This is a genomic window from Paraburkholderia sp. HD33-4 (assembly GCF_021390635.1).
Taxonomy (GTDB): domain Bacteria; phylum Pseudomonadota; class Gammaproteobacteria; order Burkholderiales; family Burkholderiaceae; genus Paraburkholderia.
This window is the reverse complement of the sequence record NZ_JAJEJS010000002.1, coordinates 1,938,415-2,167,673: the sequence shown is the minus strand read 5'-3', so window position 1 is coordinate 2,167,673 and position 229,259 is coordinate 1,938,415. Positions and strand designations below refer to the sequence as shown.

The 229,259-nt window shown below is 62.8% G+C and carries 200 protein-coding genes, 2 tRNA genes, 3 rRNA genes and 3 pseudogenes (2 of these 208 only partly in view); 113 read left to right on the top strand and 95 right to left on the bottom strand.

Translation table 11 applies throughout. The features are described 5' to 3' along the window. On the bottom strand, positions 1-1,869 hold the 5' portion of the coding sequence (locus L0U84_RS29815; RefSeq protein ID WP_233855660.1) for a bifunctional DedA family/phosphatase PAP2 family protein. The gene continues 135 nt to the left of window position 1, outside the view; 1,869 of the gene's 2,004 nt are visible here — the first part of the coding sequence; it begins with the start codon at positions 1,867-1,869; the stop codon falls past the left edge of the window. A gap of 151 nt (positions 1,870-2,020) precedes the next feature. On the opposite strand from L0U84_RS29815, the gene L0U84_RS29810 reads away from it, so the two are divergent. Both L0U84_RS29810 and L0U84_RS29805 read left to right on the top strand, forming a co-directional pair. Then, positions 2,021-2,416, top strand: a complete 396-nt coding sequence (locus tag L0U84_RS29810) for a hypothetical protein (protein WP_233855659.1) — start codon at positions 2,021-2,023, stop codon at positions 2,414-2,416. Positions 2,417-2,463: 47 nt separating this feature from the next. Beyond that, entirely contained in the window at positions 2,464-2,940 is a 477-nt protein-coding gene (locus L0U84_RS29805; protein WP_233855658.1) for an OsmC family protein, read from the top strand. A gap of 69 nt (positions 2,941-3,009) precedes the next feature. Here the strand turns inward: L0U84_RS29805 and L0U84_RS29800 are convergent, their stop codons facing one another. Both L0U84_RS29800 and L0U84_RS29795 read right to left on the bottom strand, forming a co-directional pair. Further along, complete coding sequence (locus L0U84_RS29800) at positions 3,010-3,243, bottom strand: hypothetical protein (protein ID WP_129957547.1); 234 nt, start codon at positions 3,241-3,243, stop codon at positions 3,010-3,012. 90 nt (positions 3,244-3,333) lie between these two features. Next, positions 3,334-3,804: an Lrp/AsnC family transcriptional regulator gene (locus tag L0U84_RS29795; protein WP_129957546.1), complete on the bottom strand. Its 471-nt coding sequence runs from the start codon at positions 3,802-3,804 to the stop codon at positions 3,334-3,336. Between the two features lie 156 nt (positions 3,805-3,960). Here L0U84_RS29795 and L0U84_RS29790 point away from each other — a divergent pair, with 156 nt between their 5' ends. Then, positions 3,961-4,641 (top strand): LysE family translocator, encoded by a 681-nt coding sequence (locus L0U84_RS29790; protein ID WP_233855657.1) that lies wholly within the window; start codon positions 3,961-3,963, stop codon positions 4,639-4,641. Between the two features lie 65 nt (positions 4,642-4,706). Here L0U84_RS29790 and L0U84_RS29785 read toward each other — a convergent pair whose 3' ends face one another. Next, positions 4,707-4,880: a DUF1289 domain-containing protein gene (locus L0U84_RS29785; RefSeq protein WP_233856870.1), complete on the bottom strand. Its 174-nt coding sequence runs from the start codon at positions 4,878-4,880 to the stop codon at positions 4,707-4,709. 168 nt (positions 4,881-5,048) lie between these two features. Here L0U84_RS29785 and L0U84_RS29780 point away from each other — a divergent pair, with 168 nt between their 5' ends. Next, entirely contained in the window at positions 5,049-5,375 is a 327-nt protein-coding gene (locus L0U84_RS29780) for a YnfA family protein (protein WP_233855656.1), read from the top strand. A 33-nt stretch (positions 5,376-5,408) separates the two neighbouring features. Here the strand turns inward: L0U84_RS29780 and L0U84_RS29775 are convergent, their stop codons facing one another. Then, complete coding sequence (locus L0U84_RS29775) at positions 5,409-5,921, bottom strand: DUF1993 domain-containing protein (RefSeq protein ID WP_233855655.1); 513 nt, start codon at positions 5,919-5,921, stop codon at positions 5,409-5,411. 307 nt (positions 5,922-6,228) lie between these two features. Between L0U84_RS29775 and L0U84_RS29770 the strand changes: the two genes are divergently transcribed. The 6 genes from L0U84_RS29770 to L0U84_RS29745 all read left to right on the top strand — a co-directional run bounded on the left by L0U84_RS29770 (position 6,229) and on the right by L0U84_RS29745 (position 11,588). Then, entirely contained in the window at positions 6,229-7,788 is a 1,560-nt protein-coding gene (locus L0U84_RS29770) for a S53 family peptidase (protein ID WP_233855654.1), read from the top strand. Between the two features lie 73 nt (positions 7,789-7,861). Continuing rightward, positions 7,862-9,526: a S10 family peptidase gene (locus L0U84_RS29765; RefSeq protein ID WP_233855653.1), complete on the top strand. Its 1,665-nt coding sequence runs from the start codon at positions 7,862-7,864 to the stop codon at positions 9,524-9,526. A gap of 189 nt (positions 9,527-9,715) precedes the next feature. Continuing rightward, positions 9,716-10,390, top strand: coding sequence for a hypothetical protein (locus L0U84_RS29760; RefSeq protein WP_233855652.1), 675 nt, complete (start codon positions 9,716-9,718; stop codon positions 10,388-10,390). A 154-nt stretch (positions 10,391-10,544) separates the two neighbouring features. Continuing rightward, positions 10,545-10,895, top strand: coding sequence for a hypothetical protein (locus tag L0U84_RS29755; protein ID WP_233855651.1), 351 nt, complete (start codon positions 10,545-10,547; stop codon positions 10,893-10,895). 256 nt (positions 10,896-11,151) lie between these two features. Further along, a complete protein-coding gene (locus L0U84_RS29750; RefSeq protein ID WP_233855650.1) occupies positions 11,152-11,316 on the top strand; it encodes a hypothetical protein in 165 nt (54 codons plus the stop codon). A 5-nt stretch (positions 11,317-11,321) separates the two neighbouring features. Further along, a complete protein-coding gene (locus tag L0U84_RS29745; RefSeq protein WP_233855649.1) occupies positions 11,322-11,588 on the top strand; it encodes an RNA-binding protein in 267 nt (88 codons plus the stop codon). A 111-nt stretch (positions 11,589-11,699) separates the two neighbouring features. On the opposite strand, the gene nadE is transcribed toward L0U84_RS29745, so the two are convergent. Beyond that, a complete protein-coding gene (gene nadE, locus L0U84_RS29740) occupies positions 11,700-12,560 on the bottom strand; it encodes an ammonia-dependent NAD(+) synthetase (protein WP_233855648.1) in 861 nt (286 codons plus the stop codon). A gap of 448 nt (positions 12,561-13,008) precedes the next feature. Between nadE and L0U84_RS29735 the strand changes: the two genes are divergently transcribed. Further along, the gene (locus tag L0U84_RS29735; protein ID WP_233856868.1) at positions 13,009-13,956 is read left to right on the top strand and encodes a L,D-transpeptidase; all 948 of its coding nucleotides are present in this window, start codon (positions 13,009-13,011) and stop codon (positions 13,954-13,956) included. A 34-nt stretch (positions 13,957-13,990) separates the two neighbouring features. Here L0U84_RS29735 and L0U84_RS29730 read toward each other — a convergent pair whose 3' ends face one another. Continuing rightward, the gene (locus L0U84_RS29730; RefSeq protein ID WP_233855647.1) at positions 13,991-14,860 is read right to left on the bottom strand and encodes a DMT family transporter; all 870 of its coding nucleotides are present in this window, start codon (positions 14,858-14,860) and stop codon (positions 13,991-13,993) included. Between the two features lie 84 nt (positions 14,861-14,944). Next, positions 14,945-16,501 (bottom strand): ABC1 kinase family protein, encoded by a 1,557-nt coding sequence (locus L0U84_RS29725; RefSeq protein ID WP_233855646.1) that lies wholly within the window; start codon positions 16,499-16,501, stop codon positions 14,945-14,947. 283 nt (positions 16,502-16,784) lie between these two features. On the opposite strand from L0U84_RS29725, the gene L0U84_RS29720 reads away from it, so the two are divergent. The 16 genes and pseudogenes from L0U84_RS29720 to L0U84_RS29645 all read left to right on the top strand — a co-directional run. Next, positions 16,785-17,540 (top strand): DeoR/GlpR family DNA-binding transcription regulator, encoded by a 756-nt coding sequence (locus L0U84_RS29720; protein WP_233855645.1) that lies wholly within the window; start codon positions 16,785-16,787, stop codon positions 17,538-17,540. Between the two features lie 136 nt (positions 17,541-17,676). Then, positions 17,677-18,021: a hypothetical protein gene (locus tag L0U84_RS29715; protein ID WP_233855644.1), complete on the top strand. Its 345-nt coding sequence runs from the start codon at positions 17,677-17,679 to the stop codon at positions 18,019-18,021. A gap of 175 nt (positions 18,022-18,196) precedes the next feature. Next, entirely contained in the window at positions 18,197-19,288 is a 1,092-nt protein-coding gene (gene phnS / locus L0U84_RS29710) for a 2-aminoethylphosphonate ABC transporter substrate-binding protein (RefSeq protein ID WP_233855643.1), read from the top strand. 105 nt (positions 19,289-19,393) lie between these two features. Then, complete coding sequence (gene phnT, locus L0U84_RS29705; protein WP_233855642.1) at positions 19,394-20,494, top strand: 2-aminoethylphosphonate ABC transport system ATP-binding subunit PhnT; 1,101 nt, start codon at positions 19,394-19,396, stop codon at positions 20,492-20,494. Beyond that, complete coding sequence (locus tag L0U84_RS29700; protein WP_233855641.1) at positions 20,472-21,431, top strand: 2-aminoethylphosphonate ABC transporter permease subunit; 960 nt, start codon at positions 20,472-20,474, stop codon at positions 21,429-21,431. Before phnT ends, L0U84_RS29700 begins: the two co-directional genes overlap by 23 nt. Then, positions 21,421-22,284 (top strand): 2-aminoethylphosphonate ABC transport system, membrane component PhnV, encoded by an 864-nt coding sequence (gene phnV, locus L0U84_RS29695; RefSeq protein ID WP_129957531.1) that lies wholly within the window; start codon positions 21,421-21,423, stop codon positions 22,282-22,284. The genes L0U84_RS29700 and phnV overlap by 11 nt, the downstream gene beginning before the upstream one ends. 87 nt (positions 22,285-22,371) lie before the next feature. Beyond that, complete coding sequence (locus tag L0U84_RS29690; protein ID WP_233855634.1) at positions 22,372-23,127, top strand: phosphonate utilization associated transcriptional regulator; 756 nt, start codon at positions 22,372-22,374, stop codon at positions 23,125-23,127. A gap of 105 nt (positions 23,128-23,232) precedes the next feature. Beyond that, positions 23,233-24,513, top strand: a complete 1,281-nt coding sequence (phnA, locus tag L0U84_RS29685) for a phosphonoacetate hydrolase (protein ID WP_233856866.1) — start codon at positions 23,233-23,235, stop codon at positions 24,511-24,513. After that, complete coding sequence (gene phnY / locus L0U84_RS29680; RefSeq protein ID WP_233855632.1) at positions 24,510-25,961, top strand: phosphonoacetaldehyde dehydrogenase; 1,452 nt, start codon at positions 24,510-24,512, stop codon at positions 25,959-25,961. Before phnA ends, phnY begins: the two co-directional genes overlap by 4 nt. 3 nt (positions 25,962-25,964) lie before the next feature. After that, the gene (locus L0U84_RS29675; RefSeq protein ID WP_233855623.1) at positions 25,965-26,525 is read left to right on the top strand and encodes a phosphonate degradation HD-domain oxygenase; all 561 of its coding nucleotides are present in this window, start codon (positions 25,965-25,967) and stop codon (positions 26,523-26,525) included. Between the two features lie 503 nt (positions 26,526-27,028). Continuing rightward, positions 27,029-28,559 (top strand): 16S ribosomal RNA (locus L0U84_RS29670). A gap of 74 nt (positions 28,560-28,633) precedes the next feature. Continuing rightward, a tRNA-Ile gene (locus L0U84_RS29665) sits at positions 28,634-28,710 on the top strand. A 93-nt stretch (positions 28,711-28,803) separates the two neighbouring features. Further along, positions 28,804-28,879 (top strand) — tRNA-Ala (locus L0U84_RS29660). 292 nt (positions 28,880-29,171) lie between these two features. Beyond that, positions 29,172-32,052 (top strand): 23S ribosomal RNA (locus L0U84_RS29655). Between the two features lie 155 nt (positions 32,053-32,207). Continuing rightward, a 5S ribosomal RNA gene (gene rrf / locus L0U84_RS29650) occupies positions 32,208-32,321 on the top strand. Together the 16S, 23S and 5S rRNA genes with 2 tRNA genes alongside form the textbook arrangement of a ribosomal RNA operon. A gap of 81 nt (positions 32,322-32,402) precedes the next feature. Continuing rightward, positions 32,403-33,296: pseudogene (locus L0U84_RS29645) on the top strand (IS3 family transposase); the annotation flags it as partial. Between the two features lie 42 nt (positions 33,297-33,338). Here L0U84_RS29645 and L0U84_RS29640 read toward each other — a convergent pair. Further along, complete coding sequence (locus L0U84_RS29640; RefSeq protein ID WP_233855621.1) at positions 33,339-34,334, bottom strand: LysR family transcriptional regulator; 996 nt, start codon at positions 34,332-34,334, stop codon at positions 33,339-33,341. 199 nt (positions 34,335-34,533) lie between these two features. On the opposite strand from L0U84_RS29640, the gene L0U84_RS29635 reads away from it, so the two are divergent. From L0U84_RS29635 to L0U84_RS29625, 3 genes are all read left to right on the top strand, one after another. Next, positions 34,534-36,747: an FUSC family protein gene (locus L0U84_RS29635; protein ID WP_233855619.1), complete on the top strand. Its 2,214-nt coding sequence runs from the start codon at positions 34,534-34,536 to the stop codon at positions 36,745-36,747. Positions 36,748-36,885: 138 nt separating this feature from the next. Continuing rightward, positions 36,886-37,104, top strand: coding sequence for a hypothetical protein (locus L0U84_RS29630; protein ID WP_233855617.1), 219 nt, complete (start codon positions 36,886-36,888; stop codon positions 37,102-37,104). A 178-nt stretch (positions 37,105-37,282) separates the two neighbouring features. Then, positions 37,283-38,782: an acetyl-CoA hydrolase/transferase family protein gene (locus L0U84_RS29625; RefSeq protein ID WP_233855615.1), complete on the top strand. Its 1,500-nt coding sequence runs from the start codon at positions 37,283-37,285 to the stop codon at positions 38,780-38,782. A gap of 113 nt (positions 38,783-38,895) precedes the next feature. Here the strand turns inward: L0U84_RS29625 and L0U84_RS29620 are convergent, their stop codons facing one another. The 3 genes from L0U84_RS29620 to L0U84_RS29610 form a co-directional block, all read right to left on the bottom strand. Continuing rightward, the gene (locus tag L0U84_RS29620) at positions 38,896-39,150 is read right to left on the bottom strand and encodes a GlsB/YeaQ/YmgE family stress response membrane protein (RefSeq protein ID WP_027193933.1); all 255 of its coding nucleotides are present in this window, start codon (positions 39,148-39,150) and stop codon (positions 38,896-38,898) included. Positions 39,151-39,312: 162 nt separating this feature from the next. Next, positions 39,313-40,020 carry an MgtC/SapB family protein gene (locus L0U84_RS29615; protein WP_233855613.1) on the bottom strand — a complete coding sequence of 236 codons (708 nt, stop codon included), beginning with the start codon at positions 40,018-40,020 and terminating at the stop codon, positions 39,313-39,315. Positions 40,021-40,497: 477 nt separating this feature from the next. Beyond that, a complete protein-coding gene (locus L0U84_RS29610) occupies positions 40,498-41,661 on the bottom strand; it encodes a metallophosphoesterase (protein WP_233855611.1) in 1,164 nt (387 codons plus the stop codon). Between the two features lie 428 nt (positions 41,662-42,089). Here L0U84_RS29610 and L0U84_RS29605 point away from each other — a divergent pair, with 428 nt between their 5' ends. After that, the gene (locus L0U84_RS29605) at positions 42,090-42,437 is read left to right on the top strand and encodes a hypothetical protein (protein WP_233855609.1); all 348 of its coding nucleotides are present in this window, start codon (positions 42,090-42,092) and stop codon (positions 42,435-42,437) included. A gap of 59 nt (positions 42,438-42,496) precedes the next feature. Here L0U84_RS29605 and L0U84_RS29600 read toward each other — a convergent pair whose 3' ends face one another. Next, positions 42,497-43,081 carry a malonic semialdehyde reductase gene (locus tag L0U84_RS29600; protein ID WP_233855607.1) on the bottom strand — a complete coding sequence of 195 codons (585 nt, stop codon included), beginning with the start codon at positions 43,079-43,081 and terminating at the stop codon, positions 42,497-42,499. Between the two features lie 139 nt (positions 43,082-43,220). On the opposite strand from L0U84_RS29600, the gene L0U84_RS29595 reads away from it, so the two are divergent. From L0U84_RS29595 to yjfF, 5 genes are all read left to right on the top strand, one after another. After that, complete coding sequence (locus tag L0U84_RS29595) at positions 43,221-43,823, top strand: alpha-ketoglutarate-dependent dioxygenase AlkB family protein (RefSeq protein ID WP_233855605.1); 603 nt, start codon at positions 43,221-43,223, stop codon at positions 43,821-43,823. 178 nt (positions 43,824-44,001) lie between these two features. Next, on the top strand, positions 44,002-44,988 hold the full coding sequence (locus L0U84_RS29590) for an ABC transporter substrate-binding protein (protein WP_233855603.1): 987 nt from the start codon (positions 44,002-44,004) through the stop codon (positions 44,986-44,988). A gap of 254 nt (positions 44,989-45,242) precedes the next feature. Next, a complete protein-coding gene (locus tag L0U84_RS29585; RefSeq protein ID WP_233855600.1) occupies positions 45,243-46,889 on the top strand; it encodes a sugar ABC transporter ATP-binding protein in 1,647 nt (548 codons plus the stop codon). Then, on the top strand, positions 46,886-47,929 hold the full coding sequence (locus L0U84_RS29580; protein ID WP_233855598.1) for an ABC transporter permease: 1,044 nt from the start codon (positions 46,886-46,888) through the stop codon (positions 47,927-47,929). The genes L0U84_RS29585 and L0U84_RS29580 overlap by 4 nt, the downstream gene beginning before the upstream one ends. Continuing rightward, positions 47,926-49,026, top strand: coding sequence for a galactofuranose ABC transporter, permease protein YjfF (yjfF, locus tag L0U84_RS29575; RefSeq protein ID WP_233855596.1), 1,101 nt, complete (start codon positions 47,926-47,928; stop codon positions 49,024-49,026). Before L0U84_RS29580 ends, yjfF begins: the two co-directional genes overlap by 4 nt. Before the next feature lie 61 nt (positions 49,027-49,087). On the opposite strand, the gene L0U84_RS29570 is transcribed toward yjfF, so the two are convergent. Together L0U84_RS29570 and L0U84_RS29565 are read right to left on the bottom strand one after the other, a co-directional pair. Further along, entirely contained in the window at positions 49,088-50,479 is a 1,392-nt protein-coding gene (locus L0U84_RS29570) for an MFS transporter (protein ID WP_233855595.1), read from the bottom strand. An 80-nt stretch (positions 50,480-50,559) separates the two neighbouring features. Continuing rightward, the gene (locus tag L0U84_RS29565; protein WP_233855593.1) at positions 50,560-51,297 is read right to left on the bottom strand and encodes a class II aldolase/adducin family protein; all 738 of its coding nucleotides are present in this window, start codon (positions 51,295-51,297) and stop codon (positions 50,560-50,562) included. 121 nt (positions 51,298-51,418) lie between these two features. Between L0U84_RS29565 and L0U84_RS29560 the strand changes: the two genes are divergently transcribed. The 6 genes from L0U84_RS29560 to L0U84_RS29535 all read left to right on the top strand — a co-directional run bounded on the left by L0U84_RS29560 (position 51,419) and on the right by L0U84_RS29535 (position 62,328). Next, entirely contained in the window at positions 51,419-52,423 is a 1,005-nt protein-coding gene (locus L0U84_RS29560; RefSeq protein WP_233855584.1) for a LysR family transcriptional regulator, read from the top strand. 372 nt (positions 52,424-52,795) lie between these two features. After that, a complete protein-coding gene (locus L0U84_RS29555) occupies positions 52,796-53,743 on the top strand; it encodes a polyphosphate kinase 2 family protein (protein ID WP_233855582.1) in 948 nt (315 codons plus the stop codon). Between the two features lie 45 nt (positions 53,744-53,788). Beyond that, positions 53,789-56,542 (top strand): HAD-IC family P-type ATPase, encoded by a 2,754-nt coding sequence (locus tag L0U84_RS29550; protein WP_233855580.1) that lies wholly within the window; start codon positions 53,789-53,791, stop codon positions 56,540-56,542. 508 nt (positions 56,543-57,050) lie between these two features. Then, on the top strand, positions 57,051-58,106 hold the full coding sequence (locus L0U84_RS29545) for an FkbM family methyltransferase (protein ID WP_233855578.1): 1,056 nt from the start codon (positions 57,051-57,053) through the stop codon (positions 58,104-58,106). 563 nt (positions 58,107-58,669) lie between these two features. After that, entirely contained in the window at positions 58,670-59,707 is a 1,038-nt protein-coding gene (locus tag L0U84_RS29540; protein WP_233855576.1) for a glycosyltransferase family 2 protein, read from the top strand. Positions 59,708-60,753: 1,046 nt separating this feature from the next. Next, positions 60,754-62,328, top strand: coding sequence for a hypothetical protein (locus L0U84_RS29535; RefSeq protein ID WP_233855574.1), 1,575 nt, complete (start codon positions 60,754-60,756; stop codon positions 62,326-62,328). 384 nt (positions 62,329-62,712) lie between these two features. On the opposite strand, the gene L0U84_RS29530 is transcribed toward L0U84_RS29535, so the two are convergent. Then, the gene (locus L0U84_RS29530; protein ID WP_233855572.1) at positions 62,713-64,374 is read right to left on the bottom strand and encodes a hypothetical protein; all 1,662 of its coding nucleotides are present in this window, start codon (positions 64,372-64,374) and stop codon (positions 62,713-62,715) included. A gap of 688 nt (positions 64,375-65,062) precedes the next feature. On the opposite strand from L0U84_RS29530, the gene L0U84_RS29525 reads away from it, so the two are divergent. Continuing rightward, complete coding sequence (locus L0U84_RS29525; RefSeq protein WP_233855570.1) at positions 65,063-66,496, top strand: UbiA family prenyltransferase; 1,434 nt, start codon at positions 65,063-65,065, stop codon at positions 66,494-66,496. Positions 66,497-66,851: 355 nt separating this feature from the next. Then, entirely contained in the window at positions 66,852-68,285 is a 1,434-nt protein-coding gene (locus L0U84_RS29520) for a hypothetical protein (RefSeq protein ID WP_233855568.1), read from the top strand. Positions 68,286-68,401: 116 nt separating this feature from the next. Here the strand turns inward: L0U84_RS29520 and L0U84_RS29515 are convergent, their stop codons facing one another. The 10 genes from L0U84_RS29515 to L0U84_RS29470 form a co-directional block, all read right to left on the bottom strand. After that, positions 68,402-69,406: a glycosyltransferase family 2 protein gene (locus L0U84_RS29515; RefSeq protein WP_233855559.1), complete on the bottom strand. Its 1,005-nt coding sequence runs from the start codon at positions 69,404-69,406 to the stop codon at positions 68,402-68,404. A gap of 51 nt (positions 69,407-69,457) precedes the next feature. Further along, positions 69,458-70,504, bottom strand: coding sequence for a glycosyltransferase family 2 protein (locus L0U84_RS29510; RefSeq protein WP_233855557.1), 1,047 nt, complete (start codon positions 70,502-70,504; stop codon positions 69,458-69,460). A 705-nt stretch (positions 70,505-71,209) separates the two neighbouring features. Further along, positions 71,210-72,148 carry a malonate decarboxylase subunit epsilon gene (gene mdcH / locus L0U84_RS29505; RefSeq protein ID WP_233855556.1) on the bottom strand — a complete coding sequence of 313 codons (939 nt, stop codon included), beginning with the start codon at positions 72,146-72,148 and terminating at the stop codon, positions 71,210-71,212. Further along, complete coding sequence (locus L0U84_RS29500) at positions 72,148-72,846, bottom strand: malonate decarboxylase holo-ACP synthase (protein ID WP_233855555.1); 699 nt, start codon at positions 72,844-72,846, stop codon at positions 72,148-72,150. The genes mdcH and L0U84_RS29500 overlap by 1 nt, the downstream gene beginning before the upstream one ends. Continuing rightward, positions 72,846-73,661 (bottom strand): biotin-independent malonate decarboxylase subunit gamma, encoded by an 816-nt coding sequence (gene mdcE / locus L0U84_RS29495; protein ID WP_233855553.1) that lies wholly within the window; start codon positions 73,659-73,661, stop codon positions 72,846-72,848. Before mdcE ends, L0U84_RS29500 begins: the two co-directional genes overlap by 1 nt. Further along, complete coding sequence (locus L0U84_RS29490) at positions 73,658-74,542, bottom strand: biotin-independent malonate decarboxylase subunit beta (RefSeq protein WP_233855544.1); 885 nt, start codon at positions 74,540-74,542, stop codon at positions 73,658-73,660. The genes mdcE and L0U84_RS29490 overlap by 4 nt, the downstream gene beginning before the upstream one ends. Next, positions 74,539-74,862, bottom strand: a complete 324-nt coding sequence (locus L0U84_RS29485) for a malonate decarboxylase subunit delta (RefSeq protein WP_233855542.1) — start codon at positions 74,860-74,862, stop codon at positions 74,539-74,541. Before L0U84_RS29485 ends, L0U84_RS29490 begins: the two co-directional genes overlap by 4 nt. 5 nt (positions 74,863-74,867) lie before the next feature. After that, positions 74,868-75,836 carry a triphosphoribosyl-dephospho-CoA synthase gene (locus L0U84_RS29480; RefSeq protein WP_233855540.1) on the bottom strand — a complete coding sequence of 323 codons (969 nt, stop codon included), beginning with the start codon at positions 75,834-75,836 and terminating at the stop codon, positions 74,868-74,870. Positions 75,837-75,838: 2 nt separating this feature from the next. Further along, positions 75,839-77,509 carry a malonate decarboxylase subunit alpha gene (gene mdcA, locus L0U84_RS29475; RefSeq protein WP_233855538.1) on the bottom strand — a complete coding sequence of 557 codons (1,671 nt, stop codon included), beginning with the start codon at positions 77,507-77,509 and terminating at the stop codon, positions 75,839-75,841. Between the two features lie 8 nt (positions 77,510-77,517). Further along, positions 77,518-78,300 (bottom strand): GntR family transcriptional regulator, encoded by a 783-nt coding sequence (locus L0U84_RS29470; RefSeq protein ID WP_233855536.1) that lies wholly within the window; start codon positions 78,298-78,300, stop codon positions 77,518-77,520. A gap of 205 nt (positions 78,301-78,505) precedes the next feature. Between L0U84_RS29470 and L0U84_RS29465 the strand changes: the two genes are divergently transcribed. Beyond that, positions 78,506-79,804 (top strand): MFS transporter, encoded by a 1,299-nt coding sequence (locus tag L0U84_RS29465; RefSeq protein WP_233855534.1) that lies wholly within the window; start codon positions 78,506-78,508, stop codon positions 79,802-79,804. A gap of 21 nt (positions 79,805-79,825) precedes the next feature. Here the strand turns inward: L0U84_RS29465 and L0U84_RS29460 are convergent, their stop codons facing one another. Next, entirely contained in the window at positions 79,826-80,758 is a 933-nt protein-coding gene (locus tag L0U84_RS29460) for a DMT family transporter (protein ID WP_233855532.1), read from the bottom strand. 102 nt (positions 80,759-80,860) lie between these two features. Here L0U84_RS29460 and L0U84_RS29455 point away from each other — a divergent pair, with 102 nt between their 5' ends. Then, the gene (locus L0U84_RS29455) at positions 80,861-81,718 is read left to right on the top strand and encodes a LysR family transcriptional regulator (RefSeq protein ID WP_233855530.1); all 858 of its coding nucleotides are present in this window, start codon (positions 80,861-80,863) and stop codon (positions 81,716-81,718) included. Positions 81,719-81,741: 23 nt separating this feature from the next. Here L0U84_RS29455 and L0U84_RS29450 read toward each other — a convergent pair whose 3' ends face one another. From L0U84_RS29450 to L0U84_RS29425, 6 genes are all read right to left on the bottom strand, one after another. Next, positions 81,742-82,797 (bottom strand): ABC transporter ATP-binding protein, encoded by a 1,056-nt coding sequence (locus L0U84_RS29450; protein ID WP_233855528.1) that lies wholly within the window; start codon positions 82,795-82,797, stop codon positions 81,742-81,744. Positions 82,798-82,848: 51 nt separating this feature from the next. Next, entirely contained in the window at positions 82,849-84,453 is a 1,605-nt protein-coding gene (locus L0U84_RS29445) for an ABC transporter permease (RefSeq protein WP_233855526.1), read from the bottom strand. Then, positions 84,454-85,485, bottom strand: a complete 1,032-nt coding sequence (locus L0U84_RS29440) for an iron ABC transporter substrate-binding protein (RefSeq protein ID WP_233855524.1) — start codon at positions 85,483-85,485, stop codon at positions 84,454-84,456. It abuts the gene before it with no gap. 125 nt (positions 85,486-85,610) lie between these two features. Continuing rightward, entirely contained in the window at positions 85,611-86,924 is a 1,314-nt protein-coding gene (efeB, locus tag L0U84_RS29435; RefSeq protein WP_233855522.1) for an iron uptake transporter deferrochelatase/peroxidase subunit, read from the bottom strand. Positions 86,925-86,961: 37 nt separating this feature from the next. Further along, positions 86,962-88,113 (bottom strand): hypothetical protein, encoded by a 1,152-nt coding sequence (locus L0U84_RS29430; RefSeq protein WP_233855520.1) that lies wholly within the window; start codon positions 88,111-88,113, stop codon positions 86,962-86,964. 124 nt (positions 88,114-88,237) lie between these two features. Continuing rightward, the gene (locus tag L0U84_RS29425; RefSeq protein WP_233855518.1) at positions 88,238-89,761 is read right to left on the bottom strand and encodes a carbohydrate porin; all 1,524 of its coding nucleotides are present in this window, start codon (positions 89,759-89,761) and stop codon (positions 88,238-88,240) included. Positions 89,762-90,089: 328 nt separating this feature from the next. Here L0U84_RS29425 and L0U84_RS29420 point away from each other — a divergent pair, with 328 nt between their 5' ends. From L0U84_RS29420 to hutC (L0U84_RS29405), 4 genes are all read left to right on the top strand, one after another. Next, positions 90,090-90,767 (top strand): hypothetical protein, encoded by a 678-nt coding sequence (locus L0U84_RS29420; RefSeq protein ID WP_233855516.1) that lies wholly within the window; start codon positions 90,090-90,092, stop codon positions 90,765-90,767. 89 nt (positions 90,768-90,856) lie between these two features. Continuing rightward, on the top strand, positions 90,857-91,693 hold the full coding sequence (locus L0U84_RS29415) for an arylamine N-acetyltransferase family protein (RefSeq protein ID WP_233855514.1): 837 nt from the start codon (positions 90,857-90,859) through the stop codon (positions 91,691-91,693). A 23-nt stretch (positions 91,694-91,716) separates the two neighbouring features. Further along, positions 91,717-92,397, top strand: coding sequence for a methyltransferase family protein (locus tag L0U84_RS29410; RefSeq protein ID WP_233855512.1), 681 nt, complete (start codon positions 91,717-91,719; stop codon positions 92,395-92,397). A gap of 112 nt (positions 92,398-92,509) precedes the next feature. Beyond that, positions 92,510-93,301: a histidine utilization repressor gene (gene hutC, locus L0U84_RS29405; RefSeq protein WP_233855511.1), complete on the top strand. Its 792-nt coding sequence runs from the start codon at positions 92,510-92,512 to the stop codon at positions 93,299-93,301. Between the two features lie 19 nt (positions 93,302-93,320). On the opposite strand, the gene hutC (L0U84_RS29400) is transcribed toward hutC (L0U84_RS29405), so the two are convergent. The 5 genes from hutC (L0U84_RS29400) to L0U84_RS29380 all read right to left on the bottom strand — a co-directional run bounded on the left by hutC (L0U84_RS29400) (position 93,321) and on the right by L0U84_RS29380 (position 97,293). Beyond that, complete coding sequence (hutC, locus tag L0U84_RS29400) at positions 93,321-94,133, bottom strand: histidine utilization repressor (RefSeq protein WP_233855509.1); 813 nt, start codon at positions 94,131-94,133, stop codon at positions 93,321-93,323. After that, a complete protein-coding gene (locus tag L0U84_RS29395) occupies positions 94,130-95,017 on the bottom strand; it encodes an amino acid ABC transporter ATP-binding protein (RefSeq protein WP_326491210.1) in 888 nt (295 codons plus the stop codon). The genes hutC (L0U84_RS29400) and L0U84_RS29395 overlap by 4 nt, the downstream gene beginning before the upstream one ends. 13 nt (positions 95,018-95,030) lie before the next feature. Next, positions 95,031-95,693: an amino acid ABC transporter permease gene (locus L0U84_RS29390; protein WP_129960903.1), complete on the bottom strand. Its 663-nt coding sequence runs from the start codon at positions 95,691-95,693 to the stop codon at positions 95,031-95,033. Positions 95,694-95,721: 28 nt separating this feature from the next. Next, positions 95,722-96,372, bottom strand: a complete 651-nt coding sequence (locus L0U84_RS29385) for an amino acid ABC transporter permease (protein ID WP_233855507.1) — start codon at positions 96,370-96,372, stop codon at positions 95,722-95,724. Positions 96,373-96,465: 93 nt separating this feature from the next. Further along, a complete protein-coding gene (locus tag L0U84_RS29380) occupies positions 96,466-97,293 on the bottom strand; it encodes a transporter substrate-binding domain-containing protein (RefSeq protein WP_233855505.1) in 828 nt (275 codons plus the stop codon). Between the two features lie 239 nt (positions 97,294-97,532). Between L0U84_RS29380 and L0U84_RS29375 the strand changes: the two genes are divergently transcribed. Both L0U84_RS29375 and L0U84_RS29370 read left to right on the top strand, forming a co-directional pair. Beyond that, positions 97,533-98,507 (top strand): isopenicillin N synthase family dioxygenase, encoded by a 975-nt coding sequence (locus L0U84_RS29375; protein ID WP_233855503.1) that lies wholly within the window; start codon positions 97,533-97,535, stop codon positions 98,505-98,507. 11 nt (positions 98,508-98,518) lie between these two features. Continuing rightward, entirely contained in the window at positions 98,519-99,955 is a 1,437-nt protein-coding gene (locus L0U84_RS29370) for an FAD-binding oxidoreductase (RefSeq protein ID WP_233855501.1), read from the top strand. A gap of 34 nt (positions 99,956-99,989) precedes the next feature. Here L0U84_RS29370 and L0U84_RS29365 read toward each other — a convergent pair whose 3' ends face one another. From L0U84_RS29365 to L0U84_RS29355, 3 genes are all read right to left on the bottom strand, one after another. Beyond that, positions 99,990-100,772, bottom strand: a complete 783-nt coding sequence (locus L0U84_RS29365; protein ID WP_233855499.1) for a substrate-binding domain-containing protein — start codon at positions 100,770-100,772, stop codon at positions 99,990-99,992. A gap of 118 nt (positions 100,773-100,890) precedes the next feature. Continuing rightward, entirely contained in the window at positions 100,891-104,307 is a 3,417-nt protein-coding gene (locus L0U84_RS29360; protein ID WP_233855497.1) for a GMC family oxidoreductase, read from the bottom strand. 267 nt (positions 104,308-104,574) lie between these two features. Beyond that, positions 104,575-105,366 carry a hypothetical protein gene (locus L0U84_RS29355; protein ID WP_233855496.1) on the bottom strand — a complete coding sequence of 264 codons (792 nt, stop codon included), beginning with the start codon at positions 105,364-105,366 and terminating at the stop codon, positions 104,575-104,577. Positions 105,367-105,677: 311 nt separating this feature from the next. On the opposite strand from L0U84_RS29355, the gene L0U84_RS29350 reads away from it, so the two are divergent. After that, positions 105,678-107,585 carry a hybrid sensor histidine kinase/response regulator gene (locus tag L0U84_RS29350; protein WP_233855494.1) on the top strand — a complete coding sequence of 636 codons (1,908 nt, stop codon included), beginning with the start codon at positions 105,678-105,680 and terminating at the stop codon, positions 107,583-107,585. Positions 107,586-107,767: 182 nt separating this feature from the next. Here L0U84_RS29350 and L0U84_RS29345 read toward each other — a convergent pair whose 3' ends face one another. The 4 genes from L0U84_RS29345 to L0U84_RS29330 all read right to left on the bottom strand — a co-directional run bounded on the left by L0U84_RS29345 (position 107,768) and on the right by L0U84_RS29330 (position 111,703). Continuing rightward, positions 107,768-108,547 (bottom strand): response regulator transcription factor, encoded by a 780-nt coding sequence (locus tag L0U84_RS29345; RefSeq protein WP_233855492.1) that lies wholly within the window; start codon positions 108,545-108,547, stop codon positions 107,768-107,770. 515 nt (positions 108,548-109,062) lie between these two features. After that, a complete protein-coding gene (locus L0U84_RS29340; protein ID WP_233855490.1) occupies positions 109,063-109,275 on the bottom strand; it encodes a hypothetical protein in 213 nt (70 codons plus the stop codon). Next, positions 109,250-110,254, bottom strand: coding sequence for a cytochrome d ubiquinol oxidase subunit II (gene cydB, locus L0U84_RS29335; protein WP_233855488.1), 1,005 nt, complete (start codon positions 110,252-110,254; stop codon positions 109,250-109,252). Before cydB ends, L0U84_RS29340 begins: the two co-directional genes overlap by 26 nt. A 24-nt stretch (positions 110,255-110,278) precedes the next feature. After that, positions 110,279-111,703, bottom strand: a complete 1,425-nt coding sequence (locus tag L0U84_RS29330) for a cytochrome ubiquinol oxidase subunit I (RefSeq protein ID WP_233855486.1) — start codon at positions 111,701-111,703, stop codon at positions 110,279-110,281. Positions 111,704-112,468: 765 nt separating this feature from the next. Between L0U84_RS29330 and L0U84_RS29325 the strand changes: the two genes are divergently transcribed. From L0U84_RS29325 to L0U84_RS29315, 3 genes are all read left to right on the top strand, one after another. After that, positions 112,469-113,290, top strand: coding sequence for an alpha/beta fold hydrolase (locus tag L0U84_RS29325; protein WP_233855484.1), 822 nt, complete (start codon positions 112,469-112,471; stop codon positions 113,288-113,290). Between the two features lie 367 nt (positions 113,291-113,657). After that, the gene (locus tag L0U84_RS29320; RefSeq protein ID WP_233855483.1) at positions 113,658-114,452 is read left to right on the top strand and encodes an NAD-dependent epimerase/dehydratase family protein; all 795 of its coding nucleotides are present in this window, start codon (positions 113,658-113,660) and stop codon (positions 114,450-114,452) included. Between the two features lie 45 nt (positions 114,453-114,497). After that, entirely contained in the window at positions 114,498-115,796 is a 1,299-nt protein-coding gene (locus L0U84_RS29315) for an MFS transporter (protein WP_233855481.1), read from the top strand. Positions 115,797-116,141: 345 nt separating this feature from the next. On the opposite strand, the gene L0U84_RS29310 is transcribed toward L0U84_RS29315, so the two are convergent. Both L0U84_RS29310 and garL read right to left on the bottom strand, forming a co-directional pair. Then, on the bottom strand, positions 116,142-117,071 hold the full coding sequence (locus tag L0U84_RS29310) for a 2-hydroxy-3-oxopropionate reductase (protein ID WP_267939968.1): 930 nt from the start codon (positions 117,069-117,071) through the stop codon (positions 116,142-116,144). Then, entirely contained in the window at positions 117,068-117,868 is an 801-nt protein-coding gene (garL, locus tag L0U84_RS29305; RefSeq protein WP_233855478.1) for a 2-dehydro-3-deoxyglucarate aldolase, read from the bottom strand. The genes L0U84_RS29310 and garL overlap by 4 nt, the downstream gene beginning before the upstream one ends. 239 nt (positions 117,869-118,107) lie before the next feature. Between garL and L0U84_RS29300 the strand changes: the two genes are divergently transcribed. Then, a complete protein-coding gene (locus L0U84_RS29300; protein ID WP_233855476.1) occupies positions 118,108-119,691 on the top strand; it encodes an aldehyde dehydrogenase (NADP(+)) in 1,584 nt (527 codons plus the stop codon). A gap of 142 nt (positions 119,692-119,833) precedes the next feature. Here the strand turns inward: L0U84_RS29300 and L0U84_RS29295 are convergent, their stop codons facing one another. The 3 genes from L0U84_RS29295 to kdgD form a co-directional block, all read right to left on the bottom strand. Then, on the bottom strand, positions 119,834-120,577 hold the full coding sequence (locus L0U84_RS29295) for a FadR/GntR family transcriptional regulator (RefSeq protein ID WP_233855474.1): 744 nt from the start codon (positions 120,575-120,577) through the stop codon (positions 119,834-119,836). A gap of 224 nt (positions 120,578-120,801) precedes the next feature. Then, positions 120,802-122,160 carry an MFS transporter gene (locus L0U84_RS29290; protein ID WP_326491209.1) on the bottom strand — a complete coding sequence of 453 codons (1,359 nt, stop codon included), beginning with the start codon at positions 122,158-122,160 and terminating at the stop codon, positions 120,802-120,804. Between the two features lie 190 nt (positions 122,161-122,350). Then, entirely contained in the window at positions 122,351-123,268 is a 918-nt protein-coding gene (gene kdgD, locus L0U84_RS29285; protein WP_233855472.1) for a 5-dehydro-4-deoxyglucarate dehydratase, read from the bottom strand. Between the two features lie 256 nt (positions 123,269-123,524). On the opposite strand from kdgD, the gene garD reads away from it, so the two are divergent. The 7 genes from garD (at position 123,525) to L0U84_RS29250 (ending at position 131,955) form a co-directional block, all read left to right on the top strand. Continuing rightward, positions 123,525-125,114: a galactarate dehydratase gene (gene garD, locus L0U84_RS29280; RefSeq protein WP_233855470.1), complete on the top strand. Its 1,590-nt coding sequence runs from the start codon at positions 123,525-123,527 to the stop codon at positions 125,112-125,114. A 100-nt stretch (positions 125,115-125,214) separates the two neighbouring features. Further along, entirely contained in the window at positions 125,215-126,066 is an 852-nt protein-coding gene (locus tag L0U84_RS29275) for an NAD-dependent epimerase/dehydratase family protein (protein WP_233855468.1), read from the top strand. Beyond that, complete coding sequence (locus tag L0U84_RS29270; RefSeq protein WP_233855466.1) at positions 126,066-126,995, top strand: SMP-30/gluconolactonase/LRE family protein; 930 nt, start codon at positions 126,066-126,068, stop codon at positions 126,993-126,995. Before L0U84_RS29275 ends, L0U84_RS29270 begins: the two co-directional genes overlap by 1 nt. A 611-nt stretch (positions 126,996-127,606) precedes the next feature. Further along, positions 127,607-128,599, top strand: coding sequence for a TRAP transporter substrate-binding protein (locus L0U84_RS29265; RefSeq protein ID WP_233855464.1), 993 nt, complete (start codon positions 127,607-127,609; stop codon positions 128,597-128,599). A 175-nt stretch (positions 128,600-128,774) separates the two neighbouring features. Further along, the gene (locus L0U84_RS29260) at positions 128,775-129,284 is read left to right on the top strand and encodes a TRAP transporter small permease (RefSeq protein WP_233855462.1); all 510 of its coding nucleotides are present in this window, start codon (positions 128,775-128,777) and stop codon (positions 129,282-129,284) included. Between the two features lie 13 nt (positions 129,285-129,297). Continuing rightward, positions 129,298-130,650, top strand: a complete 1,353-nt coding sequence (locus L0U84_RS29255; RefSeq protein WP_233855461.1) for a TRAP transporter large permease — start codon at positions 129,298-129,300, stop codon at positions 130,648-130,650. A gap of 78 nt (positions 130,651-130,728) precedes the next feature. Further along, on the top strand, positions 130,729-131,955 hold the full coding sequence (locus tag L0U84_RS29250) for a porin (RefSeq protein WP_233855459.1): 1,227 nt from the start codon (positions 130,729-130,731) through the stop codon (positions 131,953-131,955). Positions 131,956-132,187: 232 nt separating this feature from the next. Here the strand turns inward: L0U84_RS29250 and L0U84_RS29245 are convergent. Further along, positions 132,188-132,262, bottom strand: a pseudogene (locus L0U84_RS29245) (4-oxalocrotonate tautomerase); the annotation flags it as partial. 447 nt (positions 132,263-132,709) lie between these two features. Here L0U84_RS29245 and L0U84_RS29240 point away from each other — a divergent pair. Then, a pseudogene (locus L0U84_RS29240) lies at positions 132,710-132,847 on the top strand (SDR family NAD(P)-dependent oxidoreductase); the annotation flags it as partial. Positions 132,848-132,895: 48 nt separating this feature from the next. Here the strand turns inward: L0U84_RS29240 and L0U84_RS29235 are convergent. The 5 genes from L0U84_RS29235 to L0U84_RS43865 all read right to left on the bottom strand — a co-directional run bounded on the left by L0U84_RS29235 (position 132,896) and on the right by L0U84_RS43865 (position 138,078). Then, complete coding sequence (locus tag L0U84_RS29235; RefSeq protein ID WP_233855450.1) at positions 132,896-134,206, bottom strand: HlyD family efflux transporter periplasmic adaptor subunit; 1,311 nt, start codon at positions 134,204-134,206, stop codon at positions 132,896-132,898. A 34-nt stretch (positions 134,207-134,240) separates the two neighbouring features. Beyond that, positions 134,241-135,746, bottom strand: a complete 1,506-nt coding sequence (locus L0U84_RS29230; protein ID WP_233855448.1) for an efflux transporter outer membrane subunit — start codon at positions 135,744-135,746, stop codon at positions 134,241-134,243. Between the two features lie 48 nt (positions 135,747-135,794). Then, positions 135,795-136,232 carry a MarR family winged helix-turn-helix transcriptional regulator gene (locus tag L0U84_RS29225; protein WP_233855446.1) on the bottom strand — a complete coding sequence of 146 codons (438 nt, stop codon included), beginning with the start codon at positions 136,230-136,232 and terminating at the stop codon, positions 135,795-135,797. 19 nt (positions 136,233-136,251) lie between these two features. Next, positions 136,252-137,814, bottom strand: coding sequence for a DHA2 family efflux MFS transporter permease subunit (locus tag L0U84_RS29220; protein ID WP_233855439.1), 1,563 nt, complete (start codon positions 137,812-137,814; stop codon positions 136,252-136,254). A gap of 135 nt (positions 137,815-137,949) precedes the next feature. Beyond that, a complete protein-coding gene (locus L0U84_RS43865; RefSeq protein WP_267940119.1) occupies positions 137,950-138,078 on the bottom strand; it encodes a hypothetical protein in 129 nt (42 codons plus the stop codon). 392 nt (positions 138,079-138,470) lie between these two features. Here L0U84_RS43865 and L0U84_RS29215 point away from each other — a divergent pair, with 392 nt between their 5' ends. Further along, the gene (locus L0U84_RS29215) at positions 138,471-140,309 is read left to right on the top strand and encodes an ATP-binding protein (RefSeq protein ID WP_326491208.1); all 1,839 of its coding nucleotides are present in this window, start codon (positions 138,471-138,473) and stop codon (positions 140,307-140,309) included. 138 nt (positions 140,310-140,447) lie between these two features. Further along, positions 140,448-140,819, top strand: coding sequence for a response regulator transcription factor (locus tag L0U84_RS29210; protein ID WP_233855435.1), 372 nt, complete (start codon positions 140,448-140,450; stop codon positions 140,817-140,819). A gap of 19 nt (positions 140,820-140,838) precedes the next feature. Here L0U84_RS29210 and L0U84_RS29205 read toward each other — a convergent pair whose 3' ends face one another. Beyond that, a complete protein-coding gene (locus tag L0U84_RS29205; RefSeq protein WP_233855433.1) occupies positions 140,839-141,519 on the bottom strand; it encodes a response regulator transcription factor in 681 nt (226 codons plus the stop codon). A gap of 363 nt (positions 141,520-141,882) precedes the next feature. Between L0U84_RS29205 and L0U84_RS29200 the strand changes: the two genes are divergently transcribed. After that, complete coding sequence (locus L0U84_RS29200; RefSeq protein ID WP_233855431.1) at positions 141,883-142,935, top strand: alpha/beta fold hydrolase; 1,053 nt, start codon at positions 141,883-141,885, stop codon at positions 142,933-142,935. Positions 142,936-143,289: 354 nt separating this feature from the next. Here the strand turns inward: L0U84_RS29200 and L0U84_RS29195 are convergent, their stop codons facing one another. Continuing rightward, entirely contained in the window at positions 143,290-143,775 is a 486-nt protein-coding gene (locus tag L0U84_RS29195) for a hypothetical protein (RefSeq protein ID WP_233855429.1), read from the bottom strand. A 1,112-nt stretch (positions 143,776-144,887) separates the two neighbouring features. Between L0U84_RS29195 and L0U84_RS29190 the strand changes: the two genes are divergently transcribed. The 20 genes from L0U84_RS29190 to L0U84_RS29095 all read left to right on the top strand — a co-directional run bounded on the left by L0U84_RS29190 (position 144,888) and on the right by L0U84_RS29095 (position 164,140). Next, entirely contained in the window at positions 144,888-145,187 is a 300-nt protein-coding gene (locus tag L0U84_RS29190) for a hypothetical protein (RefSeq protein WP_233855420.1), read from the top strand. Positions 145,188-145,458: 271 nt separating this feature from the next. Then, a complete protein-coding gene (locus L0U84_RS29185) occupies positions 145,459-146,466 on the top strand; it encodes an NAD(P)H-dependent flavin oxidoreductase (RefSeq protein WP_233855413.1) in 1,008 nt (335 codons plus the stop codon). A gap of 83 nt (positions 146,467-146,549) precedes the next feature. Further along, positions 146,550-146,849, top strand: a complete 300-nt coding sequence (locus L0U84_RS29180; RefSeq protein WP_233855411.1) for a YciI family protein — start codon at positions 146,550-146,552, stop codon at positions 146,847-146,849. Between the two features lie 114 nt (positions 146,850-146,963). Then, positions 146,964-148,334 (top strand): glutathione-disulfide reductase, encoded by a 1,371-nt coding sequence (gor, locus tag L0U84_RS29175; RefSeq protein ID WP_233855409.1) that lies wholly within the window; start codon positions 146,964-146,966, stop codon positions 148,332-148,334. 70 nt (positions 148,335-148,404) lie between these two features. Beyond that, positions 148,405-149,022: a glutathione S-transferase family protein gene (locus tag L0U84_RS29170; protein ID WP_233855407.1), complete on the top strand. Its 618-nt coding sequence runs from the start codon at positions 148,405-148,407 to the stop codon at positions 149,020-149,022. Then, on the top strand, positions 149,019-149,657 hold the full coding sequence (locus L0U84_RS29165) for a glutathione S-transferase family protein (RefSeq protein WP_233855405.1): 639 nt from the start codon (positions 149,019-149,021) through the stop codon (positions 149,655-149,657). Before L0U84_RS29170 ends, L0U84_RS29165 begins: the two co-directional genes overlap by 4 nt. A gap of 213 nt (positions 149,658-149,870) precedes the next feature. Then, positions 149,871-150,842 carry a quinone oxidoreductase family protein gene (locus tag L0U84_RS29160; RefSeq protein ID WP_233855403.1) on the top strand — a complete coding sequence of 324 codons (972 nt, stop codon included), beginning with the start codon at positions 149,871-149,873 and terminating at the stop codon, positions 150,840-150,842. 138 nt (positions 150,843-150,980) lie between these two features. Continuing rightward, a complete protein-coding gene (locus tag L0U84_RS29155) occupies positions 150,981-151,436 on the top strand; it encodes a carboxymuconolactone decarboxylase family protein (protein WP_233855401.1) in 456 nt (151 codons plus the stop codon). A 45-nt stretch (positions 151,437-151,481) separates the two neighbouring features. Continuing rightward, positions 151,482-152,927: an aldehyde dehydrogenase family protein gene (locus L0U84_RS29150; protein WP_233855391.1), complete on the top strand. Its 1,446-nt coding sequence runs from the start codon at positions 151,482-151,484 to the stop codon at positions 152,925-152,927. A gap of 80 nt (positions 152,928-153,007) precedes the next feature. After that, a complete protein-coding gene (locus L0U84_RS29145) occupies positions 153,008-154,465 on the top strand; it encodes an FAD-dependent monooxygenase (protein ID WP_233855389.1) in 1,458 nt (485 codons plus the stop codon). A gap of 110 nt (positions 154,466-154,575) precedes the next feature. After that, complete coding sequence (locus tag L0U84_RS29140; protein ID WP_233855387.1) at positions 154,576-155,547, top strand: quinone oxidoreductase family protein; 972 nt, start codon at positions 154,576-154,578, stop codon at positions 155,545-155,547. 184 nt (positions 155,548-155,731) lie between these two features. Beyond that, on the top strand, positions 155,732-156,139 hold the full coding sequence (locus L0U84_RS29135; protein ID WP_233855385.1) for a hypothetical protein: 408 nt from the start codon (positions 155,732-155,734) through the stop codon (positions 156,137-156,139). Positions 156,140-156,399: 260 nt separating this feature from the next. Then, on the top strand, positions 156,400-157,407 hold the full coding sequence (locus L0U84_RS29130; RefSeq protein ID WP_233855377.1) for an NAD(P)H-dependent flavin oxidoreductase: 1,008 nt from the start codon (positions 156,400-156,402) through the stop codon (positions 157,405-157,407). Positions 157,408-157,788: 381 nt separating this feature from the next. Next, positions 157,789-158,919 carry a porin gene (locus L0U84_RS29125; RefSeq protein ID WP_233855375.1) on the top strand — a complete coding sequence of 377 codons (1,131 nt, stop codon included), beginning with the start codon at positions 157,789-157,791 and terminating at the stop codon, positions 158,917-158,919. A 30-nt stretch (positions 158,920-158,949) separates the two neighbouring features. Beyond that, positions 158,950-159,324, top strand: coding sequence for a BON domain-containing protein (locus L0U84_RS29120; protein WP_233855360.1), 375 nt, complete (start codon positions 158,950-158,952; stop codon positions 159,322-159,324). Positions 159,325-159,468: 144 nt separating this feature from the next. Beyond that, a complete protein-coding gene (locus tag L0U84_RS29115; RefSeq protein ID WP_233855359.1) occupies positions 159,469-159,705 on the top strand; it encodes a hypothetical protein in 237 nt (78 codons plus the stop codon). A gap of 64 nt (positions 159,706-159,769) precedes the next feature. Further along, positions 159,770-160,996, top strand: a complete 1,227-nt coding sequence (locus L0U84_RS29110; RefSeq protein ID WP_233855357.1) for a DUF3500 domain-containing protein — start codon at positions 159,770-159,772, stop codon at positions 160,994-160,996. 198 nt (positions 160,997-161,194) lie between these two features. Beyond that, positions 161,195-162,346, top strand: coding sequence for a Re/Si-specific NAD(P)(+) transhydrogenase subunit alpha (locus tag L0U84_RS29105; protein ID WP_233855355.1), 1,152 nt, complete (start codon positions 161,195-161,197; stop codon positions 162,344-162,346). Positions 162,347-162,364: 18 nt separating this feature from the next. Then, entirely contained in the window at positions 162,365-162,685 is a 321-nt protein-coding gene (locus tag L0U84_RS29100) for an NAD(P) transhydrogenase subunit alpha (protein WP_233855353.1), read from the top strand. Beyond that, positions 162,686-164,140 carry an NAD(P)(+) transhydrogenase (Re/Si-specific) subunit beta gene (locus L0U84_RS29095; RefSeq protein ID WP_233855351.1) on the top strand — a complete coding sequence of 485 codons (1,455 nt, stop codon included), beginning with the start codon at positions 162,686-162,688 and terminating at the stop codon, positions 164,138-164,140. Positions 164,141-164,225: 85 nt separating this feature from the next. On the opposite strand, the gene L0U84_RS29090 is transcribed toward L0U84_RS29095, so the two are convergent. Then, positions 164,226-165,149: a LysR substrate-binding domain-containing protein gene (locus L0U84_RS29090; RefSeq protein WP_233855349.1), complete on the bottom strand. Its 924-nt coding sequence runs from the start codon at positions 165,147-165,149 to the stop codon at positions 164,226-164,228. Positions 165,150-165,291: 142 nt separating this feature from the next. Here L0U84_RS29090 and L0U84_RS29085 point away from each other — a divergent pair, with 142 nt between their 5' ends. Beyond that, the gene (locus tag L0U84_RS29085; RefSeq protein WP_233855347.1) at positions 165,292-166,224 is read left to right on the top strand and encodes a LysR family transcriptional regulator; all 933 of its coding nucleotides are present in this window, start codon (positions 165,292-165,294) and stop codon (positions 166,222-166,224) included. A 141-nt stretch (positions 166,225-166,365) separates the two neighbouring features. Here the strand turns inward: L0U84_RS29085 and L0U84_RS29080 are convergent, their stop codons facing one another. Next, the gene (locus L0U84_RS29080; RefSeq protein ID WP_233855345.1) at positions 166,366-168,138 is read right to left on the bottom strand and encodes a cytochrome c biogenesis protein DipZ; all 1,773 of its coding nucleotides are present in this window, start codon (positions 168,136-168,138) and stop codon (positions 166,366-166,368) included. Positions 168,139-168,498: 360 nt separating this feature from the next. Here L0U84_RS29080 and L0U84_RS29075 point away from each other — a divergent pair, with 360 nt between their 5' ends. Beyond that, positions 168,499-169,068, top strand: a complete 570-nt coding sequence (locus tag L0U84_RS29075; RefSeq protein WP_233855343.1) for a thioredoxin family protein — start codon at positions 168,499-168,501, stop codon at positions 169,066-169,068. Between the two features lie 278 nt (positions 169,069-169,346). Here L0U84_RS29075 and L0U84_RS29070 read toward each other — a convergent pair whose 3' ends face one another. Together L0U84_RS29070 and L0U84_RS29065 are read right to left on the bottom strand one after the other, a co-directional pair. After that, positions 169,347-170,516 carry an MFS transporter gene (locus tag L0U84_RS29070; RefSeq protein WP_233855341.1) on the bottom strand — a complete coding sequence of 390 codons (1,170 nt, stop codon included), beginning with the start codon at positions 170,514-170,516 and terminating at the stop codon, positions 169,347-169,349. A gap of 421 nt (positions 170,517-170,937) precedes the next feature. Beyond that, positions 170,938-171,879 (bottom strand): LacI family DNA-binding transcriptional regulator, encoded by a 942-nt coding sequence (locus tag L0U84_RS29065; RefSeq protein WP_233855339.1) that lies wholly within the window; start codon positions 171,877-171,879, stop codon positions 170,938-170,940. A 402-nt stretch (positions 171,880-172,281) separates the two neighbouring features. On the opposite strand from L0U84_RS29065, the gene L0U84_RS44260 reads away from it, so the two are divergent. Continuing rightward, positions 172,282-172,626 carry a topoisomerase DNA-binding C4 zinc finger domain-containing protein gene (locus L0U84_RS44260; protein ID WP_442794088.1) on the top strand — a complete coding sequence of 115 codons (345 nt, stop codon included), beginning with the start codon at positions 172,282-172,284 and terminating at the stop codon, positions 172,624-172,626. A gap of 447 nt (positions 172,627-173,073) precedes the next feature. Here L0U84_RS44260 and maiA read toward each other — a convergent pair whose 3' ends face one another. Both maiA and L0U84_RS29055 read right to left on the bottom strand, forming a co-directional pair. Continuing rightward, a complete protein-coding gene (maiA, locus tag L0U84_RS29060; protein ID WP_233855337.1) occupies positions 173,074-173,748 on the bottom strand; it encodes a maleylacetoacetate isomerase in 675 nt (224 codons plus the stop codon). 18 nt (positions 173,749-173,766) lie between these two features. Next, positions 173,767-174,819 carry a porin gene (locus tag L0U84_RS29055; RefSeq protein ID WP_233855335.1) on the bottom strand — a complete coding sequence of 351 codons (1,053 nt, stop codon included), beginning with the start codon at positions 174,817-174,819 and terminating at the stop codon, positions 173,767-173,769. 195 nt (positions 174,820-175,014) lie between these two features. Here L0U84_RS29055 and L0U84_RS29050 point away from each other — a divergent pair, with 195 nt between their 5' ends. Continuing rightward, positions 175,015-175,692: a TetR/AcrR family transcriptional regulator gene (locus L0U84_RS29050; RefSeq protein WP_233855333.1), complete on the top strand. Its 678-nt coding sequence runs from the start codon at positions 175,015-175,017 to the stop codon at positions 175,690-175,692. Here the strand turns inward: L0U84_RS29050 and L0U84_RS29045 are convergent. The 9 genes from L0U84_RS29045 to L0U84_RS29005 all read right to left on the bottom strand — a co-directional run bounded on the left by L0U84_RS29045 (position 175,689) and on the right by L0U84_RS29005 (position 184,392). Continuing rightward, positions 175,689-176,348, bottom strand: a complete 660-nt coding sequence (locus tag L0U84_RS29045) for a 3-oxoacid CoA-transferase subunit B (RefSeq protein WP_233855331.1) — start codon at positions 176,346-176,348, stop codon at positions 175,689-175,691. The two genes, L0U84_RS29050 and L0U84_RS29045, sit on opposite strands and share 4 nt — an antisense overlap. After that, complete coding sequence (locus L0U84_RS29040; protein ID WP_233855329.1) at positions 176,338-177,003, bottom strand: CoA transferase subunit A; 666 nt, start codon at positions 177,001-177,003, stop codon at positions 176,338-176,340. The genes L0U84_RS29045 and L0U84_RS29040 overlap by 11 nt, the downstream gene beginning before the upstream one ends. 22 nt (positions 177,004-177,025) lie before the next feature. Beyond that, positions 177,026-178,348 (bottom strand): fumarylacetoacetase, encoded by a 1,323-nt coding sequence (fahA, locus tag L0U84_RS29035; protein WP_233855327.1) that lies wholly within the window; start codon positions 178,346-178,348, stop codon positions 177,026-177,028. After that, complete coding sequence (locus L0U84_RS29030) at positions 178,345-178,884, bottom strand: VOC family protein (protein WP_233855325.1); 540 nt, start codon at positions 178,882-178,884, stop codon at positions 178,345-178,347. Before L0U84_RS29030 ends, fahA begins: the two co-directional genes overlap by 4 nt. Beyond that, the gene (gene hppD / locus L0U84_RS29025) at positions 178,884-179,966 is read right to left on the bottom strand and encodes a 4-hydroxyphenylpyruvate dioxygenase (protein ID WP_233855323.1); all 1,083 of its coding nucleotides are present in this window, start codon (positions 179,964-179,966) and stop codon (positions 178,884-178,886) included. Before hppD ends, L0U84_RS29030 begins: the two co-directional genes overlap by 1 nt. Positions 179,967-179,991: 25 nt before the next feature. Then, a complete protein-coding gene (locus tag L0U84_RS29020; protein ID WP_233855321.1) occupies positions 179,992-181,392 on the bottom strand; it encodes an amino acid permease in 1,401 nt (466 codons plus the stop codon). Positions 181,393-181,406: 14 nt separating this feature from the next. Continuing rightward, on the bottom strand, positions 181,407-181,736 hold the full coding sequence (locus L0U84_RS29015; RefSeq protein WP_233855319.1) for a cupin domain-containing protein: 330 nt from the start codon (positions 181,734-181,736) through the stop codon (positions 181,407-181,409). Positions 181,737-181,800: 64 nt separating this feature from the next. Beyond that, entirely contained in the window at positions 181,801-183,066 is a 1,266-nt protein-coding gene (locus tag L0U84_RS29010; protein ID WP_233855317.1) for an NAD(P)/FAD-dependent oxidoreductase, read from the bottom strand. Positions 183,067-183,702: 636 nt separating this feature from the next. Continuing rightward, positions 183,703-184,392 (bottom strand): TetR/AcrR family transcriptional regulator, encoded by a 690-nt coding sequence (locus L0U84_RS29005; RefSeq protein ID WP_233855308.1) that lies wholly within the window; start codon positions 184,390-184,392, stop codon positions 183,703-183,705. Positions 184,393-184,657: 265 nt separating this feature from the next. On the opposite strand from L0U84_RS29005, the gene L0U84_RS29000 reads away from it, so the two are divergent. Continuing rightward, entirely contained in the window at positions 184,658-185,914 is a 1,257-nt protein-coding gene (locus tag L0U84_RS29000; protein WP_442794057.1) for a branched-chain amino acid ABC transporter substrate-binding protein, read from the top strand. A 612-nt stretch (positions 185,915-186,526) separates the two neighbouring features. Further along, positions 186,527-186,736, top strand: coding sequence for a hypothetical protein (locus tag L0U84_RS28995; protein WP_233855306.1), 210 nt, complete (start codon positions 186,527-186,529; stop codon positions 186,734-186,736). 71 nt (positions 186,737-186,807) lie between these two features. Here the strand turns inward: L0U84_RS28995 and L0U84_RS43860 are convergent, their stop codons facing one another. The 3 genes from L0U84_RS43860 to L0U84_RS28980 all read right to left on the bottom strand — a co-directional run bounded on the left by L0U84_RS43860 (position 186,808) and on the right by L0U84_RS28980 (position 188,873). Further along, a complete protein-coding gene (locus L0U84_RS43860) occupies positions 186,808-187,044 on the bottom strand; it encodes a 4-oxalocrotonate tautomerase (RefSeq protein ID WP_326491226.1) in 237 nt (78 codons plus the stop codon). Between the two features lie 7 nt (positions 187,045-187,051). Next, entirely contained in the window at positions 187,052-187,828 is a 777-nt protein-coding gene (locus L0U84_RS28985; RefSeq protein WP_233855302.1) for a class II aldolase/adducin family protein, read from the bottom strand. A 172-nt stretch (positions 187,829-188,000) separates the two neighbouring features. Further along, the gene (locus L0U84_RS28980; protein WP_233855276.1) at positions 188,001-188,873 is read right to left on the bottom strand and encodes an urea transporter; all 873 of its coding nucleotides are present in this window, start codon (positions 188,871-188,873) and stop codon (positions 188,001-188,003) included. 186 nt (positions 188,874-189,059) lie between these two features. On the opposite strand from L0U84_RS28980, the gene L0U84_RS28975 reads away from it, so the two are divergent. Then, on the top strand, positions 189,060-189,614 hold the full coding sequence (locus tag L0U84_RS28975; RefSeq protein ID WP_233855269.1) for a putative glycolipid-binding domain-containing protein: 555 nt from the start codon (positions 189,060-189,062) through the stop codon (positions 189,612-189,614). A 120-nt stretch (positions 189,615-189,734) separates the two neighbouring features. On the opposite strand, the gene L0U84_RS28970 is transcribed toward L0U84_RS28975, so the two are convergent. The 3 genes from L0U84_RS28970 to L0U84_RS28960 all read right to left on the bottom strand — a co-directional run bounded on the left by L0U84_RS28970 (position 189,735) and on the right by L0U84_RS28960 (position 192,286). Beyond that, positions 189,735-190,316: a GNAT family N-acetyltransferase gene (locus L0U84_RS28970; RefSeq protein WP_233855267.1), complete on the bottom strand. Its 582-nt coding sequence runs from the start codon at positions 190,314-190,316 to the stop codon at positions 189,735-189,737. Positions 190,317-190,371: 55 nt separating this feature from the next. Next, positions 190,372-191,280 (bottom strand): sap1 transcriptional regulator SapR, encoded by a 909-nt coding sequence (sapR, locus tag L0U84_RS28965; RefSeq protein ID WP_233855265.1) that lies wholly within the window; start codon positions 191,278-191,280, stop codon positions 190,372-190,374. A 118-nt stretch (positions 191,281-191,398) separates the two neighbouring features. Then, positions 191,399-192,286, bottom strand: a complete 888-nt coding sequence (locus tag L0U84_RS28960) for a DMT family transporter (protein ID WP_233855263.1) — start codon at positions 192,284-192,286, stop codon at positions 191,399-191,401. A gap of 110 nt (positions 192,287-192,396) precedes the next feature. Between L0U84_RS28960 and L0U84_RS28955 the strand changes: the two genes are divergently transcribed. After that, positions 192,397-193,836: an aminotransferase-like domain-containing protein gene (locus L0U84_RS28955; protein ID WP_233855262.1), complete on the top strand. Its 1,440-nt coding sequence runs from the start codon at positions 192,397-192,399 to the stop codon at positions 193,834-193,836. 44 nt (positions 193,837-193,880) lie between these two features. Here L0U84_RS28955 and L0U84_RS28950 read toward each other — a convergent pair whose 3' ends face one another. The 3 genes from L0U84_RS28950 to L0U84_RS28940 form a co-directional block, all read right to left on the bottom strand. Beyond that, positions 193,881-194,954: a TAXI family TRAP transporter solute-binding subunit gene (locus L0U84_RS28950; RefSeq protein ID WP_233855260.1), complete on the bottom strand. Its 1,074-nt coding sequence runs from the start codon at positions 194,952-194,954 to the stop codon at positions 193,881-193,883. A 258-nt stretch (positions 194,955-195,212) separates the two neighbouring features. Further along, positions 195,213-196,451: a hypothetical protein gene (locus tag L0U84_RS28945; RefSeq protein WP_233855258.1), complete on the bottom strand. Its 1,239-nt coding sequence runs from the start codon at positions 196,449-196,451 to the stop codon at positions 195,213-195,215. A 429-nt stretch (positions 196,452-196,880) separates the two neighbouring features. Beyond that, positions 196,881-198,416 (bottom strand): MDR family MFS transporter, encoded by a 1,536-nt coding sequence (locus L0U84_RS28940; protein WP_233855256.1) that lies wholly within the window; start codon positions 198,414-198,416, stop codon positions 196,881-196,883. A 75-nt stretch (positions 198,417-198,491) separates the two neighbouring features. On the opposite strand from L0U84_RS28940, the gene L0U84_RS28935 reads away from it, so the two are divergent. Beyond that, positions 198,492-199,304 (top strand): TetR/AcrR family transcriptional regulator, encoded by an 813-nt coding sequence (locus L0U84_RS28935; protein WP_267939967.1) that lies wholly within the window; start codon positions 198,492-198,494, stop codon positions 199,302-199,304. 49 nt (positions 199,305-199,353) lie between these two features. Here L0U84_RS28935 and L0U84_RS28930 read toward each other — a convergent pair whose 3' ends face one another. Next, complete coding sequence (locus L0U84_RS28930) at positions 199,354-200,085, bottom strand: ribonuclease activity regulator RraA (protein ID WP_233855252.1); 732 nt, start codon at positions 200,083-200,085, stop codon at positions 199,354-199,356. A gap of 549 nt (positions 200,086-200,634) precedes the next feature. Between L0U84_RS28930 and L0U84_RS28925 the strand changes: the two genes are divergently transcribed. Next, the gene (locus tag L0U84_RS28925) at positions 200,635-201,147 is read left to right on the top strand and encodes a response regulator (protein ID WP_129960927.1); all 513 of its coding nucleotides are present in this window, start codon (positions 200,635-200,637) and stop codon (positions 201,145-201,147) included. 147 nt (positions 201,148-201,294) lie between these two features. On the opposite strand, the gene L0U84_RS28920 is transcribed toward L0U84_RS28925, so the two are convergent. Continuing rightward, positions 201,295-201,876 carry a Fur family transcriptional regulator gene (locus L0U84_RS28920; protein ID WP_233855250.1) on the bottom strand — a complete coding sequence of 194 codons (582 nt, stop codon included), beginning with the start codon at positions 201,874-201,876 and terminating at the stop codon, positions 201,295-201,297. A 316-nt stretch (positions 201,877-202,192) separates the two neighbouring features. Here L0U84_RS28920 and L0U84_RS28915 point away from each other — a divergent pair, with 316 nt between their 5' ends. Together L0U84_RS28915 and L0U84_RS28910 are read left to right on the top strand one after the other, a co-directional pair. Then, positions 202,193-203,434, top strand: coding sequence for a TrkH family potassium uptake protein (locus L0U84_RS28915; protein WP_233855248.1), 1,242 nt, complete (start codon positions 202,193-202,195; stop codon positions 203,432-203,434). Next, on the top strand, positions 203,427-204,119 hold the full coding sequence (locus L0U84_RS28910; protein ID WP_233855246.1) for a potassium channel family protein: 693 nt from the start codon (positions 203,427-203,429) through the stop codon (positions 204,117-204,119). The genes L0U84_RS28915 and L0U84_RS28910 overlap by 8 nt, the downstream gene beginning before the upstream one ends. A gap of 27 nt (positions 204,120-204,146) precedes the next feature. Here the strand turns inward: L0U84_RS28910 and L0U84_RS28905 are convergent, their stop codons facing one another. Next, entirely contained in the window at positions 204,147-204,773 is a 627-nt protein-coding gene (locus L0U84_RS28905) for a glutathione S-transferase family protein (RefSeq protein ID WP_233855244.1), read from the bottom strand. A gap of 269 nt (positions 204,774-205,042) precedes the next feature. Between L0U84_RS28905 and L0U84_RS28900 the strand changes: the two genes are divergently transcribed. After that, positions 205,043-206,710, top strand: coding sequence for an ATP-binding domain-containing protein (locus tag L0U84_RS28900; RefSeq protein WP_233855242.1), 1,668 nt, complete (start codon positions 205,043-205,045; stop codon positions 206,708-206,710). 53 nt (positions 206,711-206,763) lie between these two features. Here L0U84_RS28900 and L0U84_RS28895 read toward each other — a convergent pair whose 3' ends face one another. Further along, entirely contained in the window at positions 206,764-207,711 is a 948-nt protein-coding gene (locus L0U84_RS28895) for a phosphoribosyltransferase (protein WP_233855240.1), read from the bottom strand. Positions 207,712-207,981: 270 nt separating this feature from the next. Between L0U84_RS28895 and L0U84_RS28890 the strand changes: the two genes are divergently transcribed. Continuing rightward, the gene (locus tag L0U84_RS28890; protein ID WP_233855237.1) at positions 207,982-208,551 is read left to right on the top strand and encodes a molybdopterin-dependent oxidoreductase; all 570 of its coding nucleotides are present in this window, start codon (positions 207,982-207,984) and stop codon (positions 208,549-208,551) included. Beyond that, positions 208,521-210,368 (top strand): ATP-binding response regulator, encoded by a 1,848-nt coding sequence (locus tag L0U84_RS28885; RefSeq protein WP_233855235.1) that lies wholly within the window; start codon positions 208,521-208,523, stop codon positions 210,366-210,368. The genes L0U84_RS28890 and L0U84_RS28885 overlap by 31 nt, the downstream gene beginning before the upstream one ends. A 43-nt stretch (positions 210,369-210,411) precedes the next feature. Here the strand turns inward: L0U84_RS28885 and L0U84_RS28880 are convergent, their stop codons facing one another. The 3 genes from L0U84_RS28880 to L0U84_RS28870 all read right to left on the bottom strand — a co-directional run bounded on the left by L0U84_RS28880 (position 210,412) and on the right by L0U84_RS28870 (position 213,267). Beyond that, positions 210,412-211,266 (bottom strand): helix-turn-helix domain-containing protein, encoded by an 855-nt coding sequence (locus tag L0U84_RS28880; RefSeq protein WP_233855233.1) that lies wholly within the window; start codon positions 211,264-211,266, stop codon positions 210,412-210,414. Between the two features lie 404 nt (positions 211,267-211,670). Beyond that, positions 211,671-213,011, bottom strand: a complete 1,341-nt coding sequence (locus L0U84_RS28875) for a type II toxin-antitoxin system HipA family toxin (RefSeq protein ID WP_233855231.1) — start codon at positions 213,009-213,011, stop codon at positions 211,671-211,673. Between the two features lies 1 nt (position 213,012). Next, positions 213,013-213,267 (bottom strand): helix-turn-helix domain-containing protein, encoded by a 255-nt coding sequence (locus L0U84_RS28870; RefSeq protein ID WP_233855229.1) that lies wholly within the window; start codon positions 213,265-213,267, stop codon positions 213,013-213,015. Positions 213,268-213,498: 231 nt separating this feature from the next. On the opposite strand from L0U84_RS28870, the gene L0U84_RS28865 reads away from it, so the two are divergent. The 6 genes from L0U84_RS28865 (at position 213,499) to L0U84_RS28840 (ending at position 219,985) form a co-directional block, all read left to right on the top strand. Further along, entirely contained in the window at positions 213,499-214,839 is a 1,341-nt protein-coding gene (locus L0U84_RS28865; RefSeq protein ID WP_233855227.1) for an NAD(P)/FAD-dependent oxidoreductase, read from the top strand. Between the two features lie 46 nt (positions 214,840-214,885). Continuing rightward, positions 214,886-215,518: a C39 family peptidase gene (locus L0U84_RS28860; protein WP_233855225.1), complete on the top strand. Its 633-nt coding sequence runs from the start codon at positions 214,886-214,888 to the stop codon at positions 215,516-215,518. Positions 215,519-215,639: 121 nt separating this feature from the next. After that, a complete protein-coding gene (locus L0U84_RS28855) occupies positions 215,640-215,933 on the top strand; it encodes a hypothetical protein (RefSeq protein WP_233855223.1) in 294 nt (97 codons plus the stop codon). 83 nt (positions 215,934-216,016) lie between these two features. Beyond that, positions 216,017-216,949 carry a bifunctional Delta(1)-pyrroline-2-carboxylate/Delta(1)-piperideine-2-carboxylate reductase gene (gene lhpI, locus L0U84_RS28850; RefSeq protein ID WP_233855221.1) on the top strand — a complete coding sequence of 311 codons (933 nt, stop codon included), beginning with the start codon at positions 216,017-216,019 and terminating at the stop codon, positions 216,947-216,949. 235 nt (positions 216,950-217,184) lie between these two features. Beyond that, complete coding sequence (gene zwf / locus L0U84_RS28845) at positions 217,185-218,666, top strand: glucose-6-phosphate dehydrogenase (RefSeq protein ID WP_233855213.1); 1,482 nt, start codon at positions 217,185-217,187, stop codon at positions 218,664-218,666. Positions 218,667-218,836: 170 nt separating this feature from the next. Next, positions 218,837-219,985: a nucleoside hydrolase gene (locus L0U84_RS28840; RefSeq protein ID WP_233855211.1), complete on the top strand. Its 1,149-nt coding sequence runs from the start codon at positions 218,837-218,839 to the stop codon at positions 219,983-219,985. 30 nt (positions 219,986-220,015) lie between these two features. Here the strand turns inward: L0U84_RS28840 and L0U84_RS28835 are convergent, their stop codons facing one another. Together L0U84_RS28835 and L0U84_RS28830 are read right to left on the bottom strand one after the other, a co-directional pair. Beyond that, complete coding sequence (locus L0U84_RS28835; protein ID WP_233856858.1) at positions 220,016-220,972, bottom strand: LysR family transcriptional regulator; 957 nt, start codon at positions 220,970-220,972, stop codon at positions 220,016-220,018. A 745-nt stretch (positions 220,973-221,717) separates the two neighbouring features. Continuing rightward, positions 221,718-222,770 carry an NAD(P)-dependent alcohol dehydrogenase gene (locus L0U84_RS28830; protein ID WP_233855209.1) on the bottom strand — a complete coding sequence of 351 codons (1,053 nt, stop codon included), beginning with the start codon at positions 222,768-222,770 and terminating at the stop codon, positions 221,718-221,720. A 335-nt stretch (positions 222,771-223,105) separates the two neighbouring features. Between L0U84_RS28830 and L0U84_RS28825 the strand changes: the two genes are divergently transcribed. Beyond that, on the top strand, positions 223,106-224,077 hold the full coding sequence (locus tag L0U84_RS28825; protein WP_233855200.1) for an AraC family transcriptional regulator: 972 nt from the start codon (positions 223,106-223,108) through the stop codon (positions 224,075-224,077). On the opposite strand, the gene L0U84_RS28820 is transcribed toward L0U84_RS28825, so the two are convergent. Genes L0U84_RS28820 through L0U84_RS28810 form a run of 3 tightly spaced genes read right to left on the bottom strand, consistent with a single transcriptional unit; the run spans position 224,074 to position 226,212 of the window. Then, a complete protein-coding gene (locus L0U84_RS28820; RefSeq protein WP_233855198.1) occupies positions 224,074-224,880 on the bottom strand; it encodes a molybdopterin-dependent oxidoreductase in 807 nt (268 codons plus the stop codon). The genes L0U84_RS28825 and L0U84_RS28820 overlap by 4 nt on opposite strands. Beyond that, complete coding sequence (locus L0U84_RS28815) at positions 224,877-225,527, bottom strand: cytochrome b/b6 domain-containing protein (protein ID WP_233855196.1); 651 nt, start codon at positions 225,525-225,527, stop codon at positions 224,877-224,879. Before L0U84_RS28815 ends, L0U84_RS28820 begins: the two co-directional genes overlap by 4 nt. A gap of 43 nt (positions 225,528-225,570) precedes the next feature. After that, positions 225,571-226,212 carry a DUF5666 domain-containing protein gene (locus L0U84_RS28810; protein WP_233855194.1) on the bottom strand — a complete coding sequence of 214 codons (642 nt, stop codon included), beginning with the start codon at positions 226,210-226,212 and terminating at the stop codon, positions 225,571-225,573. Between the two features lie 231 nt (positions 226,213-226,443). On the opposite strand from L0U84_RS28810, the gene L0U84_RS28805 reads away from it, so the two are divergent. From L0U84_RS28805 to L0U84_RS28795, 3 genes are all read left to right on the top strand, one after another. After that, positions 226,444-227,115: a heavy metal response regulator transcription factor gene (locus L0U84_RS28805; RefSeq protein ID WP_233855192.1), complete on the top strand. Its 672-nt coding sequence runs from the start codon at positions 226,444-226,446 to the stop codon at positions 227,113-227,115. Continuing rightward, positions 227,112-228,512, top strand: coding sequence for a heavy metal sensor histidine kinase (locus tag L0U84_RS28800; protein ID WP_233855190.1), 1,401 nt, complete (start codon positions 227,112-227,114; stop codon positions 228,510-228,512). The genes L0U84_RS28805 and L0U84_RS28800 overlap by 4 nt, the downstream gene beginning before the upstream one ends. 104 nt (positions 228,513-228,616) lie before the next feature. Next, positions 228,617-228,919 carry a putative quinol monooxygenase gene (locus tag L0U84_RS28795; RefSeq protein ID WP_129962768.1) on the top strand — a complete coding sequence of 101 codons (303 nt, stop codon included), beginning with the start codon at positions 228,617-228,619 and terminating at the stop codon, positions 228,917-228,919. A gap of 54 nt (positions 228,920-228,973) precedes the next feature. Here the strand turns inward: L0U84_RS28795 and L0U84_RS28790 are convergent, their stop codons facing one another. Continuing rightward, positions 228,974-229,259, bottom strand: partial view of a sensor domain-containing diguanylate cyclase gene (locus tag L0U84_RS28790; protein ID WP_233855188.1) — the 3' portion only. It continues 1,193 nt past the right edge of the window; only the last 286 of its 1,479 coding nucleotides appear in the window; its start codon lies beyond the right edge, outside the window; it ends in the stop codon at positions 228,974-228,976.

Here is a 229,259-nt window from a genome sequence, read left to right as displayed (position 1 = left end):
GTTCAGCGGCCAGGACGGCCGCGTCAGCCGCTCGTGCGCGAACGCGCCGACCCACAGCGGCGCCGCGGAGGTGCCGTTGTCGACCGCGTAGCCGCTCGGCCAGAAGCGCAGCACGTAGCGTTCCTCGCGCGATTCGCCCGGTCGCATGAAGACCAGCGACGACGGCACGCCGTTGTTCAGCTTCGGCAGCACCGGCAGCGCCACCGCCGCGACGTCGGGCGAAGCGAGCGACAGCAGGCTGTGCGCGGACACGTCGGTACCCTCGACCCAGCCCTGCGCGCGCAGCTGCTCGCGGATCGAAGCGGGCTCGGAGACCCATTGCAGCGTCAGCGGCTCCTTGCGATCGCCGCCCATGTCGGAGCGAAAGCACGGCAGGCGCTTCCACCCGGAGAGCTTCCACTGCGCCTGGGTGAACTGCACCGGCGGCGGTTGCGGCGCGCTGTCCGGCGGCGTAGGCATCGCGATGCCGAGCTGCAGGCCGACACTGACCGCGATGATCGCGAGCACCACGAGCGGCATGATTGGGCGCTGCGGCGGCGGCTGCGGATGCCGCCAGATCGCCGTCAATGCGATCAGCGCGACCCATGCATACGCGAGCGCCGCGCCGCCGATCGCGTCGGACACCCAGTAGCGGCCGAAGTAGACGCCCGCGAGCGCGACCACGATCACGACGATGATGCTCGCGCCGGCAACCAGCACGCCTTCGAGCTTGCCGACCCGGCGCGCGAGCAGAAACGCGAGAAAGCAATAGACGATCACCGTGGCGGCGACGTGATTGCTGGGGAACACGAAGTGGCCAGTCATCAGCTCGTTGGGCGGGGCGCGGCGCATCGCGAGTTGCAGGCAGAGAATCAGCAGTTGCGAAAACACCACCGCCGCGAGCCAGTAGCTGATCGTGCGCCAGCGCCGCTCCCACACCATCCACAGGGCCAGCGTGACGACCAGCGAGAGTAGCGTGATGCCGCTGCCGAGCGTCCCGAGCGCTGCCAGCACCGTGTCGCCCCATGGCGTGCGCACCGACTGCAGAAAGTGATAGACGGACAGGTCGATGGTGGTCAGCGGATCGCCGCTGACGACATCCTCAAGGACCCCGAAGAAAAGCGCGCCGGCCGCCAGCACGATCAGCGAGGTCACGAGAAGGTGGGTCGCATCGGGCGTGTCGGGGTCGAGCATGCGGCGCGCGGCGCGGCCGAGCGGACCCGGATGGCGGCATGCCCAGCTACCGAGATGACGGCCCGCCGCGCTCGACCACGCATTCGCGTGCGACACCAGAAACCCCGCGCCGCGAAAGCTGAGCCACACGATGCACACCAGCATCACGATGATCACGACGAGCCGGAACGACACCGCGCCCGCGAGCAGCACCGACGCGCCGAACACGACACCTGGCAGGATGTGCGCGGGCGCCCATAGCAATGCGGAGAGCACGTTGATCGCGAAGAAGCGCAGCGGCCGCATGCCCATCATGCCTGCGACGACGGGCACGATCGCCCGCAATGGGCCGATGAAGCGGGCGAGCACGACGCTCTTCGCGCCATGCTTCAGAAAGAACCGCTGGCCCGCATCGAGTACGCCGGGGTGCGTGCGGAACGGCCACAGAGTGACGATGCGCTCCTTGTAGCGATCGCCGAGCCAGAAGCTGATGCCGTCGCCGGCGATCGCGCCGACGATCGCCCACCCGAAGACCCAGGCCAGGCTCAGCGAGCCGGTGCCCGTCAGCGCGCCGGCGAGGAACATCGCGGTGCTGCCGGGGATGAAGGTGCCGATGACCGCGATCGCTTCGAAAAACGCGGCGAGGAACACGACCGCGAGCATCCACGTCGAGTGGCCGGCGAGCAGATGCAAAAGGTTGATGTAGGCGTGCTCCATCGTGCGCGATCGGCCGTTCGGGCGTAACGACCGATCATAACGCGCACGGACACGCCGTGGGCGCGGCCCGGAGCGGCGCCGCTGCATCGCTCGGACGATCGGCTCAGAATAGATGTCGTGGCTCGGCGGATCGATCCGGTGGGAGGTGGGTATGAAGGCGGCAACAGATGGGATCGTGCAGTGGGCGTTGCTTGCGGCGCTGTCGATGTTGGGGGCCGCGGGGACGGTGAACGCCCAGCAACTGGGCAATCCTGGCGGTAGCCAGAACGGAACTCATGCGGGCACCGGCGCAGGCACCGGCGCGGGGACCAGCGCGGGCACCGGCGGCGCGGCTGCCGGCGGCGCGATGGGCATCGGTACCGGCGTCAGTCCGAGTGCGATGCCGGGGCCCGGCATGTCGGCGGGCGGCTCGTATGGTCTCGGCGCCGGTGGCGCGACCGGCTCGGGTGACGCGCTCAACAACATGCGCGCCAACGGCACGGCGCTCTACATGAGTCCCGATCCGCGCGCGCCCAACGTGACCGGCCGCGCGGCGCCGCCGCGCTAGTGAGGCGCGTATAGAATGCAGGTCCAATCCGACCACAGGGAAGGCGAATGGCACACCGCGAACACAAGTACCACGTATCGGTGCAGTGGACCGGCAACCGCGGCAGCGGCACCTCCGGCTACCGCGATTACGGCCGTGATCACGTGATTTCTTCTGACGGCAAGCCCGACATTCCGGGCTCGTCGGATCCGGCATTTCTCGGCGACGCGACGCGCTGGAATCCGGAGGACCTGCTGGTCGCGTCGGCGAGCGCGTGTCACAAGCTGTGGTATCTGCATCTGTGCTCGGATGCGGGCATCGTAGTACTCGACTATCGCGACGAGGCCGAAGGCACGATGCTCGATACCGCGGAGGAGGGCCGTTTCTCGCAGATCGTGCTGCGGCCGCATGTGACGATCCGAGCGGGCGGCGACGTCGAGCGGGCCACGCATCTGCATCACGTCGCGCATCAGAAGTGCTACGTCGCGAACTCGGTCAACTTTCCGATTCTCTGCGAGCCGGTGGTGGAGACGGACGCGGGCTGAGCCGCATGCGGCGCCGCGAAGGGGGCGAGCGGCGCGCCGGACAGACGCCAGTCAGCCGCGCGCCAGCGCTCAACGATTGCCGTCGAGCAGATCGCCGAGCAATTCGTCGAACGCGGCCTGCGCGTCTTCGAGTTCCTGCAGCGCGGCGTCGAAAGTCTGCAACGCAAATTGCGAGGGTTTGCCGCTGCCTGCCGGCGGGAATTGCGATTGCAACGACGCGAACGCCGTCTGCACACGTTGGGTCGCGGTCAACACGCGTTCCATTGCGGCGGTTTCTTCGGCTCGCGCCTTGTCGTGATCCATGAGAACTCCGGGTCTTCGGGTTGCGTCGGAACGGCTCGCGCCGCTTCGCTTCAAAAGGGGACTAAAGGGGTGACTATGCCACGTTCGCGCTCAGGAGAGCGGCAGACCGCCAAACGCTTTCACTTCGCGCAACGATAAGGCCGATTCCATCGACGTCACGCCCGGCAGACTGCGCAGTTCGTCGCGCATGAACGTGCCGTAGTCGTCGAGGTCGCGCGCGACGATCTGCAGGATGTAGTCGGCGCTGCCCGACACGTTGTGGCACGACAGGATACGCGGGATCGCCTGCACCTCGCGCTCGAAGCGCGTCGCCACCACGCGGTCGTGCACCGCGAAACGCACCAGCACGAACGCGATCACACCCAGACCGAGCCCTGCGCGCGATAGCACCGCGCGGTAGCGGTCGATATAACCGTCGTTCTCAAGGCGCTTCAGACGCCGCGCGCATGGCGTTTCACTGAGTCCGACCATTTCGGCGAGACGCGCATTCGACATGCGGCCGTCGTTTTGCAGCGCGGCGAGTATCGCGCGGTCGGTTTTGTCGAGATCGTCGGCGGGCATGGTCGGGAGGTGGTTTTTGCGGATTGGTGGAAGGCGCCATTGGATCGATAGATATTAGCGTATTCCACTATTTTGTGGATAACCGCGACAGAAGATCGCCAGAAAACCCTCCGCATCCGATAGCAATATGGAGCCTCGAAAAACAAGGAGGCTCCGATGATTTCCGCTCACCTGCTGGCCGTCTATGTGGCGGCATTGATTGTCGTTTATGCGGTGCCTGGGCCGGACATGGCGCTGATCCTGCAAACCAGCATTGCGCGCGGCGTGCGCAGCGGCTTCGCGGCCGCCGCGGGGCTCGGCGTGTCACGCGCGACGCACGTGACGCTGTCGGCGTGCGGCATGGCGGCGCTGCTGCGCAACGCGCCGTGGCTGTACGACGCGGTGCGCTATGCCGGCGCGGTCTACCTTGCGTGGGTCGGCATCCAGATCTTCCGCTCGCCCGGGTTCGCATTGCCGGCCGGTTCACGCGACCAGCAAGCAGCCGGCGTGTCGCGAGTGGAATCCGCTACTTCGAGCGATGCGGGTAGTGCGGTCCAGCCGTTGCGGACCGCGTTCGTCAAAGGTCTGCTGACGAATCTGCTCAACCCGAAGGCGCTGCTGTTCTGCTCGGTGCTGTTGCCGCAATTCGTGCGGCCGGAAGCGGGGCCGGTGGCGTGGCAGATGATCGAGCTCGGCGCCGTGCTGCTCGCGATCGGCGCATGCTTCGACGGGTTGTATACGATCGGCGCTGCGCGCATCGCCAACTGGATGCGCGCCCATCCTTTGGCGCAGACGCTGCAACGGTGGACGTTTTCGGCTGCGTTGATCGGCTTCGCGCTGCGGCTCTCGCTGGATTGAGACTCGGGCCAGGCGTGAGTTTGCGTGGCTTTGGGTGAGCGCAGCCGACAGGCGACACCCGCCGCTCACTTCTTCAGCTTGCGCTCGCGCCGCGGCCGGTCCTCGATAATCTTCCTGCGATGCTTGTCCTTCATTTTTTTCCAGCTTTTGCATTCATCGCGCGTGCGCAGACAGCCGATGCAAAGGCCGGTTTTGTCGTCGAACTTGCAGATGTCGACGCAGGGTGACTCGATGCTCATGACCGGTGGCCGTCGGAGTTGAAGTAGCGCGACTATCGCACTGCTGCGCGCGCGCTGCCAGGTGATTGTGTTAATAAAGCCGATAGCGCAGCCGGCCGCTACGCCGCGATGCGCCAGAACAGGCGGCCGCGCACCCGCGGCCACACGACCACCTTCCCGCGTCCGTCGATGAAAACCTTCCTGCTGTATGTCGTGACCGCTTTCGCCGAGATTCTCGGCTGCTACCTGCCGTGGCGCTGGCTGAAGGAGGGCGGCTCCGCATGGTTGTTGCTGCCGGGCGCGGCAAGCCTTGCGCTGTTCGCGTGGCTGCTGACGCTGCATGGCACCGCCGCGGGCCGCGTGTATGCGGCCTACGGCGGCGTATACGTGGCGGTCGCGATTGTGTGGCTGTGGGTCGTGGACGAGGTGCGGCCCACGCTGTGGGACGCGGCAGGCGTCGCACTGACGCTGGCCGGCATGGCGGTGATCGCATTCCAGCCGCGCCTGCACGCGTGAGGGCGGCCGCGCAATCGACGACCCGCCCGCTCGTTATTGCTGCATCCCGCCCAGATAGTCGAGCTTGCCAAGTTCGACACCGTTATGACGCAGGATGTCGTACGCAGTCGTCACGTGGAAAAAGAAGTTCGGCAGCACGAAACCGAACAGATACGACGCTCCCGTGAACTCGATGGGACCCGGCCGCATTTTCAGCGTGATCGTGCGGCTTTCCGAGCCGTCGATCTGCTCCGCGTTGAACTCCTTCAGGTAATCGATTGTTTTCTGGAGCCGGGCCCGCAGTTCGTCGAAAGTCTGCTCGACGTCGTCGAACTTCGGCGGCTCGACGCCGGCGAGGCGCGCCGCGCAACCCTTCGCGGTATCGCTCGCGATATACACCTGGCGCACGAGCGGCAGCATGTCCGGCGCGAGCCGGGCATTGGTGAACACCGACGCTTCGATCTGCTTCGCGGCGGCGTGCGCCTCGGCCTTGCCGAGGATGGCCTGCAGGTTCGTGAGGCCGCGAATCAGCACAGGCAGTGACGCTTGATACATCGAAATTGACATGGGTTCCTCTGAATTCTCGATCGTGCGCGCAGGCGGCGCGCGCGGCAATGAAACGGCGGGAATGCCGCCTCAGCATCATAGCGTGTCGCATCCACGCCGCGCATTAGCCATTCGGACGACTGCCGCGCGCGCCGGAACTGTGTTCGAATCCCCTGGTCGGACGGTTGGACGAAGTTCTTGAACAACCCCTGCCGCGTATCGCGCAAACGATGCGCCCCATGCAGGAGCGTGGCGTGCCTGCCCGTCGCCGGGCCGCGCGGTCGTGCGTGATCGGGCGCGCCGCCACGCCAACAGGAGAGTCGACACCATGGTCACCAGGCATCCCTTGCCGGGCAGCGAGCGTAAGGTCGCGCAGGGCACGACGGTCATCGGGAATTGCGATCCCGCCGAGCGGATCGAGGTCTTCGTGATGCTGCGCCGCCAGCAGCAGGCACAGTTCGACGCATTGATGAAACGCATCGAAGCCGGCGACGCGAGCGTGAAGCCGCTGTCGCGCGAGGCGCTCGCCAAAGACTACGGCGCCGCACCCGCGGACATCGCGAAGGTCCGCGCGTTCGCGGCCGCGCATGGGCTCACCGTCGCGCGCGAAGATCCGGCGGCGCGCTCGGTGCTGCTGAGCGGCACGATCGCGCAATTCCAGAGCGCCTTCGAGGTCAAGCTCGAGCGCTACCAGCACCACACGGCGGGGCAGTTCCGTGGCCGCACCGGCACGATCAGCGTGCCGGACGATCTGCATGGCGTCGTCGAAGCAGTGCTCGGGCTCGACAACCGGCCGCAGGCGCGGCCGCATTTCCGTATCCGGCCGCCGTTCGTGGCGGCGCGCGCGCAGCAGGTGTCGTTCACGCCGCCGCAGCTCGCGTCGCTCTACCAGTTTCCGCAAGGCGACGGCGGCGGTCAGTGCGTCGGCATCATCGAGCTCGGCGGCGGCTACAACACGTCGGATCTGAAGACCTATTTCTCGGAGCTCGGCGTGAGCGAGCCGAGCGTGACCCCGGTCGGCGTCGATCAGGCCGGCAACCAGCCGAGCGGCGACCCGAACGGGCCGGACGGCGAGGTCACGCTCGACATCGAGATCGTCGGTGCGATCGTTCCGGGCGCAGCCATCGCCGTGTACTTCACGCAGAACAGCGACGCCGGCTTCATCGACGCGGTGAGCCGCGCGGTGCACGACACGACCAACAAGCCGTCAGTGATCTCGATCAGCTGGGGCGCGCCGGAATCGGTCTGGACCAGCCAGTCGATGCAGGCGCTCAACAGCGTGCTGCAATCGGCGGCGGCGCTCGGCGTGACGATCTGCGCGGCCTCGGGCGACAGCGGCTCGAGCGACGGCTCGGGCGGCGGCGACGAGGTCGACTTTCCGGCGTCGAGCCCGTACGTGCTCGCCTGCGGCGGCACGCAACTGAGCGCGTCCGGTTCGTCGATCACGCGCGAGGTCGTGTGGAACGACGGCCAGCAGGGCGGCGCGAGCGGCGGTGGCGTCAGCACCGCGTTTGCCGTGCCGGTGTGGCAGCAGGGTTTGTCGGCCACGGCGACGGGCGGCGGCAGCCAGCCGCTCAACGGGCGCGGCGTGCCGGACGTCGCAGGCGATGCCTCGCCGTTGACCGGCTACGACGTGCTGGTCGACGGAACGCAAACGGTGGTGGGCGGCACCAGCGCGGTCGCGCCGCTGTGGGCGGCGCTGATCGCGCGCATCAACGCGGCGAAGGGACAGCCGGCCGGCTTCGTCAACGCGAAGCTGTACAAGGCGCCGGGCGTTTGCAACGACATCACGGAGGGCAACAACGGCAGCTTCGCGGCGTCGACGGGGTGGGACGCCTGCACGGGACTCGGCAGTCCCAATGGCGCGAAGGTGGCGGGCGCACTATAGTCTGCAACACAGCGCATGTCACAACAGCAAGAACGAGGACGCACGGCACGTAAAACGAACCCTTGGAGCGATCATGACCAATATAGAATCAGCTTCCGGTAGTCAGCATTCGCCGCACAACACGCATGCCACGGCCTCGGCAGGCGCGTCCACCACTACCAGCCCGCCGCCCAAGCCCGGCGACCAGCCGTTCTTCGATCCGGTCGCCTATGGCAACGGCCCGGACGATTCGGTTACCGATACAGTCGAGACGGCCGCGATCACGCATCATTCGGTGACGATCGGCGGGCACAAGATCAACTACACCGCGACCGCGGGCCATCTGGTGATCGTCGATCCGAGCAGCTCGCAGCCTTCGGCGAGGATGTTCTACGTGGCGTTCACGCAGGATCAACAAAAGGAAGAAACGCGGCCCGTCACGTTCTTCTATAACGGCGGGCCGGGGTCGTCGTCGGTATTCGTGCTGCTCGGCTCGTTCGCGCCGCGCCGCATCAAGACGTCGATGCCGGGCTTCACGCCGCCAGCGCCGTATTCGCTCGAAGACAATCCGGACAGTCTGCTCGACAAGAGCGACCTCGTGTTCATCAACCCGGTCGGCACCGGCTATTCGGCGGCGATCGCGCCGAAGAAGAATCGCGACTTCTGGGGCGTCGATCAGGACGCGGATTCGATCAAGCAGTTCATCAAGCGCTTTCTGACGAAGAACAACCGCTGGAATTCGCCGAAGTATCTGTTCGGCGAGTCCTACGGCACGGCGCGCAGTTGCGTGCTCGCGTACCGGCTGCACGAGGACGGCGTCGATCTGAACGGCGTCACGCTGCAATCCTCGATTCTCGATTACACGCAGGCGGGCAATCCGGTCGGCGCGCTGCCCACCGCGGCCGCGGACGCGTGGTATCACAAGAAGCTCGGCGTCGCGCCGCGGCCGACCGATCTCGGCACGTTCGCCGAGGAGGTCGCGCAGTTCGCGCGCACCGACTACCTGGCCGCGCTGCGCAAGTTCCCGACCACGGATTCCGCCACCGTCGAAAAACTCAGCGAATACACCGGCATCGACAAAACGACGCTGCTCGCCTGGAGCCTCGATATCGCGGGCTATGACAGCCGCGGCAATTCGCTGTTCCTGACCACCTTGCTGAAGTCGCAAGGCCTCGCGCTCGGCTCCTACGACGGCCGCGTGACCGCGATCGACACCGGCATCGCCGGCAAGATCGACCCGAACTCCGGCGGCAACGATCCGACCATGACCGCGGTCACCGGCGTCTATACGACGATGTGGAACGTGTATCTGAACGAGCAGCTGAAGTACACGTCGAACTCGTCGTTCACCGACCTCAACGATCAGGCGTTCAAGTACTGGGATTTCAGCCATATCGATCCGACCGGCGCGCAAAAGGGCGTCGACTCGAAAGGCAACATCATTCTGTACACGGCCGGCGACCTTGCGGCCGTGATGGCGCTCAATCCCGATCTCAAGGTGCTGTCGGCGAACGGTTTTTTCGATTTCGTCACGCCGTTCTATCAGACCGTGCTCGATCTGCAGCAGATGCCGCTGGTCAGTCAGCAGGTGCGGCAGAACCTGTCGGCGCGGTTCTATCCATCGGGGCATATGGTGTATCTCGATGGCGGTTCGCGCACCGCGCTGAAAGCCGACCTCGCGAAGATGTACGAAGAGACGGTGTCGAATGCGCAGGCGCTCGGGCGGATCCGCGCGTTGCAGGCGCGGGTGGCGAAGTAGCGGCGTTGGCGAGGCGTCGCGGCTTGTCGCGACGTCGCGCTGCGTTGGTTTGCTCCGGGTCGCGGGAGCCGCCGGGAGCCAGAGCAAACCGCGCGCTGCCATGTCAGGCTTTTGTACCCATTCAAATTGAATGTGTTTTAATTGCCTTGCGAATTGAACAACCGCGTGCCGCCGCCGGCGCGCCGAAGAATGAACGCAGGCATCGCAGACACGCATCGGCGCGGTCTTTCCCGCGACACAACCAGCAGCAATGACACAGCCAACGCGCGGCCGCCCGGGTGCAAGCGCGTCCTTCGCCCGCGCGTGCGCGTCGCGCATCGTGCGGTGCTCGTCACCGTCGGCACATTGCTCGCGCTGCGCATCGGCGGCGCCGTCGCGCAACAGAGCGCCGTGCTCGACGACCGCGTGACCCAGCAGTCGATCGGCCGGACGATTTGCCGCCCCGGTTATGCGGAAACCGTCGCCCCGCCGTTCGACGAACTGATGGCGCACAAGGATCGCCTGCTTGCCGCGCGCGGCATCGATGCCGATGACGGCACCGCGTTCGCGCTCGACCGGCGCGTGCCGATCGTGCTCGGCGGATCGCCCGATGCACCGGCCAATCTCGATCTATTGCCGTGGGCCGGCCCGCAGGGCGAGCGCCGTAAGGCACGCGCGGCGGCGATGCTCAAGCGCTGCGTTTGCGAAGGCAAGCTGAGTCTCACGCAGGCGCAAGCGGCGATCGTCGGCAACTGGTCGGCGGTGTATGCGGGATTCGGCCAGGCGTCCTGCGACGTCAGCCGGCTCGACGCCGCGTCAGGCGACGACGACGGCGTCGACAGCGAAGACAGCCGGCGCGGCGACGCACACGAGCGCGAGCGTTGAGCGCGTCGTGAGGTTGCGCATCCGCGCATGTGCGGATCACGACAGGGCGCGACGATCGCTGCACGCACTCATTCGCGCGGATCTGCTGCGCACGTTGCCAGTCAGTTCGACACAACACCGTTCGCCGCCCCTTACTTTTTTTCGGAGAAACACGATGACCCATTCCCGCCTCGCCGCCCTTGCGCTCACGATCGGCTGCCTGAGCGGCAGCGCCGCCGCGCTTGCCGCCGCGCCCACGCATTGCGCGCGCGCCGACGCGCTAGAGATTCGCGGCGACGTGCCCGGGGCGCTCAGCTTCGACGTGTATCGGCAACTGCGCCCGCTGGATGCGCAGCGCATCGCGCTGTTCGAGGCGGCCGGCGAAGTGAAACGTCTGCCCGACGGCCTGCCGGTATGCCAGATCGCCGACGATGGCGTCGACGATCCCTCCGCGGTGCTGGTCCGTCTGCCGCAAGGTAAAAATGCATGGTGGGTGAGCGCGGCGAACGTGCAAGCGGCGGACTGATCGACGCGATCGGACCGCCTTGGCCCACGTCCCCGGCACGATGGCTCCGCCGATACATCTCGGTGCGGGCCGAGGCCGGCCACGCACGCAAGGTCCTGAAGCAGCCGATGTTTTTCTAGGATTGGCGCGACTGATTCAGGTACAGTGCATCGACGGGGACGTTTTGCCATTGCCTACGATACTGCGTCACAGTGTGTCCACTGTCGAGGCGGGCTATCCTGTCAACGGGATGAAATTCGCACAGGAGATTTGAACGATGACCTACTACCTGTCATTGCTCGCTATGGGGTTGGCCGGCGCGACCGGCATCGTCGCGCTTCGCGCGCTCGCCGCGGCTCACGCAAAACAGCGTGCGGCGCTGCGGCCGGTACGTATCGCAAGCCCTGACCGACGGACGGACCGCCAGGCGCGGCGAGGGTAGGCCGCATGAACCTGACCGTGCGCAATATCGCCGAATCGTGCAGCGAGCAGGACGTGCGGGAATTTCTGAAGCGCGAACTCGGCCATTACGCGAAACACGTCGAGGTGGTGGACGCCGGCAAGCCTAGCGCCTATGCGACGGTCGAACTCGACGCGAGCGTGCCGTATGTCGGCGACGTGATCGCGCGGCAGATTCACGGCAAGCATCTGGGTGGCCAGGCGCTCGAAGCGAGCGCCGATCTGTTCAGCGACGAACCGCCGGCCCCGCGGTAAGCACGGTAGGTGGTGTAGTAACTTCGACTCTTCTGGAAGGCGGTGGGCATGCGCGACGACGCGAGCATGCCCACCGCCTTCGTTCATTTCAGAGCGCCGCCCGCGGCCTCTTCATTGCGCATCCGGCGACGCCGGCCAGTCGAACGGCGTGTATGGCAGCGCCCGCTTGTGACGCGTCGCGTTGTAAAACTGCAGGACCACGTCACGCACGGCATCGCTGACCGGCTTACCTTCGAGGAAATCGTCGATCGCGTCGTACGGGATGCCGTACGCGTCTTCGTCGGGACGAAGCGGTCGCAGCATCTCGAGGTCGGCGGTCGGCACCTTGTGCGCCAACGAGTCAGGCGCGCCGAGCGTGTTCGCGACCGCGCGCACGCGGCGCTTGCTGAGCCCGGCGAGCGGCAGCACGTCGGCGCCGCCGTCGCCGAACTTCGTGAAAAAGCCCATCACCGATTCGGCCGCGTGGTCCGTGCCGATCACGACGCCCGAGCGCGCGCCCGCCACCGCGTATTGCGCGATCATCCGCTGGCGCGCCTTGACATTGCCGTGCACGAAATCCCGCTGCGATTCGTCCTTGAACGACACGCCGCTTTTATCGAGCGACTCGAGCATCGCATCGGCGGCGGGTTTGATATCGATAGTCAGATTTTCGTCGGCGCGAATGAAACGTAATGCCTCGAGCGCATCCTCTTCATCGCGTTGTTTGCCGTAAGGCAGACGAACCGCGATGAAACGCGCGTCGTAATGGTTCGCGCGCAAACGTTCGACCGCGAGTTGCGCGAGACGCCCGGCCGTCGTCGAATCGACGCCGCCGCTAATGCCGAGCACATAAGTTCTCAGGTGGCTGTTGCGCAGATAGTTCGCCAGAAAATCGACCCGGCGCTCGATTTCGCGGCTTGCGTCGAATTCGGCGGCGACGTGCATTTCGGCTGCGATGCGGGCCTGGCGGGCGGCTGGATCGGATTGAGCCATGATCGTTGTGGTCCTCGCGAGAGAAGAATCGATTGAAACGGATTGAAACAGCCTGAAAGCCGGTTGAAAAACGGTCTGGGTATCGGGGCCTCGCGCGGTTTCGGTGGACCCTTCGTCGAATGAAAAGGTGTTCCGATTGGCGGGCTTGATTTTCCGATGAGCGTTTTAATTGCGGATTAATCGCCTTTTCGCTGATACGTCGATTGTCGAAAAATTGCCAATCATTTCTGAAAAGATCGAGCGCTCGGCGGTATTTTCATCGACACGCCTCAATTCGCTGAGTAATATCAATTGTTCCGAACGCCGTAGGGACCCGGCGTGCAATCAATAATAATCATGTTTGCTCCAAGACGCGATGACATACCCAGATCGGCCTGGCCAGCCTGGATTGAACCGCCTGAGGATTTGCGCATGGGTTTGCGCAGCCGTCGTATCGAGTGCCGGCGCGCTGGCGGCGCAGGTTCATGCGGCGGCGCCCGGTTCCGCGCCGTTGCCTGCATCCGCGACATCGGCGGCGCGTACGGTGAATCTGACCAATCCGGCTAAAGCATGGAATGGCGCGAGCCGGCCGCCGGCCACGATCGATGCCGCCACCGTTGCCGCGCCCGACGCGGCCGGCATCGTCGATCCGCGCCGCGCGTTCCTGCTGCGCGACGTATTTGCGCAGGACGTGACGCGCCGGCTCCGCCTGCCCGCTGCCGAGCAGCGCGCGTACGCCGACCGTCTTGAAGCAGCGCTCAACAAGAACGAGCTTGGCAACGTGTCGGGCGAGTACGTGGTGCTCGTCGATCGCAATGCGAACGTGCAGGCGCTCCTGATTTACTTCCGCCCGGCGCCCGCCGACAACTGGCAGATGATCGGCGCATCGCCGGTATCCACCGGACGGCCCGGCGAATACGACCACTTCGTCACGCCGCTCGGCGTGTTCGAGCATACGCCCGACAACATGGATTTCCGCTCGGAGGGCACGGAGAACGAAAATCACATTCGCGGCTACGGCCGGCGCGATATGCGCATCTTCGACCTCGGCTGGGCGCAGGGTGAACGCGGCTGGGGCAAGGGGGGCATGTCGCAGATGCGCTTCCAGATGCACGCGACCGACCCCGAGCGGCTCGAACCGCTGCTCGGTATTCGCCATTCGAAGGGCTGCGTGCGGATTCCTGCGTCGCTGGACACGTTTCTCGATCACTACGGGATTCTCGACGCGGAATATGCGCAGCTCGTCGATTCCGGCCAGTCGCTGTGGGTGCTGAAAAGCGATCGGCAGATCATGCCGTGGGCGGGGCGCTTTATCGTCGTCGTCGATTCGCAGCGCAAGAGCCGGCCGACGTGGTCGCCGGCACCGGGCGCGGTTGCGCGCGCGAAAGTGCCCGCGCACGCGGATACGGCCGACTGACGGGCGCTGTGTCGCAATGCCGGCACGTGGCCTCTCACGACCTCGCCAACGATACCCCAGCCAGCGCGAGCGCGAACCCGGCGATCTGCACCGGCAGCAGCGTCTCGCCGAACCCCAGATAGCCTTCGAGCGCGGCAAGCGGCGGCGCGAGAAACAGTAGCGCGGTCGCGCGCGCCGCATCGCCGCGCCGGACCATCCAGACCAGCAACGTGACGCTGATGCCGGACAGCATCACGATGCCCCACGCGAGCGATGCCCACAGTGTCGTCGACACGATCCAGCGATGCTCGCCGAGCGCCAGCGCCAGCACGCCCGCGACGACGGCCGCGCCGACGTTCTGCACGGCGCTCGCGCTGCGAATATCGGCCTTCGCGAGCGAGGTCTTCTGGAACAGCGTGCCCGCCGTGATCGCCCCCACCGCGACGACCGATATCAGCACGACCAGCCACGCGGGCGCGTTGCCGTGCGTGGGCGGGGTCGCGGCGGCGAGCTTCGGCGCGAGCACCAGCACGACGCCGGCGAGGCCGAGCGCCATGCCGCTCCAGCCGCGCCGCGACAGGCGCTCGCCGAATAGCGGCGCGGCGACGGCGGCGGTCGCGAGCGGCTGCAGCGCGCCGAGCAAGGCCATTACGCCGGCGCTCAGACCCTGCGCGACGGCCCAGTAGCCAGCGCCGAGATAGACGCCTTGCAGCAGCGCGCCCGCGGCAAGGTGCTTGCCGAAGTCGCGGCCGGTCGGCCACGCCGCGCGCGCGATGAGCGCGGCCAGCGCGAAGATCAGCGCGGTGCCGCCGAAGCGGGCCAGCAAAAACAGATTGGGATCCGCGTAAGGCGTGATCGCGCGGGCGACCACGAAGCCGGTCGACCACAGCACGACGAAGACGGCGGCAAGAAAGGAAGCGAGCATCGAGGCGGGTGGTTTGAAAAAGCCGCCATGTTGGCGGCACGGCCGGCGCGCGTCTTGTTCAAAGCTGCAACGCGCGCGGGACCGTCACCACGCGAGCAGCGCCATCCCCGCTCCGAGCACGCCGCCGCAGACGACGCACGCCCACAACAGCCGGCGCGTGCGGCGGTATTCGCGCGCGAGATCCGCGAGCAGTTGCGCGTTCTGCTGCGGCGTGCCGGTTCGATCGTGCTGCTGCAGATAGCGCACCGCCAGTTGCGGCACGCGCGGCAGCATATGCGCGAGATGCGGCAGCTCGTGCGACAGACGCTTGAGCCAGCCGCGATGATCGAGATCGCGTCGCGCGATATTAGCGAGCACGCCACGCGCGATGTTCCATGTGTCGACGCCCGGATGCAGCGTCCGCGCGATCATCTCGGCCTGCTGGAACGAGCGCTGCGCGGTCGCGAGCCGGCCGGACACCTGGCCGTCGAACGGTTGCACGCCGTGCAGCAGATGATGAAACAGCGAACCCGCCGAACGATCCTCGGGCGCCGCCGCGAAGTGCGCTTCGGCGCGCGTGCGCAGCTCGGCTTCGAGCAGCTCGGTGCGCGTGTGGTCCGGCACGTGACCAGCCTCGCGATGCATGTCGGCGAGCCGCCCGTAGTCCTGGTCGAACAACGCGGTCGCGCCGTGCACGAAGAACTCGCGCTCGCCGCTCGACAGCGTCGCCATGATCGAGAACTCCGCGAGCACGAGGCGGCCGAGCGTGTCCGGCTCGATGCTGACGCGCACGCGGCGCGCATCGAGCGTCGCGTGGAAGAAGCCGTGTTCGAATGCCTGCTCGGTGACCACCTCGACGATATGCGCGGCGAGCGGCGCCAGCTTGATGCCGTGCGCGTGCAGGCCGGGCAGGTCGTTCGCGGGCAAGGTGTTGATGCGCTGCATCGTCAGCGTGTGGTCGGTGCACAGCTCCCAGATCACGTCCGGCACGACGATGCGCTTGTCGCCGTCGAAATGGTGGCCGGTCTGGCTCAGGTTGGCGGCTTCGGCGCGCAGGTCGAAGCGGCGCAGGATGTCGTCGGTGAAGGATTGAGCGAGCGCGCGCACCTGCAGCCGCCGCGCGACGCGCGACAGCTTTTCGAGCCAGCGCGCGACCCAGCGCAGCAGCGCGAGTTCATCGCCGATCTGTTGCAACTGCTGCGCGCGCACGAGCTTGACTGCGACTTCGTGGTGACCTTTGACCGGCACCGCTAGCCGCGCGAAATGGGTTTGCTCGGCGAAGCCGCTGCGTACCGGCACGAGGTCGACCGCGCTGAACAGCTCGCCGAGCGGTCGGCCGAACGCCCGCGTCAGAGCCAGCGCGGAGTCGTCCGGCGACAGTGGCACTTCCATGTGATCGACTGCATCCAGCGCGTCATGCAGCGTGGCGGTGGTGAGCTCGGGACGCCCGGCGAGCGTCTGCGCGAAGCGGCTCGCGAGCGGACCGAGCGCCGGCAGCAGACCATGCAGCTGCGCGCCGCTGCGCTCCGACGCATGCACGCGGCCGATCAGCTCGATCATCCAGTGCAGTTTGTGGTCGGGCGGGGCGGCGAGCCAGATCAGGCGTGCGCCGTAACGCAGCGCATGGAACAGCAGCAGTAGACGGCGAAACAGTGACGGCATCGGCGGTTCGGTTGACGGGGGGCATTGTGCGCGGGACTCGGCCGGGCCGCGGCATTGCGTTCGCCGCATGGCTGACGAGTCCAGCCGTCAAGGTTAGCAGGTCGGCGCGATGGCTGGCGTATTCGTACGCAAGGACGGTTCGATGCGCTCGCAGCGCCGCCGTCGGCGCGCCCATGAGCGACACCTGCACGCCCGCACCATCACGCGGGATACGCGTACTACAATACGGCGGCCTTCCTCAACCATGGCGAAACCCAAGCGTGCCGGCTTCCGGCCTCCACAGATGCTCGCAGAACAACGTCATCAATACATCCTCGCGCAAGTCGCCAAGAACGGCGCGCTGTCGGTCGCCGAACTGGTGCGCGAACTGAACGTATCGCGCGAAACGATCCGCCGCGACCTCAACGCGCTGGCCGGCCGCGGCCTGCTCGTGACGACGCACGGCGGCGCGCTGTCGAGCGATCGCCGCGAGCCCGATCTCGATACGCGCGAAGCCGAGAACGCCGGCGCGAAGCGTGCGATCGGCGAGCGCGCGGCCGAGTTCGTGCCGGACGGCGCGTCGCTGATCATCGATTCCGGCAGCACCACGCAGTCGGTTGCGCGGGCGCTGCTCGACCGGCATCGTCTGACGGTCTATACGAACGACTGGCGCATCGCGCTGCTGCTCGGCCGGCGCAACGACAATCGCGTGACGCTGCTCGGCGGCGAGCTGTCCGATATCGAGGACGCGACCTTCGGTCTCGACACGGTCCAGCAGTTGACGCAGTACCACGCCGATTTTGCGTTCATCGGCGCGGGCGGGATTTCGCCTGACGGCTATCTGACCGACTACAGCCGCATGGCGGCCGAAGTGCGCAGCCGCATGATCGCCGCGGCCGACATGGTGGTGATCGTCGCCGATCATTCGAAGTTCGGACGCGTGACGCCGGTGCGCATCAACGGCATCGAGTCGGCGCGTTATCTGGTCACCGAACTGGCGCCCGAGCGCACGCTCGGCAAGGCGATCTCCGCGCACGGTCCGGAGATTCTGATCGCCTGAGACGGTCGGGCGGGGCGGTTCCCGCCGCGGTCGTACGCCACTCGTCTGGAGCGCCATTCCCCGCCCGCCAAAATCTAAATAAAAAAAGCCGCGACTCTCCCTGCAGGTTCCGGAGCGGGCGGGCACAAGACGCGCCGTGGTCAGCCCCGCGTCCGCCGCAACAAAGGCGGATGCCGCGAGCGCCACACGCACGGCCAGCGCGCCGTGCGAGCGCCGCATCCGCGAGCACCGCCGCTCGCCGAGCACCTTCCGCAATTTCCCGACGCACCCTGCATACATCGTCATTTTCGCCGTGTACGATCCACACGGGATCGGCGCGCGGGGCTCCGCTTTTGGGTGGCGCGATGAATTCCTTCGGTTGGCTTGTGTTGGCAATTTGTGTCTTTTTTTGGAATTAGGCAAAATCGTCATGGCCTTGTCATCGAAACCTGTGATTCTTGCCGTGCCCGCTCAGGCGGGGCCGGCAGCGCGGGTGTCGTAGGCGGGCTGTCAGTCAGGCTGGGCGAGAAGCGGCAAAGTTGTCGGCAATCTGCAATCCATGGAGACCGGCGCGGCAACCGCAGCGGGCAACGCCACGCGGCGCATGCCGCCGTTCAATCACTACAGGTATGGGGTTATCCCGACCGTCTGGTTTTTAGCCTTTCGGAGAGAGCGACATGAAAACGACGAATTCCCTTCACGCCGCAGCGGGCCTCGCGCGCAAACTGCTGCCGGCGCTGGTCGCCGCGGCAGCGTTCGGCGGTGCCGCGATGCAGGCTCATGCGGCCGACGCCGTCGTGCTGTACACGGCCGACGGCCTCGAAAATCTGTACAAGGATGTGCTGCCGGCCTTCGAAAAGAAGGAAGGCGTGAAGGTCAATATCGTCACGGCGGGCAGCGGCGAAGTCGTGAACCGCGCGACCATCGAGAAGGATCAGCCGAAGGCCGACGTGATCGTCACGCTGCCGCCGTTCATCCAGCAGGCTGACCAGAGCGGTCTGCTGCAGGCGTACCAGAGCGTCAACTACAAGAACGTGCCGGCCATCGCGAAGGCGCCGAACGGTGCGTGGGCGACCTTCGTGAACAACTACTTCTCGTTCGCGATCAACCCCGAAGTCACCAAGACCCAACCGAAGACGTTCGCGGACCTGCTGCACCCGGACTTCGCCGGCAAGGTCGCCTATTCGAATCCGGCGACCGCCGGCGACGGCATGGCGGTGATCATCCTGACCTCGTCGCTGATGGGCGAAGACCAGGCGTTCGACTATCTGAAGAAGCTCGAGCAGAGCGCCAAGTTCCACACCAAGGGCACGGGCTACCTCGATGTGCTGCTGTCGCGTAACGAGATCGCGGTCGCCAACGGCGATCTGCAGATGGACCTCGACGACGCGGCCAATGGCGGCCTGTCGCTGAAGCCGGTGTTCCTCGCGGCCACCCCTGGCGGCCAGCCGACCACGTTCCAGTTGCCGTACGCGATCGGGCTGATCAAGAACGGTCCGAACCAGGCCGAGGGCAAGAAGCTGATCGACTATCTGATGTCGACGGAAGTGCAGTCGAAGGTGCCGGACATCTTCGGCATTCCGGGTCGCAGCGACGTGCCGCTCGCCGGCAAGAACGGCGAAGCGGTCAAGCAGTCGATCGCCGGCGTGAAGCTGATTCCGGTCGACTGGAACCACGTGATGGCCAAGAAAGCGGACTGGACCGCACGCTGGAAGAGCGAAGTGATCGGTTCGTCGGGCAAAGAGACCGAAGTGGTCAAGCCGAAGTAAGTCAGTGACCAACGTCAGCAACGTTTGACGTTGTCGATTCAGGCGGCGCTTCGCACGTACTGCGCGGCGCCGCATCGGCATTAATTCTGTTGGAGGACGACCCCGGTGAATACGGCCAGTCTCGCTCACCCCACCGCGCCTCGCGCACCGCTGGATGCGCTCGACGCCGCGCGTTCGGACGTGCCGGGTGGCGTGCAGATCGATCACCTGACGGTGCGCTTCGGCGCGCGCACAGTGCTCGACGATCTGTCGTTGACGATCCAGCGCGGCGAGTTGCTCACCGTGCTCGGCCGCAGCGGCTGCGGCAAGACGACCTTGCTGCGCTTCATCGCGGGCTTCATCGAGGCGGACGGTCTGGCCGGCACGCTGACGGTGGCCGGCCGCGATCTGACGCACGTGCCGCCGCACAAGCGCAATCTCGGTCTGCTGTTCCAGAGCTACGCGCTGTTTCCGCATCTGACGGTATTCGAGAACGTCGCGTTCGGTCTGCGCGCGCGGCGCATTCCGGCGCGCGACGTCGCGCGCCGCGTCGCCGAGGCGCTGAAGCTCGTGCAGCTCGGCGATGCCGGTCACGTGATGCCCGCGCAACTGTCGGGCGGCATGCAGCAGCGCGTGGCGCTCGCCCGCGCGCTCGTGATCGAGCCCGACGTGCTGCTGCTCGACGAACCGCTGTCCGCGCTCGACGCCAATCTGCGCGCGTCGGTGCGCTCCGAACTGAAGGCGCTGCATGAACGCCTGCCGAATCTGACGATCGTCTGCGTGACCCACGATCAGGACGACGCTCTCGTGCTGTCCGACCGCACGCTGCTGATGCGAGACGGCCATATCGCGCAGCTCGGCACGCCGCAGCAGCTGTACGACACGCCGGCCGACGGTTTCGTCGCGCGCTACCTCGGCGCGGCCAATCTGCTGCCGCCGCAGGTCGCGTTCGGCATGGACGACGCGCGCTACAACGAGCGCGATCGCGTCGCGTGTCTGCGGCCGGAGGCGCTGCGCATCGTGCCGCTCGGCGAGGGGCAGTTGCACGGCGCGATCGCGTCGGTCGAGTGGTATGGCGCGGCCTTGTCGGTATCGGTCGTGCTCGATGCGCTGCCGAACGACCCGGTGCTCGTCACGATGCAGCGCGGTCACGGCATGACGCCGGAAAAGGGCGCGCGTGTTTCCCTGCGTTACGAGGCTGGTGATGTCGTCCTTATCAAGCCCTGATACGTCCAATCCGCTCGGCCTTGACGCGCAAGCCGAGGCCGAGGCCGCCGCGCGCCGTCTCGCGAGTGCCGCGGCGCATACGGCCGCCGTGAAGCGCCGCGAGCGCCTTGCGCAATGGCATCTGCTGTTCATTGCGGTCGTGGTGCTCGGACCGCTCGTCATCTATCCGCTGGTGCGGCTCGTGATGCTGAGCCTGACCGGCGCGCATGGTCTGTCGGGCCACGCGTACGTGACGTTCTTCGGCAACCCCGAAACGCGCGGCGTGATCGGCACCACGCTCGGCATCCTGTTCGCGAGCGCGAGCCTCGCTTCGCTGCTCGGTGTGGCGCTCGCGTCGGTGCTGTTCTTCAAGCCGTTTCCGGGCGCGCGCATGGTCACGCGCTTTCTCGAGCTGTTCGTCGCGTTCCCGTCGTTTCTGGTCGCGTTCACGCTGATCTTTCTGTACGGCTCGCAGGGCTCGGTCAGCATTGGGCTGCAGCGGCTGTTCAATCTGCAGGCGCCGCCGCTCGATTTTCTGTTCGGCATCGGCGGCGTGATTCTCGCGGAAGTCGTGTTCTATACGCCGTTCGTCGTGCGTCCGACGTTGGCATCGTTCGCGCTGCTCGACCGGCGGCTGATCGAAGCGGCGCGCAGCCTCGGCGCGAATGGCCTGATGGTCGCGTTCAAGGTGATCCTGCCGCTCGCGTGGCCGGGCATCGCGGCGGGCACGATCCTGTGCTTCCTGCTGACGCTCAACGAGTTCGGCATTTTGCTGGTGCTCGGCAGCGCCCATCTGATCACGCTGCCGGTCGCGATCTATAGCGCCGCCACCGTCGATCTCGATCTGCCGACCGCCGCCGCCGGCGCGGTCGTGATGCTGCTGATGTCGTTGTCGCTGTACGCGTTGTACCGGCGCGTCAATAGTCGCAAAGTGAAAGGAGCCGGTCATGGCCGTTGAACTCGATCCGACCGTGCTGCCGGTCATGCACAAGAAGGGCCGGCCGGTGCGGCACAGCCTCGCGGTGCGAATGCTCGGCGGTCTCTTTCTCGGCTTTGCCGCGCTGCTGAGCTTCTGGCTGTTCGTGCTGCCGGTACTGGTCGTCGCGCTATCGAGCGTCGCGTCGCACTGGTCGGGCACGATCCTGCCCGACGGCTTCAGCATGCGCTGGTTCGAGCGCCTCAGCTCGAGCGACTTCGACGCGCTGACGACCAGCCTCGAAGTCGGCATGGGCGTCGCGGTGCTCGGCACGATCCTCGGTTTGTGGCTCGCGCTCGCGCTCGAAGGACGCGACCGGCGCGGCCTCGGCGCGGTCGTCGACACGATCGCGATGATGCCCAACGGCGTGCCGAGCGTGGTGCTCGGCCTCGCCGTGCTGATCGCGTATCACAAGCGCCCGCTCGACCTGTCGAGCTCGGCGGCGATCGTGGTGTTCGTGCAGCTCGCGCTGGTGCTGCCGTTCTGCTACCGGTGCGCCGCCGCCGCGCTGCGCCCGGAGCTGACCGTGCTGCGCGAAGCGGCCGCGAGCCTCGGAGCGCCGCCGTCGATGGTGCTGCGCCGCGTCGTGCTGCCGCAACTGGTGCCGGCGATCCGCGCGAGTCTCGCGCTCGGCTTCGCGCTGTCGCTCGGCGAACTGGGTGCGACGCTTACCGTGTATCCGCCAGGCTTCGCGACTGTGCCGATCGTCGTCGTCGGGCAGGTGGAGCGGGGCTATTACCTGCCGGCGTCCGCGCTGTCGCTGATTCTGCTGATGGTCTCGCTGGTCGCGCTTTTGCTGATCGCGGCGCGCGCTCCCCGCCGCCGGATCGACTGATCCGACTGACCGGCGGGCGCTTTCCTTGATCTGGAGCAGTCGCGCCAATTGGTGCACGGCGATGTCGATGTGGCAAAATTTGTCAAAATGACCGAATATATGCACTCTGCTGCCGTCGATCCGATCGAGGTCGTGCGCCGCCATTCGCTGACGACGCTGGTGCGCGACGAGATCGAGCGGCATATCGTCGACGGCACGCTGACGCCGGGCGACAAGCTCAACGAAGCCGACTGGGCGGCGCGGCTGCAGGTGTCGCGCGGACCGGTGCGCGAGGCGTTTCGCGCGCTCGAGCAGGCGGGGCTCGTGCGTACCGAGAAGAATCGCGGCGTGTTCGTGCGGACGGTTTCGCTCGCGGAGGCGGACGAGATTTACGCGGTGCGCGCAGTGCTCGAGGAGGCGGCGTGCCGGATGCTGGCCGCGCGCATCGACGCGGGCAAGCTCGCGGCACTGCGCGATTGGGTCGATACGATGCGCGCCGCGCTCGCGTCGCACGATCACGATGCGTATGCGCGCGCGAACGTCGCGTTTCACGATGCGCTGGTCGCGGCGGCGGGTAACACGAAGTTGTACGACACGTATCGCAGGCTCGTCAGCGAGTTGAGCCTGTTTCGGCGAGCGGCGCTGGTCGTGCAGGCCGACGCGATGAAGCGCTCGCTCGCCGAGCATCGCGCGATTCTGACCGCGCTCGCGTCGCGCGATGCGGAGCAGGCCGCGCAGTTGATGCGCGCGCATGTGCAGGGCGGGTTGCAGCGCGCGCATGCGGCATGCGCGGTGGCGGGCGATGCGGCGCAGGAGCAGCGCCTCCCGGCGCGCGCGGGCGCGGCCGGCTCGCGCGGGCGATGACGGCGCGGCGATGAAGCCGAGGCGAACGCTTCGGCACACGCCTGAGCAACCTCGCCCGCGAACAGGCAACAGGGCGATGAAGCTTTTGCAATGACAACCCCGGCTATGGAAAACGATGCGATGACACACCCCGAGCAACGCACGATCGAAGTCAACGGCCGCAGCTACCGACTGCCTTCGCAACCGACGGTCGTCGTCTGTGTCGACGGCTGCGAGTTTGCGTATCTGGAAGCGGCGGTCGCGGCCGGCGTCGCGCCGTTCATCGGTTCGATGCTCGAGGGCGGCGCGGCGTTTCGCGGCGACTGCGTGATCCCATCGTTCACGAACCCGAACAACCTGTCGATCGTGACCGGCGTGCTGCCGGCCGTGCATGGCATCTGCGGCAACTACTTCTGGGACACCGACGCAAACGACGGCGCGGGCGCGGCGGTGATGATGAACGACCCGGCCTACCTGCGCGCGCCGACGCTGCTCGCGGCCGCCGCCGGCGCGGGCGCCGCGGTCGCCGTCGTCACCGCGAAGGACAAGCTGCGCGGGCTGCTCGGCTGGCAGTTGAAGGGCATTTGTTTTTCGGCGGAAAAAGCCGACAAGGTGACGCGCGAGGAGAACGGCATCGACGACGTGCTCGATCTGGTCGGCTTGCCGTTGCCGGACGTGTATAGCGCGGGGTTGTCGGAATTCGTGTTCGCGGCCGGCGTGCGCCTCGCGCAGACACGCAAGCTCGACCTCATGTATCTGTCGACGACCGACTATGTCCAGCACAAGTGCGCGCCCGGTACCGAAGGCGCGAACGCGTTCTACGCGATGATGGACGGCTATCTCGCGCAGCTCGACGCGCTCGGCTGGGTGATCGGTCTCACCGCCGACCACGGCATGAACGCGAAGCACGATCCGCAAACCGGCGAGCCGAACGTGATCTATCTGCAGGACGTGCTGGATGACTGGCTCGGCGCGTCGACGGCGCGCGTGATTCTGCCTATCACCGACCCGTACGTCGTGCATCATGGCGCGCTGGGTTCGTTCGCGACCGTCTATTTGCCGCGCGAGGTCGACGCTGTGTCCGTGATTGCGCGGATCGGTCGCCTGCCGGGAATCGAAGTCGTGCTCGATCGGCGTGGCGCTTGTGCGCGTTTCGGGCTGCCCGAGGATCGTATCGGCGATCTGGTCGTCATCGGCACGAAGCATGTCGTGCTCGGCACGCGGCGCAACGAGCACGACCTGTCCGGGCTCACCGTGCCGCTGCGCTCGCATGGCGGGATTTCCGAGCAGGAAGTGCCGTTGCTGTTCAACCGGCGGGTTCAGCTGTCGGGCACCGGCAGCGAACCTGAACGGCTGCGCAACTTCGATATCTTCGACGTCGTGCTCAATCGCGTGTCGGCATCATGAACACGGTGCTGCGGGACCATCCGGCGTTCCGCGCTGAAGCACTGCGGCTCGCCGGCGAGCGCGCGACGCGCGCACGTACGCTCGACGTGTTCGATCCTTATACCGGTATGCGCGTCGGCACGGTGCCGCTCGCCAGCGTCGACGATGTGCGCGCCGCGTTCGACTACGCGCTCGCATATCAGCCGACGCTGTCGCGCTACGAGCGTTCGCAGATTCTCGAGCGCGCGGCGGGGCTGCTGCGCGAGCGCAGCGAACAGGCGTCGGATCTGATCTCGCTCGAGTCGGGTCTGTCGAAGCAGGACTCGCGCTACGAGATCGGCCGCGTCGCCGACGTGTTCCGCTTTGCGTCGTTCGAGGCGTTGCGCGACGACGCTCAGAGCTTCTCCTGCGATCTGACGCCGCATGGCAAAAAACGTCGCGTGTTCTCGCAGCGCGAGCCTCTGGCGGGCGTGATCGTCGCGATCACGCCGTTCAATCATCCGATGAACCAGGTTGCGCACAAGGTCGCGCCGGCCATCGCGACGAATAATCGTGTGGTGCTGAAGCCGTCGGAGAAGGTGCCGCTGTCGGCGCTGTATCTGGCCGATCTGCTGTATGAAGCAGGGTTGCCCAGGCCGATGCTGCAGGTGCTGACCGGCGATCCGCGCGAAATCGCCGACGAGCTGATCACGCACGCGTCGGTCGAACTCGTTACGTTTACGGGCGGTGTCGCGATCGGCAAATACATCGCGTCGAAGGCCGGGTATCGACGCGTCGTGCTGGAGCTGGGCGGCAACGATCCACTGATCGTGCTCGACGACGCCGACCTCGAGCGCGCGGCGACCCTCGCGGTGCAAGGCTCGTACAAGAACTCGGGGCAGCGCTGCACGGCGGTCAAGCGGATGCTCGTGCAGCAGCGCGTCGCGGCGGAGTTCACGGAGTGGGTCGTCGAGAAGACGCGCGCGTGGACGTTCGGCGATCCGTTCGATGCGTCGAACCAGATGGGCACCGTGATCGACGCCGCCGCCGCGCAACTGTTCGAGGCGCGCGTGAACGAGGCGGTGGCCGCGGGCGCGCGGCTGTGTCTCGGCAATGAGCGCAGCGGCGCGTTGTACGCGCCGACCGTGCTCGACAACGTCGATCCGTCGATGACGCTCGTGCGCGAGGAGACGTTCGGGCCGGTGTCGCCGATCATCGCGTTCGATACGCTCGACGACGCGATCCGGATCAGCAACGGGACGCCGTTCGGCTTGTCGTCGGGCGTGTGTACGAACCGGCAGGACGCGATCACGCGCTTCATCAATGAGTTGCGCGTGGGCACCGTCAACGTGTGGGAAGTGCCGGGCTACCGGATCGAGTTGACGCCGTTCGGCGGCATCAAGGATTCTGGCCTGGGCTACAAGGAAGGCGTGCAGGAAGCGATGAAGAGTTTTACCAATCTGAAGACGTTTTCATTACCTTGGGAGTAACAGGTGGCATTGAGTCTCGACGATATCCGTGTGCTCTTCGAGCGACATGGCAGCCTCGCGTATAGCGGCGAACCGGTGACGCAACTCGAGCACGCGTTGCAGAGCGGGGCGCTGGCCGAGGCGGAAGGCGCGAGCGACGAACTGGTCGCCGCGGCGTTTTTGCACGACCTCGGACATCTGCTGAATCTGCAAGGGGAGACGCCGACGGAGCGGGGCGTCGACGATTTGCACCAGTACTTCGCGTTGCCGTTTTTGCGGCCGGTATTGTCGGATGCGGTGCTGGAGCCGATTCGTCTGCACGTCGACGCGAAGCGCTGCCTGTGCGCGATCGACGCCACCTATTTCGGTCAGCTGTCCGCCGACTCGGTGCGCAGCCTGCAATTGCAGGGCGGGATCTTTAGCAGGGAAGAGGCGCAGGCGTTTATGCAAAAGCCGTACGCGGAAGACGCGATGCGCTTGCGCCGATGGGACGACCGCGCGAAAGAGAAGGATCGCTCGACGCCGGGGATCGACCATTATTTGGCTGTGGTCGAACGGGCGATGCGCGCGCATGCGACTGCTTGAGTCGAGGTGCTTCGGGTTGCGGTAGGGTGTGCGCCCGGCGCGTCAAAATATCGCTTGCAAGTCCCGATGGCGGCGACTAGAATTTCGCTCTTTCGTGCTCCGGACATCGGGGCGCGGAGAAGCGGGAAGCCTTGGATGGCGAGGGTTTCAGCGGCGTGGGCAGGTTAAGCGAGTGATAAAAACCTGTTGACGATCCGGTGAAAGTTCTCCATAATCTCGTTTCTCTGCTGCAGACGCAGCGACGCAAACGAAGCGGTGCCGGGTGGTGGTAGTTCAGGTACTGCGGGTTGGGCGGATCGATCTTTAAAAACTAACAGCCGATAAGTGTGGGCGCTTGATGCGGAATGCGGCGGCGGATTCTCCGGAGTCTGCTGCAAGGCAAAAGTATCAGAAGCCTCACACAGTATTAGAGGAAGGTTTATCTGTCGAAAGACGGATTGATCATCGTCAGTACGTTGAGTGAGCGACCGGTCTCGAGAGAGACCGAAAACAGTAACAGGTTTGAACTGAAGAGTTTGATCCTGGCTCAGATTGAACGCTGGCGGCATGCCTTACACATGCAAGTCGAACGGCAGCACGGGAGCAATCCTGGTGGCGAGTGGCGAACGGGTGAGTAATACATCGGAACGTGTCCTGGAGTGGGGGATAGCCCGGCGAAAGCCGGATTAATACCGCATACGCTCTATGGAGGAAAGCGGGGGATCTTCGGACCTCGCGCTCAAGGGGCGGCCGATGGCAGATTAGGTAGTTGGTGGGGTAAAGGCCTACCAAGCCGACGATCTGTAGCTGGTCTGAGAGGACGACCAGCCACACTGGGACTGAGACACGGCCCAGACTCCTACGGGAGGCAGCAGTGGGGAATTTTGGACAATGGGCGCAAGCCTGATCCAGCAATGCCGCGTGTGTGAAGAAGGCCTTCGGGTTGTAAAGCACTTTTGTCCGGAAAGAAAACCTCGTGGCTAATATCCGTGAGGGATGACGGTACCGGAAGAATAAGCACCGGCTAACTACGTGCCAGCAGCCGCGGTAATACGTAGGGTGCGAGCGTTAATCGGAATTACTGGGCGTAAAGCGTGCGCAGGCGGTGATGTAAGACCGATGTGAAATCCCCGGGCTTAACCTGGGAACTGCATTGGTGACTGCATCGCTCGAGTATGGCAGAGGGGGGTAGAATTCCACGTGTAGCAGTGAAATGCGTAGAGATGTGGAGGAATACCGATGGCGAAGGCAGCCCCCTGGGTCAATACTGACGCTCATGCACGAAAGCGTGGGGAGCAAACAGGATTAGATACCCTGGTAGTCCACGCCCTAAACGATGTCAACTGGTTGTCGGGCCTTCATTGGCTTGGTAACGTAGCTAACGCGTGAAGTTGACCGCCTGGGGAGTACGGTCGCAAGATTAAAACTCAAAGGAATTGACGGGGACCCGCACAAGCGGTGGATGATGTGGATTAATTCGATGCAACGCGAAAAACCTTACCTACCCTTGACATGTATGGAATCCTGCTGAGAGGTGGGAGTGCCCGAAAGGGAGCCATAACACAGGTGCTGCATGGCTGTCGTCAGCTCGTGTCGTGAGATGTTGGGTTAAGTCCCGCAACGAGCGCAACCCTTGTCCCTAGTTGCTACGCAAGAGCACTCCAGGGAGACTGCCGGTGACAAACCGGAGGAAGGTGGGGATGACGTCAAGTCCTCATGGCCCTTATGGGTAGGGCTTCACACGTCATACAATGGTCGGAACAGAGGGTTGCCAAGCCGCGAGGTGGAGCCAATCCCAGAAAACCGATCGTAGTCCGGATCGCACTCTGCAACTCGAGTGCGTGAAGCTGGAATCGCTAGTAATCGCGGATCAGCATGCCGCGGTGAATACGTTCCCGGGTCTTGTACACACCGCCCGTCACACCATGGGAGTGGGTTTTACCAGAAGTGGCTAGTCTAACCGCAAGGAGGACGGTCACCACGGTAGGATTCATGACTGGGGTGAAGTCGTAACAAGGTAGCCGTATCGGAAGGTGCGGCTGGATCACCTCCTTTCCAGAGCTTGCATTGCTGCGCAAGCGCTCACGCTTATCGGCTGTGGTTAGTAGAAGCAACGCAGACAGGCTCAGGGGTCTGTAGCTCAGTCGGTTAGAGCACCGTCTTGATAAGGCGGGGGTCGATGGTTCGAATCCATCCAGACCCACCATCCTTTGCGATGATCGTTAGTGCTTTAGCACTTACGAGCATCTCACCCCCGAAGGGGGTTAAGCGAATGAGCTAAGTTTGCGTGGCTATGAGAGGGGGATTAGCTCAGCTGGGAGAGCACCTGCTTTGCAAGCAGGGGGTCGTCGGTTCGATCCCGTCATCCTCCACCAATCCTCAATGCCAAGGGTTCAGCATGAAGTGGGATGCTGAGTACTTTGCATTGGCGATTGAGCCAGTCAGAGCGATATGAGGCAACTCATAATCGGCTGTCGTTCTTTAACAATCAGGAAGAAGTAGTAAAGAGATTCACGAAAGCGTACTTAGAGATGGGTGCGTGAGTAGGTGAATCAGGGTTGTGATTGTATCGATGTATTTTTAAGTGATCGAAAGATTGCTTTGGAATACGGCGCAACACGAATACTCAACCTGTAGCGGGTGCGTCTTGAGACACACCTGTTATAGGGTCAAGCGAACAAGTGCATGTGGTGGATGCCTTGGCGATCACAGGCGATGAAGGACGCGGTAGCCTGCGAAAAGCTCCGGGGAGCTGGCAAACAAGCTTTGATCCGGAGATGTCCGAATGGGGAAACCCACTCCTAATGGAGTATCCATGACTGAATACATAGGTCATGTGAAGCGAACGCGGTGAACTGAAACATCTAAGTAACCGCAGGAAAAGAAATCAACCGAGATTCCCAAAGTAGTGGCGAGCGAAATGGGATCAGCCTGTACTCTTTATTCTCATTGTTAGTCGAACGCTCTGGAAAGTGCGGCCATAGCAGGTGATAGCCCTGTAGACGAAAACAGCGAGGAAGAACTAGGTGTACGACAAGTAGGGCGGGACACGTGAAATCCTGTCTGAAGATGGGGGGACCATCCTCCAAGGCTAAATACTCGTGATCGACCGATAGTGAACCAGTACCGTGAGGGAAAGGCGAAAAGAACCCCGGGAGGGGAGTGAAATAGATCCTGAAACCGCATGCATACAAACAGTCGGAGCCTCGCAAGGGGTGACGGCGTACCTTTTGTATAATGGGTCAGCGACTTACATTCAGTGGCAAGCTTAACCGATTAGGGCAGGCGTAGCGAAAGCGAGTCCGAACAGGGCGTTCAGTCGCTGGGTGTAGACCCGAAACCAGGTGATCTATCCATGGCCAGGTTGAAGGCACGGTAACACGTGCTGGAGGACCGAACCCACTAACGTTGAAAAGTTAGGGGATGAGCTGTGGATAGGGGTGAAAGGCTAAACAAACCTGGAAATAGCTGGTTCTCTCCGAAAACTATTTAGGTAGTGCCTCGTGTATCACCTTCGGGGGTAGAGCACTGTCATGGTTGTGGGGTCCATTGCGGATTACTACGCCATAGCAAACTCCGAATACCGAAGAGTGCAATCACGGGAGACAGACATCGGGTGCTAACGTCCGGTGTCAAGAGGGAAACAACCCAGACCGCCAGCTAAGGTCCCCAAATATGACTAAGTGGGAAACGAAGTGGGAAGGCTAAAACAGTCAGGAGGTTGGCTTAGAAGCAGCCACCCTTTAAAGAAAGCGTAATAGCTCACTGATCGAGTCGTCCTGCGCGGAAGATGTAACGGGGCTAAGTCATATACCGAAGCTGCGGATGCGTGCTTTGCACGCATGGTAGGAGAGCGTTCCGTAAGCCTGCGAAGGTGCACTGGAAAGTGTGCTGGAGGTATCGGAAGTGCGAATGCTGACATGAGTAGCGATAAAGGGGGTGAAAGGCCCCCTCGCCGTAAGCCCAAGGTTTCCTACGCAACGTTCATCGGCGTAGGGTGAGTCGGCCCCTAAGGCGAGGCAGAAATGCGTAGCTGATGGGAAGCAGATTAATATTTCTGCACCATTGTGAAATGCGATGGGGGGACGGATCGCGGAAGGTTGTCCGGGTGTTGGAAGTCCCGGTCGCTGCATTGAAGAGGGTGCTTTGGCAAATCCGGGCACAGGACTCAAGGGTGTGGCGCGAGCTTCTTCGGAAGCGAAGCAACTGGAAGGGGTTCCAGGAAAAGCCTCTAAGCTTCAGTTTCACAGTGACCGTACCGCAAACCGACACAGGTGGGCGAGATGAGTATTCTAAGGCGCTTGAGAGAACTCGGGAGAAGGAACTCGGCAAATTGGTACCGTAACTTCGGGATAAGGTACGCCCTTGTAGCTTGACTGGCCTGCGCCAGGAGGGTGAAAGGGTTGCAATAAACTGGTGGCTGCGACTGTTTAATAAAAACACAGCACTCTGCAAACACGAAAGTGGACGTATAGGGTGTGACGCCTGCCCGGTGCCGGAAGATTAAATGATGGGGTGCAAGCTCTTGATTGAAGTCCCGGTAAACGGCGGCCGTAACTATAACGGTCCTAAGGTAGCGAAATTCCTTGTCGGGTAAGTTCCGACCTGCACGAATGGCGTAACGATGGCCACACTGTCTCCTCCCGAGACTCAGCGAAGTTGAAGTGTTTGTGATGATGCAATCTCCCCGCGGCTAGACGGAAAGACCCCATGAACCTTTACTGTAGCTTTGCATTGGACTTTGAACCGGTCTGTGTAGGATAGGTGGGAGGCTATGAAGCGTGGACGCCAGTCTGCGTGGAGCCGTCCTTGAAATACCACCCTGATCTGTTTGAGGTTCTAACCTTGGCCCGTAATCCGGGTCGGGGACAGTGCATGGTAGGCAGTTTGACTGGGGCGGTCTCCTCCCAAAGTGTAACGGAGGAGTACGAAGGTACGCTAGGTACGGTCGGAAATCGTGCTGATAGTGCAATGGCATAAGCGTGCTTGACTGTGAGACTGACAAGTCGAACAGGTGCGAAAGCAGGTCATAGTGATCCGGTGGTTCTGTATGGAAGGGCCATCGCTCAACGGATAAAAGGTACTCTGGGGATAACAGGCTGATACCGCCCAAGAGTTCATATCGACGGCGGTGTTTGGCACCTCGATGTCGGCTCATCTCATCCTGGGGCTGTAGCCGGTCCCAAGGGTATGGCTGTTCGCCATTTAAAGAGGTACGTGAGCTGGGTTTAAAACGTCGTGAGACAGTTTGGTCCCTATCTGCCGTGGGCGCTGGATATTTGAAGGGGGCTGCTCCTAGTACGAGAGGACCGGAGTGGACGAACCTCTGGTGTACCGGTTGTCACGCCAGTGGCATCGCCGGGTAGCTATGTTCGGAAGAGATAACCGCTGAAAGCATCTAAGCGGGAAACTCGCCTTAAGATGAGATATCCCCGGGGCTTCGAGCCCCTTGAAGGGTCGTTCAAGACCAGGACGTTGATAGGTCAGGTGTGCACGTACAGTAATGTACTGAGCTAACTGATACTAATTGCCCGTAAGGCTTGATCCTATAACCGGTGTGTTTTACCCCCAGCAGGGGGAGCGACACGCACACGGTTGAGATCGGTGTTGTGCCAGAAACAACGCAACCCCCACACACGAATCCTTTACGCTTCTTCCCGATTGGCTGTGGCGCATACCATTGCGACGCAGCAACCTCTCATGCCTGATGACCATAGCGAGTCGGTCCCACCCCTTCCCATCCCGAACAGGACCGTGAAACGACTCCACGCCGATGATAGTGCGGATTGCCCGTGTGAAAGTAGGTAATCGTCAGGCTCCTCACCCAGTCAGAAACCCCACCCACCGCGGTGGGGTTTCTGCGTTTACGCGCCCGAAATCAACATACTCGAGTCGGGCAAAAAAATTGATTGCGCGCTCACCATTGCTGCCGGGGGACGACCGATGAAAACGGTCTGTGAAGTCCTAGGTGTGTCGAGCTCGAATCTCGCAGTCAAATCAAGGCGACAGTCCGATTGGCTCGACCGGCGCAAGACACCGACCATGGATGACAAGCCGCTTGTTGTAGAGCTTCAGGGGCTCGTTGCCGACCCGCCCACATACGGCTACCGGCGTGCTTGGGCGCTGCTCAGACGCCGTCGCGACGCGGCGGGCCGTCCAGGTGTTAATGCAAAACAGGTTTATCGCGTCATGCGTGCCCACAACCTGCTACTTGAACGCCGTCCTCGCCATACCCCGTCCTCGCGGCGACACGACGGCAAGGTCGCGGTGGGCAGGAGCAATGCCCGCTGGTGTTCCGACGGCTTCGAATTCCGTTGCGATGATGGCGCGCCGTTGCGAGTCATCTTTGCGCTGGACTGCTGCGACCGGGAAGCCACCAGCTGGGCGGCGACGACGGGTGGTTACACCGGGGACATGGTGCGGACGTGATGCTTCAGGCGGTGGAGAACCGTTTCAATGGCGCGCTTAAGGCCGACAGCGAAATCGAGTGGCTCAGCGATAACGGTTTCTGCTACATTGCCGAGGAAACGCTGACGTTCTCGCGGACAATCGGTTTGAAGCCGGTCACGACCCCTGTGAGAAGTCCGCAGAGCAACGGGATGGCCGAAAGTTTTCGTCAAAACGATAAAGCGAGACTACGTTTCATGGATGCCCCAGCCTGACGTCAGAACCGCACTGCAAAACCTGGCCGTCGCGTTTGACCACTACATCGAATCGCATCCGCACAGCGCCTTGAAATACTGCTCGCCACGCGAATTCTGCCAGCGCGCAACTTCACCAACCGAAGCGTGACCGCGTGTCCGGTCATGCAGGGGCAAGTCCACGTCCTGACTGCTATTCTTTGGCGCGCCCACGCTCAACGTGAGCCTCCGTCTCCGCTGGCTCATGTACAGATCTCAATTGCCCGACCTCAGCAAGCAATGCTTCGTCGCGCGCAATCACCTGTGGGAGATGCGAGCGCAAGAATTCGACCCACGTGCGTGTCTTTGCATCGATGAACTTGCGCGACGGATAGAGCGCGTAAACAGTCGTCTTCTGCAGCGTATATTCCGGTAACACGCGCACCAGCGTGCCATCGCGCAACCCCGAAATGGCCGCGTAGAGCGGCACCATGCCGATGCCCATGCCTTCGCGGATCGCCACGATCAATGATTCGGCGATGTTCACGTGCACCGGTCCGTCGACTTCCATCAACTCACTGCCGTTCGGGCCGTCGAGCGTCCATTCATGTGGCGGAAACGCCGGTGTATGAAGGATCAGACATTCGTGATGCGCAAGGTCTGCTGGTTTTTGCGGCGCGCCGTGCGCACGCACGTAGGCCGGCGAGGCGCACAGGATGCTGAACGTCGTCCCCAGCGGAAACGATACGAGGTCCGAATTGGGCAGCGTCGATGCACCGATCACGGCCACATCGGCGCTGCCCTCGAACAGATCCGGCATGCGCTGCGACAGCGTCAACTCGACGGTCACATCAGGATAAAGCGCGCGATAACGCGAAATCGCCGGCAGCACGTAGTGCTGGCCGATGCTCGCAAAGCTATGCATGCGCAGCGCGCCAGTCGGTCGCTCGTGCGCGCAACTAGCTTCTTCTTCCGCAGTGTCGACATCTGCGAGGATCTGCTGCGATCTCTTCAGATAGCGCTCGCCGGCGGTGGTCAACGCAAGCCGGCGCGTCGAGCGATTGAGCAGGCGCGTGCGCAGATGTGCCTCAAGCTCCGAGACTGCGCGAGACATCGCGCCGGTCGTTGAATTGAGCGATTGCGCGGCCGCGGTGAAGCTACCGGCTTCGACCACCCGCACGAACACTCGCATATTTTGTAGCGTGTCCATCAAACCTTCTGTTTCATGACCAAGGTCATATTTTCCGCCAGTCTCAGACACCTATTGTTGTCCGTTCTGGAACAGATGTTCTGCACTTATCGTCTTAATGCGCGCATCGCGGACTCCTACAATCGGCGCCTCGCCTGCCGGTGTCAGCGATTCTGCCCGGAGGTTCCTTCAGCGACCACGTGGGGTGCACTGAATTCAGATGAAACCCGATCATGCGATCGAACCATCGGCCGATTTTTTCAGTCTGCGCGGTGTCATGCGGCGACGACTCAGCCGGGCCAACCTCAATCGGGCCGCACGCGACTGGGCCAGCAGCGACGGTCTGACCTGGCTGCACCTGCTGAAGACGGTCGCGGCCGGTCTGCTGGCGCTGGGTATGGCGATGCTGCTCGATCTGCCGCAGCCGCGCATTGCGATGACGACGGTGTTCGTGTTGATGCAACCGTTCAGCGGCATGGTGCTCGCGAAGAGCTTCTACCGGATTCTCGGAACGGCAGTAGGGACCGTCGCCGCACTCGTGCTCGGCGGGCTGTTCGTTCAGCAGGCCGAACTGTACATGCTCGGCATGATCGTGTGGGTGAGCGCCTGTATTGCTGCGGCAGTCCGGTATCGGCATTTCAGGTGGTACGGCTTTGTGCTCGCGGGTTACACGGCCGCGCTGATCGGCATTCCGAACGTGATGGCGCCACAGGGACTGTTCCTCGCAGCACTCACGCGGGCGGCGGAAGTGGCGGTCGGCATCGTGTGTTCGAGCACGGTCAGCGCGTTGCTTGTGCCGCAGCGCTCGAGCCTCGCGCTACGACGTAACCTTCAGATCAGGTACGCGAATTTTACTGCGTTCACTGTCGATGTGCTCGCACGCAGGCTCGAGCGCAATCAGTTCGAACGGCGTTTCGCGGAATTAATCGACGAAATCGCTGGTTTCGAAGCAACGCGCACCTTCGTCGCGTTCGAAGATCCGGAGATGCGCTCGAGCGGTGCGCATCTGGCGCGTCTGAATAGCGAATTCATGGATGCGTGCGCGCGTCTGCATGCGCTGCATCAGTTGCTGAAACGGTTACGCGTGAGCCGTGCTGCGTCGATACTCGCAGCCATCGACCCGTACCTCGACGAACTGGAAGCCTTGTTCGAAAAACGAGCCGAAGTCGACGTCGAAGCATCGGACGTGGCAGCCGACCTGCGCCTCTTTCGAGCGAACCTGCCACGCCGGATACGCGAAACCAGGCGGCCACTCGAAGCCGCGTACGCGGAATCGCTTGCGGACTTCGACACGGCAGCCGAATTGCTGTATCGCTTCGTGGGCGAATGGACAAATTATTCGGAAACCTATGCATGCTTATGGCGAAAGAAAGAACGCGCACCGCAAACCATCCGACGTAGCTCAAGCCCGCATAAATGCCACCGCACGAGCGGCTCTATAAGCCGCACCAACCACTTCGCCGTGTTATTCACGTTTGTGCGCTCGGCTGTCGTCATCGGGATCGCCAGTTCGTTCTGGATCGCGACCAACTGGCCGAGCGGCGGCCTCGCCGTGATTGGCGCGACGCTTGTCTGTGCATTGACGTCCACGGCCCCGAGCGCCACCAGAATGGCTATGCAGATGGCGCTCGGCGCCGTGCTCGCGACGCTCACCGGCTACGTATTCATGTGCTACGTGTATCCGAATATCGATGGTTTCCCGCTGCTTTGCGTGGTACTCGCACCGGTGCTCGCGCTCGGCGCATTCATCGCGACGCGTCGCGGCGCGGCAGGATTTGGCATCGGTTTTTCGGTGTTCTTCTGTTTGCTTGCCGGGCCAGACAACGTCGTCAGCTACGTGCCCGATCTGCTGATCAACAACGGCATCGCGCTGACCGCGTCGATGGTGCTCGCGGCGCTTGTTTTCGCGGTGGTCTTTCCCGCCGATATGCGCTGGCTCATCGAGCGGATCATGGGGGACCTGCGAGCGCAAGCTGTATCGGCTTGCAAGGACGGCCTGCCGGGTCTGAACCGACGTTTCCAGTCGAGCACGCACGATCTGGCTTCGCAACTGCGCATGCTGCTGACGCACCGTTCACGACGACGGCGCGACGCACTTCGCTGGATGCTCGCGACGATCGAAGTCGGTCACGCCGTCATCGATCTGCGCAACGAAGCCGCTCGCGCCGACTATGCCGACCTCCTTCAGCCGCGTTGGCGCAGCGTGATCGAACACAGCTGCGACCATCTCGCCCGGCTCTTCGAACGCCCAGGTCCGCGTTCGCTCGAATGCGCACTCGTTGCCGTGCGCTCGGCCACCTGGCTCGCGCAAGACATGCTGCAGACGGTGCGTGCAGATCGCGAGCGGCGTCACGACCTGCAGCGCATCTTGAGCTGTCTGCACTTCATTCGTAGCGCGTTGCTCGACAAGGATGCGCCGTTCAATCGTCGCTGAGCAATGCTGCGTGGATCTTTCTGCCAGATGGAAAGATCCCTTCCGGGCGGCCCCGTTTATTCGCGCAGGTGGCGGTCATATAGTTTCGTCACTGCCTCGCAGTAATCGTCGCAGTAGTCGTAAGTCCTGGAGAAAGAGATGAAAGTGTTGAAGATGGTCCTGATTGCCTGTTCTTTGTCCACTGCTGCCGCCGCCTATGCACAAACGGCGCCGGCCGCGCCGGAGCAGCAGGTCGCGCAAGCGGATGGTCAGCGCGCCGATAAGGTTACCGCGCGCAAGCAGGTTGAAGCACCGAAAGCGAAAGCCGATGAATGCGTTGGCCCGATGAGTTTCTGCAACATCTACTTCGGCAGCTAAGTTCGAAAAATTAATCCAGCTGCCTCACGCGCAATACCTGTCACGCGACCCAACACCTGCTCGCGACGCCGTCCGATCGAGACGCCGCGACGGGTGCGGCAACCGTCTATTGAGCGAAGCACACCGCAGAGGTGCGCACCAGTGGACGAAACTGGCGACTATGGAGAGACTCCCTTTCATGTACGAAGACCGAATTCGCTGCGCCGCGCTGCGCGGAAAAATCACCACGGCCGCCGACGCGGCGCTCCTGATTCGCGACGGCATGCGCGTTGGCGCAAGCGGTTTCACGCGCGCGGGCGACGCGAAGGCCGTGCCGGTCGCGCTCGCCGAGCGTGCGCGCCAGCTGGGCGAGCCGCTGCGCATCACGTTGATGACGGGCGCCTCGCTCGGTCATGACGTCGACCGCATGCTGACCGAAGCGCACGTGCTCGCGCGCCGTCTGCCGTTTCAGGTGGACAAGACGCTGCGCGACGCAATCAATCGCGGCGAGGTGATGTTCGTGGACCAGCATCTGTCGGAGACAGTCGAGATGCTGCGCGCGAACCAGCTCGGCAAGCTCGATGTCGCGATCATCGAAGCGGTCGCGATCACGGAGAGCGGCGCTATCGTGCCGACGACATCGGTCGGCAATTCGGCGAGCTTCGCGATTCTCGCTGACAAGGTCATCGTCGAGATCAATCTTGCGCAGCCGCTCGGGCTCGAAGGCTTGCACGACATCTGGATTCCGGGGCGCCGGCCGCATCGCGAGCCGCTGCCGATCGTGCGCACGCACGACCGCGTCGGCACACCCGCTATCGAGATTCCGCCCGAGAAAATCGCGGCGATCGTGATCACCGATATGGCCGACAGCCCGTCCACGGTGCTGCCCGCGGATCGGGAAACCGCGCTGATCGCCGGTCATCTGATCGAGTTTTTCCAGCACGAAGTTACGCGCGGCCGCATGCCGACGCAGTTGCCCCCGCTCCAGGCGGGGATCGGAACGATCGCCAACGCGGTGCTGGCAGGCTTCGTCGAATCGCCTTTCGAGGTGTTCGAAATCTATTCAGAAGTCCTGCAGGATTCTACGTTCGACCTGATGGATGCCGGCAAGGTCGCGTTCGCATCCGGTGCGTCGATCACGTTGTCGGCCGCGCGGCAGGCGCAGGTATTCGGCGATATCGGGCGCTATCGCGACCGGCTCGTGCTGCGTCCGCAGGAGGTCAGCAACCATCCTGAAGTGATCCGGCGGCTCGGCCTGATCGCGCTCAATACCGCGCTGGAATTCGATATCTACGGCAACGTCAATTCGACACACGTGGGCGGCACGCACATGATGAACGGCATCGGCGGCTCGGGCGACTTTGCGCGCAATGCGTCCTGCGCGGTGTTCGCGAGCAAGTCGACCGCGAAGGGCGGCCGCATTTCGAGCATCGTGCCGATGGTGCCGCATTGCGATCACAACGAACACGACGTCGACGTCGTCGTCACCGAGCAGGGTCTCGCGGATCTGCGCGGCCTCGCACCGCGCGAACGTGCCACGCTGATCATCGAGCATTGCGTACATCCGCAGTATCGCGAGCTGTTGCGAGACTACTACCGCGATGCGTTGCGCTGGGGAGGGCAGACGCCGCATTGCCTCGAGCAGGCTTTTGCATGGCATACGCGGCTGCGCGACACGGGCTCGATGCTACTGGCCTGATTTTGCAACGGCCTCAGCGCCCACGATCACAGCGATAAAAGCAGAAGAAACCGGCAACAAAAAAGCGCCAGCGGCACGAGCCCGCTGGCGCTTCATGACATCGGATGGGGGGCTCAGGAACCTCGTCGCACGAGCCGGATAATAAACAGCAGAATGACCGCGCCGATCAACGCGGTGATGATCGAGCCGATCCAGCCGCCGCCGAGCGAGATATGCAGCACGCCGGCGAGCCACCCGCCGATGAACGCGCCGACGATCCCGACGATGATGTCGACGATCAGGCCGAAGCCGCCGCCCCTGACCAGTACACCCGCGAGCCAGCCCGCAATCGCGCCGATGATGATCCATGCGATGATGCCGTGTTCCATATTCGAGACTCCCTGGTTGAGTGTGAACAAATCACGGTGACAGAGCTTAGTCGAAGGTTATGGGACAGTCCATGTTCAGGACGCGGAATTAACACAATCTGAATCTGCAGCAAGCTAAGTGTAGACGATGCGCGCGAACAAAGGGGACTCGCGCGCCGCGCCTCACTCGGGCGTCGACTCCGCTTCTCGGGCGGTCCAACTGACGCTGGACACGCTCTTTTCCATGCTCAGGCGACTCGCCATCTGTTCGAGCTTCGATTGATCCTTCGGATGCATCTTCAGCGTCGCGGTCACGCGAATGCGCCCGGCCTCGTCCTCGACATCCTCGCTCGTCAGGCTCTGGAACGACAGCGGCGCCGAGTACATCGAGTTGGAAATCGCGGTGCGAATGTGGATCTCGTCGGCTTCGCGGCAGACGATCGTCAGCACGTACTCCTGCACGAGGTCGGCGTTCGAAACTGGTGTCTGGTTGATCATCCGGCTCACTTCGCGCAGCACGGTGTTGGTCAGCAGCACGACCGCGGTGCCCGCGACCGCCGGTCCGTAATGTCCCGCGCCGCTCAACACGCCGACGGCCGCCGAGCACCACAGCGTCGCCGCGGTGTTGATCCCTTGAATCGAGCCTTTGTCGCGCATGATGACGCCGCCGCCAAGAAAGCCGACGCCGGACACCACATACGCTGCAATCTGCGTGATGCCGCTGACGCCGTTGCCGGTCAGCACCCCGAGCGTGACGAACAGGCACGCGCCGCTCGCGACGAGCGTGATCGTGCGCAGGCCGGCAGTGCGCTGGCGCATCTGTCGTTCGAGGCCAATCGCGACGCCGCAAGCAAACGCGGTCAGAAGGCGCAGGAAGAATTCGAGTGTCATCGTTCAGAAAGGTTGGCGTGCGTGCTGCCGCAGAGTGAAGCCTACGCGTGTGAACGTTACGGCGTCTACCTCGTGTACGGTAAAAGCAGGCGGCCGGCGCGATGAGAGACACACGCACGAACGTACGCGCCCGGCGCGTGCGGTATCGGCACGGCATCGAACCATGCTGCTCTTCACCGGCAGTACTGCAATGAAAATGAAATGAGAGCGACGTGCGCCGTCGAGCCCGAGGGCAGGACGGCGACAGGAAAGACTGACGCGGAAATCCTGCTGCTCAGGCGAGCGGGCAAATCGATACTCGGCTGGTACAACTGCTACTGTCCAAGATCGTGAATCCGGTTAAAAGAATTGCGCGGATTTTACGGGGCTGCGCAAAGATCAGTCAAGCCGCGGTCGGCACAGAATGCGCGCGGGGGATTGCGATAGCCGTATCGCAGACAGGCCGCAATTGATTAATGCGGACTGCGAACCTTGAGTTCAATCGGGCTCGCCCGGTACGAGTCTCAAGCGCGTGATCTCCGAAGGCGCGCCGAGTCGCTTCGGCGGTCCCCAATAGCCCGTACCGCGACTCGTATAAACCCACAGTCCGTTCAGGCGCGCGAGGCCCGCCGTGAACGGCTGTTGCAGGCGCACGAAGAAATTCCACGGAAAGAACTGGCCGCCGTGCGTATGACCCGACAACTGCAGCGTGAAGCCGGCCGCCGCGGCCGCTTCGGCCGAGCGCGGCTGATGCGCGAGCAGCACCCTGATCAGCACGTCGCCCGGCGCGCCGGCGAGCGCTGCGACCGGGTCGCTACGATGCGCGGGGTCGTGATGACCCGCCGAGTAATCGGTGACGCCGGCGATTACGGCGCGCGCGCCGTCATGATCGACGATCACGTGTTCGTTCAGCAGCACCCGCAAGCCGAGCCGGCGGAATTCGGCGATCCACGAATTCGCTCCGGAGTAGTACTCGTGATTGCCGGTCACGAGAAACGCACCGTGCCGAGCGGCGAGCCGCGACAGCGGCTGCGTATGCCGGCTCAGCTGCGGCACGCTGCCATCGACGACGTCGCCCGTCACCGCGATCAGATCCGGCTGCAGCCGGTTTACGGCGTCGACGATCGCGTCGACATAGCGGCCCTTGATCGTCGGGCCGACGTGGATGTCGCTGATCTGCACGATCGTGAAGCCTTCGAGCGCGGCAGGCAGATCGTCGATCGGCACTTCGATCGTGACGACGCGCGCGCGACGGCGCGCATTGAACAGGCCGATCAGCGTCGACAGCAGCGCGAGCAGCGGCACCGCTGCCGCCGAACCAGTGCGCCAATGCGTGATCGACAGCGTGTTCGGCCAGATCGCGTCGATCGTCAGCAGCGACGCCAGCATGAGGTCGCGCGCAAACGTCAGTACCAGCAGCGACGAAAAGAAGCCCATCGCGAGCAGGCCAGCCCACGCGAGCCGGTCGCCGAGTGGCTGGCGCTTGAAGCCGCGCGCCATCATGCCGACCGGGATCAGGTAGATCGACAGCACGAGCCACAGCACGCACAGCCCGCGGCCGGCCGCGTCGATCGGCATGTCGGGAATCAGGCGCAAGCCGACGTAGATATGCAGCAGGATGCCAATCAGGATGATGCGGACAAGAAACGATGAACGTCGCATAGAGAGGATGGGGGCGGGAAGGGGGCCAAAGGGCCGGCATCAGCGACAGCGCGGCGGCGATCGGTTGGCGGGCAATGCATGCGCTCGCGATGATTGGCGAGCGCGGCGAATCATTCTACCGGCATGTTCCGTCGCTTGCCGTGGCCGCAAAAATCGTGCTCCCGCACCGCACGACAGGCCGTCCGGAAGGCGCCGGGGCGAGATATGACGACGAACGGAGGCGGCAGGCGCGCTCCATGCTTGACCCATGCCTGCAGGGTCGCGCGCCATGTAATTCAATGCCTATGCAAGCGAATTAAATGGGCTTTGAATTGTATTCATGCGTGGAGTATGCTTGAAACGAACTAGCTCGTTGCCGCGGCAGTCTGAGGCCGGTAGGCCTCGACGGGTTCTGTCGCCGGGAAAGCTCGGGCGGGGGGAGGCGCACCATGAAGCTGCTCAAATCGGGCCACCTGTGGCATCGCGCGGACGACGTGCATCATGTTCACCATGAGCATCACGTCGGATACGAAGGTAGCCATGTGATGCTGCCGCTCGTCGGCATCTCTCTGATGGCGATTGCGCTCTACTTCGGCGTGCGCAACATCGATTTCTCCGAGCTCGGCAAAAGCGCGCTGTTCGACGTCGTGATGGTGTGCGTTGCGCTGGGCATCGCGGGCCTGTTCGGCGCGGCCGGCGCATGGCTGCGCTCGAACGGCGACGAGGCCGAAGAGGGCTTCTGCTTCATCGGCGCGCTGATCGGCACCGTGGTGTTTTATGTCGCGCTGCTGAGCTGACGCGATTCGAGCCAACGCGTGGCGCGACACCCGCTGCGCCTTCCATCATCAAGGCGCGGTCAGACTATCCGCGCCGCTTCGTCGAACGAGAAACGCGGGCTGCGCGCGAACAGCTTCGACGGATCGCCGTAACCAAGATTGATCAGGAAGTTCGACTTCACCGTCGTGCCCGCGAAGAACGCTTCGTCGACCTTGGCCTGATCGAAGCCCGACATCGGCCCGGTGTCGAGACCGAGCGCACGCGCGGCGAGAATCAGATAGCCGCCCTGCAGCGTCGAATTGCGAAACGCCGTGTCCGCGATCAACCGCTCGTTGCCGACGAACCAGCTGCGCGCATCCGCGTGGGGAAACAGTTTCGGCAGATGCTCGTAGAACGCCATGTCCATCGCGACGATCACCGTGACGGGCGCGGCCATCGTTTTCTCGAGATTGCCAGCCGACAAAGCCGGGCGCAGCTTCTCCTTGCCCTCCGGCGTCCTGACGAACACGAAGCGGCCCGGACTCGAATTGGCCGAGGTCGGGCCGAGCAGTACGAGCTCCATCAGCTCGCGCAGCACGGCGTCGTCGATCGGCTTGTTCTGCCAGCCGTTATGCGTACGCGCGTCGCGAAAGAGCTGCGCGAGCGCCTGATCGGAAAGTGTCATTGAAGTAGTCCGTGCGAAAGAACAGAGGGAACGCGGAGAGCCGCGTCGAATGAAAGAGCAACGCGCATGAATCGGCGGCGCACCGTTGTCGTCATAATAGCCAGGGTTTTTACTCGTCCGCTCGTACCCACCCATTCCGATGACCAGCGATCTTTTCAACGACCTGCCGACGCCCGATGTCGACTGGCATCCCGACTGGCTCGCACCGGCCGAGGCCGAGCGCCTGCTCGCCCGCGTGATCGACGAAGTGCAATGGCGCCAGGACATGATGGGCACGCCCGCCGGCCGTGTTGCACTGCCGCGTCTGACTGCCTGGCAGGGTGAGCCGGATGCAGTCTACGTCTACTCGGGCATCCGCAACGTGCCGCAAGCATGGACGCCCGCCGTCGCCGAACTGAAGGCCGCCGCCGAGGCGACCAGCGGCGCGCGTTTTAACAGCGTGCTGCTGAATCGCTACCGCAGCGGCGCGGACAGCATGGGCTGGCACGCGGACCGCGAGCCGGAGCTCGGCAGACAGCCGGTGATCGCGTCGGTGAGCCTCGGCGTCGCGCGCAGGTTCGATCTGCAGCACAACCGCAGCGGCGTCGTGCAATCGTTCTCGTTGAAGGGCGGCAGTCTGCTCGTGATGAAGGGCGACACCCAGGCGCAGTGGCGTCATCGGGTGCCGAAGGAGCCGCGCGTGAGCGGCGAGCGCATCAATCTGACGTTTCGCTGGGTGACTCCGAGAGTGACGCCAACCTGAGAGCTCGAGCGGCCATCTGAGCGGCGCGCTATATCAAAATTGATATCGAGGGCGCGAATCATATGATTGGACGGTTAACGCGTCCCACAGTACGCTACATCACGATCCATGCGCCGTGAGGGCCACGAGGGCCGGGCAGACCGCTGGGTCGTCTACACAACAACGATTGGAGACTGTCATGGCGAATACACGACGTGCCGCGTGTCGCGCTCTGGGCGCGCTCGCGCTTTCCGCGAGTCTTGGAGCGCTAATGCTGGGCACGCCCGGCGCGCATGCCGAAGACAAGAAGATCACGCTCGGTTTTGCGCAGGTCGGCGCAGAGAGCGCATGGCGTACCGCGAATACCGAATCGGTGAAGTCGGCAGCGGCGGAGGCCGGCATCAACCTCAAATTCTCCGACGCGCAGCAGAAGCAGGAAAACCAGATCAAGGCGATCCGCTCGTATATCGCGCAGAAGGTCGATGTGATCGCGTTCTCGCCGGTCGTCGAATCGGGTTGGGAACCGGTGCTGCTCGAAGCCAAGGCCGCGAAGATTCCGGTGATCCTGACCGACCGCAATATCGACGTGAAGGACACCTCGCTGTACGTGACGATGATCGGCTCGGACTTCCTCGAAGAAGGACGGCGCGGCGGTCACTGGCTCGCGGATCACTACAAGGACGACAAAGGCCCGATCAACATCGCCGAACTGCAAGGCACGGTCGGCTCCGCGCCGGCCAACGACCGCCACGCGGGTCTGATCGAAGTGATCAAGAGCGATCCGAAGTTCAAGATCATCGCGTCGCAAAGCGGCGACTTCACGCTCGCCGGCGGCAAGCAGGTGATGGAAGCGTTCATCAAGACCTACGGTAACAAGATCAACGTCGTCTATGCTCATAACGATGACATGGCGCTCGGCGCGATCCAGGCGATGGAAGAAGCCGGCATGCATCCGGGCAAGGACGTCGTGGTGGTTTCGTTCGACGCGACCAAGGGCGGCTTCCAGGCAATGGCCGCCGGCAAGATGAACGTCGACGTGGAGTGCAGCCCGCTGCTCGGACCGCAGCTGATGTCGGCGGTGAAGGACGTGGTGGCTGGCAAGCCGCTGCCGAAGCGCATCCTGACTCAGGAGACTGTCTTCCCGATGAGCGTGGCCGCGCAAACACTGCCGTCGCGTAAGTACTGACGCGGCGCGCAACGTCGCCGCGGCACCGCTCGAGCGAGCGCCGCGGCGGGTGCGGTGTTCAGGCGCCGGGGCCAACGCGGCCCACGGCGCGAAGGAGATGTGCAGTACGGACGCATCGAACAGGTTTCTCCAGTGGTGCCTGACCGCCCGGGCTGCTTTCTTTTGCAGCGGGCGGTCTCTTTTCAGGAGCATGCGCCCGCGGGAGCATGCCGCTGGGGCCTGCCGAACCATGCATAGCCGATCGAGCGAGGTCCATGACCCATTCCGCTACCGAACCGAATCAGCCGGACCAGCCGCAGCGCGGCACGCCGCCGGGCGCGCAAAGCCAACAGAATGACATGAGCGCGCGCGAACCGATTCTGGCGACCTCCGGCGTCAGCAAGACATTTCCGGGCGTGAAGGCGCTACAACACGTCGACTTCCGCCTGTTTCCCGGCGAGGTCCATACGCTGATGGGCCAGAACGGCGCCGGCAAATCCACGTTGATCAACGTGCTCACAGGCGTGCTCGCACCCGACGCCGGCACGATCCGCCTCGGCGGCGAGGTGGTCGCGTTCGCGTCGCCGCAGGAAGCCGAGGCGGCCGGCGTGCGCACGCTTTACCAGGAAGTCAACCTGTGCCCGAATCTGTCGGTCGCGGAGAACATCTTCGCGGGCCGGCAGCCGCGCCGCTTCGGCGCGATCGACTGGTCCGACATCAAGCGGCGCGCGCAGGAAGCGCTCGCGCGCCTCGACGTGTCGCTCGACGTCACGCGCTCGCTCGACGCCTATCCGATCGCCGTGCAACAGATGGTCGCGATCGCGCGAGCGTTGTCCGTCGATGCGCGTGTACTGATTCTCGACGAGCCGACTTCGAGCCTCGACGACAGCGAAGTCGCGCAGCTTTTCAAAATCCTTCGGCATCTTAAGCAATCGGGCATCGCGATTCTGTTCGTCACGCATTTCATCGAACAGACGTATGCGATCTCCGATCGCATCACGGTGATGCGCAACGGCGAGCGCGAAGGAGAATATCTCGCGCGCGATCTGTCCGCTGATCAACTGGTCGCGAAGATGGTCGGCCACGAGCGCATGAGCGCGCGTCTGCGCGAAGCGGCGCATGAAGGGCAAGCCGCCGACGATCTGCAGGACATCGAGCAGGACCACGCGGACGCAGTCGACGCCACACCGACGCAGCCGTTCATCGAACTGCGCGGCGTCGGCCGCCGCGGCACCTTGCAGCCGATCGATCTCGAAGTGCGGGCCGGCAAGATTCTCGGCCTCGCGGGACTGCTCGGCTCGGGGCGCACCGAAACCGCGCGGCTGCTGTTCGGCGCGGATCGCGCGGACAGCGGCACGATCCTCGTCGAAGGGCGCGCTGTGCGGCTGCGCACGCCGCACGACGCGGTGCGCCATGGCATCGGCTATTGCGCGGAAGACCGCAAGAAGGAAGGCATCGTCGCCGAACTGTCGATCCGCGAAAACATCATGCTCGCGTTGCAGGCGCGACGTGGCTGGTGGCGCAAGATCAGCCGGCAACGTGCGCGCGAGCTTGCCGATCTGTGGATCGAGCGGCTCGGCATCAAGGCGGCCGACGCCGAGCAGCCGATCGCGCTGCTGTCCGGCGGCAACCAGCAAAAGGCGCTGCTCGCGCGCTGGCTCGCGACCGATCCCAAACTCCTGATCCTCGACGAGCCGACCCGCGGCATCGACGTCGCCGCGAAGTTCGACATCATGGACCGGCTGCTCGCGTTGTGCGCGAACGGGCTGTCCATCCTGTTCATCTCGTCGGAGATCAGCGAGGTGCTGCGCGTGAGCCACCGCGTCGCGGTGCTGCGCGATCGCCGCAAGATCGCGGAGGTGGCCGGCAGGGCATCGAACGAGGACAACATCTACCGACTGATCGCAGGGAGCGGCGAATGAAGCTATCGAACTGGTTCGCGCGCGACGGAGTGGAGCGTCCGCTGCTGTGGCCATGCGTGACGCTCGTGTTGCTGTGCGGTCTGAACCTGCTGGTCAATCCACATTTTCTCGGGCTGCGCATGCTCGACGGCCACCTGTTCGGCGCGCCGATCGACATTCTGAATCGCGCTGCGCCGCTCGTGCTGGTCGCGATCGGCATGACGCTCGTGATCGCGACGCGCGGCATCGACATCTCCGTCGGCGCGGTGGTCGCGATCGCGGGCGCCGCGGCCGCGACGATACTCGCGACCCAGGCCGTGCCGAGCGGTGCGCTGATCGCGCAGGCGCTACTGGCCGCACTCGTCGTCGGCATCCTGAGCGGCATGTGGAACGGGCTGCTCGTCGCGTTCGTCGGCATGCAGCCGATCATCGCGACGCTGATTTTGATGGTCGCGGGCCGCGGCATCGCGCAACTGCTGACCGCCGGACAAATCATCCCGATCGGTGCGCCCGGCTATCTGTTCGTCGGTGGCGGCTACTGGCTCGGCGTGCCGTGCTCGGTATGGATCGCGACCGTAGCCGTGCTGGCGACCGCCGCGCTGGTCGAGGGCACGGCGCTCGGCCTGTTCATTCGCGCGATCGGCGTGAACCCGGTTGCAACACGGCTCGTCGGCTTGCGCTCGAAGGCGATCGTGTTCGCGGTGTACGGCTTCTCGGGCTTGACCGCGGCGCTGGCCGGCATCCTGATCAGCTCGAACGTGCGCAGCGCGGACGGCAACAACGCGGGCCTGCTGCTCGAACTCGACGCGATTCTCGCCGTGACGCTCGGCGGCACGTCGCTGCTCGGGGGCCGCTTCAGTTTCGCGGGCACGGTGCTCGGCGCGCTCATCATCCAGACGCTCACGTACACGACCTATTCGATCGGCGTGCCGCCCGAAGCGACGCTCGTCGTCAAGGCGGCCGTCGTGCTCGCGGTCAGCGTGATCCAGTCGCCGGCGGCACGCGCGCTCGCGGTGTCGTTCGGTGCGTCGCTCGTCAAATCGCGTGGGGTGGCACGATGACGCGCGTTCTCGAAGCACTCGCCCGCGTGGTCGATCCGCGCACGCTGCCGATCGCGGTGACGGTTCTGCTGTTCTGCGCACTGTTCGGCTTTGGTTCGGTGATGTACACCGGTTTCTTCTCGTGGCAGGTGTTGCTCGATCTGCTCGTCGACAACGCGTTTCTGCTGATCGTCGCAATCGGCATGACGTTCGTGATCGTGTCGGGCGGCATCGATCTGTCGGTGGGCTCGATCGTCGCGCTGACGACCATCGTCGAAGCCGTGCTGTCCGAACACATGCATGTGTCGGTGTGGCTGATCATTCCGATCGTGCTGTTGATGGGCACGGTGTTCGGCGCCGTGCAGGGCGCGCTGATTCATTACTTCCGCCTGCAGGCGTTCATCGTGACGCTGGCCGGGATGTTCTTCGCGCGGGGCCTGTGCTTTCTGATCACGACACAGTCGATCACGATCACCGATCCGACCTTCAAGGCGATTTCCGCGTTCCGTCTCAGTCTGGGCGTCGGTTCGGTATCGGCGAACGTGCTGATCGCGGTTGCGACGCTCGCGGCCGCGATCTATGTCGCGCATTTCACGCGCTTCGGACGCAACGTGTATGCGGTTGGCGGCAATCCGCGCTCGGCGCTGCTGATGGGGCTGCCCGTCGCGCGCACGCGGGTCGGCGTGTATGCGCTGAGCGGCTTCTGCTCGGCGCTCGGCGGCGCGGTGTTCACGTTCTACGTGCTATCGGGCTATGGACTGCAAGGACAGGGCATGGAGCTCGATGCGATTGCGGCGACGGTGATCGGCGGCACGCTGCTGACCGGCGGCGTCGGTTATGTGGTCGGCTCGCTGTTCGGCGTCGGGATTCTCGGCACGATCCAGACGCTGATCACGTTCGACGGCACGCTCAGTTCGTGGTGGACGCGGATCGTGATCGGCGCGCTGCTGTGCGCGTTCTGTTTGCTGCAACGCTTGATCGAGCGGCACGCGAAGTCGGTGCGTCGGCCCGGCGGCACCAATGCGGTCACGACGACAGGGCATGGGCACGGGCGTGACGAGACGTCGACGACGGCGGCGTCGTCGGATTCGCAGGTGTTGGGCAGGGCGCCAGGCTAGGTCGATTCCTTCCAGCGCTTCAAACGGCGGCGCCCCGTTCTTCGGCGGCGCCGCTCTTCTATCAGTCGACGCGACCCGTTCCCGCGGCCAGCGCCGCATGTTCGCGCTCGCTCGCGACGCTGCCGGCCGAAGCCAGAGCGGCATGCCGCATCAACGGCGTGAGCAGTGCCGCGCCCAGCGTGGCGACGAGCAACACGGCGGCCATCAGCGTCAACATCTCGCTTGCCGTCCAGTGCAAGCCCAGCAGGTAACCACCCGCCATCGAACCCACCACGGAGCCGATGCGGCCGATTCCGAGCGCCCAGCTCATGCCGGTCGCGCGGATCGCGGTTCGGTAGAACGACGACGTGACGACGTGCGCGCCGGTTTGCGCGCCGCCGGTACCGACGCCCATCGCGAACATCAGCGGCAGCAGCACGATCGCCACGGTGCCTGCATGACCGACCGCAAGCAACGCCAGCACGCCGACGCCGAACGATACCGCGAGCACGCGGCACGGGGTCCAGCGGTCCATCAGATAGCCGATGCCAACCGAGCCGACGGCGCCGCCGATCTGGAACGTCGACGTGAACGCCGACGCGCGCACGATCGTCATGCCGTGATTGAGCAGCAGCGTCGGCAGCCAGCTGTTCAGGAACAACAGCACCAGCAGGTTCGCGAAATAGACGATCCAGATCAGCGCGGTACCGCTACGCACGTCCGCTGCGACTAGATCCGCGACCGGAAAGCTGCGGCGAGCGTCCGGATGCATGGCGAGATCGACCGCGTCGATATTCGCGCGCGGGAACAGGCGCGCCGCGATCCGCGCGATGCGCGCGCTCGCGTCGCGCCGCAGCGACAGGAAGCGCAGCGATTCGGGCAGCCCGAGTATCAGCGCCGGCACGAACAGCACCGGCAGCGCGCCGCCGGTGATCAGCACGGCGCGCCAGCCGAAGTCCGACACGATCCACGCGGCGACGAGCCCGCTGATCGCGGCGCCGGCCGTGAAGCCGCAAAACATCGCGGTCACCATCAGCGAGCGATGGCGGCGCGGGCAGTATTCGGAGGTCAGTGTGATTGCGCAAGGCATCGTTGCGCCGAGTCCGAGTCCCGCGAGAAAGCGCAAAGCGATGAACACGGGCAACGAGGTCGCGACCGACGCGGCGAGCGTAAACACGCCGAACACGGCGACGCTCACGAGCAGGATCGTCTTGCGACCGAAGCGGTCGGCGCAAGGACCGATCGCCATCGCGCCGATCATCAGGCCGATGACGCCCGAGCCGAACAACGGCGCGAGCTGCGGCGGCGTGAGTCCCCATTCGGCCTTGATCGCGGGCGCGATGTAGCCGATCAGGATCGAATCGAAACCGTCGAGCAGCACCGCGAGAAAGCACAGCACGCCGATCAGCACCTGGCTGCGCGACAGCGGCTGTGAATCGACGAACTCCTCCAGGCTCAGGCGAGCTTGCGCCATCATCAGTCTCCAGACTTTGGTTGTGTTTGTGTTTTATCAGTCGACGCGCGGCTCCAGCGCGAACAGGTATTGCGAAGACGTCAGTCCCGGGGGCCTTCCGCGTAGCGCGACCATAATGCCCACGGTTTGCCGACCGCGCCCATGTTGGTCTCGTCGGCCAGCAGCCCTTCGGTTTCGTCGAGATAGGTCACGGGGCCGCCGAGCGCGATGGCCTGCTGCTGGATCGTCGCGTTGCGCTCCGTATAGATCGCGCGATAGACGACGCCGGGAATCGACTCGCTGGTGGCGACGAAGCCGTGCCCGCGCATCAGCGCGACCGCCGCGGGGCCGAGCGTTTGCGCGAGCGCCGCGCCTTGCTCGGCACGCCGCACCAGCATGTCGGTGCAGCCGAAACATGCGCGGATGTCGAACACCGGCGCGCCTTTCGCGAGAAAGCCGGCCATGTGATAGACGGGGCGCAGCGGCTGCTCGACGATGCCGAACGGGATCACCGACGGTGCGTGGCTGTGAGCGATCGCACCCACGTCCGGCCTCGCGCGATAGATTTCCGCGTGGATCGATACCTCCAGATACGGCTTCGCGCCTTCGCCTTCGGCGATCGAACCATCGAGCCGCATCGTGATGATGTCGTCGATGTCGACGAGTTCGGGCGCGCACGAGCGCGAGATCAGAAATTCGCCGTCGCGCTCCGGGTGGCGCACGCTCACGTGGCCGAATGCGTCGAGCACACCCTGATGCGCGAGGATGCGGTTCGCGGCGACGAGTTCGCGTTTGAGGGCGAGAAGTTTTGTGCAAGAATCGGCCGGGTTGCTGTTCATGACGAATCCGTTTTGTCGAAACATCGAGTCTAGCCACGCGACCCGCTGGTGTCAGCCGAGCATTTCTAGCGGGCGTGGCAAGTTTTTCTTGTCTGCCGCCGCCCCCATGTTGAAGACCACCATGCCTACGCCGTTGCCGCCGCTGAACGCGCTGAAAACCTTCGAGTCGGCCGCGCGCCATCTGAGCTTTCGCAGGGCCGCGCAGGAATTGCACGTGACGCCCGCTGCGGTCAGCCATCAGGTCAACGCGCTCGAGGCGTTTCTCGGCGTGCTGCTGTTCGAACGCACGAAGAAGGGGCTCGTGCTGACCCAGGCCGGACGGCTCTGGTTGCCCAAGCTCAGCGAGAGTTTTCGCACGATGCGCGAGTCGATCGATCTGCTCGCGCGCTTCAAGGACAAGGAAACGCTGACTGTCAGTTGCCCGCCGTCGTTCTCTAACCGGTGGCTGATGCCGCGCCTGCACCGCTTCCTGATGCAGCACCCCGAGCTCGACGTGCACGTCGTCTCGTGGATGCTCGGCTTCGGCCACTCATGGACCCACCAGGAGTTCGAGGCCGACGCGGTACGTCAGCGGCTCGACGAAGTCGACCTTGTGATCGTGCTTGGAGATGGGCGGTACGATCCGTTGCATGTCGACGCGTTGCTGCCACTGACGCTGACCCCGCTACTGGCGCCCTCGCTCGCGGCAACGTCGTCGGACGAACGGCCCGAATCGCTCGCGGCGCTGCCGCTGTTGCACGACGATCGCGGCATCGTCCACGGCGGTCTGTCGTACTGGCGCAAGTGGGCCGAATTCGCAGGCATACCGGTCCCCGACGAAGCGCGCGGCCACCATTTCTCACACGCGATGACCGCGCTCGAAGCAGCCGCCGATGGCGTCGGTGTCGTCGTCAGCTCGCCGGCGCTCGCGTTGCACGAATTGCAGAGCGGCCGGCTCGTCGCGCCGTATCCGGTGCTCGAGGATTGCGGCGCGGCTTATCACGCGGTGGTCGCCGAGCCGCGTCGTTGTACGCAGATGTTCATCGAATGGCTGAAGGCGGAAGCGCAGGCGACGGCTGATGCGTTGCGCGGGCTGCCTGGCTATGCGCGTCAGGGCAACGAATCGATTGGCGTGACGCCGGATTAGACGGCACGCGTGGCGACATTCGAGGATCTGCGTGGAACAAAAGCACAGGTGATGCCTGTCGTCTGACGGCCTGGTTGAGGCCGGGCGGGCGGACGGCCGGGGGAGTACAGGCCAGGCGGTCCGGATTGCCGCACCGTTGACGCGCGCATTTTGCGCCGACACGCGGGCGCGAATCGTCGTCGTGGATCGGCACGTTTCTGTTTGCGTGACCTATTATCAGAAACAGTCGTGAACGGTACGACCGCGGTAGCGATGCTGCGCGTCCGGGAAACACCGCGTGAGGCGCCTGAAGCCAGACGCGCCGCGCGCCGGTGGCCCGGACGGCAATCCGCGAATCGTGCAACCGGTTGCAGATGCCGTGGAGAAAGAGCGATGGTTCGCACAGAAATACTCGACGCGCTGAGGACATACACCGATCCATTTCGCGTCACCAGCGGCACCGATTTCCTGCTGAAGAATTTTGATCCCGGCGAAACCCTGGGACTCAAAATGCATAAGGAAGAGGCGCAGCAACTGCTCCAGCGCGGTTCGAAATGGCTCGCGATGGAGCAGGAGATCCTTTACGCGCAGGATTCCTGGTCCGTACTGCTGGTGTTCCAGGCCATGGACGCCGCGGGCAAGGATGGGACGATCAAGCACGTGATGTCGCGCGTCAATCCGCAGGGCTGCGATGTCGTCTCGTTCAAGCAGCCGTCGGACGAGGAACTCTCCCACGACTTCCTTTGGCGCTATTCGAGGAAAGTGCCCGAACGCGGGCACATTGGCATTTTCAACCGTTCGTACTATGAAGAGGTGCTGGTGGTGCGCGTGCGTCAGCATCTGCTGCATGCGCAGAAGATCCCGCCGGCACGGGTCGGCAGCAACATCTGGGACCAGCGTCTCGCCGATATCGTGCGGTTCGAGGACTATCTGACGCGCCAGGGCGTGCTCATTCTCAAGTTCTATCTGAACCTGTCGTACGGGGAGCAGAAGAAGCGATTCATGGATCGCCTCGACAATCCCGACAAGCACTGGAAGTTTTCCGCAGCCGACGTTCGCGAGCGTCGCTACTGGAACGACTATATGCACGCGTATGAAGAGGCCATCCGCGCAACAGCTTCCGAAGCGGCTCCGTGGTACGTCGTGCCCGCCGACAACAAGCCTTTCACGCGCCTGATCGTTGCGGCCGCGATCGTCGAGGCCGTCGAGAAGCTCGACCTCGAATATCCGAAAGCCACGCAGGAGCAGATGAAGGATCTCGCCGCCGCGAGAGAGGAACTCGACGCTGAAGTGGTGCAATCGCCGGGACCCGATCAACCCGGGGACGATCCAGACCATTGAGAGCGGCCCCCTGACCCGAAATCACTGGAACCGGGAGAGACGAGGATGAGCTCAGTTGAGAACGCGACGCCGTGGCATGCGATACCGGCCAGTGACATCGAACGGCAGTTCAAAGTCGATCTCGCGCAGGGCCTCGATGCAGCGGAAGCGGCCGGGCGGCTCGCCACCTACGGACCGAACCGCCTGCCGCAAGGCAAGAAGCGGGGGCCGGTCGTGCGCTTCCTGATGCAGCTTCACAACATTCTGATCTACGTCCTGCTCGCGGCCGGTTTCGTCAAGTTCATGCTGGGCCTTTGGCTCGACGGCTCGGTCATTCTGGCTGTCGTCATCCTCAACTCGCTGCTCGGCTTCATTCAGGAAGGACGTGCCGAGAAGGCGCTCGATTCGATTCGCAACATGCTGTCCGCCGAGGCGCGCGTCATGCGTGGAGGAGCGGTTCGTTTGATCCCTGCCGAGGAACTCGTTCCCGGCGACATCGTGCTGCTGGAATCGGGCGACAAAATCCCGGCGGACATGCGTCTCGTCGAGGCCCGGAACCTGCACACGGAAGAAGCGGCTCTCACGGGGGAATCCCTTCCGGCCGAGAAGGGTACCGCGCCCGTACCCGCCAAAGCCACGGTCGGCGACCGCGAGAATATGGCGTTCTGCGGCACGATGGTCTTGTCGGGCCGGGCAACCGGCGTCGTGGTGGCGACCGGAAGCCAGACGGAACTCGGCCGGATCAACCAGATGCTTGCCGAAGTCAGCGTGCTCGAGACGCCTCTGCTGCGCCAGATCAAGAAGTTCGGTTATGTCATCACGGCGGTGATCGCCGTTGTCAGTGTGCTGCTTTTCTCCTGGGGCCACTGGCTCGGACACATGACTTTCGTCGAACTGTTCCAGGCCATCGTGGGGATCGCGGTGTCGGTCATCCCGGAAGGCCTGCCGGCGCTCATCACCATCACGCTCGCCATCGGCGTGCAGCGCATGGCCCAGCGCAACGCGATCATTCGCCGCCTGCCGGCGGTCGAGACGCTGGGCGCCGTCTCGCGCATCTGCTCGGACAAGACAGGCACGCTGACCCTGATGGAAATGATGGTTACCTCCGCCGTGACGGCCGAAGGGGGCTATACCGTGACGGGCGACGGTTACGCCAGCGAGGGACAGGTCAGCGCCGACGGCAAGCCGCTCGACGCCGCGCCGGACGTGCTCAAGCTGATGGGCCGCGTATCGCTGTTGTGCAACGACGCTGAGCTTTTCGAGGAAGAAGGAAAATGGAAAGTGGAGGGTGACCCGACCGAAGGCGCGCTCTATCCGTTCGCTTCCAAGCTGGGCATGGACCGTGCCGCCGAGACAGCCGCCGCGCCGAGGATCGACGCGATTCCGTTCGAGTCCGAGCACAAGTTCATGGCGACATTGAACCGTGCGGCGGACGGCGAGATGCTGCTGGTCAAGGGCGCGCCAGAGGTGATCCTCGACCACTGCGACCGGCAGCAGACGGCGCAAGGCCCTGCGCCGCTCGATCGCGAGCATTTCGCAAGGGAGGGCGACCGGCTCGCGGCGCAAGGTGAGCGCGTGCTCGGGCTCGCGTGGCTGTCGGATCCGGGCCTGCGTACCGGCGGCCTCGGGCCTCAGGATCTGCCGCGTACTCTCGTACTGCTCGGCCTCGTGGGCCTGATGGACCCGCCGCGCAAAGAGGCGATCGACGCCGTGCGCGAATGCCACGGCGGAGGCATCCGCGTGACGATGATCACGGGCGATCACAAGATCACCGCGGCGGCTATCGCAAGAATGCTGGGCATCGGCGACGGCAAGACGGCCGTGTCCGGCACCGAGATCGAGGCGATGAACGATGCGGCGTTGCAGGAATGCGTGCGCGACGTCGACGTGTTTGCGCGCGCGAGCCCCGAGCACAAGCTGCGGCTCGTCAAGGCGATCCAGGCGAATCGGCAGATCGTCGCGATGACCGGCGACGGCGTCAACGATGCGCCGGCGTTGAAGAAGGCCGACATCGGTGTCGCGATGGGGATCAAGGGCACCGAGGTGACGAAGGAGGCGGCGGGGATGATCCTCGCCGACGACAATTTCGCGTCGATCTCCGCGGCGGTGAAGGAGGGCCGCACGGTCTACAACAACATCGAGAAGGCGATGCTGTTCATGCTGCCGACCAACGTCGCGCAAGGCGCGGTGATCGCGGTGGCGATCCTGTTCGCCTTCACGCTGCCGATCACGGCGCCGCAGATCCTGTGGGTCAACATGGTGACTTCCGTCGCGCTCGGCCTGACCATTTCGTTCGAGCCGCACGAGGAAGACGTGATGCGCCGCTCGCCACGCGCAATCGACCGGCCGATCGTCACGCGCTTCGGCATCTGGCGCATCCTGTTCGTCGGCGCCGCGCTCGTGATTTATACGCTATCGACCTTCTTCTGGATGAAGGGACAAGGGGCGTCGGATGAGATGGCGCGCACCGCCGCAGTCAACGCCATTACGCTGGGCCAGGTGTTCTATCTGCTCAACATCCGGTATCTGCTCGATTCGTCGCTATCCGTGCGCGCCCATATGGGCAATCGCTATCTCTGGTACGGGATAGCCGGCGTCGTGGTGTTGCAGCTTCTGTTTACCTACACGTTTCCGTTCCATGCCGTTTTCCACACCGAGTCTCTGCCCTTGTCCGCGTGGCTGTGGCTCGTTGCCGGCGGCATCCTGTTCTTCCTCGTGGTGGAGATCGAAAAGCTCGTGTTCCGGCTCACCCCTGCATTGAGAGGATTCGTGACTTCGCAGCAGGAGGGCGCGGCCTTGCGCAATGATCCGGTGAGGTAAGCGCGTGGGGGAGATCGAACGACATAGCGGGCACTGTCGCGACAGCGAGCCCGCTATAAGCACTTGATCATTTCCATCTGGAATGATGTCAGCGGTAACGACGTTGTGCGTGCGCCCAATAAGCTCCTTTAATAACGAAAGAGATCTGGAACTGCGTTTCGTAGAGTCAGCACAGCAATGCGCGTGCCCGAGCCGCTTCTCGAGCGTGCGCAATTCGGTGGTGTTCTGTCGCATCCGGACTTTCAGTTGCGACAGGAATAAAGGCCCAGTAAGAAACCGCCAGATTTAGCACGAAAAGGACGAATACGCCGTGCCGTAAGGGTCCACGTAAGCTCAACGGCGACTTGTCGATCCGTTCGATGTATCCTATACCAGCGTAGCGAGCTGCGACGGCTCAAGATGCGGTGAACTGTTTTGATCACCATGGTGTCAACGCATCAGGATCGCATCAAGTTCGGGCGATCATACCTGCCCGTTAGCCCATTGCATACGACCGGTGAGGCCTACCGTGAAGAAAGCGAGCGTTTCCAACACCACAGTCTTTGATGCCAAGAAACTTCTCTTGTCAGCGGCGGGGCTCGCAACTTCCGTGCTTCCTGTGAGGCTTAGACATGCTCTGGCGACGTCGCTCCTGAACGACCCATCGCTTGTAAGGCAATATGGGTACCGCTACCTGTCAGGGCTGGCCGGGAAACTGAACGTCGTACGGCTCTCCGCAACCGGAGAATATGGGACGATGTCCAGCAGTTCTAACGACCTTTGGATACTGAGGGCATACGCCGAAAGCGGTCGTTGGGCATCGCAACTTTCGGAAAGGTTGACTGCATTTTTCTCAGGGACGGGGGGGACCTACCTTGACATAGGTGCCAACATAGGAATGACGTCAATACCGATCCTTCAGCAAAATCCTGCAGTGCAGTGCTATGCGTTTGAACCTGAGCCGGTCAACTATCAGAATCTCTTGCTTAACATATCGGTAAACTGCCCTTCATCGAACATTCGGCCTTTCCAATTGGCATTGCATGAACAGAAAGGCATGCTTCCCTTTGAGATTTCCGACACGAATCTTGGCGCGCACCGCCTTCACGTCGAAACCGGTCTTGCGCCCAAATTGGCTGAGGCCAGCAGGCGAGTGACAGAAGTCGCGTGTGAGAGACTGGATGATCTGCCGATCGAACTGCGTCATCCCGTCTTCGCAAAGATCGACACAGAGGGCGCTGAACCTTTTGTGGTCGCCGGCGGCAGGCACACGCTTTCTCAAGCCGATGCGATTCTTCTGGAGTGGCATCCCTACAATATGGCGCGGCTTGGCTCTGACCCGACCGTTGTGTTGGATTTCCTCGAGACGCATTTCCAATATGGCGAGATTGAGCACACAGATGCGAAGACGGGGCAGCCTGGAAAACGCGGATCGATCAAGGAGATCACAGGACAGCTTGCCGGCACAATAGAAGAGTGGAAAAACGATCCGTCCCAATACCTCGACATAATTGGAACTCGTAACCATAACGCCGTCACCGATCCTGTAGGCACAAGCCGTTTGGAAGAAAGCGAAATGCCATAGTGCCTGGGCGCGCGCTTGATGAATGTAGCGAAGGTATCGGAACCGCGGTTTGACGAGCCGTTACCCGCCTCCTGAACCGATGTTGTTCGCTGTGTCGGCACTAATGAGGCATCTTTTTCTCCAAGAGACGGTTTCATAGGGTCGTACGAGTCGAAGCGCTCGTCCTGTCCCCACTACCACGGGAAAGAGATGACGAATGATCTCGCACAAAGGCGACAGCTCTTCAGCGATCTCGGTCAGCGCGGTAAATGGCCTCGCGATAGAAGCTATATTGCAACCCAACCGACGCGGCTGATGTGTCGGGACCTGCATTGACGGATCGTGCTGTCGACTAGGCCGCGCCACGATAGCTTTAACGGTGCGTGGCGTAATGTCTTTCCATGGGTAGCTTTTCCAGTCCCTGTGGTTCCATACCTTGGCAGTGGCACGATCGCCAGAAAGTGCCATATGGCGAGCGCACGGATCACGTCTCGACAAAGGGAGCGAGACCCGCCTGCAGCACGGTTGTGCATCATCAGTTGCAGCGTCTTTTGCACAACGCGTCATATCTTTGCGATCAGACCATGAGTTCAAAGGGCGAAAACCAAGCATCCGGGGGGCCTCCTGGCGGTCTCGAGCGCAGCGAAGAACGCGCAACGAATCGCGTTGTGGATCCTGTGTCGGCGCCGTCTGTCACTGTGATAATGGCCAACTTCAATGGAGCGAACTGGATCGGACAAGCGATCGAGTCGGTCCAAAGACAGAGTCTGGCCGACTGGGAACTCATCGTTGTGGACGATGCGTCAACCGACGCGAGCGTAGAAATTGTCCGCGCCGCCGCGGCTAACGACCCACGTATCGTGCTCCTCGCCTCATCGTGCAACGCAGGGCCGTCGGTCGCACGTAATCGTGCGCTGGCGTGTGCGCGCGGACGCTGGATCACCATCCTCGACAGTGATGACCTGTTCGCAGACGGACGCCTTGAGTCATTGCTTGCAAAGGCGGAGTCGGACGGCGCAGGGATCGTAGCCGATGACTTACTCATCATGAACCACAGCGGCTTGCTCACGGGGTACTCGCTGCTTGGACTGCGGGCCTCCAGGACCGTCGATGCCGTTGCGCTTGTCAAAGCGCCGCATCTGGCCTATCTCAAGCCTATGCTCAGAACTGAGCTTTTAAACGAGCTTCGGTATGACGAGCGGCTTCGCTCGGGCGAAGACTTCGATCTCTTGTTGCGGGTATTGGTGAAGCACGATGCACGAATGGTCGTTTATCCGGGCTTGGGTTATCACTATAGGCGACGTGGTGATTCGCTTTCCACCGACAAGTCGGCGGATCGACCGGTACTTCGAGGCATGCTCGAAGCGAATGCCCGTTTCCGTGCATCATATGCCCTGTCCGGAAGATTAGCCGACGCGTGTGCGCATCGGCATCGATCACTCGAAACCTCGCTTCGCTGGGTCGATGTCACCGAGGCGGTTCGTGAAAGGCGCTTCGCGGCAGCCGTTGGTCACACAATAGATCATCCGATGGTCCTGAGATGCGCCGTGCAATTCTTTAAAAAGCGCTTCTACCTTCTGGTATTCGGAAACAAACGCCGCTCCAAGACATTAGGGCTTTGATCCGAGTGATGTGGCTAGTTGCAATTGCTGAATTAATCGACTGCCTCGATATTGCTTCCGTTGCGAGCGGGCACTCGTCAGGCACTCATTAATCGCTGGATAATCGTCGGTGGTTCGCTGGCGTCAACGGAAATAATCACGCTGTCGAACTCAATTGCCTCGGAAAATCGCAGCTGACCAGCGATGAATCCGCCGCGTGCAAGCAGTGATTTCCCGCAGCGACCGCCTGTCTGTCAGTGAGTCCATTCGGCGTTACAAGGGACAGCTTGTGTGCCGCGCGGGCCGATTGAAGACCAGTTTGCCTTGGTTCGCCCGTACATCGAGCGCGAAATACAGCACCTCGGTTCGCCCAATACAGCACCGAGCGCCCGTGAGAAGACATAATTTCCTGGTCACAATGTATTTGTCAGACTGATTTGCCACAATACTAACTAAGCACAGCTATCGCTCGGCTCTCGTTACGATATTTCACGGTAAAAAATACCTAAATTCAAAGGGTCGGAGTGGCATAAATAATATTTTTACTCCTCTGATGATCATAAGAAAGTCAGAATATTCGTAATATCATCTACTGCGGGCAAAAATTCTGCTTTTTGGCGGAAAAAGACTGATTGTTCTTTGACCGCAAGCGTTTTACCAGTACGATTCGTGCGTTCGCTTTATGGCAATGAGAAGAATTTGCCGGCGGCGATACATCTTGCGGGAAAACGTTTGCGCCGCGCAAAGCCGTAGAAGATGTCCGAGGGCAGGCATCGTCGCCACGTCATCTCCTCCGTTGGTTGAATCCTCTTGACGCGCGAATCGACTCGCCGTGGGGCCCGCTGGCGCTTGCGCGTCTGTCAAATTGATAGCTTTAGCCGAACGGCTTTTGATCGGTATGGGAGCGGTTGTAAAGCAGTGCCTGAAGGGACTAAGGATTTTCATCGGATATAGCCAAGGCGAGGAAGAATAGCGGATGCTCTTGCCAGCAATTTGGTTGTCCTAAAAAGACGGAAATCATATTTGAACTTTTTTTGGGAATTTTTCCCGCGATTGAATAATTCAAAATGGTAAAACGACGTCAATTTATTGGTGCCCTCTCGGCACTCGGTGGAAGCGTTCTTTTGAGCGCATGCGGCGGCGGTGGCGGCTCGGACTCTAGCGAAAATGCGTCGTCCGGCGCCGCAGTTCGGAACGCAACTGCGACGGCAAAGGCCGCTTCCGGTAACGGCACGGCAATGCCTCCGGCAAGTTCTCTGATCGACGGCTCGGGCAACACCTGGACCCTGAGTGGCGGCTCCGCTTATATGAACGGAGCGATAGCAGGGAACAACTACAACGTCACACTGGCGTTGTGCTACAACGGCAACATCTACGTTGAGAACACGAGCTCGCAGTGGTTCCAATGGATTGGCACGAGGTGGCAGGGCTGCATGGATCCGCGCGTGCGCGCAACGTCCCCGGACGGCACCACGATGCCGTCGGCAACGAGCATCATCGACTGGACGGGCGCGGTATGGACGTTGACCAATGGTGTCATCTCCATGAACGGCGCTGTCGTTGGCCTCAACTACAACGTGACGCTCGTACTCTGGTACGGCAGCAGGATCTATTGCTGCAATACGAGCGGCCAGTGGTACGTCAACGTCGACGCCCGGAATTTTTCAGCGCAATGGCTGCCTTGCACTGATCCTCGCATCGCGGTTGCCCCTGCAGTGGGTAACTTCTACGGGATGAACGGGCATTACGACTACACGTACACGCCTGCGCAACTCGTGTCGATCATGAAGGCCATGGGGTGCACGACCTATCGCGTAGGTTGCGGGAGCGACTCGCGTTCGCTCACCGCCGTGGTCAACATTGCAAAAGCCTTCCAGCCGGCTGGACTCTCACTGCTTGTGCTGATCGAAGCGGGTGTCTACGACGCAAACGGGAATGTCTTTGCCAATGAGACGCAGGCTTACCAGACCTGCTATACGACTGCGCAGACAATCGCGACCGCTTTGCAGCCGTATGGTGTGACCATGTACGAGTGCGGCAACGAATTGACCCGGCAAAATGCTACGGTGATGGACTTCTCCTGGGCGGGCAGTTTGGCCTCGGATTTCAACAATACCAACTGGCCGGCCATGCGCGGCTCCATGCGCGGCATGATTGATGGCGTGAAATCTGTCCAGCCGTCTGCGAAGTGCGGTGTCAATTTCTGCGTCGCGGACGTCGGCGCGGCTGACGCGCTGTGGGAAGGCACGCAACCTGACGGCACCAGCGGCCATCAAAAACTGCGCTGGGACATCACGACCTGGCACAATTACGAGTCGTACGGTGACATCTTCAGTATCAGTCCCGACGGCGCTGGCCCGGGCTTTGATCTGCCGACCTATTGCAAGGCTCGATATGGCGTGCCGTTCATGATCACGGAATGGAATACTGGGCCGGCCCAGAGCCAAGCCTACCGGGCGAACTACATCACCTCGCAATTGGGTCAGTTCTATGCGGCAAGAAAGACGCACAATATCCAGTCTGTGATGTACTACGTACTGGATAGCGGGAACTCCACGTACGGCATTATGATCAACGGTACTCCGAACAGCGCGCCTTACAACGCGTTCACGAGCTTCACGTCCAGTAACCCCGACAAATAGGCGCGCGAGCATCCGTACCTCCGGCCAGCCATGGCGCCATCCTCATGAGCAGGCCGGGTCTTGGGGCTGTATAAGCCCCAGACTGAACGAACTTGCGTGGGCGAAGCTATTCGCCCTGAGGTGCGCGGTCCGTGACCAAATGCAGACTGCAGGCGGGTGGGAAAGGGAGCTCATTTCGCCTCTTTCTTCCGCCATTTCATGGACGCGTGATTTAGCGCTCCAACGGCCATTTCGAAGCGCGGCACCAGTCAGCACGAAGCATCGCTGAGCATGTCAGGTACGCGCGGAGTCGCCGAGTTCTGCCGCAATTCGAGTCCCGCCAATCTGGCATGCGCAGTGCGTGAGGGTATCGTCCATGGGACCCGCGCGAGCTGAACGAACCGCTTACTTCTTCATCACCATCATCTGGTCGAAATTCACGGCACACCCAGGTTGAGCTGGGCTGCCTTTCGAAAGGACAACGAGACGATCGTCGCGCAAATCAGCTTCCCAATTCATCTCAGAAGGTGACAGGGATATCGGATCTTGCTCACACATCGTGCGTACTGCTGCCACTGCATTCATGTAGTGAGTCTCTTTGAGGATGATATACCCTGTGACGCTAGCCGCAGCGAGAAGCGAGTTCGCGATGCCGAAAGCGATTGCTACGTAAAATAATCTTCGACTGGTTGAAAATCCCGCAATTACCAAAAAAGGAACAACATAAAACATCGGGACATAGCGGGCCCACCAAGATTGTGGATGCGCCAAAACAATCACCAGCGTTGCGATAAAAAATATCTTCACAACGTCACCACCGGCTTTTTTTCTCCACAAAAACGAGGCCAGGCACGCGATGAGCATCACTCCAAAGAATGGACCGAAGCCGGCGAAACGTGTGTCAGCCGTATGTAGTGCAATGAATGACTGAAGCAGATTCGTGGATGACGGAACATACGTAGGTTCCGGGTTCGAGCACGAGCTGCAATTCATCGGAATCGAAAAGTACGACACGAAGAGCCTGTGCAGAGGGTTCATGGCAAGGAAGTGCGCTGACGCCTTTCCTCCTATGATATCGACCTTGTCCTTCCCAAGAACGGGATAGAACATATGCTTGCCAGCGACCATGTTCTCTACATATGGCGAATAGCCGACGACTGCGAAGGCGACAAAAGACGAAATAGCCAATTGGCCGATCAATCGCTTGTGGTTCACCAGGAAATTTCTCTTTGCTCCGCTGATGAACGCCGCGGCGAAAAATACCAGAATAGAGATGGCTGCGAAAACTGGACCTGTCAGCTTCGAACCTATCAGAAGCACGAGCGCAATGCCCAGTTGAACTCCTGAGTTTGGCCTGCCCTTGAGCGCAAAAAGCAGATTGACTGAAAAGATAGTCCAGCAGTAGTAGTGTGCCGCGTCGACATAAAACGTCGTGATCTGACCGAGCGCCACGGGATTGTAGACGCATGTGGCAGCAGCAAGCAGGGCGGCTCTGGCAGATATTCCCGCTGACTGGAACAATCGCATCAGAGCAACGCACGCGGGAACGCTAAGCAATAGCGTGAATGACTTTCCACTGTTGAAGCGTGAAGTCAGAGCCTTCGCGGTGTACGCGAAATACTCGAACGCTTTTGGATAGTGCGCAGCCCAGAACGCACCGCCAAGTGCTTTGGAACCGGTGACGCCGGTCAGCCCGTGGTCCAATAAAAGCGGAGTTGCGACGTGATAATTCAAACCGTCGTAGCTGAATTCCCGGAGAAATCCAAAGGCAAACAGTACCACCGCGATAAATGATATCGCGACGATTGTGGTGGGCCATTGAGCCTTGGAAACATAACCATATATGAGCACGGCTACAACGATGGCAAATGCTGAGATTCCAGCAAGCGCGACACTACTGATGCCGAAGTTGTAGAGGACTGCTCCATATAACGCGGAAGCGAATACAAAGACAACGATCTGGTCACACAATTGAGTCAGGTTGACACGCTCGAACGCGACTCGCATCGTCGTGGACATGCGCGTCGAGTTCACAGGTTGGATGGCGTCCTTCGTCGTCGTAGACATACAGGCCTTCTCCGATCGTTGTAAACATCGTCGTTCGACACATGCGCGCTCAGTGAAAAAGTAAAAAATCGGTGCTCAACGCATGCTCCCGTCAACACGAAGCACAGCTGAGAGTTGAAATGAACACGAAGCGGAAGGCCGTCGACATCGACATCGAACAGGGCCGATTATGGGCAATTGTGCGGCGCTGCACAAGCCGAACCTCGTTTGGTTGCGGCACTTTTCCTGCTTTCTCCGCACTGCACAAAACGTATGAAGTAACCGTTCGATGCCGTTCGATGCTCCAAGCATTGCAAGGTATTCCACGATATCGGCCAATATCACTCCATTTCAAGCCGAACGCGTCCAGGTCCTGGTTGGCAAGGGCTATGCTCGGTTCAAAACCTTGTTGGCCTGCGGGACCGTTGGTGGTAAGCGATTAGCCCCACGTCGACGCACACACCTGTCGTGCCGATCACATCGACACGCCAGTGCGGTCGAGCAAAGATTGAACGCATGGACACCGTGAACCTGTTGATCACGGGTTCACCGTTTATCGCGGTAATGCGCGTTCCACGCGGGTTGCACTGCGCACGTTTGGAAAATCGGACGCAAGTTGCGGGAAGCGAAACGTCACGCTTGAGGTCTGATGCCACGGGTGAGTGCAGAAATCTGCGTTGCTACCCATCCGGCGGTTGATCGACATTTCATGTCCATCGAGGTCACCATGGCTGCTATACCACTTTGCGTTGATCTGGACGGTACCCTGACGCGAAGCGACCTTCTCATCGAGTCATTCCTGGTACTAGTCAAGAGAAATCCCCTTTATTTGCTGCATTGTTTCGTGTGGCTGATGCGCGGAAAGGGATATATGAAAGCGCAAATCGCTGAGCGCGTCGCAATCGACGTATCGCTGCTCCCCTACAACGCGCCCCTGATCGACTTCCTTAAAAAGGAGCGCTCATGCGGCCGAGATCTCTATCTATGCACTGCAGGGGATCAACGATTTGCAGAACAGATCGCGTCATACTTCGGTTTCTTCAAAGGGGTGATGGCGAGTAACAAGTCGCGCAATCTGTCTGGAACAAACAAGGCCATGGCCTTGACGGCGGAGTTTGGCGTTCAGGGTTTCGACTATTGCGGCAACGCGCGTGCCGATGTGCCTGTATGGAAGCAGGCTCGCACGGCGATCGTCGTTGGAGGCAAAGGCATTCAGGCGGCGGCGCTGAAGGCGAACCACACCACGGTCATATTCGAGAACAAACGGTCTTTCTTCAAGCTCGCAGTCAAGGAGATGCGCGTCTATCAATGGGTGAAGAATCTGTTGATCTTTGTCCCGCTGCTGGCGTCGCATCGCTTCACGAACGTCGATGCGCTGATCGCTGCCGGCATTGCATTCTTTTCGTTCTGTTTCTGTGCGTCGTCGGTATACCTTTTGAACGACATGCTCGATCTCGATGTGGACAGGCGCCATAGTCGAAAGTGCAAACGTCCGTTTGCCTCCGGCGAGTTGCCGCTTTCTACCGGGATTGGCATGATGTTCATACTGCTAATCGCGTCCGCAAGCCTTGCCATTTTCTTGCCATCGTCGTTTCAGCTGGTACTCGCGGGTTACATCGTGATGACACTCGCTTATTCCTTTCACCTGAAGGGGGTCATGCTGGTAGACGTTTTTACGCTGGCCGCGCTTTATACCACCCGTATCGTGGCTGGCGGAATGGCGGTCGACGTAGTGCTGTCGGACTGGTTAGTCATGTTCTCTGTCATGATATTTCTCAGTCTGGCCATGGTAAAGCGCTATACGGAGCTCGACAAAATGCAGCGCGAGGGTAAGGACTCGGCGGCGGGCCGAGGCTATCTCACGATGGACATGAGCATCGTCCGCTCGTTCGGAACCGCAGCGGGCTATGTCGCGGTGCTTGTCCTTGCGCTTTATATGAACTCTGCTGCCGTCACGGTTTTCTATCGGCATCCCCACAGGCTATGGATTCTCTTTGTTCTGCTCCTTTACTGGATCAGCCGTGTCTGGATAGTCGCCTTCCGGGGGCAGATGCATGACGATCCGATCGTCTATGCCATCAAGAACCGCGCGAGTCTGCTGATTATTATGCTTTGCGTGGCGACGGTCATTCTTGCGATCTAATCGGACATGGGCCGCTGTGTAGGTCGGGTTGGCGGAGCTGTTTTAGCGCGGTTCGCCGTTTCCGTCAAAACGATGTTCGGCGTGTGCGAAGAATTGCTATTCCTCTGTTTGCGGTAACGTGTCTTTTGCGGGCAGCAGAGCATCGGGGTGCTCGCGAGCATGCAGTCACTCATGCTCAGACTTCGGCACTCGTTATCCATTGACGAGTCTTTAGCGCTCGGCTGCCGTCTCAGGTTTTCCGACGCGCAAATCGCAACAGACATCGCGGTCCGTATCCATCGGGGCGCCGCAGCGTGGATGGCCGGCTACGCCACCCGCGGCAGATTCGCAATCGCCAAATAGTTCCAAAGAGCCTATGACCGGATATAACAGACGACTTGCACTCCAGACGTTGGCGGCGCTCGGTTGGGCAACGCTAACAGGGCTACCGTCCGGGAACGCCGCTGCTTCGACGCAAACCGGCTCGGCATCGAAGACCGCAAAGCGCCGAATCACGGACCTGATCGGGACCAACGGTTGGGCTAGCTCCGCGCGCGACATCGCGATGTGGAAGGAAATGGGTATCCGTTGGGCACGCGGGCCCGTAGGTCCTGGGCAAGACCATGGCGCCTCGGACCCGATGCGCGTCGACAAGACGGGGAACGGAAACGGAAGTGACCTGCCACCCATCATCATCCAGAACAACAGCAACGGTATCCATTCGTTGTTATTGCTTGCGTACACGCCGCTGTGGAACGCGAGCGTGCCCGGCGATTCAAAATCGGCGCCCGTGGATGTGAGTGCGTGGGAGCGTTACGTCGAAGCGGTGGTCCGGAAGTATCACGCTCCGCCTTACAACCTGCGCTTCTTCCAGATCTGGAACGAGGCGGCCGGAAGGCTTTCGGGCGGCTCGCCACAGGCATCATTCTGGCACGGGCCCGCTCGACCCGGCGGCGAGAACGACAAGAACGCTCCGTACGAACGGGCGATGCAGGACTACGTGGAGAAGATCCACATTCCGGCCGCGCGGATCATTCGCCGCTATGGCGCATACGTCGTCTACGGCGGATGGCCGGATCAGGGAGGACTCGATACCTATAGCCAGTGGCTTGAGTATAGAAGTCCAAAGCATAACCAGCGGATGCTCGACTGCGTGGACTATCTCGACACGCATTACCTCGCCGTCAAAGACCTGGACTACCTCTACACGGGCTATGTCAAGCAAGGTCCCGCCCGTGGTCTATGGCAAACGGAGATAGGCGACAGATATATGATCGACGATCACTATCTACCGCGCTATTTCTTCGACCTCGCCGTGTGGGCGCTTGATCGAAACTGGGACGATCCCAACAAATATGTATCGATGGTTTACCACTGGGACGGCTACGAGCCGTTTCGTCTGACGCACCGCGGTCCGCCGGAAAGAACATACAACGTTTCCGGACGGAGTCTGATCGTGCTGAACCAAACGGTCGGCGGACTGCTGTCGCGCTTTCCACAACAACTGCAGTTCGGTCCTGATGTGTCCGGCAGCGCGCTGTACTCGGACCAGCAGGTCGTGATGCAGGTGCATGCACTGCCGGGCTGGCGCACTGTCAATGTGACCGAATTGCCGCCCCCTCCGTCGGGTCGCGCAAGAGTTCAGTTTATCGACGCGCTGTCGGGTTTAGCGGCTCCGGCAGCGCAAACTGCGCTGAAGTGGGACGATCAGGGTTTGCAGATCCGTTTCAGAGTACCCGATGTCGTCAATGGTCATGGCGGAAAAGGACCGGCAGAGCATCTCGCCTATATCGTTGTGGCTCATGAGTAATCTGTGAACGGGTGCGCCGGCAATCGTTTGGGGGCGGTCATCCGAGCGTGAATGCATACGCACGTTGCACAGCCAAATATCAAGGCTGCCTCGCGCTAGCAATTCGAACGCTGTATCTAACGCGCGCTGTGGCGAGCGAGAGGATTGCAGATGTAACGGACCGCGAAATCGGCGATAGGCGAGTATGGAACCAGGCAGAGACTGGACAGCATTAGCGTTCCCACCTTTTTCTTTATGCTCCAGAATGGGTTCGCCACGATCGCATGAAAATATGCATGCGAATCGCTGAACATCCAGTGCCATCTGGTCGTCAACGGCGCCTGATAGACACATGAGCAGAAAATGGCCCTTTCGTGCGCGAAGTCATAAAAGTCGGATGGCAATTGCATTCCCAGGCGGCGGGATGCCATTTCACGCAGGGTTGCCCACCGCGACGTGAGCGCTCTCGGAGCCTTCGTGAGCGAATCAGAGTTGGCAAATGACGCGCCTCGCACTCCGCTATGAGATACCCGGTATCCGCCGAGAGACATCGGGATGTTCGAGACTGGCCCGACGAGAGCCGCTCCATAGATTGCGTAAAAATCCGCGCCATAACGGCTGGTGGGCGTTTCCGGGACGGGGAAGATCTTCCTTAGCGCAGTGACGCTATACGCGTTCCCAGACGCCGGGGGAGACGGATAGAGCCATCCGTCCAGCAAAAGTTTTCGACAGTCACCATCGATTCCCGAATGAGGCACATAACCGCCCGTACATCTGCTCGACTGGTCGATGATGTCTAGCCTGAACTGCACCTTTGCAAGATCCTCCCTGTTGAATCGCTGCATCACTTCGGTCACGGCACCCGGATATAGCACGTCGTCGGCGTCGAGAAACAGCACGTGGTCCGTCTCGACGAGATGAAGTCCCAGGTTGTAGGCGGATACCTGGCCGCCGTTGTCCTTGAAAATTGTCGTGATCCGCGATCCATAGCGTTCCATGACTGCGCGAGAGCGGTCTGTCGAACCGTCGTCGATGACCATGACACGAGTGTGCACGTAGTCCTGCGCGAGCGCCGAATCGATCGCTTCGCCCAGAAACTGCTCGTAGTTGTAGTTGCAGATCACAACGGTCATTTCTTTCATGATGACTCACATTGAAGAGCAGAGTGCGATCTAATGGATGGGAAAATCCGTTCAAATGAAACGGCGCCGGATAAGCGTGCTCGCAATGTTCTTGGGTGCGAGCAAGGTTGCGATGCTCCATCCCGCAATCAGGAAGCGAAAGGCAGGACGCTCGAAACTTGCACGAAAGGGGATGGACAATGCGTCGCGCAGGGCGCGGACCCGGCTGTCGCCAGGTAGCGGATGCTGTTCCGGTGTGAGTCGCAACGATGCAACTCGCAATTGAAGCAAATGCGGTGCTGAAAACAGCGTGCTAAGCGGTGGTGGCGGCAGGCCGGTCATTCTGCAGGCTTTGCAGGCGGCATTGTGACGTTTCAGTGCACGCGAGATCTCGCGGCCGAAGTTACTTGTGTTCGCGCTCATGGCGCTATCGTTCTCGCCATGCATGCGGTAGAGAACTAGCGGCGCAGCAATGGTCTCGACGTCGCCCATGTAGGGCGCCATGGCGATGCACGTCGAGTCGGTGAATGAATCGCAACTCGCATCCAATGGAAAGATTCGTTCGAGAAAGCTGCGTGCCCAGGCGTTTCCCGAGCCCGGCGGAGAGGGGTACTCCGAGGTCTCATACGCCCAGTGACGAATCGCCTCCGACGACACTCCCGCCGGGACCTTCGGGATCACGTTTCGAACCTTGGGAATCGCGTTTCGTAGCGGACGTCCCTGCGCGTCGACCCGCTCCATCAACACCTGCACCTTGCTGAGGCCGGTGCGCCATACCGAAGCAATCGAGCGCATCGCGCCGGGCACCAGCACGTCGTCCGCGTCGAGGAAGATGACGACGTCGCCCGCACTTCTATCGAAGCCCTCGTTGTTGGCTTCGCGTTGACCACCATTTTCTTTGAAGATGGCCGTTATCTGTTCGCCAAACGAAAGAATGACATCCGCGGAATCGTCGGTCGAGCCGTCATCGACGACGATGACTTCCTTGTTGGGCCAATCCTGTGACAAGGCGCTTTCGATGGCTTGCCGAACGAACCGCCCGTAATTGTAGTTGGCAATAACCACCGAAAAAAATAGTTCATCGCGGTTTGCAAGACATTCGCTGTATCGAACTTTCATCAAGTACCTCTAGTCTGGTTCGTGCTGACGCTCTTCATCGCAACGCCAATGGTCCGCCTTCAGCTCTGACAATAAGCCGATGGCCCAATACGTTATTTTCAGTCGTCCCATGCAACCGGACTTGTCCTCTCCGCGCTCGCGTGGCGACGTTACGCTGAGGCAACTGTGCAAATCACACTCCCGGATCCAGTTGAGTGCAGTTTGCGGTTGTCGATGCGACAAAGTCCCATTGGAATACGTCGCGAGATGCACTTACCCATTGCGAGTGCCTGGAGAGGATCGAAAACGAGTGGCACATAAAACAGCGCCTGACGGCTAGCCCAATGATAGGACGCGTCGTACGTGGTGAAGCTAGTGAATTTTGCAACAAATGGCCGACGGCCCGCGCAACGTTATGTGTCGAGATGTAATGGGTGTTTCGATACATCCTCACAACGCGTTTGGCGCGCCCCGTACGAGGGGGCCAAGACGATCGCCGCAACATCTATGCCCGTCCGCGTGGCGCTTGACGAGTATTGTGAAGACCCGGTATCCCAGGTAATTTTTTCTATGGGCAACCCGAGGCGGTCACAGTGCCCGGAAAGGGGGCCGCCAAAGATTCGGTGAGAAAGATTGAACAGGTCACTTTGGACGTTGTCCGCGAACAGCCGACACTGCCGCCAAATCGTGTCGCATCGTCGACCCCGTGTGCCTCCGTTTGGACGACTAACGTAGTGTGCTCTCCAACCGCCTCCGCACGGTCCCCACCAACTTGTCGAACGGCAACGTGCCAGCAGCCAACGCACTAGCCTCCGAAAAATTCTCCCTCACGATATCCGTCAACACCTGTCCCGGCGGCGCCTCGACCAGCACATGCGCACCCATTTCCTGCATCACGGTGAGCGCATCGAACCAGCGCACGGTGTAGCGCATGTTGGTCGCGAGATCCTCGCGAATCGCCTCGGTCGTATATAACGGGCGTCCACCACGATTGCCGATATAAATGCCGCGCGGTCTTTCGAAACGCAACTCGCGCGAGTACGCGAGCAGTTCGTCGCTCGCATGCGCGAGCAATTCGCAATGCGAGGGCACACTGACCGCGAGTCTCGTGGCTTTGCGCGCGCCGGTCGCGAGTGCGCGTTCGATGAACGAGTCGAGCGCCTGGTCCGCTCCAGCCATCACGATCTGGCGCGGCGCATTGACGTTGCCGATATACACGCGTTGCCGTTGCTCTGCCGCTTGCTGTGCGACGAGCGTTTCCACTTGCCGCTCGCTCAAGCCGGATACAGCCGCGAGACCATAGCCCGACGGATAAGCGGCTTCCATCAGTTCGGCGCGTCGCCGCAGCATCTTCAATGCGTCGCGAAACGCAACCGCGCCGCTGCCGACCGCCGCCGGATACGCACCGACCGAAAGCCCCGCGCTGATGTCGGCCACCAATCCTTCGTCAGCGAGCGCGCGCATGATTGCGACGCCCGCGATCGTCAGGCCCAGTTGCACCGCAACCGTCGAGTCCAGAGCGTCGGGTGAGTCGAGCGTCAGCACGTCGATATCGAGCGTGTCCGCTGCTTCAGCCAAAGTGTCCAGGACCGCGCGATGCTGCGGCAGTCGATGCAGAAAGCCTTCGCTTTGCGCACCCTGGCCGGGGAAGAGAAGCGCGAGCATCAGGTGGTGCCGTCCTGAGCGACGGAAGCCCACGGATCGGCGATCAAGCGGGGACCGCTCGCATGCCGGGCCAGCACGCGCGCTTTGCCCGCGGCCCACTCCGCGAGCGCCACGCCGCCCGCGGGCGTTTCGAGTTGCGCATCGATGCGCACACCGGTACGCGTCGAGAGCGTCCGCAGTTGCTCCAGCAATGCACTCGCGACATTCAACGCCAGCCGATCGGGCACGCGGATCAACAGATCGAGATCGCTGGACTCGCTGACAGTCGGCATGTGCGTCGCCAGTTCAAACCCCGTGCTACCAGTAGGACCCCATACGAATCTGGCAAGCGGACCGCTCGGGTCACGTTGCAATGAAATCAGCGCAACGAAAGAGGGCAATGCATCACGTCCGGCATCGGGTTGCGTCTGCGCCAGGGATTCAGGCGACACGGCACTGACGATATCGTCGGCATGCACCCACGTGCCGTAGCGCTGCGCCCGTTGCGCACCCCGCACGCCGATCGAGACGAAACCTTCAGCGGCGAGCGCGCGTCGGACGACCCCATACGGTGCGCGTTCGAACGCATCGCGAACCCACGCCGGCTCTTCGGCGCATGAATCCAGCCGTCGCAAGCGCAGCAGATCATGCGGCCGCCAGCGCGCGTCGCACGACGTGGCGCAAGCAGCGGGGAAGGGCGCAGCCGCACACTCGCGCATCACACGGCATCCCATTGTTCGGCGAGACGCCGCCGCACCTCGATCGACGCTGCGCGAGTCTGCCGCGCAGTTGCCGATTCCAGCCGCCGCGCGAGCGCCCGATTCCCGTCGCGCGCGCTGCGAATCTGCTCGATCAGTACCGTGCGCACACGTTCGATCTGCGCCGCGTCGGGCGCATCCGCGTCGATGCCGTCGATCAACTGGTCGAGCAGCCCCAGCTTCGCGAACGACGCCATCGAATACGACATCGGCACGATCGTCTCGCCGAGTTCGTCGAGTTCTTCGACGGTGCGGCGCGTGACGCGCGCGGCGGCTTCTTTACCCATCGCGTGGACCATCGTGCCGGGCGCGTCGAGCGCGACGATGCGGTTGGCCTGATAGCCGTGCGCGAGGAACGCGCCGGACATCGCCGGACCGACGATCAGCGCGATCACCGGATGACCGGCGTCGCGCGCGCTCGCGTAGGCGTCGACGGCGGCCGCGCAGGCGAGGTGGATACCGAGCATTTCCTCTCGATAGCCGTACGCCTGGCTCTTCACGTCGACGATCGCGACGATCGGGCGGCGGGTGCCGGCGCCTCGATCCGCTTCCATCACTTCGCGCACCGCGCGCGCGAGTCGCCAGCCCTGTTCGAGGCCGACCACGTTGGTGGTCGCGCGTGGAAAGCGGTTCGCGGGATCGGGCACGACCGTGATGAAGCGCGCGGTTTCGCCGCCGAGCGGTGCGTCACCGCTCCAGACCGGCGCCGCGCTCGACGGTTCACCGGCCAGTGCGTTGAACCAGCACGCGCCGCGTGTGAGTGTCGTGTCGTTCATGCCTGCTCCTTGTTCGATGGATCGCGGCCCTGCGCGTTGTACACCTCCCGCACCGTCTCGGGCGTGACGTTGGCCGGATCGATCCGCGCGAGCCGCTGCAGGAACGTGTCGACCTGCTCGCTGCGATGCGTGGCCGGCACGCCCTCCGCGAACGCGGCGTGCACGGCGTCGCGCACAGCGTCGGCATCGTCGTCGACGAGCGCGTCGGCGAGCGCGCTCGCGACGCGCTGCTCGCCGCCGATCAGTTGCCATACGCGGCGGCGATCGCTCGCATCGAGCTCCTCGATACCGGCTTCCTGCTCGATCACTTCGGGCCCGTTCATGCCGAGCCGTCCTTGTTTCGTCACGATCAGATACGAGCACAACGCGGCCGCGAGCGACATGCCGCCGAAGCAGCCGACCATGCCCGCAATCACGCCGACCACTGGCACGTGCCGGCGCAGCGCGACGATCGCCGCCTGAATCTCGGCGATCACCGCGAGCCCAAGGTTCGCTTCCTGCAGTCGCACGCCGCCGGTTTCGAACAGCACGACGGGGCGCACGAGCTTGCCGCGCTCGCAGTCACGCAGTGCCATTTCGAGCGCCGCGGCGATCTTGCTGCCCGACACTTCGCCGATGCTGCCGCCCTGGAATGCCGATTCGATCGCGGCGACCACGGCCGGCTCGCCGTCGATCGTGCCGCGCGCGATCACGCAGCCGTCGTCGGCCTGGCAGACGATGCCCTGCAATGGCAGCCACGGCGACTCGATGCGATCGAACGGTCCGAGCAGTTCGCGGAAGCTGCCCGCGTCGAGCAGCGAACGGGCGCGCTCGCGCGCGGGCAATTCGATGAAGCTCTCGTGCAGCAGCGGCGCGCTGTGAACGCTGGCGCTCTTGCTCATACGTTGTCTCCTTCCTCGGCGGCTTCGACTGCTTCCGCGAGCCGCAACGCGACCACGCCGGGCGTCGCGCCGAAGTCGTTGATCTCGATGTTGGCGGCGCCGTCATAACGCGTGAAGAAGCGGTCGAACACGCTCTTCCAGATGTGGCTATAGCCGTCGACGCTGGTGCGCACGACCACGTGCGCGGCGAGCGGCGAGCCGCTTGCATCGGCCGTGGCGGGCGAGAGCAGCACTTCCAGGTCGCCCGAGCCGACCACGCCGACGTGCGCGCGGGTCGTGACGGCGCGTTGCGCCGGATAGTCGAAGGTCAGATGTTCCATGAGGCTCAGCTCCGGCTGGCGTCGCGATGCGCCAGCATGTCGAGAAAGAGGGTGGCGGCGAGCAGGTCGGCCGCGCCGCCCGGCGATGCATTCAGCGCTAGCAACTCGCGTTCGAGCGCGTCGAGCGCGGTGCGGCCCGCGGCTGTCGAACTGCCTCCCGCGTCGAGCACGCGCCGCGCGCCGCGCTGGCCCGCATGCAAGCCGGCGAGTCCCGCGCGATGCAGCAGGCAGGTGTCGTCGAGTGTGCTCATGATCGCGAGCAGCGCGTCGACGCGCGAGGCGTTTTCGTCGAGGCCGCGTGCGCGGGCCGCGTGCAGTGCGGGCAGACCGACGTCGAGCGCGTGCGGAAAGCCGTCCTGCGCTTCGCGCCGCGCGCCGCCGACCTGAAAGCGTCGACGCGCCCGTTCGCCGTGGCTATCGGACGGAGCGGCGAAGCGGTCGGGGAAGCAGGCGATCTGCGCGGCCATCGTGCAGACGCGGGCGGTATCCGGGCGGTGGTTGGTATTGCCAGGGATGTGCGCGCGCGTGGCGGGGCTCGACGACGTTTCGAGCGCCACGCCCGCAACCAGCAAGCCGATGATCCAGATCGCACCGCGATGCGCGTTGCTGCCGCCCGTCGCGTGCATCATGTCCTGTTCGCCCGCGCGGCCGATCTGCGCGAGTTCGGCGCGCAGCAGCGCCGACGGTTCACCGCGGCGGCGCGCCGTGCGCGCAAGCGCCGCGAAAGTTGGTTCGAGCGCGTGCGCGGAGCGCCGCATGATCGCGAGATCGAGGTCGCGATGCGCGCCGCTGCCGCGCCGGTCGACGAGCGCGGGCTTCGGCGTGAGTTCGGCTTCGTCGATCAGCGCGGTGATCGCGTCGCGCGCGAGTTGGGCGTCGGAAAACCGCGCGGTGGGCGAGGTGTCGCACGCATCGCGCAGGACCGAAGCAGTCGGTGCGTCAAACCGTTGGAGAACAGCAGCAGCGGACGCCATCTTCACCAGCTCCGAAAGCGTGCGGGCGGCGCGTACAGTCCACCCGACCACGTGACCAGATCGTCGATGCTGCGCGCCGCGAGCAGCGAACGTTTCGCCTCGCCGCGCCGGATGCCGAGATCTTCCGGATACGCGACGATGCCGCGCCGGCGCAATTCCGCGGTCTTCTCGGGCTTCGCGCGCAGACCGATCGGCGTGACACCGGCCACCGCCGCGACTGCCGCGCGCCGCTCGTCGATGCCTTCGGCCTTGTGCAGGTGCGCGATGCCTTCTTCGGTGACCACGTGACTCACGTCGTCGCCGTAGATCATCACCGGTGCGATCGGCATGCCGCTTTTCGCGCCGACGGCGACGGCGTCCAGTTCATCGACGAAGGTCGGCTCGCCGCCTTTCTTGTACGTCTCGGCCAACTGCACGACCAGCTTCTGACCACGCGACACCGCGCCGTCGCCCTTCAGCAGCTTTAGCCACGCCTCGCTCGAATGCCGCCGGCCGCGTGGATCGTGGCCCATGTTCGGCGCGCCGCCAAAACCGGCGAGGCGTCCGCGCGTAACCGTCGACGAATTCGCGTCCGCATCGATCTGTAGCGTCGAGCCGATGAACAGATCGACGCCGTATTGCCCGGCCAGCTGACACAGCACGCGGTTCGAGCGCAGGCTGCCGTCGTTGCCGGTGAAGAACACATCGGGGCGCGCCTCGATATATGCCTCCATGCCGACCTCGCTGCCGAAGCAATGGATGCTGTCGACCCAGCCCGATTCGATCGCGGGGATCATCGTCGGGTGCGGATTGAGCGTCCAGTTGCGGCAGATCTTGCCTTTGAGGCCGAGCGATTCGCCGTACGTGGGCAGCAGCAGTTCGATCGCAGCGGTATCGAAGCCGATGCCGTGATTGAGCGACGTGACGCCATACGGCTCGTAGATGCCGCGTATCACCATCATCGCGGTCAGCACCTGCAAGTCGCCGATATGGCGCGGATCGCGCGTGAACAGCGGCTCGACCGCGAACGGGCGGTCCGCCTGCACGATCACGTCGACCCACGAGCCCGGAATGTCGACGCGCGGCAGTTCGTCGACGATCTCGTTGACCTGCACGATCACGATGCCGTGGCGGAACGCGGCGGCCTCGGCGATCGTCGGCGTGTCCTCGGTATTCGGGCCGGTGTACAGATTGCCGTGACGGTCGGCCTTGTCCGCGCACAGCAGCGCGACATGCGGCGTCAGATCGATGAACATGCGCGCATACAGCTCGACGTACGTATAGATCGCGCCGATTTCTAGCTGGCCGTCTTCGAGCAGTTGCGCGACGCGCAGACTCTGCGGCCCCGCGAACGAGAAATCGACCTTGTGCGCGATGCCGCGCTCGAACAATGTCAGGTGCTCAGGACGGCTAATGCTGGAAATCAGCAGATGCACGTCGTGCAGCTTTTGCGGATCGACCTTGGCGAGCGAGCGCGACAGGAAGTCGGCCTGCTTCTGGTTGTCGCCTTCGAGCGCGACGCGCTCGCCGGGCTGAATCAGCGTTTCGAGCGCATCGACGATGCGGTGCGTGGGCAGCACGCCGTCTTCGAGCCACGGCGCGATGGCCGCGAGGCGGCGGTTCTTTTCGTCGCGTCGGGTCGTCCACGAGCGGGCAGTGGACCGCAATGCGGCGGCTTCGGCAGGGTGGTTCATCGGCTCGGTCATCGGTTCGATCGGCTCCCGGTGGTGGCGCGCGGACGTCGGCCGCGCGGCTTCGGTTGATGCGCAAGCGCTTCTTCGCGCGCGCGCTCGGTCAGGAAAGAATGCAGAAGCTCGCCGGTGCCGAGCAGATGCGCGACCACCAGCGACTGCGCGGTCGCGATATCGCAGCGCTCGACGGCTTCGAGCAGCGCGGCGTGCTCAGTGTCGGACTCGCCCTTGTATGACGGCAAGCCGAACTTCAGCCGCAGATAGCGTTCGCCGCGCCGGTGCAGCAGCCCGATCATGTCCTGCAGCTGAGGCCGGCCGGCGGGGGCGTAGAGACTCATATGAAACGCGACATTGCGCGCGACGTAGCGCGACGGGTCCGCTTCGAGTTCGGCGGCGCGGCACAAGTCCGCGGCTTCGCGCAGCGTCGCGGCGGTGTGATTCGGAATTGCGAGGCCGAGCGCGAGGCTTTCGAGAGCCGAGCGGATCTCGTAGATCTCGCGCGCTTCGTCGGCGGACAGCGGCGCGACGGTTGCGCCTTTATGCACCGCCGCGCGCGCCCAGCCCTCGCTTTCGAGCTGACGCAGCGCCTCGCGCACTGGAATTGCGCTGACGGAGAAATGCCGGGCGATCGCGTCCTGGCGCAACGGAGCACCCGGCGCAAGCGTGCCGTCGACGATCGCCGCGCGCAGCGCCTCAGCAATCACGTGCGAGGTGCTTTCACGCGGCGTGGCGGCCGGGAGAAACGAACCGGGCATCGGAACGTCCAGGGGAAAACCTTCAGTTGCGTCGATCATGGTATCAAATATTATATATAAAAAGACGCGTATTTCAGCGCGGGCAAACCCGGAAAGTCTTCACCCACATTCGCGGCAATTTCTCCGCGCCGGCCTCTGATTGAGTTGTACGAGGACATCGCCGATCAATCAACGTCGTCGATCCAAACCCGGGCGCGGCTGTCGTTTTTCGTTACGTTCAACCACCGTAGGCTGGAGGAGCACGATGAATACACTGACCGACCGACGAACGGTCGCGCGTCAGCGCACACCGCTGAATCGCTCGCAGATAGCAGGGTTCTGGGGCGCGTGGGCCGGCTGGACGCTCGACGGCATGGACTCGTTCATCTACGCGCTGGTGCTCACGCCCGCGCTGACCGAGTTGCTGCCGCGTTCGGGTTTCGCAGCGACGCCGTCGAATGTCGGCCTCGCGGGATCGATCCTGTTCGCGCTGTTTCTGGTCGGCTGGGGGCTGTCGTTCATCTGGGGACCGCTCGCCGATCGCTTCGGCCGCACCAAAGTGCTCGCCGCCACCATCTTCACGTTCGCGATTTTCACCGGGCTTGCCGCGACCTCGACCAATGTGTGGCAGCTCGGGATTTATCGCTTCATCGCCGGTGTCGGCATCGGTGGCGAATGGGCGCTTGCGGGCACTTACGTGGCCGAGGCCTGGCCCGAGGATCGTCGCAAGATGGGCGCCGGTTATCTGCAGACCGGCTACTACGCGGGCTTCTTTCTCGCGGCCGCGCTGAACTACACGGTCGGCGTGCATTTCGGCTGGCGCGCGATGTTCCTGACCGGCGCGGTGCCGGTCGTGGTCGCGATCCTGATCCTGCTGCGCGTGAAGGAGCCGGAGAAGTGGCAGAAGGCCGACGCAAAGACGGTGCGGGTGAAGCCGCTGCGCGAGATCATGGGGCCGGCTTACCGGCGTCGCACATGGGTCGCGTGCATTCTGCTGACGATCGCGATCATCGGGCTATGGGCGGGTGCCGTGTATGAGCCGTCCGCGGTGATCCAACTCGCGACGCGCGCCGGCATGTCGAAGGGCGATTCGATTCGCACCGCGTCGCTCGCCACTGGCCTGCTGTCGATCGGCACGATTCTCGGTTGTCTCGCGCTGCCGCCGCTGGCCGAGCGCATCGGCCGCAGGATGACGTTGGCGGTCTACTTCGCGGGGATGGCGGTGTCGATCGCGGCGAGTTTCGGCTGGGCGTTCTACCTGCCGAACGGACTCGCGCCGTTCATCGCGTGGCTGTTCGTGCTCGGTTTTTTCGGCGGCAACTTTGCGTTGTTCAGCCTGTGGCTGCCCGAGCAGTTCGAAACTCGCGTTCGCGCGACCGCGTTTGCATTCTGCACATCGATTGGACGATTCGTCGGCGCGGGCGTCAACTTTTTGCTCGGCGCGGCGGTGCTGCATATGCAGACGCTCGGCGTGCCGGTCGCGTTGACCGCGCTGGCGTTCGTGCTCGGCATGTTCGTGATTCCGTTCGCGCCGGAGACGAAGGGCGAGACGTTGCCGCAGTAATAAGCGGGTGGGCGGCGCGCGTTACTTCGCGTGACTGCGTGCCCGCCCGCCCGGATGTAGCAGCGTCAGCAACGGCCAGCCGAGATTGACGCCGAGACTCGCGGCCACGATCAGCGCCATGCCCGCCAGTTGCGACAGCGACAGCGCGCGGCCATACACGAGCGCGTCCACGACGATCGCGGTCAGCGGATAAACGAACAGCAGCACCGCGATCACTGGCGTACTGAGCTTCGGCAGCGCGCCGTAAATCAGCACATACGACAATCCCGTGTGCAGCACGCCCATGCCGATCAGCCAGAACCACTGCATCGGACCGATATGGGTGAGCGTCAAAGGCGCGATGAGCGGTGCGATCAGCGGCAGGCAGATCACGCCGACCGCGCATTGCGTGAGCGTCAGCAGATGCGGGCGCATTTCGCCGAGGCTTTTCGCAATCAGCGTGACGCTCGCATACAGCAGCGAGCCGAGCAGCGCTTCGCTCAAGCCGATCAGATAGCTGGTGTGGCCCTGCAGATTGCCGGCGGCGATTACACCCGACGCAAGCACGAGCCCGACGAACGCCGTCGCGATCCAGCCGAGCCGGTCCACACCGAGCCGCTCGTTGAACAACGCCGCGCCGATCAGCACGACCCAGAACGGCTGCACGTGAAACACGACGGTCGCGACCGCGATGCTGGTGCGATGAATCGCATCGAAAAAGCCGACCCATTGCGTGACCATCAACACGCCGGAAATCAGCGCGAGCACGACGGTGCGGCGCGTGAACTGCGCGCGCGTGAAAAAGCCCTTCCACGCGCAATACGCGGCGAGCGACAGAAAGCCGAACAGGCAGCGGAAGAACACCAGCGTCAGCGCATCGAGCCGCGCCTCCTCGACGAACACGCCGATCGTGCCCATCAGCAGGCCGCCGCTCGCCAGCGTGATCGCGCCTTGTTGGCGTGAAGTGAGGGACATGCGCAACGACTCCGTAAGATGATGCCTGCGAGTATTGCGCCGCTTGCGACCTGATCACAAACGAATTAAATTGAGCAATTCCATAAGCCTGGTTGATAAATCGTGAACCCTGAATTCGACGTCGACCTGTTGCGCAGTTTCGTCGCGGTCGTGGAGGCGGGCAGCTTCACGAAGGCGGCGGCGAGCGTGCATCGCTCGCAGGCGGCGGTCAGCATGCAGATCAAGCGGCTCGAAACGATGCTCGGCACGACGCTGTTCGCACGCAACACGCGCAACCTGGCGCTGACGCGGCCCGGCAATACGCTGCTCGAATACGCGCGGCGCGCGCTCGCGTTGCAGGAGGAGGCGTGGTCGGCGATCGTGCGGCCCGAGGTGACCGGGCGCGTGGTGCTCGGCGCGCCGGACGACTATGTGTCGTCGCTGTTGTCGCCGGTGTTGCGGCGTTTCGCGACGTTGTATCCGCGCGTTGAGATCGAGATCGTCTGCGCGCAAAGTACCGCGCTCGCGCCGATGCTCGCCGACAACAAGATCGACCTCGCGTTCGTCACGCGCGACCGCAAGCTGCGCGGCGAATTCGTGCGCAGCGAACCGATGGTGTGGGTAGGGGCGTCGATCGATACGCCGGTGTTGAAGGCCTCGCCGTTGCCGGTGGGCTTGTACGAGCCGGGCTGCATCGCGCGTCAGCACACGCTCGCCGCACTGGATGCCGCGCGCATCCGTTATCGCGCGGCCTTCAGCAGCGCGAGCCTGATGGGGCTCGTCGCGACCGTGGATGCCGGTTTGTCGGTGATTGCGCTGACGCGTTGCAGCGTGCCGCCGCGGCTCACGATTCTCGGCGACGCGCAAGGCCTGCCGAAAATCGCGCCGCTCGAAATCGTGGTTGCGCGCAGCGCGAAATCGGATCGGCCGACCTGCGATTATCTGGCGCAGCAGATGGTGCAGGATCTGTCGTTGCGGTAGCTGGGCATGCCAGCTTCGAGCTTTCAGGCGCGCGAATACGCCGTCACTTCACCTTCGACCGCGAGCCGGACGTGCTCGCCTGGCCGCGGGCACAAATAGCCGGGCACGCGCGCGCGCACCATCGTCCGCGTCGCGGACTGCAATTGCAGCGCGACGCTCGCGTCCTGCCCCTGGAAGATCACATCGGTGACGAGCGCGTCGTGCGCGACGCCTGTGCGCGCGGTTTCATCGGGGCGCAGCAGGCGGATCTGTTCGGGACGCAGCATCACGTCGACCGCGCCGTTGCCGACGGGCGCCACCAGTGCGAGTTCGCCCAACTCGCAACTCGCGCGATCCTGTTGCGCGACGCCCGGCAACAACACCGCCTCGCCGACGAACGACGCAAGCTCGCGCGTCACCGGCCGGCGGTACAGCGCTTCGGGCGTCGCGGTCTGGATCAGCCTGCCATTCCACAGCACCGCGACTTCGCGCCCAAGCGACAACGCCTCGGACTGGTCGTGGGTGACCAGCACGGCCGTTGCGCCGGCTGCGGCCAGCGCACTCGCGACCGCCTGGCGAGTTTCGACGCGCAACGCGGCGTCGAGCGACGAGAATGGCTCGTCGAGCATGACCAGCGTCGGCGCGGGTGCTAGCGCGCGAGCGAGCGCGACACGTTGCTGTTGACCGCCCGACAGTTGCTGCGGCGCGCGCGCGCCGAAATGCGCGGGCAGGCCGACCAGCTCCAGCAGCTCGGCGACGCGATGGCGCGCGCGACGCTGCGTGCGCGGCAGGCCGAACACGATGTTGTCCGCGACCGACAGATGCGGAAACAGCGCGCCTTCCTGCGGCACGTAGCCGATGCGGCGTTGCTCCGACGGCACGTGCAGGTTGTCGCCGACGACGCGCCGGCCGTCGATCTCGACACTGCCGCCATCCGCGCGCTCGAAGCCGCACAACAGCCGCAGCAGCGTGGTCTTGCCGCTGCCCGAGGGCCCAAGCAGCGCGAGCAGCGTGCCGCGCTCGACCGAGAGATCGATGCCGTGCAGCACCGGGTGACCGTCGAACGATTTCTGCAGTCCGCGGATTCGAAGTTCGCTCATGAAAATCCGAAGTAGGTCCAACAAAAGCAGCGATGAAAAAGCCGGCGCGTGTCAGCCGCGCTCGCCCAGCAGCGCCGAGCGGCCGAGCAGCGCAAACAGCAGGCCCGACGCGAACAGCGAGATGCCGGTCAGCAGCGCCGCATACGGCGCGGCCGCGGCGAACGCCATCGTCGACGTGTCCGCCCACACCTGGGTCGCGAGCGTTTGGGTGTCGAGCGGCGACAGCAGCAGCGTCGCGTTCAGTTCGGTGACGACCGAAATGAACACCATCGCCGCGGCCGCGCCGAGCCCGGGGCCCGCGAGCGGCAGCACCACGCGCACGAGCGTCTGCGTCCAGTTCAGGCCGAGCGCGCGCGCGGTCTCTTCGAGGCGCGGCTGCGCCTGCATGAACGCCGCGCGAACGCTGACGAGCGCGACCGGCATGAACAGGATCGCATAGGCGACGATCAGCAGCGCCGCGCTTTGATAGAGCGGCTGCAGCGCATGCACGGCGAGCGACACGATCGCGAGTGCAATCACGAGCCCCGGCACGCCTTGCGCGAGAAACACGGTGCGCTCGAACAGCGTCGCGAAACGGGTCGGGTATCGCACCAGCAGAAACGCGAGCGGCACCACGAGCAGCGTGGTCAGCGCGGCGGCCGCAAGGCCGAAACCGAGCGACGACAACGTCGCGTTCCACAGCAGCTCGGGCGACACGTCGGCGGGCGTTACCGCGGCCGCGCCGGGCTGCGTGAGCCAGAAGCCGATCATGCCGAGCGGCACGCCGAGTGTTGCGAGCGTCAGCAGCGCAAAGCCCGCGACGACGAGCCAGCGCCACGCGCCGAGCTCGTAGCGCAATACTGCGCGGCGCGTGCCGCGATCGACGCGCTCGTAGCGCGACGCGCCGCGCACGCGAAACTCGAACGCGAGCACGACGAGGCAGATCACGATCAGGAGACACGCGAGCAGCGATGCGCCGCCGCCGTCGAAACTGGTGCGGAATTCCGCGTAGATCTGCGTGGTGAAGGTATGAAAGCGCAGCAGCGTGAACGCGCCGAACTCCGACAGCACGCCGAGCGCGACGAGCAGCATGCCGCCGAGCAGCGCGGGCCGCAGTTGCGGCAGCACGACGCGCACGAAGCTGGTCCAGCGGTTGCAGCCGAGCGCGCGCGCGCTTTCTTCGAGTGCCGGGTCCATGCCGCGCAGCGCGGCGGCGACCGGCAGATAGACGAGCGGAAAATACGCGCAGGTCAACACCAGCAGCGCGCCGTTGAAGTCCTGCAAGTCCTCGCTCAACGACACCCACGCATAGCTCGAAATGAACGCCGGCATCGCGAGCGGCGCGGCGCACAGCACGGCCCACGCGCGCCGTCCCGGCAAATGCGTGCGTTCGACGAACCACGCGGCGGCCGTGCCGATCACCGCGCAGACCAGGGTGGTCGTGACGGTGATCAATACCGTGTTGACCAGCAGTTCGCCGACGAGCGGCCGCCAGATCAGATCGAGCGCGTCACCGATGCCGAAGCTCGCCGCGCGCCAGAACGTAAACGCGATCGGCAGCAGCACCAGCAAAGCGCTGAGTGCTGCCGCCGCAAAGAGACCACGCGGCGCGCGCGTTCGCGCGCGCGCCGGGGCAGGGGGGACAGCCGGTGGACCGGCTGACAAGGCTTCGCTCATTTACAGCAGGCCTGCCTGACGCAGCAGCTTGCCGGCCTGGCTATCGTCGCCGAGCTGCTGGATCGTCAGCGCGGGCGGAGTCAGTTCGGCGAACGGTTTGAGGATCGGGTCCGGCGCAACGCCGGCGTGCAGCGGATATTCGAACATCACATGGCTGTTCGCCATCAGTTGTTGCGCGCGTTCGCTGACCAGATACGCAAGGAACTTCTGCCCACCGTCCGCATTGTGCGCGGACTTCAGCACGGCTGCGCCCGATACGTTGACGAGTGCGCCGGCGTCGCCGTGGCCGAAGTGAAAGATCGCGCTGCGGGTTTTCGCATCGCCGATTTCCGCATGCAGACGAGTCCAATAGTAGTTGTTGATCAGACCGGTCGCGACCCCGCCGCGATTGACCGCGGCGACCACGCCTTCATCGTCGTCGAAGATCTGCGAGTTGGCTTTCAGGCCCTTCAGCCACGCGAGCGTCTGTTCTTCGCCCTTCAGTGCCAGCACCGCGCTCACGAGCGGCAGGAAATCGGCGTCGCTCGGCGCGATGCCGACCTTGCCTTTCCACTCGGGCTTCGCGAGGTCGAACACCGATTGCGGCAATTGCGACGGTTGCAGCTTCGTCGTGTTGTACGCGAGCACGCTCTCGCGCGCGGTCACGGCGACCCATACTCCGCTCGGCGAATTGAAGCGCGCCGGCACCGCGCCGAGCGTCGCTGCGTCGACCTTCGCGAGCAGACCCTTTTCCTCGAGCAGCATCAGCTCCGGCGAGTTCTCCGTGAAGTACACGTCGGCGGGCGACGCCGCGCCTTCCGCGACGATCTGCGCGGCGAGCGCCGGGCCTTCGCCGTTGCGGATCTTCACCGAGATGCCCGTCTGCTTTTCGAAGTCCTTCGCAAGCAGATTGACGACCTGCTCGTGCTGCGCGTTGTACAGCGTGATCGACGCCGCGCGGGCCGCCGACGGCATCGTCGCGAGCGCGGTGAGCGAGAGCGCGGTCACGCCGGCGAGCGCGCGCAGACGGGTGGCAAACCAGGAATGAGCCATGTTGCAGAAGTCCGTTTTGATGGTGTTGAGTGAGCCGGGCGTTGCGCGCCCGGCGTGCTTCATTTACTTCCGATGCCTGACGGACTGCGCGCGCGAATGCGCGTGCGAATCCTCGAGCGGCTGCATCACGTCTCGAACAGCCCCGCGCCGACATACGAACCCGGCTTCGCCCCCGGCGGCACGACGAAAATCGCGCTGCCGATGTGGGTCGTGAACTGGTTCATCATGTCGAACTTCGCGAGCCGATCGTTGATCGGGATGAAGCCGGTGCGCGGGTCGCTCTGGTGAGCGACGAAAATCAGCCCCGCGTCGTACTCGGTTTCCTGGCGCCACGGCGGCCAGCGCTCGATATAGAAGTTCGTGCCTTCGTTGTACGAATACGAGCGGCGCAAAATCTGCGCGCCGTTGTTGCTCGCCTGATTCGACAGGCGCACGTGCGAATTCTCCGGGATCACCGGATTGCCGTCCTTATCCTCGGCCTTCAGGTCCACGGCGTCGAACTCGTTCTTGCTGCCGATCGGCGCGCCGCTGTACTTGTGGCGGCCGAACACCTGTTCCTGGAAGCCGAGCTCGGTGTTGTCCCAGTGTTCGAGCGTGATGCGGATGCGGCGCACGACCGTGTAGGTGCCGCCTTCCATCCACGGCGCGTCGTCGGTGGCGCGCGCCCACACGAACTGGTTCATCAGTTCCGGCTTCGCGGTCGACGGATTGTTGGTGCCGTCCTTGAAGCCCATCAGGTTGCGCGGCGTTTGACCGCGCGGACCGGACAGGAAACCGGCCTGGCCCCAACGCATCGTCGCAACGCCGTAGGCGCGGCGCGACAGTTGGCGCACCGCGTGAAACGCGACCTGCGCGTCGTTCGCGCACGCCTGGATGAACAGGTCGCCGCCGGTCTTCTCCTTGACCAGCTGATCGCCGTTAAAGCGCGGCAGATCGACGAGCGCGGCGGGGCGGCGCGACGCGAGCCCGTAGCGGTCCTTGCCGTCCTTCGTGAAGAGGCCGGGGCCGAAGCCGAACGTGATCGTCAGACCGTTCGGGCCGAGGCCGAGCACGTCGCCGGAATCGGGTGCGGGCTGATTGTCGGTGCCGTCGCCGGTGGGCATGGCGACGGCCGTGCCGCCTTGCGTCAGGCGCGCGGCCGCTTCGGTCCATGTGCGCAGCAGGGCGATCACGTCGTCACGCTTCTCGGTGCTCAGATCGAGCGCGGCGACGTAGGTGTGGCTCTGCTGCGGCGTGACGATGCCGCCTTGGTGCGGGCCGTAGAACGGCTCGACCGCGAGCTGCGGATCGGCGTTCTGCGCGCTATGCGCAGGCGCCTTCGCGAGCGCGGCCTGCGAGGTCGCGAGACCCGCTCCGAGACTCGCGCCGGCGGCGACCGCGGCACCGCCCGCCTTCAGGAAGCCGCGTCGTGACGGCCGTGGGGGATTATCGTTTGTCATGTTCACTTCACCTTCTTGAAGCCTGCATGGGTGCTGCTTACTTCGCGAGCACCAGGGTATTCACGTCGTCTTCGACGTAATAGAAGCCGTCGCCTTCCGGCGTCATCGCGATACCGAACAGGTCGCCGTTGCCGGGGGGTGATTGCGCCTTGTCGGTATCGATCCAGCGTGCGTACAGCTGCTTGCCGGTCGCCGGATCGATTTCGACGACCTGGCCGTTCAACGCGTTGGTCACGAGCAGGTGGCCGTTGGGCGCGGTGACCATGGCGAGCGGACGATGCAGCAGGCCGTCGGCGGTCAGTTGGCGGCCCACGCCCGCGCTGGTGTCGCGCGTGAGCGGATCGTCGATCTCGGTGATGCGGTTGCCGATCGCGTCGGACACGTACAGCAGCTTCTGATCGGCCGACAGCGCGAGGCCGGTCGGCCCGACGAGGAACACGCCCTTGTCGGCCTGCGCGCCGAAGCCGCTGCCGATCACGGTTTCCTTCTTCACGACGGGCGGCTTGCCTGCCGGCACGTCGAGATCGAGGCGCAGCACGGTGGCCTGCTTGAACACGGGCGGATCGCCATCAGCGCCGCCGACGCCGAAGCCCGCGTTGCTGACGAACAGCGTCGCGCTCGTGCCGTTGTCGACGACCGCCATGTTGCCCCACGGGTCGTTGATGTTCGGCGTCGAGATCGTCGACGCGATCTTGCCCTGCGGGTCGATCACGATCAGACAGCCGGCGCCCTTGGTGCCGGTCGTGCCATCGTTGCTCGGCGTGCTGCCGACGATCACCCAGCCCGACTTCAGCATCGTCATCGCGGTCGACAGGCCGATGCCGCCCGGACATTCCTTCAGCTCGCGCGGCACGGTCGCGAACACCGTCATCTGTTTGGTGTCCGGGTGATAGTTGATGATCGTGCTGCCGGTGCCCTGCAGGTTCGTCGAGTTGTTGAAGTTGCCGACCAGCACGTCGCCTTGCTTCACGGTGCCCGCGCTGACCGGCGCGACCACGATTGCGTACGGGTTCTGGTCGCCGTTGTCGGGCACGGTGTTGATGAGCGTCGTGTGATGCTTGACGGTTTCAAGGAAGCCTTGCGGCTCGGCCTGCGCGCTGGCGGCCACCGTGAGGGCGGCGGCGCCGGCAATCGCGGTGAGCAGGGCCCGCGCGGCGCGCGGCGCGAACTTGCGCGTCGGTTGATTCACGATTGGGCCTCCGTGGGGGCGCACAAAGCGGGTGTGGCGGTGACGATCGAAAGCATGAAAAGTGCTGGTCCGGTTGCGTGGGGTTGCATGTGCTTGCATGGATAAAGGCGCGCGGCGGGCGGCATCAGAAATTGATCATGGTCCGCACGCCGACGACGAACGTATTGCGCAGCGGCTGCGTCGGGTCGGTCGGGTTCTGGCCGGCGCCGGCGTTGAACGTGTATTGCGCGTCGGCCTGCAACTGCCACCACGGATTGACCTGGTACTGGTAGGTCGCTTCGAGCGCGGTTTCGCTGGTGCGCACGCCGTACGGGGGGCCGTTGAACGCCAGGAAATCCTTGTCGAGTCCGTTCACGTGATTGCCGACCTTGATGTAGGTCAGCGCGAGGCCGGCGCTGTCGTTGTCGCGGCCCTTGAACGGCGCCTTCAGCACGACGCCGAGGTTGGCCGCGACTTGCACGAGGTTGCGGTCGCCCGGCGCGCCCATCACGCGCGCGAATATGCCGAGGCTGCGCGCTTCGTCGGGGTCGGGGCGCCACACCATCTGGTCGGCGACCGCATAGAAGCTGTAGTTGCCGCTGTGACTCGCGGCAATGCCGTTCGAGGCCGGATTCGCGAGCGACAGACCCATGGTGTCGTAACGCTGATCGGCGAACTTGTTGGTGTTGTACCAGACGCCGATCTTGTAGGTGCCCGGCAGACCGCCGCCGCCCACGCCGACCATTTCACCCTCGGTCGGCTGGTTGATCGAATACTGCAGCTCGCCGATCCACAACGCGCCGTTATGCAGGTTGAAGTTCGTGCCGCTCATGTTGGTCGGGTCGTTGCCGAGCGGGTCGCCGGAGTACACGCCGGCGAGCGCGGTCAGCGACGGCGTGATCTGGCCGCGCACGCGCACGCCGAGACCCGCGAGCGGATAGGCCGGGCCGCCCGACGGCATGTCGTACGAGGGCAGCGCTGGCCAGCCGAACATCGTGTTGAGGAACAGGGCCGCATACGTGCTCGTGATGAATTCCTGGTCGAGACTCTGCTGACCGATCTTCACGTCGACGCGCTTGTTCAGGAACGACTGCTGATACCAGAGCTCCCACAGACGCGTCGCGTCGGCGGCTTCGATGCCGCTCGCCGTATTCAACGTGCCGAGCTTGTTCGCGCTCAGGTTCGCGCCGTGAATCTGCAGCGCGCTGACGTTGAAGAGGCCGCCCGGCAGACCGAACGCCTTTTGCGTGTCCATCTGCAAGGTGGCGGTGGTCAGGCCGTCGTAATCGGCGCCGCGCTCGAGACCGCCGCGCAGATTGGCCAGCACTTCGCTGGTTTCGGTCAGCGTGAAGGTCATGCCGTACTTGCCGAGCCACGGACGCAGGCCGCCCATGTCGCCGAGCAATTGCTGGCGGTTCCACAGGCCCGTCCACTGGTTGGTCTGGGTTGCCTGAATGTTCAGGTCGGCCTCGGGTGCTTCCGGGTTCGCATCGGGATTGGCTTCGGCCAGCGCCGTATGGGCGGTCAACGAGGCCCACGCGAAGGCCGTGCATAGTGCGACGCGCCGCATCGAGGGCAAACGCGTACGATGAGTTGCGCCGGTACGTGCAGAAGAGTCGCAAAAAGGACGCGCAGCGGCGCGCGGTCCAGTGAGTTGGGCGAACTTCATCGAAATCCTTATTAGTGTTGTGTCGACCGTTGCATCAATTTGCGACTGCCTGGCGCGAATTCGCGTGATGTCCCGGGATGCCAAAGCAGTTGATGGCGTGATCGTACGCAGGCGTATTGCGAGAGTCAACACAAATGAGAACGATTCTCATCAATATTACTGGTATGTAATCCACGGATTTACGGACTGCTCGTAAACTGTATGAAGGCGTAAATCAAAATTAATTAAAACGTAATCTAATCGTAGTGATGTAGTCAGACCGAACGTGTGAAAGCGCGAGTTGTCGAAGCGCACGAGTAGCCCCGAAAGTCAAAGTAAGGAGGTCGAAATGAGCAAGCGCATTCTTCTGGTTTCGTTGCTGGCGAGTGGCGGTCTGTTGCTGGGCGGCGCCGCGCACGCGCAGTTGAATCTGAAGCAGTTCGGCATCGGCGGGGGCGGTGATAGCGCGGCGGGTGCCGGTGCATCGTCGGGCGGGGTGTCGCAGTTGTTGCAGAGCTACGTGGGCGCGAACCAGCAGGTGCTGAGCGGGCAGTCGAGTCTCGCGTCGGCGATGGGCATGACGAGTGCGGCCGGTCAGGCGCAGCAAGCGGCCGGACTGCTCAGCGGCGGCACGCCGTCGGTCAGTCAGTTGACGCAGGTCGGCAATACGCAGCAGTCGCTGTCGCAGAAGCTGACCGATGCATTCGCGAGTCATGCAAGTGGCGGCGCATCCGCGACGCCGCTCAACAAGCAAGCGTTCACCGAGGGGCTGTCGTCGCTCGGCAAGGGCGTGAGCCAGTATTCGAGCTTGCAGTCGGGGCTCGGCAGCATCGGTCAGATGAGTCCGTCGTCGCTGCTGCAATCGGGTCTCAATCCGCAGACCGCGCAAAGCGCTTCGTATATTGCTCAGTCGGCGCCGGGGCAGTTGCAGTCGCTGATGTCGACGCTGAGCTCGGCCGTGCAGTTCGCGTCTAGCCACGGCATTACGGTGCCGTCGATCGCGACGTCGGCGTTGAAAGGCTTGTAGGCGCAGTTCCGCTTCACCACGCGCGGTCGACTCAGCGCCGAAAGCCGCTATGATCGCGTCGAACCCGCAACCCAACCGGAATTCCGCCGATGTCCCACTCCGTCAATCTGGAAAGCTACTTCGCCCGCATCGGCTATCAGGGCCCGCGCGCCGCCACGCTCGACGTGCTGCGGGCGATTCATCGGCTTCACCCCGCCGCGATCCCGTTCGAGAACCTGAACCCGCTGACACGCCGGCCCGTCAGGCTCGAGCTCGAAGCCGTCGAACGCAAGCTCGTGACCGCAAAACGTGGCGGCTACTGCTTCGAGCAGAACACTCTGTTCGCGAACGTGCTGATGCAACTCGGCTTCAAGGTCACGCCGATGCTCGCGCGCGTCGTGTGGGGCCGCGAGCCTGGCACGATCTCGCCGCGTACGCACATGGTGCTGCGCGTCGATATCGACGGCGCCGAATGGATCGCCGACGTCGGCTTCGGCGGCGTGACGCTGACCGCGCCGCTGCGCCTGACCGCCGGGCTTGCGCAGCCGATTCCTCTCGGCACGTTCCGCTTCGCCAATGCGGGGCACGACACCGTCTATCTCGAGGTGCTGGCGCCGGACGAGAGCTGGACACGCGTTTATCACGTCGATCTGCGCGCAGTCGAGTGGGTCGACTATGAAACCTCGAACTGGTACACGTCGACCTCGCCGGATTCGATCTTCGTGAGTAACCTGCTGGCGTGCCGCGTGTTGCCCGAGGCGCGCGTCGCCCTCTTCAACGATCAGTTCAACGAGCGTGACGCGCAAGGGCAGATCGTCGACGAACGACGTCTCGCGAGCGCCGCCGAACTCGCCGACTGTCTGCGTGAGCGTTTCGGCGTGAACCTGGAGGACATCGATATCGCCGACGTGTTCGAGCGCGTGCGCACGCGCGAGCAGACCACATAAGCCGTGCGCATCAGGGAGCCGCGATGGTCGCGCGTCTGATCCTGCAATCGCTGGCGTGGCTGGCGTTCATGGCCGTGCTGCTGTTCGGCGCGGCCGGCACGCTCGCGTGGCCGGCCGCGTGGTGGTATCTGCTCGAACTGGCGGTATTGAGTTTGTGGCTCGGCTTGTGGCTTGCGCGTCATGATCCCGCGTTGCTCGCGGAGCGGCTCGCGCCGTTCGTGCAGGCGCAGCAGAGCCGCTGGGATCGTGTGTTCATGGTCGCGATCGGAGCCGCGTGGTGCGGCTGGCTGATCCTGATGGGTTTCGACGCGATGCGGTTTCGCTGGTCCGCGCCGCTGCCGTTGTGGCTGATGGGCTTAGGCGCGCTGTGCGTGTTCCTGTGCATCTTCATGTGCCGCTTCGTGTTTCGCGCGAACAGCTATGCCGCGCCGGTGGTCAAGATCCAGGCGAGCCGCGGACACAAGGTCGCCGACACCGGTCCTTACGCGTATGTCCGTCATCCGATGTACGCGGCCGCGCTGGTGTTCTTCGTCGGCACGCCGCTGATGCTCGGCTCGTGGTGGGGGCTCGTGGCACTGCCCGTGATGGCGTACGGCATGGGGTGGCGCGCGGTGCGCGAGGAGCGGCTGCTGGCCGGGCAGCTCGACGGCTACACGCAATACATGGCTCGTGTGCGTTACCGTTTCGTGCCGTACATCTGGTAGCGCGTCCCAGTGGTCTCGCCGCGGTCGAACCGGGTAAGATTGGGCCCGGCCGCCGGAGAACCGGCCACGGTGTACCCCAGGTACCACCGGCGAACCACCGATGAGGTTTGGAGTGAAAACAACTACACAGGCGCACAAGACACCCGCCGCACAGGCCGAGCAGAATCAGGATTCCGCCGAACGCGAGCGCGAGCGCGACCGCGACACGCCGGTCAAGGCGATGCCCGCCTACGAGCAGATCAAACGCTACGTGCTTCAGCGCATCGGCGAAGGCGCATGGAAGCCGGGCGGGTTGATCCCTTCCGAAACGGAGCTGGTCAAGGAGTTTGGCGTCGCGCGCATGACGGTGTCGCGGGCGCTGCGCGAGCTGACAGCCGAGCGCGTGCTCACGCGTGTGCAAGGGTCGGGCACCTTCGTCGCGCCGCAGCGGTATGAATCGACGGTGCTGGAGATCCGCAATATCGCCGATGAAATCGCCGCGCGCGGTCATCGTCATTCGGCACGCGTGCTGACGCTCGAACCGAGCGACGACGCCGATGCGCTCGAAGCGCTCGGTCTCGCGAGCGGTCCCGCGTTTCATTCGTGCATCGTGCACAGCGAGGAGGGCGAGCCGATCCAGTACGAGGACCGCTTCGTCAATCCCAAAGTGTTCCCCGAATACCTGCAGCAAGACTTCTCGGTCGAAACGCCGAATCACTACATGGTGCGGCTCGCACCGGTGCAGCGCGCCGAGTTTCGCATCTATGCGCAAAAGCCCGACGCCTATGTGAGGCGTCATCTGATGATGGATATCGGCGAACCGTGTCTGCTGCTGTGGCGGCGCACGTGGGTCGGCGAGAACGTCGCGACGTCGGTGCGGCTATGGCATCCGGCGTCGCGGTTTCATCTGGCCGGCACCGTGTAGCGTTTTCTTGCAGCGCGCTTCAGCCCTGGCGCTGCGACGTATTCGGCGAAAAGCGGCAACCGAGCCGGTAGCGCGAACCCGGATGCACGAAGCGCGCGAACGTCACCGCGACGCCGTTCGTCCACGTGCGGCGCGTGAGCGTCAGGCAGGGTTCCTCGGCGTGGATTTCGAGCAGCTCGGCTTCGGCGGGCGTCGGCAGCGCCGCGTCGACCACGTGTTCGAGATCGTGCATCGGCACCACCGTCAGCAGATACTCGGAAGGCTTCAGCGCCGAAAAATCGTGCTGCAGAAAATCCGGCGCGACGGCCGGATTCACATAGCGATCTTCGAGCTGCACCGGCAGGCCGTTCTCGCGATGCACGCAAATCACATGAAACACCGAAGCGCCCGGCGCCAGCCCCAATGCGTTCGACACCGTGACCGACGCGGTCTCGCGCTGCAACAGCGCCATGTCGCAGCGATACGCGTGGCCGCGCGAGCGGATCTCGTCGCCGATATGGGCGATCATCAATAGCGTGGATTGCGGCTTGTTCGGCGCGACGAAAGTGCCGACGCCCGAAACGCGCGTGACGAGCCCCGCATCGGCGAGTTCGCGCAGCGCGCGGTTGACCGTCATCCGCGATACGCCGAGCGTCGCGACGAGGTCGAGCTCCGAAGGCAAGCGGTCGCCCGCCTGGCGCTCGCCCGAGTCGATGATCTGACGGATGTGCTGCTTGACCTGCTCGTAGCGTGCGGCGGGCACGTCGTCGCCGCCGCGCGCGGTTTTGGCGGTGGCGCTGCTCGCGCCGGCGGAGGATTTGCCGTGAGGCTTGTGGCGAACGGTGGTGCTCATAGCGGCTGGGTGTCGTCGGGGCCGCGCGTCCAGAACGCATTGCGGTCGAAATAGTTTTGCAGAAACTGCCGCAGACGCGGCTGCGCGGCATCGTGAAACACCTCGCGCGGTTTGCCCTGCACGGCGATGCGGCCTTGATCGATGAACACGACTTTGTCGGCGACCTGCGCGGCGAAGCCCATTTCATGCGTGACCACGGCCATTGTCATACCGTCGCGCGCGAGCTGCTTCATCACCTGCAGCACCTCGCCGACGAGTTCCGGATCGAGCGCCGAAGTCGGTTCGTCGAACAGCATGATGTGCGGCTCCATCGCGAGCGCGCGCGCAATCGCCACGCGCTGCTGCTGACCGCCCGACAGCTTCGCCGGATACGCGTCGCCCTTGTGCGCGAGGCCGACCGTCTCCAGCATCGCGTTCGCGCGGCGGCGCGCTTCGTCGTGCGACAGGCGCCGCACGCGCAGCAGCGCTTCCATCACATTGCCGAGCGCGGTCATGTGCGGCCACAGGTTGAACTGCTGGAACACCATGCCGACGTTGCGGCGCACGCGGTTGATTTCGCCATGCGACGCGCGCACGCGTTTGCCGTTGCGCTCGGTATAGCCGAGCAGTTCGCCTTCGATGCGCACGTCACCGTGATCGTAGGTTTCGAGCGCGGCGAGGCAGCGCAGCAGCGTGCTCTTGCCCGAGCCCGACGGCCCGATGATGCAGACCACTTCCGAGCGCGCGATCTCGAGATCGACGCCGCGCAGCACCTCGACGTCGCCGAAGCGTTTGCGCAGATCGCGTACTTCGATCAGCGGCGCTGCATTCGCTGCGTTTGCCGTGGCGCTGGCGGACGGCGCGGCGGATTGCGCGGAGGAGGGCATGTCGGCGATAGCGTTCATAGGTGTTCCGGAATCATGCCATGAAGCGTGCGAGGCGGGCTTCGGCCCACATGCCCGCGCGCGAGGTCAGTTCGACCAGCGCGAGGTAGCACACGCACAGCACCAGCAGGGTTTCGACGAAAGCGAAGGTGGCCGAGCCGATGCCGGTCAGCACGAAGGTCAGTTCGGGCACGGTGACGATCGACAGCACGGCCGTCTCCTTGCTCAGCACGATGATCAGATTGGTCAGCGCGGGCACGATCAACACCAGCATCTGCGGCGCCTGGATGCGCAGGATCGCCTGCCAGCGTGTGAGTCCGAGGCACGAGGCCGCTTCGAGATGACCTTTGGGCACGGATTGGAAGCCGGAGCGGAACGCCTCGGCGAAATACGCGCTGCCGTAGAGACCGAGGCCGACGATGCCGGCCGTCATCGGTTCGAGCGTGAGACCAATCGACGGGCCGGCGTAGTACAGCAGAAACAGCTGCACGAGAAACGGCGTGCCGCGCAGCAGTTCAATGTAGACGCGTAACACGGCGCGCAGCCAGCGTCCGCAGAACAGTTGCAGCACCGCGATCAGGAAGCCAATCACGAGACCGATCGCGACGCCCGCGGCCCAGGAGCCGAGCGTCGTCGCGAGGCCGGCGGCGATCGGCTGCAGGTTGTGCGTGATGACGGTCGGGTCGAACGTTTGCATGGCGAGGTTCGTTTAAACGTGAGTCGATTCAGGCGTGCTGCAAACGGTGCTCGGCCGCATGCGCGACCAGCGCGAGCGAACCGCAGATCACGAAGTAGATGAGCCCGGCCGCGACATACGCTTCGAGCGGCCGGTAAGTGCTCGCGGCGATGTTCTGCGCGGTGCGCGTCAACTCGGCGACGCCGACCACCGAGATCAGCGACGACGCCTTGATCAGCAGCACCATTTCGTTGACGAGCGACGGCAGCGTCAAACGGAATGCTTGTGGCACCAGAATGCGCCGCAGCGTATCGAGCGGGGACAGCCCAAGCATGCGCGCGGCTTCGAGATGTCCGGGCGGAATGCTCAGAAAACCGCCGCGCAGAATTTCGGCGATATACGAGGCCGAGCACAACGACACCGCGCTGATCGCGGCGACGATCGGCGACACGTTGATGCCGGCGAACGGTAGCAGGTAGTACACGAGCAGCAACTGCACGAGCATCGGCACGCCGCGAAAGAAGAACACGTAGGCGCCGCCTGCGAGCCGTGCGGCGCGATGCTGCGACAGCCGCGCGGTGCACACGCCAATGCCGACGAAGAAGCCGATCACGAGTCCCGTCAGCGAAATGCCGACGGTGGCGAGCGCCGCGTGCAGCAGCAGCGGCAGGCCCTGAAGGAAGACGGTCGTGTTGAACATGGATCGCGGCCGAAGGAACGGGAGGGGCGACGCGCGCGGCGCTACGCTACGGCGAAACCATTGCGCGACGCGTGACGCCCACGTTAGAGACGCTCAGTAATTCGGCGTGGGCATCGTCGCAGGCATCTCCATCGCGACACCGAACCACTTCTTCTGCAACGCGGCGAGGCGTCCATCCTTCTGCATCTTCACGAGCGCGGCGTTGAACGCGTCGGCGAGCGGCTTGCTGTCGGCGTCCTTACGCAACGCATACGCGAAGTACACCTTCGCGCCGAATGGCGGCTGGACGACCGCGAACATTTCGGGGCGCTGTTTCGCGACGTACGCGATGTTGGTCATCGAGTTCGCGACCGCGGCGATGCGGCCCGCCGCAAGGTCGGCGTACGCCTGATTGTTGTCGACATACTCGCGGATTTCAGGCTGCTTCGGCAGCGTGGCCGCGTAGCTCTTCAACTGGTCGAGCTGCGCGGTGCCCTTGCCCGCGCCGACCGTCTTGCCGGCGATATCCGACGATTGCTTGAACGACGCATCGTTCGCGCGCTTGAGCAGCGCGTCGGTTGCATCGGCGACGGGCAGCGTGTACGTGTAGCGCTCCATGCGCGCCTTGGTGACCGTCAGCGGGCCGCCGACCATATCGAACTTGCCCGCTTCGAGACCGGGCAGCACGCTCGGCCACGGCAGATCGATGAAGCGCACCTTGACGCCGATTTCCTTGCCGATCTCCGCGAACAGGTCCTTGTTGAAGCCGGCCTGCTGACCGTTCTCGAGGAAGTCGAATGGCGCGAACTGCATTTCGGTGCCGACCACCAGTTCGCCGGCTTTCTTCACTTTGGCGAGCTGGTCTTCGGCGTGCGCGGCGACGCTTGCCGCGCACAGCGCCAGCATGACCAGACGACATTTCCAGCCTGCAAGGATACGCATGGGATTCTCCGGGGGCGAATTGGTGTTGGGTTGCCGGCGCGTTGAAGTCTTCGTTCTGGACCCGCCGCGCAGCTCGCGCGTTGCGGGTCCTGCTGGGCAGTATATACCGCGTTTCCGGCGAAAAATAAATGCTCGCGTGAGTAGAGAAAAGCCCTTATATCGAGGTGCGCGAAGCAACTTGCAGCGACGCTTTTGGCGGTATATACCACTGCAATACCGACCCTCGAAGGAGCAGCGCGATGCCCGTGACCCGCATTCCGATCATCGATCTAGCCGGCGTGCGCGCGGGCGATCAGCAGGCGCTGCGACGCGTCGCGAAGGAAATTCATGAAGCGTGTACGACGATCGGATTTTTCTACATCGTCAATCACGGCGTGCCGCAAGCGACGATCGACGCCGCCGCGCAGGCCGCGCGCAGCTTTTTCGCGTTTCCGGTCGACACGAAACGCCGCGCGGCGGTCAATCATCGGCATCGCGGCTTCAATGCGCTGGGCGACGCGACGATGTACCAGGCGAAGCGGCCCGATTACAAGGAGTTCTTCAGCATCGGCCTCGAACTGCCGGAAGACGATCCCGACGTGCTGGCGGGGCAAGCGCTGCGTGGGCCGAATAACTGGCCGGACTTCATGCCCGGGTTGCGACCGGTGCTGTACGACTATTACGACGCGGTCGGCGCGTGCGGCGCCGATCTGCTGCGCGCGATCGCGGTGAGTCTTGGCGTCGAAGAAAATTTCTTCGCGCCGCGCTACACGAAGCGGATGCAGCGCACGCAAATGGTCTACTACCCGCCGCAGCCGCCGCAATCGGATGAAGATCAGTTCGGCGTCGCGCCGCATACCGACTATGGCTGCATCACCTTGCTGTGGCAGGATCAGGTCGGCGGCCTGCAGGTGCGGGAAATCGCCAACGATACGTGGGTCGAGGCGCCGCCCGTCGAAGGCAGCTTCGTCGTGAACGTCGGCGATCTGCTCGCGCGCTGGACCAACGACCGCTTCCGCTCGACGCTGCATCGCGTGATCAATGCATCGGGGCGCGAGCGCTATTCGATTGCGACGTTCTACGATCCGACCTATGGCGCGCTCGTCGATCCGCGTGAGCTCGGCGCGAGCGACGCGCAAAGCAAATATCAGCCGGTCGCCGCGGGCGACTATATCCTCGGCCGCATCAACGATTCGATGGGCTATCGCAAGAAACTCGCCGCTACGGCACAGTAAGGAACTCCTGCATGACAGAGCAGAGCGTCACTGAAGACAAGACGACCCAGACCGCGAGCGCGAGCGCGCCGCTCGCCGCGACACTCGAGGCCTTGCGCGCCGCGCTCGGCGCAGACGCGGTGCGCGTCGGCGAACAGATCGGCGAACGCGCGATGACCGACTGGACGCGGCACGAGCCGACGCGTCCGGCGGCGCTGCTGCTGCCGCGCACGACCGACGAAGTATCGCGTGCGCTCGCGATCTGCCACGCCGCGCATCAGGCGGTGGTGCCGCAAGGCGGCATGACCGGACTCGCCGGCGGCGCGATCGCGCGCGCCAACGATATCGCGTTGTCGCTCGAACGCCTGAGCGGTGTCGAAGAACTCGACGCAGCGTCGGCCACACTGACCGTGCGTGCCGGCACCACGTTGCAGACGGCGCAGGAAGCCGCCGAGGAAGCGGGTTTCGAGCTCGCGCTCGATCTCGGCGCGCGCGGCTCATGCCAGATCGGCGGCAATCTCGCGACCAACGCGGGCGGCAATCGGGTGATCCAGTCCGGCACCGCGCGCGACCAGGTGCTCGGTCTCGAAGTGGTGCTCGCGAATGGCGACGTGCTCAGCTCGCTCGGCAAGATGGTCAAGAACAACACCGGCTATGACCTGAAGCACTGGTTCATCGGTTCGGAGGGCACGCTCGGCGTGATCACGCGCGCGGTGCTGCGACTGCATCCGCGGCGCGCGGCGCGACATACGGCGCTCGTCGCGCTCGACGATTACGATGCCGCGGTGAGCCTGTTGCGGCGTCTGGCGACGCGCTTCGGCAACGACATCGGCGCGTTCGAGATCATGTGGCCGGACTTCTACGATTTCGGCGTGAAGCTGACCGGCGCGCGCTCGCCGTTCGACGCCGCGCATCCGCTGTATGCGTTGATCGAACACGCAGGCTTCGATGCCGACGACGCAGGCGAGCGCTTCGCGCAAGCGCTGACCGATGCGCTGGAGGCGGGCGCGCTTCGCGACGCGGTGATCGCGCAGTCGGTTGCCGACGCGCGCGCGCTATGGGCGATCCGCGAGTGCACCGCGGAGTTTCCGATCAAGCTCGATCCGATCAACTTCGACGTGAGTCTGCCGATCGGCGAGATCGGCAGGTTCGTCGACCGTTGCCGCGCGGCGCTCGATCAGCGCTGGCCCGGCAACGAAGCGTATTTCTTCGGGCATATCGGCGATTCGAATCTGCATCTGACCGTCGATGGCCATTCGGTCCCCGGCGTCGATCATCACGCGGTCTATGCGTTCGTCTACGAGATGCTGGGGCCGTTGCGCGGGTCGGTGTCGGCGGAGCATGGCATCGGTTCGCTCAAGCGCGAGTTCCTGCCGATTTCACGCTCGCCGGCCGAGCTTGCCGCGATGGTCGCGATCAAGCATGCGCTCGATCCGCACGGCATTCTGAATCCGGGCAAGCTGTTTTGAGGCTGACGAGGCGGCGCGTGCGCCGCCCGAGCCGTCAATGCGCGGCGATCGGATCGAGCCCGGTCGCACGAACCGTTTCCTGCGCGGCCGGCGACGCCAGATAATCGAGCAGCGCCTTCGCTTCCCGCGGATGCGGCGCGTTGACCGGAATCCCCGCGGCGAAGCGCGTGACCGATTGCACCGACTCCGGAATCTTGCCGACGAAGGTCGCGCCCTTGACCGGCAGCAACTCGCTGACCTGCTGGAAGCCGATTTCATACTCGCCGCTCGCGACGACCGAGGCGACCGGGATCTTCGGCACCATCTTCGCTTTCGGGCCGACCTGATCTTCGATGCCGAGCCGCTTGAACATCTCGCGCTGGATATAGACGCCGCTCGCGCTATCCGAGTAGGCGATCGACTTCGCATGCAGCAGCGCGTCCTTCAGGCCTTCGACGGTGCTGATATCGGGCTTCGGCGCGCCGTCGCGCACGACCATGCCGATGCGCGAATCCGCGAGTTCCACGCGTGAATCGGGAATGACCTTGCCCTGCTTGATCAGATCGTCGAGCGCATAGCCGACCATGATCACGACGTCAGCCGACTCGCCGCGCGCGAGCCGGTTCGGAATCGCTTCGGGCGATTGACCCATCGAGGGCCCAAGGATCGTATCGAGCGTGTTGCCGGTCGACGCGGCGAACTGCGGCCCGAGCGTTTTATACGCGGCGGTGAAGCCGCCCGAGGTCATTACGTGAAGTTCGGCTGCCTGTACTTGCGTGGCGGCGACGCCGTTGCCGAGCAGTCCGGCGGTGAACAAGGCCAGAAAGAATTTTTTCATCGGTATGGTGGGAGAGGGCAAAGGGGATCGGTACGCAACCGCAACCATACCGGAACGGCCGCGCAACGAGAACCCGCCACGCGCAGATAACGCGTGGCGCATCGGCACTGCCGCGTCGTCAGTGCGCGTTCAGATAGCTGACGATCAGCGGATAAACATCGACCGCCGCGTTCTTGCCGAACATGCAGTCGATATGCCCATAGCCCGGAATCAGATGCCGCTCGTACGGCTGCTCGGGGAAGCGCTCGCGCAGCAGATCGTAAGTGCGCGCGGTGCTGACCGGCAGATAGGTCTCGTTCTTCTCGCCGTGAATGAAGCCGATCGGCAGACGCATGCCTTCGAGTCCTCGCATACCGTCCGCGCCGCTCAGATACACGTCGTCGCCGCGCGCATCGACGACCTTGCCCGCGCGCACCATCGTGGCCAGATGCTGGAACACCTCCATGTCGTGAATGCCGAACAGTTCCTGCAGGTTTGCATGCAGTGTCTCGTTCAGCTTGTCATGCTCATAGAGCAGGCCATACAGGAACGTCGCGCGATGACAGATCGGATTGCCGCAGCCCTCGCCGTGATCGAGCGGATAGAGACGCAGCGCTTCGTCGAGCAGGTTCCCGGGCCACGAATCTTCCTGCGTATAGGCGGTGAGGTCGCGGATGCGCAGATGCTGCATCAGGTCGGGAACATGCAAGCCGGCCTTGATCCGTTGCAAGGTGCCCGGCACCGGATGTGCGGACACCTGAGAAATCACGGCCGAGCGCACGCCTTCGAGTCCGGATAGCAGCGACATGCTGAGCGAGAGGCCGCCCAGGCAGTGGCCGAGTACCTGAATGTCCGCCGCGCCGGTCAGCTCGCGAATCTTCGCGACCGCGGCGGGGATGTCTTCGCGCGCGACCTTGTCGACGTTGGTTGGCACGAGCACGCTCGGCAGTTCGATGCTGACGCGCAGATCGACGAGCCATACGTCGTAGCCCGACGCGTACAGATATTCGACGAGGTTGGTCGGTATCAGATCGGTCGAGAAGATGCGGCTCGAAACGCCCGAGCCGTGGATCAGCAGGATCGGTTTCGAATCTTTGCCCGCGGCCGGATCGAAGTAGCGCGTGAGCTTGAGCCGCGTGCGGTCGGGTGTATCGAAGTAGGTGATCTGCGGCGCCGGCGCGCGTAGCGTGCGTTTCGCGCGCGGCGGCGTATACGGATCGTGGAACTGCAGCGGCGCGGCCACCCCGCCGTATTCGGTGAACAGCACGCCGGCGAAGAACTTGCCGAACTTCAGCGTCCATTCGAGGCGCGTCTTCAGGTCGGGCGCGTGCGTGACTTCGAGCGTGCGCTGCTGCTTCAGGAAGTTTTCGGGTGTGATGATCAGCGTCGCGGTGCCGACGACGGGCGCATCGTCCTGCGCCGACGCGCGAATCTCCGCATACAGCGTGTTGGTCTGCTCCCACAGATTGATCGGCGACGTGCGCGTGATGATCTTCTTGCCGGTCAGATACCACGTGTTGCCTTCGGCCGCGTCGAGCGTCATCCGGTAGTTCATGTTGCGCTCGTCGACGTCGGACTGGTCGACGACGAACAGGTTGAACGTGCCGTCGCTGATCGTCAGCGGTTGCGCGGACAGCGCGGGGCAGGTCAGCGTGCCGGCGGTGCGCGCGAGGTGATCCGGGTTGCTCAGCATGTCGGCGAGATCGTCGGACTCGACCGTCAGCGTGAATTCGATCGGGCTCTTCGCGGCTTCGCCGGCCACGCTGGGCGTGTAGGTGCCGACCATCGTCTCCGTGAAGCGCAGGCCGATCTTCTGCGCGGGCGGCGCGGCGGCGGTGCCCTTCGACGCGTAATCGATCGTCCAGCCGTGCGCTTTGGCCAGCAGCGCGCAATTGCGTTCGGCGAGCGCGGAGATGGTCAGCAGTGGATTGACGCCGAGCGACATCGGCATCACCGCGCCGTCCATTACGTAGAGGCCGTCGTGCACCGCGGCGCCGGCCGTGCCGCTGAATACTCGGCCCTGATGATCGACTACCCCATGCCCGGCGTCCTCGCCCATGCCGCAGCCGCCGAGCGGATGCACGGTCACGGTGCGCCGGCCGGCGATCTTCGTCGAAATCGGGTTGCGCAGATATTTCCCGCCGAGCGGTTTGGTCGCCTCGATCAGCACGCCCTCGATGCTCTGGAAGATCGGCTGGCGTCCGGCGTTTTTCCAGACGATGCGCGCGCGGCCTTTGTCGCCGACCGTAATGCGGCCGTCTTCGTCGTCGTGCGCCATCACGAGATAGCTTTGCGTGTGATTGAGCGCGCCGTGGTACGGGCCGCGGATCAGGCTTTCGATCGCGCGCGCGTCGTAGGCCATGCGCTCCAGTAGCGACGGTGGCCCGGCCGGATCCACGCCTTCGAGCGGCGCGACCGAGCCGAGCATGCCGACGAGCGCCTCGCCGACCGCGCCGGCCAGCGAGCCTTCCTCGATCACATAGCCCTTCCTGACGTCTTTCTCGTCGGCGCGATTGTCGATCAGGCCGGTGATGGTCGGCCCGACCGGCGGAATCTGCCCCGGCTTGTGCTCGCCCCAGCCGACGCCGTTGATCGGGTCCTTCGTGTTGTACGCGAATGAGAGCACGTCGCCGTTGCCGGTGAAGTGCTGGCCGAGCATCTCCGAGGTGCTGAGGCCCGCGTCGTGCGAGCGCAGCAGCAGCGCGCTCGAGCCGATCGTGCCCGCCGCGACGATCACGATATCGGCCAGCACGAACAGATCGGGCGCGTCGAAGCTTTCGCGGCCTAGCTTCACGAGCTGGAAGTTGACTTTCCATTGCTGCGTGTCGGGATCGCGCAGCACCGAATGCACGGCCGTGCCGGTGAAAATCTGCGCGCCGTGGGCGACCGCATCGGGCAGATAGTTCATGTGGGTCGAGTTCTTCGCGTCGTAGTTGCAACCGGAGTTGCAATCGCCACAACCGACGCAGCGCTGCTGCTCGACGCCCGCCGCGTTCGGACCGTCCTTGAACGTGACCGTGATCGGCGGACGGCTGAAGCGGTCGGCCATGTTGAGCGCCTGCGCCGATTTTTCGAGCGCCTGCAGCTTCGGCAGCGGCGGGAAATCGTCGGGCACCGGCGACGGCGACAGCATCTGCCGGGCGAGCGCATAGCCGTCGTCGCGTCCGGCTTTGTCCGCGCGCAGCGCGGCCGGCCAGCGCGGGTCGTCCCACAGGCGCGGATCGGCCTCGAGCGCGACGTTCGCATTGATCAGCGACGTGCCGCCGAGCCCGCAGCCCACCACCGCGTTGACGTCCTCGTTCACGTGCACTTCGAGCAGTGCCAGAGGCGAACCGATCTGTGCCTCGGCCGTGTTGTACTGGATCTGCTCGACGCCCTGCACGGGCGTGCGCGGAAACTCGCCGGCCATGAATTCGCGGCCGCGCTCGAGCACGCACACGCGCTGGCCAGCGCGCGCCATGCGGCTCGCGGCGATCGCGCCGCCGTAGCCCGAGCCAATCACGACCACCTCGTAATGCCGTTGCAGCGCCGTCGGCGCGCTCGATAAGCGGTTCATCAGGACCACCTCGTCTGGAATCGGATGCGAAGAAAGGAAGCGCGACTTCGGAACAAAGACGGCGTGCTGCGACAGCTTTTTTATCGTAGGCGGAATATCGCCGCAAAAAAAGCGGGCGTAAAAAAAGCGCGCCGTGAAGGGCGCGCCGAGGTCGTAGCGTGCGAGGTTCAGGGCGGCATGGCCGGCCGGCCGTCGCCGGGTGTACCCGGCCGCTCGGACATGCGCTCTTGCCACGCTTCTTATGTGGCCTGTTGGTTGTCCGAATTATTAGGCGGCCACTTCATTGCATTCGCTCTCGCTCGATTCCGCCGCGAGCAGATTGAGCGCAACCAGAATCGCCGCGCGATTGTCGACGTCGATCTCGATGCCGAGCGCATCGGTGAGCCAGCGGCCGATCTTGGTGTTGGAAAATTCCTCGGCGCCGGCCGTCTTTTTCATAGTGATGCCGAGTTTGACGGCGCGATAGTGATAGGAGGGCACCCGATGCTGAGCCGCGACCGCCGAAAGCCCGCCTTTGCCCTCCGAGCACCAGCCGAGGCTGCCGGCCAGCACGATCCGCTCGGGTTCGTCGAGCCCTTCGATGAACTCGCGCGCCGCGCGCCGTACGCACTCTTCATCGAGGCCATATTGCAGCAGCACGCTTTGCACCGGGTCTTCGAGCGCATGCGCGTGCAGATCGATTTCCTGCGCGACGCCCTCGGTCTCCATCGACACGTTGCGCTGATGGGAAGCGCTGCGCAGGCAGTCGATCAGATATCGGCGGAAATACGCGCACACCGCGTAGCTGTTGGACGGCGCGCTGTCGGCGCACGCGTTCGTTTCGGTGTGGCCGGGCGCGAGGCGCAGCACCTTCGCATAGATGAACTGGGCGACCAGCTCTTCCTTGTCCTCGCCGAGCGCCTGCAGTTCGAGGGGGTGGTAGGTCCGCAACGCGCGCTTGACCAGTTCGACCATCGACACCATTTCGTCCGCTGAGAGCCGGGTGCGCCTGCGCCACAGTTCGGGCAGGATTGCGTCGTCGAGTTGGCGGGCGAACTCGTAGCTCGGGACTGCGCCCATGGAAACCTCCGTCACGGTTGGCAGGGAGCGCGGCGGCCCGCGGTGCGTGGGCCGCGAAGCGAGGGAAGGTGGCTGAAATGCCGCGCTGAAACGTGAATGCAGTATGGTTCGCGACAATGCCTTCGCCTATATGGATTAAGTGTTAGCTGATGGGTAAACTCCCGGGTAAACCTTCTGACGGATTGCTGACGATTCGTCTGAAGAGTCGATATTCCCCGTAGAATGAACCGCGCGGGCGGCGCGTCTGGTCGCCCGGGTCGATCCGCGGTTTCCCCGGAGCGCTTGCTCCGATCGACAGAGGAGACCGCCCCATGCGGGCCGACCCGATCCAGCGTGCCATCGACGAAGACCTCGTGCGGGTGCTCTACGCGCAGGATCCGATCGCGTTCTTTTCGCACTGGTTTTCGATCGCGGTGCTGGTGGCGATCTACTGGCCGCATGTGCCGGCGCCACCGCTGTTTATCGCGTGCTTTTCTTTCTATGCGCTCGCCAATTGCGCGGGCCTCGGGCTGTGGATCTGCAATCGCCGCTATCCGCAACTGGTCTCGCCGCGCGACTGGATCTATCTGCACGCGCTGCGCGGCGTACTGCTTTACAGCGGGCCGGGCTTCGCGGTGTGGTTCGCGTTCCAGAGTCCGCAGACCGATCTGCCGCTATTGCATACGGTGATGCTGGTGACGCTCGCGGCCGGCGTGTTCATGTCGAACGGATTCGATTTCCTCAATTTTTCGACGTCGATACCGTTTCTGCTGCTGCCGTCGATCGTGCTGCATTTCGGCTCGCACACCTTCGATCGCACGATTCTCGCGATCGTGCTCGCGTTCTTCTTCTGCGCGATCAATGTCTACGCGATGAGCTATCGCAAGCTGTTTCGCCAGGTCGTGCAGGCGCGTGTCGATCAGCAATACCTGGCGGAATCGCTGGCCGCGCAAAAGCGCGTCGCCGAAGAAGCGAGCCTCGCGAAGACGCGCTTTTTCGCGGCGGCAAGCCACGATCTGCGCCAGCCGCTGCATGCGATCGGCCTGCTCGCGGCATCGCTGAACGACCCGGCGGCGACGCCCGCGCAGCACGCGAAGACGGCCGGGCACATCGTCTACAACGTCGAGGCGCTCAATCAGCTGTTCAACCAGGTGCTCGATCTCGCCCGGCTCGAAAGCGGCGTCACTCAGGTGATCCGGCTGCACTTCCGGCTCTCCGAGCTGTTCGAGCGGGTCGGTAGCCAGTATCGTCCGCAGGCCGCGGCGAAAGGGCTCGCGCTGCGCATCGCGCCGACTTCGATGGTCGTCTACGACGATCCGGTGCTGCTCGAACGCGTGCTGAGCAATCTGCTGTCGAACGCGGTGCGCTATACCGAGCAAGGCGCGATCTGGCTCGGCTTCCGACGTGCGGGGCGACTGAAGGGCGGCTATATCGAAGTGCGCGATTCGGGCGTCGGCATCGCGCCGCAAGAGCACGAGCGCATTTTCGAGGAGTTTTACCAGGTGGAGAATCCGCAGCGCGACGCGCGCCAGGGGCACGGGCTCGGGCTGCCGACCGTCAGGCGGCTCGTCGGCCTGCTCGGCGGCGAGTTGCAGCTGCGCTCGGCGCCTGGGCGCGGCTCGGTGTTCCGCTTTGCGGTGCAGGCGGGCGACGCGAGCGGCATCGTCGCGAGTCTGAACGATTCGGTCGCGGGCGGCCCGGCCGCGCAGGGGCGGCGCGTGCTGTGCATCGACGACGAGCCGTCGATCCTCGAAGGCCTCGCGAGTCTGCTCGAACGCTGGGGCTGCGACGTGCGCGGCGCGCGCGACGAAGCCGGCGCGCTCGCCGCGCTCGCGGAAGGCTTCGTGCCCGACGCCGTGCTGTGCGACTACCAGCTCGCCAATCACCGCACCGGCGCGCAAGCGCTGAGCGCGATGCGCGGTGCGCTCGCGCGCCAGGGGCACGGCAATGTGGTGACGCTGCTGATCACCGGTGATATGGCATCGCCGGAGCTGGCGGCGCTCGCGTTGCAGGGGATTCCGGTGTTGCACAAACCGGTGACGCCGGCGCGCTTGCGGCGCACGCTGGAAATGCTGTGGCAGCAGGCGGAGCTCGACAAGGGGCGGCCGGCGGGCGCGCTGGTGTTGGGGGAAGGGGGCGAAGAGGCGGACCGGGCGCCGTCGTCCGTGGCGGCCGGATCGCCGCAGACTGCGCCGCAAACCGAAGCGGGCTCAGGGGCGCAAAGCGAAACGCAGTCCTAGAGGCGGGAACATAGACGGGTTGGCCCGCGGTGATGCAGACCGACGCCGGCCGACAAGCGACGACAAGCGACGACAAGCGACGACAAGCGACGACAAGCGACGACAAGCGACGACAAGCGACGACAAGCGACGACAAGCGACGACAAGCGACGACAAGCGACGGCGCGGCGCCAGGGAATGCGCTACAACGTCTTGCCCGCCTCCAGCCATCCATTGATCACCGCGATCGCGGTCGACCGGTTGTGCACGCCGAGCGCCCGAAAGATCACCGACAGATGTACTTTCACCGTGCCTTCGGCGACGCCGAGCTCACGCGCGATCATCTTGTTGGTCCAGCCGCGATGCACGAGCCGCATGATGTCCTGCTGACGTGGTGACAGGTTCTCCAGCAGATGCTGCTGGTGCGGCTGCAGCGACGGCACCTGGGTGACCGGCTCGGTCTGTGCGACGGTGCCGGGACCCGCCGCGCGGGTGGCTTGCGCGGCGCCGCTCGGGGGCGGCACACCCGCCGATCCACCCGCGTCGGCCTCCACGCATCCGGCCGCCTGCGTCTCGCGCGAGCCGAGCAGACTGAGCGCCTCCATCGGCACATAAGCGCCGCCGGACAGCACCAGTTCGATCGCCTTCAGCATCACGCTGGCGGGCTGGCGCTTCGGCACGAAGCCGAGCGCGCCGGCCGCGAGCACCGCGCGCATCTCGTCGGGCGATTCCTCCGCGGACAGCACTACGACCGGCAGCGCCGGATTCGCCTTCAGCAGCGATTCGAGCGAGGTCGCGCCGCTCATGCCCGGCATATGCAGATCGACGATCGCCAGATCGTGATTCGCGTCGGGGCGCGCGGCGGTTGCAAGGGTTTCCCAGCTGTCGGCTTCGTCGAACTGGGCGTCGGGATCAAAGCCACGCAGCATGCCTTTGACGCCTTGCCGGATCAGTTCATGGTCGTCGGCTACAAGAAACTTCATGATGTCTCCGCGAGTCGAGCCTGTCCGTTGAGGGCTGCCGCCGTTGCACATTTCGCCGTAGCGGGGTGCGCACTTGCAGCGTAATTAACTGCGGTACTCATGACACGCATCATGGCCGGTCTTCCGCGCTTCTTGGTCGATACTCGGGACGCCGGACGAGCCGATCCGATTGCCGTTTCTCGATGCCGCGATTCGTGCTGCTTTTTACTCCGCGGTGGTAACCGAAATCATCGCCTCGGTTCTCGCCGCATGAAGTGTCGCACTTACCGCCGCATCCGGCATCGTTCCAACCCGCCGGGGTCCCGCTCCCTTTGCCGTGCCGCGCGCCGCTTCGCTGAGCGGCGACGCGCGTGGCCGGCTGCCGGCATCGTTCGATGCGCTTCGTGATGTTAAGGCAGGTCTCCCGCGCATAGGTTCCGGCTTGCTACGTAGACGAGCCGCGCGCACCTTTTTTGAAGCGCTCCCGCGCGATCCGGCAGGTTATGCCCGCCGGATCGAAGCGGGTTCGCGGGCCGCTATCCGACCGCGAACAGCGTCGCATTCATCAGAAGCTTGAAAGCGAAGCCGAGCGACACTGCAGCGGCCACGCCGAAGCACCATAGCGCGATGAACCAGAGCCAGCCCGGCAGTTTGCGGCTGGGCGTGGCCGCAGCTGCAGCGGTTCCAGCGGCAGCGGGCGCCGATGTGCGGACGCGCGGCGTCTCAGTGATAGTGATGTTGGTCGCCATGGCTCACCTTGCCTCGAAAGACCCAATAACCCATCGTCGTATAGGCGACGATGATCGGCAGGATCACCGCCGCGCCGGCTAGCGTGAAGGTCTGGCTCGTGCGCGGCGCGGCGGCTTCCCAGAGCGTGATGCTCGACGGAATCGCATACGGCCACAGGCTCACGAGCAGCCCGAGATAACCGAGCAGCACGAGCGCCAGTGCCAGCATGAACGGCGTGTTGTGATGGCGCGCGCGCACCGCGCGATGCATGCAGAACGCGCAGATCGCGACGAGGAACGGCACCGGCAACAGACGGTAGAAGATCCCGTCATGGAACCAGCGTTGCGCGATGCCAGCATCCATCAGCGGCGTCCACAGGCTCACGAGCGCGATGAAGCCGAGCAGCACCAGCGTCAGCGGCCATACCACGCGATGCAGCCGTCGCTGCAGATCGCCCTCGGTCTTCGCGACCAGCCAGCAGCAGCCGAGCAGCGCGTAGGTCGCGACGAGCCCGAGGCCCGTCAGCAGGCTGAACGGCGTGAGCCAGCCGAACGCGTCGCCGGCATAGGCGCCGTCGGCGACCGGAATGCCTTGCAGGAACGCGCCGAGCACGATGCCCTGGAAGAACGCCGCGCCCGCCGAGCCGCCGATGAACGCGAGGTCCCACAGATGCCTCGTGCGGCGCGACTTCGCGCGGATCTCGAACGACACGCCGCGAAAGATCAGGCACACGAGCATGAACACGAGCGGCAGATAGAGCGCCGACAGCACGGTCGAGTAGACGACCGGAAACACCGCGAACAGCGCGGCGCCGCCGAGTACGAGCCAGGTTTCGTTGCCGTCCCACACCGGCGCGACCGTGTTCATCATCAGGTCGCGTTCCTTTTCGTCGGGGAAGAACGGAAAGACGATGCCGATGCCGAGGTCGAAGCCGTCCAGCACGACGTACATGAAAAGGCCCAGCGCGATGATCGCGGCCCATACGACGGTTACGTCCATTTTTTCTTTCTCTCGAAGCGTGGGTTAGACGGCGTCGATCATCTGATCGGCGGCGGACAGCGGGCGGCGCGCGGTCTGCGCGGGCATCGGCTGCGGCAGGCCGTGCGGGATGTCGTGAGACTTGCCGCCTGGCAGCGCGGGACCCGAGCGCATCAGCTTCAGCATGTAGTAGATGCCGGTGCCGAACACGAGGAAGTAGACGGCCACGAACGTCATCAGCGACAGACCGACCTGCTGCGTGGTCAGCGGCGACACCGCCTGCGACGTGCGCATCACGCCGTACACGACCCACGGCTGACGGCCCGCTTCGGTGGTGACCCAGCCGGCCAGCAGCGTGATGAAGCCGCTCGGCCCCATCGCGACGCACAGCCGCTGAAACCACTTCGCTTCGAACAGGCGCCCACGGCGGTGTAAGACCCAGGCCGCGATCGACATCGCGATCATCAGCACGCCAAGGCCGGCCATGATGCGGAAGCTCCAGAACACGACGGTCGAATCCGGCCGGTCCTGCGGCGCAAACTCTTTGAGCCCGCGGATTTCACCGTCCCAGCTATGCGTGAGGATCAGGCTGCCGAGGTGCGGCACCGATACCGCGTAGCGCGTGGTTTCGGCCTTCATGTCGGGGATGCCGAACAGGTTCAGCGCGGTGCCGCCTTTTTCGGTGTCCCACAAGCCTTCGATCGCCGCGATCTTCGCCGGCTGATATTCGCGCGTGTTCAGGCCATGCTGATCGCCGACGAATGCCTGGATCGGCGTGAGAATCAGCAGCAGCCACAGCGCCATCGAGAACATCTTCTTGACGGCGGGATCGCGTCGGCCGCGCAGCAAATGCCACGCGCCGACCGCCGCGACCACCAGCCCCGCGACGATGAACGCCGCGAGCGCCATGTGCGCGAGCCGGTACGGGAACGACGGATTGAAGATGATCTTGAACCAGTCGAGCGGCACGACATGACCGTCGACGACCTCGAAGCCCTGGGGCGTCTGCATCCAGCTATTGGACGCGAGAATCCAGAAGGTCGAGATCAGCGTGCCGAGCGCGACCATCAGCGTCGCGCCGAAGTGCGCGCGCGGACTCACGCGCTGCCAGCCGAACAGCATGATGCCGAGGAAGCCCGCTTCGAGAAAGAACGCGGTCATCACCTCGTACATCAGCAGCGGACCGGTGATGGGCCCGGCGAAACTCGAGAAGCCCGACCAGTTGGTGCCGAACTGATAGCTCATCACGACGCCGGAGACGACGCCCATGCCGAAGGCCACTGCGAAGATCTTCGACCAGAACAGACAAAGATCTTTGTAGTAGGCCTTGCCGGTTTTTAGCCAACGCCATTCGAGAACGGCGATGAAACTGGCGAGACCGATGCTGAGTGCGGGGAAGACGATGTGAAAAGAAACGGTGAACGCGAATTGAATGCGCGCGAGATCGAATGCCGATAGTGCGGAGTTCATGATCCTGTTGTGCGTGATCGCCGCGAGAGCGGACTTACGCGCGTCGACCGATGTCGGTGCGCACTGCGCTGGGCAGATGGCGCAAGAGTAGGGGATCGAAACAAAAAGTGTTGCAATGCGATGTGCGTCAAAAAACCGCCTTGTTTTATGTGGAATGCGCTTATTGATCGGGCAAGCCGTTGATGGGTATCAAGTTTCTTTTTGCAGCTGATGCGTGGTCGTGCGTGCGTCGCGGCGCGGGCTGCGTCAATCGACCGCGCTGCAGCAAGGTGTTTCGCACGGCCTTGCGCGGCAAGGATGCGGGCCCGTTGTCCGTCGCCAGCCGACAATCGATCCATCCAAACCGACTTCGTCGGTTCGCGCGCTAGTCAGGCGATTTCTTTACTTTTACGATGCACGCTGCCGCCTGGCCGTTTCAGCTTTTTCTCTTCACTATTCGTTGCGCATTAGCCGTTCGCGATTGGTTTGGTATTCGCTGCATTTGCGTTAGCCGTTCTGCCGCGTTATTGATGGTGTCATTGGCGATGTAAGTCCACGGCGGCATTTCTCTCCATGCCATTGCCGCGCCGCAATGGCGCGGGCCGCTGTGCCGGTTTTCGCCATGCCATGGCTTGCCCATGGTATTTGCGGCCGTTTCCGTAGTTTCCGTGATTCATTGCCGAATTCGCGCGGCGTTCTGTCATGCGTCGCGCGCATGCTTCGTGAGCAGCTTCCGCTTCATTCACCTGCCGGCGACGGCAGACTTCATCGACAAGGAGTCAGTAGATGAGCACGATCAGGACGAAAGACGGTACCTCGATTTTCTACAAGGACTGGGGCCGTGGCCGCCCGGTCGTGTTTTCGCACGGCTGGCCGCTGAGCGCCGATGCGTGGGATGCGCAGATGCTGTTTCTCGGCAGCAAGGGCTTTCGCGTGATCGCGCACGACCGGCGCGGTCATGGCCGCTCGGAGCAACCGTGGGACGGCAATGAGATGGACACCTACGCCGACGACCTCGCCTCTCTGATCGAACATCTCGACCTGCAGGACGCGACGCTGGTCGGCCATTCGACCGGCGGCGGTGAAGTCGCGCATTACATCGGCCGGCATGGCACGGGGCGGGTCGCGAAGGCCGTGCTGATCGGCGCGGTGCCGCCGCTGATGCTGAAGACCGCCGACAATCCGCTCGGCCTGCCAATCGATGTGTTCGACGGCATCCGCAAGGGTGTCGCCGACGATCGCTCGCAGTTCTTCAAGGATCTGGCCGTGCCGTTCTACGGCTACAACCGGGCGGGCGCGAAGGTGTCGCAGGGCGTGATCGATTCGTTCTGGCGACAGGGCATGGCCGGCTCGATCAAGGGGCTGTACGACTGCATCAAGCAGTTCTCCGAAGTCGACTACACCGAAGATCTGAAGAAGATCGACGTGCCGACCCTGGTGCTGCACGGCGACGACGACCAGATCGTGCCGATCGACGCGGCCGCCCGACGCACTGCGGAAATCGTCAAGAACGCGACGCTGAAGGTCTATCCGGGTGGCCAGCACGGCATGTGCACGGTCGAGGCCGACAAGGTCAATGCCGACCTGCTCGAATTCATCGGCTCCTGAGCGCTCGGCAACGTAATGATGTGATCTGTTGACGGCGCGGGCGGCACATGCACGCCGCTCGCGTCGGACGCCACGCGCCCGTCGGCGTTCGGTGAACCACTCCTGGAACAAAAAAATCCGTTTCAAGTTATACGATGTCACACGAACTGGATATTCGTATCTCTTTGTTTTTTAAAGGGCTACGACATTCTCCCTCGCTAATTTAAGGGTAAATGCGGAGTTGAAATCCGCTTGTCCATCGTCGATAGTACGTTATCGTACAACTTGAGTGTGTTATGCGACGCGCGCAGCGCGATCCGCCAGCCGCTCAAACCCTCTGTCTGTCCTTTGTAGACCTCGCGCGCAGCGCAGTAAAAGGAACCCCTTTATGAAGAAGATTGCCCTGAGTGGCGCCGGCGGCCAGCTCGGCTCCGTGGTACGTGCTGAATTCGTCGCGCGCGGCGTGCCGTTGCGCTCGGCCGCGGGCTCCAAGGTTCTGACGCCGCTCGTCGACGGTGAAGACGTGATGAACGGCGACCTGCGCGATCCGGCGGTCGTCGACCGTCTGCTGGACGGCGTGGACGTGCTGATCCACTTCGCCGGCACGAGCGTCGAGCGTCCGCTGCCCGAGATCATCGAGAACAACCTGCGCGGTCTCGTCGAAGTCTACGAAGGCGCGCGCCGCAACGGCGTGAAGCGCATCGTGTTCGCGAGCTCGAACCACGCGATCGGCATGTATCCGGTCACCGAGCATCTGAGCCTCGACTGCGAACTGCGCCCGGACGGCTTTTACGGCCTGTCGAAGGTGTGGGGCGAAGCGCTCGCGCGGATGTACTGGGACAAGCACGGCATCGAAAGCGTGTGCGTGCGTATCGGCAGCTGCCTCGAGCGTCCGACCGAGCAGCGTCACCTGAGCACCTGGTTCGGCCACAAGGACCTGTTCCATTTCCTCGAGCGCTGCATTGAAGCGCAAGACGTCGGCTTCCTGACCATCTGGGGCGTGTCGGCCAATACGCGCAGCTGGTGGGACAACAGCGGCGCGGCGCGTCTCGGCTACGAGCCGAAGCAGAACGCCGAGGACTACGCCGAAGACATCCTGTCGCGCCCGAATCCGCTCGATGAACTGTGCCAGAGCTACCAGGGCGGTAGCTTCGTCGGCATCGACTATTCGCGCAAGGCTTAAGTCCCGGTCGATTCGACGGGCAATGCATCACGAGGAGAAGTGGCAATGAAGATCAAGGGTATTCGCTGGTGGATGGTCGCGCTGGTCGCGGCCGGCCTGATCATCAACTACCTGGCGCGCAACACGTTGTCGGTCGCGGCGCCGACGATGATGAAGGAACTCAACATCACGACCGAGCAGTACTCGCACGTGGTCGTGGCGTGGCAGCTCTGCTATGCGTTCATGCAGCCGGTCGCCGGTTTCGTGCTCGACACGATCGGCACCAAGATGGGCTTCGCGGTGTTCGCGCTGGCGTGGTCGGTGGCTTGTGCGGCGGCCGCATGGGCGACGGGCTGGCGCAGCCTCGCGGTGTTCCGCGGTATCCTCGGTCTCGCCGAATCGGCCGGTATTCCGGCCGGCGTTAAGGCGACGAGCGAATGGTTCCCCGCGAAGGAGCGTTCGGTTGCGATCGGCTGGTTCAACATCGGCTCTTCGATCGGCGCGCTGCTTGCGCCGCCGCTCGTCGTGTGGGCGCTGTTTCACGGCAAATGGCAACTCGCGTTCGTGATCGTCGGCGTCGCGGGCATCGTGTGGAGCGTGCTGTGGATGGTCATCTACAAGCATCCGCGTAACCAGAAGCTGCTGGGCAATGACGAGCGCGACTACATTCTGAGCGGCCAGGAAGCGAAGCATCACGACGACATCAACACGCCGAAGCGCAGCTGGCGCGCGATGCTGGTGAGCCGCGATTTCTGGGCGATCGGTATTCCGCGGATTCTGTCCGAACCGGCCTGGCAAACGTTCAACGCGTGGATTCCGCTGTACATGATGACCGAGCGTCACATGAACCTGAAGGAAGTCGCGATGTTCGCGTGGATGCCGTTCCTCGCCGCCGATATCGGCTGCGTGCTCGGCGGTTATCTGAGCCCGCTGTTCCACAAGTACGCGAAGGTATCGCTGTTCACGTCGCGCAAGATGGTGTTCGTGGTCGGTGCGCTGTTCATGATCGGGCCGGCGTGCATCGGTCTCGTCGAGAGCCCGTACATGGCGGTGGCGCTGCTGTGCGTCGGCGGCTTCGCGCACCAGACGCTGTCGGGCGCACTTTACGCGATCACGTCGGATATGTTCGGCAAACACGAAGTCGCGACCGCGACGGGTATGGGCGGCATGGCCGGCTATCTGGGTGCCGCGGCGTTCACCGCGCTGTTCGGTGTGCTCGTCACGCAGATCGGCTATAGCCCGCTGTTCGTCGTGCTGGCTGTGTTCGACCTGATTGCCGCGGTCGTGGTGTGCCTGATGGCCAAGAGCTCGGAGAAGTTGCCGGATCCGATCTGGGCGGCGCCGGATGCGGCGGCTGCAAAGTAAAACGGGTTGCGGGTCGGCTCGGGCGGGTTTGACCGGCAGTTGAAGTGGGAAGAGGCGGTGCCTGAAATGGGCGCCGCCTCTTTTTTTTGGGGGGGCTTGGGTGGTCGTCGTCCTGCGGTTCGCTTGCTCGGTGGCTCAGTGGCTCGGTCGCACAAGATTAGCGGCCGATATCCTCAGTAATCCAGACAACCAATCCCAAAACCTCGCACTCCCGACAAGCCGCACGCGATGCCGAACACAACGCCGCACGCAGACGCAAAAACGCCGCTGCGTCCACTCCATCGACCACCTGGAGCAAACGCAGCGGCGTAACTTCGAGCCGCGCGCGATCGTGCGCTTACGCGCTTATGCGGTCTTCTGACCGATCTCGTGATTCGCGAGCACTTCGAGCGCGCGCACCATCGCCGAGTGATCCCACGCCTTGCCGCCGTGCGCGACGCACGAGTTGAACAGCGCCTGACAGGTGGCGGTGTTCGGCAGCGACACGCCGAGCGCCTGCGCGGTCGACAGCGCGAGGTTCAGGTCCTTCTGGTGCAGTTCGATGCGGAAACCCGGATCGAACGTGCGCTTGGTCATGCGCTCGCCGTGCACTTCGAGAATGCGCGACGAGGCGAAGCCGCCCATCAGCGCCTCACGCACGCGCGCTGCATCGACACCGGCCTTCGACGCGAGCAGCAGCGCTTCGCCGACTGCCTCGATGGTCGCCGCGACGATCACCTGGTTGGCGACCTTGCACACCTGGCCCGCGCCGACCGCGCCGATCAGCGTGACGTTCTTGCCCATCATGTCGAACAGGGGCTTCACGCTGTCGAACGTGGCCGGTTCGCCACCGACCATGATGGTCAGCGAGCCGGCCTTCGCGCCGACTTCGCCGCCCGACACCGGCGCGTCGAGATAATCGGCGCCGGTTTCGCGCACACGCGCCGCGAAGTCGCGGGTCGCCATCGGCGAGATCGAGCTCATGTCGACGACGGTCTGGCCGGCGCGCAGCGCGCTCGCGAGGCCGTTCTCGCCGAACAGCACGCGCTCGACGTCCGGTGTGTCCGGAACCATGATGAAGATCACGTCCGCGTGCGCGGCGACCGCGGCGGGGTTCTCGCATGCGACGGCGCCGGCCTGCGTGAGCTCGGCGGGCACGCCGCTACGCGTGAAGGCGGCGAGCGACACGCCGTTTTTCAGAAGGTTGGCGGCCATGGGCTTGCCCATGATGCCGAGTCCGATAAAGCCTGCTTTTTTCATGGAATGCTCCGAAGATGTCGTGGCGGCCGCGTTCAAGCCTCGCCCGCCGGTTTCTGCATGAAGTGTTTCTGCGCCGCCTGAGCGGCGCCCTTGAGCAGCACGAGATCCGCGCAGACGGCGACGACGCGCGCGCCCATCGACAGATAACGTTCCGCGTCGGCCTGCACCGGCGCGAGAATGCCGCTCGCCTTGCCGGCCGCCTGCGCGCGCTCGAACACATGCGCGATCGCCTGCTGCACGTCAGGATGGTTCGCATTGCCGAGGTGGCCATACGACGCCGCCAGGTCGGACGGACCGATGAAAACCGCGTCGATGCCGTCCACCGCGAGGATGCTGTCGATCGCCTCGACCGCCTTGCGGCTTTCGATCTGTGGGATCACGCAGACATTGTCGTTGGCGAGCGCGAAGTAGTCGGGCACGGTGCCATAGCGGTTGCCGCGATGGCCGACCGACACGCCGCGGATGCCCTGCGGCGGATAGCGTGTCGACGCGACCGCGCGGACGGCGTCGTCGGCGCTGTCGACGAAGGGCACGAGGAAGTTCGAGAAGCCGCTGTCGAGAAAACGCTTGATCACGACGCTATCGTTGGCCGGTGGTCGGACGACAGGCGCGCTGGCGCTGTCCTTCAGTGCCATCAACTGCGGGATCAGCGTGAGCACGTCGTTGGGCGCGTGTTCGGCGTCCAGCAGCATCCAGTCGAAGCCGACCGTGCCCAGCAGTTCAGTGGCGATCGGGCTGGCGAGCGAAGCCCAACAGCCGATCTGGGTTTTTCCCTCGCGCACCGCGCGTCGGAAGCGGTTGGGCAGGGATTCGTAAGGCGTGACGGCGGGCATGCGGTGTCTCCTCGAACTGCGATGGATCGGGAAAAAGGCTTCGACGACCGTCAAAAACCACGCGGAACGCGAGGTTATAAGTCGTCGTATGACTAACGGCAGATTAGCACCGTGGACCTCCGTTGTAACGGGCGAGTAAACCCGAATATCCCTGTCCGACAAGCGTTTCGGGTTGCATAGAGCCCCCGCAATGTTGTAGGATGACCTATATCTTAAGCCTTCATTCAAGGAAAGCCAAAATGCCTATTACCGGTGAAATGCTGATCGGTCGCAAAGCAGTGCGCGGCGAAGAAAAACCGTTGCGCGCGTTCAATCCTGCCACGGGTTCCGAGATTGCCGAGCCGGTGTTCGGCAGCGGCACCGTCGCAAACGTCGAGCAGGCCTGTACGCTCGCGCAGCAGGCATTCGACGCCTATCGTCAACTGCCGCTCGCAGTGCGTGCCGAGTTTCTGGATCGTATCTCGGACGGCATCACGGCGCTCGGCGACGAGCTGATCGAGCGCGCAATGGCTGAATCGGGTCTGCCGAAGGCGCGTCTGGAAGGCGAACGTGGCCGCACTACCGGTCAACTGAAGCTGTTCGCGCAAACCGTGCGCGCGGGTCAGTGGCTCAACGCAACGCTCGACTCGCCGCTGCCGGATCGCAAGCCGCTGCCGCGCTCGGATCTGCGCATGCAGAAAATCGCGCTCGGCCCGGTCGCCGTGTTCGGCGCGAGCAACTTCCCGCTCGCGTTCTCGGTCGCCGGTGGCGACACCGCCGCGGCGCTGGCTGCCGGCTGCCCGGTCGTCGTGAAGGCGCACCGCGCGCACCTCGGCACGTCGGAGCTGGTCGGTCGCGTGATCCAGCGCGTCGCGCAGGAAATGGATCTGCCCGAAGGCGTGTTCTCGATGATCGTCGGCGCGGGCAACTCGGTCGGCGAGGCGCTGGTTGCGCACCCGGCCATCAAGGCGGTCGGCTTCACCGGTTCGCGCGCGGGCGGCACGTCGCTGATGCGCGTCGCGGCGGCACGTCCGGAACCGATCCCGGTTTACGCCGAAATGAGCAGCATCAACCCGGTGTTCCTGATGCCGAGCGCCCTCACGGCACGCGGCGACAGTATCGCGCGCGGTTTCGTCGACTCGCTCGTGCTCGGCGCGGGTCAGTTCTGCACGAACCCGGGTCTCGCCATCGCGATCGACAGCGACGCGCTGAAGGGCTTCGTCGCGACGGCATCGGAAGCGCTCGCGGCAAAGCCGGCGCAGACCATGCTGACCTCGGGCATCCACGCCGCGTATGAGGACGGCGAAGGCAAGCTGGCCGCAACCAGGGGCGTCGAAGTCGTGGCACGCGGCGTGGCCGCTACCGGCCCGACCCAGGCATGCGCGGCGCTGTTCGTGACCGACGCGCAGACGTTCCTCGCGAACCCGGCGCTCGAAGACGAAGTGTTCGGCCCGGTGTCGACGATCATCCGCTGCAAGGACGAGCAGGAAATGCTGAAGGTCGCCGAGCACTTCGCCGGCCAGCTGACCGCGACGCTGCAGATGGACAGCGCCGACGTGGCGGGCGCCAGGAAGCTCGTGACGATTCTCGAGCGCAAGGCCGGCCGGATTCTGGTCAACGGCTTCCCGACAGGCGTCGAAGTCTGCCACGCGATGGTTCACGGCGGCCCGTTCCCGGCAACGTCGGATAGCCGCGCGACCTCGGTCGGCACGACGTCGATCGACCGCTTCCTGCGTCCGGTGTGCTATCAGGACTTCCCGGCCGAGCTGCTGCCGCAGACGCTGGCCGACGGCAACCCGCTGGAACTGTGGCGTCGTCGCGATGGCGAACTCACGCGCGGTTGATCGCGTGATGGCGCCCTGAACGGATGCGCGCCGGGCCGCTTGGCCGGGTGCGCATCGAACGGTAGGGCGCACGCAAAACGCAAGATAAAAAAATGGCCGGGAAATTCCCGGCCATTTTTTTCGCCCGCGTGCTTCGCGAAAATCAGCTGTTCGCTTCGCTCACTTCATTGGCGCGACGCAGCCGCTCGCGGCTATTCGACAGATGCATGCGCATCGCCGCGCGCGCGCCTTCGGCGTCGTGCCGGCTGATCGCTTCGAGGATGCTTTCATGCTCGAGGTTCACGAGCGACAGATACGCATCGGGATCGGCGCGCGCGATGCCCGCCGAGTCGAGCCGGTTGCGCGGAATCAGCGCGCTGCCCATCTGCGACAGGATATCGACGAAATAGCGGTTGCCGGTTGCGCGCGCGACCGAGATGTGGAACTGCAGGTCGGCGTCCACGCTGTCGAGCCCGTTGTGACGCGTGGCTTCGATCGCGTCGAGCGCGGTGCGCATGCGCGCGAGGTCGTCCGGTTTCGCGCGTTGCGCGGCGAGACCGGCGCATTCGGTTTCGAGGCTGATGCGCAGCTCAAGAATGGACAGCACGTCGCGCAGCGTGGTGGCGGGCACCATGTCAATGCCGAGCTTTTCGCGCTGCGGCTCCAGCACGAAGCTGCCGATGCCGTGCCGCGTCTCGATGATCTTGCCTGCCTGCAGGCGGGAGATCGCCTCGCGGATCACCGTGCGGCTCACGCTGAGCGTGTTCATCAACTGGGATTCGGTCGGGAGTTTGTCGCCCGGCTTCAACACGTTGGCCGAGATCTGTTCGGTGACGTAGTTGACGACGAACTCGGCCAGATTGCGAGCGCGTCGTGGCGGTGCCGCGGATGCTAGTGGTGTAGCCATCGAAAACGCTCCTTGTTTGGAAGATCGCTGGAAATCCTGCATTTTTATTATATCGTCGTCTGACGACTGATTATATAAGCGCCGGATCGATTTCGGCGCAAATGTCACATGGATCGGCGGATGCCCGAAGTTTGGCGCCTCGGCGCGCATGGATCGCGCGAGGCGCCGGGCGTCCGCCGGCCGGAAGTACGATAACCGGTACGATAACTGAGCCTATAACAGGCTCACGCCGGGCGCAACTCGACGCGCCGGATGTCCTTGACGATCACCAGGTAGCTGATCACCGTCAGCAGCGCGTTCGCGCCGACGAACACCAGCGCGCCATTGAACGAGCCCGAGCGCGCGACCAGATAACCGATCACGATCGGCGTCACGATGCCTGCGATGTTGCCGAACATGTTGAAGATCGCGCCTGACAGGCCGAGCGCTTCCTTCGGCGACGTATCGGCAACGACGGCCCAGCCGAGCGCGCCGATGCCTTTGCCGAAGAACGCGAGCGACATCAGCGCGACGACGATCCAGTCGGTCGACACGTAGTTGCAGCCGATGATGCAGGTCGACAGCAGCATGCCGCCGACGATCGGCACCTTGCGCGCGACGGTCAGCGAACAGCCGCGGCGGATCAGCCCGTCCGACAGCACGCCGCCGAGCACCCCGCCGAGAAAGCCGCAGATCGCCGGCAGCGAGGCCACGAGGCCCGCCTGCAGGATCGTCATGCCGCGCGCCTGCACGAGGTAGATCGGAAACCAGGTCAGGAAGAAGTAGGTCAGCACGTTGATGCAGTACTGCGCGAGATAGACGCCGAGCAGCATGCGGTTGCCGAGCAGCTGACGCACGAGTGTCCAGCCTCCGGCCTTCGACACGTCGTCCGGACGCGCCTTGCTCGCACCGCTGACGAGGCCGCCGCCTTGCTCGATGTACTCGAGCTCGGCGCGCGACACGCGCGGGTGGTCGGCGGGATTCTTCATGACCTTCAGCCACGTCAGCGCGAGCAGCAGCCCGATCGCGCCCATCACGACGTAGACCATTTCCCAGCCGAACGCGTGCGTGATCCATGCCATCAGCGGCGTGAACACGACCGCGGCAAAGTATTGCGCGGCGTTGAAGATCGCCGACGCGGTGCCGCGCTCGTTGGTCGGGAACCAGCTCGCGACGACCTTCGCGTTCGCCGGGAACGCCGGCGACTCGGCCGCGCCCATCACGAAGCGCAGTACGAACAGCGCGGAGATCGCCGCTGCGGCGCTGCCGAGCAGGCCGACCGAGCTTTGCAGCAGCGTGAACAGCGACCAGGAGAAGATGCTCGCCGCGTACACGCGACGCGCGCCGAAGCGGTCGAGCAGCCAGCCGGCCGGCAGTTGCGACAGCACGTAGGCCCAGCTGAACGCGGAAAAGATATAGCCCATGCGGATCGCGTCGAGGCTGAACGCGGTGCGCATCGCGGAACCGGTGACGGACAGCGTCGCGCGGTCGGCATAGTTGAGGGTGGTGATCAGAAAAATCAGCAGCAGGATCCCGTAGCGAACCTTGGTGCGTGCCGCGCTCGAGGCGGCGTTGGTGGAACTGGCCGTGCGGCTCATGTCCATGGGTCATCTCCTGTGTTGTCGGGCGAGGTGTGGTCTCTACGCCGGGTGGCCCGCAGACCACCTGCCTGGCGTGCAAATGCACGAACGCCCGGCGACGTTGCCGTGCCGGGCGTTCGCAACGGGGCCGTCTATGCGGCCCTCGTCGATGAGGCTCGCGAGCTTCTTCGCTCGAAGCCCCGACGCCGGTGCCTTACTGCGGTCCGAGCTTCTTGATCAGCGCGTCGAGCTGTTCCATTTCTTCCGGCATCAGGTCGGTCAGCGGTGCGCGCACCGGACCTGCGTCGTGGCCGACCAGCTTCGCGCCGGCCTTGACGATGCTGACCGCGTAGCCTGCGCGACGGTTGCGGATCTTCAGGTACGGCAGGAAGAACTCGTCGATCAGCTTGCCGACCGTTGCGTGGTCGTCAGCGGCGATCGCGCGGTAGAAGTCCATCGCGGTCTTCGGAATGAAGTTGAACACCGCCGACGAGTACACCGGCACGCCCAGCGCCTTGTAGGCGGCAGCGTAGACTTCCGCGGTCGGCAGGCCGCCGAGGTACGAGAAGCGCTCGCCGAGACGGCGGCGGATCGTCACCATGTTTTCGATCTCGCCCACGCCGTCCTTGAAGCCGATCAGGTTCGGGCAACGATCGGCAAGACGCTCGAGCATGTCGGCGTTAAGCTTGGAGTTCGCGCGGTTGTAAATGATCACGCCCATGCCCGGAACGGCCTTGCAGACCTCTTCGGCGTGGTCGGCGATACCGTCCTGGCTTGCTTCGGTCAGGTAGTGCGGCATCAGCAGGATGCCGTGCGCGCCGAGGCGCTGCGCTTCCTTCGCGTAGGCGATCGCCACGCGGGTCGGGCCGCCGGCGCCGGCGAGGATCGGTACCTTGCCCTTGCACACTTCGACCGCGGTCTTGACGACTTGCGTGTAGTCGTCTTGCGTCAGCGAGAAGAATTCGCCCGTGCCGCCGGCGACGAACAGCGCCGAAGCGCCGTAAGGAGCGAGCCATTCGAGGCGCTCTGCGTAAGTGTCGGCGCGGAAGTCGCCTTTAGCGTCGAAGTCGGTGACGGGGAAGGACAGGAGGCCTTCCGAAACGATCTGCTTGAGTTCCTGCGGTGTCGTCATGATCAAATTATCCAGGCGTCGGATTGGGTCGTTAGTCGGATCCAACCAGTACAACGGACGTCGTACTAGTAGAAAATCTTTGAAATCCAGATTTCTTATACGTCATCGTACAACAACAAATCCCGTAACTCAACGGGGTTTTCGCGGCATAATGCACCCTATAGGGTAAATACGGAACATCCGCGCAAACTTTCATGTTGTAGGATGACGTATGATTGCTGGCGAAGCAGGCTCATCACGCCTTAAGGATCGATCAATGGAACAAACTCCGCTCTACATCCGCGTTCATCCCAATGACAATGTCGCGATCGTCGTCAACGACGGCGGTCTGGGCGAGGGCGCGGTATTCGCCGATGGCCTCAGGCTGCGCGAGCGTGTGCCGCAGGGCCACAAGGTCGCGCTGGCCGATCTCGCCGAGGGCGACGAGGTCATCCGCTACAACGTCGTGATCGGCTATGCGTTGAAGCCGCTGCCGAAGGGCAGCTGGATCAACGAGCACGTGATCCGCATGCCGAGCCCGCCGGGACTCGAGGACCTGCCGATCGCCACGACCAGGGCGCCGGAGATGGCGCCGCTCGATGGCTATACGTTCGAGGGCTACCGCAACTCGGACGGTTCCGTGGGCACGCGCAACATCCTCGCGATCACGACCACCGTACAGTGCGTCGCCGATGTCGTGCAGCACGCGGTTACGCGCATCAAGGCCGAACTGCTGCCGAAATATCCGAACGTCGACGATGTCGTCAGCCTCGGTCACACCTACGGCTGTGGCGTCGCGATCGACGCGCCCGACGCGATGGTGCCGATCCGCACCGTGCGCAACATCGCGCTGAACCCGAACTTCGGCGGCGAAGTGATGATGGTGAGCCTGGGCTGCGAAAAGCTGCAGCCCGAGCGTTTGATGCCCCCGGGCACGATCCCGATCGCCGCGGCCGCGCTCGTCGACGACGTGGCCGACGTCGGCGATGTCGCGATGGACCAGAACGGCGATGTCGTCGTGTTGCAGGACGAATCGCACGTCGGCTTCCAGTCGATGATCACGTCGATCATGAAGATGGCCGAAGGGCATCTGAAGCGGCTGAACAACCGCCGTCGCGAAACCTGCCCGGCGTCGGATCTGGTGATCGGCGTGCAGTGCGGCGGCAGCGACGCGTTCTCGGGCCTGACCGCGAACCCGGCCGTCGGTTTCGCGACCGACCTGCTGGTGCGCGCCGGCGCGACCGTGATGTTCTCGGAAGTCACCGAGGTGCGCGACGGCGTCGACCAGCTGACCGCGCGCGCGGCCAACGCGGACGTCGCGCAGGCGATCATCCGCGAGATGCAGTGGTACGACGATTACCTGAAGCGCGGCGGCGCGGACCGCAGTGCGAACACGACGCCCGGCAACAAGAAGGGCGGCCTGTCGAACATCGTCGAAAAGGCGATGGGCTCGATCATCAAGTCGGGCAATTCGGCGATCTCCGGCGTGCTGTCGCCGGGCGAGAAGGTCAATCAGAAGGGCCTGATCTACGCGGCGACGCCGGCGAGCGACTTCATCTGCGGCACGCTGCAGGTCGCCTCGGGCATCACGCTGCACGTGTTCACGACCGGCCGCGGCACACCGTACAGCCTCGCCGAAGTGCCGGTCATCAAGGTCGCGACACGTTCGGACCTCGCGCGTCGCTGGCACGATCTGATGGACATCAACGCCGGCACGATCGCGACCGGCCAGTCCAGCATCGAAGAGGTGGGCTGGGAACTGTTCCGCCTGATGCTCGAAGTCGCGAGCGGCCGCCAGCAAACCTGTGCGGAGAAGCTCGGACTGCACAATGCGTTGACGCTGTTCAACCCGGCGCCGGTGACCTGATCAGGCACCTTGCCCCGTCAAATCTCAGGCGAGCGCCGGTCCATCCGGCGCTCGCCTTTCTGTTCAGAAGACCCGATCGCAATCACAACAGCAAAGAGACATGACCGATTTGAACGTTGACCGCTCCGCGGCAAAGAAACCTTTCCGCCGTCTGCTGCTCACCGGCGCCGCGGGCAACCTCGGCAAGCAACTGCGTCCCGCGCTCGCGCAATGGGCCGACATCGTGCGCGTGTCCGATATCGCGTCGCTCGGCGAACTCGCCGCGCATGAGGAAGCGGCTGTCGTCAATCTCGCCGATGAAGCGGCCGTGCACGCGCTGCTCGAAGGCGTGGACGCGGTGGTACATCTCGGTGGCATTTCCGTTGAAGCGCCGTTCGAGGACCTGCTCGAAGCGAACATCCGCGGCCTGTACAACCTGTACTTGGCCGCTCAGAAGCAGGGCGTGAAGCGCATCATCTATGCGAGCTCGAATCACGCGGTGGGTTTCCATCCGGTGACGTCGGTTCTCGATACCGAAGCGCCGCTGCGTCCGGACGGCCTGTACGGCGTGACGAAGTGCTTCGGCGAGTCGCTGTCGCGCTACTACTTCGACCGCTTCGGCCTCGAAACCGTGTGTCTGCGGATCGGCTCATCGTTCGAGCAGCCGAAGACCGCGCGCATGCTAGTCACGTATCTCAGCTACCGCGATTTCATCGAACTCGTGCGCTGTTCGCTGTTCACCAACCGCGTCGGCCACGCGATCGTCTATGGCGTGTCGAACAACCGCATCTCGTGGGTCGACAACACGAACGCCGCGTTCCTCGGCTACCGTCCGCAAGACAGCTCGGCTCAGTTCGAGCACCTGTTCCCGCCGAGCGCTCCCGACACGCGTTTCGACGACCCGACCCAGCTGTACCAGGGCGGCCCGTTCGTGCTCGCCGGTCCGATGGAGCCGAAGCGGGAGCCCAAATAATGAGCACGAATCCGCAAGTGGAGCGCTTCGAAGCGGCCGGTCCGTTGCCCGCCGCCACCGGTGAGAGCCCCGTCTGGCGCGCGGCCGAGCAGGCGCTGTACTGGGTCGACATTCCGGCGAAGAAGATCGTGCGCGGCTCGCTCGAGACGGGCAGGCGCACCGAATGGCTGCTACCGGAGCAGGTCGCCTGTATCGCGTTCGATCGCGCCGGTACGGTGCTCGCCGGATGCGAGACCGGGTTGTTCGCGGTTACGCTCGCGGACGCGCCGCAAGCGTCGGGCGGCGAGCCACTGACAGCGTCGCTGCGCAAGCTCGCGGCGCCTGAATTCCCGCACGGCGGCATGCGTTTCAACGACGGCCGCTGCGACCGGCAAGGGCGCTTCTGGGCCGGCACGATGGTCATGGACATGGCGGCGGCGATTCCCGGCGGCGCGTTATATCGCTTCGACGAAAAGGGCGTGCTGTCGGCGCCGGTCGTCGATTCGTTGATCACGCAGAACGGCCTCGGCTGGTCGCCGGACGGCACCACGATGTATCTGTCCGACTCGCATCCGCTGCGCCGGCTGATCTGGGCGTTCGACTACGACGTCGACACCGGCGAGCCGCGCAACCGCCGCGTGTTCGCCGATCTGCATCATTACTCGGGCCGTCCGGATGGCGCGGCGGTCGATGCCGACGGCTGCTACTGGATCTGCGCGAACGACGCCGGTTTGCTGCTGCGTTTTACGCCGCAGGGCAAGCTCGACCGGCAAATTCCGGTGCCGGCCATCAAGCCGGCCATGTGCGGGTTCGGCGGCCGCGATCTCGATACGTTGTTCGTTACGTCGATTCGCCCGGCCAACGGCGCGACCGAGCACGACGGTCACGTGTTCGCGCTGCGGCCCGGCGTGAGCGGACTGCCTGAGCCCGAATTCGCTGGACAACTGTAATCTTGTTTACATAAGGCATGCGCCGGGAAGAAGTTTCTCTCCCGGCGTTTTCTTTTTTCGGCCTCGTCCGTGTGGCCCTTTATTCGTCACTCATCGTACAACGTGTGGCGTGAAGACCACGATCCGCCGTGTTTCTTCGGCAAAAAAACAACAGCTCCGCAGACCCTCCCGATTCCGTCCCCAGCCAATGCCAGACGGCGCGGGGCCTTGGCGGCATGCCACGCCGGTCATACGTACCGGCGTTGTTCTTGATGCGGGTAAATACCGTCTGTACAAGTTAAAACCCCTTTTATAGACTTCGTATGTCGTCGTACAACATATAAGCCCAAACAAATGGCTTTCTGTGTTCGTGTGGCAGTGCAATACGGTGGGTTTCAGTTCAGTAATTCGGCTGTGGTTGATGCCGCATGCATGTCTGAAGCCGGCCGGCGTGATTGAAGTAAGTAGTCGAGTTGTCGACTGGAGTGCTGGGTTACCTGTGCCGGGGAGTTGCACAGCCAGTACGGCCAGCGCACGCACCTGCGAAGGGAGTGAGCGCGAAGCCGGAGACGCGTCAAAACCATGTCACATCCGCTATTGATGGGATGGTCTATTTTTCAAGGAATGTCACGATGAACAAGAAGTTTGCCTCTTCCCGTGTTTCGATGATCGTCGCGGCCGCGGCGTTGGCGTTCAGCACGATGTCGGCTGAAGCGCGCGTGTTCCGCTCCGCGGACGTGCACGGCGATACCTTCCCGACCAACATGGCCGTGAAGTTCATGGGCGAGGAGGTCAGCAAGGCGACCAACGGCAAGGACTCGATCAAGGTCTTCGGGAACAGCGCACTCGGTTCTGAAAACGACACGCTCGACCAGATCCGCATCGGCGCGCTCGACATGGGGCGTATCAACGGCGCCGCGTTCAACGAGATCGTGCCGGAATCGATGATCCCGTCGCTGCCGTTCCTGTTCCGCGACGTCGACCATTTCCGCAAGGTCATGTACGGTCCGGAAGGCCAGAAGATTCTCGACGCGTTTGCCGCGAAGGGCATCATCGCCCTGACGTTCTACGAGAGCGGCGCACGCTCGATGTACGCAAAGAAGGCAATCAAGTCGCCGGCTGACATGAAGGGCCTGAAGGTTCGCGTGCAGCCGTCGGATCTGATGGTCGACGAAATCAAGGCAATGGGCGGCACGCCGACCCCGATGCCGTTCTCGGAAGTCTACACGGGCCTGAAGACCGGCCTCGTCGACGGCGCCGAAAACAACCTGCCGTCGTACGATGAAACCAAGCACTTTGAAGTCGCAACGGTCTACTCGGAAACGCAGCATTCGATGACCCCGGAAGTGCTGGTGTTCTCGAAGAAGGTGTGGGACACGCTGTCGCCGCAAGAGCAGCAGATCATCAAGAAGGCTGCGGCTGACTCGGTGCCGTACTACCAGAAGCTGTGGACCGCGCGCGAAGCCGACGCGGCGAAGGCCGTCACCCAAGGTGGCGCAACGATCGTCCCGGCTGCGCAGATCGACCGTGCGGCTTTCGTGAAGGCGATGCAACCTGTGTGGGCAAAGTACGAAAAGACCCCGCAGATGAAGCAGATCGTCGACGAGATCGAAGCAATCAAGTAAGTCTCGCGTCCCGGACGCAATCGGCATCAGCAACCTATGTCGCAGCAGCGGCGTGACCGGTCCCGCGAGGAAACTCGCGAGACCGTCCGCCGCGCGATGTCGCGCGCGTGCGGATCGCGTCGCAACGGGATGGCTGAATTTCAAGCATAAGTCGGTCGTAAGGAAGGACAGGGTCATGAGTTTCCTGAAACGCCCAAATGATTTTCTTTTTCGCGTGCTGCTGGTCGTGGCGTCGGTTAGCCTCGCCGCACTTTGCCTGCTCGTGATTTATAGCGTGGTGATGCGCTACGTGTTTAGCGACGCACCCGATTACGTCGAGCCGATCGCATTGCTGCTGGTTATCCTGATCGCGATGTTCGGCGCCGCGCTGAAGGTTCGCGAGGGCGGTCACATCGGACTCGACTCGCTCGTCAAGAAACTGCCGGAGAAAGGCCAGTTGATTGCGAAAGGGATTCAGCACCTGTGCCTGATCGCTTTCGCTGTGGCGATTTTCATCGGTTGCCTCGAGATGGCGCAAACCACGATGGGCGATCGCATTCCGATCATCGGCGTGCCGGAAGGCCTGCGCTACTGCATCCCGATCTTCGCGAGTGTATGCATCGCGTTGTTCTCGATCGAGCATGTGCTCGACCTCTTCGCCGGGAAGCGGGAAGAGCCGGCGCTCGAACTCTCCGCCACGGAATAAAAGTAGAACCATCATGGAACTTGCCCTTCTTGGCTTTAGCTTTCTAGTTTTCCTCTTTTTAGGGGTTCCCGTTTCATTCGCGCTGGGCCTGTCCTGCGTTCTGACGTATCTGTTCGAAGGTCTGCCGACCGCAACCGCGATGCAGGCGATGATCTCGGGCATGAACGGTTTCTCGTTCCTCGCGGTCCCGTTCTTCATCTTCTCCGGCGAACTGATGCTTCACGGCGGTATCGCTGACCGCATCCTGCGTTTCGCGCAGGCCACGGTCGGCCATTTTCGCGGTGGTCTCGGCATGGCCAACGTGGTCGCCTGTACGCTGTTCGGCGGCGTGTCGGGTTCACCGACCGCGGATACGTCGGCCATGGGCGGCGTGGTGATCCCGCTGATGAAGCGCGAAGGTTACAGCGCCGCTTATGCGGTCAACGTGACCACGCACTCGTCGCTGGCCGGCGCGCTGATGCCGACCTCGACCAACATGATCATCTACGCGTTCGCGGCGCAAGGCGTGAGCGGCGTGCTGCACGGCAAGCAGATGAGCGGCGTGTCGATCGGCGATCTGCTGTTCTCGGGGCTGCTGCCGGTGCTGTGGGTGATGGGCCTCGTGCTGGCCGCCGCTTACTGGCAGGCCGTCAAGTTCGGCTACCCGCGCCGTCCCGACGGTTCGACCGAACTGCAGCGTTTCCAGGGCTGGATGGCGGTGCTGCGTACGTTCGTCGGCGCGGTGCCGGGTCTGATGGTCATCGCGATCATTCTGTTCTGCGTGGCGCGCGGTATCGCCACCGCAACAGAGGCGGCCGCGATCGCCGTGGGTTACTCGCTGATTCTGACCATCGTCGTGTATCGCACGCTGACGATGAAGAAGCTCGGCCATGCCCTCGGCAAGGCCGCGAAAACCACCGGCGTGGTGCTGCTGCTGATCGGTGTGTCGAACATGCTGCGCTTCCAGATGGCCTATCTGGAGATCCCGGAGGCGATCGAACGCATGCTCGACGGCGCGACCGCGCTGCCCTGGCTGATGTTGTTGTACATCAACGTGATTCAGGTGTTCCTCGGTACGTTCGTCGATATGGCGGCGCACATCCTGATCACGACTCCGCTGTTCCTGCCGATGGCGATGCACAACGGCGTGGGCCCGGTTCAGTTCGGCATCATGATTCTGCTGAACTGTGCATTGGGTCTCGTGCATCCGCCGATCGGCTCGGTGCAATTCATTGGGTGCGCAATTGGCAATGTGTCGATAGGTGAAACTACTAAGGTGGCGTGGCCGTATTACCTCGCTATCTTCTCGGCCATCAATATCGTCACCTATGTCCCGTGGTTCTCGACTTGGTTGCCGAGCATCATCAACGGTCACCCGGTGTTCTGATCCAAATAAAAACGTCTTTCCCACACTCAGCGGTGCTCGCATAGGCCGCATCAGAAAGTTTTTAACAGAGGAGTAAAAATGAAAAAGACTCTCTTAGCTTCGGCCTTGGGGTTGGTCGCCCTGGGCGCACATGCACAAAGCAGCGTGACGCTCTACGGTATCGTCGATACGGGCCTGGGTTGGCAGAACAGCTCGACGTCGTTGAGCGCAGTGGGATCGGCAAAGCCGTCGGCACCCGGCGCCTCGCAAGTCAAGATGATCAACGGCATTTGGGCTGGCAGCCGTTTCGGCCTGAAAGGGTCGGAAGATCTGGGTGGTGGCACGAAGACGATTTTCCAGTTGGAGCAAGGCTTTAACAGCGCAACCGGCGCGGAAAGCGTGACGGGTCTGGCATTCAACCGCCAGGCATGGGTTGGTCTGACGAACGCACAGTTCGGTACGTTCACGGCTGGTCGTCAGTACACCTCGTACTACACGCTGCTCTCGCCGTACAGCCCGACCACGTGGCTGACCGGTGCCTACGGCGCGCACCCGGGTGATATCGACTCGCTGGATACGCTGTACCGCTCGAACAACTCGCTGGTCTACACGTCGCCGAGCTTCTCAGGCCTGACGGTCAGCGGTTCGTACTCGCTGGGCGGCAATGCAGGCGCCACGGGCGCTGGCCAGGTGTGGAGCGTGGCAGCACAGTACCTGAACGGCCCGGTCGGCCTCGCAGCAGGTATCCAGCGTATCGACAACGCAGGCGTCGCGACCACCAACCCGGCGGCTGTGAATTGGAACTCCGCAATGTCGAACAACGGCGCGGAACCGGCAGTCTCGGCAATCAACAACGGCTTCCAGACCGCATCGAAGCAGCAGCGCGTCGCAGTGACGGGCGGCTACGCGTTCAACTCGGCATGGGACGTTTCGTTCGCATACTCGAACGTTCAATACGCTGCGGGTCAGGGCTCGTTCTTCCACGGCACGCAGATTTGGAACACCGGTGGCGCAGTGCTGCACTGGAAGCCGATCTCGGTGCTGGATCTGGCCGCTGGTTATAGCTACACCCGTGCAACGACGTCGAACGGCATCACCAGCGCGGCTGCGTACAACCAGTTCAACCTGTCGCAGTACTACACGCTGTCGAAACGTACCGGCCTGTACGCGCTGGAAGCTTATCAGCATGCTGGCGGTAACACGCTGGCAGGTAACGGCAAGTCGATCATCCAGGCAACCGCAAGCATCGGCGACGGTCAGAACGGTTCGCCGTCCTCGTCGCGCAGCCAGACCGCGATTGGCGTTGGTATCATCCACAAGTTCTAAACAGTTACTGAATATGTGGCGGCGCGTTGTTTCGCCGCCACATCGACGCAGTTTTTTCGCGTCGTCAGTCTCGAAAGCTGCGCACGTTACGTGCGCAGCTTTTTTTTTTCGATGCTCCATTTTGATGCATCGAAAGCGCTGATCTCGCCAGCGCTGCCAGATCATTGCGACATCCGTGTGACTTCAGCGCACAGCTCGCGACATCACCTCGATGTCGTCGTCTTCGGGCCGATCAGGCCTCCGACCACAAACGCCCACCCGTTGCCCAGTTTTCCCGCTTCACGTCCGTGAGGATTATATTGGGTGAATACGTCATTATCTAAACAATATCAATGGGTTAGATGCATGCTGGTCACCCCTTTGAACGTACATTTATGGATAGTGATGGACTAATAAAATCAACAATGTACAAGCGCGTTTTTGACGATCGTATCGGGATAGCATCCGTCTGCCAGACACGTCTGATCAGCGCTTTTCGGACTGCTTGGTCGAAACGGGAAGGGGCTGAGTGCATCGCTTTAACCGGATTGAGCTGTAGGAAGTCCGACATTTGGCTTGCAATATTGTTTTCGAACTGAACGATGTGGGGGTGCGGCGAAAAGTCCGCGTGGCGCCCGAAAGTCGGCCACTCCGGCCATTGACACCTTCTCCATCGCCGTCGTTCGCCGATAACCGCTTTCGCGCGATCCCTGATTGGCGGTATTGACCTACTGCCGCCGGTCACGCTGTCGCGCGTCCAATGGCGGGTAACTGAGATTCGATCTTCAACATGACCAAGCCGCCTTGCGAAGACATGATTGCACGCGGCTGGGGCCGCATCATCCATATTTCGTCGGTTAGAGGTTCGAAGGGTTCAGTTGGCCAGACCAACTATGTCGCGGCCACGGCTGGCGCGGGAACTGAAGTCGAGGGCGTCTCGTGATAACCTCAGTGCGCCCGCTCAATTCCTCGTCGCCAACTTCGTCACAGCCGGTCGTGCAGTCTTCGCCTGCGCCGTCATCTCGTTCTGCTCGATGATCTTCGCAATCTCCGCATTGGCCTTATCGCCATACTGCGCAAACACATCGGTGCGATAAGTGGTGTTGACCGCCGCGGCGAGCTGCGTGCCGGAATCGTTGCGCGTGTCGGCGTCGACTACCATCGACAGCCCAATGCGAAGCGGATGCGCCGCCAGTTCCTTCGGGTCGAGCGCGATACGCACCGGCAGTCGCTGCACGATCTTGATCCAGTTGCCGGTCGCGTTCTGCGCCGGCAACGTCGCGAACGCGCTGCCCGTGCCCGCCGAGAAGCCGATCACCTTTCCGTGGTACTTGACGCTCGATCCGTAGACGTCCGCCGTCATCGTGACCGGCTGACCGATGCGCATGCGGCGCAGTTGCACTTCCTTGAAGTTCGCATCGACCCACACGCCGTTGAGCGGCACAATCGACATCAGCGGCGTGCCCGGTGCGACTCGCTCGCCAATTTGGACCGAGCGCTGCGCGACGTAGCCCGTCACCGGTGCCGGCAGCGTATTGCGTGCGTAGTCGAGATAGGCGTCACGTACCTTCGCGGCGGCGGCCCGCACGTCCGGATGCTGCCGGATCGTTGTGCGGTCGGTCAGCGCACGATTCGATTGCGCCTGCTCGCGAGCCGCGTCGAGCGCTGCCTGCGCGGCGGCTACAGCCTCGCGAGCGTGCGAGACATCTTCGGCCGACACCGCGCCGCTGCTGGCCACCGCGACACGGCGCTGCAGATCGTCCTGCGCGCGCGCCAGGTCCGCCTCGCGCTGCGCGTCGTTGGCCGCGTAGTAGCTGTTGTCCACGTAGAACGTGCTGACCTTGCGCACGGCCTGGCCGAGCGCCGCCTCTGCGTTCAGGAGCGCGATCCTCGAATCGGCCGGGTCCAGCGTGACGACCGGGTCGCCCACTTTCACGATCTGCGTGTCGTCCGCGTTGACCGCGTTGACCGTGCCGGTCACCTGCGACGTGAGCTGCACGAGGTTGCCGTTGACGTACGCGTCGTCGGTCGACTCGTGATATTGCCCATACTTGAAGTAGTACGTGCCATAAGCAGCACCCGCGAGCGCGACCCCGATGCCCAGCAGGGCGAGCCACAGCTTGCGCTTGCCTGAGCCACCGGGCGGCGTCGCGTCCGGTGGGGTTCCGGTGGTGCCATCGTGTGCACTCTTGCTGTTCGATTGTGCCGGGTCCGCACTCGCGCGGTCAGTAGTGCGGTCAGTCGCGCGGTCAGTCTGGATGGTATCGCTCATGTCAATTCACCAAAGAGTTTACGAACGTGCCGTTTCAACGCGCGGCGACGGAGTTAGACGGCGCGGCTGGATCCACACGGTGTGTTGCATCGGATGACGTATCGATATAGCCGCCACCAAGTGCCGATGCGAGCGCGATCTTCTGGTCGCGCCGGTCCATCAGCAGGTTGGCGACGGCCTGATCGGCCTGCAGCGTGAGCACGTCGGCATTGAGCACAGTCAGCTGATTCGTCAGGCCGCCCTTGTATTGCGTGAGCGCCAGCTCGTCGGCCTGGCGTGCGTCTTGTTGTGCCGCTTGCGCATCGCCAATCTGCGCGTCGCTCGAGCGGATCTGCGCGAGTTGCGTCGCCACATTGCTCAAGGCGCTGATTAGCGTCTGGTTGTAGGTCGCGACGGCGTCGTCGAAATCGGCGTAACGGCCCTTCAGTTGCGAACGCAGCGCACCCGCGTCGAAGATCGGCAGATAGATCGCCGGACCGACGCTGGCCGTGCGACTCGCCGCCGTCAGAAAGCGGCCGAAGCCGAACGCGTCGAGACCGATCGCGGCGCTCAGATTGATGTCCGGGTAGAACTCAGCCTTCGCTTCCTTCACATCGTGCGTAAACGCATCGACGCGCCAGCGGGCCGCGACGATGTCCGGGCGGCGGCTCACGAGGTTGGCGGGAAGATTGTCCGGCAGACGCACCTGGTCGCCGACGCCGAGCGCCGGCCGCGTGATCGCGAGCCCGCGGTCGGGGCCTTCGCCCATGAGCGCGGCCAACTGGTAGCGGGTCGTCAGGATGCTGCCGTCGAGTGCGGCGAGCACCGAGCGGGCGCTCGCGAGATTCGCCTGCGCCGTCTTGCGCTCGACCTCGGTATCGAGCCCGGTCGCGATGCGCTCGGCCGTGATGCGGTCGATCTGTTCGCGGCGCCCGACTTCCTGCTGGGCGATATCGTGCAGCACGTAAAGCCGCGCAAGCTGGTTATAGGTGCGGGCAACCGCGGTCGTCAGCGTGAGCTTGACGGCTTCCGCGTCGGCCTCGCTCGCCTGTACCTGGGAAAGCGCCGACTTCAGCGCTTCGCGATTCTTGCCCCACAGATCCAGATCGAACGAAGCGCTCAGCAGTCCGGTGTTCTGGGTTTGCCAGCTGCCCGCGTAGGGCGGCGGCACTTCGGCCGTGCCGCTGAACTGCCGGCGCGTCAACGAGTACGAGGCGTCGACGCGTGGCATCGTGCTGGCCTTCGCGGTGCCCGCATAGGCTTGCGCCCCGGCGATGCGAGCGCGCGCCTGCGCAATCGTCGGGGTGCCCTTGAGCGCTTCCTCGATCAGGGCCTTCAGCTGCGCGTCACCGAACTGGTCGGCCCAGTCGGCGGCCGGCCAGTGACCGCCTTCGGCCGGGAGGCTTTGCGTCGTCTCGAACTGTTGCGGCTGGGCCATCTGCTTGTCGCTGTGAATACCCGCATAGTTGGCGCATGCCGAGAGCAGCGCCACCAGCATCACCGACAGCCCCGTTTTCATCGCACGGGTACCGCTGGTGCATCTAGAAATCTGCGCTTTCATTTTCTGACCTGTGAGATTAATGGTTAAAAAAGGGGTACGCCGCGGCGCTCACGCTCCGATGAATTTGCAAAGCAGACGGCACAGCTCTTCGAACTCCGCCGTCGTGAGTGTCTTCAACCGCGCGTTCAGCACTTCCGGTGCGATATTCGGAATCTCAGCCGCGATTTCCTCGCCCTTCTGCGTCAGCACCAGGTTGACCACCCGGCGATCATCCACGCTGCGCGAGCGTTTCAGCAGCCTCTTCGTTTCCAGCTTGTCCAGCATCCGGGTCATCAGTCCGGTATCGACGGACAACATCTTCGAGAGCTCGAACGGCGTGGCGGCGAGGCCGCGTTGCATCGCCAGGAGAATGCCCATCTGCCGGCCGGTGATGTCGAGATCCTTGAGGGCCGAGTCCATTTCCGCAGTGATCAGGTTGCGAGCCTTGGTTAGCAAGAAACCGACGCTTGGCGTCTGCGAAAAACTTTCGGGCGTGTAATGCTTCATAGGAAGGTTCGCTCGCAGTTCAGTGACCGCCCGCGCCCGCCGCGTTCTTCGCGCCGTCCTTGCTGGGCCTGGTGACCCAGATGAGCGGAATGATTGCGATAAAAATCACCGCCGACAGCCAGAACACGTCGTTGAGGCCAAGCATCGCCGCCTGCGCGCTCAATTGCACTTCGAAATAGGCCTCAGCTTTGAAGAGACTCGCATGCAGCATCGTCTGAATACCGGTGAGCGCATGCACATAGGCCGGGTTGTTCAAACTGGTCTGCTCGGCGAGTCGCGAATGGTGCTGGATCGTACGGTCGTTCCAGATGGTGCTCAGGAGCGACGTGCCCGCCGCGCCCGCGAAGATCCGCGCGAAGTTCGACAGACCCGCGGCCGCCGGGATCTTCTCCGGTGGCAAGCCCGACAGGATGATTGCCGTGAGCGGCGTGAAGAACAGCGCCATTGGGATGCCCTGCAGCAGCGTCGGCAGAACCAGCGTGTAAGAGTCGATGCCCGTCGTGTACCACGAGCGCATCAGGAACACGCCCGCAAAGCCGAGGAAGGCGAGCGTCGCCAGCACCCGCATGTCCGATCTCGGCATGATCTTGCCCATGACCGGCGCAAGGAGCACGGCGAAGATGCCGAGCGGCGCCGTCACGAGTCCCGCATCGACGGCCCGGTAACCCAGGTACTCCTGAATCCACGTCGGCAGGATCACGAGGTTGGCGAAGAAGACCGCGTACGCGATCGATATCGCGATGGTGCCGCCCAGGAAGTTGCGTCGCTTGAACAGGCGCAGGTCGACGATCGGCATGGCCTCGGTCAGCTCCCAGATCACGAAGAACAGGAATGCGACCAGCGCGACGATCGTGAGCGCCCAGATCACTGGCGAATTGAACCAGTCGAGATCCTTGCCCTTGTCGAGCATGATCTGCAGCGAGCCCACCCACACGATCAGCGAGAGGAGCCCTACCTTGTCAACCGGCAGCTTGCGCGATGGCGTTTCGCGCCTGCGGTAGAGCGCCCAGATCACCGCGGCGGCGAACAGGCCGACGGGCACGTTGATATAGAAGATCCACGACCAGCTGTAGTTGTCAGTGATCCAGCCGCCGAGAGCCGGCCCGGCGATCGGCCCGACCGTTGCGGTCATCGCCCACAGCGCCAGCGCGTTCGAGCTTTTTTCTCGCGCAAACGTAGTGAGCAGGAGCGCTTGCGACAACGGCACCAGCGGTCCCGCCACCGCGCCTTGTACGATACGAGCGACGAGCAGAACAGGCAGGCTGGGCGCGAAGCCGCACGCCGCGGACGACACCACGAACAGCAGGATCGCTGCCACGAAGAGCTTGACCTGCCCGATCCGCTGCGTGAGCCACCCGGTCAGCGGAATCGCCACTGCGTTGGCGGCCGAGAACAGCGTGATGACCCACGTGCCTTCATCGACCGACACACCCAGGTCGCCGGAGAGCGTGGGGATCGCGACATTGGCGATCGACGAATCCAGCACGTTCATGAAGGTGGCAAGGGACACCGCGAACGCGCCCAGTGCGAACTGCCAGCCAGTCAATGGCGCATGAGCGCTCGCGTTTTGCGGCAGGTTCATACTGCGTCCTATAAGAGGCAATCGTGGGCGACTGTCGTGTTTGATCGAGTTCGCGCTCTCCCCAATGCGGAAGACGCACCCCGATCCGTATCCGGCATGACAAAGGGTTGAGGTTGAATGGCCGATGAGTGTCGGCTACTGGATGCAAATCGTGGAGAGGTCGACGGTACGGCGATAGACATTCCTGTCGAGCCACGGCACGAACGTGTACTCGTCGTATGCGTTGCATCCGATATATATCCAGCTATGCAGAACGTGTGACACGATGATTCCTTGGAGAAGATATGGACGGAACCGGTCGGGCGGGCAACCGAAAAGGCGGTGTTCTCGTCGGGCCGGCTCGCGAGTCCTGCGCTATCCTGAGGACGAGTGCTGTCGCGATGAAAGAAGATTAGGCTTCGCCGGATGGCGAATCTACTCTACGGTGGGATATGCCGATGCCGCGTTAGCGTAGCGCGACTATACGGTCGTATAGGCGCGTTGAGGAGGCTTCGCGAGTGGCTTCGATCTGCGCGAAGCATGCTCCGGCGACTATTATCTGGAGAGGAGCAACAGAAGGTTCGAGGCACGAACGCTGTGTGGGCCTGAGACGCCCAGAGCCGTTGCGTCAGACCGGATGCAAGCAGTGAGTAAAGTTGCGCTAAGGGAGGCGTTCTGTGCAGCCTTCAGGTTCTTCATATGGTAACGGCGGCCTTAAATATCTGGTCCCTTTGTGGATTGGGGGCTGCATCGCGCTCGGCGCCGTTGCTGCAGCCTGTTTCCGACTGCAGCTGCGTTTGAGCACCACCGGCTTCTGTCTCCTGATTGTCATTGTCGTGTTGTCCTTGAAGGACAGCTTCATTTCATCCGCGATTTTCTCGGTTGTGGGCGCCGCGCTACTGGACTTTTTTTTCACTTCGCCCCTCTATAGCTTTCGGATAGCCTATGCCGAGGACTATATTCCGCTTGTTACCTTCTTCATCACGTCAATCGCTGTCACAACGCTTGTCAGACGGATTAACCGCATTGAGAAAGTGCAGCGTGCCCAGGCGCGGCTCCTCGACCTGACCCACGACACCGTGTTTGTCCGCGACCAGAACGAAGTGATCACGTACTGGAATCACGCCGCGGAAACGCTCTATGGCTGGAAACAGGAAGAGGCGACCGGGAAAGTCGCCGATGAGCTTCTCCGGACCCTGTTTCCGCTGCCTCGCGAGGAAATTCAACAACTGTATATTCGCGACGGGCACTGGGAAGGCGAACTGGTTCACACCAAACGCGATGGCTCTGAGGTCATCGTGGCCAGTCGCTGGACAATGCAGCGGGACGAGCCGGGCGCGCTGATCGCCACCCTTGAGACAAACAACGACATCACGGAGCGCAAGCGTGCCGAGGAGTGGCTGCGAAAAAGTCAGGCGCAGTATCTTGCTGAAGCGCAGAAGCTGAGTCGTACCGGTAGCTTCGGGTGGAACGTCTCGACCGGCACGGTATTCTGGTCTGAGCAGGCCTTCAATATCTTCGAGTACGACGTGGCAAGGACGCCCACGATTGACATGGTCCGGCAGCGTGTGCACCCGGACGACATGCAGGTGTTTGAGCAACTGCTCGCACAGGCCAGAGGTTCGAAGAGTGATTTTGACGTCGAGCATCGCCTGTTGTTTCCGGATGGGAGGATCAAGCACCTTCAAGTCGTGGTTCACCGAACAACCGGTCAGGCGGATAGCAGGCAGTTCATCGGAGCCGTGATGGACGTGACGGAGGCAAAGCAGACAGAGGAACAGTTGCGGCAGGCGCAAAACGAGCTCGCGCGCGCCAGTCGCATCACCGCCCTCGGCGAACTCAGCGCGTCGATTGCACATGAGGTCGGTCAGCCGCTTGCCGCCATCATCACGAATGCCGAGGCCGGTCTGCGCTGGCTGCGACGCCAGCCGCTCGACGTGGAAGAGATTGAGGCGTGCATGACCCAGATAACTGGGGAGGGAAACCGGGCGGCTGAAATCGTGCAGCGTGTGAGGAAATTGATGAAGGGCGCTCCACCTGACAGGGCACTCGTTGAGGTTAACGAACTCATTGACGAAGTGGTGACGCTGATTCGTGGTGAGGTCAAGAACCACGGTGGATCGCTTGTGCTGAATCTCGCGCCCGGACTTCCGGCGGTGCTTGGCGACCGTGTACAACTTCAGCAGGTGCTCATCAACATCATCATCAATGGTGTGCAGGCGATGGCCACCGTCGACGGCGAGCGTGAACTTGCGGTCCAATCCGGAATAGACAACGAAGAAAACGTAGTGGTAGCGGTGCGAGACTCAGGGCCCGGCATCAGCGAGGAGAACCTGTCGCGTCTGTTCGAGGCCTTCTTTACGACGCGCAGCACAGGTATGGGGATGGGGCTGGCAATATGCAGTTCGATCATCGAGGCGCATGGCGGTCACATCTGGGCATCCAACAACCCCGAAGGTGGCTCGACATTCAGTTTCAGTTTGCCGCCCGCGCGAGTGTCCGCAGCACTCGTTTAGCCCCCGCCAGCGTTCGCATCAGTTATACATTCGTATCATCGCGGCATGGGCGGTTGTGCGCTAACCTCCAGATAAGAATACGGGCGAGCGGGTTATCCGCTCTTTATCCCGTAGGAAGAAAGTTCGAGGGCCGCCACTTTGCAAACAACACCTGTTGTCTCGATTGTTGACGACGATAAAGCCGTTCGTCTCGCGTTAGGAAGCCTGGTGCGGTCACTAGGCTGGCAGGCGCGCATGTTCGAGTCAGCCGAAGAATTTCTCGTGTCTGGGCAAGTCGCCGACACATCCTGCCTCATCTCCGACATCCGTATGTCCGGCATGTCGGGTGTGGAGATGCACGAGCGCCTGCTTGCGCAAGGCCATGCCCCGGCGACGATCTTCATCAGCGCGTACCCAACGCCGTCGCTGCATGCGAGGGCGGTCAGTAACGGCGCGCTGGTGCTTCTTCAGAAACCCTATCAGGCGGCAGTGATGACTCACTGGCTCTCGGTTGCGCTCGGCAATCCGTAGGGGGAATGTCCTCGCGAGGCTATCGCCGTACAAAACTGGATGGATGCGGCTTGATGCCGAGGGATTCGGCCTTGCGGACAAGGTCCGGCATGGAACGCGCGTTCATTTTTCTCATCACCTGGCCGCGGTGGACCTTCACCGTAATTTCGCTCAGGTTCATTTCGGAGGCAATCTGCTTGTTCAACAGCCCGGACAGGACAAAGGCCATCACCTCTTTCTCTCGCGGAGAGAGAGACTGATACGAGCCCCGCAGTCCAGCCATGGCCGCGTCTGCGGCAAGTCGTTCACCATCGAGCGCCAGGGCGTGCTCGACTGCGTCGAGCATGTCCTGGTCCTTGAACGGCTTGGCAAAGAAATCCTGCGCGCCGGCTTTCATCGCTTTCACTCCCATCTCTATGTCTCCATGAGCAGTCATGAAAACGACAGGAATGCGGATGCCGCTGTTGACGATTTCCTGGTGAAAAGCCATTCCGCTTTTCCCGCGGAGCCGGACATCAAGAATCAGGCAGCTGGGCCCGCTTCCAGACGGAAACTGGAGGAATTCTTCAGGGGACTCAAACGTTTCCACGCGCAGGCCGACCGAGCGCATCAGCGTGCTGAGCGCAAGCCGGATTGCCTTGTCGTCATCGACGACATAGACAACCGGGCCGTCACTTCCTGCAGCGCCGGTTATGACTGGGTAGATCGGTCCAGCAGCCATCGGGTCACCCTATGAAGCTGGACGGCGTTCTCATCGCGGCCGTCAATGGCCTATTCTACGCGCCCGGAAGGAACACGAAAATTCATGCGCTGTTGCAGGTTATTGTCCGTTTGTGCGGTGCACCACGCCGTCTCCGTCTAAATATTTCCGTGGCCCGCCTCGACGAGCGACCGCGCATACCAGGGGCCGGTTCGCCGGCCACCACTATCCGCCGCACACGCGCAATACGCATTGCCTCGGGGTGATAGGCCGCCGTCTCATGATTCGGCGTTTTTGCCACTGTCTTCGCGTGTTGCAGGTTCCCTACACCCCCTCACCACCTACGCGGAAGATGCCGGCAGTCAATCTCACAAGGAGCAACACATGGCAGGAGATATCAATCAATCGCGTCGTACCTTGCTAGGAGTATCGGTACTCGGTCTCATCGCTTCGCAGCTAGGCACCATTGCAAGCGCCAATGCACAGGAGAGCAACAACAATCGCATTGCTGCGCCGGGGACGGCGGGGGCATCGAAAGAGTCCTTTGGTCCGCTAAAGCATGTCAACGCCGGCGTACTTAGCATTGCTTATGCAGAAGCCGGGCCGGCAGATGGGCCGCCGGTGCTGCTCTTCCACGGATGGCCCTACGACATTCACAGTTACGCCGATGTCGCTCCTATACTCGCGGCGGCCGGCTACCGCGTTCTCGTCCCGTACCTGCGCGGCTACGGCGAAACGCGGTTTCTCTCCGCCTCAACGCCGCGCAATGGCCAGCCGGCTGCAGTCGCGGTCGATGCGATCAGCTTCATGGACGCACTCAAGATCGATAAAGCGGTTGTGGGGGGATTTGACTGGGGTGGCAGAAACGCCAACCTTCTGGCATTTCTTTGGCCCGAGCGCGTCAAGGCGCTGGTCTCGGTGAGCGGCTATCTCGTGGGTAGCCAGGCCGCAGCCGGGATGCCGCTGCCGCCAGCCGCTGAGAACGCATGGTGGTATCTGTTTTATTTCGCCACCGACCGCGGTCAGACTGGTTACGCCAGGAACACCAAGGAGTTCAACCGGTTTATCTGGCACCAGGCCTCGCCAAAATGGGCCTTCGATGACGAGACGTTCGAGCGCTCTGCAAGGGCGTTTGAAAATCCTGATTTCGTTACTATCTCACTCTACAACTATCGCTGGTATTTGCGCCTGGAGCCGGGCGAGAGAAAATACGATGGATTGGAGAAGAAGATCGCGACATTTCCGTCCATCGCCTGTCCGACGATCACTTTGGAGGGTGACTCGAACGGCGCACCGCATCCTGACCCGAGCGTCTATGCAAAGAAGTATGTCGGCAAGTATGAGCATCGCACCATTACCGGCGGTATAGGGCACAATCTGCCGCAAGAGGCGCCGGCAGAGTTCGCCAAGGCCATAATTGACGTCGACAAGGCTTGACGGCGACTCTGCAAACGAACCGCCATTCCCGCTTCTGGGTCACCGGGATGGCTCTTCCTCGAATCCGCCAAGGCTTCCTATTCGAAGAGCGGCAGAAGATGAGCGAGGCCGCGCTGATTGTACGGGTTTGTATGGCTGCTTTCTGGCGCGGCCCTGTTTGTGCGCGACTGGCCAGTTTCGGTCCTTCGCAGTCGGTTGGCGAATGTCTGCTGACGAGCAAGCGATGAGTCGCCATTTGGCGAAGCGACGGCGACCGCCGAGAGCACGCATACCTGATTGTCGGCTTTGGCAAACTGTGAATTCCGAGATCCGGGGATGAAAGAAAATCCGCTCTTATCCAGCGGTGCCGTGGCTTTACAGGCGCGCGCGGAGTTCGATCTCCGCGCGGGTCACGATGACCTTGCAGGCGAGCACGCGTTCGAGCAACGCGTCGCATATCGGATCGATTGCGTCTCGCTCCGAGTTGTATCTCTTAACGATACCTTGGCCTTGCTCTGCAGCGGTTCGTAGATGCCCGATGTGAGCTGCAATCACGTGGTCAGTAAAGTCCCAAACAGGAAACGCAGCCAACGTCTGGCGGATCTGCTCCCAATCACGATCCACACCATATTCTGTATAACCCGGCAAATTGACGTTGGGCTCAAAGGCAGTCTTCAAGTCGTCGAGCCGTCCGGACATGCGAGCGCAGACGGCCAAAATTATCCGCATCTGCGCTCGACGCCGCCGTCGTTCGACGAATAGTCCATGCGCGAAAGGTACGAGTGCGGCGGCAGCGATGGCAAGCATCCCGCCACCTGCCTGAGCAAGCTGCAACCAGTCGCCCCGGTGGAACGAGTTCATCTGTGAAATCCCCATCTTATTTTCTGACACTCACTCGCGTCGCGCCTACTGTCACGACGCTGCGCAGGCGAAGGAAGTCGACCGGGGGGCCGGCCTCCGTCGCAGCAGAATCAGGCTTCGCCGAGCGGCTCCGGGGGGAGCTCCGTAGCGACGGCGGGCGGCGCTGCCCAACTGAAGTGCGTGCCGAGCATCACGCCGACCGGAACGCCGGCGATCGCGGCCAACGAGAAGGCCGTCATGATGGTGCCAGTGGCCGCGCCGCAGGACCGGGATGAGGCGTAGGAGATTGTGCGAAGAACGGGTGTACCGTACAACGAACAATAGTTGATATTCCTATCTGATTTACATGCACTTGGTGCTTTTGCGATTTGGATGTGGCCGCTGCAGCACACCGTCTTTCATTTTGAGAATTCGCTATATTTTGACGCGCGCTGACTCCGCAGACGCCGAGCAGTGATGTCTGTTTTCGGGTCTTTTTCCTCGCCGCGGTACGGATAAAATCGCTCCGCAAATGAATCGTCGCATTGCCAGATAAGGAATTTAGGCATGCAGGCTTTTATTGTCTGCATAACTCTCCGTCTGTCGGCCGCGACTTTGGCTCTTCTGCGGCGGCATCGACTTGTGCACCATCTAGTGGATCTCCGTCCACGGAGCTCTCGAAGAAGCCGTCCGGGAGATAGATCAAAGCGTACAAACAGACATCACTGTGCGTATAGGCCATTAGAGAGCAGAACCGTGTGACGGCTCTCAGTAAGGCAGATTTCATGCCGCCTGGCTTTGATTCCGCGACACTACAAACGTCCTGATCCTTTGGCATGTTCCCCCTCTTTTTGACGTAATCGCACCCGCCTGCAGGTTCAATCGACACATCCAACAGCCGATCGATCAATGCACCTGCCGCCGATTTAATGAACCGGATATACAAGGGAAGGCCTTGATGGCGGCGGTTGGCGCGGCAACAGAACACAAATGTGTGTCGAAGATCTTTACCACCCCGAAAACGTCTTTAGTGGGCCGCCTGCATTGACCGCAAGATAACCCTTTTTCCTGATGGGATAACTCCTCTCAATCTTGATAGACCTTCAGGCGATTCGAAAAAATCAAGAATCCTCTTGGAAGAGGTGCTCGGTGCAGAGCCCCGCGACAAGGCGGCGGCCGAACGGCTGGTGCGCACACTGCTCGAGTGGCTCGGCCGCCCGCTCGTGAGTGTGGCGGACAACAAGCTGCGCAGCTACGCGGCAGCGAGCGGCGATCTGGGTCTAAACGTTGAGCATGCGCAGCACGAGGGACTGAAGATGGGGGAGGCCAACAACCCGCAGCCGCTACGACGAGAACGCGCAGCACAAACGCGAAGCGCGCGCTTAGGCCTTCACGGCTCGGGTAAGGACTCAGCGCGCCCGCACGGCAGCTGAAGGCAATCGATTGTCAACTCCCAACGCCCTCTCTCGTCCTTCCGCCGGTAGAACTTGACCGATCAGTGCGGACCGGGCGCTCCACGCAAAGACATGACTTTTTCGAATCGCCTGAAGGTCTATCAAGATTGAGAGGAGTTATCCCATCAGGAAAAAGGGTTATCTTGCGGTCAATGCGGACGAGGTGCCACCTGGTGACACCTTCGAATAGACGGATTTGAGAAAAGTCAGTCGTGATTAGGGCGAGATTCGAGCGTGGAGAAAAATTGATATGCCTTTCGAAACAGCGTTGACCCAAGCACTTGATTTGCGCGTTCCAGTCGTGGCGGGTCCTCTTGGGCGAGGTTCAAGCGCAGAATTTCTCGGAGCGATGGCCAATAGCGGCTGCTTCGGCTTTACTGCGGCGGCGCATATGCCGGAAGAGACTCTACGGGACGAGCTTGCCAAAATGAGCCGGGCGACGAACGGTCGGTTTGGTGCAAATCTGTCGTTGACCCGTGATCGCCGGAAGTGGCTCGCCACTGCATTGGAAGCAGGGGTGCGCGTTTTCTCCGTGTGGCAGGGCGATATCGAACCCTATGTTCGTATCATCAAGGACGCGGGCGGGCTTGTGTTCTGGACACTGGGCAGCCCCGACGAAGCGGCCCGAGCAAAGGGTCTGGGCGTCGACTTTATCGTTTCCCAAGGACAGGAGGCAGGCGGTCATTACGTTGGGAGTGCACCTACGATGTCGCTCTTGCCTTCTATCGTTGACGCCGCCAAAGGGGTCCCCGTGGTAGCGGCGGGCGGTATTGCAGATGGGCGGGGCCTGGTCGCTGCGATGGCGCTTGGTGCGTGTGGAGTCTGGATGGGAACGCGTTTTGTCGCGAGCAAGGAATCGGCCAACCATCGCGGTTACAAGGAGCGGGTTGTTGCAGCTCGCGCGACGGACCTCGTCGAGACCGAGCTCTTCGATCCGGTTGGGCAGGAGTGTCCCCATCGAGTGATACGCAATTCTACGTTCTCCAAATGGGAGGAGGCCGGTCGTCCAGCCACCGGTCAGCGACCAGGAGAACGCGACCGTATATCGAGTTTTCCAAATGGAAAGCCACTTTATCGCTATGACGCCGCGGCTGCTTGGGATGCCATGGAGGGAGATTGGGAGGCTAGTCCGCTCTACGCTGGCACAACGATCGAACTTATTCGTGAGGTGAAGCCTGTAGCGGAAATCGTTCGGGAAATCGAGACGACTGCGCAGGCGGCGCTCAACAAGATCGCGGATTTGCGGACCGTTCGCTGAACGGGCCAGGACGAGCCCAGGAGTCAAGCGGGCTTTAGATTGAAGGTGCCGACCTCTTTTGTCCTCAACACTAAGGAACTTCGATGTACTTCGCTATCGTAGCCATTGACCGACCCGGGGCCTCCGATGTTAGAACCAAGACGCGCCCGGCGCACCGCGAATACTTGAGCGCCCCCAATCCTGGCGTGGCTTACAGGTTGGGTGGCCCCCTCCTGGCGCCTGACGGCACGACGATGATCGGTTCGTTGCTTGTGATCGAGGCGCAAGACCTTTCGACCGCCGAACGGTTCGCGGCCAACGACCCGTACAGAAAGGCAGATCTATTCGCGGAGGTTTCGGTCAGGCCTTGGGATTGGGGGACTGGAAATCCGGACAAGCGATAAGTCCAGGACCGACAAGATCACCGTTCTGTAGACGCTCTGTGTCGGCAGACCTATCGGAGGTAACCGCGAAAAACGTAGATGCCTTCGTCTCTTTACGATGTGCGGGAACTTTCCATGAATCGGTATGACTTTGATCTGTTTGTTATAGGTGGCGGCTCCGGTGGCGTCCGTGCGAGTCGTATAGCGGCTGGATATGGTGCGAAGGTCGCTGTCGCGGAAGAGTACAGGCTTGGCGGCACATGCGTGATTCGCGGTTGTGTTCCGAAAAAGCTGTTGATGTACGCATCCCAATTCGGATTTGCGCTTGAGGACAGCAAGGGGTTCGGCTGGCAGGTGTCAGAAGCGTCACACAAGTGGGAAAGCCTGATCCGCGCGAAGGACGTAGAGATTGCCCGCCTGGAGCAGGTCTATGAGGGGCTACTCGGCAAGGCCGGGGTCGAGGTGATAAAGGGAAAAGCAACCATTGTTGGCGCACACGAGGTTCGCGTGAACGATGTGAGCTTTACGGCGGCCCACATATTGGTCGCGACTGGAGCGACGCCAGAGGTGCCTGAGATTCCCGGCGCCGAGCTGATGGTGACGTCCAACGACGTGTTAGCTATGGAGCACGCTGCAGAAACGGTCGCGATTGTTGGGGGTGGATATATAGCCTGCGAATTCGCAGGCATCTTCAAGGGCCTTGGATCAAAGTTGTGGATGGTCCATCGTGGATCGAGTCTGCTACGTGGATTCGACGAACAGGTCCGGGAGCATATCGGCAATGAGCTGGCTGCGAGCGGCATTGAGATGCGACTAGCTAGTACAGTCGCCGCGGTTGAGAGAAAACGCAACGCATATCTCGTTTACCTCGGTAGTGGCGAGATTCTCGAGGTGGATCTAGTGATGGCCGCGACAGGGCGAAGGCCGAACACAGCCAGTCTGGGCCTTGAACGTGTCGGTATTCATGTTGACGCACGCGGAGCGATCCCCGTGGACAGTTATTCGCGCACGTCGTCCGATCACATCTACGCGGTGGGTGATGTCACAAACCGTATTAACTTGACGCCTGTCGCGATCCACGAAGGCCATGCTTTTGCTGACTCCGTCTTCGGAGCCAAGTCCCGGGGAACCGACCATGAAGGCGTTCCGTTTGCCGTATTCAGTCAGCCGCAGGTCGCTGCGGTAGGTCTCACCGAGGCCGAAGCTTGTACGAGACACGGCGGTGTACGCGTGTACAGCAGCGTTTTTCGTCCAATGCGGGCGACACTCTCCGGTCGCAATGAGCGCGTTCTGGTGAAGCTCATTGCGGACGACACGACTGACCGAATCCTGGGTGCGCATATCGTGGCGCCGGACGCCGCCGAAATCATTCAAGGCATTGCAGTCGCACTCAAAGCGGGCGCTACAAAGGCGGATTTTGACGCTACCTTGGGTGTGCATCCGAGCGTGGCGGAAGAGTTCGTCACGCTAAGAAATGCAACATATTCAACCGGGCTGCAGTCTTGATTCAACCAACAGCGCGGCGCAGTGGCACGACGTGTCGCTTTAATGAAAATGCATCACTGGAGATAGAAAGATGATTGATTTGTATGCTTGGGGAACACCAAACGCAAGGAAAGTTTCCATAGCTTTAGAAGAGCTATTGATTCCCTTCAAAGTGCATATGGTGAATATCACGGAGGGCGAGCAATTCAGGAATAATTTTCTCGAATTGAATCCGAATAATAAGATTCCAGTGATTGTCGACCCGCAGGGACCACAGGGGAAGGCGATCACTTTGTTTGAATCTGGTGCGATTTTGATTTACCTGGCAGATAAGACAGGTAAATTATTGCCTGTCTCCGGAGCTGAACGTCACCAGACGATACAGTGGCTGATGTTTCAAATGGCCGGCATCGGCCCAATGTTCGGGCAGACGCATCATTTCCGCCGGAACGCGCCACACGAGACATATGGCCTTGACCGCTATACGAAAGAAACGCATCGACTGTATAAGGTCATGGATACGCGGCTCGGCAAATCGGAATATGTCGCAGGTAGTCAATACTCGATTGCCGACATCGCGATTTATCCATGGGTGGCACGTTATGGACTACACCAAATTGAGTGGGACGATGTCCCAAATGTTAAGCGTTGGTACGATTCGATCGGTTCGAGACCCGCTGTGCAGCGAGGCATGGAGATTCTGCCATGACGAATCGTAACGCTTTAACGGTTCTCGGGAGAAGCAATTCCTCTAACGTGCAAAAAGTCATGTGGTTGCTTGATGAAATCGAGCAGCCATGCGTGCGCGTGGATATGGGGGGGCAGTTCGGTGGTAACAAGGAAGCCGACTATCTCGCAAAGAATCCGAATGGTGTTGTTCCTACGTTGATCCACGGAGACGTTGTGGTATGGGAATCCAACACGATACTCCGGTATCTCGCCAATCATTTTCGCGCAAACGGGCTGTATCCGACTGACTCCGTTGGACGCTCCTGGGTCGATCGGTGGTTGGATTGGCAGTTGTCCTCCTTAGCGCCGGCGAGCAGGAATCTCTTTATGAGAATTATCCGCACACCCGCTGATCAGCGCCGTCCAGATGCAATTGAAGAAGCCCGTGCGCAAAACGCGGAGCTGTTCGGTTTGCTCGACCGGTTTCTGGAGCGATCGGAATATCTAGGAGGCGCATCCTTTTCGATTGCGGATATTGCGGTAGGGCCGTTGGCGTACCGCTGGTTCACGCTGCCTGTGGAACGCCCTCACTACAACAACGTACAACGATGGTACGACGCGCTTTGCAAACGTGAGGCATTCCGGAAGCACGTGATCGAGATAGGCCTGAGTTGACCCACGGTGCAACTGATTATCCGGCACTGCCTGAAAGTCTTTCTAGCCGCGACATATTTATTGCGGCACCTGTGAAGAGTATCTTCACTTTACTTTGATAAAGCTACGCCCCAAAACGAAATTGGCGCGAAGAAGAGACGCTCGAGGTCATCACCATCTGAGAGCGCCGTTCGATCAAATCTGAAATGCTTAGCCAACTGAAGGAGACGACAGATGCCCCATGCCATCCGCGTTCGTGAGACGGGCGGACCTGAAAAACTTGTCTGGGATGAGATTGCCGTAGGCGATCCTGCTCCAGGACAAGCGCGCCTTCGCCAGACAGCCGTCGGCGTCAACTATATCGACATTTATTTCCGCTCGGGCCTCTACGAACAGCCGCTGCCCTTCATCCCGGGGCGCGAAGCTGTCGGCGTAGTCGAGGCAGTCGGGCCCGACGTCATTTCGCTGAAGCCGGGCGACCGCGTCGTTTATAGCGGCGTGCAAGGCGCCTATGCCGAAGTCCGCCTCGCGCCGGTTGATCGCCTCATCAAACTCCCCGACGGCATCGGCGACGATGTCGGTGCGGCGATGATGCAGAAGGGCATGACCGCATGGTTCCTGTGCCGGCAGACCTACCAGGTCGGTAAGGGCGACACGATTCTTGTGCATGCCGCCGCAGGCGGTGTCGGCCTCGTGCTCTGTCAGTGGGCCAAGCATCTGGGTGCGACAGTCATCGGCACAGTGTCGACCGAGGAAAAGGCCAACCTCGTGAAGGCTCACGGCTGTGACTATCCGCTGATCCACGGGAAGGACGACTTTGTCAAAGCGGTTCGGGAGATCACGGGCGGCGTCGGGGTCCCGGTCGTGTATGACTCGATCGGTAAGGACACCTTTATGAGTTCGCTCGACTGCCTCAGGCCGCGTGGCCTGATGGTGCTCTTCGGCACGGCCTCGGGCCCGGTGCCCCCATTTGACCTCAGCATCCTCGACAAGAAGGGCTCGCTTTACCTGACGCGCCCAACGCAAAACGCCTACCTGCCGAACCGCGCCAAAGTCGAGGAGGGTGCCCAGGAGGTGTTCGAGGTCGTGCAGTCGGGCGCAGTGAAGGTCCACATCAACCAGCGCTTTGCGCTCAAGGACGCAGCCGACGCGCATCGTAGCCTAGAGTCCCGCAAGACGGTCGGCTCCCTGGTACTGGTGCCCTGAAGCGAAGTGCCGCCGGCGTATCCAGGCTGTGCCCGAACGCCAGCGCAACGGTTCAACTCGTTCACGATGCAGAAGTACTGGGGCTCGAGTTTCGGCGATGCTCACCACAACAAGGTTCGAGATGGAAGGACTCTATCGATGGCACATGTCAGCTTGGATATGGATGCGGTTAGAAGCGAAATTGGTTCGTACGCAGATACACAAACTCCTCTCACTGAACGCGAGCAGGGCTACAAGGAGCTCATTGGCTTCGTGCCGCCACTCATAGCGGCTCGACTGGCTGTGACGGGGGCGCTCGATCCTGAACTCCTTCGTCTGCAAGAGAAGGTGCGCACTCACGCCTTGTATCCGAGGTGTTTCGATACGAAGACCGCTCAGCTCATGGTGTTTGGCATGCTCCTCACCAAACTGCTCGACGGGGCCATGTTGCACGCCCGCGCAGCGCGTCGAGCTGGCGCTACCTGGGAAGAGATGCAAGCTGTCGTTAGTATGGCTTACCTCTATGGTGGGATACCGTGCGCAAACCGGGGTGCAGCGATCATAGGTCAGTTGGCTGCGTCCGAGAGCGAAGACCGAACCGACGCCACAGCCTAGTACTTAAGGCAGTTCGAGAAGTTTGAAGAACGTTATTGAGGAAAAATGTCTCGCCTATATTCCAATCTTATTGCCGGAGAATTCGCTGCAGGCGCGAATGCCTCCCGCAACATCAACCCATCCGACACGAATGACGTCGTCGGTGAATATGCCCAGGGTTCGGTGACGGACGTGAACCATGCGGTGGCCGCGGCTAAGGCCGCCTTGCCGGGCTGGAGCCGTGCAACACCACAGGCGCGCTTCGATATCCTGAAGAAGGCTTCCGATGAGATCCTCGCCCGCAAGGACGAACTCGGCCGGCTGCTCTCGCGCGAGGAAGGCAAGACGCTTGCCGAAGGCATCGGCGAGGTGGTCCGTGCTGGGCAGATCTTCGCCTTTGCCGCGGGCGAATGTCTGCGTACCGGTGGTGAGGCACTTCCTTCCGTGCGCCCTGGTGTCGGGGTCGAGATCACCCGCGAGCCAGTGGGGATCGTCGGGATGATCACTCCGTGGAACTTCCCAATGGCCATTCCGGCGTGGAAGATCGCCCCGGCTCTCGCGTGGGGCAACTGCGTCGTCATCAAGCCGGCCGACCTGGTGCCGGGCTCGGCCTGGGCGCTCGTCGACATCATCCACCGCGCCGGCCTGCCTAAGGGCGTGCTCAACCTTGTCATGGGCCGCGGTTCGATCGTTGGCCAGGCGCTGCTCGAACACAAGGACGTGCACGCCATCTCCTTCACCGGCTCGGTCTCGACTGGTCGCAAGGTCGCAGCCGCCTGCATCGCCTCACACCCGATGAAGAAGGTCCAGCTCGAGATGGGGGGTAAGAACCCGCTTGTCGTGCTTGACGACGCGGACCTCAACATTGCGGTCGAGGTTGCAGTCAACGGCGCCTTCTTCTCCACCGGTCAGCGGTGCACGGCGTCCTCGCGCCTGATCGTTGAGGCGGGCATCCATGACCGCTTCGTCGAGGCCTGCATCGAGCGCCTGAACAGCCTCGTCGTCGACGATGCGCTGAAGCAAGGCACGCAGATAGGCCCGGTGGTCGACCAGAGCCAGCTGGACCAGGATCTTGAATACATCCAGATTGCCAAGGACGAGGGCGGCAAGCTGGTGTTTGGTGGAGAGGTCCTGAAGCGTGGGACGCCCGGCTTCTATCTCCAGCCGGCGCTTTTCACCGAAACGACCAATACCATGCGGATCTCGCGCGAGGAGGTCTTCGGCCCGGTGGCCAACATTGTGCGCGTCAGGGATTATGACGAGGCGCTCGCTGTGGCCAACGACACCGAGTTCGGCCTCTCCTCCGGTATCTGCACGACCTCGCTGAAATATGCGACGCATTTCAAACGCAACAGCGAGGCTGGCATGGTGATGGTCAACGTGCCGACAGCGGGTGTCGACTATCACGTGCCGTTCGGTGGGCGGAAGGGCTCGAGCTATGGCTCCCGTGAGCAAGGGACCTACGCCAGGGAGCATTACACCACCCTCAAGACGGCCTACACGATGGCTTGATCGCTAATGTAGAGATTCGTCGCATAAGTCTTGGCACCCACCACCAAGGTAAATCTAACGATGCATTAAGGGAGTTTGAGATGGAGCAGTCCTTCGATGTCGTGGTCGTCGGCGGCGGCCCGGTCGGGCTCTGGCTGTCCTGCGAACTGCGGCTAGCCGGCGTGAACGTGGCAGTAATCGAACGCCGCACAGAAAGAACCTTACAATCGCGCGCGGGGACCATGCACAGCCGCACGCTCGAGATGTTCGACCTGCGAGGTCTGGTCGACAGGTTTCTCGCGTGCGGAAAACCGTTCCCGAGCTGGCACTATGGGATGCTGGAGACGCATCTCAACTTCGCGGCCCTCGACAGCCGGTTCCCGCAAACGCTCAGGATTCAGCAAGCGGCCACCGAGAGACTAGTTGCTGAACGCGCAGTAGAGCTTGGCATCGTATTCCTCACTGGGCATTCCGCCGGAACAATCTGGCAGGATCAGTCCGGAGTCACGGTCGAAGGCACGACGGATCAAGGGCCATTCCGCGTGAAGGGACGCTACCTCGTCGGTTGCGACGGCGCACGCAGTCTCACGCGTCAACAGGCGGGCATCGCATTCCCGGGCCACTCGGCAACGCACACGTGGCTTTTGGGCGACGTCAGGCTGGAGTTGCCGGACGACAGACCGATGCTCACGGAGTACAACGAGCGCGGCGGCGTCATGATTGCGCCGCCCGGCGCCGACGGCCGGCGCCGTGTCGTTTTGACGACGCCAGAGGAAAACAATATCGCCCCGGCCACGTGGGAGCCAACGTTGGACGACATGGCCCGCACGATGCGACAAGTTCGCGGCACTGACTACAATATGCGCGACCCGGTCTGGCTTTCGCGCTTTTCCAACGAAACCCGGCTTGCAGAGAATTATCGACGCGGCCGGATATTCCTGGCCGGCGACGCCACGCACATTCACCTTCCGGCTGCCGGACAGGGCTTGAATGTCGGCCTGCAAGATGCGTTCAACCTGGGGTGGAAGCTCGCCGCTGTCATCAAGGGCGAGGCGGACGAAACCCTCCTCGACAGCTACGAGGCGGAGCGCCGGCCAGTCGGCGAGCAGCTGCATGAGAACACTATGGCGCAAGCCGTGCTCATGACGGCGTTCACCCCGGGCGCCCTTGGCCTGCGCAAAATGGTCTCTGATTGCCTGGCCTTCCCGGAGGTGAACGAGAAGCTCGCTGGCAAGATTTCTGGCTTCAGTGTCGCCTACGAGGATGTGGGGGCCATGCGTGCCTTCTCGGATGCCCCTTGCGGCACGGGCGTTGGCATTCGCGTCCCCAATCGTAGAGTTCGTCAGGCGGATGGGTCGGAAGTCTTCGTGCACGAACTGCTTTCTGCCGGCCGGTGGGTCCATCTGTCTTTCGGAGCGGGAGCGACCGTTCCGCTTGCCGATGCACTGCCAGAAGAGTCCGTCATCCGGGTCTCCAGCTCCGAGCGTCCCCAGAGATTCTTCGAGGGTGCCGCGGCTGTGCTGATCCGCCCGGACGGCTATTCTGCGGGGGTAGTTTGAAGCCCCTCATGAGTTAAGGCCCTGGCCCTTGGTGGATTGAAACTGCGACCAAGGGCTTTAAACCCCGTTACACGGGATCCAAATTCAGTAGCCCGCTAGAGACGCAGATCATGCCAAAAGTCGTCAGGATTGAAAACTTCGGCGATGCCGAAGTCATGCAAATTCGCGAAGAAGAAAATGCCCACGTCAAGGCTGGAGAGGCTCGGATCGATCACATCGCGGTCGGTCTGAACTACCTCGACATAATGCACCGCCAGGGGCACTATCCCTTACCCTTGCCGACCGGTCTTGGGGTTGCCGGTTGCGGCGTGATTCGGGAGATAAGATCGGAAAGCACAGAATTGGCCGTGGGCGATGTTGTAGCGTATGCGGGCATTCCACCGGGCAGCTATGCAGAACAGCGGACTGTTCCCGCTGATCGATTAGTGAAACTTCCCCCCGACATCGAACCGACGGTCGCGGCCGCGGCTCTCCAGCACGGAATTACAGCCGCATTCCTGATCGGAGGTGTCTTCCCAGTCAAGCCTGAACATGTTGTGCTTGTTCATGCTGCTGCCGGTGGAGTCGGAACGATTCTCTGCCAGTGGGCGAAGTCGATTGGAGCAACCGTCATTGGTACAGTAGGCAGCCACGAAAAGGTGTCCCACGCGTTCGCACATGGTTGCGATCGCGTCATTGTCTCGACAGTCGAGAATGTCGCGGAGCGCGTGCGCACAATAACCGCCGGGCGCGGTGTCGATGTGGCATACGATTCTGTGGGTGCGGATACTTTTGAATCCTCGCTTAACAGTCTCGCATTTCGAGGCATGCTTGTAAGCTTTGGTTCTGCTTCCGGCGACCCGTCGCCGGTTCCGGTCGGCGACTTGGCCGAGTTCGGTTCGGTCTATCTGACGCGGCCGCGGTTTGTTCACTACACGCGAACCAGGCCGGATCTGTTGCGCTATGCCACAGACTTCTTCGAAAGGATACGCAATGGGCTAAAGGTGCCCATCGGACAGAGCTACAATCTCAACGAAGTCGTTCGGGCTCACCAAGATATCGAAAGTAGGAAAACCAGGGGATCGAGCGTGATCGCATTTTAGGGAATCACGAATTGGTGCGGTCCGCCCGTCATCGAAGGCTTAGCCGAGAGCGTTGTTGCAGACGATTCGTGGCATGGACACTTGAAGTCGAAATGACTGATCACCTTTGCCGATACCGAAAGTGCGAGCATGAGGTGCCTGATGAACGGTCAGCATACCTTAGCGAAGCAGAGGAAACACTTGCATGACAATTGACGTTGAAATGCTGTTTGTGGACTCCCTCGATGGCGCCGAGCGCGTGGCCACATCCATCACGCATAAGGACATCGTAACGGGCTTGTCTGCATCGCTGGCCCCACAGGCCGTCGCCGTGCTGCATATGTTGTATCCTCGCACCGACGCGCGCACGCACGCGAGCCTCGATGCACTGGTGGAGGCGCTCAACCGGCACAGTATGCATCAGGTCGCCCGCCTTATTGCAGAAAAAGCGCACTATCTTCTGTTTCGCAATCCCGCAAAAGCGTGGCGGGTGCTTCACCAGATCCGCAACGATTCGCTTGCTATCGGCGTGCACGTCTACTACAAGGGACTCGCGGGCGGCGTGGCCGAGCAAATGCTCGATGCCGATGCCCATGAGATGCGTCAACGCTAGAAAATTCGCTGCTGGCGCGAATGCGTCTCGCAACATCAACCCGCGCAATAACAATGACGGCATCGACGAATGCACCGGATTTCGTGTCGGAATTAGCAACGCAGTGCTCATGGCTAAGGCTGCCTTCCCGGCTCGGGGCGGTACAACATCGAATGCGTCGGTATCCTAATGAAAGTTGTCGATTAGATACTCGCCCGCGAGATTGAGCGAAATAACGATGACAGATCAAGCGCTCGATATGAGCGTGGAGAAGAGCGGCTATGCCTTTCGAAACAGCGTTGACCAAAGCGCTTGATTTGCGCGTTCCGGTTTTGGCGGCTCCTCTCGGACGAGGATCAAGCGCGGAGTTTCTTGGAGCGATGGCCAATTGCGGCAGCTTCGGGTTTACCGCGCTGATGCATATGCCGGAAGAGACGGTAGGCGACGAGCTGGCGAGAATGAGTCGAGTCACGAACGGTCGGTTTGGTGCGAACCTGACGTTGGTGGTTGACCAGCGCAAGAGACTGGCCGCTGCGCTGGATGCGGGGGTGCGCGTATTTTCCGTGTGGCAGGGAGATGTCGAACCCTATGTTCGTGTCATCAAGGATGCAGGCGGGCTTGTGTTCTGGACGGTGGGTGACCCCGGAGATGCGGCACATGCCAAGGATATTGGCGTTGACTTCATCGTTTCCCAGGGGCGGGAGGCAGGCGGTCATTTGGTAGGAAGCGCGCCTACGATGTCGCTCTTGCCGTCTATTGTCGACGCCGCCAAAGGGGTTCCCGTAGTGGCCGCGGGCGGTATTGCAGAGGGGCGGGGCCTGGTTGCTGCGCTGGCGCTGGGCGCGTGTGGGGTCTGGATGGGATCGCGTTTTGTGGCGAGCGGGGAATCGGCCAATCATCGCGGTTACAAGGAGCGGATTGTTGCAGCTCGGGCAACGGATCTGGTAGAGACTGAGATTTTCGACGCGGGGTGGCAGGAGTCTCCCCATCGGGTGATACGCAATTCCACGTATGCCAGATGGGAGGAGGCCGGCTGTCCACCTGCCGGTCAACGGCCAGGCGAAGGCGAGCGTATATCGCGTTTTCCGAATGGCAAGCCACTCTACCGATATGATGTTGCGGCCGCCTGGGACGCCATGGAGGGAGAGTGGGAGGTAAGTCCGCTGTATGCCGACGCGACGGTTGAACTCATACACGATGTGAAGTCTGTAGCAGAAATCGTTGAGGAAATTGAGGTAACGGCGCGGACCGTGCTCGCAGGCCTCGCGGATTGGCGGACCGGTCGCTAAACAGGTGAAGGCGATCAAGACGAAATTCGCACGAGATTCCCCATGCCGTTGATGAACGGTTTCCGTCGCCTGGCTGCTCTCACGAGACGCATGCCGCGAACTCTACGAAGAGCGTGCGACTTCACCCAGAGTTCCTTGCCATTCAATGGAATGCGAGCAACACGATCCCGTACTAGTCGAACCTACTACCCGCACGCGTAACTGTGTGTCGCGATCCACCTTCCTTGGGCCGGTACTTCACGCCTTGCGCGAAGCATCGCAATTGCATGACCGGTATCCGATGGAAGTAACCATCACCATAAAAGTTAGAAGTGCGTAAGAACTGGATATGTAAATAGGAGATTTTGTAGATGATTTAAAAAATTAAAATCAGGAGACGATATGAAGTGGGATATCAAACTGCGTGGTGTGGTTGTGTTGTCTGTGCTGGCCAATGCGGCGCATGCACAATCCTCCCTTACGCTATACGGCGCAATCGATAACGGGCTTTTGTATCAAAGCACTTCGGCATCGTCTTTTTCGCCGAAGGCAGGCAATAATGGAACGATATGGCAGGATAAAGACGCGGGCTTGTATGCGAGTTTTTGGGGGTTGAAGGGGATTGAGGACATCGGCAATGGATACAAGGCTAACTTAAAACTCCAAGGTTCTTTTTTTAGTAATAGCGGTAAAATCCAGTTATCTGATACGACAGGGGCGACCGCGATCTTCAATCAGGTGGCGACCATCGGGATTTCAGGTCCGTTTGGTGTCATTGATGTTGGCCGGCAATATTCGCCCATGATTTACGCGATGGTAGATACGGACGCCAGGGCAGGAGCATATTTTGGCAGTATTTTAACGGCATGGCTGTCGATGAATCAGGCGGCAGGATGGTCGGGAGCAAACTCAAATCTGCCGATCGGTGCGTTATTCGACAGCAATGCCATCGTGTACCAGTCCCCCAAATTCTATGGCACAACTGTTGAGTTGGAGTATGCGCCGGGTGGGGTGGCAGGCCAGGTACAGGGTGGCACTCGAGAATCCGCTGTCATTAAATATTCAAATTATGGATTAAATGTATCTGCCGTCTACTATAACGGTCGTGATACAAACCCGGTGTCTATGAGTGCACCAACGGGACTCGACAACAACCGGTTTTACTACCTTGGTGCCATGTACCGATACCAGGGGATGTCTGTTTCTGCATCCTACAGTGTTGGGAAGAATCCGGCAAATTCAACACATGCCGATATCGAGATGATTTCGGGCGGAATTGGGTACCAGTTCACACCATGGTTTTCCGTGACATCCGGCTATTATTATTTGCGGGATCGCAACAACACGGCCAATCAATCGGATGCATATTCGATTGGCGCGAACTATTCTTTATCGAAGCGGACCATTACATATTTTCAGGTTGGCCACGTTGATAACAGAGGGGGGATGACCCAATGGATCGCCTATGGCGCGCCTGTTGCTCCGGGAGTATCGACAACTGAAGTGATGATAGGCGTAAGGCACACCTTCTGATTGATATATTCGAACGAAAAGCACAATTTTATGCACAACCCGATGATATCGAAGACGCTGTTGATTATATTGACTTGTGCCGTGTCGGTTAGCGCGTGGTCACAGACCAGCCTGGTTCGCGAGATTCCAGCGGATCAGGCCAAAACTGCTTCCCAACAGCACTTCGGAAAAATGGACAGGCGCGCAGATCGTGCCTTGAGAAGGAGCATCTATAAGGCGCTGGCAAGGTACACGGAGATAGACGCCGGCAATATCAGCGTTGCGGCGAAGAACGGTTTGGTCACGCTGGCTGGGACAGTGTGGGATGCTGGACAGATCGGCACAGTGGAAAGGGTCGTGAGGAGTGCCCCGGGTGTCCTCGACGTGACGAACAAGCTAACGGTCCAGCGTCCGTTTGAAGAGTAAGTAGGCATCTGCCGCAACCCGACTGGTTCAAGGCGTTGCCCTTGCAGTGAGGATCGGTGACGACGAGGTGCTGCGCGTTTGGAAACTGCAATAACAACGCGCGAGATCACGCAGTGAGTCAAGCCACTGTCGAGGATGGGCGCAATGAACCGCACACGCGACAGATGTGATTATCCAGCAGCGCCTAAGGATGTTTCCAGTCGCGACCTGTTTATTCGGGTGTCCGTTGAAGGTATCTTCAATCCTAACGTGATAGCACTACCCGATCACTGCCACTTATTGCGTCGAAGCGGTTTGATACGGGCGACCGAACCGGCTGGCGCCATCGTGAGCGGTGCGGTCGCTGAGGCCGATGTGGTGTCGGTTCAGCATTTCCACTAGTACGAGCGAAATTCTATCTTGGCTTGCCATAAGGTGGCAGCCAAACAACCGGGAGGAAGATGGCATGGCAGGAGAGACGGCAAATTTCGGACTGCGAAACTGGCCGCCGGCACCGGCGACCCGACCATTCGAGCTGACGCCGCGCCAGCAGAAGCTAGTCGATCTGGCACGCGCTGGCCTGGCCGAGCCGTTCCGCGGGATAAGCTGCACCGGCTCGGTCGCCCAGGAGCTAGTCCCGCCGGCCGCTACCGCGGTCTCGCTTGCGCCGCTGGTAGAGGCGGCGCGCGGTTTTCTAGCGAGCCTCGACGTGAAGCAGCGGCGCGCCGCTTGCCTCGCAATTGACGACGAGGCATGGCGGCAGTGGTCCAACTTTCATCCCTGGTTGATACCCCGCAATGGGATCTGCCTCGCCGATCTCGGACACGATCAACGCAAGGCAGCGCTGGCACTGCTGCGCGAGACGATGAGCGGGGCGGGTTATGAGACCGCTCGCGACGTCATGCGACTCAACGAGCACGCCCTCGAAATAACGGGTAAGCCCGAGGAATATAGCGAATGGTATTACTGGGTCAGCATTTTCGGGACGCCGTCGCTGAACGAGCCTTGGGGCTGGCAGATCGATGGGCACCACCTTAACGTCAACTGTTTCGTGGTCGGCGATCAGTTGGTCACGACACCGACCTTGATGGGATCGGAGCCGGTCTTGGCGCGGTTCGGCAAATATAGTGGTCTTCGCGTGTTTGCCGCCGAGGAGGAACAAGGCCATGTGCTGATGAGCACGCTCTCGGCCGAGGCGCGACAACAGGCGACGATCGGCACCGACCTGCCGTGGGAAGTGTTCGCTGGTGCTTATAACGACAACCGCCATATCGAGCCGGGCGGCATCCGTTACCCGGACCTCCCGCAGGAAAGTCGCGAGCGTCTCGAGGCGCTGCTGGCAACGTATATCGGGTACATCCGACCCGGCCATTCGGAATTGCGCTGGGCGGAAGCCAAACGCCACCTTTGCGACACGCAGTTCGCCTGGATAGGGTCATTCGACGATACCAGCCCATTCTATTACCGTATCTTGAGCCCGGTAATCTTGGTCGAATTCGACCACCAGCCCGGCATCGTGTTCGACAACGATAAGCCGTCCCGCGATCACATACACACGCTCGTGCGCACGCCGAATGGCAAGGACTATGGTAAGGACCTGCTGCGCCAGCATTACCTCCGATGGCACACAGACGACCATGGAGCACACACGCAATCACACACCGACGGGGTCGCACGAACGCAGCGCGGCTGAGCGCGCTCGCAAGAGTGCGGCCGAACAGCCGAAGTGACCGTGTGGTCGACGTTTTTGCGGACCGGTCAATAGCCAAACCCGAGATCGCACAACGTCTTTCGCAGAATCCGTATCGGATCATCAAACACTAGGTGAGTGCGAGCATATGCGTCATTTCGGTTCGCACTTATTTCGTTAACCTAACGGAATAAATTCAACATGCATATCGGAGTCCCTGTCGAAACACGGACAAACGAAACCCGCGTGGCCGCAACACCAGAGACCGTCAAGAAATATGTTTCGCAGGGTCATCGCGTCACGGTCCAGTTCGGCGCCGGCGCAGCCGCAAGCTTTCTCGACGAGGCGTACCAGGCGGTTGGCGCGGAACTCGCCGACGCGGCAGCGGCCTTCGGTGCCAATCTCGTGCTCAAGGTTCAGTCGCCCACGGCGAGCGAGCTGCCGCTCATGAAGCGTGGCGCGGTGCTGGTCGGCATGCTTGATCCTTTTAACGCAGAAAACGCACACAAGCTGGCCGAAGCGGGTGTGACCGCGTTTGCGCTCGAGGCCGCACCACGTACCTCGCGCGCGCAGAGCCTCGACGTGCTCTCGTCACAGGCCAACATCGCCGGTTACAAGGCGGTGCTGGTGGCGTCGAACCTCTATCCGCGCTTTGCGCCCATGCTCATGACCGCCGCCGGGACGGTCAAGGCGGCGCGCGTACTGATTCTCGGCGCGGGCGTCGCTGGGCTACAGGCGATCGCGACGGCCAGGCGCCTCGGTGCCATGATCGAGGCGTCCGACGTGCGTCCGGCAGTAAAAGAGCAGATCGAATCGCTCGGTGCGAAGTTCCTCGCCGTGCCATACGAAACGCAGGAGGAACGTGATGCGGCGGTGGGTGTAGGCGGTTACGCGCGGCCGATGCCGCCTTCCTGGCTCAAGCGACAGTCCGCACTCGTGCACGAGCGGGCGAAGCAGGCCGACATCGTCATTTCAACCGCGCTGATTCCGGGCCGCGATGCGCCCGTATTGTTGCCCGCCGAAACCGTTCAGGCGATGAAGCCGGGCTCTGTGGTGATCGACCTTGCGGCAGGGCGCGGACCCATCGCCGATCCGGCCACAGGCCAGCGCGGCGGCAACTGCCAGCTGAGCGAGCCTGACACGGTGGTCGTCAGGCACGGTGTGACGATCGTCGGCTACACCAACCTGGCGTCGATGGTGCCCGCCGACGCATCGGCGCTCTATGCGCGCAACCTGTTCGACTTCCTGAAGCTGATTCTCACCAGGGAAGGCGCATTGAACATCGACATGGCCGACGACATCGTCGCGGCGACACTCCTCACGCGCAACAGCGAAGTTGCGTGTGAGCTATAGCGATAAAGGAGAACGGCGATGGAAATCGTCAGCCATACCGTCATTGATCTAATCATCTTCGTGCTTGCGGTGTACGTCGGCTATCACGTGGTCTGGAATGTCACGCCAGCGTTGCACACGCCGCTCATGGCCGTGACCAATGCGATCTCGGCAATCGTGATCGTCGGCGCTATGCTCGCCACTGGCCTGACCGTCGGCATGCCAGCCAAGCTTTTCGGCACGTTCGCCGTGTTGCTCGCAGCCGTCAATGTGGTCGGTGGGTTCCGCGTCACGCGGCGCATGCTCGAGATGTTCCGCAAGAAGGAACCGAAGAAGGCTGCAGTGAAGGAGGGCGCATAGATGAGCATCAATGTGGTTACGCTGCTTTATCTGGTGGCATCGGTCTGCTTCATCCAGGCGCTCAAGGGCCTTTCGAATCCGAAGAGCGCGCGCGCGGGCGCCGTGTTCGGCATAGCCGGCATGGTGATTGCGATCCAGACTACGCTTGTGATGATCGTGACGAACTCCGCTCGGTTTGACTCGAATCTCAAGCTAGGCCTAGGGCTGCTGATTGGCGCGCTAGTGATCGGCGGCCGCCTCGGCGCATACGTCGCCAGGCGCGTCGAGATGACCAAAATGCCCGAGCTCGTCGCGGCCATGCATTCGCTAATCGGTCTCGCGGCGGTGTGCATCGCGTATGCAGTGGTGTTGGAACCGGCAGCATTCGGCCTCGTTGCCAGGGACGCGTTGTATCCGGGCTTGATTCCCTACGGTAACCGCATCGAACTCTTCATCGGTACGTTCGTGGGTGCGATCACCTTTAGCGGCTCGGTGATCGCGTTCGGCAAGCTCTCGGGGAAATACAGGTTTCGGCTCTTCCAGGGCACACCTGTGGTCTATGCAGGCCAACATCTGATCAACCTGGTGCTCGCGCTCGGCATGATCGCCTGCGGCGTGCTGTTCTACCTCACGCAGTCGTGGCCGCCGTTCATGGTCATGACGGCGATCGCGTTTGTGCTCGGCGTGCTTATCATCATCCCGATCGGCGGCGCGGACATGCCGGTTGTCGTGTCGATGCTGAACTCGTATTCGGGCTGGGCGGCGGCGGGCATCGGCTTCTCGCTGAACAACGCCATGTTGATCATCGCGGGCTCGCTCGTCGGCTCTTCAGGCGCGATTCTCTCGTACATCATGTGCCGCGCGATGAACCGCTCGTTCTTCAACGTGCTGCTGGGCGGCTTCGGCGGCGAGACGGGCGCGTTGACGACGGGCGGCGCGCAGGACCAGCGGCCGGTGAAGTCGGGTTCGGCCGACGACGCCGCGTTCATGCTCGGCAATGCCGAATCGGTCGTGATCGTGCCGGGCTACGGCCTCGCAGTGGCACGCGCACAGCACGCGCTGAAGGAGCTCACCGACAAGCTCGTGGAAAAGGGCGTAGAAGTGCGCTACGCCATCCATCCGGTGGCGGGCCGCATGCCGGGGCACATGAACGTACTCCTCGCGGAAGCCGAAGTGCCTTATGACCGCGTGTTCGAGATGGAGGACATCAATAACGAGTTCGGCCAGGTCGACGTGGTGCTCGTGCTCGGCGCGAACGACGTCGTGAATCCGGCGGCGAAGAACGATCCGAACTCGCCGATTGCGGGCATGCCGATCATCGAGGCGTACAAGGCACGCACGATCATCGTGAACAAGCGCTCGATGGCTGCCGGGTACGCGGGGCTCGACAACGACTTGTTCTATATGGACAAGACGATGATGGTGTTCGGCGACGCGAAGAAGGTGATCGAGGACATGGTGAAGGCCGCCGCGTGACGAGCGGCAGCGCGCAAACACCGGCGGGCGCCGAGAGTGAGCTGGCCGCGGTTCTTCGCGCGACCGTAAAACGCCAGCTCCCGCCTTACCAGCCGGGCATCGCTTCAAGCCAGCGTTGCCCGTCGGCAAACCGCTCGACCAGCATATCGAGAAGCAGCCGGACCTTTGTGCTCAACTGTCGCCGATGGGGGTAGAGCGCGACGATTTCCAGTTCCTGGGTTCGGTAGTCGGGTAGCAGCGGCACCAGCACGCCGGACGCGAGGAGATCGGAAACGACGAACGGGGGGCACAGACACAATCCGAGTCCGGCAGCGGCAGCCGCGCGCAGCACGGTAATGCTGGCAGTGACGAGGTTGCCTGACACGCGCGTGCTCGTTGGATTGCCCTCCGGGTCGACGAAATGAAATTCGTCACGGTAGATCGAATAGGCGTAGAGCAGGCAGTTATGGTCGGCCAGGTCGGCCGGGCTCCGGGGCGTGGAATGCGTTTGGAGGTAGGCGGGCGCGCAGCACAGCACATAGTTCCATCTCGCCAGGGTCCGTCTTATCAGAGTCGAATCAGGAGGGGATGCCGGCATGATCGACAGGTCGAATCCCTCCCGCGCAGGGTCGATGGGGATGACCACGGCATCGGTCCGGAAATCCAGCGAGACATCCGGGTAATCGCCGGCGAAACGGGCGGCGATGGGCGCGACGGACTGTTCCAGTGCCTGGTGACAACGCAGCCGCAGCCGGCCGCGCGGAGTGACCTGCATCGCGCTGGTAATCTCGTCGGCTTCCGCCAGCTCCTGCAAGATTTGCGAGCAGCGCTCGTAATACTCGCGGCCGATCTCGGTCAGACCCACGCTGCGTGTGGTGCGGTTCAACAGACGCACACCGAGGCTGTCTTCGAGCGCCTGAACATGATTGCTGACCGTCGTCGTCGACAGATCGAGTCGGCGCGCCGCCGCTGTAAAGCCGCCGGTCTCGACGACGCGGACAAAGGAGGTAACACTGGCCATCCGATCCATGCGTTCCCTCGAATTATCAGGGCACGGTTGAGAGAGTCACTCTAAGTAGTGGGTGAATCTTAGAGTTAGCCAATATATACTTCAAATATATATTTAGGCCGCCGTCTATAGTCGTGTGGCTATGGTTTGGGAGACACACGGCGTGCGCACGTTCGACCCTTATTTCACGTTGCAAAAGCTCGAAGTGTTCTGCCTTGTCGCAGAACTGCAGAGTGTGACCCGCGCGGCCGACCGGCTATGCGTCGCGCAGCCGGTCGTCACTGCCCATCTGCGCAGCCTGGAGACCAAGCTCGGCGTCTCGCTCGTCAAGCGCGTCGGCCGCAATATCGGTCTCACCGAAGCCGGGGAGCGCGTGTACAAATGGGCAAATGACGTCCTCACGCGCACGCGCGAGATGGAGCGCGAGTTGTCGGGTCTCGAAGATAGCCCCGCCGGCAGCGCAGTCATTGCCGCATCCATGACACCCGGCTCTTATCTACTGCCGGAAGTCGTTTCCGACTTCTATGCAGCCCATCAGGAGGGTTTGGTCAGCATCGAGAACTCGAACCCGCAGGCGGCGCTGGACGCGGTACGCACCGGCGCGTGCGATTTCGCGGTGCTCGTCATGCATCCGTCCGAGAACCGGGATGGTCTGACCGTATACATGCTGTGGGAAGAGGCGTTGCTGCTGGCAAGCGCGCCAGGCAGCAAGCTGACCGGCCCCGTCGCGCAGCCCAATGAGCTGGCCACGCTACCTTTCATCAGCGCGCCACGTCATATCGTTCGTCGCGAACTCGAGGAAGCGCAACTGCGTGAACATGGGATCGAGACCCGCAACGTGATCCTCGAGTTTGGCCATCCGGAATCGCAGAAGCACGCGGTCAAACGCGACCTGGGCTTGTGCTTCTTTCTCGAGTCCGCAATCCGGCTGGACGTTGAACGCGGCGAACTGCAGGTCGTGCAGACGCCCGGGCTGGAGATGTCGGTTCCGCTTTTTCTCATTCACCGGCGTGACAAAGTGCTGTCGCCGTTCCAGAAGGCACTGACGGAACACATCATGGCTTCCCGGCCCGCTGTGAGATCGCCGGTAGCCTAGCGTTGCACAAACTTGCGGCCGCCCCCCATTGTCAAAGCGATATTCAAATGTCCGCTTTCCGGCCAGATTGAAATGTCTGGGTTTCAGGGGTTCAGATTCTGTCTTTCATGGGGTAGAGGCGGTGCCAGGCAACCGCTTCGGTCAGCCGAATGTGAAGCTGAACACGTGCACGCCTGAGTCGAGGAATTCGATTTCGAACGTCCGGTCTTCCACCGGACCACGCTGACGCACGAGTTGATACAGACGCGCGTTCGTCACCGTGCCGGTCCCGTCGCTGGCGACGTCCGTACCGTGCCCGTCGCCGGGCGGCTTGCCGTCGACCGTGACCCTGAAGCGCACGGGCTTGCCGTCCGCAGTCGGCCCCAACACCAGATGCAGGTCGCGGGCGTGGAAGCGAAACGCGATCCGCGCGTTCGGCGCGGTCGGTACGGCGGATTCGGCCCCGATGTTCCAGTGACCCGCGAGCCCCCAGTTGTTGATCGACAATTGCGCGGGCACCGTGTATGCCGCTGTGGCATCCGCATTCACGCGCTGCGGCGATGAGAAGCCCTGCGCCTGCCGGTAACCCACGTAGGTCTCCTCCGAGCCTATGTCTGCCGGATCTGCAGCAGCTTGCGCGCCTGTCGCCCGCACCTGTTGCGGATTGCCGCCGGGCATCGCGTGGCCGTTTTCGGCCAGCAGTTGCTGGATGGCCCGCTCCGCTTCGCCATAGCTGCTTTCGCCGAAGTGGTGATATCTGATGCGTCCTTGTGCATCGACGATGTAGAACGCCGGCCAGTACTGGTTGCCGAAAGCCTGCCAGATCCCATAGTTGTTATCGATCGCAACCGGGTAGTGGATGTTCAGGTCCGTCAGCGCCCGCTTGACGTTGCCTGTATCGTGCTCAAAGCCGAACTCCGGCGTGTGCACGCCAATCACGACGAGGCCGTCATTGCGGTAGCGATCCGCCCATGTCTTCAGATACGGCAAGGTGCGCAGGCAGTTGATGCAGGAGTACGTCCAGAAGTTGACCACCACCACCTTGCCGCGTAACGCATCGCTGGAAAGCGGTATTGTGTTCAGCCACGCGGTCGCGCCGTCGAGCGGAGGCAGGCGCCCCTCGACTGGCAGCGCGGCTGGCATCGACACACGGATGATGCGGCCAGGCTGCACCATGCTCACCGGTTGCCGCACCTTGCGCACCGGTTCACTCGACGCGAGCAGCGCGACCAGGCTGCTCTCCAGGCCATTCGTCGGGGCACCCGGCACGTACGCAAGGACTCGGGTGTCCAGGCCCGATGCGATTGCCGCCACCGTGAGCAGGACGAGCGCGCCCATGGCGCGGCGTAGCCCTTCGCCGACGCCGAACGAACGCTTGAGCAGATCCAGCGATCGCTTGCCCAGCCCGGATACCACTGCCAACGAGCTCGCGGCGCCGACGGCATAGGCGGCAAGGGCAACCCCGGTCCGCCAGGTCGCGCCATGCAGCGCAGCGCCAGTCAGGATCAGGCCAAGGATCGGTCCCGCGCATGGCGCCCACAACAGGCCGGTCGCCGCGCCGAGCAACACTGCGGAGCCGATCTGGCGGGTCGCGCCATGACCTTGCGAGCGCGACATCATGCGGTCGGCAAGCGCGGACAACGGACGAGACAGCTTTGCTGCGATCGTCGGAAACAGCAGCGTCGCACCGAACCCGGCGAAGAGCGCGAGCGAAATCCAACGCCCATATTCGCTCAGTTGCGCGGCCCCGGCGAGGCCCGCGGCACCGAGTCCGGTCACCAGCGCAAAGGTTCCCGCGAGGCCGAGAAGCATAGGCAGACGACCCGTGGCGAACGGAGCGTCGGAGCGCGCAAACACGAACGGCACGACGGGCAGGATGCAGGGGCTCAGGATGGTGAACGCGCCCCCCAGAAATGCAATGATAATAAGTAACATGAGATCTGTATCCCGAGAGCAGACGGTTGGATGGACCGGCCTCGAACGCCGGTGCCAACCGGCATACCAGGCCATGTGCCGTATTTCAGCGCTCTCATGTATCGGGAAGATTTCAGGAACGGTGCAATTGCGCAACGGCATGTATCGGCCGCCGCCTTGGACACACACTGATACAAAACCTCGGCCGCTACCTGCCGTGTCAGCATGGGGGTGCGGCGCAGCGTAGCGATCGGCTTTGTATCTCAATGTACCTGAGCGACATGCAGACACACGACCTTGCATATCAGCCGGTGGTGGACATATGCGAGATACGTTGACGCGCTCCAATAGCTCAAATGATGAACGATTGGAGAAACCGTCATGTTTGATCGTCTGAAGATTTTCACTGTTACTGCCGCGCTCGCCGGTGCTGCTTTACTGGCCGGCGTCGTTTACGCCGGAGGCGAAATCGGTCAGTCCAACTCAAGCTCAATGCGGACCGGAGCACCCGCGCCAGATTTCACGGGGATCACTAGTTGGATCAATAGCCCGCCCCTCGATATGAAGCAGTTGCGTGGCAAGGTGGTGCTCGTCGATTTCTGGACGTTCGATTGCATCAACTGCGCGCACACGATTCCGTACGTCAAGGACTGGTATGCGCGATATCACGACAAGGGGCTGGTGGTTGTCGGCGTGCATACACCCGAATATTCTTTCGAGCACAAAACCGAAAATCTGCAGAACGCGGTCAAGCGTTTCGGCATCGAGTATCCGATTGCGCAGGACAACCAATATGCAACCTGGAATGCGTACGGCAATCAATATTGGCCCGCGCTCTATCTGTTCGATCAGCAAGGCCGGCTGGTCTATTCCCATTTCGGCGAAGGGAACTATGCAGAGACGGAAAAGACGATCCGCGGTCTGCTTGGCATCGGCGACAAGCGAAGCTGAAGTCACGGCCTGCCGCAGCGGCAGGCTGTTCACCGCACAGGATGGTGTCAACGCCAGAGGGTGATCCGCGAGCGATTGCCACACTTGACCAGTTACGTCGCACCGATCTACGTGAGCGAAGCCTTGTAGCCACCGTAATCATCAGACACCAGCTTGCCATGCCAGTTATCCAGGAACGCTCCGGCATGCTCTATTGCCGCTTCGGCAATGCGCCGACGGCTTTCGGCGCCATCCTGTCTGGAGTTTCCCCGGTTATTTTTTTGATCGGGGCTGTTTCGTCATACGTTCGATTGCGCATCGATGCCACGCCTGTCCCGCACCATCGCGAGCAGCAGCGCCGTCAGTCCACACAAGGCGACGAGCGTCAGCAACGCGCCCTTGCCCCAATGGACCAGCACCCAACCTCCGAGCGCCGGAAAGCCAAACACGCCGATGAAATATGACGTGACGAACCACGTTAGCGTGGCGTGCCGATACGTTGCAGTGGAATCGTTGACGGCCTGAGTCTGGATGATCGGATAGACGAGCCCGTACCCGGTGCCGAGCAACACCGCGCCGGCCGAATGGAACAACACGTGATACGGCACCCCGACCATCGCCGCGATACCGAGCAGCATAAGCACGAGCAGCACGTTCGTGGCGACTTCGCGACGCACCTTGATCACGAACTGCCCGAGCAGCCATCGTGTTGCCACGACCGTAACGGTGTAGACGCTGAAGAACGTGCTCGCTTGCGCACGAGTCCCTTTAACCATCGACATCTGGAACGTCATCAACCCCGAGAACACACAGGTTCCCAAGGCGATCATGGCAATCGGATAAACGGCGCGCGTACGGAAGATCGCGCGGGCGTCGCGCAGCCATCGTTCCTGCACCGGCGAGGCGTGCGTTCGCGGCGCGACCCGGCCGAAGATCTCCAGCATGAGCGCTGCGATCACGCACAGGCCGCCGATCATGTAGAGCACGCTGCCGACCGTCCAGTGCCAGTAGCGAATCGTGAACGCCGCGAGAGCCGGACCGCCGCTCATGCCTGTCATCTGAAACGTGCCGAGACGGAGAAACCAGCGGCCGCGATTCGCATCGCTTGTGCGCTCGGCCAACGACATCGGCGCGGCCAGATAGAAGGCGCCCCAGCCGAAGCCCATGAGGAACCCGGGCACCACGTTGAACGGGCTCACGCGCCCGAAGAACGCGAAACCTGCGACAGCCATGCCAACGCATAGTGCTGAGAGAGCGGTCATGCGCGCGGCCCCGATGTGCTGAGCGAACCATCCGACGAGCGGCACGCCGATAAAGGTGCCGACCATCGCCCCTGCGAGCGCCTCTCCAGTATCGAGGTCATTCCCGCCGAGGGTCCGGAAGTGCATAGAAAAGAGAAAGGTCGCGCCATACCCGCATGCCGTGAGCAAGGTACCGACAAGCACGAAAAGGGCGCTGAATGGGCGCATAGTGGATGTCCGTGACACCGACAAAAGCGGGCGCGTGTGCGAGTGGATGCTTCCGCTTCTCATGATCGCATGACGGTTAAGGGCGTGCAGTGCGAGGCGCGTTCAGCGGCCAAAGACCGGTCTGCAGAAGCTCACCGGTCTCGCGCGTGCTGAGCCGTGGACTGGCTTCAGCGAGACGAACGACTGTTGATGGCCGGTAATACCCGCTGAGCGACGCCGCCTCAAAGCTGCCGATGGCGCAAGGAAATATATTCGAACGTGAGCTTACGGCGCGGTAAGTCGAGAGCGTACAGTCGGCCACAGGGCGACGTTCTTTGCCACCGGCAAAGCGTCAGCCAGGCGACTGCTTGACGCGCCTGAGCAGTCGTCCGCAGCCGGGGGCAAAAACTATCGCTGGCCCGCTCGCCGAACGGTGGGGCCGTCAGGCACTTTCGCGGTCGACTATTGCAAACCCTGTGTCTACACGCAACCTGGGAGGCGACGGCTGCTGCATGCCGAGTCTGCCCAATAGCGCCTCGGCAGCCAGTCGTCCGATCGTTGCGCCGTCTATACGTACCGTTGAAAGCGCAGGATGGACATGCGCGGCGGTACTCAGGTCGCCAAAGCCCATGACGGCGACGTCTTGTGGAATACCGATACCGCGCCTGGCAGCGTCGGCGAGAATGCCCTGCGCAAGAGTATCAGTACTGCACGCAATAACGTCGGGCAAGCCTTTTTCCAGCAGGCGGACAAACCCTTCACGCCCGGTTTGCAGAGTCGCGGGAGCGGGCATAACCTCCAGTGGTACATCGCCTACGCCATGGCGCTTTAACTCATCGATAACGCTCATACTCCGCCGCAGGCCCCGAGGATCGTCGGCCGACAGGACGGCGAAGCGTCGATAGTTCTTCTGCAGAAGATGACGCGCAACGGCGCTGCCGACGGCTTCATGCGAGAAACCGACCAGCATGTCGATCGGGTCGTCGGTCAGATCCCATATTTCCACAATCGGCACCTTCGTTTTGCGCAGCCGCTCGCGCGTGAGCGGCGAATGGTCCGTGCCGGTCAGGACGATGGCGTCCGGTCGCCGCCCGAGCAACGTTTCCACGAGTTGTTCCTCGCGCTCGGGCAGGTAGTCAGTCAAACCGAGCAACGTCTGGTAGCCGGCCGCGCCCAGCGTCGACATCATGGCCTGCACCATATCCGTAAAGATGGACGTCGCGATGGTCGGCAACAGTAGCGCGACCAGATGACTCCTGTTCGTAGCCAGCGCGCCCGCAAGCATGTTCGGCACGTAACCGGTGGCGCGCACGGCATCGAGCACGCGTTGCCGCGTCTCTTCACGTACGAGCTCAGGCCGTTTGAGGGTGCGCGATACCGTCATTCCGGTGACGCCGGGTCGTGGCGGGATAGCACCCGTCTGCCACACACATCTGATCAGCGCTTTTCGGTCCGCGTGGTCGAAGGGGGAAGGGGCTCTCCTTGACTCAGGCCTTTCAATGGGTGTGGCACTACAACTGGGTATCTCCAAGCCTCTGACACTCGCCTCTCGGCGGCCGCGGATGCCAGGTGTTACTGCTGGTGGATGGCCACTCCCGCGACCCGCCGCTGGCGTCGCACTCTCAGGCGGGCAACGGCGGGTAACTGCGGGGTCCAGTCATCCAAGTCGGCTTCTCAGGGGCAGCGGTTCGGCCATTGCAGACCCTCAGCTACCGACCCTGATCGGGCGGCTGCACGGTGCTAACCGGCCGTTCGCCCGAGCCGGCTCGGGAGCGGCGACTCTCACATCGGTGAACGCGTACTTTGCGAACCGCTGAAGTCGTGCCCGGGGTGCGGGAGTGGTGTTCTGCAATTGAAGTCAGGCAAGCACCGAGCGTTCTATGGCTGCAGCCGATTTCCTGCCTGCGATTACAAGCGCAAGGCGACCGAGCAGGACAGCGCGGCGCACAGGCAAGACATGGATCAGTCGTATCGCATCCGCGAGCCGGTAAAAGCCGGCGACAGTTGCCTGATCTGCGGGCACGGCGTGCAGCAGCAGAGGAACGGTCGAAATGGTCTTTTCCTTGGATGTTCGCGCTTTCGTGCAGGCTGCAGGGCGACGTCGAACATATCGAGTCAGTCGACCACCTAGCTAGGAAGGCTGAGCCGCCGAGTTCCGTGCCTCTCGTGACGAAATGACCGTCACTAGGTGCGTGGTGTGGCCTGCTCCCGACAGCATGAGGTGCGTTTTTCTTGCCTACGCCTGCTGGAGAGAATGGCCGGATTGGGTGTGCGCCGTGAAAAGGTGGCGCTTTCCAGCGGGTGCAAGCCCCGCCCGGCAACCGCTCCAGCCGGAAGCAACCTATAAGGACTTTCCCTTTTTGCAAGCTTGGGGATCATTCGGTCATTGATTGATTCCGATGTTGTGACGGACGCGGTGGCGGATCGGCGGCGGGGCGAGAAAAAGGCTCGGAGCCGAGCGGATGCAGCGAACGCTGATCAGTCTCCAACGCTTAAAGGACGCACCGCGGAACGTTTCCGGTAAGTGCTCACGCGTCCAAAGGTTGCAACTGCTCATGCACGGCGAATATCCGGGCGGTCACCCTTCGGTCCGCCGTCTTTGCTCGACAGAGGGATCGGCTTCGGTGAAAGCTTTCAGCGATGCAGCCTCATCAGCGATACGCACAAGCGTTGGGTAAGCAATGAGAGGAACACCGAACCGACGCGCGTTCCACACCTGCGGCACCAGGCAGACATCTGCTACCGTGGGCCGGTTGCCGTACACCAAACGTCCCGTGTGGGGACTCGTTGAGAACATTTTCTCGAGCGCAGAAAACCCGCTCGATATCCAGTTTGCGATCCAGGTCTTTTTTTGTTCCTCGTCCGCGCCGAAAGTCGTCTGAAGATACTTGAGGACCCTCAGGTTGTTGAGAGGATGTATATCGCATGCGATGAGATATGCGACGGATCGCACGTATGCCCGATCCGTTGCGGATGTTGGCAGCAAAGGCGGCTGCGGGTAGGTCTCATCCAGGTATTCAATGATCGCAAGCGACTGAGCAATCGGGATCGCTTCGCTTTCTCTGACCAACAGCGTCGGGACGGCTTGCGCTGGATTGATCGCGCGGTATGCCGAGCTGAACTGCTCGCCGCCATCTTGCAGGAGATGCACCGGAATCGTGTCAAAGACCACATTCTTGAGGTTCAATGCGATTCGTACGCGAAACGACGCGGAGCTCCGGAAATAGTCATAGAGGGTAACGTTGTTGTCCATAACGTTAGGCTCCCAAGGTTAAAACCGGTGACGGATGCCGACGCGAACGCCGGTCTGGACGTCCGAGCTGGATGGGGCGCCGTAAGCTGCCTGAACCTGTGCGCCAAAAGCGTGATCGTGGCCCAACGTTGCAACCATGTAGACATCGGTCCGTTTGGAGAGGAGGTAGTCCGCCGTCACGATCACCTGATTGGCGCTTCCCAGATCGTTGTTTCGTTTCTGATACTGGAATGCGGCCGCGAGGTTGAATGCAGAGTACAACGCGTAGCTCGCGCCGGCATCGAAGGTCGTCGCGCGAGGACGGTCTCCTCCCGTCAGTTGCACATCAGTGATATTCCCAAAAAGCGTAGATTTTCCGATGGCATACGATGCGCCGCCCGCATACTCGGTAGAGTTCGACGAAGGCGTCGCGTTGTGAATCGACATGTAGGCGAGCGCGGCGCTGAACGGACCGTTCCCATAGCTGATCATAAAGTTGCTGGAACTATTGGTTCCGAGCGAGCCCGCCACGTTGCCGAAGCCGTACATCGCGCCGAAGGTGAATCCACCGATCGTCGGCGATTGATACTTGACCGCATTGTTGACTTCGTCGCCCCAGATGCGATTGTCGAGCGTGTATCCCCCGGCTGCGTACGCGGGCAAGCTCCACGCAAGAAGACCAGCGGGCGACATGGCGCCCATCGCATAGGCCCAGAAGTTATCACCGATGAAATCATATTGGCGGCCCAAGGTCAGCGTTCCCCACGGACCCACCAGGCCCACGTATGCCTGACGTCCGAACATGAGTCCTCCCTGGCCTAGCGCACCGGTGCCGAGCTGAAATCCGTTCTCGAGGACGAACACCGCTTTTAGCCCTCCGCCAAGATCTTCGCTGCCTTTCAGTCCCCAGCGATCGCCTTGTGACGACCCGGACACGAACTGGACGTTCGATCCGTGGCCGGCCGGCGTCACGACATTGTTCGTGTAAGTGATGCCTGCATCCATCAGGCCGTAAAGCGTCACTGATGACTGTGCGAATGCAGAACCGCAGCACAACGCAAAGCAAGTTACCGCAATGATTTTTACTTTCATTTGTTATCCTAACGTTATGGAAGAGTAATAACTAAAAAAAGAGCCAACTATTTCCTAATAGCCGGCGAACCGATTCAGTCGGATGTGGCCCCCGGAACGAGTTTGCGGGTCACGGATCCGATGTGCGCTCTCGCGCAAGCACCTGTGTAAAATGGATTTAACATTAATCGTGTATTGCAACATGCGAGAACCGTCATGAAATCAGCGACGTCACCGACTGCGAAGTCCCAGCCCAAACGGCGCACGCAAGCCGAGCGGAGCGAGACGACGCAAAAAAGGATCATCGCGTCGGCGATCCGGCTCCTACAAAAAGTCGGCTTCCAGGAGACCAATCTGCAAGACATCGCGTATGGCGCAAAGGTCACGCTCGGTGCGGTGCAGCATCAGTTCGGAAACCGGACAGCACTGATGGAGCACGTCGTCGATGAGGTCATGAAGCCGCTCGGTGCGCTAGGCTCCGTGTGGCCCGAGAACGCTGCGGATGTGCCACTCGAAGAACGCGCGAGCCGGTTCGTACAGGCCGCCTGGGACAAGGTTTATGCACCGCCGAGTTACGTGGCGGCCTGGAGTCTTTTTTTTGGGTGCAGGACTTCTCCTCAGTTGTTCGAGCGCATCAGTGCCCATCGGGCGAAGCACGATCCCTTGTTCTTCCAGCATTTCGTAACCGTCTTTCCCGAGATCGCCAGGACGCATTCACAGCCAGAGCACTTCGCGGCGGTCGTATTCGCTGCGTTGCGTGGTCTGTCCGTGATGCGTATCTTCGGGATCGATGAGCAGGCAACATCGTTGCAACTCGATGTCGTCGTACAGATGATCGTCAACGCGGGTAATGCTAGGGCCGTGCGGACGGATTCGCGCGAGACGCTTGCCTAATTCGAATCGAGGCGCATTGTTGCAACGTCGGCCGGCACAATCAGCTGTGCGTCTGTTGCGCGCTGGACGCTGGCCACATCGACGCCGGGGGCGAGCTCCTGCAGCACAAGTCCTTCCTCCGAGGGCCTGATGACGGCAAGTTCGGTCACGATCAGGTCCACCCGTCGTTGAGAAGTCAGCGGCAACGTACAGCGCTCGACGATCTTGGGCTTGCCTTTCGCCGTATGCATCATCGCGACGACGACCCGTCGCGCGCCGGTTACCAGGTCCATCGCTCCACCCATTCCTGGAACCATGTCCCCCGGAACCATCCAGTTCGCAAGGCGCCCCAGACGATCGACCTGAAGGCCGCCGAGCACGGTGACGTCGAGATGGCCGCCACGGATCAGGCCGAATGACATCGCACTGTCGAAGGTTGCCGCGCCGGGTAAAGCGCTGATGGGGCTTCCCCCCGCATCGGTCAGGTCTTCGGCTTCAAGACCTTCTTCGGGAATGGCGTGCATGCCGACGATGCCGTTCTCCGACTGAAAGAAGATATTGGCGTCTCTGGGCACTATTGCCGCGACCAGCGTCGGCAGGCCGATACCCAGATTTACGAGGTATCCGGGACGAAGTTCCTGCGCAACACGTGTAGCGATCAGCGTTTTATCGTTCATTATTCCGCTCCCTACCAATCAGCCGATCGACGATCACTGAGGGCGTCATGACATCGTCGGGTGGGATGACACCCGTCGGGACGATTTCTTTCGACTCTGCGATGACGACTCCACCGGCCATCGCCATTAGCGGGTTGAAGTTGCGTGCGGTCAACGCGTAGGTCAGGTTACCAATGTGATCAGCGCGCCACGCGTTGATGAGCGCGAACTCGGCGCGCAGCGGCCGTTCCACCAGGAACAGCCGTCCATCGATTTCGAGTGTCTGTTTGTCGTCCTCTACCACAGTGCCCACGCCAGTTGGGGAGAGCACACCGCCGAGTCCATATCCGCCAGCGCGGATCCGTTCGGCGAGCGTGCCCTGAGGAACGAGTTCAACATCGATCTCATGGGCGAGCATCTGTCGCTGCGTCTCGGGATTCGTTCCGATATGGCTGGTGATGAGACGCTTAACCAGGCCCGCCGAGATCATGCGGCCAATACCGATGCCCGGTCGCGCTGTGTCATTAGCGATAACGGTCAAGCCGCGACGTCCCTGGCGCACCAGCTCATCGATCAGGCGCCGAGGCGTACCCACGCCCATGAACCCGCCGATCATCAGCGTCGCACCCTCCGGGATGCAACCGACTGCCTCTTCCACGTTACAGGTCTTGCCCATCGTATCTCCTTCGGCGGCCCTATCAGACGAAGTGGGAGTCGCGGGCGGGCAGGACCGTGCCGCGGCATTCGCCGAATCCAATACGGCGCTGGCCCGCGCGCTGGCAATAGCCTCGCAGGATGATGCTGTCGCCGTCATTCAGAAAGCGACGTTCTTCGCCATTGGAGAGTTTGAGGGGTTGTTTTCCGTTCGCCGTCAACTCCATCAACGATGCGGCCTGTTCGGGCTTCGGTCCTGAGAGCGTTCCCGTGCCGAGCAGGTCGCCCGGATTGAGATTGCATCCGTTGACCGTATGATGCGCGACCAGCTGTGCGACGTTCCAATATGCGTCAGCTAGATTCGACATCGACAACAGATCGCCCGCATGGCCGGCATGCCGCATGGCCTCGGTCTGAATCCAGACTTCGAGCTGAACGTCTATCGCGCCTGCTTCGCGGTTCTCTCGTGAATCGAGATAGGGCAAAGGCTGCGGATCGCCCTCCGGACGGCTGAACGCACAGCGAAACGGTGCAAGTGCCTCCATTGTCACGATCCACGGCGAGAGAGTCGATGCGAAGTTCTTCGACAGGAACGGCCCGAGCGGCTGATACTCCCAGCCCTGGATGTCGCGCGCGCTCCAGTCGTTGAACAGCGTCAAGCCGAACACGTGTTCCTCGGCGTGCCCGATCGGGACCGGCTGGCCCTGGGAGTTCGAAGCCGCGACGATGATGCCCATCTCCAGTTCATAGTCCAGACGCCCGCTCGGCCCGAGTTCGGGCGCGTCGGTGTCCGGCGTTTTAATCTGGCCCATAGGTCGATGGAAAGCCTGTCCGCTCGGCTGAATCGACGAGGCGCGGCCGTGGTATCCGATAGGCACCCACTTGTAGTTCGGCAGTAGGGGATTGTCGGGACGAAACTGCTTGCCGATCGTCGTCGCGTGATGGACGCTGATGTAAAAGTCCGTGTAGTCGCCGATACGGCAGGGCAGTGCCATCACAGCGTCCGCTTGCGGCACGAGGCATTCCCGCAACGTGCGCTGCTGGGTGCTGCCCTCAGCCAGGGCGGCCGAAAGCGCGCGCCGCAAGTCCGCGCGCGTCTTCTGCCCCATCGCCATGAAAGCATTGAGATCTCCCGCAGCCAATGGCGCGAGCGCCCTGGCAACGTCTTCGGGCCACGCGGCGCATTCCGACGCCAGCCGCAAATCGAGGACCTGATCGCCGATGGCAACGCCGATGCGATGAGGTTCCTCAGTGCCCCGCCGACGGAACGAGCCGAACGGCAAGTTCTGGATGGGAAAATCGGTCTGTGCGTCGTTGGCTGATGCTACCCAACTCCTGAGTTCAGGGTCATGCGTCGCGTCGATCATTTCCCGAACTCCCGGTCGTGCAGGAACGCGGCATGCTGCGGCGCGCGCTTCGTTCGCGACCATTCTTCGAGCATGTCCCACTTCACCGAGTCCAGCTTGCGGATCATTTCTTCCTCGTCCGGGTCCGGACATGCGAGTTCGACGCGGTGACCGTTGGGATCGAAGAAATAGATGGAATGGAATGCACCATGATCGGTGACGCCAAGCACTTCGACGCCATTGCTTTGCAGATGCGTCTTGAATTCGAGCAGTTCGGCACGGTCCGTCACGCGAAACGCAATATGCTGAACCCACTCGGGCGTGTTCGGGTCGCGTCCCATCGGCGGGCGGGTCGGAAGCTCGAAGAAGGCCAGCACATTCCCGTTGCCCGCATCGAGAAACACGTGCATGTACGGGTCCGGTTCCTTGGTGGAAGGTACCTGGTTCTCGGCGATCGCGAGCACGAAGTCCATATTCAGCATCTGGTTGTACCAGAGCACCGTTTCCTTTGCGTCTCGGCAGCGATACGCGACGTGGTGAATGCGGTCGATTTTCACTATTCGTTCTCCACCTTGAGCGCGCCACGCTGAATCTGATCTCGTTCGAGCGATTCGAACAAGGCCTTGAAATTGCCTTCGCCGAAGCCTTCGTCGCCCGCGCGCTGGATGAATTCGAAGAAGACCGGACCGAAGGTTGGCTGCGAAAAGATCTGCAACAGCAGGCGTTTCTGGCCACCTTGCGTGGTGCCGTCGAGCAGGATGCCACGCGCCTGCAATTCCGGAATCGGCTGACCATGCGACGGCAGGCGGGTCTCGACTGCCTCGTAGTAGTACTCGTTCGGTGCGGTCATCAGCGGCACGCCAGCCATCTGCAGACTGTCGACTGTCGAGATGAGATCGTCCGTCAGCAAGGCAACGTGCTGAATGCCTTCTCCGTTAAATTGCAGCAGGAACTCCTCGATCTGGCCGCCGCCCTTCGCCGACTCTTCGTTGAGCGGAATCCGGATCTTGCCATCGGGTGCGGTCATTGCCTTGGAGGTGAGGCCGGTGTATTCGCCCGAGATGTCGAAATAGCGAATCTCGCGAAAGTTGAAGAGCTTCTCGTAGAAGCTTGCCCAATGCGCCATGCGTCCGCGATAGACGTTGTGCGTCAGATGGTCGATGAGCTTTAGACCGTGACCTTTTGGACGACGGTCGACATCGGGGAGAAACTCGAAATCGATGTCGTAAATCGACTGGCCATCTTCGAAACGGTCGATCAGATACAGGGGCGCACCGCCGATCCCCTTGATTGCCGGGAGACGGAGTTCCATCGGGCCGGTGGGCGTCTCGAGCGGCTGGGCGCCCAAATCGATCGCACGCGCATACGCCTTGTGCGAGTCCTTGACCCGGAACGCGAGACCACAAGCCGACGGTCCGTGTTCGGCTGCGAAGTACGCCGCCGGGCTGTGCGGCTCACGGTTCACGATGAAATTGATGTCGCCTTGGCGATACAGCACCACGTCCTTTGAACGATGCTTGGCGACCAGGGTGAATCCGAGGTTTTCCAACACAGGTTCGAGGACGTTCGCAACGGGCGAGGCGAACTCAACAAACTCGAAGCCCATCAGGCCCATCGGATTATCGAAAAGATCAGTCATGGCTAAATTCCTTTAAAGGTTCAATTCAGGCGACGTCGACCGGAACATGCAGCGCCTTCGGAGCAACGAGGCGATACGACACGTAGACGATGGCAATCCAGATCGGAATCGCGATAGCCGACACGCGGATGGCCGGTGTCATCAGCATGACGACGACAACGACGGCCATCGCCAGCAGACACAGGTAGTTTGTGAACGGTGCAAAGGGTGCGGGGAAACGGGTCTTGACGCCATTCTCCTTGTTGGACTTGCGAAAGCTCATATGCGCCACGATGACGACGACCCACGTGATGACGAGTGCCGCGACGATCAGGGACATGAGCAGCTCGATCACACCTGCGGGCGCCACATAGTTCAGCACGATGCAGAATGCGGTGACGATGCCGGGATATACGATGGCACGCACCGGCACGCCGCGCTTGTTGACCTGCATAAGCGATTTCGGCGCGTTGCCTTCAAGTGCCATGCCGTAAAGCAGGCGGCTGCTGCTGTAGACCATGCTGTTATAGACGGACAGCGTCGCCGTCAGAATCACGAAGTTGAGGATGTTTGCGGCGAAGCGCTCGCCGATGCCAGAGAAGACCAGCACGAAAGGGCTGCTGCTGTACGTACCACCGCCTGCCTGGAGCTGGGCGACGAGCGTGTTCCACGGCGTCAGCGACAGCAGGACCACCATCGAACCGATATAGAAGACCAGTACGCGATAGACCAACTGATTGATCGCTTTCGGGATCACCTTGCGCGGCTCATCGGTTTCGGCCGCGGCGAAGCCAAGCATCTCGACGCCACCGAATGCGAACATGATGAAGGCGAAGGACATACCCAGACCCGAAAGGCCGTGGGGCAGGAAGCCGCCATGAGACCACAGATTGCTGATGCTCTGATTCGGGTTATGCGTCGTCCCAAGGAGGTAGAAGCCAACGACGATCATCGCAAGCACCGCGACAATCTTGATCAACGCGAACCAGAACTCGAACTCGCCGTAAATCTTGACGTTGATGAAGTTGACCGCATTGATCAGCACGAAGAACACGGCGACCGTTACCCAGGTCGGTATTCCCGGCCACCAGAACTGAATGAATTTACCGACGGCAGTCAGTTCGAGCATCCCGACGAGCACATACAGGGCGATACAGTTCCAGCCCGACAGATACCCGGCGAAATGCGACACGTAACGATTGGCGAAATGGCTGAATGAACCGGCTCTCGGATCTTCGACCAGCATTTCGCCGAGGAAGCGCATGATGCAGAAGATGATCAGGCCACCGATGGCGTAACCCAGGATGACCCCGGGGCCCGCAAGTTCGATAATGCCTGCCGAGCCGAGAAACAGGCCGGTGCCGATAGTCCCGCCCAGCGCGATGAGCTGAATATGACGGTTCTTCAGTCGACGCTGGAGATGTCCTGATGGAGAGGCGCTATGCATGATGTCGTCCCCTGTTAGTTCGTCACGAAGAACAGCTTTGCTTTGCTGCCGAAGTACTTCACGGTAGTGCCTTTCGTCAGTTCGATGACGTCGCCGGCACGGCCTTCCACACGCTCGCCGTCGGTTGACGCGACGCCAAACGTGCCTTCGAGAACGAGAATGACTTCATCGTAGCCCAAGGTCTTCGGTTCGCACGCGGCCTCGTCCCAGGCGCCAAATCCGCAGGGCAGTGCTGCGCCTTCGTTATCGCCGATCGCCCATGAAATTTCTGCGACGCCGTTCGTTGCGCCGCCGCGATCGGCGGTCTTGATGTCATTTCCCTGAATCAGTCTGATGCTCTTCACTGTACGTCTCCTGTAGTAATACTAAATAATCGCTGAAGCATGTTATTCGCATGGCGTGTTCAAGCTACCTTTCGCCCCTTCCTCTCCATGTATCCCAGGAGATCGTGAGTCTTATGCCGACGTCGCGAATGGGCCGCGGCGGGATGTAATTGGCGGTGCCTTGCACCAGGAAGTCGTCGATTAGCGGGTTCTCATGTCCGAGTGCCAGATCGGCGATGAGCATGCCCGACGCCGTGTGACGCACGATGCCCGAGCCGTTGCAGCACGATGTCGCATATACGTTTTCGTGAACCTGCCCGAACGCTGGGGCGTGGTTTTGTGACACCGCGAGCCAGCCCATCCAGAAGTGCTCGATTTCGAGTGCTTCGAGCTGGGGAAAGCGGCGAGCGAGCAACTCCTGATGTGTCTGTCGCGCATCGTCCCGGTGCGCTTCGGTCGTACGCAATGTCGGCGAATATTCGAAGCCCTGACGGATCATCAGGCGCCTGTCGTGCGTCAAGCGTAGCGTTGAGCCCGCCACGCCGTGCGCCGGCGTGATGCCCCACGATTTTTCGGAGCCGAGCTTCGCCATCTGGTCGTCAGACAGCGGCGTCGTGAGGCTCGCAAAAAGAAGCACCGGAACCTGCCGTTCCTGATAGACGCCGAACGACTGCGAGAACGCGTTTACCGCCAGAATCAGTTTCCCGAAACGGGCGCCGCCCTGTGCCGTCTTTACATAAGGCGAGGGACCATCGAACTCGACTTCAGTGACGGGCGAGCACTCAAACAGCGTCACGTTCGTCGGCAGGCTGTCCGCGAGCCCACGCACCAGGGCGGCCGGGTTCAGCAGATAGGTGCCCGGCGTGAAGATCGCATCGCCGTAATAGCGCGTTCCGAGGCGCTCCTCGAGTTCGTCACGCTTGAGCCATTGAAACGGTTCTTTCCAGGCATCGAGATTTGACGCATACGTCTTGAGCGCGCTGTCGGCGACTTCTAGAGTGACCGCGGCGTGATAGCGTCCGCGACGCTCCCAGTCGCAAGCGATGCCGTGCCGTTGGATCAGACCATCCAGTTCGTCCAGCGCGAAGCGGCCGATCCGGATAGCCGCACGTCCTTCCTCAACCGATTTCGCTGAAATTCCCGATGTGTGCGGCAGATCAATGGCGAAGCCGGAGTTACGGCCCGACGCGTTTTCGCCTACGACCCCAGCTTCGATAACCGCGACGGAGGCCTTGGGGCTTTTCAATGCAAGCGCGCGAGCGGCGGCAAGGCCGGCGTATCCCGCGCCCACGACGACATAGTCGAATACCTGCTCGCCAGAAAGGGACGGTTGAGGCGTACGAGGGCGCAACAAACCGCTCCATCCGTTCGTTTTGTCGTCAGCAGGGGCACGGTCAACGGGGCGTCTCATGATCTAGGTGAAAACCCTTAAAAATCTGTTAAATCAATGGATTAGCTCGACTCCATGGACCGAAGTCTAGAACAGAAAAACGCAAGTTGCAATATACGTTTATTGTTTATTGTAACGTGCGTTTTGCATCGAGCCGCCCGATCACAAGGGCGAGACGCTCGTACCAACGGGCGCTTTGCATCGATTTAAAGGCGCCATCGTCGGAGGCCGCGGGGACGGCATGGCGGCGCGCTGGGGATGCAGAATCCGTTGGATCGCGACGATGAGGACTGGGGCGTTCAGTCAATGGGCTGCGGTCGCCCGAAGGGCAGGCCACTTACGACAAGGTCGTCGTACGTACGCTCGGGGGGATGCCGGGCAGGCCGCGGCTTTTGGCAGCCTTATAGGAGAGCCTGACGTCGTGGACTGCGGGCGAGGGGTGGCTGCGCGGGCGGCACAATCAGTGCGCAGAGATTCGCCTTCGACTGCTTGTCAATTCGACGCACGTCGTCTGAGTCGGGCACGCGTACTTGTTGGTATTGCAATCCGTTTCGGGAATGCTCGGGCCACTGCCGAGTAGGCGGCATCCCGAAAGCTCTAGTCCGGAGCCGCAACCCTACGCGGCTGGCGCGTTTTCGACTTCGCCGTGGGAGCCTCAATGACGCTTGGTGAACACGCCCGCACGATGGTTTCCACGAGGGCCTGCAGCTCTTCGCGTTTTTCGGTCGACGAGACATCAAACAGCTCGAATACACCAATGCCACGTAGCGTAGAAAACACCGAGGCAGTGAAGCCTTTCGGATGTGGATGATGTTTCTCAAGCTCGGGAAACGTCGCCAGAAACAGCGAAAAGAACTTCTTGTCCTCACTCGCCCGCTTGGCATCGATCCCACTGAAAATCGACGGTGTGGCCTTGCACCCGAAGAACAGGCTCCACGCCGTAAGGTAACTGGGCGCACCGAAGATCTGCTTCCATGCCTGCAGTACGAATGCTTCCGCCCGCTCACGCAATGGCAGAGCGAGATCCGGCCATACCCCACCATGGTCGCTCAAGGGCGCCATGGCTTCGTCAACCAGGCGTTCCATCAGCGCGTCCCGACTTTCAAAGTGGTGTTGCAAAGCACCAAGTGAGACGTTGGCTCCGCGCGCGATCTTTTGCAGCGTCGCGCTCTTGAAGCCTTCTTCGCGAAGGAGCCGTTGTGCAGATTCGATGATCTTGCGCTGCGTCGCTTCGATGCGTTCGCTTTGCGGAGTTCGCGTACGTTTCGGTTTCGAGGGTGCGTCCATGGTTATCGCCTGTTCAGTTAGACGAAAACAATAATAAATACTTCTCGGTTCCGCAATCCCCATCCGCTTCAAAACCATGCGGTGTCGATGATCCGCATGCTGGATTGAACCCTTTTTTGCGATTGTGCGTTTTCCTGGACTGACCCGCGCAGCAGTCTTCGAGAGGTAGGTATAAACACTAGTAATAATAAATTATTGTTTTTCTATAGTTGAGGTGTCGGCTGCGCCCGCGCACCAACTTTCATTCAATCACGGAGACCTAGCGATGCAGAGCATTCGACTCATCAAGAGCGACACAGTCCACACCGGGCGTCGTGGAGGCGCAGCTGATGGCATGGCCCGAATCTTGTCGGCCATTTCCGACAGGGTGGGAATCACGGGATCAGGTATTCAATCCGTACTGGTTATCAGTGCGTCTGCATTGCTGTCGGGAGTCGCCCACGCAGACCAAACGGTCACTATCGGCTATGCTGGCCCGTTGACAGGGCAAGTCGCGCATGTGGGAAAGGATGCGGAAAACGGTGCGCGGCTTGCGATCGAGGACGCCAACGCCGCCGGGATCAAGATCAAGGGGCAACTGGTCCACTTCCAGCTTGTATCCGAGGACGATGCGGCCGATCCGAAAACGGCCGTGACAGTCGCACAAAAATTTGTCGATCAGAACGTAAACGGCGTCGTCGGTCACATCACATCGGGCGCGACGATACCTGCATCGAAAGTGTATGCGTCGGCGGGAATACCGCAGGTCTCGCCATCGGCAACCAACCCTGAACTGACGAGGCAGGGCTTTGCCACTGCGCATCGCGTGATCGGCGACGATAGTGAAGTGGGCCGGGTTATCGCCCAGTACATGGGAAAGACCAAAGGATACAAACGCGTTGCGGTAGTCGACGACCGCAGTGCCTACGGTCAGGGTTTGGCGGATGTGGTCGTGAAGGAACTGAAGGCCGCGGGTGTCGACGTGGTCGACCGTGAATTCGTTTCCGACAAGTCCGTGGACTTCCGCGGAATTCTTACGTCGATCAAGTCGAAAGATGCGCAGGCTGTGTTCTATGGCGGTGTCGACGCTCAGGCCGGTCCACTTCGCAAGCAGATGACAGGGCTGGCGATGAAGATTCCGCTCGTTGGGTCGGCAATCGAAACGGACAAATTCATCGAACTGGCCGGTCCGGCTGCAGCGGAAGGTACGGTCTCGGCGGAATCGGGTCTGCCGCTCGATAAGATGCGCAATGGCCAGGCATTCGCTGCCAAATATACGAAATACGGCGCGGTCGTGTTGTTTGCACCCTATGCCTATGATGCCACCTGGGCGCTGATCAACTCTATGAAACTGGCTGATTCGACCGTGCCGGCAGACTATCTGCCCGCGATGAAGAAGGTTGAGTTCGATGGCGTAACCGGTAAGATCGCCTTCGACGCCAAGGGCGACCTTCGCGCTGCGACAGTTACGCTCTATCAGGCGAAGGACGGTAAATTCCAGCCAATTAGCACTGTGACGAACTCGGGTGCTCCCGCGCAGTGATGCGCCTGGGCAAAACAGGCACGGAAGTTTATCGCGCGACGACGAAGCGGGGAGCCGGCGTCACTGACGACTTCACGGATGCGAAGGAGTTCGGCGATCCGGTCAGCTCAGAACTCGGTGGACTAGACGATTCGGGCCAATTGGCTGATAGGGAAAGGCATGCAAGATTGCACCCCAGACACCCGCGACATCGTCCGCCTCAATGTCGGCCCGTCAAAAGGCAATGAGCAGGACGAGTAGCGGGCGAGTTCGAAGTCCGCTGTGATCAAAGCCTGACATCAATGACGAAACGGCCGTTCTACGCTGCGGATTCAACCGGTCGGGAGTGTGAGTTGGAGATACAGGAAGTTGCCGCCCGGCTGCTCGACGCCGCGACGGTTAGCAATCCACCGCACTGCTGACGTAGAACCCAGCCCGCCTCAATGACCGCAATGGCCGAAGGAGGCATGCGCATCTGAGCCCGGTTGGAATATGAGCGGTTGAGCGCGCAGCGGTTTCATCGATTCTCCGCGCGAAGTAGTGGCGCACCGCCGAGCCGTAAGACGGGACCCTATGGCCGGGTCCTGAATCTCCGGAAGTGCCGGGCCGCATATCAGCAACCGGTTCGCGCAGATGCGCGACGCGCCGAAAATCGGCGTCGAGTCCGGCCGCACGCCGATGACGTTTCATGCGTTGCGGTCGCTGGCGGCGCACCTCTATATCGCCCAGTATGGCGCCGGGCTCGAACAGGCTCTGCCCGGTCACAAGTCGGCGGTAATGACCGCGCTGTACCGGGACAGTCGCGGTCGTGACTGGACGGCAGTGAAAATCCGCAACGCGTGATTACTAGCGAATTTTTGACGATTATCAGATTGCAAGTTTCGCGGCAGGCCAGAAAATTCCGCTCAGCCGCTCTATGCCTCGCTCCAGAGCTTCCCGCCCGTCGCCCAGTTTTCACGACGTACTTCGGTGAGGATGATGTCGACCGAGTTCGGCTCGACGCCGAGCGACTCGCAGGTGGCTTTCGTGATCGCTTCGACGAACTGGCGTTTCTGTTCCAACGTACGGCCTTCGAAGAGTTCGATATGAAACGTGGGCATGAGGTTGCTCCGTGGGGTTGAGAGTTGGGACTGAAATGAAGTGGATCGGATCGCGCGTTCAGGCGCGATAGCCGCGATCGAGTCGATCGAGCTTGCGCAGCAGCGCAGGCCATTCGAGAGCGCCTTCGATCGCGCCGCCGTCGTAAAGCTGCTCGGCCGTGCGCGCGGCGACCGCGTCGCTCGGCACGACCAGCGGCGCGCCGCAGGTTTGCGCCTGAATCTGGATTTCGCAGGCCTTCAGCAGCGTCGCCATCAGCACATAGGCTTCGGCAACCGTGCGTCCGAGCGTCAGGGTGCCGTGATTGCGCAACAGCATCGCGGGCTTATCGGCGAGATGCGCGACGAGGCGGCCACCTTCGGCCGGCGTGAACGCGAGGCCTTCGTAGTCGTGATACGCAAGCTGGCCGTAAAAGCGCAGCGCATGCTGCGACGCCGGCAACAGTCCGGCCGGCTGCGCGGACACGGCCACCCCCGCGGTGTTATGCAGATGCATCACGCAGAAGGCGTCGTCGCGCGCGGCATGCACGGCCGCGTGCAGCGCGAAGCCGGTGGCATTCACCGGATGTTCGCTTGCGCCGACGATATTGCCCGCGATGTCGATCTTCACGAGATTCGACGCGCAGACCTCATCGAACGCGAGGCCGAACGGGTTGATCAGGAAGTGGCCCGGTTCGCCGGGCACGCTCGCGGAAATGTGTGTGTAGATCAGATCGTCCCAGCCGTTGAGCGCGGCGAGACGGTAAGCGGCGGCCAGATCGATGCGGGTTTGCTGTTCCGCTTCCGACAGCGGACCGGACTCGGCGATGCGGCCGGCGGGTGAGTGGGCGAACGACATATCTGTCTCCTGTCGGCCGGGGTTGGTGTTTTAGCACTGATTCCAGCGCCATGCGATTGATCGCCAAGCCAGCGAGGTTGCTGAAACGCGAGGCCGCGCAAGGCGGGAACCGGCTTGGGATGCTACCGCACATTGTCGCTCCGGTGGCGGCAGCGCACGACGCATCGTTACGTTACGCGATGCGGCGGCCGAGCGACCGGATGCTCCACGTCGCGAGCACGAACGGCGCGGTCAGCGCGGGCCAACCGAAGTGCATGGCGGCTGCTTGCAACAGCACCGACATCGCGATGCCACCGAGCATCGCCGCGTAGCCTGCGTCGGCCAGCGCGAGCGCGGTCAGCGCGCCGTTGAACCCTGACAGGCCGGCATCGAATGAAGGAACGCTCGCGCCGAGCCACAGATGCCCGGCGCTCGCGAGGCCAGCGCCGGCGAGCGCGTAGAGCGCATGTTTGCGCGACGCGGCGGCAATCCCGAGCAGCACGAGCACACCCGCCGGCGCGCCCGACGCGAAGCCGGTCTGCGCGACACCCGCGAGCACGCCGTTGACGAAACGCATCGCGTCGACCGGATCAGCGCCAGCGGGACCCGTTGGCAACGAGCCGCGCGCGATCAGCGGCAACCATAGCCACGTGACGATCAGGCAAGGACTCGACAGATAGCCGAGCCCGCGGGTGCGCAGCCAGCGCGACCACGGTCGCAACAGCCATGCGGTGCCCGTCGCGGCAAGAATCGCGACAGCCGACGCGGTCGCCGGATCGCCGATGAAGCTGAACGCGGCAAGGCCAGCCAGCGCGCCGTTGAAGCCGAGCAGGCCGGCGCGCAGATCGGCGTCGGCCGAACCGGCGAGCATCGCGCTGATGTTGGCCGCGATCGCCCCGAGCAACGCGGCGCACACGAGACGCGGCTCGCTGAGCAGCCACGCGCCGATCATGCATGCGCCGGTCGCGGCGTTCGGTTGCAGCACGATCTGACCGAGGCTGCGCAGCAGCGTGGGCAGCGGGGCGCTGAGCGAGGAGGAGGGCGCATCGGTCGCGGCGGCGTGCATCGGAGGCGAGTTCGGAATCACGGCAAACCGCGAGCATAGTCGAGCGGCAGGCACTCAGGCATCGTCGCGCGTTGATACTGGCTATTTGCCGGCCGTGCGTGCCTGGATCGGGGTGGCCAGGCTCGCGGGCTTTCGCGCTACGATAAGAGCCCGGCGCCCCCTGCGCCGTTTCGCATGGAGACGCCGATGCGTGAATTACGATGGGCCTCGGAAGAGGGCGACGGCATCGAACATCTGGTATTCGATGCGCGCGATGACGGCTTCGCCGTCGAAAGCGTCGTGGTCGGGCAGCGCTATGGCAAGGCATACGGGCTGCATTACGCGGTGCGCTGCGACGCGCGCTGGCGCACGCGCTATGCGTGGCTGAAGATCGTCGGCGGTGGCGAGCTGGAGCTGCATGGCGACGGCGTCGGCCACTGGCGCGACGGGCACGGTCTCGCGCTGAGCGCACTCGAGGGCTGTATCGACATCGATATCGCCGCGACGCCGTACACCAACACGTTGCCGATCCGCCGCCTGCAACTGGCCGAGGGCGAACGTCGGCCGATCGAGGTCGCGTATATCTCGACGCCGGACCTGCAGGTCACGCGCGCCAAGCAGGCATACACGTGCATCGAGTTGAATGGCGAATACCGCTATGAAGGCATTTTTCGCGAGTTCACCGCGAATCTGCGCGTGGATAGCGATGGCCTCGTGATCGACTATCCGACCTTGTTCGCGCGTTTGCCGCGCTCGCGTTAGGTTTGGTGTTCGGCGCCGGACCGCTGGTTGCCGAGGTTCCGGCGCCGCGGTCCGCGTCGTTCGCGCGACGCGGGTCGACGAAACGCGCGGCCGCACGAGCGGCGCGCAGTGCGCGCGGGCTTAGCCGCGCGTGCCGCCTGCCGCGTTTGAAACCTCGTCGGGCCCGGTTGAGGCGCCGCTGCCGAGCGTGCGTTGCATCAGCGTCGTGTCGAGCCAGCGGCCGTGCTTGTAACCGACCGCCTTCAACGTGCCGGTCAGCTCGAAGCCGAGCTGCGTGTGCAACGACAGCGAGCCGCCGCTGCCGCCATCGGCGATCACCGCGATCATCTGACGCCACGGTCCGGTCTCGCAACGTTCGATCAGCGCCTGCAGCAGCACGCGTCCGATGCCGCGTCCGCGATACGCGTCGTTGACGTAGATCGAGTCTTCGATCGTGTTGCGATAGGCGGCGCGCGGCCGATACGGCGTCGCATAGCAATAGCCGGCGACGTCGCCGTCGATCTCCGCGACCATATACGGCAGTCCGTGGCTGCGCACGCTTGCGAGCCGCGCGCGCAGATCGTCGACGGACGGCGGAGTTTCTTCGAACGACGCGACACCGGTCAGCACGTGATGCGCGTAGATCGCCTGGATCGCGGGGAGGTCGGCTTCGGTGGCGTCGCGAATCAGCGGGGCGTTGCCTGGAGGGTGGGTGAGGCTCATGCGTGGTCCTGTCGTGGCGTGAGTATGAGGCGGGCGCGACGCGTCGCTATGCCGGTCACACATCGAATTGACCGAACTCGCTCTGCAGCTCGCGATTGCGCGCCACGCGTTCGTCGATGGCCGGTCCACGCCGTTCGACGACCGCCGAGATCAGCAGATTGAACAGGCACGTCAGCGGCGCGAGCGAATCCCAGAACTGCCCGACGTCGGTCTTCACCTGCAGCAGGTCGCCGTCGAAATCGCGCGCCCACGGACAATAGATATCGGTGACGAGCGCGAACGGCAGTCCGCGACGCGAGGCCGCCTGGCAATAGCGTCGCGCGATCGTCGAATAGGCGCGCGTGTCGGTGACGATCAGATACGGCGCGCTGAATTCCGAGTTCAGCGAATCGACGTAGGAACCCGACATGCCGTCCGAATAGAACACGCGCGGACGGATGTATTCGAGATAGCTGGAGAACGCGTTGCTGATGCCGCGCGTCGATTGGATGCCGAGGATGTAGACCGCATCGGCATTTGCAATGCGCTCGGCGACGCGCGCGAACGCCGGCGAGCGCGCGAGTGCGTACACGTGCTGGATCGCGCCGACTTCCAGTTCGAGCGATTGGGCGAGCGCGGCGTCGCGTGGTGAGCCGCCATCGGAGACGCCCGGTTCATCAGGCTCAGCGGTTGGCGTGCTGTCGCTCGCGCCACGACGGAACGCGTCGAGCCGGTCCGTGATCAGCCAAGGGCGCTGTTGGGTGCCGCGTAGTTCGCGTTTCAGATCGTCGAGATTGCGATAGCCGACGCTGCGCAGAAAGCGGCCGACCGAAATGCCGCTGGTGCCGGCTTGCTGCGCGATCTGGTCGGCGGTTTCGAGGCCGAGCCGGTCGAGATTCGCGAGCATGTAGCTGGCGACGCGTTTCGAGGTCGGCGTGAGTTCGGCAAAACGGGCTTCGACGGTTTGGGCAAAAGCGGTCGTCATCGTCAGTCGCGGCGCAGGGCGCTGGTTGTGCCAATCTGCGAAATGATGACATACCGATCCACGGCTCGCGCAATTTGATTCCGAAAAAGACTGCTTGTCGTGCGACGGTCGAGCCGTGTCAGACCGCCCGCCGCGCCGGCACCGCGCGTGAAAAATGCCGCGCGCCCGCCACGCAGGCGACCACGATCACGGTGACGATGATCATCGACGGCGGCACCTGTTCGTGCAGCAGCACGCCGGCGAGCAGCAGCCCGAAAAACGGCTGCAGCAGCTGCAGTTGGCCGACCGCCGCGATACCGCCGAGCGCGAGCCCGCGATACCAGAACACGAAGCCGATCAGCATGCTGAACAGCGACACGTACGCGAGTCCCCACAGCGCGGCGGCGCCGACACCGTCGAACGACGCGGGCCGGGTCCACCAGGCGAGCGGCAGCATCAACGGCAGCGACAGCACGAGCGCCCACGAAATCACCTGCCAGCCGCCGAGATGACGCGACAGCCGCGCGCCTTCCGCGTAGCCCAAACCACACACGACGATCGCCGCGAGCATCAGCGCGTCGCCGAGCGGCGAGGCGTCGATGCCATGCCGCAGCGCGAACGCGGCCACTGCCGCGCTGCCGAGTGCCGAGAACAGCCAGAACGCCGGCTGCGGCCGCTCGCCGCCGCGCAACACGCCGAAGATCGCGGTGGCGAGCGGCAGCAGGCCGATGAACACGACCGCATGCGCGGCGCTCACATGACGTAGCGCGAGCGCGGTCAGCAACGGAAAGCCGACCACGACGCCGAGCGCGACGACGACGAGCGGCAGCAGATCGCGACGCTCGGGCCGCGTCTCGCGGAACGCCAGCAACAGCAGCAGACCGAGGATGCCCGCGATGGTCGCGCGTGCCACGGTCAGAAACACCGGATCGAGTCCCTGCACGGCGAGCCGCGTGGCCGGCAGCGAGCCGCTGAAGATCAGCACGCCCGCGAGACCGCTGAGCCAGCCGTTGGTGGTCTTGTCCATTGCAAACATCCCTGCGCTGAAAAAGTCTCATGATGCGCGCCGCGGCCGGAAACGTTAAGCTACAGATCAGTACAGTTCGCACAAACTGTACCGAACATGGAGCAGTACAGATGGCGGAAAACGGGAGCAACGAGACGGTGCCGGGCACGCGCGTCGGCCTCGTGATGGACAATCTGCGAGAGCGCATCGCGAGCCGCTCGCTGATGCCGGGCGCGCGCGTGCCGTCGATTCGCGCGATGACCGACGCGCTCGGCGTGTCGAAGTCGACCGTGGTGGAAGCATACGACCGTCTGGTCGCGGAAGGCGTGATCGTCGCGCGGCGCGGCTCGGGGTTCTTCGTGTCGGGCCATGCGCCGCCGCTTGCGCTCGCCGATCTCGGGCCGCGGCTCGATCGCGAGGTCGATCCGCTGTGGCTCACGCGGCAGTCGCTGGAGACCGGCTCGAAAGCGCTGAAACCCGGCTGCGGCTGGATGCCGGCTTCGTGGCTGCCGGAAGATGGGGTGCGTCGCGCGCTGCGCGCGGTCGCGCGTGATCCGCAGTCGCTGCTCGCCGATTACGCGAGTCCGGCCGGCTTGCCCGCGCTGCGTCAGCAGCTCGCGTGGCGGCTTTCCGCGCACGGCGTCGATGCGCCGCCCGAGCAGATCCTGCTGACCGACGGCGGCACCCATGCGCTCGATCTCGTGTGCCGCTTCCTGCTCGAACCCGGCGATACGGTGCTGATCGACGATCCGTGCTATTTCAACTTTCAGGCTTTGTTACGCGCGCATCGCGTGCGGATCGCGAGCGTGCCGTACACGCCGCAAGGACCGGATCTCGCGGCCTTCGAGCGTGTGCTGATCGAGCAGCGTCCGCGGCTCTACGTGACGAACTCGGCGATCCACAATCCGACCGGCGCGACGCTCGCGCCGGCCGTCGCGCACCGGCTGCTGAAGCTTGCCGGCGAGCACGATCTGCTGATCGTCGAGGACGACATCTTCGCCGATTTCGAAGACGAAGCCGCGCCGCGTCTCGCCGCGTTCGACGGCCTCGCGCGCGTCGTGTCGATCGGCAGCTTTTCGAAGACGCTGTCGGCGGCGGTGCGCTGCGGCTATATCGCCGCGCGCGCCGAATGGATCGAGCCGTTGATCGATCTGAAGCTCGCGACGTCGTTCGGCAATGGTCAGCTCGCGGCGAGCGTCGTGCACCGGATGCTCGTCGACGGTACCTATCGGCGGCATCTCGAGACGATGCGCGCGAAGCTGGCCGACGCGATGGGGGAGACCATCAGGCGCCTCGGCTATGCGGGCCTCGATATCTGGACAAGGCCGCGCGCGGGCCTGTTCGTATGGGCGCGCTTGCCCGGTGCGCTCGATGCCGCCGAGATCGCGCGTCATGCACTGACGGCGGGCGTCGTGTTCGCGCCGGGCAACGTGTTCAGCGCGTCGCAAGCGGCGGCGGGTTTTCTGCGTTTCAACGTGTCGCAGTGCAATCGCCCGAAGGTGTATGAAGCATTGCAACGGGCGATGGATGCGTGCGCGGTGTCGGCCGACGCAGCGCGCGAGCGCGTCTGACACGAACGGAATCGAGCCACGCGCTCACGGTCCTGCCTACAGCGTCATTTGCACAGCAGAAGCATCCGTTCCTCTTCCGAGCAAGGCATGTGCGGTTTCGGCGCGGGTTGCGAGACCGCCGCGCTCACCGCCGCGCTGCGGTTCGCGAGACACGCGCGCAGATGCTTTTCGACCGGGCCGTAGTACTTCCACCCGCGCACGAGCGTCGGCAATTCGAGCTTCACCTGTTTCCATTTCGGATGGCCATGCTCCTGCAGATTGTCGAAGTTCGCGCACAACGAGTCGGCGAAATGATTCAGGTTGCTGACGGTGTCGCGCAAGCCGTAGTCGTAGGTGACCAGAAACGCCTTGACCGTGAGACCCGGCACGTCTTCCTTCAGCCAGCCTGGGTAGCTGCTCTCGCGGATCGTCGTCGGAAAGTAGGTCTGCTTCGCGCGGTTCGTTTCCGGTGCATTGGGATCCGCGGGCAACAGGCGCAGCTGTGACAGCAGGTCCGGCTTCATGCTCGTGAACAGATTCGCCGGCTGCCCGACCACGATGATCGCGACGTCGATCTTCTTCACGATCAGCGCGGCGAGCGCGTCCTCGTTGCTCAGATGCACGACGTTCTGCTCGGGAATCGGCTGGCCGAACATCAGGCGGTAGAGCGTGGTCGCCGACTGCGCGGTGCCGCTGCCCAGCAGGCCGACGCTGATGGTCTTGTCCTTGATGTCGGCGAGCGTTTTCAGCGGCGAATCGGCCCGCACGACGACGTTAATTTCCTCGTCGTAGAGCGGCATGATCAGTCGCAGCGGCCGGATCGTCGTGCCCGCGTCGGGGTTGCCCGAATTGGCCATGTCGACGAAGGCCTGGTAGACGTCGGATTGCACGAGCGCGAGCTTCACGCCGGGCTCGTAGCGCATGCGCTGCACGTTTTCGGCCGAGCCTTTAGACGCCACCACCTCGAGGTCGATGCCAGCCGGCGGGGCTACCCATTTCGACAGGTCGTTGCCAATCTGGATGTACGTGCCGCGCTCCGGTCCGGTGACGATCTTGTAGTGAGCCGGTTCCGCGCCGGCCAGCGAACATACGACCAGTAACGCCAGCCCCAGCCAGCCCGCGAGAAATCTCTTCAGCATGGTCTTTCTACCTATCGGTCAGGTTGATCCCGCTTCACGCGTGGCGCGTGGAAGCACCAGTGATCCGGCTGCCATGTCATGTTCAAGCTGCTGCGAGGGTCGCTCCGTCTGTTGCCGCGCAGAGGGCACACGATAATGTGCGAATCAGCACAGACGGCGGCCATTTGATCTGGTATGCGAATCAATGTTCTTCGCGCGACGGCGCAGTCCTTTGCGCCCGCGCGACCCTGAGCGGACGGCGCGCGTCGCGCGTGAGCGCTAGTTGCTTCGCCGGGTCGCGGTCCTCACGACGCCGGCGTTCGTTGCGGTCGCGACCAGCTCGCCTTGCGCTGGCATGCCGGGGGGCAGCGGTGGCTGCAGTTGCGCCTGCGCGAGCGGCGCGCCCGGCGCGGCGTCCGTCGTCGCCGCATGTGGCGGAGTCAGCGGCGCCCAGCCGGTCTCCCGGATCACGCGCTCGAGGATCACTTTCGCCGCGTCGTTGCCGCTGTCGATCGCAAGCGCGTCGTTCGCGTGCTGTCGCGCGCACGGCCACGACTGCTGCGCGGCGCAGGCCTGCGCGGCCTGCAGCGCAATATCGCGACGCTGGACGAGCGGGCGCATCTGATCGGCCAGACCCTGCGCGTCGCTGTTGCCGGGTTGTAACGTTTGCGCGGCCACGAGCGCGGCTTGCGCAGCGGACAGATCGTTGGCGCGGAACGCGTTCCGCGCGACCTGCAACGCCTGTCCGGCGTCGCGGAATTGCGGCGCGGGCCGCGCGGGTATCGCGGCAATCGGCGGAGCGGCAGGCGGCGGCGCGGGCCGCACGGGCGCCGCGGCCATCGGCGGTGCGGCAGGCGGTGCGGGAATGACGGGCGCGGAGGGCACGACGGGCGCAGGCTTCGCCGCCAGTTCGGTCACGGGCGGTGGCGCGGGTCTCGCCGAGGCCGGCGCGTGCGCGGTTTGCGCTTGAGCGATCACCGGCGCGGACGCAAGCGGAGCGATCATGCCAGTGGTTGTTCTGGCATCCTGAGTAACCTGCTCCACGTCTTTATCTTCCGAATCGCCGCCGTCACTGAAGAGCGTATAGCCGACATACGCGAGGCCGATCGCGACGACCGCGCCGATCACGTACAACACGCGCCAGATCATCTGCGCAGTGTGGCGTGACGCATACATCTCATCTTCGTAAGCCGGCATAGTGTTGTCGGTCGACACCAGCGCCGTCCGCATGACCGGCTTGGCCGGCAACAGGGGTTCGGTCGCCATCGCGGCAGTGGCAGCGGCGGCAGCGACGGCGGGCTGATCCCGTGCGCCGGGCTCATCGTCGAAACGGGGCAGGGGCTTGTGCGTGGCGCTCGCGCGGCTGCCCGGAATGCCGGTGCGCATGTGCAGATCGTTCGGATCGAACGGATGTGCAGCGCCACAGTAGGGGCAGGCGTCGACTGGTCGGTATAGTGCGCCGCCGCAGCGTTTGCAGGGCGTGGGAAAACCTTGGCCGGTGGCTGTTTGGGTGGACATGCGGTGGCCCCACCTTAGGAAAACGATGCCGTAAAGGCATGCTCCGGATCGTGTTGAGGCTGGAGCCTTGTCCGCGGAATCACGATCCACATGCGCCGGAGTCGCGGAGACGTAGGCAGCGCCTGCGTTTCCACGGTTTCCAATATGTGGCGTTTCACGAGGGACGTCAACGCGGTAGGCCCCTGGATTGTGTGCGCTACCGCTCATTCGGAAGTATGAAGAAACCTTGGCCATCCGCTCGAAACGAGTGTATGTGTCTGTTGTTTCGCGATAAATGGAAGGCAACTGGAAGCATTGCGCCGCGTGAAGTGAGTGCGACAAAAAAACAACGAGGCCGACGCGTCGTGCGTACGGCCTCGTTATCAATCTGCTAGCGGGGCTTACCGGTAAGCGTTTGCATCAGCATCCGGCTCCGGCGCCGATCAACGCTCAGTGCTTGCGCAACGGATGATCCTTCAGCAGCCATGCGAGCACGAAGGCGAGCACCACGACGCATGCGGCCGACAGATACACGGTGTGCAACGCACCCGCGAACGCATGCAGATAATCGTTGCGCAATGCTTCGGGTAGCTGATGAATCGCGGCGGGACCCAACGCGTGCGGAAGTTCGGTGTCGGGCGGGATCAGCTTTTCGAGGCGTCCGGCGAGGCCGTTCGAGAACACCGCGCCGAACCCGGCCACGCCGATCGAACCGCCGATCGAGCGAAACAGCGTGACGCCCGACGTCGCCACACCCATGTGCTTGAACTCGACGGTGTTCTGGACCGCGAGGACCAGCACCTGCATCACCATGCCGAGGCCGCAGCCGAGCAGACCCATGTACAGATACATCACATGAATCGGCGTATCGATCTGCAGGCGCGCGAGCAGCAGCATAGCGACCGAGACGAGGAACGTGCCCATGATCGGGAACAGCCGGTACTTGCCGATCTTGCTGATCACGCGGCCCGTCACCATCGACAGGATGAACAGGCCGCCCATCATCGGCAGCATCTGCATGCCGGCTTGCGTCGGCGTGGAGCCCTTCACGACCTGCAGATACAGCGGTATGAACGTAACGGAGCCAAACAACGATACGCCGATGATGAAGCTCACGAGGCTACTGATCAGAAACGTGCGCTCTTTGAACAGTCCGAGCGGCATGATCGGTTCGACCGCGCTGCGCTCTTCGTGAATGAAGCCCCAGATCGATACGAGGCCCATGCCGAGCGTGAACCACAGTTGCGGTGACGTCCACGGCAGGATCGTGCCGCCCTGGCTCGTGAACAGGATGATGCAGGTCAGCGCGCCGGCGAGAAACGCTGCACCCATGTAGTCGATCGTGTGCTTCACGTGGCGCACGTGCGGCTTGAACACCGCGCCGATCACGATCAGCGACAGGATGCCGAGCGGCAGGTTGATGTAGAAGATCCAGCGCCACGTCAGATGCTCGACCAGAAAGCCGCCGAGCAACGGACCGATGACGGTGGCGAGACCGAAGATGCCGCCGAACACGCCCTGGTAGCGGCCACGCTCAGCGGGTGGAATGACGTCGGCGATCGCCGCCATCGTGACGACGAGCAAACCGCCGCCGCCGAGGCCTTGCAGCGCGCGCAGCACGATCAGCTGACTCATGTTCTGCGCAATGCCGCACAGCGCCGAGCCGACGAGGAAGATGACGATTGCCGTCTGCAGCACGATCTTGCGGCCGAACAGGTCGCCGAACTTGCCGTATAGCGGGACGACGATCGTCGAACTGAGCAGGTAGGCGGTTACCACCCACGACAGGTTATTGAGCCCGCCCAGTTCGCCGACGATGGTCGGCAGCGCGGTCGAGACGATCGTCTGGTCGAGCGCGGCGAGCAGCATGACCAGCAACAGGGCCGGAAACAGTAGCCGGATAGGCGGATGCTCGGCGGCGGGCGCGGCCGAGCGCGGATCCTCGGACGCGGAATCGACGGACAGGGTCGTAGCGGATTGTTCCATGGCGGCAACGCGTTGAAATTAATTAACTGAGAGATTAATATATGCGACATCGCCTCTCACGTCAAATTCAATGCAATGACAAGGATCTCGTCTGACGACGCCGCGGCAGACCATACGGTGGCAGATGCAGGGCCGCGCGCCCGGCTTGCCGCGCAAGAGCGCGGCGCGTCGAAGCGCAAAGCCAAGGCAACGCAAGAGCCTACTCGAACCGCGAATAGCGCAAGCACCGCGCCGGCTGGGTCGGCCGGCCGCCGCCCCGGGCGGCCGACGGGCGCCGCGCGCGGCCCCGAGCAGCGCGCGCGTTTGCTCGACGCCGCACTCACGCTGTTCGCGAAGCAGGGCATCGTCGAGACTTCGCTCGGCGAGATCGCCCGTGAGGCCGGCTTCACGCCCGCGATGGTGCACTACTACTTCAAGACGCGCGACCAACTGCTGGACGTGCTGATCGACGAGTGTTTCGCGCCGTTGCGCGAGAGTCTGGGGCTGCCGTTTCAGGAGAATCCCGACGATCCGGTCGCGGCAATCACGCAGCTCACTGAGCGGCTGGTGCAGATTGCGAGCGATAACCCGTGGTTCGCGTCCCTGTGGGTGCGCGAGGTGATCAGCGACGGCGGCCTGCTGCGCCAGCGCATGCACGAGCGTTTCGGTTTCGCGCATCAGAAGGCGTCGCTGCTGGCGATCGCGCGCTGGCAGAAGGAGGGGCGCCTGAATCCAGCGCTCGAGCCCGCGCTCGTGTTCGTCACGCTGCTCGGCATGACGATTCTGCCGCTCGCAACCTCGAAGCTGTGGCGCAACGATCCGTTGCGCCGCAATATCGGCGGCGCGGAGATCGCGCGGCATGCGGTGGCGTTGCTGCTGCAGGGGATTGGACCCGGTAAGGGCGATTGAACCGGCAGCCGGGGTGGCACGCCGGTCGTCTGGTCCTTTGAAAAAAGCCCTAGATTTTGCGATTTTTCTTCCACTCGTCGAACGCCGCCTTCGTCGCGTCGTTCGGCGGATAGGTGCCGGGCAGCGCGGTGCCGGCACGAATCCTTTCGGTCAGAAACGCCTCGAGCTGTTCCTGCCCGGCCGCGGCCTGCGCGACGTCGTCGGCCATCTTCAGCGGAATCACCACCACCCCATCCACATCGCCGACGATCACGTCGCCCGGAAACACCGCGACTCCCCCACAGCCGATCGGCACGTTGATATCGACCGCGTGATGGCGGATCAGATTAGGCGGCGCGCTCGCGCCCGCGCAAAACACCGGCATGTCGAGCGCGGCGATCGTCGCGCTGTCGCGCACCGGGCCGTCGGACACCATGCCGGCCACGCCGCGCACCTGCAAACGTAGCGACAGAATCGAACCGAACGACGCGCTGCCGCGCTCGCCGCGGCAATCCTGCACGAGCACGTGGCCCGGCGGAATGGTCTCGACGCATTTGCGCTGCGCGTACTCGGGGTCGGCGAACAGCTCCAGCACGTCGATGTCTTCGCGCGACGGGATGTTGCGCAGCGTGAACGCCGGCCCGACCAGATTCGCGCCGCGCCGCGGACCGAGCGGCGCGACGCCCTGCATGAAGGTGTTGCGCAGACCGCGCTTGAATAACTGCGTGGTCAGCGTGGCGGTGCTGACGTGACGAAGGATGTCGAGCGTCTCGGCGGAAAGCTCGGGCGATGTGGCGGACATGGTGTCGGATGGCCTCGGGTTGGGATGCGGGAACATCGAAAGGCGCGTGCGAGCGGCCACGAAGCGAAGCATGCCGCGCATGCGCGACCACGATGATAGCGCCGCGGCGCCACCCGTTAGCAGACCAGCGCCAATACATCGCCGCGACATGCGCAAGCGCCGCGGAGCCTCTGTTCACGCGACGCGAACCGTTGCAACGAGGCACGCGACGTGCTTGCAATGTCATCGGATGCGAGCGACGCAAAACGAACGACAGCGCCGCGTCGCGCGAAGAAATATGAAGGACTGAATCGATACCGGGCGGAGAACGTCGTACGAGCGGGGTTCGTACGAACCGCGCCGGAACATCGGGTGCCGGCAATCGGCGGGCCGCGGAAAAACTGCGGACACTTTGCAGCTAAATCGCGGTATGCGTCGAGCGCCGTTTTTTCATCGACGTGCAATTTTGGCGCGTTACCGTGCGCACGGGTTGTACTCAGGAAGGTGCTGAACGATGCTTTACAATCGCGGACCTGTCTGCAACTCGGCGTGCGAAATCGAGTCGGAATCATGGACAGCAACACCCTGGCCGCGCAGTTCGGCGGCAATCAGCAAAGTGAAACATTGGCCCCATCCGATGGCCTAACCGGTTTTCCAGAGCAACAACATACGATGAATGCAGCAATGAGGCTCGATCAGGCCACGATCGTGCTGGTGGAGGACGACCCGGACAGCCGGGAATCGTTGACCTTGCTACTCGAGGCGGAAGGCGCGAAGGTGTGCGCGGTCGCCGACGCGGAAGAGGGCGTCGTGGCGGCGATGCGGTTGCTTCCCGACGCGGTCGTCTGCGACCTCGATTTGCCGGCCATGGATGGCTTCTATCTGATCCAGCGGCTGCGCGACCACGAGATTTGCGGCGGTCATTCGCCCGCGGTGGCGGTGGCGCTCACCGGCCATACCGACGACGCATACCGCCTGCGCAGCATCGGCGAAGGCTTCCAGCATTTCATGACCAAACCCGCGTTACCCGAAGCGCTCGTGACGTTGCTGCACGACGCGATCGACGCCCGCGCGGCGGGTTGATCGACGCTTCGCAGCGCTTCTCCTGGGAGTGGGTAGACAGAGCAGGCCGGCGCGCGGCGGGGACAGGTCGTGTCTCGAAGCGGCGCACGCTCAGCGACGCTTTGCGGCGCATCACATAGCGTCGCGCACCCGATGCGTGAGCCGCCGCTATTTCGCCGCTGCCACCGGCGCGGCCTCGCCAGCGGCCGTCGCCGCCTGACAGGCCGCACAGAGACCCTTCAATTCGATTTCGTCGCTCGCGAGCCGATAGCCCGCGTCCTCGATCTGCGCGACGAGGGCCTGACGCAGCTTCGGTTGATGCAACTCGGTGACGCTGCCGCATTGCTGGCATACGACGAGAATGCCGTGCTGGCATTGCGTCAGATCATGGCAGACAGTGAATGCATTGATCGACTCGATCCGATGCACGAGTCCCGCCGACAGCAAAAAATCCAACGCGCGATAGACGGTTGGCGGCGCCGAGCCCGGGTGGATCTGCCGCATTTCGTCGAGCAGCGAATAGGCCTTGGTCGCGCGTCCCGAGTTCAGCAGCAACTCGAGCACCTTGCGCCGGATCGGCGTGAGCTTTTCGCCGCGTTCGCGGCAATATTCGTCGGCGAGTACGAGAGCCGCTTCCTGCGACTGCTCATGCACGTCGTGATGCGCATGATGATCGTGTGCATCGGCGGCGGAGGCGGCAGGCGTGGGAGTGACCGGATGGCCGGTCGCGGCGGGCTTGGCGGTTTTCATGCGTCGATTATAGAGGCTCGGGGAAGGCGGTGCCGCGTCGGTCGGAGCGTCGGCAAAATTGGAATTCGCCTCATCCCGAAAGCAGCCTGGAAACGTTTTGACCCGCACGTCAAACGGCGGTCCGCGGATTTAGCTCCCAACTGAAAACAAATGACAAATAGGGTCCCGACTCGCAAATAGTGCCTATTCTTTGTCCATCAGCCTCTGAATGTGTGTCGACGGGGTATCGATGAGACAACTGCTTCACCCATCGCGGGCGGTAGCCCTGGCATTTTTGATTGCGATCGCCGCGGGCACGCTCCTGTTGAGGTTGCCCTTGTCGCAGGCCAAAGGCGCGGCAGCGCCGTGGCTGACCGCTTTCTTTACGGCGACCTCGGCGGTCTGCGTGACTGGGCTCGTCGTCGTCGACACGGGCAGCTACTGGTCGAACTTCGGACAGTGGGTCATCCTCGGGCTGTTTCAGATTGGCGGCTTCGGCATGATGACCGCAGCCACGTTGCTGGGACTCATGGTCAACCGGTCCTTACCGCTGCGAGCGAGACTGATCACCCAGGTCGAAACGCACACCTTGCGTTTGGGGGACATCCGCAGCGTAGCGCGACTGGTGTTCGTCGTGACGCTCTTCACTGAACTGGGCATTGCACTCTGGCTTTCGATCAGGCTTCATCTCGGATACAAGCTGCAATGGGGCGAGGCCGCGTGGAGCGGCTGGTTTCACGCGGTCTCGGCGTTCAACAACGCGGGCTTTTCGATCCACCCGGATAGTCTGATGCGCTATGCCGCCGACGCGTCGATGCTGGTGCCGGTGATGGTCGCGATCGTCGTTGGCGGAATCGGGTTCCCGGTTCTGTACGATCTACGGGAAAAACTTCGGGGTGCCCGTCAGCTTTCATTGCACACGAGGCTCACTTTGGTGGTGACGGGCTTGCTGTTGCTCGGCGGCTTTCTTGCAGTGCTGCTGTTCGAATGGGCCAATCCGAAGACTCTGGGCGCGATGCCGGTCGGCGAGAAACTCCTTTCGGCGGCTTTTGCGTCGGTATCCGCGCGCACGGCGGGCTTCAACTCGCTCGACATCGGTGCAATGAGTCACGACAGCTGGGCTCTGCATTACTTCCTGATGTTCGTTGGCGGCGGCAGCGCGGGAACGGCAGGGGGCGTCAAGATCGGCACCGTCGCCATTCTGGGCTTGCTCGTGCTTGCCGAGATTCGTGGACGTGGAGATATCGAAGCGTTCGGGCGCCGTGTCAGCGCGTCCGCTCAGCGCCAGGCGATCACAGTCGTGGCGCTGGGTGGCGTCATGATCACGATCGGCACGCTCGTGATTCTGCACATCACCGATTTCCCTACTGACAAGGTGATCTTCGAGGTGATTTCGGCATTCGGTACGGCCGGACTGTCAACGGGAATCACAGGTGAACTTCCCGCGCCGGCGCAGTTGGTGATCATCGCGCTCATGTACGTCGGCCGGGTAGGAACCATTACCTTTGCGACGTCGTTGGTGCTGATCGAGCGGCGTGCGCAATTCAGCTACCCCGAGGAGCATCCAATTGTTGGCTGACCTGTTCAGGACTTCGTTCGGCTTTACGAAGGGCGACGGCGTCGTCGTCATCGGTTTGGGGCGCTTCGGCTGTGCGGTGGCGGAGTCGCTCGTTCGCCTTGGCCATGAGGTCATGGGCATCGACCGGGACGCGCAGCAGGTGCAGTTGTGGGCGGACCGGTTGACGCATACCGTCCAGGCCGATGCGACCAACGTGCATACCTTGCGTCAATTGGGTGTCGCCGATTTCCCCCATGCGATCGTAGGGATCGGGGACGACCTGTCGGCGAGCCTGATGACCGCGATGGCCCTGACGGAACTCGAGATCAAGGACATCTGGGTGAAGGCGGCGACCACGGAGCACGGCCAGATTGCCCAGCGCATCGGCGCTCATCATGTGGTTCATCCGGAAGCGGAAATGGGTGAACGGATCGCTCACCTGATTACGGGGCGGATCGTGGACTACATCGAATTCGGAGAAGGATTTGCGGTCGCCACCATCCATGCGCCGGTGCCGACACACAACCGTCCGCTCGTTGATTGCGACGTTCTGGAGGCGTTCGGTGTCAACGTCGTGGGTGTCGGGCGCGCTGGCGAAAACTTCCGGCACGCGGGGCCCGACACGGTTGTCGTGCCGGGGGATCTGCTGATCGTATCGGGCCCCGCGAGCAAGGTCGAAGAGTTTGCGGGGCGCGCGAGTGCCTGAACCGGTTTGGGCCGACCCGCGCAATGCTCAGGTCAATGGAAAATCCACATACTTCTTGAACCCGGAGCGCGTCGTGAGACGCGAGTACCAGCGCTCCAGACTCGGCAGCGGTGGCCGCTGCAAACCGTCGAGACCGAACCAGCGCTTCGCGTATGCGCCGATCACGATATCGGCGAGCGTGAACTTGTCGCCTTCGAGAAAGAAGCGGCCCTGCAGATGCGTGTCGAGCAGGCGCCACAGCACGGTGACCGCCTTCACGTCGGCGGCGAGTTTCGCCGCGTCGCGCTGGGCTTCGGGCGTGCGCACGAGCGTCCAGAACACGGGGCGTTCCAACGGCTGCAGCGTCGACAGCGACCAGTCCAGCCAGCGGTCGATGCTCGCGCGCAGTTTCGGCTCGGCCGGATACAGCACGCTCGATTCGCCGTATTGCATCGCCAGATAGCGCAGGATCGAGTTGGATTCCCATAGCACGAAGTCGTCGTCGACCAGCGTCGGAATCTTGCCGGTCGGGTTCATCGCGAGGTAGTCGGGTTCGTTGTTGCGGCCGAATTGCAAGCCCGCGTCGATGCGGTCGAACGGCAGCACGAGTTCGTCGCAGCACCACAAAACTTTCTGGACGTTGACTGAATTGGCACGTCCCCAGATCGTAATCATCCGGTAAATCCTTTTCTCTTACGGTTGGCAAGCCGCGCCTCGCGCGGCGTTCAACCAGTAACGATACACGATGCGCGCACCTTTGCGCGACGTACGAAAGGCGCCGTCCGCGCGCCGCGGGACTAGGTCTCGCGCTCGCCGCGCTTGCCGCGCGAGCTCGCGCGCCGCCGCGCCAGAGCGTCCCTGCGTTGCGTACAATGACCGCACCACGAATGGCGCACTGAGCCGACGCGTACGGATTTACGCATCCAAACCCACTAAGGCACCGCATGGCCCGCATTGTTCCCGACGACTGGAAAAGCCTCGAAGCGACCGGCGCGGCGGCGCGCGAACGGGAAACCCTCGCGCTGCTCGAAACAGCACTGCCCGCCGACTACACCGTGTACCACGGCGTGCATTGGACGCGCCTGAACCAGAACTTCTCGGTGTTCGGCGAGGCCGACTTCGTGATCGTGAGTCCCGCTGGGCGCGTGATGATCATCGAGCAGAAGACCGGCTTTCTGCGCGAAACGCCGAAGGGGCTCGTCAAGGTGTATCTGCAGACCGAGCGCAACGTCGCGATCGCGCTCGCGCATACGATCGAGGGCCTGCACCGGCGTTTTACCGCGGCGTTCGGCGCCGGCACGTATTTCATCGAGGAATTGCTGTACTGTCCCGATCACATCGTCAAGGATGCGGCCATCGCCGGGGTGAATCCCGCGCGCATCGTCGACGCGACGCGCCGCGAGCGGCTCGCGGCGATCATTCGCGAAGCACTGCCGGCCGACGAACCGCGGCTTCCCTGCGCGTCGAAAATTCATCACTTCCTCGCCGACGAACTCGCGTTGGCATCCGACACCAGCGCGCTCGTCGGGCAGGCGGGCACGCTCGTCACGCGCCTTTCGGGCGGACTTGCGACATGGGCCCGGCGGCTCGAGTTCGCGCCGTTCCGGTTGCGCGTGGTCGGCACGGCGGGCTCCGGCAAGACGCAACTCGCGGTGCAGGTGATGAAGGACGCGGTCGCGCGCGGCGAGCGGCCGTTGTACGTCTGCTTCAACCGGCCGCTCGCCGATCACATCGCGCGAGTTGCGCCGCCGGAGGCGAAGGTCGCGAACTATCACCAGCTGTGCGACTGGATCGCGCGCGATGCGGGCCGCGCGCCCGATTTCCAGTCCGCGCAGGTGTTCGATCAACTCGAGGCCGGATTCGCCGACACACCGATCGAACCGCAGTGGCAGTTCGACGTGCTGATCGTCGACGAAGGACAGGATTTCCAGCAGTCATGGATTGCCGCGCTCGAGCGGCTGCTGCGGCCGGGCGGCGCGTGGTGGTGGCTCGAAGACCCACTGCAGAATCTGTACATGCGCGAGCCGGTGTCGTTACCCGGCTGGGCCACGCTGAAGGAAACCACCAATTACCGCAGTCCGCGTGACATCCTCGACTATCTGCGCGACGTGATGGGCTCGTCGGTGCCGCTCGCCGCGTCGCTCGCGTCGGGCAGTCCGTTCGACGGCTCCGAGGTTTCGGTGTCGGTCTACGACGAAGCGCAGGCCGTCGAAAGCAGTATCGACGCGACCAAGCGCGCGATCACCCACGCGCTCGCGCTCGGCTTTCGCAAGCAGGACATCGTAGTGCTGTCGTTTCGCGGCCGCGAGGGCTCGGCGATGAGCGGGCTCGACCATCTCGGACCGCATCGGCTGCGCAGTTTCACTGGCAAATACGATCTGTTCGGCAACCCGGAGTATCGCGAAGGCGACGTGCTGTTCGAGTCGATCTACCGTTTCAAGGGGCAGGCGGCGCCGTGCGTGATCTTCACCGAGATCGACTTCGACGCGTTCGACGAGCGCGTCGCGCGCAAGCTGTTCGTCGGCGCGACGCGCGCGACGATGAAGCTGATCGTCGTCGCGTCGCAGCGGGCCGCACGGCATTTGCAGTTGCGCGAGGGGAAGGACAAGTAGCGGCGGCGTTCGGGCGCTGTGTTGCGCTGCCGCACCCACCCGGAACGTTGCGCTCAGCTCCACGCCCTGGCGCTCACCAGCATCCCCGTGCGCGTTAGCGCATCCCACCAGATCACGCGCAGCAACGGCGCCTGCTGCGCGATCAGCAGCGCCTGCACCGGATCGCTTTCGACAAAGTGCGTGACGCCCGCGCGCAGCGCCGCGCTCGCTTTGTGCGCAGCCGCGCCGGCGGGGCTGTCGTCGTGCAGGCCGGGCGCGCGCATCACCAGTTGCATGTGAGCGAAGCCGTGTCGCGCGAGCCACGCTTCGGTGCGCGCGCGATCCATCTCCGGGCGGCCCGTGATGATCGTACGCACGTGCCGCAGGTCGATGCCGGGCAGCACCTCGAACGGCAGCAGCGCGTCGCGTTCGGCGAGCGCGGCGGCGAGGTCCTCGTCGTAGCGCGCAAGCGGTACGTCGGGCAGCAGGATGCCGTCGAGGTCGATCGCATACGCCGCGTATTCGTGGTCGTCGGCCATCGCGGGCGCGGCGCCGGCTTCGACGCGCGCCCAGTCGTCGCGGTAGCGCTCGGTGTACGCCTGGCGCTCCCACGGGAAGAGCGCGAAGTAGCCGCGCGCATCGATCGCGTAGTCGGGCTGCGCGCGGCTCAGTTCATCGACCGCGGCGGTCAGCGTTTTGACTTCGAGTCCGTGGGCCTGCAGAAACCCGATGCAATCGACGAGCGTAAATCCGCGTCCGGCGATGTCCTCGCACAACAGCACTTTCGAGCCCGCGGGCGGGATCGGCAGTGTCGAATCCCATGCGACCGCGCGGGTCTGGCGGTCGTAGCGCAGAAACGCGACCGGCGCGCCGATCGCGTGCGACACCATCAGCGCGAGCGGCGCGCCGCCGCGCAGAATCCCGAGCGCCATCGTGAAACGCTCGGCGAGCAACGCGGGTTGCAGCGATTCGATCCAGTGATCGAGCTGTTCGTAGGTCAGAGGCAGGACCGGCTTGTTCATGACTATCGAGGCGCCGCGTGGCGCAATGGAAGGCGATGGTCCGCGGGGAACTGCGCGCTGACGCACTGACGCAATGGCGCGACAGCGCGGGTCCCCCGTTTTTGAGTCAGCGCATTTTGGCGATATTATGCATGCGGGTCAAAGGTCGCGTGTCGGGGTGGCACGCGTTTGACGGCACGGCAAGGCGGAACACTTCGCGTGGCATGAGATCGTCTGACCGTGGCGCTGACCGCGGTCTGGCGGATCAACGAAAACGGATAAAAAAAGCAAATGGCCAACCTGATTGCATCGCCGCGCAATGCGGCCGGCGGAACTGGCGTGCCCTGGCGAATCCGCTGGCTGACGGCGCTGGCGGGACTGATCGTCGGGGTGGCGGTCTGTTGTGCGCACGCGCAGCCGGGCGCACAAGGGTCGACGGCGCTGTCGCTCGACGTGCAGGGCAAGATCGCCAACACTAACGACGCCGCGCATCGCACCTATCATTTCAGCGAGGCCCAACTGCTCGCGCTGCCCGTGCATACGATCACGACCTCGACCACCTGGACGCCGCGCTCGACCTTCGCCGGCCCCAGGCTCGCCGACATCCTGAAGGCCGTCGGCGCGCACGGCACCGAAGTCGAGCTCCACACGTTCGACGACTACACCTACACCGTGCCGGTATCGGACTGCGACCGCTACGGCGTGATCGTCGCGTACAGCATGAACGGCCAGCGCCTGAAACTCAGCGACTTAGGGCCGCTGTTTCTGATTTATCCGCGCGACGCTTTCCCCGATGAACTGACTGGCGCGCTCGGCGACTCGAAATTCGTATGGCAGATCAAGACCCTCATCGTCAAATAGCGCGCCGTCCGTGGCGGCGCGTGCTGTACGTGCTGATCTGGCTGACGGCGCTCGCGGCGCCCGCCGGCGCGATCGGCTATCTGCTGTATGCGAACCTGTTGAACCCGCGCGCGACCCAGCAGTTGACCGGCACCTACGACGGTTTCTACTGGGACGCCGCGCAACTGCAGATCGCGTACGCGCGCTTCGAGAACCAGCTGCTGCTGTATCAATCCGGTAGCGACGACGACTATCAGCGGGTGCTGCTGCGCTTCCAGCTGCTGCAATCGAAGCTGCGTGTGATGGCCGGCTCGACGCAGCGGCTCTCCGCGCAGCTCGCTCTGTTGCAACGTCAGCTCGACGAAATCAAGATGCTCGAGAACGTGCTCGACGAGATCCAGCCCGAGGTCGACGTACTGCCGCGCGACCGCGCCCGCGCCGCGCGAATCGACGCGCAGTTGCGCCAGCATTGGAGCGAGGTCAACGATCTCGCGCTGTCCCGTCGTTTCGCCGATGTCGCCGACCGCGAGGCGATGAACCGCGATTTCATCGACAAGCGCCGCATCCTGTTCGCCGGCGGTCTGGTGCTGCTGTTGCTGTCGGCGGCGGCGACGCTCCTGCTCGTGCTCAACGGCCGGCGCCGCACCCGGCTCATGCGCCAGCAGCGCGCGGCGCTGGAAGCCGAGCATCAGGCGAGCCGCGCGGCGCGCGAGGCGAGTCTCGCGAAGGATGCGTTTCTCGGCATGATCAGCCATGAGTTGCGCACGCCGTTGCATGCGATCGTGTCGTCGGTGGAACTGCTCGGCTTCAACTATCACACGGAGGCCGACCGCAAGGTGATCCAGCGGCTCGAAACCGCGGCACGCCACCTTGAAGCGCAGATGAAGGACCTGACCGACTACGCACGCCTCGGCGCCGGCAAGCTCGAACTGCGACATCAGCATTTCGAGCCGCGCGAGCTGCTGGCGTCGATCGTCGATGAACACACGATGTCCGCCAGGTCGCGCGGGCTCAGGCTCGAAAGCGAGGCGAGCGGCGCGAGCGGGCTCGTCGAGTCGGACCCGCACCGGATCCGGCAGATCGTCAACAACCTCGTCACCAACGCGATCCGCTACACCGAGACCGGTACGGTGCGCGTCGAACTGCGGCAGCAGCCGGCGCTGCTGATTTTCGTCGTCAGCGATACGGGGCCGGGCGTGCCGTCCGCGCAGATCCCGCTGATCTTCGAGGAATTCACGCAGCTCGACGCGTCGCGCACGCGCCGCTTCGAAGGCGCGGGCATGGGACTCACGATCGTGCAGGGGCTCGTCAAGCTGTTCGGCGGCACGGTCGACGTCGCCAGCACGGTGGGCCAAGGCACCAGCTTCACGGTGACGATTCCGGTCGTGCCGGTCGCGACCGTCGAGCCGGTCGACGTCGAGGAGCAAGCCGGGCCGGACGACGCGCGGCCGTGCGTGCTGATCGTCGACGACAACCGGCTGATCCGCGAGTCGCTCAGCGAAATGGTTGCGCACATGGGCTACGATTCGCTCGCGCTCGGCAATGCCAACGACGCGCTCGCGTGGCTCGATACACACCGCTGCGAAGTGGTGCTGCTCGATCTGCACATGCCGGAGCGCGACGGCTACACGTTTCTCGAAGACTTCGCGGCGCTTGGCGGACCTTCGGCGGGCGTGCCCGTGATCGTGGTCAGCGCGTACGCGCCGGAGGTCATGCGGGATGGCGAAAATGGCGCGACTGGCGCACCGTCGGTGTTCGAGGCGCTGTTAAAGCCAGTCCATTACGAGGATCTGAAGCACGCGCTGCAGCGGGCGCTGGCGGCGCGGCATCAGGTGTGAGGGCGGCGCTGCCGCGCACGGGGCGCGCGTCGGCGCGCGCGGTTCAGGGCCGATTCAGCCGCTTCGACAGATCGGCGACGAGGATCGCCATGCGCGCGGGCTTCTCGTAGCAGGCGACGTCGTAGTCGCGGATGACTTCGCTGATCTCCGATTCGCTGGCCTTGCCGGTCAGCAGTTCGCCGGTCAGCACGAAGATCGGCGCGTCTGGGTTCTCCGACGCGCGCACCGCGCGAATCGCGGCCGCCGAGGTCTGCGAGCCGAACAGCCAGTCGATGATCACGCCGTCGAACACCTGGGTCTGCAACTGCTCGCCGAAGGCCGCGAGCCCATAGATCGCGACCGCCGTGAAGCCGCTGCGCTCCAGATAGTCGCGCAGGTTGTCGGCGCTCGCGCAATCGTCGTCGACGACCGCGATGGCAGGCTTGTCGGCTTCGGCGCGGCGCGGATAGATCTCGATCTTGTGGACTTCGTACGCGCTCTGATACAGCGCGCCATCGTGTCGTGCGACGCGCCATTGACCGAGCCGCGAATAGGCGACGAACTCCGGTCGGCTACCCGGCTCGAGCGCTGCGCCGACCCACGCGGTGCAGGCGATTTCGGTCGCGCCGATGCAGAACACCGCCTCCTGGGCGATCGCGCCGACGACCCCCGGATCGAGCGACTGCGCGCCGAACAGCTGCGCCGCGGGTTCGTCGAAGACCTCGGCGACTTTCTTGATCTGCGACAGCGTCCACGGACTATTGCCGCGCAGTTTGCGGTGCCCCTGAGAAAAACTCAGATCGAGGATGCGGCATAGCTCAGTGGTCTGCTGGCGCTTGCCGATTCCATGCCGGCTCATCAACTCGCGCACGCGCTCGGCAACCGCGATGGAGTCGGGTGAGTGTGTTTCGTTGGCCATGCTGCGTGAAAATCCGCCGGGTTAAAAGGTACAGGTTAAGCGCGGTCGACAGGCGCAAGCCGACCCTGCGCATGCAATGCGCATGAATCGGCCACGCGGGGACAGCAAATGTACCGTAAAAAAATTCACAGTTTATGATTTTGTCAGACAGTCCGCCGAGGCTGCTGATGCTAGCGACGCAACGGCCGCCCGGTGACTTTCGATGCATTGAGCATCAAAAAGCATTCTACCGGTGAAACGATGACGAAACCGTAGGGAATCCACGAATGAGTATTCAGTAAGACGGCGGATCCGGCCGCTTGCCGCAATACCCGGCAGGTTCGCGCCTTGGGGAAATGCAGGCGATAAGCTCATTAAGAAGCCTGTCCGGAAGTCGGGTTTGCACCAGCGCGCGCGTTCCGCGTTCAGCTTGCCGGCATCGTGTCGAGCCGGGTCGCCGAGTTTTGAAGTCCTTTGAAAATCCGCTCGGCAACCTTGTCCGGAAAGCGCTCGGGCAACTCCGCCGACACCCGTTCGATCACGCCGGGCGTTTGCTCGATCAGCCGCTGGATCAGCGGCTCGGCGTCGGCGCCGTACGAGCACTTCAACGCCATCGCGTTGAAGTGACGCCGCTGCACGTCGCGAAACGCATCGTGCTTGCTGCGCGACCACAGACCCATCGCAAGCCGCGCCTTGTACCACGACCACTGGTTCGGGCCATTGCCTTCGACCGGCCAGATCGACATCACGTCGTAGAGCGGCGTCAGACGATACTGGCCACCCGCGAGCAGGCGGATGCTGAAGTTCTTCGCGTGGCCGTCCGGCGCGGCCAGCATCCAGAACAGGATCTGGCTCGCGAGCAGGGTCTCGAGGTCCTGCCGCGCGTCGACCGATTGCTGCAGAATCCGCGCGAGGTCGAGCACGCCGGGGCCGCCTTCGTTTTCGTACTTGAGATGCGACGGCACGCCGTACACCTGGCAGAAATCTTCCTGCGGCAGACGCAGCAGCCAGGTGCCGCCCGAATGCATCTGCCGGTCGAAGCGTTCGACGGCGAGCACGCGCTGCTTGCCGAACCGGAGCACCTCGGCATTCGCGACCGGCAGGCCGAACGCGCGCAGAATCCGCAGACACAGCCACTCGTTTTCGACCGACGTGCTGAGATCGGCAAGCCGGTTGCCGACCAGCCCGAGCGGCAGTTTGAAGATATGGGTGGTCGGCGTCGCGCCGTGCGGGCGCTGCCATTGACCGTCGTGCCGCAGCAGCGCGGTTTTCTCCTGCGCGCCGGCGAGCGAGATGCGGAAGTCGTCGAGTTCGTCGGGCGCGCCGAGCGTCGGTTTGCCGACCGTTTGCGCTAGCAGCGCCTCGATGTCGTCGTCGCCGAGCGGCGTGCCCTCGATGCGCTGGACCCCGGCCGGCGCGTCGTTTTCGCCGAGCAACTGGACCGCGCCGACGCAGTCGCGGCCGATGGCCTGCAGCAGATCGAACGCATCGAGCGTTTCCGTCCGGTAGCGCTGCCCGATGCGTTTGCGGATGACGTCGCTGTCGGGCAGCAGGTTGTCGAAGTAGTTGAGCACCCGCGGCCCTTTGTGTGTCATGTTGCCGGGCATGAACGGCAGCGACAGCGACAGTGGACGACCCGCGGGCGACGCGATCCATGCGGCGTCGTAGGCGAACTCCATCGGGCCGCGTGCGGGCAGCCGCCAGAGCCCGACGCGCTCGCCGTTGGCCCATACCGACAATGCCTTCGAAGTGGTTTGCCGGGCCATCTCACCACTCGACGTTCGGCGCCGGCGCGGGGCTCGGCTGATTTTTGTCACGCAACTGCAGTTGCAACTCGTAGGCGCCGCACAGCGCCAGCAGCTGGGTGAGCGTGAGTCCGCTCGCATCGGTTTCGAGCGCGGATATGCGGCTTTGGCTCACGCCGACGCGCGCGGCGGCCTCGGTCTGGGTAAGGCCGGCCTGGCGGCGGCTGGCCGCCAGTAGCTGCGCGAGCTGGTCCGGCGTGGCGATCAGATGGAGCATGGCGGATTATCTGCGAGACGAATAAATGCAATTTATTCGTTACGCGAATATTTGTCAAATATCTGCGTGACGGATAATCGACGAATATTTGTGTGACGCATAATCGGGGTTTTCGCGGAAGCCGGCCGCGTCGTCGCGGCTGCGGGCAGCAGCGGTGCCGAGCTCGCGCGGCATTGCGGACAAGGGCGCCCACTGCGAAGATGACGCCCACGTCTCCAACCCGCCCAACCAATGACCACGACTTACCCGCTGCACTCGACCTTCACGCCCGCCGACCAACCGTTTCCCACCCACGCCGACGCCGTGATCGCCGGTGCCGGCATCATGGGCTGCGCGGCCGCTTATTACCTGGCGCGGCGCGGCCTGTCGGTGGTGGTGCTCGACAAGTCGCGGATCGCCGGGCAACAGTCGTCGCGCGCGTGGGGCTTCGTGCGTCAGCAGGGGCGCGAAGCCGCCGAGGTGCCGCTGATGATGGCGAGCATTCCATTGTGGACAGAACTCGAGCGTGAGCTGAATTTCGATCTCGAATGGCGCCAGGGCGGTTGCCTGTATGTCGCCACCGACGACGCAGACTGGACGTCGTTCCAGCAATGGATCGAGGTCGCGCGTCAGTATGGCCTCGACACCCGCACCCTCGATCGCGGCCAGATCGACACCGTCGTGACCGGCATGCAGGGCCCCGCGCTCGGCGGCCTGTACACGCCGAGCGATGGTCAGGCCGAGCCGCGCCGCGTCGCCGCGGCCTTCGCGGCACGCGCGAGCGAAGCCGGCGCGCTGTTCTTCGAGGGCTGCGGCGTGCTCGGCGTCGAACGCGCGGGCGGCGCGATCGCTGGTGTGGTCACCGAGCGCGGCACGATTCGCACGTCGCGTTTCATCTGCGCGGCCGGCGCGAGCAGTTGGCGGCTGCTCAGGACGCTCGGTCTCGAGCTGCCGCAGCAGGCCGTGCGCGGTACCTGCATGCGCACCAATCCGCTACCGCCGATCACGGCGTCGACGTTCTGGGGTCACGGCCTCGGCATCCGGCAGCGCGCGAACGGCGCAATCAATCTCGCCGACGACATGCAGGTCGACGTCGACATGACGCTCGGCCATTTCCGCGCGCTCAAATGGTTTTTGCCCGAACTGTGGACGCAACGCGAGAAGTTCAGCTTCCATTTGAACGGCGCCTGTCTGCGCGATCTGCGCGAACGTCTGCCGGGCGGCGTGGCGGACGCCGAACGCGTGCTTGATCCGCGCGACCCCCATCCGCAGCCGAACGCGAGCCACGCGCCGCGCGCGCTGAACAAGCTGCGCGCGCTGTTTCCGGCGTTACGCGACGCCCAGGTGGTCGAGGCGTGGGCCGGACTCATCGACGCGTTGCCCGACGGCATTCCGGTGATCGATGCGCCGTCGCAGGTGCCGGGCCTGACGATCGCGACCGGCTTCTGCGGTCATGGTTTCGCGATGGGGCCGATCGTCGGCAAGCTGCTGGCTGAACTCAACGATGGCGGCGAGGCGTCGCTCGATCTGTCGGCGTTCCGTTTGCAGCGTTTCTTCGACGGCACGATGAAGCGGCCGCGCAGCATGCTGTAACCCCGCGCAACCTGATTCAATCCAACTCAACCGACCGATGCCACTGATGACCGAACCCGTTCTCCGCCACGCCGACGTCCCGTACTACACGCAATGGGGCAGCCCCGAGTGGGTGCGCGACATTGTCGAACAGCAGCGCGACCCGTGCGAAGACCCGCACTGGCAGCGCAGCGGTTTCGCCGACCCCGAGCGCTATCGTTTCTGGGCGCAACGCCTGTGCGGGCTGACGTGCCTCGAATCGGCGCTCGACTATTGGGGCATCGATCACGCGCCGCGCGCCGCCTTGCTCGAAGAGGCGCTGCGGCACGGCGTGTACCGGCTGCGCGACGATGGCGGCGTCGACGGTCTGATCTACCGGCCGTTCGCCGACTGGGCGGGCGCCGCGTTCGGCCTCGATATCGACGTGCTGCCGCAGGCGTCGCTCGAGGAGATCGCGGCGCGGCTCGACGCCGATACGTTCGCGATCGTGTCGGTGAGCCCTGAGATCCGCTATCCGGAGCGGCCGAACCAGCAGCGAGGCGGTCATCTGATCCTGCTGCACGGCCGCGATCGCGACGGCGTATGGTTTCACAACCCGTCGGGCGTCGCGCCGCATCAGGCCGACGTGTACCTGCCGTTCGCGACGATGTCGCGCTTCTATGCGGGGCGGGGGATGACGCTCGGCCGCGGCACGAGCTAGCTGGCGCGCTGGGCATTGCGCGGAGTTTAAGATTGGGCAAGCTGGCGCGCATCGGGCGTTGAGGGCCGGGTCTGCTTCCTGCTGCGGCTGCTTCTTCGATCTTCGAACTATCGGATCTCCCATGAATCGAGCCTTCCGTCTGCTTGCCGCCAGTTTTGTCGTGCTCGACGTCGTCGCCGCAGCGAATGTCGCGAATGCCGCGACTCACGACGAACAGGCCCATGCGTGCCGCCACGATGCGTTCCATTTCTGCGCCGCGGAGATTCCGAACAGGGCGAAGATCATCGCTTGCATGGAGCGACACCTGAACGAACTGAGCCCCGCGTGTCGGGCGATGTTCGGCAACGGCCAGAACGGCGACAAGAGCAACGGCAAGAACGGCGACAAAAACCGCGACCAGAACGGCGGGCAGTAGACCGCCACTCGACTGGTCATTTTCTTTGCGCTCGGTTACGGTGACGCCATGCCCACTCCATCCAGCAATGGACCGTCCCGCCCATGACTCGCCCGAGCACGCAGATTTTCGACGCCGCCGCAACCGCGCGACTGATGCCTTACGCAGCGCTTGTCGACGCGTTGAGGCGCGCAAGCATCGACTATGCGCAACAACGCATCGTGAGCCCCGAGCGGCTCGTGGTGCCGCTGAACGCCGGCGGCATCATGCTGTCGATGCCCGCCACCGCCCCCGATCTCGCGATCCACAAACTCGTCAACGTGTGCGCGAGCAACCGCGCGCGCGATCTGCCGACGATTCACGGTCAGGTCATGGCGTTCGATGCCGATACCGGCGAGACGCTGTTCGTGCTCGACGGTCCGACCGTGACGGGCCGCCGGACCGCGGCGATGTCGATGCTCGGCATCGCGACGTTCACCGCGCGCACGCCGCGCGAATTCCTGCTGATCGGCACCGGCACGCAGGCGCTCAATCATCTGGAAGCGATCGGCGAACTGTTTCCCGACGCGCGCGTGTGGGTCAAGGGCAGTGCGCCCGCGCGCGCCGATGCGTTCTGCATGGCGCAGCGCGGCAAGGTCCGGGAGCTACGGCCGCTCGCGGAAGCGGGCGCGACGATTCCCGCTTCGGTCGACGTCGTGATCACGTTGACCACGAGCAAACAGCCGGTCTACGACGAGACGGCGCACGCCGCCCGGCTCGTGATCGGCGTCGGCGCCTTCACGCCGCAGATGGTCGAGATCGGCGCCACGACGATCGCCGGCAGTGCGCTGTTCGTCGACGATTCGGCCGGCGCAAAGCACGAAGCGGGCGATTTCATCCAGGCCGGCGTCGACTGGGCGCGGGTTGGCGGGATCGCCGCGGTGCTCGATCAGACGCAGCCCGTGCCGACGGGGCCGGTGGTCTTCAAGAGCGTCGGTTGCGCGGCGTGGGATCTGGCCGCGTGCCGGGTCGCGCGCGACGCGCTGGCGCGCGGCTGATCGTCAGCGGCCCAAGTGGCACAAAAATCGCCCAAATATCCAGAAAAAACAGCCGTCTGGCGCGCAAGCCTGGAAACTTGCGCTAACCTGCGGCAGATGTTGCCGTGCAAACTATCTCAAAACGTTGCACCATAGATGTTTGCCGGAAAAAGCGCCATAGCGGACGTGAGCCGTAACCGTCCGCCCGCCGCCGATTCCTGATCGACGCCTTCCCCCTAGACGCTGCGACCGTGCCATGACGACCCAACAAGCTCCCGCCACACCCGACCTGCCGCTCGACATGATCATCTTCGGCGGCACCGGCGACCTGTCGTTCCGCAAGCTGCTGCCTGCGCTGTATATGGCGCATCTGCACTGCAACCTGCCACCGGAAACCCGCATTCTGACGATCGGCCGCAAGCCCTGGTCGCGCGATGAATACATCAGCGAATTCATGGAGCAGAAGGCGAAGCCGTTCATCGACAAGAAGGCGTTCGACGCGTCCGCGTGGGACAAATTCCTCGCGATTTTCGAATACGTGCGGATGGACGTCGATGCGCCCGAGGACTACCTGCGCCTGAAAGAAGCGTCGCGCGACGGCGTGCACCGCGTGTTCTATCTGGCGACGTCGCCGGATCTGTTCACCCATATCTGCGACAACCTGTCGTCGGCAGGGCTCGTCGACGCCAATTCGCGCGTCGTGCTCGAAAAGCCGCTCGGCCACGATCTCGCGTCCGCGCAGGAGATCAACAACGCGGTCGGCAAGCATTTCCAGGAAGCGCAGATCTATCGGATCGACCACTACCTCGGCAAGGAAACCGTGCAGAACCTGATGGTGCTGCGCTTCGGCAATCCGATTTTCGGGCCGCTGTGGCAGGCGCCGTACATCAAAAGCGTGCAGATCACGGTGGCCGAAACGGTCGGCGTGGGCAGCCGCGCGGGGTTCTACGACAAGACCGGCGCGCTGCGCGACATGGTGCAGAACCACCTGCTGCAACTGCTGTGCATCGTCGCGATGGAGCCGCCGGTGTCGCTCGATCCCGACGCGGTGCGCGACGAAAAGCTGAAGGTGCTGCGCTCGCTGCGGCCGATGACGTCCGAGGACATCGCGCGCGACACGGTGCGCGGCCAGTACACGGCGGGGGCGGTCGATGGCGAGGCGGTCAAGGGCTACCTCGAGGAAGACAACGTGCCGGCCGGCAGCCGCGCCGAAACCTTCGTCGCATTGCGCGCGCGGATCAACAACTGGCGCTGGGCCAACGTGCCGTTCTTTCTGCGCACCGGCAAGCGGATGCAGAAGAAGCTGTCGGAGATCGTCATCGAATTCTCCGATCTGCCGTTCTCGATCATCCCGAGCGGTGGGCGCACGTACGGCAATCGTCTGGTGATCCAGTTGCAGCCCGAGGAGTCGATCCAGTTGCAGGTGCTCGCGAAAGAGCCGGGCAGCGGCATGCACATGCTGCCGGTGAGCCTGAACCTCGACCTGCAGCAGGCGTTCACCGAGCGTCGCGCGGAAGCCTATGAGCGACTGCTGATCGACGTGATCCGCGGACGTCTGACGCACTTCATGCGCCGCGACGAATTGGAAGCGGCATGGGCGTGGGCCGAGCCGATTCTCGACGGCTGGGCGAAGTCGGGCGAGCGGCCGCGCTCGTATTCGGCCGGCACGTTCGGACCGGCGGCATCGACCGCGCTGATGACGCGGGAGAACGCCGTGTGGGCGGAAGAATCGCAGTAACGGGCTTTTGACAGCGCGCCATTCGAGGCGGCTCGTGACGTTGCAGTAGCGTTGCGAGCCGCTTTTGCTTGCGCTGTCGTTTGCGCGTCGATCATTCGTCAGCCGTATGGGTTGCGCGTGTGATGGTTTCCTTGTCGGCGTGACCCGGCGGCATTCCGAAAGAGGCATCGATGAGGCGAATTCTCGTGGCATTGATCTGGGCGGCAAGCGTGGCGACCATGCTCAACCTCACGGCTTGCGCCAGCAACGGTCCCGATGCCCGGAACGATCCGCCGAAGGTGATCATCGACAGCGACTACAACACGCTCGGCGACGACGGCCAACTCGGCGTGATGGCCGCTCAATTGCAGGCGATGGGTTCGCTGAACGTGCTTGGCATTACCGTGGTGTCGGGCAATCAATGGCTGGAGCAGGGCGTTGCCGATGCGCTGAAGTCGGTCGAGCGGCTCGGCGTCGAACAGCAGATCGGCGTCTATGCGGGCGCCAATTACGCGCTGTCGCACGACTTCAAAACGATCCAGCGGGAACTGAAGGAATATCCCGGCGGCGACGGCTACATTGGCGCATGGAGCAAGCCCGAGCCGAAATCAGCTAGCGACCTCGTCGCGCCGCCGGACGGCTTCGCGACGCACACGAAGGTGCGGAGCCAGAGCGCGATCGACTTCATCGTCGAATCAGTGAAGCGTTATCCGGGCGAGGTGACGATCCTCGCGATCGGCCCGCTGACCAACATCGCGCTGGCCACGCGCGAGCATCCCGAGATCGTGCCGCTGATCAAGCAGATCATTTACATGGGCGGTGCGATCGACGTACCCGGCAATACCACGCGTACCGCCGAATTCAACTGGTGGTTCGATCCCGAAGCGGCAAAAGCGGTGCTGCGTCTGCCGATCAAACAGACGGTGATTCCGCTCGACGTCACGGATACCGTGAAAATGGACAAGGCGCTATACGATCGCATTGCGCACGATCCGGCGAAGCAGACCATCATCACGCAACTGTTCAAAACGCTGAACGGCTACGGATACGACGGCAAGAACGGCTTCGAGACCAATCCGAACTACACGACGAACCTCTGGGACACGCTGACGCTCGCATATCTGATGCATCCGTCGTTCGCGACGCAGACCGTCGAGGAGTGGGTGGATGTGGATACGGGCTTCGGCGCCAACGATGGCAAGGCAACGGGCTATACGAGTTCGCCGCCGCCGGGTTTGCAGAAGATGACGGTCGTCAAACGATTCGATAATCAGGCGTTTTTCAATTTCTATGTCGATCTGTTGACGCGGCCGGTGCCGGTGCGGCCTGTGGACAAATGAACGCGCGAGCGCCGCGCGACCGCACCCGCTTTACGCGGGATGCAGGCCACGCAGCAGCTGATGCACGCGCGACAGATCCTGTTCGACGTGTCCGGCCTTCTCGAACAGCTCCGCGAGCCAATCGACGAACGCGCGCACGCGCGGCGACACGCGGCGATTCTTCACATAGGCGACCGAGACCGGCATCGGCACCGGTTTCCATTGCGGCAGCACTTCTTGCAGCAAGCCCGAATCGAGGTACGGCTGCGCGGCGATGCGGGCGGGCTGGATCATGCCGAGCCCTTGCAGACCGCAGGTCAGGTATGCCTGTTCGTCGCTGACTTGCACGAAGCCGTTGAGCTTGACCTTGCGCGCTTCGCCGTCCACTTCGAAATCGAAGTCGCATTCGCGGCCGCTATGCGGCGACACGCAGTTGACCGCGACGTGCGCGCGCAGCTCGTCGAGATCGGTCGGCGTGCCGTGGCGGGCCAGATAGGCTGGGCTCGCGCAGGTGACCTGATCGAGCGTGCCGAGTGTCCGCGCGACCAGATTGGAATCGGGCAATTCGCCGAGCTGGATGCTGCAGTCGATTGCTTCGGAGACCATATCGACGCTGCGGTTGCTGACACCGATCGCGAGATCGAGGTTCGGGTAGAGGGAGTGGAACTCGTCCAGCGATGGGAGGACGATTGCACTTGCTACCGCGCTTGGCATTTCGATGCGCAGGCGGCCGGTCAGGTTATCGATCGAATTGCGGATGCTGGCTTCCATTTCGTCGATGTCGGCCAGGATTTGCGCACAGCGTTCGTAATAGGCTGCGCCTTCCGGGGTGATGCTCAGGCGGCGCGTCGTGCGGACTAATAGCGCTGTGCCCAGCAGGGCTTCCAGGTTCTGGACGATCGTCGTTGCCGTTGCGCGTGGGATGTTCAATGACTCCGCTGCGCGGGTGAAGCTGTTGGTGTCCACAATTCGGATGAATGTGCGCATTGCAGTTATTCTGTCGATCACTGGGATGCTCCAAATGGGTTTCTTTTTTTTGCCTGTGGCGATTTTTTTTTCTGTTGTTCTGATGGTGTTGGCCTTTCCTTGTTGTCTTATCGGTCTATTAGCGTTGCCCCTATGCGGGGCGGCACCTACTTTCTTTGCTGCTGCAAAGAAAGTAGGCAAAGAAGACAGCTCAAACCGCTAACTTTTAAGCGGGTCCCTCGGTCCACATGAGGTAGTGGTGCATCTGGAATCCGTGCCTCCGCACACTCCGCGGCAGTGACAAAGCCGTCATCCATCCCACTCCGCACTACGTGCGTCGCGGACGGGGATGCAAGGGAAACCAGCTGTATTGTTCTTCGTTAGCGGGGCCATCGGCTTCGCCTCGGCGACGCGCCGAAACGACCAATGGTTTTGACCGGGGTATCGGCGCGCGCAGCGCCGCTGGAGGTATGACTGCTTTGTCACTGCCGTGGAATGTGCAAGAACACAGATTCCAGATGCACCACTACCTTATGCAGACCGGGGGACCCGCTTAAGAGTTAGCGGTTTGAGCTGTCTTCTTTGCCTACTTTCTTTGCAGCAGCAAAGAAAGTAGGTGCCGCCCCGCACAGGGGCAACGCTAATAGACCGATAAGACAACAAGGAAAGGCCAACACCCTAAGAACCGCGAAAAAGAGCGAAGGCAAAAAAAAACACAAACAACAAGCAGAACCCCGCGCCGCAGGCGCAAAAACAGCACCCGCCGCGCGGCACAAACCAGCGGCTATCACTTCCGCATGGAATCCATATCAATCACGAACCGATACTTCACATCACTCTTGAGCATGCGCTCATAAGCCTCATTAATCTTCTGCATCGGAATCATTTCAATATCAGAAGTAATGCCATGCTCACCGCAGAAATCCAGCATCTCCTGCGTCTCGGCAATGCCTCCAATCAACGAACCAGCAAGGCGCCGCCGCTTAAAAATCAGATTGAACACCTGCGGCGACGGATGATCGTGCTCTGGAGCACCGACCAGGGTCATCGTCGCATCCCGCTTGAGCAGATTCAAAAACGGATTCAGATCATGCTGCGCAGCCACGGTATTGAGAATGAAATCGAAGCTATTCACATGCGCTTCCATCTCCTGCGGATTCTTCGACACCACGACTTCATGCGCGCCGAGCCGCTTCGCATCCTCGATCTTCGACGGCGACGTCGTAAACAGCACGACATGCGCGCCCATCGCCCGGGCCAGCTTCACGCCCATATGGCCGAGTCCACCGAGGCCGACGATCCCGACCTTCTTGCCCGGGCCCACGCCCCACGTGCGCAGCGGCGAATACGTGGTGATGCCCGCACACAGCAGCGGCGCGACACCCGCAGGGTCGAGATTCTGCGGCACGCGCAGCGTAAAGGCCTCGTCGACGACCAGTTGCGTCGAATAACCGCCATACGTGAGCTGTCCGTCGACGCGATCGACACCGTTGTACGTGCCCACCCAACCGTTCTCGCAATACTGCTCGAGACCTTCCGCGCAGCTCGCGCAGGTGCGGCACGAATCGACCAGACAGCCGACCGCGACCAGCTCGCCAACCTTGTACTTCGTCACGTTCGGACCGACCGCGCTCACGCGGCCCACGATCTCGTGGCCCGGCACGACCGGGTAGATCGTGTTCTTCCATTCGTTGCGCGCCTGATGCAGGTCGGAATGGCACACACCGCAGTACAGCACTTCCATCTGCACGTCATGGGCGCGCGGGGCGCGGCGCTGGATTTCGAACGGGGCGAGCGGCGCGGTGGCGTCGGTCGCTGCATAGGCATACGTCGTGCTCATGGGTAGCTCCAGCAAAGAGGGTGATGGCGCAACCTGCGACGCGCCGGCGATGCGCAGCACAGGGTTGCGGATGCGGCGGGCCGCAGCATGAACCGGGATCGGGGCGCGAGCGTGGGTCGCCGCTATTGGCAAGCTGTCGGCGCGTCGCGGTCGATGACCGTGCACGCTGCGCGTCGAAAAAGGCGATCCGGTAGGGTTCCCATCTTAGGAGCCCGACCCCACTCGGGGAATACCTGATTGTCTTGAAGATTTGCCTAAAACTCCGGAGGGGCAGCGCGATAGGCTGTTTGATGCTAAATTTCAAGCATTATTCTCTTGGCCGTCACCATATCGTCATGTCCACTCAAGCTGTCGGTTCCGTTACGGAAGATCCCGCGCAACGCCGCGTGCGCGAACTGTTCGATCTGCTCGCGCCGAATGCCGGCATGACGCGCTCGAGCCTCGAAGGCGTCAGCCTGCTGCGTGCGAATCGCCCCATGCCGCGCATGCCGGTCATGTATGAGCCGAGCATCGTGATCGTCTGTCAGGGACGCAAGCGCGGCTATCTCGGCGATCAGGTGTTCCAGTACGACGCGCAGCAATACCTGGTGCTGTCGGTGCCGTTGCCGTTCGAATGTGAGACCGAGGCGAGCGAAGAGGAACCGTTTCTCGGCATGTCGGTGCGCGTCGATCTGACGATGGTCGCCGAGCTGCTGATGGCGCTCAACGAGACCCAGGGCCTCGCGCAGTACGAACCGGCCGGCATGTATTCGACGCCGCTCGATGCCCCACTGTGCAACGCGGTGCAGCGCCTGATGGAAGCGCTCGCGTCGCCGCTCGACGCGCAAATCCTGGCGCCCGGCATCGTGCGTGAAATCTGCTATCGCGTGCTGACCGGCGAGCAGGGCGGCGCGATTCGCGCGGCGCTCACGCATCAGAATCATTTCGGCCGCATCGCCAAGGCGCTGCGGCGCATTCATGCGGACTATCACGGGGCGCTCGATGTCGATACGCTGGCGGCCGAAGCCGGCATGAGCCTCGCGGTGTTTCATGCGCAGTTCAAGGCGGTCACCGCAACTTCGCCGATGCAGTACGTGAAGACCACGCGTCTGCATCACGCGCGTCTGTTGATGGTGCAGGATGGTTTGAATGCGGGCGCGGCCGCGGCGCGCGTCGGTTACGAAAGCGCGTCGCAGTTCAGCCGCGAGTTCAAGCGGCTGTTCGGCCTGAGTCCCGTCGACGAAGTCAAGCGCATGCGCGCCGCTCACGATGCGCCGCCGCCGCCGCGCGTGCAGAAGCCAGTGCCGCGTTATGTGACCGCGGTCTAGAGCCCGCTGAACCAGTTATAGCCCTGATCTTCCCAGTAGCCGCCCGGGTTCGTGTTGGTCACGAAGATCGCCGCGATGTGCTTCGGGTTCTTGAAACCGAGCTTGGTCGGCACGCGCAGCTTCAGCGGATAGCCATATTTGGGCGGCAGCGGCGCGTTGCGGAAATCGAGGGTCAATTGGGTTTGCGGATGCAGCGCGCTCGCCATGTCGAGGCTCGAGTAGTAGCGGTCCGCGCATTTGAAACCCACGTAGCGAGCGCTCAGATCGGCGCCGATCAGTTCGAGAAACGTGCGAAACGGCACGCCGCTCCATTGTCCGATCGCGCTCCATCCTTCGATGCACACGTGACGCGTGATCTGCGAGATCTGTGGCAATCTGCGCAGCTGTTCGAGACTCCAGCTGCGTTTATCCGCGACCAGCCCCGACACTTCGAGCCGATAGGACGAGCCGTCGATATCGGGCGCGTCGAACTCGGGATAGAACGCGTTGAATGGAAATGGATCGGTGATGTCGCGCGCCGAATAGGTCGGCGCGAGTTTGTTGCGATTGAACAGCCAGGCCTGCACGCGATCGTTCCAGCGCGACATCGCCCAGAGCACCTTGTCGACGGAATCGTTGTCCTGCAGATTGCAGCCGGACAGCATCGCGAGCGCGCCGATCGATAGCGACGAGCGCAAAAATAAACGGCGTTGCAACTGCTCGATCTGCGGCCGATGGTCGGCAAGCACGATACGTGAGCGGCGCGCGTTTTCTGCAATGGCGTGCGTATCGTTCGCCGTGTCGGTTCGTTGCGGGGCGCTCATGCGCGAGTCCTCTGGGCAGCTTGATCGATGCGATGCGCGCCGCGCCGGGCGCGTCCGGTGAACATCGGCGGCAACGTGCGCGGCACCAGCAACACCAGCAGCAGATGCACGACGACGAAGCCGACCACGCCGGCCATCGCGACGAAATGCACCCGCCGCGCGAAATCGAAGCCGCCGAACAGCGCGGTCAGCCACGAGAATTGCACCGGCTTCCAGATCGACAGCCCCGATGCGACGAGCAGCACGCCGAGCAGCAGCACCAGCAGATACAGCGCGCGCTGCACGGCGTTGTATTTGCCGCTCTCGTGCGGCAGTTTGAGACGCAGCGCGAGCGCCGCATCGCGCGCCACGTCGCGGGCCCGTACCGGCAGCAGCTGGCGGCGCAAATGGCCGCTCGCCAGGCCATGCGCGAGATACAGCAGCCCGTTCGCGCACAGCAGCCACATCGCCGCGAAGTGCCAGGCGATCGAGCCGCCGAGCCATCCGCCCACCGTCGCCCACACGGGAAACCGGAACGCAAAGATCGGCGACGCGTTATAGATCGCCCAGCCGCTCATCACCATGCAGACCATCGCTAACGCATTGATCCAGTGCGTCACGCGAACGACGAGAGAATGAACGACCGGAGATGCTTGCGATTCGGGCATTGGCTTGAAAGACGGGATGGAGGAAGGCGAACGACTTGCCGCATTACATCGGCGGCGTCACGCCGTGCTCGCCGGCCGAAATGAAATTTGCCGCCATCGAGCCATCCGTGTCCTTGTGCGCAAACAGCACGACCTTCGTGCCGGGCGTGAGCAGCGCGCGGCTGCCCGGCTCCAGACTGACGATGGGCACGTCCTGCGGAATCACGATCTTCTTCTCGCCATCCTTGTACTTGACGGTAATCGTGCGGCCGTTGCTGACCACGAGCGAGCCGACCGTGCCGTTCGTCATCGTGCTGTTCGCGCCGAGATCCCACGGCCGATGGCCTTCGCCCGAACCGCGCATGCTCGGCGGGAACACGTGCACTTCGAGCGCCTTCAGCGTGCCGTCGGACTGCGGAATCGCGGCGGTGCCGACGTAGCTGTCCGGCTTGATGTCGGTGACGTTGGCGAGCGTGACGCCGCGAATAGGCGTGTCGGCGGCGAGTTTCACGTCGACGTCCTGGCCGTCGCGCGTGTGGACTTTGAGCAGATCGCCCGACAGCGACGTCACGGTGCCGCGCACGCCGGTCGGCGCGGCGTTCTGGGCGGAAGCCGCGAAGGTCGTCGCGAACAGCGCGGCGGCGAGTGCGGGGACGGCGAGGGCGCGCAGCGTTCGTGCGCGGACGATCTTCATGCGGGTCTTCATGTGGCAACTCCAGGGAGGGGATGCGGCGTGGTGAACGATGCGCTCAGACTAGCCGCCGCATCGGCTCATCAGGGTGACGGGAGGATGACAAAAACGTCATCAATGGCCGATGGCGGCCACGTAGAATGGCCACCGGGAGCGCTGCAGGGCTGGTCGAGCGCGCTCATCGGTTTTTTTGCGCGCGCGGCTGCGGCCTTGCGGGTCGAATCGCGCGCAGGAGCAGCGAGCATCATGAGCATTCTCGTCATCGAAGACGATCAGAAGACCGGCGACTATCTGAAGAAGGGCCTGCGCGAGAATGGCTACGCGGTCGACCTCGCGCGCACCGGCACGGATGGCCTGCATCTGGCGCTCGAGCATGACTACGAACTGGTGGTGCTCGACGTGATGCTGCCGGGCATCGACGGTTGGGAGATCATGCGGGCGTTGCGCGCGCGACGCGATCTGCGGGTAATTTTCCTGACCGCGCGCGATCAGGTCAGCGACCGCATTCGCGGTCTCGAACTCGGCGCCGACGACTATCTGGTCAAACCGTTTTCGTTTACCGAGCTGGTGCTGCGCGTTCGCACGTTGTTGCGCCGTGGCGTGATCCGCGAGAGCGACGTGTTCGAAGTCGCCGACCTCAGGCTCGACGTGTTGCGCCGCCGGGTCACGCGCGAGGGCGTCGACATTGCGCTGACCAACAAGGAGTTCATGCTGCTGCATCTGCTGGTGCGCCGCGAGGGCGAAGCGCTGTCGCGCTCGCAGATCGCATCGGAAGTGTGGGACATGAATTTCGATAGCGACACCAACGTGGTCGACGTAGCGATCAAGCGCTTGCGCGCGAAGGTGGATCACCCGTTCGAGAAGAAGCTGATTCACACGGTGCGCAGCATCGGCTACACGTTCGGTGGCGACGCATGAAGCTCTGGACCGAACGCTCGCTGATCGCGCGCACCACGTTGCTGTTCGCGCTGATCGCCTGCGCGGTGATCGGCTCGCTCGGCGCGTATTTCTATCATTCCGCCGAAGTCGCGCTGCAACGCCGCGCCGACGTCGTGCTGAGCGGCCGCGTCGAGCATTTCAGCCGCATCGCGCACGACCTTTATTCGGTCAGCGAATTGAAAAAGCGCCCGCTGCTATTCGAGACGATGCTCGGCGCGGAAGAGGACGTGCTGATCTTCCGCCGGCCCGGCGACGCGCCGTTCGTCGACGTGAATCCGGCCAGGCTCGCGGTGCCCGATCTGCCGGCCGTACCGGCAGGCGATCCGCCGCGCGCCGCGGATATCCCGCAGACGCATCTGCCCGATGGCGTGCCGGTTCACTGGGCGATCGCGACCGCGACAGCGCGCGAGGACGGCACCGAAGTCGAGGTGATCGCCGGCCATCCGATGACGCATGAAATGCGCATGCTGGCCGAGTACCGCAACCGCATCGTGCTGGCAACGCTGACCGGCATGCTGGCCGCGACGCTGCTCGCTTACTGCGTGCTGCGCCGCGCGCTGCGGCCGGTGCGGGAAATCGCCACGCGCGCCGCGCAAATCAGCCCGACCAATCTGACGGTGCGGCTCGACGACGAAGCCGCGCCGGTGGAGCTGCGCCAGCTCACCCATGCGTTCAACGCGATGCTCGATCGTCTCGCCGACGGCTATCAACGCCTGCAGCAGTTTTCCGCCGATCTCGCGCACGAGATTCGCACCCCGGTCGGCGCGCTGGTCGGCCAGACCCAGGTGGCGCTCGCGCAGCCGCGCGAAGCCGACGAATATCAGCAACTGCTCGAATCGAATCTGGAGGAGTTGAATCGGCTTAGCCACATCGCGGAGAACATCCTGTTTCTCGCGCATGCGGATCATGCGGCGTTGTCGATCGAGCGGCAGCCGGTCGATCTGCATGGCGAACTCGTCAGAATCGCCGACTATTTCGAAGGACTGGCCGACGAACGCGGGATGCGTTTCGAAGTCGACGCGGCGGGCATCGCGTCGGCCAATCCGATGCTGTGCCGCCGCGCCATCAACAATCTGGTCGTCAACGCGGTGCGTTACGGCGCGGGCGACACGACCGTGCGTCTGCGCGGCGCGCAGGACGAAGCGGGCGCGCTGGTGACGGTCGAAAACGAGGGCGAGCCGATTCCGGCCGCGCAACTCGACCGGCTGTTCGATCGCTTCTATCGCGGCGACGCGGCGCGCAGCGCGTTCACCGAATCGAACGGACTCGGGCTCGCGATCGTGAAGGCGATCATGCATCTGCATGGCGGCAGCGCGCGGGTGGTGTGTCCGCTGCCGGGCGTGGTGCGTTTCGAGCTGCGCTTTCCGGGTGCGTGACTGGTCCGCGCGCTGAGTCCGAAGCCGCTTCAGCCGGCGCCGCCTATACTTTGCAAAGCGCTTTGAAAGGACCGTTCGCTGCCGCACTCACGAGGAGTCGCATCATGGTCAAGCTCGCTTTGTATGTCCGTCTGGAAGCCAAGCCCGGCAAGGAACAGGAGGTCGAGGCGTTTCTGCTCGGCGGCCTGCCGCTCGTCGAGCAGGAACCGGCCACCGCTGCGTGGTTCGGTCTGAAGCTCGGTCCGTCCACGTATGGCATCTTCGACGCGTTCGAAGACGAAGCCGGCCGCGACGCGCATCTGAACGGCAAGGTCGCGGCCGCGTTGATGGCGAAGGCGGGCGAGCTGTTCGCGTCGCCACCGGGCATCGTCAAGGTGGACGTGCTGGCGGCCAAGCTGCCGGGCTGAGCGCTCAGCGTTGAGCGCGGAGCCGGCGTGGTGAACGTCTGACGCCGGCGGGCGTTACTTCGCCGCCGCGTCCGCCCCAGGCCGGTTCTCGTAGTGCGCGCGCTTTTCCTCGTACATCAGCAGGTCGGCGCGCTGCACGCCCGCTTCCAGCCGGTCGCCGCGCTGGCAGGTCGCCGCGCCCATCGAGAAGCTCAGCGGCGAGCCCGGATAGAACTGGTTGTTCATCTCGACGAGCTGGCGGATCGCGTCGATCATCGCCGCGCCGCCACGCTCGTCGGTGTCGGGCATCAGGATCGCGAACTCGTCGCCGCCGATCCGCGCCGCGTGGAATGGCGGCTCC

Excerpts from the sequence above, each read along its gene's own strand:
- L0U84_RS29810 (WP_233855659.1), top strand. The coding sequence starts at position 2,021 with ATGAAGGCGGCAACAGATGGGATCGTGCAGTGGGCGTTGCTTGCGGCG.
- L0U84_RS29805 (WP_233855658.1), top strand. The coding sequence starts at position 2,464 with ATGGCACACCGCGAACACAAGTACCACGTATCGGTGCAGTGGACCGGC.
- L0U84_RS29800 (WP_129957547.1), bottom strand. The coding sequence starts at position 3,243 with ATGGATCACGACAAGGCGCGAGCCGAAGAAACCGCCGCAATGGAACGC.
- L0U84_RS29795 (WP_129957546.1), bottom strand. The coding sequence starts at position 3,804 with ATGCCCGCCGACGATCTCGACAAAACCGACCGCGCGATACTCGCCGCG.
- L0U84_RS29790 (WP_233855657.1), top strand. The coding sequence starts at position 3,961 with ATGATTTCCGCTCACCTGCTGGCCGTCTATGTGGCGGCATTGATTGTC.
- L0U84_RS29785 (WP_233856870.1), bottom strand. The coding sequence starts at position 4,880 with ATGAGCATCGAGTCACCCTGCGTCGACATCTGCAAGTTCGACGACAAA.
- L0U84_RS29780 (WP_233855656.1), top strand. The coding sequence starts at position 5,049 with ATGAAAACCTTCCTGCTGTATGTCGTGACCGCTTTCGCCGAGATTCTC.
- L0U84_RS29775 (WP_233855655.1), bottom strand. The coding sequence starts at position 5,921 with ATGTCAATTTCGATGTATCAAGCGTCACTGCCTGTGCTGATTCGCGGC.
- L0U84_RS29770 (WP_233855654.1), top strand. The coding sequence starts at position 6,229 with ATGGTCACCAGGCATCCCTTGCCGGGCAGCGAGCGTAAGGTCGCGCAG.
- L0U84_RS29765 (WP_233855653.1), top strand. The coding sequence starts at position 7,862 with ATGACCAATATAGAATCAGCTTCCGGTAGTCAGCATTCGCCGCACAAC.
- L0U84_RS29760 (WP_233855652.1), top strand. The coding sequence starts at position 9,716 with ATGAACGCAGGCATCGCAGACACGCATCGGCGCGGTCTTTCCCGCGAC.
- L0U84_RS29755 (WP_233855651.1), top strand. The coding sequence starts at position 10,545 with ATGACCCATTCCCGCCTCGCCGCCCTTGCGCTCACGATCGGCTGCCTG.
- L0U84_RS29750 (WP_233855650.1), top strand. The coding sequence starts at position 11,152 with ATGACCTACTACCTGTCATTGCTCGCTATGGGGTTGGCCGGCGCGACC.
- L0U84_RS29745 (WP_233855649.1), top strand. The coding sequence starts at position 11,322 with ATGAACCTGACCGTGCGCAATATCGCCGAATCGTGCAGCGAGCAGGAC.
- nadE (WP_233855648.1), bottom strand. The coding sequence starts at position 12,560 with ATGGCTCAATCCGATCCAGCCGCCCGCCAGGCCCGCATCGCAGCCGAA.
- L0U84_RS29730 (WP_233855647.1), bottom strand. The coding sequence starts at position 14,860 with ATGCTCGCTTCCTTTCTTGCCGCCGTCTTCGTCGTGCTGTGGTCGACC.
- L0U84_RS29725 (WP_233855646.1), bottom strand. The coding sequence starts at position 16,501 with ATGCCGTCACTGTTTCGCCGTCTACTGCTGCTGTTCCATGCGCTGCGT.
- L0U84_RS29720 (WP_233855645.1), top strand. The coding sequence starts at position 16,785 with ATGCTCGCAGAACAACGTCATCAATACATCCTCGCGCAAGTCGCCAAG.
- phnS (WP_233855643.1), top strand. The coding sequence starts at position 18,197 with ATGAAAACGACGAATTCCCTTCACGCCGCAGCGGGCCTCGCGCGCAAA.
- L0U84_RS29700 (WP_233855641.1), top strand. The coding sequence starts at position 20,472 with ATGTCGTCCTTATCAAGCCCTGATACGTCCAATCCGCTCGGCCTTGAC.
- phnV (WP_129957531.1), top strand. The coding sequence starts at position 21,421 with ATGGCCGTTGAACTCGATCCGACCGTGCTGCCGGTCATGCACAAGAAG.
- L0U84_RS29690 (WP_233855634.1), top strand. The coding sequence starts at position 22,372 with ATGACCGAATATATGCACTCTGCTGCCGTCGATCCGATCGAGGTCGTG.
- phnA (WP_233856866.1), top strand. The coding sequence starts at position 23,233 with ATGGAAAACGATGCGATGACACACCCCGAGCAACGCACGATCGAAGTC.
- phnY (WP_233855632.1), top strand. The coding sequence starts at position 24,510 with ATGAACACGGTGCTGCGGGACCATCCGGCGTTCCGCGCTGAAGCACTG.
- L0U84_RS29640 (WP_233855621.1), bottom strand. The coding sequence starts at position 34,334 with ATGGACACGCTACAAAATATGCGAGTGTTCGTGCGGGTGGTCGAAGCC.
- L0U84_RS29635 (WP_233855619.1), top strand. The coding sequence starts at position 34,534 with ATGAAACCCGATCATGCGATCGAACCATCGGCCGATTTTTTCAGTCTG.
- L0U84_RS29630 (WP_233855617.1), top strand. The coding sequence starts at position 36,886 with ATGAAAGTGTTGAAGATGGTCCTGATTGCCTGTTCTTTGTCCACTGCT.
- L0U84_RS29625 (WP_233855615.1), top strand. The coding sequence starts at position 37,283 with ATGTACGAAGACCGAATTCGCTGCGCCGCGCTGCGCGGAAAAATCACC.
- L0U84_RS29620 (WP_027193933.1), bottom strand. The coding sequence starts at position 39,150 with ATGGAACACGGCATCATCGCATGGATCATCATCGGCGCGATTGCGGGC.
- L0U84_RS29615 (WP_233855613.1), bottom strand. The coding sequence starts at position 40,020 with ATGACACTCGAATTCTTCCTGCGCCTTCTGACCGCGTTTGCTTGCGGC.
- L0U84_RS29610 (WP_233855611.1), bottom strand. The coding sequence starts at position 41,661 with ATGCGACGTTCATCGTTTCTTGTCCGCATCATCCTGATTGGCATCCTG.
- L0U84_RS29605 (WP_233855609.1), top strand. The coding sequence starts at position 42,090 with ATGAAGCTGCTCAAATCGGGCCACCTGTGGCATCGCGCGGACGACGTG.
- L0U84_RS29600 (WP_233855607.1), bottom strand. The coding sequence starts at position 43,081 with ATGACACTTTCCGATCAGGCGCTCGCGCAGCTCTTTCGCGACGCGCGT.
- L0U84_RS29595 (WP_233855605.1), top strand. The coding sequence starts at position 43,221 with ATGACCAGCGATCTTTTCAACGACCTGCCGACGCCCGATGTCGACTGG.
- L0U84_RS29590 (WP_233855603.1), top strand. The coding sequence starts at position 44,002 with ATGGCGAATACACGACGTGCCGCGTGTCGCGCTCTGGGCGCGCTCGCG.
- L0U84_RS29585 (WP_233855600.1), top strand. The coding sequence starts at position 45,243 with ATGACCCATTCCGCTACCGAACCGAATCAGCCGGACCAGCCGCAGCGC.
- L0U84_RS29580 (WP_233855598.1), top strand. The coding sequence starts at position 46,886 with ATGAAGCTATCGAACTGGTTCGCGCGCGACGGAGTGGAGCGTCCGCTG.
- yjfF (WP_233855596.1), top strand. The coding sequence starts at position 47,926 with ATGACGCGCGTTCTCGAAGCACTCGCCCGCGTGGTCGATCCGCGCACG.
- L0U84_RS29570 (WP_233855595.1), bottom strand. The coding sequence starts at position 50,479 with ATGGCGCAAGCTCGCCTGAGCCTGGAGGAGTTCGTCGATTCACAGCCG.
- L0U84_RS29565 (WP_233855593.1), bottom strand. The coding sequence starts at position 51,297 with ATGAACAGCAACCCGGCCGATTCTTGCACAAAACTTCTCGCCCTCAAA.
- L0U84_RS29560 (WP_233855584.1), top strand. The coding sequence starts at position 51,419 with ATGCCTACGCCGTTGCCGCCGCTGAACGCGCTGAAAACCTTCGAGTCG.
- L0U84_RS29555 (WP_233855582.1), top strand. The coding sequence starts at position 52,796 with ATGGTTCGCACAGAAATACTCGACGCGCTGAGGACATACACCGATCCA.
- L0U84_RS29550 (WP_233855580.1), top strand. The coding sequence starts at position 53,789 with ATGAGCTCAGTTGAGAACGCGACGCCGTGGCATGCGATACCGGCCAGT.
- L0U84_RS29540 (WP_233855576.1), top strand. The coding sequence starts at position 58,670 with ATGAGTTCAAAGGGCGAAAACCAAGCATCCGGGGGGCCTCCTGGCGGT.
- L0U84_RS29535 (WP_233855574.1), top strand. The coding sequence starts at position 60,754 with ATGGTAAAACGACGTCAATTTATTGGTGCCCTCTCGGCACTCGGTGGA.
- L0U84_RS29530 (WP_233855572.1), bottom strand. The coding sequence starts at position 64,374 with ATGTCTACGACGACGAAGGACGCCATCCAACCTGTGAACTCGACGCGC.
- L0U84_RS29525 (WP_233855570.1), top strand. The coding sequence starts at position 65,063 with ATGTCCATCGAGGTCACCATGGCTGCTATACCACTTTGCGTTGATCTG.
- L0U84_RS29520 (WP_233855568.1), top strand. The coding sequence starts at position 66,852 with ATGACCGGATATAACAGACGACTTGCACTCCAGACGTTGGCGGCGCTC.
- L0U84_RS29515 (WP_233855559.1), bottom strand. The coding sequence starts at position 69,406 with ATGAAAGAAATGACCGTTGTGATCTGCAACTACAACTACGAGCAGTTT.
- L0U84_RS29510 (WP_233855557.1), bottom strand. The coding sequence starts at position 70,504 with ATGAAAGTTCGATACAGCGAATGTCTTGCAAACCGCGATGAACTATTT.
- mdcH (WP_233855556.1), bottom strand. The coding sequence starts at position 72,148 with ATGCTCGCGCTTCTCTTCCCCGGCCAGGGTGCGCAAAGCGAAGGCTTT.
- L0U84_RS29500 (WP_233855555.1), bottom strand. The coding sequence starts at position 72,846 with ATGCGCGAGTGTGCGGCTGCGCCCTTCCCCGCTGCTTGCGCCACGTCG.
- mdcE (WP_233855553.1), bottom strand. The coding sequence starts at position 73,661 with ATGAACGACACGACACTCACACGCGGCGCGTGCTGGTTCAACGCACTG.
- L0U84_RS29490 (WP_233855544.1), bottom strand. The coding sequence starts at position 74,542 with ATGAGCAAGAGCGCCAGCGTTCACAGCGCGCCGCTGCTGCACGAGAGC.
- L0U84_RS29485 (WP_233855542.1), bottom strand. The coding sequence starts at position 74,862 with ATGGAACATCTGACCTTCGACTATCCGGCGCAACGCGCCGTCACGACC.
- L0U84_RS29480 (WP_233855540.1), bottom strand. The coding sequence starts at position 75,836 with ATGGCGTCCGCTGCTGCTGTTCTCCAACGGTTTGACGCACCGACTGCT.
- mdcA (WP_233855538.1), bottom strand. The coding sequence starts at position 77,509 with ATGAACCACCCTGCCGAAGCCGCCGCATTGCGGTCCACTGCCCGCTCG.
- L0U84_RS29470 (WP_233855536.1), bottom strand. The coding sequence starts at position 78,300 with ATGATCGACGCAACTGAAGGTTTTCCCCTGGACGTTCCGATGCCCGGT.
- L0U84_RS29465 (WP_233855534.1), top strand. The coding sequence starts at position 78,506 with ATGAATACACTGACCGACCGACGAACGGTCGCGCGTCAGCGCACACCG.
- L0U84_RS29460 (WP_233855532.1), bottom strand. The coding sequence starts at position 80,758 with ATGTCCCTCACTTCACGCCAACAAGGCGCGATCACGCTGGCGAGCGGC.
- L0U84_RS29450 (WP_233855528.1), bottom strand. The coding sequence starts at position 82,797 with ATGAGCGAACTTCGAATCCGCGGACTGCAGAAATCGTTCGACGGTCAC.
- L0U84_RS29445 (WP_233855526.1), bottom strand. The coding sequence starts at position 84,453 with ATGAGCGAAGCCTTGTCAGCCGGTCCACCGGCTGTCCCCCCTGCCCCG.
- L0U84_RS29440 (WP_233855524.1), bottom strand. The coding sequence starts at position 85,485 with ATGGCTCATTCCTGGTTTGCCACCCGTCTGCGCGCGCTCGCCGGCGTG.
- efeB (WP_233855522.1), bottom strand. The coding sequence starts at position 86,924 with ATGACAAACGATAATCCCCCACGGCCGTCACGACGCGGCTTCCTGAAG.
- L0U84_RS29425 (WP_233855518.1), bottom strand. The coding sequence starts at position 89,761 with ATGAAGTTCGCCCAACTCACTGGACCGCGCGCCGCTGCGCGTCCTTTT.
- L0U84_RS29420 (WP_233855516.1), top strand. The coding sequence starts at position 90,090 with ATGAGCAAGCGCATTCTTCTGGTTTCGTTGCTGGCGAGTGGCGGTCTG.
- L0U84_RS29415 (WP_233855514.1), top strand. The coding sequence starts at position 90,857 with ATGTCCCACTCCGTCAATCTGGAAAGCTACTTCGCCCGCATCGGCTAT.
- L0U84_RS29410 (WP_233855512.1), top strand. The coding sequence starts at position 91,717 with ATGGTCGCGCGTCTGATCCTGCAATCGCTGGCGTGGCTGGCGTTCATG.
- hutC (WP_233855509.1), bottom strand. The coding sequence starts at position 94,133 with ATGAGCACCACCGTTCGCCACAAGCCTCACGGCAAATCCTCCGCCGGC.
- L0U84_RS29395 (WP_326491210.1), bottom strand. The coding sequence starts at position 95,017 with ATGAACGCTATCGCCGACATGCCCTCCTCCGCGCAATCCGCCGCGCCG.
- L0U84_RS29390 (WP_129960903.1), bottom strand. The coding sequence starts at position 95,693 with ATGCAAACGTTCGACCCGACCGTCATCACGCACAACCTGCAGCCGATC.
- L0U84_RS29385 (WP_233855507.1), bottom strand. The coding sequence starts at position 96,372 with ATGTTCAACACGACCGTCTTCCTTCAGGGCCTGCCGCTGCTGCTGCAC.
- L0U84_RS29380 (WP_233855505.1), bottom strand. The coding sequence starts at position 97,293 with ATGCGTATCCTTGCAGGCTGGAAATGTCGTCTGGTCATGCTGGCGCTG.
- L0U84_RS29375 (WP_233855503.1), top strand. The coding sequence starts at position 97,533 with ATGCCCGTGACCCGCATTCCGATCATCGATCTAGCCGGCGTGCGCGCG.
- L0U84_RS29370 (WP_233855501.1), top strand. The coding sequence starts at position 98,519 with ATGACAGAGCAGAGCGTCACTGAAGACAAGACGACCCAGACCGCGAGC.
- L0U84_RS29365 (WP_233855499.1), bottom strand. The coding sequence starts at position 100,772 with ATGAAAAAATTCTTTCTGGCCTTGTTCACCGCCGGACTGCTCGGCAAC.
- L0U84_RS29360 (WP_233855497.1), bottom strand. The coding sequence starts at position 104,307 with ATGAACCGCTTATCGAGCGCGCCGACGGCGCTGCAACGGCATTACGAG.
- L0U84_RS29355 (WP_233855496.1), bottom strand. The coding sequence starts at position 105,366 with ATGGGCGCAGTCCCGAGCTACGAGTTCGCCCGCCAACTCGACGACGCA.
- L0U84_RS29350 (WP_233855494.1), top strand. The coding sequence starts at position 105,678 with ATGCGGGCCGACCCGATCCAGCGTGCCATCGACGAAGACCTCGTGCGG.
- L0U84_RS29345 (WP_233855492.1), bottom strand. The coding sequence starts at position 108,547 with ATGAAGTTTCTTGTAGCCGACGACCATGAACTGATCCGGCAAGGCGTC.
- L0U84_RS29340 (WP_233855490.1), bottom strand. The coding sequence starts at position 109,275 with ATGGCGACCAACATCACTATCACTGAGACGCCGCGCGTCCGCACATCG.
- cydB (WP_233855488.1), bottom strand. The coding sequence starts at position 110,254 with ATGGACGTAACCGTCGTATGGGCCGCGATCATCGCGCTGGGCCTTTTC.
- L0U84_RS29330 (WP_233855486.1), bottom strand. The coding sequence starts at position 111,703 with ATGAACTCCGCACTATCGGCATTCGATCTCGCGCGCATTCAATTCGCG.
- L0U84_RS29325 (WP_233855484.1), top strand. The coding sequence starts at position 112,469 with ATGAGCACGATCAGGACGAAAGACGGTACCTCGATTTTCTACAAGGAC.
- L0U84_RS29320 (WP_233855483.1), top strand. The coding sequence starts at position 113,658 with ATGAAGAAGATTGCCCTGAGTGGCGCCGGCGGCCAGCTCGGCTCCGTG.
- L0U84_RS29315 (WP_233855481.1), top strand. The coding sequence starts at position 114,498 with ATGAAGATCAAGGGTATTCGCTGGTGGATGGTCGCGCTGGTCGCGGCC.
- garL (WP_233855478.1), bottom strand. The coding sequence starts at position 117,868 with ATGCCCGCCGTCACGCCTTACGAATCCCTGCCCAACCGCTTCCGACGC.
- L0U84_RS29300 (WP_233855476.1), top strand. The coding sequence starts at position 118,108 with ATGCCTATTACCGGTGAAATGCTGATCGGTCGCAAAGCAGTGCGCGGC.
- L0U84_RS29295 (WP_233855474.1), bottom strand. The coding sequence starts at position 120,577 with ATGGCTACACCACTAGCATCCGCGGCACCGCCACGACGCGCTCGCAAT.
- L0U84_RS29290 (WP_326491209.1), bottom strand. The coding sequence starts at position 122,160 with ATGGACATGAGCCGCACGGCCAGTTCCACCAACGCCGCCTCGAGCGCG.
- kdgD (WP_233855472.1), bottom strand. The coding sequence starts at position 123,268 with ATGACGACACCGCAGGAACTCAAGCAGATCGTTTCGGAAGGCCTCCTG.
- garD (WP_233855470.1), top strand. The coding sequence starts at position 123,525 with ATGGAACAAACTCCGCTCTACATCCGCGTTCATCCCAATGACAATGTC.
- L0U84_RS29275 (WP_233855468.1), top strand. The coding sequence starts at position 125,215 with ATGACCGATTTGAACGTTGACCGCTCCGCGGCAAAGAAACCTTTCCGC.
- L0U84_RS29270 (WP_233855466.1), top strand. The coding sequence starts at position 126,066 with ATGAGCACGAATCCGCAAGTGGAGCGCTTCGAAGCGGCCGGTCCGTTG.
- L0U84_RS29265 (WP_233855464.1), top strand. The coding sequence starts at position 127,607 with ATGAACAAGAAGTTTGCCTCTTCCCGTGTTTCGATGATCGTCGCGGCC.
- L0U84_RS29260 (WP_233855462.1), top strand. The coding sequence starts at position 128,775 with ATGAGTTTCCTGAAACGCCCAAATGATTTTCTTTTTCGCGTGCTGCTG.
- L0U84_RS29255 (WP_233855461.1), top strand. The coding sequence starts at position 129,298 with ATGGAACTTGCCCTTCTTGGCTTTAGCTTTCTAGTTTTCCTCTTTTTA.
- L0U84_RS29250 (WP_233855459.1), top strand. The coding sequence starts at position 130,729 with ATGAAAAAGACTCTCTTAGCTTCGGCCTTGGGGTTGGTCGCCCTGGGC.
- L0U84_RS29235 (WP_233855450.1), bottom strand. The coding sequence starts at position 134,206 with ATGAGCGATACCATCCAGACTGACCGCGCGACTGACCGCACTACTGAC.
- L0U84_RS29230 (WP_233855448.1), bottom strand. The coding sequence starts at position 135,746 with ATGAAAGCGCAGATTTCTAGATGCACCAGCGGTACCCGTGCGATGAAA.
- L0U84_RS29225 (WP_233855446.1), bottom strand. The coding sequence starts at position 136,232 with ATGAAGCATTACACGCCCGAAAGTTTTTCGCAGACGCCAAGCGTCGGT.
- L0U84_RS29220 (WP_233855439.1), bottom strand. The coding sequence starts at position 137,814 with ATGAACCTGCCGCAAAACGCGAGCGCTCATGCGCCATTGACTGGCTGG.
- L0U84_RS29205 (WP_233855433.1), bottom strand. The coding sequence starts at position 141,519 with ATGGCTGCTGGACCGATCTACCCAGTCATAACCGGCGCTGCAGGAAGT.
- L0U84_RS29200 (WP_233855431.1), top strand. The coding sequence starts at position 141,883 with ATGGCAGGAGATATCAATCAATCGCGTCGTACCTTGCTAGGAGTATCG.
- L0U84_RS29195 (WP_233855429.1), bottom strand. The coding sequence starts at position 143,775 with ATGAACTCGTTCCACCGGGGCGACTGGTTGCAGCTTGCTCAGGCAGGT.
- L0U84_RS29185 (WP_233855413.1), top strand. The coding sequence starts at position 145,459 with ATGCCTTTCGAAACAGCGTTGACCCAAGCACTTGATTTGCGCGTTCCA.
- L0U84_RS29180 (WP_233855411.1), top strand. The coding sequence starts at position 146,550 with ATGTACTTCGCTATCGTAGCCATTGACCGACCCGGGGCCTCCGATGTT.
- gor (WP_233855409.1), top strand. The coding sequence starts at position 146,964 with ATGAATCGGTATGACTTTGATCTGTTTGTTATAGGTGGCGGCTCCGGT.
- L0U84_RS29170 (WP_233855407.1), top strand. The coding sequence starts at position 148,405 with ATGATTGATTTGTATGCTTGGGGAACACCAAACGCAAGGAAAGTTTCC.
- L0U84_RS29165 (WP_233855405.1), top strand. The coding sequence starts at position 149,019 with ATGACGAATCGTAACGCTTTAACGGTTCTCGGGAGAAGCAATTCCTCT.
- L0U84_RS29160 (WP_233855403.1), top strand. The coding sequence starts at position 149,871 with ATGCCCCATGCCATCCGCGTTCGTGAGACGGGCGGACCTGAAAAACTT.
- L0U84_RS29155 (WP_233855401.1), top strand. The coding sequence starts at position 150,981 with ATGGCACATGTCAGCTTGGATATGGATGCGGTTAGAAGCGAAATTGGT.
- L0U84_RS29150 (WP_233855391.1), top strand. The coding sequence starts at position 151,482 with ATGTCTCGCCTATATTCCAATCTTATTGCCGGAGAATTCGCTGCAGGC.
- L0U84_RS29145 (WP_233855389.1), top strand. The coding sequence starts at position 153,008 with ATGGAGCAGTCCTTCGATGTCGTGGTCGTCGGCGGCGGCCCGGTCGGG.
- L0U84_RS29140 (WP_233855387.1), top strand. The coding sequence starts at position 154,576 with ATGCCAAAAGTCGTCAGGATTGAAAACTTCGGCGATGCCGAAGTCATG.
- L0U84_RS29135 (WP_233855385.1), top strand. The coding sequence starts at position 155,732 with ATGACAATTGACGTTGAAATGCTGTTTGTGGACTCCCTCGATGGCGCC.
- L0U84_RS29130 (WP_233855377.1), top strand. The coding sequence starts at position 156,400 with ATGCCTTTCGAAACAGCGTTGACCAAAGCGCTTGATTTGCGCGTTCCG.
- L0U84_RS29125 (WP_233855375.1), top strand. The coding sequence starts at position 157,789 with ATGAAGTGGGATATCAAACTGCGTGGTGTGGTTGTGTTGTCTGTGCTG.
- L0U84_RS29120 (WP_233855360.1), top strand. The coding sequence starts at position 158,950 with ATGCACAACCCGATGATATCGAAGACGCTGTTGATTATATTGACTTGT.
- L0U84_RS29115 (WP_233855359.1), top strand. The coding sequence starts at position 159,469 with ATGAACCGCACACGCGACAGATGTGATTATCCAGCAGCGCCTAAGGAT.
- L0U84_RS29110 (WP_233855357.1), top strand. The coding sequence starts at position 159,770 with ATGGCAGGAGAGACGGCAAATTTCGGACTGCGAAACTGGCCGCCGGCA.
- L0U84_RS29105 (WP_233855355.1), top strand. The coding sequence starts at position 161,195 with ATGCATATCGGAGTCCCTGTCGAAACACGGACAAACGAAACCCGCGTG.
- L0U84_RS29100 (WP_233855353.1), top strand. The coding sequence starts at position 162,365 with ATGGAAATCGTCAGCCATACCGTCATTGATCTAATCATCTTCGTGCTT.
- L0U84_RS29095 (WP_233855351.1), top strand. The coding sequence starts at position 162,686 with ATGAGCATCAATGTGGTTACGCTGCTTTATCTGGTGGCATCGGTCTGC.
- L0U84_RS29090 (WP_233855349.1), bottom strand. The coding sequence starts at position 165,149 with ATGGATCGGATGGCCAGTGTTACCTCCTTTGTCCGCGTCGTCGAGACC.
- L0U84_RS29080 (WP_233855345.1), bottom strand. The coding sequence starts at position 168,138 with ATGTTACTTATTATCATTGCATTTCTGGGGGGCGCGTTCACCATCCTG.
- L0U84_RS29075 (WP_233855343.1), top strand. The coding sequence starts at position 168,499 with ATGTTTGATCGTCTGAAGATTTTCACTGTTACTGCCGCGCTCGCCGGT.
- L0U84_RS29070 (WP_233855341.1), bottom strand. The coding sequence starts at position 170,516 with ATGCGCCCATTCAGCGCCCTTTTCGTGCTTGTCGGTACCTTGCTCACG.
- L0U84_RS29065 (WP_233855339.1), bottom strand. The coding sequence starts at position 171,879 with ATGACGGTATCGCGCACCCTCAAACGGCCTGAGCTCGTACGTGAAGAG.
- maiA (WP_233855337.1), bottom strand. The coding sequence starts at position 173,748 with ATGGACAACAACGTTACCCTCTATGACTATTTCCGGAGCTCCGCGTCG.
- L0U84_RS29055 (WP_233855335.1), bottom strand. The coding sequence starts at position 174,819 with ATGAAAGTAAAAATCATTGCGGTAACTTGCTTTGCGTTGTGCTGCGGT.
- L0U84_RS29050 (WP_233855333.1), top strand. The coding sequence starts at position 175,015 with ATGAAATCAGCGACGTCACCGACTGCGAAGTCCCAGCCCAAACGGCGC.
- L0U84_RS29045 (WP_233855331.1), bottom strand. The coding sequence starts at position 176,348 with ATGAACGATAAAACGCTGATCGCTACACGTGTTGCGCAGGAACTTCGT.
- L0U84_RS29040 (WP_233855329.1), bottom strand. The coding sequence starts at position 177,003 with ATGGGCAAGACCTGTAACGTGGAAGAGGCAGTCGGTTGCATCCCGGAG.
- fahA (WP_233855327.1), bottom strand. The coding sequence starts at position 178,348 with ATGATCGACGCGACGCATGACCCTGAACTCAGGAGTTGGGTAGCATCA.
- hppD (WP_233855323.1), bottom strand. The coding sequence starts at position 179,966 with ATGACTGATCTTTTCGATAATCCGATGGGCCTGATGGGCTTCGAGTTT.
- L0U84_RS29020 (WP_233855321.1), bottom strand. The coding sequence starts at position 181,392 with ATGCATAGCGCCTCTCCATCAGGACATCTCCAGCGTCGACTGAAGAAC.
- L0U84_RS29005 (WP_233855308.1), bottom strand. The coding sequence starts at position 184,392 with ATGGACGCACCCTCGAAACCGAAACGTACGCGAACTCCGCAAAGCGAA.
- L0U84_RS29000 (WP_442794057.1), top strand. The coding sequence starts at position 184,658 with ATGCAGAGCATTCGACTCATCAAGAGCGACACAGTCCACACCGGGCGT.
- L0U84_RS28995 (WP_233855306.1), top strand. The coding sequence starts at position 186,527 with ATGCGCGACGCGCCGAAAATCGGCGTCGAGTCCGGCCGCACGCCGATG.
- L0U84_RS28985 (WP_233855302.1), bottom strand. The coding sequence starts at position 187,828 with ATGTCGTTCGCCCACTCACCCGCCGGCCGCATCGCCGAGTCCGGTCCG.
- L0U84_RS28980 (WP_233855276.1), bottom strand. The coding sequence starts at position 188,873 with ATGCACGCCGCCGCGACCGATGCGCCCTCCTCCTCGCTCAGCGCCCCG.
- L0U84_RS28975 (WP_233855269.1), top strand. The coding sequence starts at position 189,060 with ATGCGTGAATTACGATGGGCCTCGGAAGAGGGCGACGGCATCGAACAT.
- L0U84_RS28970 (WP_233855267.1), bottom strand. The coding sequence starts at position 190,316 with ATGAGCCTCACCCACCCTCCAGGCAACGCCCCGCTGATTCGCGACGCC.
- sapR (WP_233855265.1), bottom strand. The coding sequence starts at position 191,280 with ATGACGACCGCTTTTGCCCAAACCGTCGAAGCCCGTTTTGCCGAACTC.
- L0U84_RS28960 (WP_233855263.1), bottom strand. The coding sequence starts at position 192,286 with ATGGACAAGACCACCAACGGCTGGCTCAGCGGTCTCGCGGGCGTGCTG.
- L0U84_RS28955 (WP_233855262.1), top strand. The coding sequence starts at position 192,397 with ATGGCGGAAAACGGGAGCAACGAGACGGTGCCGGGCACGCGCGTCGGC.
- L0U84_RS28950 (WP_233855260.1), bottom strand. The coding sequence starts at position 194,954 with ATGCTGAAGAGATTTCTCGCGGGCTGGCTGGGGCTGGCGTTACTGGTC.
- L0U84_RS28945 (WP_233855258.1), bottom strand. The coding sequence starts at position 196,451 with ATGTCCACCCAAACAGCCACCGGCCAAGGTTTTCCCACGCCCTGCAAA.
- L0U84_RS28940 (WP_233855256.1), bottom strand. The coding sequence starts at position 198,416 with ATGGAACAATCCGCTACGACCCTGTCCGTCGATTCCGCGTCCGAGGAT.
- L0U84_RS28935 (WP_267939967.1), top strand. The coding sequence starts at position 198,492 with ATGACAAGGATCTCGTCTGACGACGCCGCGGCAGACCATACGGTGGCA.
- L0U84_RS28930 (WP_233855252.1), bottom strand. The coding sequence starts at position 200,085 with ATGTCCGCCACATCGCCCGAGCTTTCCGCCGAGACGCTCGACATCCTT.
- L0U84_RS28925 (WP_129960927.1), top strand. The coding sequence starts at position 200,635 with ATGGACAGCAACACCCTGGCCGCGCAGTTCGGCGGCAATCAGCAAAGT.
- L0U84_RS28920 (WP_233855250.1), bottom strand. The coding sequence starts at position 201,876 with ATGAAAACCGCCAAGCCCGCCGCGACCGGCCATCCGGTCACTCCCACG.
- L0U84_RS28905 (WP_233855244.1), bottom strand. The coding sequence starts at position 204,773 with ATGATTACGATCTGGGGACGTGCCAATTCAGTCAACGTCCAGAAAGTT.
- L0U84_RS28900 (WP_233855242.1), top strand. The coding sequence starts at position 205,043 with ATGGCCCGCATTGTTCCCGACGACTGGAAAAGCCTCGAAGCGACCGGC.
- L0U84_RS28895 (WP_233855240.1), bottom strand. The coding sequence starts at position 207,711 with ATGAACAAGCCGGTCCTGCCTCTGACCTACGAACAGCTCGATCACTGG.
- L0U84_RS28890 (WP_233855237.1), top strand. The coding sequence starts at position 207,982 with ATGGCCAACCTGATTGCATCGCCGCGCAATGCGGCCGGCGGAACTGGC.
- L0U84_RS28885 (WP_233855235.1), top strand. The coding sequence starts at position 208,521 with ATGGCAGATCAAGACCCTCATCGTCAAATAGCGCGCCGTCCGTGGCGG.
- L0U84_RS28880 (WP_233855233.1), bottom strand. The coding sequence starts at position 211,266 with ATGGCCAACGAAACACACTCACCCGACTCCATCGCGGTTGCCGAGCGC.
- L0U84_RS28875 (WP_233855231.1), bottom strand. The coding sequence starts at position 213,011 with ATGGCCCGGCAAACCACTTCGAAGGCATTGTCGGTATGGGCCAACGGC.
- L0U84_RS28870 (WP_233855229.1), bottom strand. The coding sequence starts at position 213,267 with ATGCTCCATCTGATCGCCACGCCGGACCAGCTCGCGCAGCTACTGGCG.
- L0U84_RS28865 (WP_233855227.1), top strand. The coding sequence starts at position 213,499 with ATGACCACGACTTACCCGCTGCACTCGACCTTCACGCCCGCCGACCAA.
- L0U84_RS28860 (WP_233855225.1), top strand. The coding sequence starts at position 214,886 with ATGACCGAACCCGTTCTCCGCCACGCCGACGTCCCGTACTACACGCAA.
- L0U84_RS28855 (WP_233855223.1), top strand. The coding sequence starts at position 215,640 with ATGAATCGAGCCTTCCGTCTGCTTGCCGCCAGTTTTGTCGTGCTCGAC.
- lhpI (WP_233855221.1), top strand. The coding sequence starts at position 216,017 with ATGACTCGCCCGAGCACGCAGATTTTCGACGCCGCCGCAACCGCGCGA.
- zwf (WP_233855213.1), top strand. The coding sequence starts at position 217,185 with ATGACGACCCAACAAGCTCCCGCCACACCCGACCTGCCGCTCGACATG.
- L0U84_RS28840 (WP_233855211.1), top strand. The coding sequence starts at position 218,837 with ATGAGGCGAATTCTCGTGGCATTGATCTGGGCGGCAAGCGTGGCGACC.
- L0U84_RS28830 (WP_233855209.1), bottom strand. The coding sequence starts at position 222,770 with ATGAGCACGACGTATGCCTATGCAGCGACCGACGCCACCGCGCCGCTC.
- L0U84_RS28825 (WP_233855200.1), top strand. The coding sequence starts at position 223,106 with ATGTCCACTCAAGCTGTCGGTTCCGTTACGGAAGATCCCGCGCAACGC.
- L0U84_RS28820 (WP_233855198.1), bottom strand. The coding sequence starts at position 224,880 with ATGAGCGCCCCGCAACGAACCGACACGGCGAACGATACGCACGCCATT.
- L0U84_RS28815 (WP_233855196.1), bottom strand. The coding sequence starts at position 225,527 with ATGCCCGAATCGCAAGCATCTCCGGTCGTTCATTCTCTCGTCGTTCGC.
- L0U84_RS28810 (WP_233855194.1), bottom strand. The coding sequence starts at position 226,212 with ATGAAGACCCGCATGAAGATCGTCCGCGCACGAACGCTGCGCGCCCTC.
- L0U84_RS28805 (WP_233855192.1), top strand. The coding sequence starts at position 226,444 with ATGAGCATTCTCGTCATCGAAGACGATCAGAAGACCGGCGACTATCTG.
- L0U84_RS28800 (WP_233855190.1), top strand. The coding sequence starts at position 227,112 with ATGAAGCTCTGGACCGAACGCTCGCTGATCGCGCGCACCACGTTGCTG.
- L0U84_RS28795 (WP_129962768.1), top strand. The coding sequence starts at position 228,617 with ATGGTCAAGCTCGCTTTGTATGTCCGTCTGGAAGCCAAGCCCGGCAAG.